This is a genomic window from Acidisoma sp., from assembly GCF_965199065.1.
Classification (GTDB): Bacteria; Pseudomonadota; Alphaproteobacteria; order Acetobacterales; family Acetobacteraceae; genus Acidisoma.
Genome location: NZ_CBDAQN010000003.1, coordinates 1,708,637 through 1,939,322, shown reverse-complemented (window position 1 = coordinate 1,939,322; position 230,686 = coordinate 1,708,637). Strand labels below are relative to the sequence as shown.

The following is a 230,686-nucleotide window of genomic DNA, read 5'->3' as shown; positions in this document are numbered from 1 at the left end:
TGCGTGCGGCCGGTGCGGAGAGTGATGCCTCCGAGATGCGGACGGTAGCCTAAGGAACGCGCCGCGGCCTCGACCTTCGCAACCGTCTCGCCCTTCACGTCGCTGCCGCGCTTCAGAGCGCGTGACACGGTCGTTATCGACAGGCCGAGATGACCCGCGACCGTGCGCAAGGTCACGCGTCCGTCCGGATTCTGCTTCTGCTTCGGCTCCGCCTGCTTCACTGCGGCGGGCGGGCGATCGGGAACCGCACGGCCGGTCGTGGTTTTCGACATAAAGCTGTCTCGCCGTCCTTCTGCCTGGCCTCGAGGCTGCGCTCCCAAGGCGAGACCCCCTTTAGCAGTGCCACACCACAAGTCGCCAATGGCGGCAGCGGTGTCCGCCGCGCCTGGTCTTGCGCCTCGCGCCGAAAGCCAATCCGTAACGTTACGGAAAAAGGGCGACAGGCACAAGTTGAAGTAACTCTTTGCTTGCAGGCCGAGGATTTGCTGCTTGACGTTCCGCTTCCACCGGTATTAGGTAACGATACGATTGCAGCGGGTCGTCCGGCCGAATTGCCTCGGAGCTGCTTCGAGCGCCCCGGCGCTGTGGACGACCGTCGCGAACGAGGGAGAGAAACGTGAAAAACACGGTAGGCGACGCGGGTCGTCTCATGCGGACGTACGTCCGTTTTCAGCTGCTCGAGATCTGGGTGAACGCGGCGACCCGCAGGCGCGGAGCATAATACGATGCCGCAAATGCCATTCGCTTTCGGATCGACCGTCTGGACGTTGAGCTGGATACCGCCATACGAAGCCGCGATAAGCCGCGTGGCGGCGGCAGGGTGCAGCTGCTTCGAGCTTTCCATCTGGAACAACGAAGCGATCGACAGCTATTACACGAAGGAGCGTGTCGCCTCGCTCCGATCCCTTGCGGTTGGAGAGGGCCTGACGCTCACCAACGTATTCTGCAATTTCAACTTTGCCTCAGCAGCCGGCGCTCGCGTTTCGCAAGCCGATCTCGACGGCTTCCGGAGAGGCATCGAGACCGCTTCCGAGCTTGGGTCCGGACTGATTACAACCTCCACGCCCTACCCGTTCGGCCGGTCAATCGCGCCGATACTGCAAAGGCCGACGTCACAGTCCTGGACCGCGTCTGTTGAGCCGCAATGGAACTGGACGGCGGAATATGACCAGTTCGTGGAGGCCTTGGCACAGGCTTGCGAATTCGCGGCCGATGCCGGCCTCAAGGTCGCGATCGAGCCGCACCCTTACCGATGGGTCAACTCCGGCCAAAGCATGCTGAGGCTACTCGAACGAACGGGGGCGCCAAATCTCGGACTGAACTTCGACCCAAGCCACCTGTTCCCATCGGGCGACATGCCGCATTTCACTGTCCTCATGCTGGGCGACAAAATCTTCAACACGCATTTCTCGGACAACGACGGGAACACAAATGCGCATTGGCGGCCAGGGCGCGGCAAGATCGACTGGGTCGCAATCCTCGCCGCGCTCGAAGCCGTTCATTACACCGGTCCGCTGACGCTGGAGCTTGAAGATGTGCCGGGCGCCTCGCATTGGACCCATACGGATCCTGCGACAGAGCAGCTGGACGATGAACTGAAGCGCGCGATCGCCTTCCTGCGCGAGCAATACGCCGAGCTACATTCGTTGAAGGTGCAGCAATGAGCCAGATGAACAAGCCCATTCAAGTCGGCATCGTCGGCTGTGGCAACATCTCATCGACCTACATCGCCACCTTGCACATGTTCGACTTCGTGCGGGTGAAATCCGTAACCGATATGGTCGAGGCGGCGGCGCGAGAGCGCGCGGCAGAGTTCGGTGTCGAAGCCACATCGCTTTCCGCAATGCTGTCCGACCCCGCGATCGACATTGTCATCAATCTCACGACCCCAGTCGCGCATGCGGAGATAAGCCAGAGGGCCTTGGACGCCGGCAAGAACGTCTATTCCGAGAAACCGCTCGGCGTGACGGTCGAGGAAGGCGAGGCGCTCGTGAAGCTCGCCGCCCGCAAGGGGCTGCGTCTGGGCGGCGCACCAGACACCTTCCTCGGCGCCGGACATCAGGCCTCCCGCCGCCTTCTGGATGACGGCGTCATCGGCCAGCCCGTCTCGGCGACGGCGTTGATGATGCTGCCGGGCCATGAGCATTGGCACCCCAACCCGCACTTCTACTATGCCCGCGGAGGCGGCCCGATGCTCGACGTGGGACCCTACTACGTCACCAATCTCATTGCCCTGCTCGGGCCGGTTCGGTCGGTGTTCGGCACAGCCAAAATCACCCGGACCGAGCGCCCGGTGTTGAGCGAGCCGCGCCGTGGCGAGATCATCAAGGTCGAGGTCCCGACACACACGACCGGCGTGATGGAATTCGAGAATGGCGCGACGGTCACCATAGTGACGAGCTTCGATGTCGTGAAACACCGGCACAATCAGATGGAGATCTACGGCACCGAGGGCAGCATGGTGACGCCCGATCCGAACAACTTCACCGGCGCGGTGGAGATTTTCCGACGCGGCGACACCCGCTGGGAGGAGGCGGTGGTCGATCATCCCTACACCGAGGGCGCACCCGGCCGCGCCGGCGGCCTGCGAGGTCTGGGCGCCGCCGAAATGGCGGACTCCCTCCGCCACGGGCGGCCCCATCGCGTATCCGCGGAGCTTGCGATGCACGCTCTGGAAGTCATGACGGGTTTTCAGCGCTCGGCCGATAGCGGCAGAGTGGTGACTATTCAAACTCGGTGCGACCGTCCGCGCCCCATCGGCCGGCATGTTCCGGTTGGCACATTCGACTAAACCGGCCTCCCGATTACCGGGAGACCCGGCCTAAAAAGTTCCAGCTTGAAAGGCGTCATGAGAACGCCACCGCTAGGGAGAGCAGAATGACCAGAATGAAACGGCTCGGCGCACTGTTCTGGGCCGCGACGGCCCTCGCCGTTGTCGGGGCAACTCGGGTCGAGGCGCAAAACGCCTCGGCTAATGTGACGCTCACGGCAATCGTCCCGTACACGCAGCTGGACGCCGACTACTTCGAGTTGCAGGACATGTATCGGCAATTCCACGCGCAGAACCCGAACATAACAATCAAGTTCGATGCGATGGCGCACGATGCCTATCACACCAAGATGCAGGCACTTGCCATCTCCGGGAACCTGCCGAACCTTTTGTCTCTTTGGCCGGGCAAGCGGACCGGGTACCTGACCGACCGCGGCTATGCCCGTGATCTCTCGCCATGGGTAAAACGCGATGACCTCGCGGCAACGCAGAGAGCCGTGTTTCTCCAGCCGCAAGGCCGCGATGGCCAAATCTATGAACTCGGAGTTCCCTACGTCCTCTACACAAGCATCGTCTACGCCAACAAGGCGCTGCTGGATAAGCTCGGGCTGACCTTCCCCAAGACGCTCAAGGAGTTCGAGGCTCAAGCACCGATCATCGAGAAGGCCGGTTATCATCCGGTCGTCTATGGCGACCAGTCCTCCTGGATCCTTCAGTCCTGCCTTCTGTCCACGCTCGTCGGGCGGATCGGCGGCCCGGAGTGGTTCCAGCACGCAAGGTTCGGCACGAACGGCGCAAGCTTCAGGGATGCGCCATTCGTCAAGGCGCTCCAGACCGTCAAGGACATGGTCGATACCGGGTTGATCGACAGGAGCGAGCCTTCCACCATGCGTGAGCAGGCTCTGTCGGAGTTCGTCAGCGGCCGCAGCGTCTACTTCATCGGCGGTGTCTGGGAGGTGGAAAATCTCGACTCCAGCCTGCCTGCCGCGATGAAGTCACAGATCCTCATGAAGCCCTTCCCGCACATCGACGGCGAGGCCTTTACCGATGACGCCTCGACATCTGGCGAGATCGCTACCGGCTTCGGAATTTCAAAGAGCAGCACTGAACAGCAGGCCGAAGCAGCCTGGAAGTGGATCAAGTTCAGCATGAACGTCGCCAATGCGGACAACTTTCTGAAGCACGGCATCCTCCCGATCTACAAAACGGGCGGCGACCTCAGCCCACGTATCCACGACCCGCTGCTGCGCACGAGCTACAACTTCTCTGCCGGTATCAATACGGTTCTTCCGGTCCTGGACGATAAAATGGATGCCGAGGGCGTGGTGCAGATCATCGATGCCGGGCTGCAGGAACTCGTTCTGGGCTCGATCACGCCACAGCAGTTGGCGGATCAATATGAGACTTGGGTAGCGGCGCATGACAGCAACCGGAAGCATTAGGCCGAGGGCTTCCGCCGGACGGCCAGCACTGGTCTTGGCATGAACGGCATCGCTCAGGGGCATTCGGCCAGCAACCCGGCTGCGAGCCATGCCGCGGCCAGGCAGCGCCGGGCCGCCACGTCAGGCGGACGGTCGGACCGCATCAGCTACGTGCTTCTGTCGGCGCCGGCCTTGCTGATCTATGCGGCGGTCATCGTGATCCCGGTCATCTACAGCTTCGTCCTCAGCTTCACCGACTGGGGCGGGTCCGGCGCTCCGCACTTCATCGGCTTCGCCAATTACGTGACGATGTTCGATGACCCGATCTTCTGGCACAGTCTCCGCGACAATGGACTGGTCATACTGGTTTCGTTGCTTGGCCAAATTCCTCTGGGATTCTTTCTGGCCTATATCCTTTACCGCCGTCTGGTTAAGTTCGGCGTCTTCTTCGAGGCGGTCATCTTTTTCCCGTCCTTGCTGAGCCCCGTCGCTGTCGCTTTGCTTTTCGGCGTGGTCTTCGCCCCCTCCGGGCTCATCGCGCAGATGATTGGCCGGCTGATCCAGTCTCCCATGTTCGAACTGAATGCGTTCAGTTCGCTACCTACCGCGATCATTCCTTACCTCATCGTGGTTCTCTGGATGTACACGGGCCTCTATCTGATCATCTTCCTGGCCAATCTGCAGAAGACAAATACCGAGACCTTGGAGGCTGCCGTGCTCGACGGCGCCAATGAATGGGACATCCTCCGGCAGATCGTCCTGCCGAACCAGGTGCCGGTGTTTCTGACGACCGCAATCTACGCAATCGCCGGAAGCCTCAAAAGCTTCGAAGTTCTCTGGATCATGACGAATGGCGGTCCAAGCTACTACAGCACCGTGCTCGGCCTCTATATGATCCAGAACACCTTCTCCTACTATAAGTATGGCTTCGGCAGCGCAGTCGCGGTCGTCCTGATCATCCTGAGCGTAGGACTGATCGTCATCCTCGCCAAAGCCGCGGGCCGCGTTTCCGCGCGCTACGAGTAGCAGGGTCCGCATGGCCAATCCCGTCATCGTGCGCGCCGAAATCCCCCTGGCTTTCAAGCTGGCGGCCTATTGCGCCCTCGCCTTCTTCACGGTGTTCACGGTGTTCCCCCTCGTCTGGCTGGCATACACGTCAGTGAAGCCGGAGTCCGAGATCGTCGCCAGCATCATCGCGCTGCCGATCAACTGGACGTGGTCGAACTACAGCCAGGCCTGGGCTCTCGGCGGTTTCCCGCATCTGTTCTTCAACAGCGTCCTCTACAGCGCAGTTACCACCTTGGTCGTCGTGCTGCTGTCGATGGCTGCCGGTTTCGCCTTTGCGAAGATCCCCTCGAAATATACGAAGCTCTGGTTTTCGCTCATACTCCTTGGCCTGCTCGTGACGATATCGTCCTCGATCGTGCCGATTTTCGTGGCGGAAACCTATCTCGGAATTACCAACACCCGCATCGGCATCATCATTCCCTATATCGCCTTCAATATCTCGTTCGGGATCTATCTGGCGGCCTCGTTCATTCGGGCCATCGAACAGGAGATCGTGGAGGCGGCAAAGATCGACGGCGCGGGCTATATGCGGATCTGCTGGTCGATCGTGCTGCCGATGTCGCGCCCGATCGTCACGACCATCGCCATCTTCACGTTTCAGGCCTGCTGGGTCGAGTATGTGCTCGTATACATGATGTCGTCGGATGATACGATCCGTACGGTGCAGGTCGGCCTGAGCATGCTGAACGGACAGCTCTCCTACAACTTCGGACTCTTGTTTGCCGCTGTTGTCATTGCGACGCTGCCGATGCTGATCCTTTACATGTTTTTCAGGCGGCAGCTTCAAGCCGGCTTCTCGATGGGATCGGTTAAAGGGTGACGCTGCGGAGCGGATCGGTCACTCGAAGATCGGCCTTAGGAGGTCGAGGGTTGAGCGCTCAGGGACTTGTTACAATCTTCTGATCGCGTCTCAAGACCCAGCGCTCTAAATATCGCATCCTTCAATCCCCTGGTTGATACCCTTCCCAGGTGTAGGAGTTGGATAAGATGCGGATTTCACGTCTTGCTCCGGCGCTGGCCGCTGCTGTTGGCTTGAGTGGGTGTGCGTCACCTCCTCCCACCGGACCAAACGTTCTTGCCGTTCCGGGGCCGAACAAGACCTTGGCGCAATTCCAGCAGGACGACGCAAGTTGCCGCACCTACGCCCGAACCCGGATCGGAGAAACGTCTCCGTCAGGAGCTGCAGCAACCGGTAGCGGCGCCAGCCCTGCGGCTGGGACACCAGTTGTCGGCGGGGCCGCTGGCCAGCGCGCCTATGACATCTCCTACATTCAATGCATGGTCGCCAGCGGGGACAAGTTGCAGAGCTACGCCACATACGCTGAGGCGGCACCCGGGCCTTATGCCTATCTTCCTTACCCCTATGCCTATCCTTATCTCGGCTATGGCTACGGCTATCCGGGATTCTTCGGGGGACCGGTAGTCGCCTTCGGCTTCGGAGGGGGCTGGGGAAGATGGGGTGGCTGGCATGGGGGCTGGCATGGGGGCTGGGGCGGCGGCAGACGCTGGTACCACTAAGCTCCAGCCCGCGTTGTCATCATCACTGACCTGAGCGGGGTTGCCGCAAAGACGGCTTCGGAAGGCTGCGCCTAGCCGGAGTCCGGAGTTGCTCTAGGAAATCGCCTGGGCATAGGGTGCGCAGCCGGCCGCTTACGCCCGGTGCATTCGAAAGGTCGAGTGGTAATCGGTGAGCAGTAGCGCAGACCCTGCTGTGCTTCACGGACCACCACAGGATGAGAGCGACACGGGTGCCATCTCAGAGACCAGGACGTATTCCCCAGGACGCCGGCGGCCCAACCCATTTACAACAGATCATCGCCGCGCTTACGGAGGGGGTGATCATCATCGACCCGGACGGTACCCTGTCCTGGGCCGATGAGACTGCGCTCGACCTGCACGGCGTGCGCAACCTGAAAGACCTGGGCGGCACTGCGGCGGGCTTTGCAGAGCGGTATCAACTGGCCTACCGGAACCAGCAGACGCTCCGCCCAAGCGAGTATCCGATCCAGAGCCTTCTCCGGGGCGAGACCATCGACAAGGCGTTGTTCGAGGTCATCCGCCGGTCGGACGGAAAGCGCTGGTTCCACGAGATTAGGACCATGGCACTGAACGATCCGGCCGGGGAGCCGGACTGCCTCGTCTTGATCCTGAACGACGAGACGGAGCGCTTCAACGCGGAGGAGCGTTTCGAGCGTGCTTTTGCGGCAAATCCTGCGCCCGCGATTATCGCGCGGCTTTCGGACATGCGTTACGTCAAGGTCAACCACGGCTTCTTGGAGCTGACGGGCTATCACCGCGGCGCCCTGATCGGCCACTCGATGCACGAAATCGACGTGCTGCGAGGCGCCGAGAGGCGTGAGTTGGCGATTACACGTTTGAATGACGGCGAAACCATCCCGCAGATGGAGGGCTGCCTCCTTCTCCCCGACGGGCGGGAGAAGACGGTGCTGCTGGGAGGCCAGCCGCTCGAGATCGGCGATGCAGCCTGCATGCTGTTCACCTTCGCCGATCTGCATCCTCGGCAGCAGGCGCAGGACGCTCTGCGGCTGAGCGAGGAGCGGTTCGCAAAGGCGTTCCGCATGGCTCCGGGACCAATGGCTATCTTCACATTGGACGGTCTGCGCATCCTGGACGTGAACGACGCCTTTACCAACGCGACCGGTTGGCGGCGGGAAGAGGTCGTGGGGCGACCCGAGGCAGAGGTCGAGTTCTGGGGACAGGGAGCCTTGCGCGACGAACTCGAACACCAGATGAAGCAGACGGGACGTGTTCGCAGCGTGGAGATCGAGTTGCAGTCCAAGGATGGAGTGCGTCGCGACTACTTGCTCTCCGCCGAGATGGTGGAATTCCACCACGAGCGGTGCGTGTTGAGCGTCATGCTGGATATCACCGAGCGGAAGCAAACGGAGACGGAACTGCTGACGGCGGTTCAGTCCGTCATGCAGGACACGTCCTGGCTCGGACAGAAGATTGTCGAGAAACTGGCCAATGCCACCCGCGGTAGACGATCTGCGGCAAAACAGCCTGATATGGAAACGCTCACGACCCGAGCGATCGAGGTCCTGGGTCTTGTGGCGCAAGGCCTGTCGGACGCAGATATCGCCGATAGGCTTGACATCGCCCAGAACACGGTCCGCAATCACGTTAGCGCGATATACCGGAAGCTGGGCGTCCATCGCCGGAGCGCCGTTATCGTTTGGGCAAGAGAACGGGGTCTCGGAGCTTCGGTTCAAACCCCTGGCAAAACGTCGAAATCCAGACGCAAGAAGTCAGCATAGTTAAATCATCATGCCGATGTAGTGCACTAATACTAGTTGTAGAGGCAAGCACTCCCCTGAACTTTTGACTGGAACAAACGAAACAAACACCCTTCTTTACTCGGCGCTACGAACGGCACGCAGGAGTGCCGCAGCAACCTGAGCAAGGAAGATTTCCGATGGACAAAGATCGCGTGAAAGGCGCCGGCAAGAAAGTCGCCGGTTCCGTTAAAGAGGCCGCCGGTGATGCCACAGCCGACAAGGAACTGAAGGCCAAGGGCAAGGCCGAAAAGACTGCGGGCGAGGTGCAGCATGCCGCCGGCAAAACAAAGGATGCCGTGCGCGACAGCGTCAAGAAGTAGTGGCGGCGCATTAGGGCCCGACTCGTTGCGGAACCCATACACACACGCTTGAGCGACGGCTATAAAATCAAAGGGAAGGTCGATCACAATGAATTATGAGAAGATAGTGGCTGTTTACGACACTCCGGCTCACGCTGAACTTGCCATTCAGGATATCATCGCTTCCGGCGTCCCCGAGAATGCCATCACAAAACATAGCGGCTCTCTTGCTACCACTACGACAACCGATGAAGTCGAGCCGGTTCGCGAGAAGGGGTTTTGGGCAAGCTTGTTCGGTGGGGAGCCGAACTACGACATTGCTGTCTACGACCGCAGCCTGGAGAACGGCTCGACCGTTGTGACGGTGCAGGCTCCCGAGGACGAGATCAGACGCATACTGGATATTCTCGATAGTCACGATCCGATCGATATCGACGAACGGGCGAAGACTTACGGGCTGATGCCAGCTTCGAGCTTGCAGGAGCCTCCGGTCGAAGAGACAACGCTTCCTGCAACTACGACACCTGCCCAGCCGACTGGGGATGAGACACTCCGACTGGCCGAGGAAAGCGTCGTGATCGGCAAGCGTTTGATTAATCGGGGAAGCACCCGGATCCGCCGCTACGTCGTCGAAACACCTGTTGAGGAGAGCGTCTCGCTCCATGATGAGAAAGTCACGTTGGACCGTCGGCCGGTGACGGGCGGCGGCCCGATCAGCAATGCGGACTTCTCGGAGAAGACGATCGAGATGACGGAAACCTCGGAGGAGGCGGTTGTTTCAAAGGATGTCAGGGTTGTGGAGGAAGTAAGCCTCCGCAAGCAAGCAACCGATCGCGTCGAGACGATACGAGATACCGTCCGCAAGGAGGAAGTCGAAGTCGAGCAAATTCCGGCCGACACTAAAACGACCGCGGCCGGCACCACACGTCTCGATCCACACGAACCAAACGTCTGAATATCCGCGGGGCAGCCATTTCGCCCCGTTTCACAACACGCTTAAGCGCCTGACGCTAATGTCGGGGCGCACACCTCATCTAAGGAGTTTCGCCAGATGTCGATTATCGGTTGGCTCATCCTCGGCCTCCTTGCTGGCTTTATCGCAAGCAAGATTGTCAACAGGAGTGGCGAGGGGATCATCATGGACATTGTGCTCGGCATCGTCGGCGCAATCGTTGGCGGCTTCTTGTTTTCAATGATCGGCGCGGCGCCTGTCACCGGCTTCAACATCTACAGCATGGTTGTGGCCGTCATTGGCGCCATCGTCGTACTGGTTATTTACCACGCGATCGTCGGGCGTCGCGCGATACGTTGATGCAGACTTTCGAGGAGCGTTAGCAAAGTAAGGACATGCTGAAGGCTGGTAGGCGCAAATCCAAGAGGATTTGCAGCCTACGAGCACTTCGAACACAAGCGCCTGCCCAACATCGCATGGGCCTGTGAGTGTTTCCCGTCGGAGCGCCGTAACCGGACAGCTCTCATTCAGCGTCGAGACGCCGAGAAAGCTCGTGATAGACATCGACGATTTCCTCGGCGATGTGGCCCAGTTCAAAGTCCCACCACTGAGCGAGGACGATGTGAGTGCGCCGATCCGGAGCGATTTCGTTTATCACGGCGTCGAAACGCTGCCCGAGGTCCGGCCAAGGAAAATCATCGGCTCTGAGCGTCATCACTTCCACGGTAAGGGCGGACCGCAATCGCTCCTTTAGCGTTCCCGTTCCTCCCGCGAGCTTCCGTATGGCGCCATAAAGCTTGTCTCGGGTTAACCGGCCTTCATTCACGGGTCGGGCTATCCTTGCCATCCTGGGTGACTGACACTAATCAGCAATGCCAACGAGCGACAGCCTATGCTGACGGCTGATCGTTTTCGCTACGCCGCGTGCACCGGAGGTATTGCCGAGGACCGCCGAAACTCCTTGTCCAGGTGATGGCTCGCCCCAGCTTGGTCGGCATCGGCCCGGTTCTACGTCCTCACGTACTTTAACTAAGGGCAGCAGGTGCTCGGCCGCGCCCTCGTCCCAACGTCACCAGCCAGCCTTTATCGAGGTTCAGCCAACTTTTGATCTAACGTGTCGAGAGCACGCTGGAAAACGTCATTGTGAACCATTGGGATCAAGCGGACGTCGTCATTAGCCGAGGCCGTCCAATCGGCTGTCCAAACCGCGAAGCATTGACCGGACGCCGTCACGGCATGAAGCTTAACGCCCGAATGATAGTTCATCCAGGGCGTCGAGCTTGCGTTGATCTTGTAGCGGAAAGCATGGTCGAGGTCCGAGAGCAACGTCAGTTGCTCGTGGAGCTTTCCCTCGCCGAACATGAAATCGCGCACGCCTGAGACCTTGTCCGATCGAGCGCCGTCGAGCATGTGCATGTTGGCTATCTCAGGATGCCACCCGTCCATACCGGCGAAATCCCTCATCTCGGCCCAGACGCGTTCGAGCGGAGCTTGCAGGACGGAGGAGCAGAAAACCTTGGCGGGCCGGAACCCTTGCCACCGCGGTGCCTCTCCAGCCGCGGCCGAGCCTTTGAGGCGCGCCGCCAACGCTGCCAAGCCCGTTGCGAAGACGCCGTTCGCGACAATATCGACATAGACGCCGGCATCTTCCGGCCTCTCGTTGAAGGTCGCACTCCACGCGGCGAAAGTTGCATCCCCATTGGTCACTGGAGTGAGTTCCAGGGTTGACAGATAGTCTGTCACAGGAAACGCGGGCGTCTCGAAGTTGTAGGTAAAGCGGTAGCGGCTATCGTCCAGCATCATGAGGCGCTCACGCGCGGTGCCGCCGTCCTTCAACGTGAGGGCGCGGATGCAACCAACCGCGTCGGGGTCTTTGCCGTCCTCGATCTCGCTTTTCGCGATACCGGGATGCCAGGCTGCCAATGCTCCAAAGTCGCGGACAGCGTCCCAGACTGCCTCGACCGGCGCCTCGATGATCGCACTCGAATAAGCATAGGCCATGGACGTGTTCCTTGCCTTCAGGAGCGGGAAATTTGCTTGAAGCGGCGGGTCTGTTCAATCAGTGCAGTCTCGCTTGGCAAGCGCTCCATGCTGGAGGCGCCATAGAAACCGTGACAGTCGGGGCAGCGGGCTAGAATATATTGGGCATCATCGGGCTCCGCGATCGGCCCGCCATGGCACAGCAGAATGATGTCGGGACGGACCCTGCGCGCTGTCTCGGCAATGGCGTTGATACGCGCGGCGCAATCGTCGAGCGTCACCGATGTGGTCGCACCAATCGACCCACCGGTCGTTAGACCCATGTGGGCGACCAAGATGTCGGCCCCCGCCTGCGTCATCGCCAGCGCCTCATCCGTGTTGAAGACGTAGGGCGTCGTCAACAGGTCCTTGCTGTGCGCCATGCGGATGAGGTCAACCTCCAGGCCGTAGCTCATGCCGGTCTGCTCGAGCGAGGTCCTGAAGGTTCCGTCGATCAAGCCGACCGTCGGAAAGTTCTGGACTCCAGAGAAGCCGAGAGCGCCGAGATGATCAAGAAAATGATCGAAATGGCAAAATGGGTCGGTGCCGTTGACCCCCGCGAGCACCGGCGTCTTGCGCACCACCGGCAGCACCTCGCGCGCCATCTCGACGACGATGTCATTTGCGTTGCCATAGGCCAGCATGCCCGCGAGCGACCCGCGGCCCGCCATCCGATAGCGCCCGGAATTGTAGATGACGATCAGGTCGATGCCGCCGGCCTCCTCGCACTTCGCGGACAGGCCCGTTCCCGCGCCTCCGCCGAGAATCGGCTGGCGGTTCTGCACCATCGCGGTGAACCGCTTCATGATGTCGGCACGGCTTATCCGCGGCATGTTATACGTCCTTCATCACATCCCGGAACTGATCGAGCAGCGCATCTGCGAAAGACGGATCGTTCACCGCATCCGGCACGCGGATCAGCCGCCGCAGCCCCGTCTGGATCACGGTCTGCTCCAGTGCCTCGAATAGCGCAGCATCAGCCTCCGGATCATGGAATGCCATGCCAGGAACATCCAGCAAAGAGACCCCGCCGGCCGGAAGAAGAAAGCGCACCGGCCCCTCGCAGCGATTGAGGCGCTCACCGATCCAGCGCCCGATGAGCTGGTTTTCTTCCGGCGTCGTCCGCATCAGAGTGACCTGAGGGTTATGCACATACAGGTTCCGGTCCTTGTATTGCGCAGGCACCGTGCTTTGCGCACCGAAATTGACCATGTCGAGCGCTCCGCAGGACCCCACATAGGGCAGCTTCGTCCTCGCGATAGCCCCGAAGCGGTCTTCGGTGCAAGGGAACACCCCGCCCATCAGAAGGTCGCAGACTTCCGTCGTCGTCACGTCGATGACCCCAGCCAGCAGGCCCGAGTCCACCAGCTTCTCCATCGATTGGCCGCCGGTGCCTGTCGCGTGGAAGACGAGGCAATCATTCAGGTCTTCCAGCAGGGACACCAGGCGGTTCACGCAAGGCGTTGTCACTCCAAACATTGAAATGCCGATGGCCGGCTTGTCGGAGGACGACGGCGGCGGCAAAGTCTTGGCCATCCCTGCCATGGCGTGCGCGGCATTTGCGAGCACGAGACGCGAGATGCGGTTCAGCCCGGCAAGGTCCGTCACGGAATACATCATGGCTATGTCGCTCGCCCCGACATAGGGAGCAACGTTCCCGGAGGCGACCGTCGACACCAGAAGCTTTGGCACCCCAATCGCGAGCGCCCTCATTGCCGGCGCTACCAGCGCCGTGCCGCCGGAACCGCCGAGCCCAATGACACCGGCGACATCCGCGCGAGAACTGAGGAACCGCTCAAATGCCACCGCCATCGCCGTGATGGAACGCCCTCGGTCGCCCGTGAACACCGCCTCGGGGCCGTCCGGATGGTAGCTTGCCACCTCAGCCGCCTCAATATCGGCGCCTGCGCCGTGTGAATGGGTCGAGACGTCGATGACGACCGCCCGAACACCCTGGGCATTGATCAATCCACGCACGTAGGCGAGTTCCGCAGCTTTGGTGTCACAAGTCCCCACGACGTAAATTCGTGCTTCCGACATGATCTACTCCCTTATTATGCACCGCCAGCCATCGTGCCAGCTCCGAGCTCGCGTCGTTGCAGGTGGGCGTTGCCTTCCTGCGCCAGATGCCGGAATACCTCAACGAGATGATCGACGATGACCGGCACTTGCCCTCCGTTGGCTCGTCCATCACCAGAAGAACCGGACTGAGCAGCAGGGCGCGCGCGAGAGCAACAGTGGTCTCCTAAGACCAGGCGACCGCGGCTGGTTTCCGCCGTGCTCGACCGGCGCCCGGATGCGCATCCTTATGGCCGCGGATGAAGGCCGCCATCTTCGCCGTGCGGCTGGCAGCAAAAGCGGCTGACACCGAATTCTGTGCCATCGCCTGCTCCTCCTCGAATGGCGGTTCAGTCGACGATAGGCGGCAGTATCTGCTCGAGTTGGCTGCGTAAATTCGCATGCTGGCGCGGGAGTTTTAGCACCTCACCCAGATGCGCTGTATCCTCATCCCGGTCGAACCCCGGCTCATTCGTGGCCACCTCGAACAACACGCCGCCGGGCGCACGGAAGTAGATCGCCCAGAAATAGTCGCGGTCAATCACCGGCGTGACGTGGTAGCCGGTGTCGAGGAGTGCTTTGCGAACCTCAAGCTGAGCCGCACGGTTCTCCACGGCGAAGGCGACGTGATGGACGGATCCAGCGCCCTGCTGTGCCGACGCCGCGCCGGGCAGGACCTCAAGATCGACGAAATCCGCGCCGTTGCCGCCCTTCACGGCGTATCGGATGAGGTCGCCCTGCCGGTCCACCTGCTCGTAGCCCATGTATTGCAGTAGCTCGCCCGTGGCGCCGCCGTCGCGCAGCCGCATCGTCACGCCGTGGAAGCCATGGACGCCATCATCCGGGGGAACCTGGCCACCATTGAAGGCCCGGCGGGCGTCGTCGCGCACCTCCGCCAGCGCAAAGCCATCGCCGTCCGGGCCGGAAAACCGCAGGCGCTTCTCGCCAAAACTCTCCTCTTCCCGGAGGTTGGCAACACCATGAGTGGATAGCCGCTGCCTCCAGTAGCCACGTGATCCAGATGGGACCGCGAATACGGTTTCGGCGACTTCACCCGCTCCACGGCTGCCCTTCACAATGTGGGGGAAGGGAAAGTAGGTCATGACCGAGCCGGGTGAGCCGATCTCATCGCCGTAATAGAGGTGGTAGACGTCCGGCGCGTCGAAGTTGACTGTCTTCTTGACCCGTCGCAGGCCAAGCGTCTTGGTAAAGAAGTCGTTGTTGAGCTGTGCATCCGCGGCCATCGAGGTGACGTGGTGCAGGCCCTTGATCTGGGTGAGCATGAGGTCTGTCTCCTGGCGGTTCTGGGGCGGGCCGCCCCTCGGTTTCGCTTACCCGGCAACATGCGCGTCGCCGGAGCTGATTTGAATGAGTAGAATGTTGCAGATATTGTTGCGACCAGAGCAATAATCGCCGATGGGTGAACTCGAAGCCATCCGCGCGTTTATCGCCGTTTCCGAACAGCGGAGCTTCACAGCAGCTGCGCGACTGCTGGGCATGACGCCCGCTTCAGTCACGCGAACAGTCTCGGCGCTGGAGGAGCGGCTTGGTGTGCAACTCCTGTTGCGCACGACCCGTCAGGTGGCTCTGACTTCAGCCGGAGCGGTCTACGCCGCCCGAGTAGCACCTTTGGCGACCGCACTCACCGAGGCCGCTGACGAGACGCGCGAGCTGCACGGTGTCACCTCCGGCCTGATCCGCATCTCGGCGCCAATGTCGCTCGGTCTGAAGGTCCTGCCTTCGGTGCTGTCGCAGTTCGCAGCCATGCACGCCCGAACCCGTATCACGCTGACGCTCTCCGACAGCTTTGTCGATATCGTCGAGGACCAGTACGATCTGGCGATCCGCATCTCGGGTCCGCCCTCTGACAAATCCACAGTCTGGCGTAAAATCTGCAAAGTGCCGCGAATGCTTGTGGCGTCACCGGATTGTCTTCTTGCCAAAGGGACGCCGCTGACCCCCGATGACCTGTCGGCGTTCGACTGCCTCAGCTATTCCGAGCAGGCGCGGGAGGAGGTGTGGGAACTCTCGAAGGGCCAGGCTCACCGTAGCCACAAGGCGCACGGCGGCTTTGGCGCCAACAATGGTGATCTACTGGCGCAGCTCGCGGTGAATGGTCAGGGCATCGCCCTGCTCCCCCGCTTTATCGTGGAAGAGCAGCTGCGATCTGGCGCGCTTGTGCAGATTCTTGCCGACTGGAGGGCTCCTGACATCTGGCTCACGCTCTACTATCCACCCTATGAGCGACTACCACTTCGCGTTGCGACGTTCTCGGATTTCTTCGAGGTCTATGTGAAGGAAACGCGTCCGCTCTGATGGCGTGGGGAAGCTAGAAGAGGGCAGGACCGTCAGCTATGGCAACGATAGATTTTGGTGTACTGTAGGATGGCGCTTTAGGATCTACCCTTAAGGAGACTGCCCATTGCTCCCATTTGCTGACCGGATTTCTTTCCCGTCATAACTCCCAGTCAGCGTGGAAAGGAAAGCCGACACTGCTTTAATCTGCTGATCCGATAGTCGGCGATCGAGCTGTGCATACCCCATTTCGGCAACAGCTTCATCGAGTGATGCTACGCTGCCGTTGTGGAAATAGGGCGCCATGACCGCTACGTTCCTGAGACTCGGCACGAGGAGCATCTGTCCTTGATACCCTCCTAAAGGATGGAATATTCCACTGCGCTCGAACAGATTGCCCCCAAGTTCGACCCCTTGATGACAGGATATGCAGCCAAACGACTTGAAGAGTTTGTATCCAACCTGCTCATTAAGCGAAAGTGCCGATCGGTCGCCTTCTAACCAAAGGTCGAACCGGGCACCGGGTGTTACTAAAGAGCGTTCATAGGTTGCAATAGCGTTCAGTAGATCGCTGGAACAAGGCGCGTGCCCATAGATGATCCCAAACTCGCGCGCCAGGCTGCCCTCTTCGCCGGCTTCTCGCGCCGCTCTGCGAACACTCGTTGCCATGAGTTGCGGATCTCTAAGCGACAGGGCAGCCTGCTCTTCTAAGGTTTGAGCGTTTCCCTCCCAATCGAGACGATAGCTCAGTGCCGCGTTGAAAACAGTGATAGTATGAAAGGTGGTCCGTCCGCCATTCGGCGTCGCATCAAACTGGTTCCCGTCGGCCCCATTTGTGTGAACATCGTGGCAGGATGAACAGGAACGCGTGCCGTTCCCCGACAAGCGCCGGTCATTGAACAGTTTTTCTCCAAGACTGACAATGCGAGGGTCACTCGGCGGTGCAGGCGGGACAGGTGTTACCGGCTCCTGACCCGTAACAGCCCCTATCTCAGGTACGACTTCGGCGATTTGAGCATGAACGGAGTAGTACATCGGCAGCAACAACGCCATCAAGCACAACAAGAGCCTCCAGCGTAGTCTAAGCGCGTGCGGCGCGTGAAGCCCCATCGACAAATCTCATCTGCCAAACTGCTCAACCGCCAGAGTGAACCGATACCCAAGACCCCGCTCCGTCTGGATAGTTCGCGGTACACTTGGGTCCAACTCGAGCTTACGTCGAAGTCTCAACACCTGCACATCAATGCTCCGGTCGAAGACATCTTCATGGACACGGGTCGCCTGCAAAAGATACTCCCTCGTCAGCGCCCTTCCTGGCGCGGCTAGAAACGCGACAAGCAGAGCATACTCGCCTTTCGTCAGTTGAACAGGCTCACCTCCTTTGGCTGTTAGGCGGTGCGCCTTCAAATCGAGCTCCCAGCCGTCAAAGCGGTAGCCCCCCAACGTCTGGTCGTCAGAGTCGTTCCGACCGTATTCGTGGCGTCTGAGGACAGCTCTGATCCTGGCCAGAAGCTCTCGCAACCCAAATGGTTTGGACAAGTAATCGTCCGCGCCTAGCTCCAACCCGACAACACGGTCGATCTCCTCGCGGCGATGCCCGGTCATAATGATGATCGGGACATCCGATCGCGAGCGAAGGTCGCGCAGCAAGTCAAGACCATCCTCCTTGTCGAGTCTAAGGTCGAGAAGAACCAGGTCGGGCTCCCGCACAGTTATATGGTGAGACATCTCGTTCCCGCTGCCAGCCGTGTGAACACGTATGCTTTGCTGTTCGAGATAAGTAGACAACATCCCGCGGAAAGCGACGTCATCGTCTACGATCAATATCCGGGCTTGCTCCGTGAGGGCTTTAGCCATGCCCGGATGCTCCGCTCTGCCATCTGCTTCGCTTCCCATAGCCGACACTCCGTAGCGCCCTGTTGGTGGGCAATCTAATCTGATGCAAACCACCGTTCACCGGGAGGACTTCTGCGCCCGAGCGAACAGCCACCCGCTGCCCAACCACTGATGTGCCCAGACTCGTGTCGCCAAAGTTGCTGCTCACACGATTTTCGCTACGGCTGTAACATGGTGAGCGATGTAACGCCCAACGCCGGCCTCGTGAAGCAGCGGTGGGCCGAACTCAACCGCTGCCGCCCTCAGTCGCTGCGCCACACTCTGAGGCAGCTAGGCTTCCGCTTTCCAAGAATGATCCGGCTGGAAGCCAACGCCTTGAGGCGATCGCGAGCTCCGGGAGCACAGCGGCAGGCGGAATACCTCGTGCACTCCCGCAGAAGCGAGGACATCCACGCGGAGTTCGTCAGTCGCAGCGATCAGCGGGATAGGGATCTCAGGAGAAACCCTGTGAAGCTCACCTGCATGCGGCAGGCCCCTGGAGCTCGCGGGGAAATGACTCTTTTGGCAGCCTGATCGTAATGCATTTGCTGCTTGAATACTTGAGCGAAAAACCGGCGCCATAATTTCAACGAGATTTCGCACCGATGAGAAGATGCTACAGGTGTAGTGCTTCTCCAAGCGAAAATCCCTCTGATGACAGACTGAAAGCTGACGCCTTCTCTACCAGCTACCCAACGACGAAGAAGGATCGGGCTTGAATGAAGGCTTCTATCCTTGCTCGGAGCTGGATCATGTGCTTCGAAGCTGCATGCGCCTCCAACGCCTCGCGGGTCGCCCACTTCTCGACGACGACGAAAGAATTTGGACCGAGCGTTGTTACGGATGCGGGGCTGTTTTCAATGTCAATTGCCAGCACGTACTCACTGCAGCCCGCTTCTGCGCGGACTAAGAAAAGAATAGCATCAAACTCTTTCATAGCCGCAGGCCTCATACCTTCCTTCGCGACATGAACGGCAAAGACATTTAGCAATCGCTTGTTCCTTCAACTCAACCGCGCCTTCATCTGAACCCTCTTCAATATTTTGTCCCGGAACAAAGCATTGCAGACGTAGCGGAAGAGCACCGGGTTGAAATTAGATCGCGATGATCGCCAAGCAAACCGCAGCGATAGAGGGGCCGCTGTTGGTGTAAGCCGCCGAGAGCTAGAAGGATGGCTGTTATGCAGGGTGTAAACCGAAGCGCTGAATGTACGCCGGCAGATCCGACCGATCCGGCCCACGCGTGCCCATGTGGCTGGGCACGAGGCGGTGGCGCGCTTCTGGATGCAGGACCTGTCAACCTATGCTTTGGACGGTTCGAAGTGCATCCGCAGGAGCGCCGTCTGCTTGTAGATGGTAACGCAGTCGACCTCGGCAGCCGAGCTTTCGACGTGTTGTTGATGCTCGCCGAGTCCGGCGGTCCGGTGCTGACAAAGGGCATGATACTCGATCAGGTCTGGGCGGACGTGGTGGTCGAGGAGAACAACCACGGCCGGCGATGGTGACGATCCACCGGTTTGCAGCACCAGTCGTGGCGCGGCCTCGCCCCGGGAACGGGTGAACGCACGTTTAGTCGAGGTCGGCGCGGGCACAAGCTTCTGGTCGGAGCGGTTTGAACGGGCCCGCTAGGACCTTCTACAGCTGCAGGACGATAAGTCGGCATACATGTCCCGCATGGTGTGACAGCAGATGGCAAATGCCCGGGTGCAGCGCACGGTATGATTGCGCAACGAACGGCCCGAAGCATCCGACGCGACGGCCCTCCAACCAGACCACAGTCTTGCCTCTCCCGCAAATCGGGGGAGCATCCATTGTCGGCGATTTCGGCGGAGAGGACGGTAGCGCTTGTGTTGGTTCGTTGAAAGCTGATCGGGCTCAATGGCTGTCGTAGATGCGGATGTCTTCAGGGTCGAGCAGTTCAGCCTACTCGAGCGTGCGCCCCAATTTCGGTTGTAGTCCGAACATTGGATTCCGTCATTCTGCTGCAATCGGCGTCTGCGACGCTTTGGGAGTCGCCGCTGACTGAGCCATACGCGGACCTGCCAATCGAGCGCCTCCCGCATGTGTTCGCCAGCAGCGCTTTCCATAACGAAGGAACGGCCTTCTCATGTCGCTACGGTTTCTGCTCACCTCCTGGGGAAACCCAGGGAACCTCAACCCTTTTCTGACCGCTGCGCGCCGGCTACGTCAGAGGGGGCACCATGTGCGCATACTAGGCGAACCAACTCATCGCGAAGAGACCGCTAAAGCCGGGTTTGACGCCTTGGCCTGGCGGCGTCCCGCTCCGCCGGTTCTGCCTGGTAACATTGGGGACGACCCAGTATGGAATGAGATCAACCTTCTCGTCACCCAAATCATGTTTGGGGCGGCAATCGACTATGCCGCCGACACGATCGACGCGTTGCGTAACGAGCCGGCCGATGCGGTCCTCACAAACGACCTCCTTGCCGGGCCCGTCATCGCTGCGGAGGCCATGGGACTTCCCTGTGCGCTACTCTCGCCACATATCAGCGTCCGACCTCTCGACGGTGTTCCGACCGCGTTGACCGGCCTTATCCCAGACGGCTCGGCGAATTATGAGGCTGCGGAAAGCGCGACGCATGAACGGCTTATCGGGCTGATGAATACGCAGTTGCCACAGCTGAATCGGGCAAGGGCAGCATTTGGCCTAGCGCCACTTAAGCACATCTTTGATCACTACGACCGGGCTGACCGAGTTCTGATAGGAGTTGCTGAGGCTTTTGACTTCCCGCCGAAACGCCTGCCGGCCAACCTTCGCTATGTCGGGCCGCTGCTCGATCAGCCGATGTGGGCACAAACCTGGACCGCACCCTGGTCCGGACAGCCGAAACGGCCGCGCGTCCTGGTTTCGCTGAGCACCAGCTTTCAGAACCAGCTTTCGTTGCTTAATCGGATCGTAACGGCGCTTGGCCGCATGGACCTCGATGCTGTGGTAACAGTCGGGCCGGCGATGGCGCAGGAAACCATCACTGCGCCCAGTAACATCACGCTTCTGCATAGTGCGCCGCATGATGCGGTCATGCCCGAAGTCTCGCTCGTCGTAACCCATGGCGGGCACGGGACGGTCACCCGTTCGTTGACGCACGGCGTGCCGCTGCTTGTCCTGCCGATGGGCCGAGACCAAGCGGACAATGCCGCTCGCGTTGTTGCACGCGGTGCGGGGCTGGCGCTGAACGACTCCGCAACCGAAGCGGACATCACTCAGGCGGTGGCAAGATTGCTCGGCGAACCGAGATTCCGGGTCGCAGCGTCGCGCCTTGGGAAAGCCATTGTGCCGGAACTTGGGTCGCCGGCCCTGGTTGAGGAGATGGAAGCAATCGCCGTACAGCGGTGGCGCCGGTCCGCGTAACGCATTCCCGCGGATATTACGGGTGCTTCAGAAAGGACGATCATAGGATGGATGCGCTTCCGCCAAGCATGAAACTGGAACGCCCCCTTGGGGGCATCGAACGGATGTTCTGGCTCAAAAATCGGCACACGCCGTATCATTTTGCCGTCTGTGCCGAGATCCTAGGGGAGGCATCGTCGGCCGCTTGGATCAAGGCTGTCGGCGCGGTGCAGCAACGCCATCCGGCCTTCTCGGTTGCCATCGTGGAAGATGAGAACGGGATCCCCTGGTTCCGCCAAACAGCGGGAAGCGACCGTTGCTCGCTCCGGATCGTGGCGCAGGAAGACGCCCGATGGGAAGTCGAGATGGAACGGGAACTGGCACTACCCTTCGATGACGGACGCGTGCCGCTGGTAAGGGTCGTGTTGGTGACGCAGTCGTATCGTACATTTCTTATCCTGGCTGCTCATCATTCGATCGCGGACACCAAATCGCTGGTTTTCGCGCTTCGGGACATGGTGCAATCAGTAGCCGGACACTCCCTCGATCCAATGCTGCCGGCCGGCTCCTTGGACAGTCTGCTCCAGCCGTTCGAGACGCAGGTCGCCAAAGATGGGGTGGCGTTCCCATCGCCCGGATCGCTGGATCTCTATAGAACGATTGATGGCTCGCCTCCCCACGTAAGTACTTCCAATTTGAGCGAGGCATTGACGAGCGAGTTGCGTCGGCGGGCTCGCAAAGAAGGGACGACGGTCCACGGTGCGCTCGTTGCCGCCGCCGTGGAGGCCGCGCGCCTGACATCGCCGGAACTTGCGGTGTCACCAATAACCGTCGGCTCTGCCGTCGACGCCCGCGATGCCGTCTCCGGCGGTGAGTCCGTTGCTCTGCTTTCGGCAGGTGGGTCGATTTTGATCGCCCCTGAGATGCGCGATTTCTGGAAGCTTGCCCGACATGCCCGGGACTGCATTCTACCTCTGAAGTCACCGGAGGTCATGGCGTCCCTGATGGGCGGACTGAACGGCTTTTTGTCAACCCCACGGACCGTGAACGACATCGCTGCGTTCATGGCTGGCTTTAGGTTCGATATCAACATCAGCAACCTGGGAAACCTACCGATCGAAACCCGCTTCGGAGGTCTGACCGTCGAGCGGCTTTGGGGCCCGGCGATACTTGCGGGCTTCGCGGGCGAGCAGGAGATCGGCGTCTCAACGGTCAACGGGTCGCTCAGCCTTTTGCATGTAAGCCACGATCCGCTGCCATCGTTCCTACGAGTGGTGCGGGACCGACTAGTGATGGCCTGTGCATCTGAGAGCGCGCTGGCCGCACGCTAGGGCTGCAGGTGACAACCGACAGTTGATGGGCCTCCGTCTGTGCAAATTGATCGATGTTCATTTGCCTTCACCCTTCTACTGGGTCTGCTTGCTGCGGTGCCGGCCTGCGGGATCGACATGATCCTGCCGGCACTCTCGGCGACAGGTGCGAGCCTCGGCGTTCCGCCCGCAAAGGCGGGATTGGCGATGAGCGTCTACCTGTTGAGCCTGGGCGCGACGCCGCTCGTCTTCGGACCAGTCTCTGATCGCTACGGCCGCAAGCCCCTGCTGGTACTTGGTAGCGCCGTCCTCGTCATCGGAGGCCTCGGCTGCGCCACGTCCCACTCGCTGCCGGTCTTGCTCGCCTGGCGGGCTGTGCAGGGCGCCGGAGCCGCAAGCTTGTCGATGTCGATGGCAATTATCCGCGATCTGTATGAGGGGCGCGTCGCGCACCAGAAGATGTCCCACGTCATCGTCGCCATCAACGTTGTTCCAATGATCGCGCCACTTGCAGGCGCACAACTGTTGGCGGCCGGCGGCTGGCGACTCCTCTACGTTGTGTTGACAGCACTCGGCTTCATTCTGCTCCTGGTGACGTCACTCGGGTTCGCCGAGAGTGCAACGCCCGATCCAGGCCGGCGGCTGACGCCGTCGGGAATGCTGCATGACTACCTGCGCGTTTTTCGGCATCCTCTATGTCGGGGATATATCCTGATCAGTTCCGCAGCGATGGGAGCGATCTTTGCCTATGTCGCCGGATCGTCGCTGTTCTTGGTCGATGTCGTCGGTTTGACCCCTTTCCAATATGGCCTCACCTTCGGGTTGACTGCCATTGCGGTTATGAGCGGGGCTTGGATCGATGGCCGGCTAAGCGCCAGGGGTTCGCCAGCAGGAGCCATCCTCGCGGCCGGCCTCGTGCTATTGGTTCTGGCTTCGGCTGCGCTGCTGTCGATGACGCTGGCGGGCTGGATGCCGGCTCCCCTGGCGGTCCTTGCCATGATTGGAGCGACATTTGCCTTTGGGCTGATTGCGCCGAACGTCGCCAACCGGGCGATGCAACCTTTGCCACAGATCGCCGGTGCTGTCGGTAGTGCGGCAGGATGTGCCCAGATGCTGGCCGCCGCAGCGGCCAGCGGCCTGGTCTCGGTTCTGTTCGACGGTCACTCCGCCCTGTCGATGAGCGCGTTCATGTTGTTTTTCGCCATCCTCGCCGCGTTCGCTTATGTGTATCTGGTTCGCCCGGAGGGACGGACTGCCATGGTGCCCTGAGCACTTCCCAGGGCACAGGTTTAGTGCGGGTATTCAGACAAGCGGATTGGTCGGTCCCGGCAGAAGCCCTAGCTCCGCCCGGCCCCGACGTCGGCATCACGGCAGCCGACGTCGCCGCAGCACAGCGCGTGATCGCCGCCACAAAGCATCCTGTGATACTCGTCGGCCACTCCTGCGGCGGCGTGGTGATAACGGTAGCCTGCAGTGACCGGAAGGTCACCCACGATCACATGATCCCACTAACCCTCCAGCGGTTCATGGCGAAATGCGCCAAGGCCATCGTGGTCGAACGGAACAGCAGTCACGCAGTGATGATATCCCACCCTGAAGCCGCTGCTACCCTCGATTCCACCCGCTCTGGCTTCGGAACTCGTCCGCTCCGCTCCCTGATATTCACTAGACAAATAGGAATGATGGTAGCTATTGGAGACCAAGCAGCAACCTTCCGAGGCCACGGGTAGAGCGGCTGGTCGCGATCTGCTGCTCCACGTATTGCGCGAGAAGCAAACTGAAGTGCGTCGTCGGATGCACGGTGTCGGCAAACATGTAGTCCCCGTCGGCCTTCGGCTCGCTATAGGTGGCGGGTGAACAGAACAGCGAGTCGCTGAAGATGCTTGGGTCATGCAGTCCGAGGCGCCTTGCAGCACCTGTTTCCTCCCTTGCGTTGCATGCCGAGCCTCCGCTGGTTGTGCGAAAACCCAAAGCCTGCCCTTGTGCAACCACTTGGTTCATAAATGAGAAAGCGTCGATCAAGACGACCTTGTTCAGCAGCCCGTGTGCGAACAGCACTACCTTCAGCGTCTCATTGAACCCCAAAATCACGGCCTGGATCGCGACCTTCGGCACCGGGACTTTCTGCGCGAGCGGTGCCTTCGAAAAATCCGCCAAATCCATGACGACTATATGCTGCCCGCCTGCACGATGTATCCGTTGTACGAGCTCCCCGAGCTGGATCGCCGCTTTTTCAATGGCGATCAACGCGAGCGGGAGCTTTAGCGGGTCGTTCTCGATCCGCCCAAGATTAAAGAATAGGTCATTCGCGCCGCCATTGATCAACACAAGCTGATTCGACGCAAAATTATGATGTTGCGAAAGGAAGGTGGATACTTGTTCCTTGATCGGGACTGCGGTTTGAAGCGCAAAAGCCTCATCCGGTGTCCCCGCGGCGGCCTCTCCGATGCCAGGCTGCAGGGCTACACGCGATCCGCCCTCCGCATATCCAAAGCCACCTTCCGGCGTCAGCGGGTGGCCGAACCCTCCAACGAAGGCCGGGCGCAGCACATCGCCATAATAGGAGGCAATCTGCTGCGTCCAGATCGTCCCGGGGTTCGTCGTGAAGCGGCCGCCGTTGAACAGTCTACTGGCAAATGGCGCATAGGTGCCCACATCCGAGAGACTATCACCAAACGAAACTATCTTCACGTGTACTCTCTCGGTCGGCGTCGCCTGCTGCGCTGCCGTCGGCGAGGTTTTCGCGAGCACAAGAGCTGTCGCGACGCCAGCAACTCCGATGACGAACCCTATCCTTTGCTTTCGTCCCATAGCCGATTGTCCAGCTTTTTCGTGAAGGTCTTTGTGAACTACTCGGCGTGGCGTGTTGCGGGATAATGTCAGGCTTGAACGATCACACGACAGCGGACATTATTGCATCATGTCGCTCTAGGACGGTGACAACTGAGCTCCTCCGGTTCTCCGAGCCTTTCTCGAATTTGGGCGACGTGAGGGACCCTTGGTCTTCATCGGTGATAAGGATACAAGTGCCGATGATCTTGAGCGCCTCATGCGCGAATCGTTGCGTGCAGTTCGTATCAACCCGACGAAATGACGCCTGCCGCCCGCGTCGTCAAAGTCATAGTGATATCCTGGTCGGTGTTGCCGAAACCGCGACCGAACAGGTTCATCCCGCCAGGATGCGGCGCAGTCTCTTCGACGCCAATGCGGACGCGGATGGAATGGTGCTCATCGAGATCCAGCGCCGCGATCGTCAGGTCGGACACTTGCTGATCGTTGACGAAGGTGCCTCTGGCATCGACGAGCCAGACGACGCGGTGGCCGTATTGGGAACCGGCCAGCTTCCACCAGTTCGGCGTGAAGGCACCCCGCTTATCGCCGTAATCGCCCGGCGAGGTCCAGGCGCCAAGCCGGATGTCATTGACCCAGAGTGATATATCGGAAGGCCAGTTGGTGTTGGTGCCGGGCACTTCAGACGATAACTCCATGCTGAAGCCGATCGACGTGATCGGCAGCCCGCGCGAGTGGACGTTGTTCGGGAATTTGTATTCGACGTAGCCGCGCCCAAACCAGAGAAGCGCCGCCTGCATCCGCTCAGGCTGCAGAAAACTGTCCGGCACATCGAGAAGTCCGAGAACGCGCTCCGTCGAGCACAGGCCGCACGGCGCCGTCACTGCGCAGGCGGTATAGAGGCCAATCGGCATGGACACCTCAATCGCATTGCGCAGGTTGAGGTCGCCTCGGCTGAAATGCAGCACGATCTCCTCGAACCGGAACGAGCAAATCTTCTGGTGCCCCTTGCGCCCTGGCAGCGTGCGGGTGGTGACGAGGCCGGCGCTCTCCAGCACCTGAATATTTGTCGCGACGGTTGACTGCGGCAGGCTCAATGCCGCGCTAATGGCGTTGACGTTGGACGGGCCGGTCGCATGCAGGAATTTGAGAATTTTCAGACGGACCGGTGACGCAAGCCCATGCAGAACGTCCAGCCCGTCCTCAGGGCTGATGGTGAGGAAGCGGCTGCCGTCTCGCCCGGTCACCAGGTGATCTGGAGCAAAGACACGGCGTGGCGTGGCAGCGCGAAGCCTAAATGCAAAACACCGCTCTCTGTTTCGGCCGGGCCGGAGGCAACGACGCCTGGCACCGAAGCCTGATCGAGAAGATTACGCTGTTCCGCCGAGAAGCTGCGGGGCTGGCCCATCCGCTGCCAGGCGGCATGAGCATTGCCGTGGGCCGCGTCGACGCGACGATGCGTGACGTGCAGGTGACGTGGCAGATCATGAACCCGCAGCGCGACCGGCGCCGGGGCTGTAGCGGCCGTGGCCTCGTCGTCGTGATAATGCCAGATCAAGATCGAAACCTCATCGCCGTCGCGGGTCGCCAGCAGGTCGATGTCGGGCTGGTCGCGCACGCCATCGGCCAGGATCTGCTCCAGAGGCCGGGCCGCGTCGCTGCGCGAATCGAGCCTCTGGCCGCCCAGCATGCCCATCAGCCGAAACGCGTTCAATACGGCCTTGTCGATACCGTTCGTCGCCAGCTCACGAAGGCCGATGAAGGGCGGCTGATCCTCGAACTCGAAGGCCCAGGTCACCGATCCCTCGATAGGCCGGCCGGCCCGCGCCGCGAGTTCCGTCGTCCGCGCAAGGGCTTCGGCGACATAGGCACCATAGATCGGCCCGTCGCGATAGGCGTTTTCCGGATGCATCGCCGCGGAGCAGGCGGCACAGCCCTCGGGATCCGATTCGCCCAGAATGACCGGGCGACCGCGCAACTCGGGGAACTCATCGAGGATCGCAAGCCCCGCCTCGATGTCGCGAAGCTGCTTGGCGAGCCCCATCCGCACCCGCCCGTCGACCAGCTCCGGCTTGCCCTTGGCGTGGAAGGCGATGAAGTCGAGCTGCGATCCGACAGCGCCCGTCACGTGGTTGCGGCCGCGGGTGCAGTGCTGCAGGAAGTGGCGCAGGAAAGCCGCGGCGCGCGGATTGTCTGGTCCGCAGGTATGGGGGCCGCCCACCCGCAGGCCCGGCAGAATGGCGCCAAGGGCTGCCACGGTCGTGTCGTACAGGGCGCAGAATTCGTCCGGCGTGCCGCGCCAGTAGAGGCCGTCGGGCTCGTTCCAGACCTCCCACACCCACTGCCGTACCGCGGCCTCGCCGTAGCGGCCCTGCAGATGCGCAGCCCAGGCCGAGACGAGGTCGCGCCAACGCCGAAGGTCACGCGGCGGATAGGCCCAGCCGGTGGTGATGCTGCCCTTTGGGAAGTCGTGCTGGTAGGGCTGTGGATGCGTGGACAAGGCTTCCGGCATGAAGCCGACCTGGACGAAAGGCGTCACGCCGCTGTCGACGAAGGCATCGAATAGGCGGTCGGTGATGGTCCAATCGTAAACCGGCGCGCCGGATGCATCCTCGGCATAAACGCCGGTCGAGCCCCATTTCAGCGCGGCGGTCCCGTCCCCACTCGTCAGCAGGTTATGCACGCGGATGTGGACCGGCACATGTCCGAGTTCCGCCAGCTTGCGCAGCAGCACACGGCCGTTCGGCGCGTCGCTGTAGTTGGGCTCGTCATAGCCGAACCAGTTCCAGATCGGCTGCCAGGGGCCGAGCCGGCGGTCTGCGGAAACCTCCAGCGACACAGGGCTCTCTTGGTTTGCATTTTCATGCGGCATCACGCCGGCTCCTTCCCGCTTCATAGAGAAAGCAACGCACGGCGCGCCCGTCGGGTTGTGGGATCAAGGGCGGCACTTCCGCCCGGCAACGATCGAAGACGTGCGGGCAACGCCCGGAAAAACGGCAGCCGCGTGTGGCCGCGCCCGGCGGAGGCGCCGTAAGCTCCGGCGCTTCCCACAGCCGGGCGGGTGGCCCCCCTGCCCCGCCTGCCTCCTCCGGCTCCAGCACAGAGGCCCGCAACAGCTGCGTGTAGGGATGCGCGGGAGCGGCCAGGACACGCCGCGCATCGCCGCGTTCGACGACATGCCCGCGCAGCAGAATGATGATCGAATCGCTGACGTGATAGGCGGTTGCGAGATCATGCGTGATGTAGATGATCGACACGCCGAGCTTGTCCCGCAAGTCGCGAAACAGCTCGACGATGGACATGCGCAGCGATGCGTCGACCATCGAGACCGGCTCATCCGCTACAATCAACGCCGGTCCCGGTATCAGCGCCCGGGCGATGGCGATGCGCTGCAACTGCCCGCCCGACAACTCATGCGCGAAGCGGCCGGCAACCTCATCCAGCGACAGCCCCACCTTCCGCAACGCCTCGTCCGCCAGCCGCGGCGCCTCTTGCCGCCCCGCGCCCTTAAAGGCGGCGGCCGTCGCGTAGAGATAGCGGTCCACGGTCTTGAGCGGATTGAAGGCCTCGAACGGGTTCTGGAAGATCGGCTGGACGCGCGCCATGAAGCCGCGCTGGCCGGCGGTGCCCTGGATGGCGGTGATATCCTTGCCCTCGAAGCGCACCGTCCCGCTATCGGGGCGCTCGCTATTCAGGACCAACCGGGCGAGCGTTGACTTGCCACTACCGGATTCGCCCACCACCGCGAAGATCTCAGGGCCAGCGGCGCCGAGTGCCAGGCTCACATCGCGCAGCGCATCGGTCCGGCCCCGCGCCAGCACACCGCCCTGAGTGTAGCTTTTGCTGACGCTGGAGAGTTCGAGAAGCATCGCCCCTATCCGTGTACGGCGTGACAGGCGACCCGCTGGTCTGGCCCGAGCGGCAGAAGTTCCGGCACCTCGGTCCGGCACCGCGGCATGACCCAGGGGCAGCGCGGATGGAAACGGCAACCAGGAGGCGGATCCGCGAGCGACGGCGGCGAACCGGCCAGAGCGGGCTTCCGTTCGGTGTCGCCGATGCGGGGCAGGGAGCCGACCAGATGGATCGTATAGGGATGGCGGGGCGTTTCAAATAGAACAGCGGCCGGCGCCTCTTCGACCAGCCGGCCCGCATAGACGATGCCGATGCGGTCGGCGAGATGCGCGTGAACGCCCATATCGTGCGTGACCAGCAAAACCGAGGCGCCGACCGCCTCCTTCGCCTGTTGCAGCATGCCGAGCACCTCCTTCTGCACCACGACGTCGAGCGCCGTGGTCGGCTCGTCCGCGATCAGCAAGGGCGGGTGCGTGATCGTCGCCAAGGCGATGGCAACACGCTGGCGCATGCCGCCGGACAACTCATTGGGATAGGCGTCGAGGACGCTTGCCGGCAGCCGCAGCGTCTGCAGATGCGCTGTCACCTCCGCAAAGAAATCGCGCATCGGCTTGCCTGATCCGGCAAAGGCGAAGTCGATGAAGGATTGGCGCACCCGGCGCACGGGGTTGAGCACGTTCATCGAGCCCTGCATCACGTAGGAGACGCAGGTCCAGCGCAGCGCCCGTCGTTGCTTCGCCGGCAGACGGTAGACGTCGATGTCCGTGTCCCCGAAGTGATAGGTCACCGACCCGCCAAGCAAATATAATGGCGGTGCGAGCGCGCCCGCGATGGTTCGGATCAGCGTCGACTTGCCGCTGCTGCTCTCCCCCGCAATGCCGTAGATTTCGCCCCGACGGATCTCCATGCCGATATCGTCGACGGCGCGCACCTCATGGTCGGCCGATGCCGCGCCAAGGCGGTAGTAGGCCCGCAACCCCTGGGCACGGACAATCGGGGACGTGTCGCTCATGATCCACGCCCGGCGCGCAGACGCGGATCGACATATTCGTTCAGCGACACGGCCAGCAGGAACAGCGCCACGAACAGCACGATGACAGTGGCAACCGGCGCCGCGATCCACCACCAGTCGCCCGAGACCATAGCCTGGTGCTGATTGGCCCAATAAATCATCGTGCCGACCGTCGGCGTCTCCACATTGGTGAAGCCGAGGACCGACAAGGTCACCTCCATGCCGATCGACCAGATCATGTTGTTGAGCGTGGTCGAAAACACGATTGGCAGCACGAAGGGAAGATGTTCGGTTGCCAGGATGCGCGGCATTGACATGCCGGAGAAGATCGCGTGGCGCGTGAATTCGCGCGTGCGCAGACCGAGCGTGACGGATCGGATGAGACGCGCATCATAGGCCCAGCCGAGCCCCGCCATGACCAGCGCCAGCAGTCCCCAGGACATGCCGTTCTTCATGACGAAATAGAACAGCACCAGGACGGGCAACAGCGGGATGACAACAAAAACATCGTTGATCGACATGAGCACGCGATCGACGAAACCGCCCATGTAGCCGGAGATCATCCCAACGACGAGCGCGATGACGCGGCTGATGAGCGCCACGGACAGGCCGAAGGCCAGGGTGTTGCGGATGGCGAAGCAGACCTGGAAGAAGACGTCTTGGCCCCGGCTGTCCGTGCCGAAGATGTTGGGCCAGGCGGGCGGCATATCCGGCGGCAATAGATACGTCTGATCCGGGGGATAGGGCGAAAAGAAGGAGAGCACGACCAGCACGATGATGATCGCGAGCAGCACGCCGCCAAGCACGAAGTCGCGGCGGTGAAGGAGATGCCGGACCGCACTGCCGAAGCCCGTGCTGCGGCGCAGTCTGCCGCCGACGACGGCGCTCATTGCGTTGTTCTCATCCGCGGGTCGAGCAGCGGATAGAGCAGGTCGATGATCAGCACCGCCACCGACACCGCGACGATGGAGATCGAGGCCACGCCGAGGACGAGGCTGTAATCGCCGGCATTCACCGCATCGACCAGAAGCTTACCGATCCCCGGATAGCCGAAGACGTATTCTGTGATGACAGCACCGCTGAAGATGGTGCCGATCGACATGGCGAGCCCCGTCAGTTGCGGCAGGGCCGCGTTCCGCATCACGTAGGAGAACAGGATCCGGCGGCGATTAACGTTCGCCAATTCCGCGAAGCGCACGTAATCTTCAGAAATGATATTGGCGGTCAGATTGCGCATGCCGAAGAACCAGCTGCCAATGCCAGCCAGGACGATAGAGGCCGCCGGTAGAATGGAATGCAGCAGGACGCTGCCGATGTAGGCGCCGCTGAGTGCGGGGGTGAGGTTGATCTCCGCGCCGCCGTTGATCGGCAGGATCGGCCACACATACCCGAACAGGATGAGCAGCACGAAGGCAAAGATGTAGTAGGGGATTGGTTGCAGCCCGATCGCGACAGCTCCGGCCAGCCTGAGCAGAAAGTTGTGACGGTAATAGCCGGCGAGACCACCGAGCAGATTGCCCAGTCCCCACGCTATCACCGTTGCCGACAGCATCAAGCCGGCGGTCCACGGCAGCGCCCGGCCGATCAAGGTGATCACCGGCGTCGGGAAGGCGGAGAGAGAGGGACCGAAGTCGCCCCGGATCATGCGCGACCAGAAGACCACATACTGCTCGGGCAGACTGCCGGTGGTGCCGTACAGCTGCTGCAGCGACTTGCGCATCAGCGCGACTGCCTCCGGGCTGGTCTGCCCGTAGGTGGACAGCGCGGTGATGGTCTGCTGCACGGGATCGATCGGGGTCAGATGCGTCACCAGGAAGATCAGCGAGATGCCGACGAACACCACGAGCACGAACTGACCGAGCCGTCGCACAACATAGCCTGCGTAGCCCGACATGATGACGTCACGCCTTGCGCGGCTTGAGCTTGGGCATCATGTAGCGCGAGTTGCCCCAGTCCGGCACCGGATCGGTGTAGGGGTCGGTTACCGCCTCCGGATAGCCGGTCCAGTAAGTTTGATCCATCATAGTGAAGACGTTGAAAGCCATCAGCGGGATGGTCGGCATCTGCTGCACCGCCAGCTTGACGTAGTCGAGACCGTATTCGACGCCCTTCGGATCCTCGAAGGCGGTCTTGCGAATATTGTCGATGATCTGGTCGAGTTCCGGGTTCTTCCATCGTTGCCAGTTCCGCGCCGATTGGGTCTTGCCGGGAGGTGCCAGGAACTCGGAGTGCCAACTGTCGAGGAAAAACGACAGGTCCGGAATTCCGCCCCAGGTTTCCACGCTCCAGGCAACAGCCGCGACATAATCCCCGACCGCGAACCGGTCCCAGATGTTCGGCGCGATCACCAGACGCGAGTCGATCCCGAACTCTCGCCAGGACTCGCTGATGACCGCGCCCGCACTCGTCATCGACGGACGTGCCTCGCCCTCGACGAGGATCGGGATCGAAATCAGCGTGCCGTCCGGCAGGTGCCATTGGCCGCCCATCTTCTTGCATCCGGCCGCCTGCAACAACTCGGTTGCCGCCTGCGGATCATAGGTCCACCACCCGCGGCCAAACGATTGCGCAACCTCGGCCGGGTCGGTCGGAATTTCGTCCTTTCGCGATGGACGCAGGAAGTCCGCGATCTCTGCCGCTGCGCGGGGGTTATAGGGTTTGATCTTGCGCGTGCCGGTGTCCAGGGTGAACTCGGTCAGCCATCCCTCGATCGGTTCGTGGTAGTATTTTGGCCCTACCCCTGTCGGTGGTACGCCGATCGCCGAGATCGTGGCAGCGCCGCGATACGAGGCCATTGCAACCGTGCGAATATCGATCAGAAGCGCCAGGGCCCACCGCAGTTGCGGGCGGTCATGGAAGATCGGATTCTCGTTGTTCAGGAGAACCGCAGGCAGTGTCGGATCCGGGTGCGCGTAAGGGAATTTCGGCAACCAGCCGCGCGACTCCGGGGATCGGCGGAGCAGGGCGAAGGCGCCTTCGGGCGTGAGGTCATGCACGATGTCGAGATTGTGGTTGCTTTGCTGGATCACCCGTTCATCGGTCGGGCCCTCAGCGACATAGACCACGTAGCGAGGCCCCGGTTCGCCGAAGCGGCCGAGGGAGGTGCGTTGCCAATCCGCGCGCCGCTCCCAGATGAACCAGTTGCCGTTCGGGTCATAGTTGCGGATCGTATAGGACCCGAGCGTCACCAGCTTGTTGAAGTTGAACCTTAGCGGATCTTCGACCTTGTCGAAAATGTGCTTGGGAAGGATCCAGGCGCCTTGCCAACGCACCGTGAAGATGGAGTGGAACCGCGAATTCGCCTGCTTGAGCTTGAACACCACGGTATGCGGATCGGTGGCTGTCACCTCCGCCACGGTCACCGTGAACTGCGCCCCCCAAAGCATGCCTGGATGCGCAATCTGCGTCTGCACCGTCGACACGACATCGTCGGCCGTGAACGGCACGCCGTCGCTCCAGAACAGTCCGTCCCGGAGTTTGACCGTCATCTCGGTGAAATCTTGATTGTATTGAGGTTTGTCGGCGGCGAGTGAACAGTCCCAAGCTATATTGTCGATGCCATGCTCCGGATCGATATACCACAGGGTATCAAGTCCAAGCTGTTGCAGGCCGTTGGCGATCCCGCCGCCGCCATTCACCCAGATGTTGAACCAGCCCGCATTCTTGACCGTGCCCGTGGGATTGGCGACGATCAACGTCTCATTACGCGGAAGCTGGGATATGAAGGCATCGGCCTCGGCATGGCGGATGCGGACCCCGCCCGCGAGAACCGCCGCTCCCGTGCCGATAATGAGACTGCGCCGTCCAATTTCGGTTGGCATCACGACGTTCTCCCTTGAAGCGAGCCTTTTCGGCCCGACGTGGTTCGTTGCCGTCCGGCTTCCCCCTCGGGAGGCCTTCGCCGATCTTTATCGCAGGCTGAGGCTCACCATGGCGTAGGAGAGCGGGGGCAGCGCAACCTTCAGGACGCCGTCCCGCAGTTCGGCGTCGACGCGGGCTGTGGGCGCCACTCTGTTCTGGGCGTCGAGCGTATTGGTGTCGTTGATATCGTGACCGGAGATGAGCGCCTGATCGGCGATGCCGGTCGTCGCGAAGCCGCCAATCTCGGTCACAGACTCCATCGCCTCGGTCAGATGGCGATTAACCATGAAGAGGGTCACACGCTTCTGGGATGAGTCATGAACCGCGGAGACATCGAGATAAGGGATCTCACCGGACGCTTCGGCGCTATATGTTGGGGACTCAACGGCAAGGCGAAGCGCCGTCCCGCGGCCGAAGCGCGAGGCGAAATAGTAGGGATAGAAAATCGTCTGCCGCCAGGCCAGCCCGCCCGGTTCCGTCATGATCGGCGCGATGACGTTCACCAGCTGCGCGATGCAGGCGATCCGCACGCGATCAGACTGGCGGATCAAGGTGTTGAGGATGCTGCCGACCTGCAGCACATCCTCGAAGTTGTAGATATCCTCGAGCAGCCGCGGCTGTTCCGGCCAATCCCAGGCATCCATCCGCTCACGATCGGCGTCGCGTGTATGATACCAGACGTTCCATTCGTCGAAGCAGATCGTGACCTTTTTCTTGGACCGCTTCTTGGCCTGGACATAGTCGATGACGCCGCCAACCGTCTCGATATAGCGCTCCATGATCGCTGTCTTGGCAAGGTAGTTCAGCGTCTGCTTCTCATCGTTGCGGAAATACATGTGGAGCGAGATGTGATCGATGGCGTCATAGCATTGCTCCAGCACCTCCGCTTCCCAGGCGGGGTAGCTCGGCATTTCGGAATGCGACGAGCCGCAGACGATGAGTTCCAGCTCGGCATCGAAGGCCTTCATCGCCTTGGCGGTCTCATTAGCTACGCGCCCGTATTCCGTCGCGGTCTTGTGTCCGACCTGCCAAGGGCCATCCATCTCGTTGCCCAGACACCAAAGCCGGACGTTGTGTGGTTCCGCCCACCCGTGGGCGATGCGCAGATCGCTCCAGGTGCTGCCGCCCGGATGATTACAGTATTCCAGGAAGTTGCGCGCGGCATCCAGATCCCGTGAGCCGAGATTGACGGCGAGCATAAGCTCGGTCTCAGCCTGCTTGCACCAGTCCGCAAATTCGTTCACGCCGACTTGGTTGGATTCCTTCGTCCGCCAAGCAAGGTCGAGACGCATGGGGCGCTGCTCGCGCGGGCCGACGCCATCTTCCCAGTTATATGCGGAGACAAAATTGCCACCTGGATACCGCGTGACTGGCGGACGAAGCTCCCGCACCAAAGCGAGGACATCCTCGCGGAAGCCGTGTTCGTTGGCATTGGGATGGCCGGGCTCATAGATGCCCGTATAGATGCCGCGGCCGAGATGCTCCAGAAACGCACCGTACAGCCGACGATCGATCTGCGAAATTACAAAGTCTCGATGAAGGAGAACCTTTGCTTTCATAGGCTAAAACCCCTCAGCGCTTTCCCAGCGTCTTTATCAAATTTCTTGATATGCATCGAGATCGTGGGCTTAATTCGGATGGGGGGCAAATGAATTTTGGCCTTGCAGATAGCTGTCGCTTCAAGCTTCAGTGAGTGAGCTAAAAGCGTATTTTAGACGTGTTGGTCTCTGCCTCAGGGCTCCGACAGGCTGTTATTCGGCGTGGGGGCATCGGATCTTTCGGCCCCCGGGCGAAGCGCCTACACCCCGAGCGAACCGAACGCGTCGTCCTCGTCGAGAAGGGCCTTGAGTTCGGTGCCGCCCGCCATGAGTTCGATGAGCGCCTCGACTGACCGGTCACCTTTTGCAAAAGAGGCGAGTTCCTCCCCGCGCCGCAGCACCACGAAATGATCGCCCGCCGAGTAGGCGTGATAAGCGTTGTGCGTGATGAAGAGCACGGCAACGCCGCGCGCGCGGACTCTTTTGATGAGGCGCAACACGGTCGCTGATTCCCGCACGCCAAGGGCGGCGGTCGGCTCGTCGAGCACCAGCAGCCTTGCACCGAAATGCACGGCCCGGCCGATCGCAAGCGCCTGCCGCTCGCCGCCCGACAGGGTGCCGACCAGCTGGCCGCCGTCCCGGACCCGGCTGATGCCGAGGGCGCGGAGGCTCTCCAGCGCCAATCGTTCGGCTTCCCGCAAATCCATCCGTCGGAACGGGCCCCATCCTTTGCTGGGCTCCGCCGCCAGGACAAAGTTACGCGCGACGCTGAGAAGCGGCAGCGTGGACACCTCCTGGTAGACGGTTGCGATACCAAGTTCGCGAGCCTGACGGGGGCTTGTAAGCTGAGTTTCGCGTCCATCGATGAGGAGCTCACCGGTGGTTGGGCGCTCGACCCCGGTGATCAGCTTGATCACCGTCGACTTGCCGGCGCCGTTCTCCCCCAGAAGGCAAAGTACCTGGCCCGGATAGATGGCAAGCGACAAGCCGGAGACTGCCGTCACCCCCGTGAACCGCTTGCTGACGTTTTTGAGTTCGAGGATCGGTGGTGTCGGCATGTCAGACCCGACCCATCGCCGCCATTCGCAGCCGATGGTTCGCGAGGACCGCGAGCAGCAGCAAAAGCCCGATGAAGAGTTGTGTCAGGTCCGCATTCCAGCCAAGAAAGAACACGCCGAGCGAGACGATCCCGTAGGTCAGCGTGCCGAACATCGTCCCGATCGGCGAGCCGTAGCCGCCGCCGAGCAACACGCCGCCGATCACCGCAGCCGCGATCCCGGTGAACACGTAGCTTGCCCCGAGCGTGACGTTGCCGTTTTGGAAGGACATGGTCTCGATGATGCCTGTCAACGTCGCGCCGACCGACGTGCAGACAAAGAGTATGATCTTGACCCGGGCAGTAGGAACGCCCGCCAGGCGGGCCCGGTTCTCGTCGCCGCCGGTGGCATAGATCCAGTTTCCGAAGGCGGTGCGCTGCATGACATATGTCGCGATGACGAGAAGAACGAGCCAAATCAGGATCGAACTCTGAAACTGGTGCCATTTGGCGGCGAAGATGATGCCGGCCGAACCGGCGCTGCTTGCCGATAAGCTGGTGGAGCCGGTTAGCACGATGGCAATGGCCAGCATCCCGCCCATCACCATCAGCATCATCGCGAGCGTGACGATGAAAGAAGGCAAGCGCGTGGTGACCACCAAAAGGCCGTTGATCAAGCCGATCAAGGCGCCCACCAGCACTGCCGCCATGACGCCGATCCAGGGGTTGAGCGAGTAGTATCCGCTGATGATCGCGAGCACCATCGAGCCTGCGCCGACGACAGAGCCGACGGACAGATCGAACTCCCCGGCCGTCATCAACATGCCGACCGGTATCGCAATGATACCGAGTTCGGACGCGGTATCGAGCCAGTCAGCCGTCCCCAGAGTGGTGAGGAAACCGCTTGATCCCGCCAGAATGGCAAAGAACAGGAACACAGCGAGCGCGGAAATGGCACCACCCGTCTCAGGCCGCAGGATGACGGCGCGGAACCAGCGACCGGCGCGAGGACTGGCCACCGGCTTGCCCTCGCCCTCCGCGATCCGGGCGGCCTTGCCGGCAGAATCCGGTTGTATCCCCATGATGCGCTCCGCCGCGGCTATCGCGCGGTTCCGTCCGTCACCGCGAACCGATGATGTCGGGCTCGGAGTTGAACACCGTCAGGATTTTATCGATGTTCGTCTTATCAACGATGCTCGGCCCGGTTGACACTGCACCTACCGGTGCGAGGCCGTATTTCACATACTGCGCCGCAAACAGGACAGCATAATAGCCGTCTAGATAGGGTTGTTCGTTGACCAGAAACGTGAGCTTGCCGTTCTGGATCTCCTGCAGCGCGATCTTGGAGATCTCCATCGTTCCTACGTGAACCCTGTCCCCGGTTCCGGCGGCGTCGAGGGCGGCGACGGCCGCCGTGCCGACAGCCGCGTTTTCCGTGAAGATGCCGTTTACATCGCGATGCGACTGCAGATAGGCGCCGATATCGCGAGAGACCTGCGCCTGATCCGTCGAGTCTGCGGTGGGCAACTCCAGGGCTTCGGACTTCAAATCAAGGGCGGTTGCACGCGCGCTCAGGCCTCGGCAGATCGACTGCAAGTAGAGATTGCCTGGCACGTTGATGACACAGAGGATGTTCTTGGAGCCGTCTTTGGCCAGATAACCGGCCGCCGCCGAGCCGACTTGGGGCCCCTGCTGTCCGACAAAACCAAAGGCGCCGTCGGCGCGCCACTGATCCTGCCCCGATTGATCGACGTAGACGGGAATTCCGGCCGCGACGGCCTGCTTAATGTAGGGATCGACCACGTTAGGAATGAAGTCGCCGACGACGATGGCGTCGGGGTGCTGCGCAATCGCCGCTTGCATCGTCTGCGCCGAGGATGCCTCGATATCGCTTTCGTCGATCGGAATGTAGTTCAGTTTCACTCCAAGGTCGTGGGCTGCGTCATGAGCACCCTTGTAGAGCGGGGGGAAGAAAGAATCGTTGAGCGGTCCCGAGACAAAATCGACGGAAATCGGCTTTCCCGCGGCTTCAGCGGCCGGGAGGCCTGCTGCCAGAACGACCGCTCCGATCGACGATGCCGCGAAGACCCGCACGACCATCGAGACGTCACAGCCTAGGCGTAGACGCTTGAGCGACATCTGTTTCCTCCCGTCCGGAGTCGCTTCTCTGACGACCACCTTGAAGAGATGATTTCATCTGCTACGGGCTTATGTCAAGCAAAGACCTTATTTGTTTGCGTAATGAACTAGGTTTTAGTCGCTCTTGCAGCTGTATTTGTGCAGTAGCAATATACGCAGAGTTATCAGCTTCCGGCCTCGCAGGACAGTCAGACCGGCACGTTAGCGCGGCCTGCGCTCTTCCTTGCCACAGAGTCACCTCCTGATCGCCATTCAGGCAGGTAGAGGCAGCGAACGAGGAACGGAGATCATCATGGCGCTGCTGCTCGATCGATGGTTAGTGGATCAAGCGGCCGGAGACGTGGCTGCCGGTCAAAGCGTCGTCCCAGCCGCCGCAGCGTCTCAAAAGGCATACTGCAATCCTCCGGTGCCGCCACACGATGTCTCTACACCGGAAAACAGTCCGTTGAAGCTGGCTGACAGGGACAGCCGTGACGAGAGTTCAAACGTGCCGCCAATGCCGATCGCGGCTGCATTGCGCGAGGCTTGTACCCCATCGACCTGGAATGACGTGTCTGGAGCGGCCAGGAAGGAAGCGTTAATCGATCGTGTCGTGTTGAACTCATGCACGAATCCGAGATCGATGAATGGAGTCAATCGCCTGTTTCCGTTGAACAGGATAGTCGTACTGAGCCGGGCACCAAGCGTCAGCGGCGCTGACAGCTCCGAGGCATATCCATAGTGCAAAGCCAATCCCGACGTGCTTCCGGCGACCGACTGCTCCGAGAAAGCGCCCTGCCACAGTTCGTCAAGATCGATTGCGGCATACGGGTTCACGCTCAGGGAGTCGATGGAATGGCTCCATCCGAATTCGATCCGCCCGCCGGCAACGTTGCTGGTGAAGTCCTGCCGCGCATAGGCGGGCAGACCAGCCGCCGCAGCGATGTTGCCGCGGTTCAGGCTGGTCCAAAAGTTTCCATTAGGAGGCGACGCCTGAGAGGTAGAACGACCCCCGCCAAGCGATGCCGTAGGCGGCGACGTTGACGAATGTGTCGTGTGCCTGGCTCTCCTCCTGCGAGACCGAGAAGTTGGACGTACCGCCCCCGACGCTTAAACCGTAAGTCTGGCCGTCGTCGGTGCGATGATCGATGCCCGCCAAAGCACCTGCGCTCTGGGAATGCACGCTTCCCTGCCCACTTGCGCCGGAAAGCATATCGCTTCGACCCGTGCCTGCCACCCAGACCTCCGTCGGCTGTCCGTTGGAGGGGGTGGCGCCGACGATCGGGTTGCCGGCATCCTGATCAAGAACGTGGCGGAGAACCGTGTCATGGTAGGCCTGCTGGTCCGCGAAGATCACCTGTTGGTCATCCGCGACGGCGTCACCCGACAAGCTGTCGTAGAGCGCGGCTAGCCCCTGCGCTGAAGGCACGTTAACCGCCGCATCGATCAAGGGGTCGAGGCCGGGCGCACCGTCACCGTACTGAATGGCGTTCAGAGCATTACCGACACCCAGCGCATTCTCCGAGCCAAGCCCCGCCGCCTGCAACTTCCCTCCTCCGTTCATATTGACGCTGTATGACAGCGAGAGATTATTCTGGCTGACCTGAGCAGGACCAAATTGAACGGCAGCTAGATTAGTGCCCGCCCTCAGCGCGTCGGCATCGAGGGTGATGTCAGACTGCAAGACATGGACATATTGGGTCTGACTTGGCTTCAATTCTGCCGCGTTGATCAACTCAAGCCCAACATGTCCAGCAAGCAGGGTGGTTCCCGTTACATCCAGCTGATCTGCCTGGTTCGTTTGCGCGTTCACCCGAAAAACAATTGTCCCTGTGCTGCTCTGCACCAGATTGCCGCTGAGCATCGTCGTCGTCATGTTATTGCTCGCGCTGCCAATCGTCAGCAGACCGCTATTGGACAAGGTTGAGCTAGACAGTTGGCGCGGCGTCACAGGCCCCAGATTGATCACGGACCCCGGGTTGAAAGTGCCGCCCTGCTCGTTGTTGAACATCGAGCCTCCGCCGTTACCGATTCCGCCATCTATCACGCCGGTGTTGTTGACCGTCACCGGGACGGTTCCCGATATTGCAACACCCGTCGCATTTGGCGTCTGGGTCGTCGCCACCGGCAGCATCGTGCCGTCATCGATGGTGCCGGCGTTGTTGATGACGTTGTCGGCAACGCCACCGGCGCCCGCTACGAAAATCGCGGCGGGCGACTGCGCCCAGCTTTGGACAAATCCATAACCAGCGACGTTGATTTGAACCACAATCGTGCCGTTGCCCTGGCTTGCCGCGTAGATCGGGTAAGCGTTCGCGCCGGAAGAACGCACAAGGGTGCCGCTACCCACAGTAACGTCGACAGTGCCGGTGGGTGCGACGCCGGCGGCCCGAGCGTCGAAGGGGGTGCTTCCCGCGAAAACAAATCCAGCCCCATTCGCCTGATCCAGCATTCCGGCGCCGCCACCGAGGCTCATCGCAACGATGCCGTCCGCGCCGGCGCCTGTGGTTGTCAGATTGCCACCGCTCTCCAGATCGACCGTGACGTTCCCGCCCTGGCCCGTTTCAGATGTCGGCGTCGCCACAATGCCGGAAGCGAGATTGACGTTGCCAATACCACCGATCAGTCCGCCGCCGCCGATGCTCTGCGCCAATATGCCGATCGCCCCTGCGCCAGCAGTGCCCAGACTGAAGTCGTGTTCTACCGTGACATTGACCGTGCCGCCGTTGCCCTCCGACGCATGAGGAGAAAACATCGTTCGCAAGTTGGCATAGGGATCGGCGTTCGCCGCACCGATTACCAGTCCACCACCTCCGCCGATGCTCTGCGCCAGAACGTCATAGGAGCCGGCGCCGTACGTCTGAAGGTATCCATCAGAGCCGATGCTGGAGGACTTGTTGAGGACGATGTTGATGGGTCCGCCGTTGCCGGAGCTTCCCTGCGCACCGTCGATCACAAGGGCGCCCGGGGTCGACGGGATCGTGATGCTGTCTATAATGCCGGTGTTGCTTTGGCCACGGCCGCCACTGTTGCTGGGCACCGTCGTGCCCATCAGCGCCGCCACGCCGCCGCCGCCGCCGATGCTTTGCGCTAGAATGGCAGGCGCGTCGGCGCCGGTGGTTAAGATCGAGCTGGAATTGCTGCTATTGCCGGCGTTGTCAGGCACCGGTCCCACGTCGATGTTGACCAATCCGCCATTGCCATTCGACCCGCCATTCCCGCCGAGGGCGATGGTAAGCTTCGAGAGTCTGCCGGACTGTGCCAGGGTCATCCCGCCCTTACCGCCGCCACCGCCGATGCTCTGGGCATCAATGCCACTCGAAACATCCCCGTTCGTCACGATGCTGCCGGTATCGGTAATGTTGACTTGGAAGCCGTCACCCGCGCTTCCGCCCTGGCCACCTACGCCGAGCGCGGCGTCTATAGTGGTGCGCTTGGGAAACTGGCTGTTGGAGGGCGCCGCATTGGAAGCGCCCCCGGCGCCTCCACCCCCACCGATGCTTTGCGCGGAAATGCCGTCCGAACCCGTGTTCTGGGTTTCGATGGCTCCTTCGTTCGTCACAAAGACATTGCCACCGCTACCTCCCGAACCACCCGCCCGGGCGTAGCCGGCTCCGACATCGACGGTGAGGCTCTCCGATTCAGCCGGCGTGCCCTCCTGCGCGGGCGTTGAGACGGCGGCGTTCTCATTGTTGTAGCTGGTCACGATGGTCTTCAGCGTGCCGATCACGTCGGAATCGGGGAAGAAGTTGTCCTTCAGCGTGTAGACGCCGTCGCCAAACGTGACCACAGGGGCGCTGACACCAAGCCCGCTGGCAATAAAATTGGATGCGCGAACTTCCGGGTCGGTGCCGGCGCCACCACCGATGCTCTGGGCGCTGATCCCAGGCGCGGAAGCCCCGGCAGTGAAGATGGCGCCGTGATTATCCAACAAGACAAACCTACCCATGCCGCCGCCGCCGCCGCCAACAGCAACATTGACGTTGAGCGTATTACCGCCGCTGCCGAGCGCCGCCGCAAGGTCGCCGTTGCCGCCGCCGCCCCCTATGCTTTGGGCAGAGATGCCACTGGCGCCGTCGCCGCGCGTCGCGATGCCGCCGAGGAGGGTGTTATACACGCTTACGGGGGCTCCGTCGCCGCCACTACCACCGCTTCCACCGACCGCGACCGTGATCTGGGCGGTCTTGCTGCCGCTGAAGAAGGTTCCAGTGTCGGCTTGGGCGTAACCTCCGTCGCCGCCGCCGCCGCCTACACTCTGCGCCAAAACGCCATCCGCAATTGTTCCGAGTGTCAGGATGAGGCGGTTGTTGGTCACCCTCACGTTGCCGCCATTGCCCCCGTCTCCGCCGGTTCCACCGACCACGGCGCTCGCGGTAAGTGTCGGCGCCTGCAACTCAACATTCACAACCGACGAAACTCCGCCCTCGCCGCCGCCGCCGCCGACGCTCTGGGCAACGATACCGTCCGACTTCGCTTGCGTCGTGATGATGGCCCCTTCGTCGTCGGCCAGGACTGTGCTTCCGTTACCCGACTTTCCGCCGTTGCCGCCCACAGCGGAGTTCAGAAGCACGGACGGAATTTCCGGCTCAACGTCGGCTGAGCTGAACAGCTGCACGGCCTCGGAGAACGAAGCGCCGCCATTTCCGCCGCCGCCGCCGATGCTCTGGGCTTCCATGCCAAAGGAATCGTCACCCAGAGTTACGATCTGGCCGTCATTCTTCGCAACTGCGGTTGCGGCCTCGCCGCCCTGGCCGCCGTGGCCGCCAATCGCCAGGGCGACATCGTACTGGGCGCCTACCTGCAGGCTGTAGGCGGCACCGCCGTTCCCTCCTCCCCCTCCGACGCTCTGGGCTTCCAGGCCTGGAGATTGGCTGCCCTCGGTCTGCACCGTTCCTTGATTGGTTGCCGAGGCCATCCCCCGACGCCACCCGCACCGCCGAAGCCGCCGATCGTCAGGTTGAAAACACCGAGATTGACTGCCGAAACGCTGCCACCGGTCCCGCCGCCGATGCTTTGCGCCACAAGCGCCGGAGGCCGCAGGCCATCTGTCAGCACCGTCGGAGCCAGAATACTGCCTGGAACGGCCGTTACAGAGACGGTGGCCGGCCCGGCAACGCCGCCGGAGCCACCGTTGCCGCCGAGGGACACCCCTTTGAGAATGCTCAGCGCGCTTGCGCTGCCGCCATAGCCGCCGCCACCCGCGACGCTTTCCGCGACCAGCCCGGCAGAATCGGTGCCCATCGTCGCGATTTGCGTGGCGATGTCGGCAGACCCGACATTGACTGTGGCGGCGCCCGACGACCCACCGGCAGCGCCCTGGCCTCCGACAGACACGAAAATGCTGTTGGCGAGCGCCGAATTGCCGCCCTGGCCGCCGACGCTTTCCGCCAGAAGCCCCACAGCTGTGCCACCGGAGGCGGTGATCGTGGCACCCTCCGCGTCGATGGTCGCGGCGCCACCATCCCCTGGCAGGCCGCCTTGCCCCGAACTGCCTTTCCCAAACCCTCCCTCGGCGGGGCCGCCAGCACCGCCAGCACCGCCAACACTGAGCGCTATGCCGTCCCCAGCCAGAGTGTCGTTCTCGGCGGCGGTTTTGCCCCCGGAAGCGGAGACAGCGGCGGTTGTCGATGAGCCTGAAAGGAACTGCAACGTCACCGCCCCGGCGGAGCCCCCGCTGCCACCTTTCCCGCCGTCAGCGGTGCCGAGCCCCCCTGTGTAGGAGGAAGCGCCGTCACCGCCGCTGGAACCAGCCGACTGAGCGAATATAGCTGTGCCCGCAGCCTTGATCGTGCCAGCAAAGAAACCGTCGACCGCACCTCCAGCACTTCCCAAGGCGCCGGCTGGGCCGGCGTCGCCCGTCAACGCGTAGGACGATGGTTGCGACACGCCGGGTATGCCGCCATCTGCCTGCAGACGAACGGCAACTCCCGCATTGGAGGTCTGGATCGTGGAACCGGCATCCGCCCTAAAGCGAACAGACCCCGCCGCCCCTGCGGCGCCCCCTAGGCCACCTAAGCCTGAATCGGCTGCCTTTCCACCGTCTCCACCCGCCCCACCATCAGCGCGACCCGAGCAATCGCAAACTCCCAAACATGATTAATTGGTTGCGCTTCACCGGCTGGCTCGACTTCAGGTTCTCAGGGTTCAATTTCTGCGAGGCGTGACGGCAACATCATCTCCTTCGGCGTCTTCGACCGTAGTGACTAGGCATCAGTCCGAAACGATGCAGCGATTCATTACGGGTGGGGTCGCTCCTTCGACTGGACGCCATGGCGTGTGGCAATGCAACCAGCCTTGATATTGTCGGCGGATATCGTGCCGAATAAAATGGCGGCAAACTCACACCGTTTGCGCCAGACCCAGATGAAAAGACACGAAGTACAGCTTTATGAAATGTCGCGCGACGCAATTGCCATGCGTAATGGCTAAGACGTAGATGAAGTCCACATGGCGTGCACCACACCGCAATGAAACTCATGGTTCGGCCCGGCGACTGTGTGTCTTGCCGGCGCCGCGCGCGACAGAGCCATCCGCAGATAGCGGCGCTGAGGCCAGTACCGGGTCAGGACCAGCGACTTGAAATTCGCCGGTCGCCAACTGGTTTAGGTAGCGGTTCGCGCTTTATCGCCCGGCATCAACTATCCACACTCAGCCTCGAGCATTCCTGACCGCCTGAAGGGAAGCTTTGCAAGCGGGTCGAGAAGCCGTCTAGCCGCCGCCTCGTTGAAGCACTGGACCCGACAACCCGAGCGCGCTGTTTACAAACGCGAGATGTGACAATGCTTGTGGAAAATTTCCAACGAGCCGCTCCTGGCGCACGTGGTATTCTTCAGAGAGCAGGCCGACATCGTTCGCGAGCCCGATAACGCGGGACAGCAGTGAGTGGGCCTCCACCGTGCGGCCCTGAAGGTTCATGCAGTCGGCGAGCCAGCACGAGCAGGCGATGAAGGCCCCTTCCTCCGTGCCGAAAGCCGAGGCCTTATGGCGCCGGACAAGACCTCCTTCCATAAGATCCGCTTCGACGGTTGCAATCGTACCCTTGATCCGAGGATCATCGATCGGCAGGAACCCGACCAGCGGAAGAAGCAGCAGGCTCGCATCGATTTGCTGCGAATGATACCGGCTCACGAAGGTGTTGCGCCTCTCGTTGAAACCTTTGATGCAGATCTCAGCATGCATCTCCTCGCGCAACGTTTCCAACCGTTCCCGCAATGCATAAGTGCATCTTGTCTTGAAGCTTTCGATCTTCAGGAACCGGTCGACCGCGACCCAAGCCATGACCTTGGAGTAGACATAGTGCTTCGCCGAACCCCGCGCCTCCCACATGCCCTGGTCGGGTTGGCGCCAAGTCTCCGCGACATGAAGAATGAGACGCTTCTCGATCTCGAGGCCCCAATCCTCCCGCTCCAGACCCACCCGGTCCGCAAGGTGCGCCGAGTCCAGAATTTCTCCGAAAACATCGAGTTGCCGCTGGCCAGCGGCTTCATTGCCGACCCGCACCGGCCGCGCTCCGCCCAACCCCGGCAACCAGTCGGCTTTCCACTCCTCCAGCCGCCGCCCTCCATCCACGCGATAGGCGATCCGGATTCGGTCTGGGCTACCGGCGACAGCGCGCAACAGCCAGTGCAACCAGCTCTGAGCCTCTTCCTTAAAACCGGCATTCAGGAAGGCGGTAATTGTGAAAGTCGAGTCCCGCAGCCAGCAGAAGCGGTAGTCCCAGTTCATCCGGCCGCCCGGCTTTTCCGGCAGGCTGGTGGTTGGTGCAGCGATGACGCCACCGGTCGGGAAATAGGTCAGCGCCTTGAGCGTGATCAAGGAGCGCTTCACGAGGTCCGGCCAGTCGGTCGGCCGATCGAACTTACCAATCCACTCGACCCACCATCGCTTTGTCTCGGCAAGCAGGCGCTCGGCTTCAAGCGGCCCCGGAGGAGAGGCTGTGGACGCCCCATGTTGCAAGGTAAACGTCGCGTGCTGGCCGGCGCGCAGTTCGAAACGGGCGCTGACGGCCTCATCGGAATGCTCAAGCTGCACGCTGCTGCGGACGACGACGAGGTCGGGGCCCACCTTGCCGGTGATGGCTCCCTGCTTCTCGCTGAACCACGGAGCGATGCTGCCGTAATCGAACCGCAACTTGAGTTGCGACTGCATGGCGACCACGCCGTCCAGTCCCGTCACGATCCGGATGACGCTGGAGCCTTCGCCGCCGCTGCGGATTGGCATGAAGTCGGTCAGGCGAACCCGCCCGGTGGCGGTCGTAAACTCAGTCTCGAGGACCAGTGTATCTCCGCTGTAGGTCCGCGACGATGTTGCCCTGGGATCCTCGGGGGCGAGTAACCAGCGGCCGTTGGCTTCAGTGCCGAGCAAGGCGGCGAAGCAGGCGTCACTGTCAAAGCGGGGCAAGCAGAGCCAGTCGATCGAGCCGTCGCGGCCCACCAGCGCAGCTGTCTGGCCGTCGCCAATCATCGCGTAGTCGTCGATTTTCTTCACGTCATGATCTCCGGGACAATGGCGGTATGGCGCTGCCGTGGCTCCCGGTTGCCTACATCATGCGGTTCATCAGATTTCCAAGGATGACGAGCGTACCGCCGACCATGAGGAGAATGATGACAGCCGAGAAAAGAATCAGCTGCAGATCGGCACGCGCTGAACGCTTCAGCGAGATGTGCAGGAAGCATCTCATGTGGACGATGATCTGGATGAGCGCGAGCCCCAGGATCACCCCGAAGGTCGCCTGCGGTGAGAGCAGGCGGTAGAATACGCAGGCGAAGGCCGCGCCTGTCAGCAGGATGGCGAGCAGATAGCCGATGCCATAGGTGATGAAATCGCGGCGCAGTCCACGGGAGATGCTCACCGGATCAGACCCTGCAAGTAGACGACCGAAAAGATCACGACCCAGACGACGTCGAGAAAGTGCCAGAACAAGCCGAGCCGGATGAGGTTGATCTTGGTGCGCTGATCCGGCCCGAAGATGACAAGCTGCAGGCCCATCAGGATAATCCAGGTGAGCCCGCAGAAGACGTGGAAGCCATGCATCCCCACCAGCACGAAGAAGGAGGAGAAGTATCCGCTGCGTTCTGGCGTTGCGCCATCATGGAACATGGTGACGAAGTCATGGGTCTCCATCTTGAGGAAGCCGGCGCCGAGGCAGAAGGTCAGTGCCAGAAAGACGAGGGGCCACAGCCGCCCGCGCGAATACTTCATCGACAGCGAGACCATGCCGTAGCTGAAGCTGCTGGTGAGCAGCAACGCCGTTTCCCAGAAGGCAGAGTGGAACTTGAACTCCTCTGCAGCGTCTGGCCCGCCGGCTGTGGCATAGCGCATGGTGCCGTAGATGGCGAAGAGCAGTGCGAAAACGACTGCGTCGCTCATCAGGAAGACCCAGAAGCCGAAGACGTCGCTCTCCACGTGCTCGCGAAGCTCACCCGTATCTGCGGCGAGATTCAGTCCGGCATGCCGGAGTTCGGGCTCAATCGTTCCGGACATCGGCCAGTCCTTCATTTGCCGGGCTTAACTCCAGCTGTCGCGGGATGGGCACGGCCGCGCCAACCCTCTCGAGCCAGCGCCGGTCCTGTGCTGCGACCTCCGCCGCGGGGATGATGCGATCCACGTCGCGCATAAAACTGCGGACGATGACCGTGCCGATCGCGACGGTGAAGCCGAGGATTGTCAGCCACCAGATGTGCCACACGAGTGCGAAGAAGCAGGCGCTCATGCTGAGCCCAACCAGCAAGCCGCACATACTGTTCTTGGGGAGTGTGATGTCTTCATAGCGGTTCGACGGCTTGTAGGCGGCCTGACTCTTCTTCAGCGCATAGAAGGCGTCCCGACCGTGGACTTCCGGAATCACGGCAAAATTGTATTCCGGCGGCGGCGCGGACATCGACCACTCAAGCCCGCGCGCGTCCCATGGATCGCCGACAGGCACTTGCATTGTATGTCGCTGTCTGATGCTGACATAAAGCTGGATGAAGAGGCTGGCGAGTCCCGACAGGAGCAGCGCCGCGCCCAGCAGCGCCGCGATCAGCCAGGGACGAAAGGCAGGATCGAACAACTCCTGCGTTCGCCGCGCGACACCAGCAGCGCCAAGGACATAGAGCGGCATGAAGGCAAGATAGAACCCAGGAGCCCAGCAGAGGAAGGCAATGCGACCCCACGTCTCTGACAGGCGGAACCCGAATGCCTTCGGGAACCAGTAGTAGTAGCCGGCGATCACGCCATAGAGCATTCCGGGAATGAGCATGTTGTGGAAGTGCGCGACCAGGAAGAGCGTGTTGTGCATCATGTAGTCGAGCGGCGGGGTCGCGAGGATGATGCCCGTCATGCCGCCGATCACGAACGTGACCATGAAGGCGAGCGAGAAGAGCATTGCGGTGGTGAACCGTACCTCCCCCCAGAACATCGTCCAGATCCAGTCATAGATCTTCACACCCGTGGGGATGGCGATCGCCATCGTCATGATGCCGAAGAAAGAGTTGATTCCGGCGCTTTGGCCCATCGTGAAAAAGTGGTGCAGCCACACCGTGAAGGAGAGTATCGCAATTGCCATGGTCGCGATCACCAGCGACGTGTAGCCATACAGCTCCTTGGATGAATAGGCAGCCACAACCTCCGAGTAGACGCCAAAAGGCGGCAGAATGAGGATGTAGACCTCTGGGTGACCGAACAGCCAGAACAGATTGACAAAGTTCATCATGTCTCCACCGAGCGTATTGGTGAAGAAATGCATATCCAGATAACGGTCGGCCGCGAGCATAAGGGTGGCCACGGTCAGAGGCGGGATCGCGAAGATCATCAGAATGGCGGTGCACAGTGACGTCCAGGTAAACAGCGGCATGCGCATCCACCCCATGCCCGGAGCCCGAAATTTATAGATCGTCACGGCGAAGTTTATCCCGCTCATCAACGCGCCCAGAGAGCTCAGCGAAACGGACCAAATCCAGTAATCCGGGCCTACGCCGTCATTGAATGCAAGCTCGGTATAAGGCGGGTAGCCGCTCCATCCGCCGGTGGAAAACTGTCCTAGAACGAGCGACGCCATCATCATGACGCCGCCCCCTACACTCAGCCAAAGGCTGATCGAATTCATGTAGGGGAAAGCCACGTCGCGAGAGCCGATCTGCAGCGGCATGGCGAAGTTGATGAGGCCCGTGAGCAATGGCATGCCCACAAAGAACACCATTATAGTCCCATGCGTAGAGAAAAGCTGGGCAAAGTGATCGGGCGCCACAAGGCCGGGATTGTTAATGGCCACGGCCTGCTGTGTGCGCATCAGAAACGCTTCGATAAGTGCGCGCGCCAGCATCACCCCAGCGAAAACCATATACATTATCCCGATCTTCTTGTGATCGAGGCTGGTGAACCAAACCGTCCAGAGATAACGCCATTTCCCGAGCAGCGTGATCAACCCGAACAGGGACAGCGCCCCGAGGACTGCGATCCCTCCCGCGCATCCGCCGATGATCTCGCTGAGCGTCGGGTCACGCCAAGCCCTCACGAAGACGAGGGAGTTCCAAGTAAGGCGACCAAGCGCGAAGTGCCAGAAGGTCATCGACTATCCATGAGGCTGAGCTTCCTGATGCTGACTGACGTAGCCTGGCTCGATCGCGTGTTTCACGATCTTGGTGAAGATGCCTGGGTCGACAGCGCCAAAGGCGATCGGATGGGGGAGAACGGACTGGCGCGAAAGGTCGTGATACGCCTTGTCATCAAACACGGTTCGCGTGTTTTGAACGCTTTTAACCCACCGTGAGAAATCATCCGGTCGTACGCCGAGGACCTGAAATTTCTCATTCTTGAAGCCGTCACCATTGTATTGGACGTTCTCGCCCCAGTAGGTGCCCGCATCCGAAATCAAGACGTTAAGCTGCGTTGTCATTCCGGACATCGCGTAGATCTGTCCGGCCAGCCGCGGCATGAGAAGCGACTGCATGACCGTGCCGCTTGTCAGACTAAAATGGACCGGCGTTCCGACGGGCAAGATCAGCTGGTTGACTGAGGCGATATGCTGATCGGGGTAGATGAACAGCCACTTCCAATCCAATGCGACTGCCTGAATCTGGAGCGGCGCCAGAGACGGCATCACCCGCCGGTAAGGGTCGAGACGCACAGAGTTTCCAACTAAAAAGAAAGCAAGGACGATCACTATGATCGTCGGAGGGATCCAGATCAGCCCCTCCAGGTACCAGGAAAAGGCCCAGTTCGGCCGAAACGCGCTTTTTGTGTTTGAGAGTCGGTAGTGCCACGCGATTAGTGGCGTTAACAACAACACCGGCCCGATCACCAGAAGCATGACGGCGAACACAAAGAAAAACTCGTGCCGTTCAGCAGCAGCAACCGGTCCGCCTGGAGCAAGGAAGCCGCGAGAAAAAACCGCGCAGCCTGGAAGGAGGGGAACGACAGAAATCGTCAGGACGAGCCGACACAGCCGCATCAGGCGAGCATAGTGCTCAAGACTAAGCCGTTTCATTCGAACTTGATCGTCCTCGGCCACGTGCGCGTCAGGATCGGTTGAGCATGACTGGGAGCCGCAGGCGTGGATTGGCTGAAACACGCTTCATTGTCGCGGACCTTACAAAATTCCGTAGGCGGAGACCGGATCACGAGCAGCCAAGCGGACGGTCGTCCTGAAGTCGTGCTCCCGACAAATTCTCACGACGTCGAAGATTATAACCTCTCTCACAGAGGTTTGATGGTTGCATGATAAACCAGGTGACGATCACTCGGAAACCTCCGGCGAAGGTAGTTGCTCTAGCCGGAAGCAAGAGCAGATAGGCGAGTGCGTCAAGGGCAGTGACAAAGACAACGCCGCCGGGGCTCGCCCCCAGCCTCGGCTTCTCCGAAAGCATCGACTTTGCTAGCGGCATTAGTTGAGTTGATCGTCCCGAACGTTTGATGAGACGCCCCTTGCTTGTATCAGAGGCATCCCGCTATGCCTCTCGCCGCAGGACGAAGAGCTGGTAGTATTTTGATTTCGCTTCCGCTGATACATGCAGTCTTACGAGTGCCGCTTGCGGAGCAAGCTGGTGCGAAGGCAAGCTATTGGTTGATTCGTCGTCAGCTGCCTTCGCAGCGGCGGCACTTTAATGGCTTGAAGCCGAGCCGACATTAACGATCGCACCCCGGTTTCGCTGTCGCATGCGCTGCAGAGCGGCCATAGTCCCGTGGACCTGCCCCAGATAAGTGACTTTAGTTCCTCTTTCGAATTCCTCCGGAGTGATTGGGTGAACGGGAGCGAAGATCGTGGCCATCGCGACGTTCACCGCCCTGGCGAGCGAATTCCTGAACGGTCGCGCGCCCAACGCCAGCTCCGGCTCCCGTCACGACGGCAATTCTGGTCATTCAAAGAACTTTCGGTAGTTACTGGAATCACTTCAAGTCTTCCATATTCTGATAGGAGTCGCGGCATTACCTGCCCCTAAACGATACACGCTGGAGCTTCCACGTTAGCCTTGTCGAATTGGTATGCGTTAGCCGTTGCGCAAGCGTTAGATGCTGAGAAGCTGATCTAAGGTGGGGACCGAACTTAACATAGAACCCCCAACGCTAGCGCTCCGGCACCGGCCCGTAATCTGGCTAGCGGAAGCCTGGGCGTGCTGGCGTGTTGCAGCTTGATCACGGAGGGTCGGCGGCGCTGAGACATTTCCGAACAGACTCCCACTCCACTCTTTTCGAGGTAAAGCGGCACCTGGCGCGGCATGTAGATTTATCAGATCTGCGTCTAGGTAAGGCGTTTCGCTTCTCATACGGAAGTCGTTCTATTTAAAATCTTGCTTTTTCAAAAGAGGCTCGTCGTTCAAAGCACTTCTTGAAAGCCTTGCAAGCGCTCCCAGGGACTTAGCTGACGAACAGACTTAGGGATGCGCTGGATGTTTCCGCTCCGCAAGGCCTAACAGACGCACTCCTTTTGTATCTTCCTCTCGCTCTCTCTCGTTCTGGTAGCATGCGCCAGCCACCGCCTCTGCGTGCCATGTAGCGGATCGCCTTCAGCATCTCACGCAAGTCGACGCTGACTTTGCGCCCACGCTTCGGCGGTTTGGGCAGTAGCGGTTCAATGCGCGCCCAATCCTCTTCGGTCAGGTCAGTCGCATACCGCTTGCTCTTGCGGCCAATCCTGGCCATCCGGCCTCGATTCTCTTGAATCAACATGCCAAGCTTGATTCAGACTGCACCGAGCCGCGACAACCAATTCAAACAGTCTCCAAGGTGCCGGCGGGGCCAGTTAGCAATTCCGTTGCGCTTATGGCAGCGGTTGATGAGCTGGAAGCCGGATTGATCAGTCAGCGGACGCGCGCAACCTTGCCCATCGTCGCGGCGCGGGTCTACGTCTTGGCAACACTTCCCCTACTCCCGCTACGGCAGCTTTGGCGGCAGCGACTCTTGGACTATCACGAGTAGGAGCAACGGTTGTCCAGAAAGTGGACGCAGTCAGCGGCTTGCCGCGCCTCAGCTGCGCGAGGAGCAGCTTTGCTTTTTCAGATCCACGACGATCGCACCCCTGCCCCGCCGGAGCATGAGCTGTCCTTCTTCACGGGAGCAGCGAAAGACGCCAGTCATGTTCAGTGCGTGGAGGGTGTCCCAGGTCTGATCCGAAACATCCTCGGCTGGCCCAATTGGCTGCCCATTATGATCTCGTGCCACACCGGCGCAGTTGACGGCAATGTCGAGCACGCCTTCCTTGCCGGCTGCCCATGACACGGCTTCTCTGACTGAGCTATCCGATCGAACGTCAACCTCGACAAATCTGGCGCCGATCCTGGCAGCGGCCGCATGTCCGATGTCTGCGTTTTGATCGCCGAGCACAACGTCGGCACCAAATTTCTTAAGCGCGGCTCCCACCGCAAACCCGATGCCCCTGGAGCCCCCCGTCACGAATGCGCGTTGTCCCGCGACAGAGAAATCGATGGTTGAAAGACTCTCCAAATCCAACATGATGTCCCGTCCTGCCGGAGAGCTTCAGTCAGCGAAGCACCGCTTCGGTGATCTCGAGATCGGCCTCCAGGCTGCGTCGGGACGACAGCCCGGCGGTCTGCAACTCGCCGTGATAAGCGCGCACGGCCTCAGCCGGACCGATCTCCCCATCGGCCACGCGCCGCATCATTGCGATGAGCGCCAGAGGCGCTTCGGCAAGGTTGATCTTGCGCCCGAACAAGGCGAGCCGCGCACCGGATCGTTCAGCCTGAAACAGCAGTTCGAAGGTGTCGCGCGTCGTGCCCGCGCCTCCCCCCAACACACCGATAACCACGGAGGAATCATAGGCCGCCAGCTCTTCCAGCGCCTTGGCGCCGTTGAACGGGATTTTGAGGAACTTCGGCCGGTCCGCTTTGGTTAGACCGGAGAGACACCGCAACAGACAATCGTTCATGAAGCCGGGCATCGTCTCGGGCGTAAGATCCTGGGGCGCGTTCGGATTGAAGACTTCGAGGAAATAGCTAAATCCGACCTTTGCGGCTTCGGCTCGAAACGCCTCGAAAGCCTCCAGCGAGCGGATATCGTCATCCAGGTTGTTGTTGAAGGTGATGGAATAGAGCCCGAGGTCCGTGCCCGTTACGGGCTTGCCAGGTTGCGCCTCAAGGCTGCCGTACATCACGCGGCTCAGCACGGCCGTCCGATAGGGGCGCGACGGGTAGTCAGCATAGGTGGCGCCGCGGATGCCGCCCCAACAGTCCGTCGCATCATTGGCGCGTATCGCAGGCTTCACCGCAGAGTTCCTGTATACGCCTTGTTCGTGCAACAGCTCCATGTTCGACACCGAGGTGAGCATGATGTCCACAATATCCTGCTTCACGACGGCCGCGATTTGATCGAGGTAGTCGCGTCTCGTCTTCCACCCAATGACCTGACCCTTCGCGTCGTAGCGCGGGCCAGCCGTGGTTATGCCGGACCCCATGTCCCCGTCTTTGGCGTCCGCGATTATGAAGTCTCCCCGCCTGTAGTCACCGGACTGAATGCGGGCAAGCTTTTGGTCCAGACGGGTCATCCAGAAAACTCCCAATAGGTGAAAACTCAGCCGCTACCAGATCGTGTAGCCGGCGTCGGCAAGCACGATGGAACCCATGAGGGCACTGGACGCGTCGGCGGCCAGGAACAGAATGACGGAGGCAATCTCCCCCGCCGTCACGGCACGATGGGCCGGCGTGTTCTCAAGCCAGGTGTTCGCGAGCTCTGGCGTACGCAGACCTGCGCCCGACATGGCAGTATCGACATATGTCGGCGCCACCGCGTTCACCCGAACGCCGCGCGCCGCCCATTCGCCGGCAAGCGACCGCGTCATATGATGCACAGCGGCCTTGGCGGCATTGTAGTGGGCCTGGCGTTGCGGACGGTTGGAGATCACGCCCGACATCGAGCCTACCGTCACAATGCTTCCGCGTTCGCGCGTCAGCATGTATCGGCCGAAGGCGCGGCAGCTCCAAAAGCAGCCGTTGAGGTTCACATCGATCATCTTGAGCCAGACAGCGTCTTCCATTTCCTCGGCTCCCGTGTCGGGCCACGCGATGCCGGCATTGGCGACGAGGATATCGACCGCTCCCAGACGCCCGTTCAGATCGTCCGCGGCGGCCGTCACCCCGGCCGCATCCGTCACGTCGAGCACCAGTCCTTCGGCCTCAGCCTGCTGCTTGCGCAACTCAGAAAGTCCGGCCTCCAGAACAGCGGGATCGCGGTCCGAAATGACGACGCGGGCGCCGCATTCGGCAAGCGCCTGGGCGCTTGCGAGGCCGATGCCGCGGCCGCCGCCGGTCACGAACGCAATCTTTCCAGTCAGGTTGTATTTTGCCAGATACATCGTTCAGTCCTCGAAGTTCATTTCACGGCGCCGAAGGTGAGGCCACTCACCAGTTGCCGTTGCGTCGCCAGCCCGACGACCATGATCGGCGCCACCGCCAGCAAGGATGCGGCCGAGAGTTTCGCCCAGAACAGCCCCTCGGGGCTCGAGAAGGTGGCGATGAAGGCAGTCAGCGGTGCCGCATGAGTAGCTGTCAGATTGATGCTCCAGAAAGCCTCGTTCCAGCACAGCACAATGCTGAGCAGGATCGTCGAGGCAATCCCCGGCGCCGTGAGCGGCAGGAGCAGCTTCACGATCTGCGCCCATGTTCCAGCGCCATCGATGCGCCCGGCGTCGATCACGTCGCGGGGAACGTCGCGGAAGAACGAGTAAAGCATCCACAACACGATCGGCAGGTTCATCAGCGCATAGATGCCGATCATGCCCGTGCGGGTATCGAGCAACCCAAGGTCGCGGAACAGCAGATAGATCGGCACCAGCACGCCTACCGAAGGCATCATCTTTGTCGACAGCATCCACATGAGCACGCCGCGTGTACGGCGCGTGGGGAAAAACGCCATGGCATGAGCCGCGGGCAGTGCGAGCAGTAGCGCCGCTAGTGTGGCAAGGCCGGAGATGATGACGCTGTTGGCGACGTAGCGCGGATAGTTGGTTGTACTGAAGACGGTCGCGAAGCTGCTGAGCGTCGGGTGGAAGATCAGCAACGGCGGCGTCGTCACCGCCTGCGCCTCCGTCTTGAAGGCCGTTAGCCCCATCCAGAGGATAGGGAAGAACATGACGAGCCCGACAAACCATCCGACCAGCGTGAACAGCACCTTGCGCTGGCGACGACGCTGCACGGCCGAGGTCATTGGTCGAGGCTCCGGGCGACAGTGCGCACCAGGAAGATCGCGACGATATTTGCAAGCACCACGGCAATCAGGCCGCCCGCCGATGCGCCGCCGACATCGAAATCCAGCAGCGCCGTCTTGTAGATCAGGAAGGGCAGATTGGTCGACTCGTCGCCGGGGCCGCCGCCTGTCGTCACCAGAATTTCGGCGAAGACCGAGAGCAGGAACATCGTCTCGATCAGAATGACGATGGTCACGGGGCGTGCCAGATGCGGCATGATGACGCGACGAAACAGAATGATGGAGCCGGCACCGTCGATCTCCGCGGCCTCCATCTGTTCGCGGTCCAGAGACTGCAAAGCGGTCAGCAGAATGAGTGTGGCGAAGGGGATCCACTGCCAAGCAACGATGATGCCGACGGCCACCAACGGTGCATCGGCAAACCAGTCGAAAGCCGGAAGGCCGAGTTGATGCGCGACCCAGGCGAACAACCCACTGACCGGGTTCATCAGCATATTCTTCCAGATCAGCGCACTCACGGTTGGCATCACGAAGAAAGGCGCGACCACCATCAGCCTCACTACCGGGCGCCCGAACATCGGCTGGTTGATGAGCAACGCGAGCAGCATGCCGAAGACGATGCTCGCCACCAGAACACCCGCGACCAGCGAGACGGTGTTGAGGAGCGCATCGGTCAACGAAGGGTCGGTCAGCAGATAGACGAAGTTGCGGAGCCCGATGAAGCGGCGCCCCTCGTCCATGAGGTTGTAGTGCAGCAGCGAGAACCACACGGTCATCACCACCGGCACGACCATCCAGAGCAGCATGACCACGACGGAGGGGCTGGTACAGAGAAACGGGACTATTCGTTTGGTGCCGATGATGCTTGCACCGGGCACTGTCCGGCGCGCGGCGTGAGGCGGCACTTGCCGCCCCTCGGCCTGACGCACTTCGGCCGGGTGCCCCTCCACATGCGCCGAGGCCATGGGCCGCGCCATCTTCATTCCAGGTAGCCGGCGCGACGCATCATCCGTTCGGTCTGGCTCTGTGCCGCGGCCAGCGCCTGCTTCACGGTCTTCTGCCCGGCGATCGCCGCCGCTATTTCCTGGCCGACCATCGTGCCGATACCCTGAAACTCAGGGATGCCAACATAGGAAATGCCGGTATAGGGCACTGGCTGCACCGACGGATGGTTGAGATCCGCCGAATTGATCGCCGCCAGAACCACGGGCGCAAAGGGCGCCGCCTTCTGGTATTCCGGCGAGGCGTAGGTCGAATACCGCGTGCCGGGCGGCACGCTGGCCCAGCCTTGGTCCTCCGCCACCATCTTGATGTAGCCCTTCGAGGTCGCCCACGTGATGAACTTCTCTGCGGCCAGCTTGTTGGGCGAGGTCGATGGAATGGCGAGCGCCCACGACCATAGGTAGTGCGAGCCTACCGTCGTCGTCGTATAGGGCGGTGCCGCGTAGCCCACCTTGCCGACGACCGTGCTCTCCTGCGGATTGGCGAGGAAGCCAGCCGAGACGGTCGCATCCACCCAAATCGCGCAATGACCGGCGGCAAAAAGTGCAAGCGTCTCGTTGTAGCCGTTGGAGACGGCGCCCGGCGGTCCATCCCGCCGCAGCAGGTCGACGTAGAAGCTCACGCCCTTTTCCCACTGCGGGCTGGTAAGTTGCGGTTGCCAGTTCATACCGAACCAGCGGCCGCCCATACCGTTCACCACGGGTCCTATCTGCCCCATGTTCTCGCCCCAGCCGGCCTTTCCGCGCAGGCAAATGCCGTAAATGCCGTTCTTGGGATCGTTCAGCTTGTCCGCGATGGTCGCAATCTGCGGCCAGGTCGGATTGCTCGGGATCGTAACCCCGGCTTTCGCCGCCAAATCCGTGCGGTAGAGCGTCATCTGACTCTCGGCATAGAAGGGCAGCGCGTAGACTTGGCCCCTCTGGGAGAGCGCCGCCCGGACCGGCTTCAGCACGTCATCGATATCGTAGGAGGCCGGGATGTCCGTAATAGGATCTAGCCAGCCGCGCTTCGCCCAGATCGGCACTTCATAAACGCCGACCGTCACGATATCCATGCCGCCGGCATGCGTCGCGATATCGGTGGTGATCCGCTGGCGCAGGATGTTCTCCTCCAGCGTGACCCAGTTCAGCTTGATGTCTGGATTGGCGGCCTCGAACTTTGGAGAGAGACGCTGCATCTCGATCATGTCGGGGTTGTTCACCGTCGCAATCGTCAGCGTCGTCGCGGCTTGCGCCGCAAGTGGCAGCGTTGGCACGGCAAGGGCGAGTCCGAAGGCCAGCAGCTGTTGTCTCAGCATGGATCGTTTCCCTTCTTTTATGGTGTGGGCTCTTGATGACGCGTCTGACTTCGAAAGCCGGCCGGAGGAGCCCCCACTCCGGTAGCAGGTGCTCCGGTTCCGCGGGTGCTAGCCTGCGGCAGCTTCTCCTGCCCCAGGACCAGGAGGCAGCCCGCCATGAAGGTGTCGCCCAGGCCGAGCGTCGTGCGCGGACGCTCCAGATAAGGACTGGGACAGGAGACGACATGCCAGCCGCCCAGCGTCTCGTCCGGCGGCGGTTTGTCGAAACGCGCCGCCGCCGGGAGCGCCTGCGGCACGGTCATCGCGCCGCTCGCCGCGCGCGCGCTCGCCAGCAGGCAACCCATCATCAGCGCCTCACGCTCCTGCACGGGATCGCGCCGGGTCGCGCTTATCGCCCAGTCGTCCGCATGGACGCAGACGCGATCGACGCCTAGCCGCTCACCCAGCCGCCGCATGCCGTCGCCGAGGCGTACGGTGTCGGGATCAATCGCCCGAAACTCGGAAAGGCTCATGCCGATGGAGGTCACAACACCGGAAAGCCGCTCGAGTGTCGTATCGCGGCAACGGACGGTATCGAAGCCCGCCATCTCCAGATGGATCATGCCGATCCCTGCGGCGGTCCAACTCTGCGCAATTCCGCACGCATAGCCCAGGCCTGCCTCCAGCGCGGGACCGGTCCCGAGCGCGTTGAAGCCAGAGACGATGCCGGCGCCGAGCCCCGGATGGGCCCCGATCAGGCGCGGGCTCAGCCGCTCGAATGCCGCATCCCGTTCCAGGGCCAGATCATGGAAGCGCACTATGATGCGGGATGAGCGGGGCGGCGTTATACCGGCGAAGTTTTGGCCAGCTGTGTACTCGAAGACATAGACGCGCAGGCGGTCGTCGCCTTCCGACAGGACGTCGGCCGCGCGCTGCGACCTGTCGTCCTTAGCCAACTGCATATCCGGGTCGAGAAGGCTGAGTTGCTCCGGCCCTCGATGCTCGAGCGCCAGAAGGGCCGGCGCGCCAAGCATCGTCAACACGCGTGCCGCATGGGCCGACGTACCGCCAAGCGCGACACGCACGGGAAGATTGGCATCGATCCATCGTGGTCCGTCGGCCCAGTCAACGCGGATTTCGCCGCCAATGCCAGCCTCCGCCCGCCGGCGCAGTTCCGAGCCAAGCGCCTGTGCCTGCGCCGGACCCGTGAAAAGCTGCGCCTCGCAGGCAGCGAGGTGGGTGAAGGCGTCGACGCAAACCGACAGGCCGCAGACGGTCCAATGCGCCCGCTCGGCATAGAGGCCAACCCGGCCGAGCAGGTCTGCATATGTTTGGTGCCACGTCGCCTGCACGCGTCGTTCCTCGGCCGCTAGAACGGCTCTATCTTGGGGCTCTTCTCCAAGCATGATGTCTCGCTCGATACTGCGCAGTCAATCATAAAACTGCAAAAAACGGCACCTTGTTGCTCAGGCTTGCGGCAATGCATGCATAGCTCTAGCCGCCGCCGTCACGGCAAGCTACGAGGCGGCTATGTGTGTTCATCTCTTAACTGCCCCCGGCCGGGCGCCGCCTGCCTCGACGCGCCCCGGACTGGCAAAGTATTGCGTTAGGATAATCATCAGTGACCGCTGACAGCGAAGAGCTTGTTCTGCCAGGTTCGCGTCAGCGCCGGCTTGCCGATTACATGCGCGTCAAGGGACACGTGACAGTCGTTGAGTTGACTACGATGTTCGGGGTCTCTCGTGACACGATCAGGCGCGATCTCCAGCTTTTGGAGCGGCATGGGCTGCTCACACGGACACATGGCGGTGCCCTCGCCGGCGAGGGGCTGGTTGCGCGTGAAACGCGTTTCCAAGCGCGCATGGCCGCCCAAGCACCGGCGAAGCGACGCATAGGACGTGCGGCGGCTGGCCTCATCCGCGAGGGGGAAACGCTCATTCTGAATGGCGGTTCCACCACCTGCTGTTTTGCGGCCGAGCTTGGCAAGCTGCGAGACCTCACAATCGTCACCAACAACCTCATGCTGCCGCAGATGGTGGCGTCCAATGCGGCGCGGTCCGTCTACGTCCTAGGCGGCGCTTATTGGGAAAGCGCGCAGATCACGATAGGCACGGTGAAGATTGCCGGCTCCGCACGCATCAGCGTCGACACGGCTGTTATTGGTGTGACCGGCATCGACGCCACAGGTCTTTCCATCAGTCGCCTCGAGGAAAGCCAGGAGACTGTCGAGATGATGGAGGCGGCGCGCCGCGTCATCGTCGTGGCCGACAGCTCCAAATTTGGCGTGAACGCGTTCGCTCATGTCGCGGGCTTCAATCGTATCCAGTATCTGGTATCGGACGCTACGCCGCCCTCGGACATCGCCGACGCGCTTGCGCAGGCCGGCGTCGAGGTCATCGTCGGTCCCGTGTGATCCGGACATCTCGTTGTCCTATACCAAGGACAACGAGATAACGCACCCGATCAGCTGCTGACGATCGTCGCGATCCGGTCTTTCGCCCGGTTCAGCTCCGTCTGCACATCGCCGCTCACCAAGGCGCGAGAGACGGCGGATTGCAGCACGAGTGTCACCTGCGGATAGTTCGGTGTGACCGGCCGCGGCGTTGCACCGACAAATACGTCCTTCAGAGTGTGCATGAAGGGCTGCTGCTGGATCAGTTGCGCCTCCTCGAAGACGGCCGGACGCGTCGGTGCCAGGCCCAGCCCGGTGGCGAAATGGAGCTGCGTCGCAGGCGAGGACATCCAGGTGATGAAGTCGATCGCGGCGTCCCGGTTCTGCGTATGGGCGTTGACGCCATACTGGTAGCCGCCCAGGCAGGCGGCACTTTTGCCGCCCGGAAAATGCGGCAGCGGCGCCACGCCCACCTTTCCGGCGACAGAGGATTCCGTCTTGTCCTGCGCGATCTTATATACATAGGACCAGTTGCGCAGGAACACGCTTTCACCCGAGGTGAAGGGGCCACGTGATGGCTCCTCGTCCCAGCTCAAAACATCCTGCGGGCTGATCTTGCTCTTGTTGATCGTGTCGTACATGAACTGGACGCCTTCGACCGCGGGCGGCTCGGCGATGAGCACCGTGCGGCCGTCGGGCGCCAGGATGCCGCCGCCCGCCGAGGCGATGACTTCCACCAAGTTGCAGACCAGCACCTCGGCCTGCTTTCCTTGCCAGAGGTAGCCGAATTTGGCGCCTCCGGACGCCTGGATCTTTTGGGCGGTCGCGGTCAGATCGGCCCAGGTCGTCGGCACCTGTGCACCGGCCTGCTGAAGAAGATCCGTGCGGTAGTAAAGCATGCCGGAATCGACGTGCCACGGCAGCGCCGTCAGCTTGCCCCGGAAGGTGCAGGCTTGGATCAGGCCCGGAAAATATGCGGCACGGACGCCCGGCCCGAAATACTGGTCGAGCGGAAGCGCCCAACCTGCGCTCGCAAACTCCGCAATCCAGATCACATCTTGTGTAAAGACATCGGGCGTGCCGTTGCGCCGGGCGAGCTGCTGCACCAGCGCCTGATGCACCTCCGTCGATGAGGATGGCGGCGGCAGCTGCACGAAGGTCACCTGCACCTTGCTCTGCGACTGGTTGTACGTGTCAACAACCTGGGCAATGGTCTCACGGCCGTAGAAATTGGCGCTGGCGAAGGTGATCTGGGCGCGATCCGCGGCCCTTGCGCGGCGGGGCGCGAGCGGTAACAGGGTCGAGCCCAAGGCGATGCCTGTTGCGGTCAAGGCCTGGCGGCGGCTGAGGCCACCTGTCCCCACCGGCTTTTCGGATGCGGTCATGGCGTAGTCTCCCTTCAACAATTTTGTTTTTGTGTTTTGCGGCACGTCGCTCAGGCTCGTTGCTTGCTCATCGGCCTCCCGTTCTCATCTCACTTGCGCGCCATGCGTCCACGGCGCGCCCGACGCATCGCCGTACTTCGGCAATGAAGCCGTACATGCTGACGAAGCCGTGGATCTGCCCGGGATTCTCGTCGAGATGCACCGGCACCTGCGCTTCTTTGAGACGAGTTATGCATTCCCGCGCCTCGTCATGCAGTACGTCATGCTCGGCGGTTGCCACAAAGGCGGGCGCCAGATCCGCTGGAATGAGCGCGCGCAGCGGTGAGACCCGCCGATCCGTGGCGTCTCCCGTCAGCCGTGCAGCGTTCTCCACAAACGTCCGCTTTGCCTCCGCCAGGGACAAAGTATCGATCGCAGGAAGGCCGGCAGCGGCCATTGCGTCGAGGACGGCTTTTGCATTGGAGGCGAGCATGAGCAGGACCTTTTTTCTTTCTTACGGTGTCCTGGCGAGGAAGGCCGCCGCTTCATCCTCCTGCAATACCGGCGGCTGATCGACGCTGGTGGCGATGTCGACTGCCTCACCGTTTTCGCCCGACCGCAGGATGGCAGCGAGGATGTCGAGCACATGGAGCGCGAGCGAGCCCGAGGCTCGTGGCGAACGCCCGGCTGCCACGGCGGCGGCAAGGTCGGCCACTCCCAGCATGCGGTAGTTAGCACGGTCCGGCTGTTCGTAGGGCCAGTTGATCGCGCCGTACACCCGGTCTGCGGTATCGACAGCCTCCCAGCCGTCGCCGCGGCGGCTGAGCGAAACGGTGCCCCCGAATGTATCAGGGTCAGGCAGCCTCAGGGAGCCCTCGGTTCCATGCAGTTCGATATTTGCGTTGCTGTGCCGGTGCACATCCCAGCTCGCCCCGAAGGTGATGATTGCACCGGAGGCAAATTCAATGAGAGACAGCACGCTCGTCGGCGTTTCCGGCTTGAAGCGGGTGTTGTGCAGCGGTCCCGGCGCGGTGATGACCCTCTCCTCAGAGCCGCTTGTGCCCATCGCCATTACACGCGTGGCAGGGCCGAGCAGGTTGACCAGCATCGTCAGGTAATAAGGCCCCATGTCGAGCACCGGTCCCGCACCCGCCTGATAGTAGAAGGCGGGATTTGGATGCCAATGCTCCATGCCCCGCCCCATCATGAAGGCCGTGCCAGTCACCACGCGGCCGATTGCGCCGCCGTCGACCAACTGCCGCGCCAGCCGTCCCGCAGCCCCCAGAAACGTGTCCGGAGCCGAACCCAGCGCCAAACCGCGCGCCTTTGCTTCCGCCACAAGCTCCTGCCCGGCCTCGGCTGACAACGCGAGCGGCTTTTCGGTGAACACATGCTTGCCCGCCGCAAGCGCCGCCAGCGTGACGTCATGGTGCGCGGCTGGGACGGTCAGGTTGAGCACAAGATCGATCTCTCGGTCGGCCAGGAGCGCCTCGACCGTGCAGGCCCGCACCCCGTATTGCTTAGCTCTCAGAGCCGCCTGTGCGGGCAACGCATCGGCGCAGGCGCGCGGCTCCAACCCCGCGAAGAGACGGGCGTTTCTTAGGTAGGTCATGGCGATGTTGCCACAGCCGATCAACCCGATGCCAAGCTTCGACATAGCCAGCACGTCTCCTGTCCCGATCGAGTGGCGCATCTTTCTTGCGCCGAACGTCGCCGATGCTCAAGAGGAGATGCGTTTATCTGCTTGTTTGCGCTTGACCCTGCATTGCCTTTGCGAGATCGTGCCCTTGACACGCGACGTCCAGATCGCGCGCAAGGGTGGAGTTCCATATGCCGGGTATGCAGGAGGGGGCCTCAGTCCCTACCGATGGCAGCGGCTCGGCTTCCCACTTGTCAGGCAAGCTGACGCAGGCTCATGGGATCGCAGCAAAGCGTCACTGGCCGCGGCCCGGTCGCGCCCTACGTCGCGGCGCGGTTGCTTGGCTGCTCATGCTTCCAGCTCTGGTGGCGCTCGCAACTGTCGCCTTCTACCCCATCCTCAACGGCATCTGGCTATCCTTCACGAACACCTCGCTGATCACCAATGCCAGCGGGTTCGTCGGCGTCGCAAACTATGTCAACTTGGCGAACGATGGCCAATTCTGGAACGCGTGGGTCCACACGGTGGTCTTCACCGCCGTCTCGACCGGCATCGAGACGGTCATCGGCCTCGGGATGGCGCTGCTACTCTTCGAACATTTTGCAGGTCGCTCCTTCATCCGTGCGGCCATGCTGGTGCCCTGGGCGATGCCCACGGTCGTCACGTCGAAGATGTTCGGCTGGCTGTTTGACGGGCAGCATGGGGTGGTCAACTACATCCTCGTGCATCTCGGCGTTCTCTCCGGCAATGTCGACTGGCTGGGTTCGGCGCGCACGGCACTCGGCACGATCATCCTGGCTGACGTTTGGAAAACGACGCCTTTCATGGCGCTTCTTCTGCTCGCCGGCCTGCAGACGATCTCGCCCACGCTGGTCGAGGCCGCGCGCATCGACGGAGCGACCGGCTGGACCGCCTTCTGGTATGTCCGGCTGCCGCTGCTCTTGCCTACGCTTCTCATCGCCGGGCTCTTCCGCGCGCTTGATGCCTTTCGCGTCTTCGACCTCGTTTACGTGCTGACCGGCGGCGGGCCGGCCGATTCCACGGAGACACTGTCGACGCTCAGCTACAAGGTGCTCTTCTCCACGCTTCAATTCGGCTACGGCTCTGCCATGACCATGGCGATGTTCGTGACCGAAGGTGCGATCGCACTCGGTTTTTGTCTCTTCATCATGCGGCAGTTGAGGCGCCAGGCATGAGCACGCAGCGTGGCATACTGCGCCCGACGCTGACCTACGCGGGAGCCTTCCTCGTTCTGCTATGGTCGGCCGGACCATTTGTTTGGCAATTCTCGACGTCCTTCCAACTGGACCGCGCGCTGACGGCGCCGACGCCATCTTTCATTCCACACCCTTTTACGCTGCAGCACTACGCTAACGCGTTCTTCCATCGCCAGCTTTGGTTCTACTTGCGCAACTCGCTCATCGTCGCGAGCCTGACGACGCTGCTTTGCCTAGCGCTTGGGTCATTAGCGGCTTTTGCCTTGTCGCGCCTGAACATCCGCGGGCGGTTCGGCCTGCTCTTGCTGATGCTCTCGGTCGCGATGTTCCCGCAGATCGCGATCGTGGGGCCGCTTTACCTCATCGCCTCCGATCTCAACCTGCTGGACACCTATACCGGCCTGATCATCACCTACCTGGCGCTTGGCCTGCCGCTCGTTACCTGGGTGCTATTCGGCTATTTCGAGACTTTGCCGCGCGAGATGGATGAGGCGGCCCGTGTCGACGGCGTTGCCACGCTGGGGCTTCTGTGGCGCATCATCCTGCCGCTCTCCCTGCCGAGCCTGGTGACGACCGGGCTGCTCGCCTTCATCGCCGCCTGGAACGAGTTTCTCTTTGCGCTCGCCTTCACATCGAATTTTCGGCACCAGACGGTGCCTGTGGGAATAGCAAATTTTACCGACCTCTACTACGTGCCCTGGGGCGACATCTCCGCAGCCTCCGCCGTCGTAACGGTGCCGCTGATCATCCTCGTGCTGTTTTTCCAGCGGCACATCATCGAGGGGCTCACGCTCGGCGGAATGAAGGAATGATCGATGCAACTAGGTTGTCAAACCTACACATGGGAAATGCTGGGCGCCGCTTACCGCGGTGGTCCGGACCGGCTGCTGGAGATGATTGCCGCCGCCGGTTACGCAGGAATTGAGATCACCGACCGGATGATCGGTCATTACGCTACCACGCCTGATGCCTTCGCATCCGCGCTGTCGGGCCACGGCCTCACCCTTGTGTCCTATGCCGTTGGCAGTGAAAGCGGGTTCACAGAACCTGCCCTGTTGGAGGCCGACCTCGCCGCGGCGGACCGGGCGATTGCCTTTGCCGGCGCATTCCCGGGTGCGATGGTGTCCTTCGGCAGCGCCACCGTCATGTCGCCCGGGCCGGCCGAGAGCAAGTTCGCCGTGGCCGCCGCATTCTACAACGCGGCGGGTGAACGCGGGGTCGCGGCGGGAGTGGATATCGCCCTGCATCCAAGCTCCCACCACAGCACGCTGCTTGCCTCTCGCGCGGATTACGACCGGATCTTCGCGATGACTGACCCGGCCTTGATTGGCTGGGTCCCAGATACCGGCCACATCCTCCGCGGCAAGATGAACATGCTCGACGTCATGCGCACGTATCGGGAGCGCATCCGCTACGTTCATCTCAAGGATGTCGATGCTGCAGGCAGATGGGCCATGTTGGGAGACGGCCTCTGCGACATCGCCGGTGTTTTGGAAGTGGCCGGAGAGGCACCGCGCTTTAACGGTTGGCTTGTGGTCGAAGAGGAGTCGGATCAGGCTGCCGCCGAGCCGGAAGCCGCCGTTCGCCGTAATAGGGTTGTGATGCGCCGGCATGGAGTGTGACGTTCTTCCGCTGCAACCGGTCGCGCCGCCGCTCTTCCTGATCTAGGGGCGATTCAAGAGGCCTTAGCTGAACCTCAGTAGTCCTGGTGTTCGTGCGAGACCGGCCGAGAAGCCGCCGCTCAGCATGGATTCGCTGAGGATCCGCTCGCGCTCGATCGCACCGCGATCGGGTTCGCCCACGGCTTGGATGAAGCTCTCCTCGCCACCGTCGAGAACGATGGCAGTGAGGAAGCCGGAACGGAACGCTCCCGTGTCGGCTGAGATGCGGTTCTCTGAAAAGATCGGCCGGTTGCCGATGATTGTATGGCCATGAACGACACGCCGTGGCAGCCGGCCCGTGTAGTCAAGAAATTCGTCCCTGATCCAAAGAAGATCTTCCTCGTTCTGATCCGAAATCAGAACATTAGGCCGGATGCCGGCATGGACGAACAGATACCGGCCGTCGTCATGCGTAAGCGGCAGCGCGGAGACGAAGCTTACATGACGGCGAAGCCGGTCGGTCATTGTCAGCCCATCTTGCACGATGGCATAGCTTTCGAGCGTGTGGTCGAAGAGGAACCACGCCCAGTCTGGAACCATGGATCCTGTCATAACGCTGCGTGCAAAGAGGTCGTCGTGATTCCCACGGAGACACAGAAACTCATCTTCCTCACGCTCCGGCCCTGAGATCAGTCGCTCAATGACGCCGTAGGAGTCACGGCCTCGGTCGACATAGTCACCGGTAAAGACGATCTTGGCACGCGCCCCGCGAAGAGCGGCGTCCGCCGTGATGAGGTCGAGTAGGATGTCCAGCAGATCCAGCCTGCCGTGGATATCCGCCACGGCATATGTCACCACACGTTTTGAACTCGGGCGTCTCAATGGCGACGTTACCTTCTATTTCCCGTAGATGACAGATTGCGCTCCGTCCGTCACGCCGTTTGGCACCAGACCTGCTGCCTGCACATTTAGGGGCCCCGGAAGGGAGTGTTGCCTCATCGGTCTCAAGTATCAAGAAGAAGCGGATGCCTAGGTCAAGCAACGTGCCGGCGCCCAACGCGTCGTTGGAATTCATCTCATGCGATCAGACCAGACCGCATTAGCGTTTTGTGTTTCCGATTCGAGTACTGAAAGAAATGCCTGTGCCACGGGAGACGCCGAGCTTGAACGGGCTTGCACAACGACAAGGTCCAGCCAAAGCGGCGGTGCAGAAAGCGGACTGATCGAGTATCTACTGCTTTCGAGGTCCTTCGCCATCATCAACCCCGGCAGGATTGCGACCCAATCGGAACGTGCAATGAGGTCGAGGGTTGCGAACATGCTATCAAGCTCCAGGGCGGCCCGAACCGTTACGTCATTTGCCGAAAAATAGGCTCGCAACACCTGTTGCCGCGTGTTCTGCACGCTCGGCGTCACGACCTTCAAGCCGGTCAAGGCCGCCAGTTGTATCGGCTTCCCGTGCCCTTCGCGAGAAGGCGCCGAAACGAATACCTCGGGTGTCCGCGCAAAGGGTCGCTGGCTTAAGCCCGTAGTGTCCGGCAAAGCGGGAACGACCGCAAACGCGACCTCCCCATCCCGAACCTGCTGGGTCAAGAAGGAACTAAACCCCTCCACAATACGAACATGGACATTGGGATGCAGGTCCATAAACCGCCACAGGGCCGGAGCAAGGACGCAGCGGGTCATCGTCGGCATGAGACCTACGGCAAGCTCCCCGGTCAGACCGCCGACGAAGCTCTGTATCGCCAGATCCGCCCCCGCATTGATCCGCAGGAGCTCAAGGCAAAAGCCATAGTACTTCGTGCCTGCGGGCGTCGGCGCGATTTGACTGCCGCCACGAAGAAACAGCGGCAGGCCTGCCCGCTCCTCAAGCTTCCGAATATGCTGAGACACCCCGGACTGCGTTGCGTTCTCCCGTTCTGCGGCGCCGGTAAACGAACGCTCCTCGTATACGGCCACAAAATACCGAACGTCCCTCAGACTGTCAGCGATTGTCATTATGAAATATTATATGTGGCAGTGGATCATCTTATTGGCCGTCCTTAGCCTCGCAGGCTAAGTTGGTTACGCAGGACGGAGAGAGCCATGAGCGTCAAGAATGCAGAAATCGTGATTGATCTGGCTGATTCTGGTCCAACGCCGCGGGAATTCCGAAATGCTCTTGCGCGGTTTGCGACAGGCGTCACCGTCATCACCACCCGGTCGCCCAGTGGCAAAGCCGAAGGGTTGACAGCCAATTCCTTTTCCTCGGTATCGCTCGATCCGCCATTGGTCTTGTGGAGTCTGCGCGAAGGCGCACCGTCGATGGCAAGCTTCACCGACAGCGGCTGTTTCGCGATCAATGTTCTGGGTGCCGATCAGCAACATCATTCGAGACATTTCGCCACCGCCTCGGCCGACAAGTTTCACGGCCAGAGCTGGATTCCTGGTCTCGGCGGCTGCCCTCTCCTCGAGGATTGCGTTGCTCGGTTCGAGTGCCACACTGAACAGATTATCAGCGCCGGCGACCACCGGTTGTTTATCGGCCTCGTCCTGCGCGCGACGTATCGGCCCGGCGAGCCGCTTGTCTTCCATGCTGGCGCCTATCATGGCGTTGCCCCTCTGCTTTCTGTCATCACACCCTCTGGCACTAGCTAGTCGGTTGCAGGGCCATCCGGCTCGTCATGCTGCGAACACCCTCAAGCATCGTGGTAGCCGCGCGTTCCACCAGGACATCGAAATCCTCGGTGGTGACCACATGATAGATGTGCTTGCGCATCGCGTAGTAGAAAAAGCCGCCGTGAAAGATCCAGACGTGATCGAGTTCCGTGCGGCTGATCGGAATAACTGAATGTCCCGGCAAGCCGCAGTAGATGCGGATTTCGCCGCAGAGGGGCAAAAGAATCCTCTGCTCGACCTGCCCGATGTAGCGCGCGTTCAAGTCTCGCCCCATCAAGGCCGCCGACATGTAGAGCCTGATCCACTCGTAGGTGTACGTCGCCTGCGAGTATTCCCGGTAGAACTGCTTGAGCCGGTCGATGATCGGGCGGGAGCCGTCGGTGATCAGGTCGCTCCAGCGCGGATCAAAACGGTCAAAAAATACTTCCTGAAAGACCCGCTCGATGAGGTCGTTCTTCGTCGGGAAGTATTTGTAGATCAGTGGCTGCGTGATGTTCAGCCGCTCTGCGAGTTCCCTTGTGTTGCCGCCCAGTCCTTCATCTGCGAAAAAGGCGATGGCGCCTCTCACAATTTGGGCCTCCCGGTCTGACCGCGTCATCCGCTGGCGGACCGTCCCCATCGCCGTCTCGTCCGCGTGCCGTCTTGTCCGCTTGATGCTCATGTCGATCGGTAGAACTCACCCGCGCAGCAAGTGCCGATTGACACTCCTACGCCTGAACCGTTGCGTCAAGAAAGGCGTCGGCAACGGCGTCGAAGTCCGGGATGTTGTCGAGGTTGCTGATGTGCGCAGCTTCCGGGACAATCGAGAACTTTGCTCTGGGAACGCGCTCGGCCATGTCGGCCATCACCTCAGGCGGCGTCGCCCCATCCAACGCGCCTACGATGAACAAGGTCGGACAGGCGATCGACGGCAACCGGCTGCGATAGTCCAGACGTTGCAGGGCACCGGCGCAACCCATGTACCCGACGTCGCTTGTGGCGGCGATCATCTCCTCCAGCCGCCGCACCAACTCAGGCCGCGCCGCGCGGGTTCGAGCACTTAACCACCGCTCTACCGTTGCCGTCGCAATCGCCTGCGTGCCGGACTTGGCGACCATGGCGATCCGATCCGTCCAGCCTTTGACGTAGGCCTCCGGCGCGTCGGCCCGCGCATCGCAGCAGATGAGGCGCTCGACGCGTGCGGGGTGATCGAGCGCCAGCCCGAGGCCTGTCATTCCGCCGAGCGACAGCCCCATGAAGGAGGCGCGCTCGATCCCGACATGATCGAGGAGATCGACGACATCCTGTACGAGGTCTCGCAGCTCGTATGGCCCGGGCGGCGTTTCGGAGAGGCCGTGGCCACGCGTGTCGTAGCGCAGCACCCGAAATCGCGCTGCCAGTCGCTCGGCCTGAGGGTCCCACATGGAGAGGTCAGCCGCCAGGCTGTTGGAGAGCACGAGCCAGGGCTTGCCATCAGGCCCATCGACGCGGAAATTGCGGGCGAAACCGCCGATGTTGACGGGCATCGTTACGCCGCGTCCGACTGTCTGGTGCGCGTGGCGGCGTTGATCTTGGGCATCACCTTCTCCGCCATCAGCACCATCGACCGGCGGGCAAGCTCGCGGTCACGCCAGTCATGGCCCGCATAGAGCAACGTGCCAAATTCACCCGTCTCTTCTTGGAAGCTCAGGATCTGATCGGCGACCTTGTCCGGCGTGCCGTAGATGATCAGCTTGTCGCAGACGTTGTCGAGAGTAACTGACTCGTCTGATTGGCTACGGTCGGTCTTGAACAGTTCGGCACGGCCGGCGCGCTTCATCTTCAGCAGCAGTTGGTTGTAGTAGAAGCGATACGGGCTGTCGGGGTCCGTGGCATAGGCACGGGCCGTGGCTTCGTCATCGGCGACGAAGACGCTTTTCGCGACGCGCCAGTTCTCTGACAGAGCGGGCCGTCCAGCGCGCTTGCAACCCTCGACGTAACCCGGCCAATGGCTGCGAACCCATTGCGGCATCAGGAAGTTCGCCGAAATCGGCTCCCAGCCTCGTGCAGCGGCCTCGGCCACTCCCTTGGAGAAGGGCGCCACCACAGTAACCACGATCGGCGGATGCGGGCGCTGCAACGGCTTCGGCAGGAAGCCCTGGCCGATATCGGGGATCATCGTGCGCTCAGTGGAGATCGTCCAGAACTTGCCGGTGATGTTGTACGGCGGCTCGGATCGCCAGATTTCCAGCACCTGATCGATCGCCTCGACGAACATCGCGTTGCGATCCGCACCGAGGCTGCCAAAGGCCTCCGCGTCGGACGGCAATCCGCCCGGGCTGATGCCGAAAATCAGCCGGCCATCCAGCAGATGATCGAGCATCGCAATCTCGGCAGCAACGCGTGCCGGATGGCTGTTCGGCAGGTTCACCGTGCCGGTGCCCAACCGGATCTGCTTCGTCGAACGGATCAAGGTGGCAAGGAACAGCGAGCACGACGTGATGTTCTCGGCGAGATCGGTGGAATGCTCGCCGACATAGCCCTCGGAGAAGCCGAGTTCATCGGCCAGGATGAAGGCCTCCTGATCCTCGCGCAGAGATTGCCGCCAATCCTTGTCGAGCGGATGGATCGGCATGGTGAAGAAACCAAGTTGCATGGTCCTGCTCCCCTGAATTCAACGGTGGCGGTTCAACGCCTGAGTTTGGTTCCGTCGGCGATCATCGACTCCAGCACCGCGCAAACGGCTGCGGTGTCGGCGTCCGCGTAGCCCTGCTCCATCGCCGCCGCGTAGAGCGGAGCCGTCGCGGCGAGCAGTGGCGTCGGACTGCCGAGATCCGCCGCAAAGGCGCCGATGACGGCCATATCCTTCTGCCAGACGGACATCTTCATGGTGGGCTTGTCATAGCTGTTCGCGGCCATCATCGGCGCGCGAAGGGCGAACATGCGCGACGCACCCGCGCCCGCACCGGCCAGCGCCACGAGCTGCTGCGGGTCGAGCCCCGCCATCATACCCAGGACCATCGCCTCTGCGGCGGCGACGTTGTGGATGGCGACCAGAAGATTGGCCACGAACTTCATCCGGCTGCCGTTGCCGAAGACGCCGACATCATGCGCCTCGCGAGCAAAATCCCGCAGCAGAGGCTGCAGTTTCTCGATCTCTCCCGGATCGCCGCTGGCATAAAGCACGAGATCGCGATGCTCCGCCTGCGCGCCGGTGCCGCTGATGGGGCAGTCGATGGCGACGTGGCCGGCAGCCGTCAGCACCCGGGCAAATGCCTGCTTGTCCGCGATCGCCAACGTGCTGAGCTCGACCACGACGTGGCGACCATGCGCTTCTCGCGCGATGACCTCGGCGGTCGCGATTACCGCCTCGGGAGACGGCAGGCTGGTCAGAATTTGCTCGGCCTCCGTCAGGAGCGCCGCGATATCCTGTGCGATGACAACGCCCGCCACCGCTGCCTTGGACCGAGCCTCGGCAGTTGTGTCATAGCCGATGACGTGCCATCCGGCGGCCACGAGGTTGCGCGCGATCGCGCCTCCCATGATGCCGAGGCCGATGACCCCCACGCTTCCCCTCATCGGGTTTCTCCCTCCGGTGATCACTTCCACCGTTCTTTAGCATCCGATCACTAGTGCACCACAAGACACCTGACCAGAAGATTCTGAAAGAATCTCTTGCTGCGTTGCAGCACAAACGTTCATTCGCGGCAAAGTCGCAATGTTTGGTTTTCACCTGATAACCAGCTTGCTCTTGTGATGAAGCGCGGCTACCGTCCCATCAAATGGCGGCCCCAAGTCGCTCACCTTGGGACCGTCCGCTTAAACGGGGAGGATAGAAAGCGATGCAACGCACGGTAATCCGCAACGCCATGATCGTGTCCGTGGATCCCAAGGTCGGGGATTTCCATGACGCGGACCTGCTTATCGACGGCACGAAGATCGCGGAGGTCCGGCCGAATATCGGTCCGGTGGACGCCCGGGAGATCGATGGGCGTGGAATGATTGTCATCCCCGGCTTCGTCGACACCCACCGGCACACCTGGCAATGCCTGCTGCGCAACGCCGCGGCGGACTGGACCCTCGCCCAGTATTTCGGCGGCGTGCGCGGCGTCATGGGTGAGCTCTACACGCCCGACGACATGTATGTAGCCAACTACATCGGCTCGCTGGAAGCACTCGATGCCGGCGTGACGACGCTGTACGACTGGTCGCACAACAACAACTCGCCCGATCACGCCGACATGGCCGTCAAGGGCCTGCGCGATTCCGGCATTCGTGGCGTCTTCGGCTACGGCAACGCCAATCGCGAGTGGTTTCCGGTCAGCGACATGCCCAGCGACTTCACCGACGTGGCGCGCGTGCGGCGGACTCATTTCAACGGCGACGATGGCCTGCTGACCATGGCGTTCGCCGCGCGCGGGCCGCAGTTCGCAACGCTCGACGTGACCGAGGATGATTTCCGTAAGGCGCGCGAGCTTGGTCTGCGCATCACCCTGCATGCCGGTGACGGACTTTGGGGCCTCAACCACCCGGTGGACCAGCTCAACTCCCGGGGCCTCCTCGCCGCCGACACCACCTATGTCCACTGCTGCACGTTGAGCGACGCGGAGTTCAAGCTCATCGCCGATACCGGCGGCACCGCCTCGCTCTCCGCCGAGGTCGAGCTGAACATGGGCCATGGCAATCCGGCAACGCTCGGGCTGATGAAGCACGGCTGCCGGCCAAGCATCTCGATCGATGTCTGCTGCTCCGTCGGCGGCGACATGTTCGGCCAGATGCGGATCCTGCTGGCCGCGACGCGCGGCTTCCTGAATGCCGAGGCGCTGGAGCGGCACGAGTTGATTGACCCCCTGCCACTCACCACCCGCGACATCCTGGAGTTCGCAACGCTGCAGGGCGCGCGCGCCTGTGGGTTGGAGTCGCGGACCGGCTCGCTGACGCCCGGCAAGCAGGCCGATATCGTCATGATCGACACCCACGCACTCAATATGTTCCCGATCAACAACCCTATCGGGGCGGTCGTCAACGACGCCCATACCGGCAACATCGATACGGTGTTCGTGGCGGGGCAGATCGTGAAGCGCCACGGCAAGCTCGTCCACGTCGATGTGCGGTCGTTGTACAGCAAGATGGAGCGGGCGGCCGATGGCCTGTTCGGCCGTGCCGGCGTGCCGCGCGACGGCAGTTGGCTGCCGACCCCCTACGTGCGCGGCACCGACGCCGAGAAGCACTGATCATGCCGCTCTATGACTATGAGTGCACGGCCTGCGGGCCGTTCACCGAGTTCGGCAGCATCGCGGCCTTCGCGGCGCCGCAACCCTGCCCGACGTGCGGAGCGGCATCCGGCCGGAACCTGATGGCGAGCCCGTCGCTGAAGCCGGAGCCCGTGTCCACGGCGACGGCCCTGCGCCGCGCCGGTGTCATGCCCAGCCGGCACCCCGCCGCCTGCGGCTGCTGCGCACCCGGTCGCCCGCGCCTGCGCGCGGACGCCGCCGGCACAGCGTAAGGACCGGCATTCGATGCGTCGCCTCGCCATCTGGAAGGCCATACCGCCCGAGTTCCTCGCCATCTGGCCGGCGACGCTGCTGCTGTTCATCATCAGCCCGATCGTGGCGCCCGGAAGCATCTCGGGCAGTTCGCTGCTGACGGTCCTCGCCTTCGCCTCGGTGCTGGCGATCGCCTCGATCGGCCAGACCCTCGTCATCCAGCAAGGCGGGCTCGATCTCGCCGTGCCGGGCGTCATCTCGCTTGCGGCGGTTTTGGTCACGAAATATCCCGACGGCAGCAATGCCCAGCTAATCCTGTGGGTGATCGTGGCGTTGCTCGCGGGCGCCGTCGCGGGCGCGGTCAGCGGCATCGCGGTGACGCGGTTCCGCATAACGCCGCTGGTATCGACCCTCGCCGTTAACGCGCTGCTCTATGGTTGCGTGCTGTTCACGAGCAAGGCCAGTTCCGTGCGCGCGGTGCCGACCGATCTCGGCAACTTCGCGATCGGCCGTATCCACGGCATTCCCTATCTCGCCATCGTCGCTCTCGTGGCGGTCGTTCTGTTCGAGGTCGGCTTGCGCAAAAGCCGCATTGGACGGCGCTTCATCGCCATCGGCACGAACAGCCGCGCCGCACGGGCCGCCGGCATGAGGGTCGCCCGCTACCAGATCGCGACCTATGCCGTTGCCGGAACCATCTATGCAGCGGCGGGTATTCTGCTCGCGGGATATCTCGGCGTGCCGAGCCTGTTTGTCGGCGGCTCCTACCTCCTGCCGACGATCGCGGCGGTCGTGCTCGGCGGCACGTCCCTGTTCGGCGGCAGCGGCAGCGTCGCCGCAACGGCGGTGGGCGCGCTGTTCCTGACGCAACTGCAACAGGTGACGCTCGGTATGGGCGCGGCGGCCTCTGTTCAGGACCTCATCGAGGCGGCCATCATCGCCCTTGGCATGGCCCTGCGGCTCGTGCCTTGGCTCCAGATCATTCGCAGCGCCCGGGCCGGACGGCCCAGGTAGCGACGACCGAGAACGCGCCACCGGCCACGCTCGGGGCGACCGAAACCAACCTCCGCGCATCCGCGTCAGAGGACACAAAGGGAGATGACAAGAATGGACGAGGCTCAAGCTTCGCGGGCAAAACCCTGGATGATGCTCGGTGCGGCCGCATCGGTGCTGACGGCCGCCCTGGCTTTCAGCGCGCCGGTCAAGGCCGCGGCCCCGGCATCGCCGGACCAGATCATCGCGGCGGCGGGCAAGACGCCGGATACCAGCTTCTGCGGCACGAAGCCGATCACGCTTGGCATCGACGACGGCGTCGGCACCAATGGCTGGTCGCACTCCTCCATGGCCGCCGTGCGATCAGAGGCCGCGAAATGCTCCAACGTGAAGCAGGTCGTGCAGATCGGCGAGGGCGACCTGCAGAAGACGATCTCCGATGTGAACGGCATGGTGGCGCAGGGTATCGACGCCCTCGTGCTGATCCCCGACTTCGGCAAGGCGGAACTTCCCGCCATCCGCAGCGCAACGCGTGCGGGCGTGAAGGTGGTTCCCTGGGGCGCTGATCCGGGTGGCAAACCTGGACGCGACTACATCGCCTATGTCGACTGGGATGTCCGCGCAACGGGCGTCGTGCTCGCGCAGTGGATGGTCAAGGCGCTGCACGGCGAGGGCAATGTCGTGTTCCTCGGCGGCCCCGCAGGCAACCCCGTCAGCGCCGCCACCTTGGCGGGCGTGCAGGACGTGCTCAGCGGCCAGCCCAAGATGCACCTGCTGACCGGCGACAAGAACTGGGCGGTGACGGACTGGGATTCGGCGGTGACGCAGAAGACCATGACGGCGCTGTTGTCGAAATATCCCTCGATCAACGGCATCATCGACGACAGCGGCGGCTTCGATGCGTTGGGCGTTCTGCGCGCCTACCAAAGCGCGGATCGTCCGCTGGTGCCGCTCGCGGTGCTGGCCAACAACCAGCTTGCCTGCGATTACATCTCGCTGAAGCCGAAGAACCCAGGCTTTGAACTCGGCACCATCTCGGCGCGCAACTGGGTCGGCCGCATCGCGGTGCGAAAGGCGATCGCCGCCGCCGAAGGCTCGACCGACAACGAACCCGACATCTATCGCGTGCCGCTGTACGAGGACACGCTCGGCGGAACAGCGCCACACTGCGACCCGGCGCAACAGCCTGACGTGGACCTGTCCGTGCAGCTCACGCCGCAGGAACTCGCGACCTACGGAAAGACGGAGTAGGCCCCGCGATGAGCGCTTGCCCCGTTCTACGCCTCTCGGGAGTCGTCAAACGGTTCCCCGGTGTTGTCGCGCTGAAAGGCGTGTCGCTCGAAGTTGTGGCCGGTGAGGTCCACGCTCTGCTGGGCGAGAACGGTGCGGGTAAATCCACGCTAATGGGGGTGGCCGCAGGCGCCCTGGCGGCGGATGAGGGGAGCGTCGAGATCGGCGGCGTGGCGCTCGGCGTGCCCTCCCCCAGCCGCGCGCAGGCACTCGGGCTCAGCGTCGTCTATCAGCACACCTCGGTCATCGATGAGCTAACCGTCGAGGAGAATATGCTCTACTGCGTGCCGGCGGCGCTACGCACGCCAGGCCTCAGCACGGACCAGTGGTTGAAAGCTCAACTGGGTGCGGTGGGCGCCAAGTTCGACCGGCGCACCCGCGTGGTCGAGCTGACGGTCGCCGAGCGCCAGCTTGTCGAGATCGCCAAGGCGCTGGCGCTGAACCCCAAGGTGCTCGTGCTCGACGAGCCGACGGAGGTGTTGACCGCCGCGGAAACCGAGCAGCTGTTCCGCCAGATCGCGCGCATCACGGCGCAGGGCACGGCTGTGATCTACATCTCCCATCGCCTGCCCGAGGTGAAGCGGGTGGCGGACCGCATCACCATCCTGCGGGACGGTCAGGCGCGGGGAACGTTCGATATCGAAGGGATCTCAGAGCAGGAGATTCTGCGCCTCATCATCGGACGCTCCGTCGAGCGCGCCTTCCCCGAGAAGGGCCGGCCGAACCATGAAGCGGTGCCGCTTCTCACGGCACGCGGGCTTTCCAACGGGATGCTGCAAGGCGTCGATCTCGACATGCTGCCGGGCGAGGTCGTGGGCCTCGCCGGGGTCGAGGGCAATGGCCAGCGGGATTGTCTGCGCGCCCTCGCCGGCCTCGTCGCCGTTTCGGGCACGATGACCGTCAACCGCAAACCGGTGCGTCTGTCGGACCCGATCGAGGCCCAGGAGGCGGGCATCGTCCATCTGCCGGGCGACCGCCACGCGGAGGGCGTCTTCATGGCCCTTTCGGTGCGGGAGAACCTCTCCGCGCTCGTCCTCGAACGCCTCTCCAATTTCGGACTGATCTCGCGGCCGCAGGAAATGGCGCTGGCGGAGGGCCAGATCCAGTCGCTCGCCATCAAGACGCCCTCGATGGAGACGCGCATCTCCTCGCTGTCGGGCGGCAACCAGCAGAAGGTTCTGTTCGGTCGCTCGCTGTTGCGCGAACCCGCCGTGCTTCTCGCCGACGAGCCGACGCGTGGCGTCGATGCCGGCGCGCGCATGGAGCTGTACCGCATTCTCCGGCAGTCCGCCGACGCGGGCGCCGCCGTCATCATTCTGTCGTCCGACGCGATCGAGTTGCAGGGGCTGTGCGACCGCGTGCTGGTGTTTTCGCGCGGGCAGATCGTGCGCTCGCTGAGCGGCGACGAGATCTCGGAGGAAAACATCACCGGGGCGGCGATCAATGCCGACACAACCCGGGAAGCCGGTGCCGGCAAGGACGGCAACCGCCGCGCGACGCTGCAACGGTTCCTGTCGGGCGACTACGCGCCGATGGCGATCCTCGTCGCCCTGATCGTGGTCCTCGGCGCCTACACCGCGTCGCGCAACGGACACTTCCTCAGCAGCCGCAACATCAGCCAGACCTTGTTCCTGGCCAGCGCCCTCGCCTTCGTCAGCATCGGACAGCTCATCGTGCTGTTGACGGCGGGCGTGGATCTCTCGGTCGGCCCCCTCACCGGCCTTGTCGTCGTCATCATCTCGTTCTTTGCCGGCGACGATCAGGGAACGCTGACGCTGATCCTCGGGATAGGCGTGGCGCTCGGCGTGTCTGTCCTGGTGGGGCTCTATAACGGCGTGTTGGTCCGCCTGATCGGGCTGACGCCGGTGATAGCAACGCTCACCACCTACATCGCGCTTCAAGGCGCGGCGTTGCTTCTGCGCCCGACGCCCGACGGCTACATCCGCACCGGCATCACGGACGCCATGACGGTTCAGATCGGCCCGATCCCCGTGGCCTTCCTGCTGGCGGTCGCCATCATGATCGGCGGCGAGGTGTTCCTTCGCCGGGCACGGTTCGGGATGGAACTTCGCGCCGTCGGTTCCGACGCGGTCGCGGCGCATCGTCTGGGTGCCAAGGTGACGCGCACGGTGATCCTCGCCTATGCGCTCTGCTCGGTGTTCGCCGCACTCGGCGGGCTGATGCTGGCGGCGCAGGTGGGTATCGGTGACCCGTCCGTGGGCCAGAACTACACACTGCAAAGCCTTTCGGCAGTGGTGCTCGGGGGCGCCAGCATCTTCGGGGGCCGGGGCTCGTTCCTCGGCGCGCTGGCGGGCGTGATCCTCATCCAGGAGGTGACGGCCGCAACCGGCTTCCTGTCGCTCGGCGCGGCGTGGCAGTACTGGCTCCCGGGCCTGCTCATCCTGCTCGCGGCCGGCATCTACTCACGCACGCGCGGCTCCGCCGGCACCGCGCATCACTGAGGGAGCACACGATGCGGATCGCGCTCATTCACGGACTGCGCAACTCGGTTGGTCCGGCGCGGGAGGCCTTTCAGCGTCTCTGGCCCGAGGTGGACGTGGCAAACCTGCTCGAGGATAGCCTTTCGGCGGATCTGGCGCGGCAGGGGGGTCTCACGCCCGGCATGACCGAGCGGTTTCTGACCCTCGCCCGCTACATGGTGGGGTGCGGAGCTGACGGCCTGCTGTTCACCTGCTCGGCCTTCGGTCCGTGCATCGAGGCCTGCGCACGCGAACTCTCGCCGCTCCCGGTGCTGAAGCCCAACGAGGCGATGATCGAGGAGGCGGTAGCGCGCGCCGGTCCGAACGGACGGATCGGCCTGCTGGCCACGTTCCCGGCGACGCTCGACACCATGCCAGACGAGTTCAGGCGTGTGGCGCCGGGCGTGACCATCGTGCCGGCGCTCGCCGAGGATGCGCTGGCGCTTCTCGACGCCGGAGACGGGGACGGCCACGACAGGTCGGCGGCACGCGCGGCGAAGGCCGCCTTTGAGGGCTGCGATGTCGTGGCGCTTGCCCAGTTTAGTCTGGCTCGGGCGGCGCGATCCGTGGCCGAGGTCGTCACCTGCGACGTTCTGACCACGCCGGACAGCGCGGTGCGAAAGCTGCGCCACTCGCTTGGCGCAGCCGTCTGAAACCTTGGCAAATGCCGCTTACGCGTAATCCTTTGACATCGGTCGACTGACCATTAAGCTCGCCGTGGAGGGTCTTACTATGACTGGTGCATTGCCTGAACTGAACCTGCAGCCCGATCCCGACTGGCCGCAAACACTCAAAGATGAATTGGCCGAGAGCACAAGAAACGGCTGCGTCGGCAATCAATTGGTGTCCGAGACCGAGCGTGTTCGTATATGGATTATCAAATTAGCCCCCGGTGAGCGCCTCGGCTTCCACCGTCACGTTCTCAACTACTTCTGGACGGTTCTGACCAACGGTAGCGCACGATCGCATTATCAAGATGGCAGAACCGCGGAGGTCAGCTACATCGCCGGTGAGACGAAACATCTCTCCTTTGCGGCAGGCGAATCAATGATCCACGATTTGGAAAATATCGGCGAAGAAGAGCTGATCTTTACGACGGTGGAATTTCTCGACAGTGCGAACGCGTCACTTCCGGTGCCGTCAGAAGTGCGCCTGTCAGCCGTTGCTTGAACCACATGCATTGGCACCACCGCTGCCGAAATGCCTGGCCTCGTGCTCTCTATCGATTGATCCCCGGTATTGTGAAGGAAAGTGGGTTGTCGGATAGCGCAAGTTGATGCGGCCAATGAGTGGACGGACAGCCATCGTTATCGGTGGATCCATCGCCGGGCTGCTCGCAGCTCTTCTTTTGCGGCGTGACGGCTGGACTGTCGACGTATTCGAACGTGTCCAGACAGGGCTGACCGGGCGGGGGGCCGGGATTGTCACTCACCCAGAACTGTTTGAGGTCCTGAGATCGGCCGGGATCGAGGTAACTCCAGAACTCGGCGTGCAGGTGCAGACCCGCCGTTTGCTCGATCGCAATGGCGACTGCACTGCCGAACTCGACATGCCGCAGGTGGTGACGTCCTGGGATCGGCTGTATCATGAACTGCGCCGGAAGCTTCCGGACGATCACTATCACAACGGGCGGATCCTGGAGCGCATCGACGCGAAAAACGACGTTGTAACTGCACGGTTTACAGATGGCGGATCCATTTCCGCCGACCTTCTTGTTGCAGCGGACGGCTTCCGCTCGGTCTGCCGAAGTCAGTTCTTTCCAACGCTACCGCTCAAATACGCAGGCTATATTGCCTGGCGTGGCTTAGTCGATGAGGCGCTGATATCGGTCGAGGCGCGCACTGGGCTCTTCGAGCACTTCGCCTTCTCGCTGCCGGAGGGTGAGCAAATGCTGGGTTATCCCGTTGCTGGCGTAAACAACGACATGCGGGTTGGCCATCGGCGCTATAACTGGGTCTGGTATCGGCCAGCCGATGAACATGTCACGTTGCGGAACCTGCTGACTGACCAATCAGGTCTCGTCCACGAGCTTTCAATCGCTCCTCCGCTGATCAGGCCGGACATTGTCGCTGTCATGCGACAAGCGTCTGAAGATAATCTTTCCTGGCAGTTTCAGGAACTTGTAGGATTAACAGCACAACCGTTCTTCCAGCCGGTCTATGATCTGGAGACAGAACGTATGGCGATTGGGCGTGTTGCCATAATCGGCGATGCTGCCTTCGTCGTGCGGCCGCATGTTGGAGCAGGCGTGACGAAAGCCGCGCAGGACGCATTATCGCTCGCGGTGAACCTAGGGAACGCAAAAGGCGATGTGCGCTCCGGACTGCTGGCCTTTGAGCGGGATCGGTTGCCCGTCGGTAAGCGCATCGTTGCCCAAGCCCGACACCTCGGTGCCTACATGCGGCCCCAGAGCGACCCACCCGAACAGCAACGCGTCGCAGAGATATTGTCGGGACCTGATGCCGTTATGAGAGAAACGGCATCTCTGGCTTTTCTCCGGTCAGGAATCCCCTGCGACTCAAATCGAGCCAGCATCCGATGATACCGATGATACCAATGACTTGACCGTAACCCGCGTATCACGCCTGTAATTGAGCGATAATCAGAAAAGTGTGGAGGCGACATATGAAAGTCGATAGAGCGGCCATTGAGACAGCGGCCAAGGAGCTTTCAAATTGGGGGCGCTGGGGCAAAGACGACCAAGTTGGAACGCTGAATAACGTCACGTCCGCCGATGTAATTGCGGCCGCAGGGCTCGTGCGCCGCGGCAAGGTCTTCGCACTCGGTTTGTCGCTGAAGGAGCCGATTCAGTCCGGCCTGTTCGGCGGGCGCTGGAACCCCATCCATACGATGCTGGCCACAGGAACCGACGCAATCGCGGGAAAGCAGGATGTGCCCGCTCCGTATCTTCGCTACGCGGACGATGCCATCAACATGCCGTGCCAAGCCTCGACCCAATGGGACGCGCTCTGCCACATCTTCCATGGTGACACGATGTATAATGGGTTCGGTGCCGACCTTGTCGATGCGCGCGGGGCCAAGGCGCTCGGCATCGAGAAAGTGCGCGACAAGATGGTAGGCCGTGGCGTTTTGCTCGACATAGCGCGCTTCAAGGGCGTCGATTACCTTGAGGATGGATACGCCATAACGAGTGCCGACCTCGACGCCTGTGCGGCGGCGGAGGGTGTCGCGATCCGCAAGGGCGACTTTGTTATCGTCCGCACAGGCCAACAGGAACGCTGTCTCGCAAGGAACGACTGGAGCGGGTATGCGGGCGGTAACGCACCGGGCTTTGCGTTTGAGACCTGCTATTGGTTGCGGCAGAACGATGTCGCGGCAATCTGCTCGGATACCTGGGGCTGCGAAGTCCGCCCGAACGAGACCACCGACGCGAACCAGCCCTGGCATTGGGTGGTCATTCCCGCCATCGGGATCTCGATGGGGGAGATTTTCTACTTAAAGGAGCTGGCAGAGGATTGTGCGGAAGACAACGTCTACGAGTTCTTCTTCACCGCCCCGCCGCTGCATCTTCCGGGGGGCGCCGGCTCACCGATCAATCCGCAGGCCATCAAGTAAGCCCACGACGAGCTTGGCCGGCGACGCGCCAGCTGCGCTTGCATCCGCGTGCAAGTTGATCTTGCATTCGGATGCATTTGTTTTAGGCTACAGGCCTACGACGTGATCCGGTGTCATCCGGCAATTAAGAAAGGCTGTCCGGGCGCACCTGGACAAGGTGATTGGGAGCAGCGACGTCATGAACATGTGGCCGGAGGGCGCCTTCGTTGAAGCAGGCCGGCCGCTTGCGGCTCCGGCCGAGTGCAACAGGTCGTTGGAAGGCGACGAAGCGTGAGCTCCGCGGGCGGTCAATCCAGCCTGAATGTGGACGGTCTCGCCAAAGCATACGGCCCAACCATCGCGCTACGCCATGTCACCTTGGACCTTCAGTATGGGGAGGTGCACGCGCTTTTGGGCGAGAACGGGGCGGGCAAGTCCACCCTGGTAAAGGTCCTCAGCGGCATCGTGGCGCCGGATTCGGGGGACCTGATGTTAAACGGGAAGCCATATCGCCCGCATTCGCTCATGGATGCGCGCCGATCCGGCGTTTCGACAGCCTTCCAGGAGTTGAGCCTTCTGACCAACTTAAGTGTCGCGGCGAATTTACTACTACCGACACTGTTGAAGGGCGCGAGCGGCCTTGCCTCGACACGGCTGAACCAGAGGCGGGCGAGCGAAATTCTGGCGGAATTCGATGCCACGGACATTTCGCCGCAGGCGCTGGTCAGCGAACTTACGCTAGCGGAGAAGCAGCGGCTCGAAATCGTGCGCGCCCTCAGCCACCGTCCGCGGGTGCTCGTGCTGGATGAGCCGACAGCGGCCTTGGCAGAGCCCGAGTGGCTATTTCGTCTCATCGACCGGATCATCGGAACGGGCGATGTGGCCATTCTCTATATATCCCATCGGCTGGCCGAGGTCCGGCGCCTGTGCCGACGTGGCACAGTGCTGCGCAACGGGGAAAGCATCGGCACGGTCAGTCTGAACGGCACTGCCGACGCGGATATCTTCCGGATGATGGTCGGCAGTTCGCCCAGTGGCGATCAGGCGAAGCAGGCGGCGCGGATCGCGACCGCGGAGCCTCCGGCCATTGCGGTCCGCGGACTGACCGGCGCCGGTGTTTCCGATGTGAGTTTCGCTGTGCATCGCGGCGAAATCGTAGGCGTTGCCGCTCTGGAGGGTCAGGGGCAGAGGGAACTTCTGCGGATGCTGGCAGGCGTCGAACGGGTGATGTCTGGCTCCATCGAGGTCGACGGCCACCCGTTGAACGGAGCGAGCCCTGCGTCGGCGCTCAAGGCGGGCATCGGATTTGTGCCCGAGGAACGGAAGTCGGAGGGGATTTTCCTTGGGCTCGCCACATCCACCAATATTTCACTGTCGATACTCGACCGTCTTCGGCGCTTCGGATTGATCGACCGACGCCGAGAGCGCGATGCCGTCCATGCCGAGGCCGCACGTGTCGAGTTGGCGGGGCGATACCTCGACATGCGCATCTCCGCGCTGTCCGGTGGCAACCAGCAGAAGGCGCTGGTCGCTCGGGTGCTGCTGTCGGGTGCGCGAAATCTCGTGCTGTTCGATCCGACGCGCGGGGTCGATGTCGGCACGAAGCAGGTTATCTATGGCGTCATCCGGGACTTCGTGGCGCGGGGCGGCAGCGTTCTCATCTATTCGACCGAACTCGCCGAAATTGTTCAACTCGTGCACCGCTGCGTGGTCCTCTATCGGGGCCGCATCATGGGTGAGCTGTCAGCCGCCGAGATGTCGGAAGAACGGCTTGTGTCGCTGGCAACAGGCCACGCCCATTACGCAGAGGCTGCAGAATGAGCGCCAGCAACGCCGTCTCGGCTGCGCCGTTTCGCCGGAACGGCCTGGTCACGCGGCTGCTCGGCAACGGCACCGTCAATGTGGCTGTGGTCTATGCCATACTCCTGATCATTTTCGCGGTAAGTCAACCTGACGCGCTGACTGGGTCGGGCATCACCGACCTCTTCAACAACGCCTTGCCTCTGGCGCTCGCGGCGGCCGGCGGCGGATTGGTCGTTCTGACGCGTGGTTTCGATCTCTCGGTCGCCGGGGTGGTCGCTCTGACCAACGTGCTTGTCGCCACCGAGGTTCCGGATGGTCCTGGCGGTGTCGTCATGGCGCTCGGTATCGCCGTCGGCATCGGGCTCATTGTGGGAGCCATAAACGGATGGCTGGTTGCCTATGTGCGACTGCAATCCATCGCCTCCACGCTGGCCACGATGATCGTCTGTTCCGGCATCGCACTTCTGGTGCTCGACGCTCCGGGCGGCAACGTTCCGGACGCAGTCGTCTACGGGCTTACCGGCGTGCTGCCTGGCATCGTGCCCGTGGCAGCCGTCATCGCCATTGTTGTCGTTCTGCTCTGGCTTGCGCTCCGCCGCACAGATTGGGGCGTCGGGGTCTATGCCGTCGGCGCGGATGAGATGGCCGCCGCGCTCGCGGGCGTGCCCGTGCGCCGCGTGAAGTTCCTCGCTTACTGCCTGGCGGGCGTCTTCTATGGGCTTGCCGGACTTATGCTGAGCGCGGTCACCGCCACTGGCAATCCAGACGCTGGGACGCCCTACCTCCTGTTGATGTTCGCAGCCATAGCCATCGGCGGCACAGCGTTCAGTGGCGGGCGCGGCGGCATGATCGGCTCGATGCTCGGCGCTGCCACATTGACGTTGCTGCAGAAGGTCCTGTTCTCGGCCGGTATCTCCTCATTCTACACCGGAATTTTCCAGGGGATCGTCATGATCCTGGCGGTGATGCTGGGCGGACTGTCGGCCAAGATCGCGGAAGGACGGCGTCGATGAGCGCACGCGAAATCACGCGCCGGGCGGACGCCCCCGATGATCGCGCTGGCAGGCGCCGCCGGATCAGCAGCGAAGTCTGGACGGTCGTCGGATTGTTTGTCGTAACGATCATCATGATCCTCGCGTCGAGGCTGATCAGCCCGTCCTTCGGCAGCTGGGGCCAGGCGCGCGCGATCCTCATTCTGACCTCCTTCGTCATGGTGATCGCTTTCGGACAGCAATCGGTCATCCTCATTGGGGGGCTGGACCTGTCTGTGGGCTCGATGATGACGCTAGGCGGGATCCTGACGTTCAGCTGGATCGGTTCTTCGGGTCCTGCCCTCCTCTGGGGCATCCCCGCAGTGCTGCTCGTAGCCGGTTTGATCGGTGCCATCAGCGGCGTCGGCATTATCCTGCTGCGGGTTCCCCCGTTCATCATGACGCTCGCCATGGGCATCATCGTCTATGGCGCTGCCTTGGGCATCACCGGCGGCACTCCTTCCGGTCAGGCCTCTCCCATCCTTAGCGCCCTGTTTACGCATGCGGTGCTGGGGATACCGTGGATCATCGTGCTTATGGTCGTCTTCGCGGTGCTCGGCACGCTTCTCCAGCAGGCAACGCCCTTCGGACGCCGCCTTTACGCCATCGGCACCAGCCCGCAGGCGGCGATGATAGCGGGCTTGCCAGTGCGGCGCCTCACCATCCTGACCTATGCAATCAGCGGCGCCACCGCCAGCTTGGCCGGTATCCTCATGGTCGGCTACGGCAGCGGTGCCACACTCACGATGGGCGACAGCTACCTGCTGCCGTCCGTTGCCGCAGTGGTGATCGGGGGCACCTCGATCCTGGGCGGTCGCGGCCTCTACCTTGGCGCGATTGGGGGGGCCTTGCTGCTGACGACCCTCTCGACCGTCATTTCCTCGATCGGCATCGCGCAAGGCTGGAGGACAATCATCTACGGCGTTGTCATCCTGATTGCGCTGGTGCTGCTGCATGACGAGCTGACCACCTGGACGGCCCGTCTGCGCCTACGCGGTCCTGCATGAACGAACGTGCGGACAAGTTTCGTCACAACAAGAAAACAAGGAGGGAGACGAACATGCCAAAGTGGATAAAGCTGAAACGGCTGTTGCTGGCGATGGCGGGATCAGTCGGTCTTGCTGCCGCCCTGGCTGTTCCGGCTCAAGCTCAGGAGAAGATCAAGATCTTCCTGAGCCTGAGCTATAGCGGCAATGCCTGGCAGAGCGAGGCCGCCAATATCGTCAAGGCGCTGGCAGCGACCCCGCCTTACGACAAGCTCGTCGACCTGCGAGAGGTCATTTCAGGAACCGACGTGCAGGCCCAGATCTCGGCTTACCAGAGCATGATCGATGCCGGTGCCAAGGGCATCATCAGCTTCCCAGTGTCGCCGACCGGGCTCAACCGCACCATCCGGCGCGGCTGTGCCAAGGGCGTGCTGTTTTTCCTGTACGATGCGACGGTCACCGAGCCCTGCGCCTATAACGTCAGCTACATCACGTCAGGCTTCGGCGAGAACACCGCCCAGGCCCTCGTCAATGAGTTGGGGGGCAAGGGCAAGATCTTCCTCAGCCGCGGCGTGCCTGGCAATTCCGTCGATGAGCGCCACACCGAGGGCGCAATGTCGATCTTCAAGAAATATCCCGGCATCAAGATCGTCGCCACCTACTACGGCATGTGGTCCGACCAGACGACGCAGTCCGAAACCGCGAAGGCGCTGGCAGCGCATCCCGATGTCGATGGCATTTGGGCGCAGGCAGGCGAAGACGGCGCGATCAAGGCGCTGCTCGCGACCGGTCGGCAGCGGCTCATTCCGGTCACGGGCGAGAACTCCAACGGCTTTCGTTTGGCACTAGCCAATCCGGCTTATCAGGCACGCGGTCTGAAAGGTGTTTCCTCCGGCTCGCCGCCGGCGACCGCAGGCTACGCGTTCAAGCTCATGATGGAGATACTGACGAAGCACCGCGTGTTGCCGACGCACAACATTCAGTATCCCCTGCCCTGGGTTCCGGCGGCGGACGTGAAAGTCTGCACCGGCGACAAGTTCGAAAACGGTTGCAACACGTTTCCGCAGAACAAGGTGCCGGACTCATTCGTGACCGAAGTCTTCGAGCCGACCCTGCTGCCGGAGCTTTCCCTGGTCACGGCATCAGACGGAACGCCGACGCCGGGGGCGACTATTCAGCCGTTGCCGCCGACCGTTGTGGCCGCGCCCGATACACCCGGCATCAACTGCTCACACTGCAAGCCGCCGGCTGATCTGTACCACCTGACGAAGGTGCAGCCGACCGTTCAACCTTAGCCGACGCGGCTGAGCCGAGGTGCCGTTTTGCCGGCGCCTCGGCTCAGCACAGGAGATGTCGCACGATGATTCGTTATTTGAAAAGCGCCCCTAGCCAGCAGGACGCCGCGGATGCGGATCGCAAGGTCCGCCAAACCGTCGAAGGCATCCTGGACGACGTCGCACAACGTGGCGATGAGGCTGTGCGCGATCTTTCAACCCGGTTCGATAAGTGGGAGCCGGATGCGTTCCGGCTGACCCAGGATCAGATCGATGAGCTGATCGCCAGCCTGCCGGCGCAGGTGATCGGGGATATCACGTTTGCCCAGGCGCAGATCCGCCGCTTCGCGCAGGCGCAACTCGGGACGATCCGGGACCTGGAGATAGAGACCTTGCCAGGCGTTCGGCTCGGCCATCGCAACATTCCGGTCGCCAGCGTCGGCTGCTACATTCCGGGCGGCCGCTATCCGATGGTCGCCTCCGCCCATATGAGTGTCCTCACCGCGAAGGTGGCAGGCGTAAAGCGCGTCATCGCATGCACTCCGCCACTCGCCGGCAAAGCCCCTGCGGCAACAATCGCCGCGATGTCCATGGCGGGCGCCGACGAGATCTACGTGCTTGGAGGCATTCAGGCCGTGGCCGCCATGGCGATCGGCACGAAGACGATAAAGCCGGTCGACATGCTGGTGGGACCGGGCAATGCTTTCGTGGCGGAGGCTAAGCGGCAACTTTACGGGCGTGTCGGTATCGATCTTTTTGCGGGTCCGACCGAGACGCTGATCATCGCTGACGATACAGCGGATGCGGAGATGTGCGCGACGGATCTGCTCGGACAGGCGGAGCATGGACCCACATCGCCTGCAATTCTCCTTACGACGTCGACACGCATCGCAAGTCAGATAGAGGCTGAGATCGAGCGCCAGCTAACCCGGCTGGCGACTGCGGACGTGGCTTCGGTTGCGTGGCGGGATCATGGTCAGGTCATCCTCTGCGATACGGAGCAAGAGATGCTCGAGGAGGCAGATCGCATCGCCTCCGAGCACGTTCAGGTGCTGACGCATAATCCGCGCTGGTTCCTGGAGAACATGACGAATTACGGCGCTCTCTTTCTCGGCAAGCAGACAAATGTCGCTTTCGGAGACAAGGTCATCGGCACCAATCACACCCTGCCGACGAAGAAGGCCGCGCGCTACACCGGCGGCCTCTGGGTCGGGAAGTTCATCAAGACCTGCACCTATCAGGAAGTGGATGACGCAGCCAGCGCGATGGTCGGCGAGTATTGCTCGCGTCTCTGCGCTATTGAAAATTTTGCCGGGCATAAGGAGCAGGCGGATCTTCGCGTGCGGCGATATGGAGGCCGCAACACAGTCTGACATCGGGCAGCTGGCGGTATGAACGATCAGGCGGACAATCGGCGGGCTGGAAAAAGAACTGCGGGTCGCATGCCTGTCACCGCGCGTGAGTTGGCGCGTCATCTGGGCGTGTCGCAGTCCACCGTCTCACGGGCCTTCAGCCGTCATGCCAGCATCGCGCCGGCCATGCGGGAACGCGTCATGGAAGCGGCCGGCGCCTTGGGCTACCAGCCGAACGTCATCGCACGCAGCCTGTCGACGAAGCGTAGCAATATCGTTGGCATCGTCATGGCCAGCATGACGAACCCCTTCTATCCCGAACTGCTGGAACAGCTCTCGCGGGCGCTGCAAAGGGCTGGGCTTCAGACCCTGCTGTTCCATGCGCCACCGGGGGAAGATGTGGACAGCCAGCTGCCGCTGCTGCTCCAATACCAGGTGGATGCGGTTGTGATCGCGTCCGCCACTGTGTCCTCTGCCATGGCGCTGGAATGGACCCAGACTGGACGGCCCGCCGTGCTGTTCAACCGCACGGTGCCGGGAGCCGGGGTCACTACCGTGTCCTGCGACAATCTCGCCGGCGGCCGCGACGTGGCGGATCTGCTCGTCAGCCTTGGCCGCCGCCGCATCGCCTACGTGGCTGGGCGCTCCGATACCTCGACCAACGCCGATCGCGAGCATGGTTTCACCCAGAGGCTTAACCAGCTGGGCGTGGCGCTGCATGCCCGCTCCGGCGGCGAGGAGTATGGCTACGAGCACGGCTATAGGGCGACACTCGAACTCGCGGCCAAGCGGCCGGACGCAGTCTTCTACGCCAACGACATTACGGCACTTGGCGGCATGGATGCGCTTCGTCAGGAACTCGGCCTGGCTGTGCCGGAAGATGTGGCCGTCGTCGGTTATGACGACATCCCGATGGCTGCCTGGCCCTCCTACGGGCTGACGACGGTGCGCCAGCCCGTGCAGGCGATGATCGAAGCGACCGTCGCTTGCCTCGCCGCCGATATGTCAGGCCCTGGAGATGCCCAGATGCATGTGATAGGCGGCCCGCTGATCGAGCGCGCCTCTACCGGAGGACCGCGACAATGAGGCGGGTCGAAGATGGCACGTCTTTACCCCGGCCCGGGCTTTGTGAGCCCCTCGGAGCTGACGGCGGCGTCAACGAGCTGCCGCCGGGGATTGACGACATGACGTTGAGCTACATCCTCGCCGCTCGACCCGCCTTCGATCAGATCCGTCAAACGAGCGGGCAGCTTGCCGGCCTGCTGTTGCTGGCGACGGTCGGGCTCGGGAGCGCGCAGGACCATCCAATGTTCGCGCTCGTGCTCACGCGTCGAGCCGCCATGTTGGAGTGTCTTGGTGCGCTACAGCCACCTCGGTCGGCGGAGCATCACCATCGGCATCTTTGCCTTGCCGCACGCGCGGTCGCAGAAGCAGTCGATACTGCGGAACACACTCTGCATCGTCGTGATGATCCAATGCTCAATCGCATTTCGGAACGGCTGCGCCGGTGCAATCAGGAGCTGCATTGGGCCGCCGCCGCCTTGCCCGGCTTTGCCGTAGTCGACCTGCGCCAAGCCTGCTGCGCTGCCCACGCCATAATCAAACCTGCACCATCAAGATAACAAGGGAAGAAGCAATGGCCGATTACTCGATCTGGGTGCTCGAATACGCTTACGTTTCCAAATATCACCTCAGCGGGATCGTCTACGGGGCCCATAATGAGGGCTACAGGAAGCTTCCCTATTGCTATGTCCTCATCAAGGGACAAGGCATAACGGCGATGGTCGATGTCGGCTACAACCTGAAGGACTATGGCGAGACCATGGCCAAGGCATTCAACGTCGTCAATTGGCAGGATCCGCGCACGGTCCTTGCAGAGTGCGGTGTGACGCCGGAGGAGGTGTCGCACGTCTTCATCACCCACGGGCATTTCGACCACATGGGCGGGACGGATCACTTCCCGAACGCGCGCTTCTACATTCAGGAGCGTGAGTTGTCGAAATGGGTCTGGGCCATGTCGCTTGAACAGAAGTTCAGCTGGCTGATGGTGGCGACCGATCCCGGGGACGTGCTGCGCGCGGTCGATCTCGCGCGACAAGGCCGGTTGGTCTGCATCGACGGCGACCGCGATAACGTGCTGCCTGGGATCGACCTGCGGGCTGCCTTCGATACCCATACCTGGGGATCGATGTACGTCACAGTCCGCAACAGCCAACACCCGGATGCCGAGGACAGATGGATTCTCGCCGGCGACCTCGTCTACTCCTTCGATAACCTGCGCGGTCGTGATCCCGAACACCCGCGGTATCTTCCGGTCGGCCTTGCTATGGGCAGCCAGACAAACCTGCTTCTTGCCACAGATGCCATGGTCACCGAGGCAGGTGGCGACACGAACCGCGTGATCCCGATACATGAAGAGCGACTGCCCGAGGTGTTTCCGTCGCGCCGGACGGAGAATGGACTGATGGTGACCGAGATCGCGCTGGCCGACGGTCAGACGAGCATGGTGGCCTGACGCCCAATGGACCTGCCCCGGCTACCTCCGATGCGGCTGGATGGGCGCCGCGCCCTTGTCACCGGAGCGGGGCGCGGCCTCGGCGTCGCATGTGCCAGCGCCCTTGCGCAGGCAGGAGCTGCGGTCACGCTTGTCGCACGCACGTCCATCGAGATCGATGATGTGGCGGCCTCCATCCGCAGGGATGGCGGCTTGGCAGAAGCCCTCGTACTCGATGTTCTGGACGCGGCAGCCGTTACAGCGGCGCTTACGGCGCGTGACCCTTTCGACGTGCTCGTGAACAACGCCGGCACCAACCGGCCGGCGCCCTTCCTCGACGTGCGGATGGAGGACTACGACGCGGTGATGGCCCTTAATGTGCGAGCAACCTTTGTTGTTGCCCAAGCGGTCGCGCGCGGCCTCAGCAACGCCAAGCGAGCTGGCTCGATCATCAACGTCTCGAGTCAGATGGGCCATGTGGGGGGAGCCAACCGCAGCGTCTACTGCGCCAGCAAGCACGCTCTGGAGGGGCTTACCAAAGCCATGGCGATTGAGCTCGGGCCGCTTGGCATCCGCGTGAATACCATCTGTCCAACATTTATCGAAACGCCGCTGACCAGACCGTTCTTCGAGAATGCCGCATTCGCCGACGACGTGCTGCGTCGGATCAAGCTTGGCCGTTTGGGACAGGTTGAGGACATCATGGGCGCGATCGTGCTCCTTGCGTCGGATGCTTCCGCGCTCATGACCGGGTCCGCCCTGATGTTGGATGGAGGCTGGACGGCTGAATGAGGCTGCGGATCACTACGCCTCACCACACCGAGTTATCATCGCACAGAGCCATGCACTGATCATCGTCGCCGACGGCGCAAGCGTCCACATTTGGTCAGCCCTGGAACCGGCCTTCTGGAATGCCGCGAACGCCCAGACCGTAGATCGCGAAAACATGCCCGGCCATGGGCCCATCCTCCGGGAAGCGCGGCAGCGGCGGCCGAGCCATCGAGGTGACGAACATCACGTCTAGATCGGGGCCACCGAACATGACGCTTGTCACTTTCAGGACGGGCGTCTTGATGACCCGGTCGATGCTTCCATCAGGCGAGAACCGCACGATCTGCCCTGAATAGACCGCGGCACTCCAAACATACCCCTCCTCGTCGACGGTCGCGCCATCCGGTGCCCCTCCGATCTCCTTGAACGAGGCAAAGCAACGCTTGTTACTCGGCGTGCCGGTAGCCTGATCATAGTCATAAGCAGAGATCTCTTCCGACCACGTATCGGTAAAGTAGAAGGTGGCGCCGTCGGGACTCCAGCACGGACCATTCGAGCAGATGATGCCTTTCTCCAGAACATGCACAGAAAGGTCCGCGTCCAGGCGATAAAGTGCGCCGTTGGGACCTTCCTCCTTCATGTCCATCGAGCCCGCAATGAAACGTCCCTGCCGATCGACCTTGCCGTCATTCAGCCGGGTGCCGGGAAGATTAGCCTCGGGATCGTGGATCGCAGCGGTTTCGCCAGTCTTGAAATCGAGAAAATGGAAACCGGTCTGCAGAGAAACGACAGCGCCGCCCTGACGGCGCAAGGCCATGGAGCCGATATTTGCCGGCACATCCCAGCTTTCAACTTCGGTGCCCGTTTCCGTGCACCTGAAAATCTGGTTGCCGAAGCTGTCGATCCAGTAAAGCCGCTGCTCTTCAACATCCCAAAGCGGACCCTCGCCAAGGATGTTCTTGCAGGCCACATGGACCCGGATATCAATATCATTCGACATTCAAACCTCCCATCGCTACGGTTCGGCAGTATCGTGCATTTCAAAACTCAAGCGGCAATCGGCAGCTGCATCTTGCCGGTGTCCAAGACCGACCAACGATAGTCGTCGCCATTGCCCGAGAACTCGGCAAGATCATCCGCCGGCACCGGAAGATCGGGCGACTTCGGCGGCGTATAAATCGTAGCGTAACAGCGCCGGTCATGATTGACTTCCGAAGATCGTGCCATTTCCGGTTGTCTTTGGTCGGCGCTCATTCACAGCGATTCAACGTTGCCGCATACGCTGATCGATTGGCCGGAGATGTTCCACCCCGCCTTGGAACAGAGGAAAATCGCGGTCGAGGCGATGTCCTCCGGCGTCACCATGTGCCGCAGCGAGATCCGCTGAAGATACTCCGCCTCCATCGTCTCATAAGGCACGCCCACCTGCTCGGCACGCGCGCGGATCACGCCCTCCATGCGCGGCCCCTTCACGATGCCCGGCAGGATGGCGTTGACGCGGATCCCCACCGGTCCAAGCTCCTTGGCGAGGCTTTGCGTGAAGCCGACGATTGCCCATTTCGACGCCGAATAGGGCGTGCGAAAAGCATAGCCGAAGCGGCCCGCCGCCGATGACAGATTGACGATCGCCGCCTCGCCAGCCGCGCGCAACATCGGCACGGCGTAATGCGCGCAGTAAAACTGGCCGTTTAGATTGATGTCGATGGTGTCGCGCCAAGCGCTTGTGGCGATTTCATCCACCGTGCCGGTCGGGCCGGCGATCCCGGCATTGTTGATTAGAACGTCGAGACCGCCCAGAGCCGCAGCGGCATCATCGACCAGCCGCTTTACCTGATCCTCGCGCGAGACATCAGCGACACTCGTCGTGACGCCGAGTGTCGCGCGGCATTCCGCTAGCGCGGCCTCGTTGATGTCGCACACATGAACGCGCGCACCGTCCTCGACGAAGGCGTCGGTTATGGCGCGGCCAATGCCGCTCGCACCCGCTGTCACGAGAACCCGGAGGCCGGGGTTGACCTGGCGATTTTGCATCACTTCATTCTCCGAGGCTCAACTTGATAGGCGGTCGCGCAATGCGACCACGGCCGCAAGAACGACGGCGCCATAAAGAATTTCCCGGATTGCCGGTGGCGTCGTCGTACCGGCCAGCAATGTCTGCAGCGCCGTGAGCAACAGGACGCCGCCGACCATGCCGAGATAGTTTCCTCGTCCGCCGGTGATCAGCGTGCCGCCGACCACGACGACGGCTATGGAGGGCAGCAGGTAATCATCTCCCATGCCGAGGCTCGCCTGCCCACTGAAGCCGCTCAGCATGATCCCGACGAGCGCCGCGCAGACGCCGCTCAACATGTATACAAGGACGATGGTTCGCCCGACATCGACGCCGGCAAGACGCGCAACACGCTGGCTGTTGCCGACTGCGTAGACGCGTCGCCCGAACGCGGTGCGGGTCAGCAGAAGGCTCGCCATGACGATGAAGACCAGGATCAGCCAGATAACCGGCGCGACACCGAGGAGATGCCCGGTCATCACCCAGCGGATGCTGGGCGGCGCGAATCCGGAGGGCGTCCCGCCGCTGTACAACAAGGCAACTCCCTGTAGGATGCCGTTCATGCCCAAGGTCACGACGATGGGCGGCAACCCGAAGACAACGACGCCGAGACCATTGAGAAAACCGGTTGCAGCGCCGATGAGCAGCACCAGGGGAACCGCCCACAGGGCGCTGGCCGCATTTCCCTGGCCAAAGCCGGCCACCAAAATACCGGCGAGCCCGATGGTCCAGGGCACGGAGAGATCAAGGCCCCCTGTCAGGATGACGGCGCCCTGTCCAAGAGCGAGCACGATCAGGAAGGAAGAAAGCGCCGCCAGGGCTGCCAGATAGCGGAAACCAATGCCGCCATACATCCACCCGGTCACGGCGAGAACGATCAGAAAGCAAAGGTAAGAGGGGATGGCGTAACGCAGGGCCTCTGCATGGCGCACGCGCCAGGCTACGCGTGGCGGCGCGGCGGCCTCCGCCTGCGTCAGCACCACGGCCTTCGCCCGCGACTGGCCCGCGCGACGGCGCGACGGCAGACGCGGCGCCGCAAGCCAGCGGGCGATCGGCAGACCGCCATGGGCAGCGCCGCTAAAGGCCGCGAGGATGAGAATAAGCCCCTCGACCACCGTGCTGTAGTACGCGGGCACATTGAGCACGAGCAGGATGTTGACGATCAGCATGAGGCTATAGGCGCCGAAAACGGAGCCGACGCAGCCGCCGCGACCGCCGCCGAGAACCGTGCCGCCGATGACGACGGCGGCGAATATCTGCAGCAGCAGCGGGTCACCGACCAGAGGATCGCCGGTGCTGGTCTGGGCAGTCACCATCACGCCCGCGAGGCCATAGGCGGCGCCAGCGAGCACATAAGTGACAAAGGTGACGCGCCCGACGCGGATGCCGATAAACCGCGCAGCGTCGGCGTCGCTGCCGATCGCATAGAGCGCGGTGCCGAACCGCGTCTGTTTCAACAGCCCCCAGATCATCAGCACGACCGCCAGCACGACCAAAGGCGCCGGCAGGAGGTTAGGGATGGCACTGCCCGTGAAGAAGCTCGTGAAGTCGCTTGGCACGGTGCCGCCCGGCTTGTCGGAGACGAGCAGGGTCAGCCCCTGCGCCACGAACATCACCGCCAACGTGACGACGATGGGCTGCAGGCGCAGGGCCGCAACGAAAATCCCGTTGAACGCGCCGATCCCCGCGCCGACGCCGACGCCGATCCCCGCCCACAGCACCTCGTTGCCGGGTGTGGCGCCCATGTGATTGGCCAGCAACACGTTGACGAGCGATATGACCGCCCCGGCGCTGAGATCGAAACCGCCGGTAAGGATCACCAAAGTCTGCCCGACCGCGGCCAGTGCCAGCGTCGCGCCGCCCGCCGACATGTAGGAGACATCGAAATAGCCCATCGGCGCGGAAGACAGCAGGTTGACGGCCACGAGAAGGACGATGAAGACGACCACCGCCGTGAGCAGCCCGCGCCTACGCACAAGCTCGGGCATCATGCCCATCGGGGCAGTGGCCGCACTCACGTCAGCGCTCCGATCTTCAATGGCAATTTGCCTCCACCGGAGCCCGGTTCATCCGCATGCCCGAGCGCCGCACGCATGATGGCGGCTTCGGCAATGTCGTCGCCTGCCAGTTCACAGGTGACCCTGCCGTTATAGGCGACGAGGACGCGATGGCTGAGGCCGACCACCTCGGCGATCTCGGTGGAATACATGAGCACGGCGCCGCCGGCGGCCGCAAAATCGGTGATCAGCCGGTATATCTGGTGCTTCGTGCCGACATCCACGCCGCGCGTGGGGTCGAACAGGAGCAGGATGCGGCTGCCCGCGACGACACAGCGCGCAAGCACGATCTTCTGTTGATTGCCTCCGCTGAAGGAGCGCGCAGGCATATAGAGGGCGCGCGCGTCGACCTGAACGCGCGCAAGCGCGGCCGCGACTAACGCTCGCTCGCCGTCGACGTTGATGAGGCCATGCCGGACAAAGCGCTCGATGACGGGCAACGTGGTATTGGCGCAGGCATCCAGCTTGAGGAAAAGACCTTCTGTCTTCCGCTCCTCCGGCACCAGATTGATTCCGATGCGGGCGTCGATGGCATCGCGCGGCGACCGAAGTTCCACCTTCTGCCCGTCGACATGGATTTCGCCACGCCTCACCTCGATGTCGCCAAACAGCGCGCGGAACAGATCGAGTTGACCCATGCCCTGCAGCCCGGCCACGCCCAGGATCTCTCCCGCACGCAGCTGAAAACTCACCTCTTTTATTTCGCCTGCCGTAAGCGCCTTCGCCTCCAGCACCGCGGGTGTCGCGGGGTCAACAAGCTGCCGTGGCGGAAAGGTCGCAGCGATCGACCGGCCGATGATGCGCTCGATGACCTCTTCATCGCTGACTTGAGATACGTTGAAGGTGCCGACGCTCGTGCCGTTGCGCAGGATTGTGAGTTCGTCGCAAAAATCCCGCACCTCGGGCATACGGTGGGAAATGAAAACGACAGTTGTATTCTCCGCCTTTAGTCGCGCGATGATGTCGCCAAGCCAGGTGATGTCGTTACCCGACAAGGTGGAGGTCGGCTCGTCCAGAAGCAGGATCTTAGGCTTACGCAAGATCGCACGCGCAATTTCGATCTTCTGCCTGACGCTGAGATCGAGCTTGCGGATCTCGTCGCGTGGCGAAATCGAGCCGAGCCCGAGGCTCTCCAAATGAGCGGCAACCTGCGCCTGCCCCGCCCGACGTCTCAGAAGGCCGCCCATGGCCGTCGGCTGATAGGGCAACAGCATGTTTTCCCAGACCGTAAGGTTGGGGATTTGCGTAAGTTCCTGAAACGCCGTTTGCAGGCCCGCGTTATGTGCATCGCGCGGGCTGTCGAACTTCACCTCTCGCCCGAAAACCACAATCTGGCCGCTATCCGGCCGGACGAGTCCGCTCAGCATCTTGACCATGGTCGACTTGCCGGCGCCGTTCTCGCCCAGGAGGGCGTGGACGGTGCCGGCCGCAGCGGCGAAGGTCGCTTCCGCCAGAGCGACGGTCGGCCCATATGCCTTGCGGGCCTTGGTAACCGATATCGCTTTCTCGCCGGTCATGGTCATCCTGGTCTCGTCTCTACCCGCTTCACGTCACTGTTCCGGCGTGCCGTGCAGCGCGGCCTGCAAGCCCACTTCCGGGGTGTCCTTCGAAAAGATGGCGGCGAACCAGCCGGGATTGGTAATCACAGCCGGCTGGAACACGTTGCAGCCGCTCCGCATGTCCTGCCAGGTGCCGGTTGTGCAGAGATGGACTGTGGCGTTCGTCGCCAGGGGCAGAGGCAGGACGATGTTGTGCGGCATCGTTCCTCCATCCAGCTTTTCCACCGCCAGCTTCAGGGCGAGCGCGCCGGAATAGGGGGGCGACGCGTAGGAGATGCTGGGCAGACCCATTGGCCGGTATGGTCCCTGACCGCCTTGAACCGCGGTGCCTTCCGGCAGCATCTCGATGCGATGCCCGTTCGACCCCTCGCCCGCGCAGGGCTTCAGCGCAGCGTCCTTGATCCCGGCCTCGCTTTCCATCGAAGTGGCGGTCAGACAGCCGACCTGCATCCACAGCCCGTCAATGCTGCTCCAGGGATGCGTCGCCACGATCTTTGATAGCTCAGTGCGGGCGACGGCCTGGCTCCACATGCCGACGCCCTCGGCGATGATGTGGATGCCCGGGTATTTGGCAAAGACCGCCTTCGCCGCGGCCGTGCGCGCCGTGTCAACGGACGTGCCGGGCACGCCGTCCATGACGACGATGTTGCCTTTGCCATGCAATGTATCGGCGAGCCATTGCCCCGTCACGCGGCCGGCCTCGGTCTGGTCTATGTGAACATCATAGGCACAGGGTTCGGTGACCTGCGCATCATAGGCGATGACGACGACGTGGCGGGCGCAAGCGGAGCGAATAACCGGGTCGAGCGCGGTCGGCGAAATAGGATAGACGACAATTGCCTGAGCGCCAGCTTCCACCATGGCGTTGATCTGCTGGATCTGGCGCTGCGCGTTCGGCCCGGCGACCTGAACGTCGAGCCGAACCTTGTTCTTCAACGTGGTCGAAGCCGCCATGGCTTTGACCATATTTTCGGCCTCGGCCTGCCAGTCATTTCCAATGTAGCTCATGCTGAGATACACCTTGTAAGGCTTGGCCTGCGCCATGCCGTTGGCGCCGACTAACATTGCGCCTCCCATCAGCAAGGCCGCGGTCAATCGAGCAAATATGTTCATCGTTTCCCCCATGTTTGGACGCCGTTTATCCGGCGTTATTGAAATTAAGACTTTATTCCGCCGATCCACGCAATCGTAACGAAAACGGCAGCAGCTCGCCTGCATGAGGAGCCTGATGGCCTTCCCATATGCGGACCAGAGCATCAGTAACCGCGGCCCCGAAAGCATTGTAGGGAATATGCACCGTGCTCAGCCACGGGGCGACCCAGTCGTTGAGCGGATTGTCGTCGAACCCGAGCACGGCGATGTCGCCCGGCACCTCGAGCCTCAACTCTCGGCAGCGGCGAAAGAGGCCGTAGGCGACGAGGTCATTGGCGCAGAAAATCGCGCGAGGATAAAACTCCGCTGCCAGAAGCTGGCTCGCCGCCGCATAGCCTCCCTCGATCGACAGCCCCCCAGGAACGATATGCGAGGGCAACGGTGAACGCCCTGCCTCAGTCATGGCCAAGATGAAACCCTCGAAGCGCTCGCGGCTTGCCGAGGAAGACAGTGGCCCATGAATGACCGCGCACCGATCGTATCCCTGAGACAGGAAATGCTCGGCAGCTGCGCGGCCGGCGGCATGGTTGTCGATCCCGACGAAGACCCCGCCGCCCCGCGGTGGCTTTCGGTTGACGAAGGCGATCGGCAGGCCCTTCAACAGAGCCCGCTGCAGCCCTGCGCTGTCGACGGCTCCGAGCAGAGCCACTCCGCGCACGTGATACGCTTGCATTTCGTCGAGATAAAAGTCCTGCAGGTCCGGATCCTCACCGGTGTTGCAGAGGATCATCGTATGATCCGTAACCCGCAACGAGCTCTCGATCGACCGCGCGATCGCCGAGTAGAAGGCGTTGGATATATCGGGGATGAGCAGCGCCACCAGCTTGGTTTGCCGCGTGCGCAGCGCACGACCTGCATGGGCGGGCCGATAGTCCAACTCGTCCGCCGCGGCCCGCACGCGCGCCTCCGTCTCCCCATTGGCCTTCAATTTTATTCCGTTGAGCACTCTGGAAACTGTCGCGGTCGAAACTCCGGCGCGCTGAGCCACAGCCTCGATTCCGACGGGACGCTCGGAGGACGCCGAGGGAAGCATGCCCATCTCCCGCGTTCGGCGCGTGCGCATGAGCGCTTGTCCGGCCATCGCAGCTTTCCCACCCTGGGAGGTAAACGTTTACCTCTGTTGCCACTAGCTGACTTCCGCAGGACGCGGTTGTCAAGGCCGATTCGAGACCTCCTCGATCAGGCGCGATAGCCTCATCTTCTTCCAGAAGGTCCAGGTTGTGAACTAGCGGCTACCGTGGAATCGGGGCTCCGGTAGCCCTCTGATACCAAGGCCCCTGATGCAAAAAAGATGGCCCGCTCCAAACTGAGGCTTTACCTCGACCGCGAAATGATCATGAACTGCAGGGTGCTTCACCCGCGCCATCGACGTGACGAAGATCTCGTCGAGGTTGGGACCGCCGAACGTCACGCTGGTGATGTTTTTGACGGGCATCGAAATCTTTCGATCAATGCTGCCATCCGGGGCGTATCGAATGAGGTCGCCTGCGATCAACTGGGCGTTCCAGAGGTAGCCTTCCGCATCGACGGTTGAGCCGTCGGCGACTCCGAGATCGTCTTTCGTGGACGCGAACAAGCGCCGCGAGGATGGCACGCCGTTTTCAAGATCGTAATCGTAGGCCCAAATCTCCTGCTGGAACGTGTCGGCAAAATAGAAGGTCTTGTCATCGGGGCTCCAGCACGGTCCGTTCGAGCAGATGACTCCACCGTCGACCTTGGCAATCGCCAGATCTGGATCAAGCCTCCACAACCCACAGATTTTCAACTCTTCCTTATCGTCCATGCCGCCGGCAAAGAAGCGCCCGCGCCGGTCGCACTTTCCGTCGTTGAGGCGAGTGCGTGGCTGCTCCTCATCGACAAGCCCGATCAAGTCGAGCCGACCGCTATCGAAGTCAAAGAAATAGAAGCCATCATCCAGAGCCAAAACAGCATTGCCTTCGCGCGTGAGCGCCATCGCTCCTACGTCACGATCAAGGCTCCAGTTCTGGATCGCGCCGTTGCGAGGATCATACCGCCAGATGGATGGCTTTCCGACACGACGGCCCGTCCCATCGACCCAGTACAGCCGACCCTCCTCGACGTCCCAAATTGGCCCCTCACCGAGATGGTTGGAACACTCAATTACGCACTCAATCGAATAAGTCATGGTCATTTCACCTTTCATGGGCAACTGCGCAGCGGCTACTGAGACACTTCGCTCCAGGCCGGGCAGCTGCGCTGTGCGGGCGGCGTCGAGTAGCTCGCGACGTTCGCCTTGTCGATCACCACGGCCTTTGCGGTGACAAGCGACGGCACCGGCTCATGGCGCACCGCGCGGATGGCGATCATCGTGCCGACGCAGCCCTGCAGAAACCCGTCATAGTCGCCCGAGGCCAGCATCTTCCCTGACTTGATGGCGTCGATCGCCTCCGGCGTGCCGTTGATGCCGACGACCAATGCCTGATGGCCTGCATCGTCCAGGGCGTCGAGCGCGCCGGTCGCCATCGCATCGTTGGACGCCATGATGCCGTCGACGTTCGGATGCGCCTGAAGCAGGTTGTCCATCACCTGCATCGCCTGCAGGCGCTGATAATTGGCCGGCTGCGACGCGACGAGCCGAACCTTCGGATAGGCCTTGATCGCATCCTTGAAGCCGCGCAGGCGGTCCATGCTGGTCAACGCGCCCGGCACGCCTTCGAGGATAATCACCGTCCCCTTCCCGCCCATGGCCTTGAGCAGCTCGAGGCCGGTCGCCTTGGCGATGTTGTAGTCGTTGGCGCCAACGAACGAAACGAACTTGCCCCCGGCACTGCGGTCGGTGACGTTGACGAGCGGAATCCCGGCCGCGTTGATGCGCTCGATGCCCGGAACCATCGCCTTGTAGTCGACGGGGACCATGACGATCGCGCTCGGCTTGCGCTGGATCACGTCGTCGATCTCGCTCATCTGCTCGGGGATGCTGTCGGGCTGCGTCGGGATGAACTTGATGAGCTTGACGCCCATCTCCTGCGCGGCCTTTTCGGCGCCGAGACGCTCGGCGGCGAAGAAGGGGTTGGTCTGATTCTTGGTCAGCAGCGCGATGGTCTCGGCATCCGCATGCGCCGCCAAGGGCTGCCAGGCACAGAGCGACAGCGTGAGCGCGGTCGCCACCATGCGGTTCAGAAATGCCATTCGTTTTTCTCCCTGTTTTTGATTATCCCCGGCGGGATCGGCTCGCGCGGGTATCGAGATAAACCGCCGCCAGAATGATGCAGCCTGTGGCAAGCGGCTGCCACGCGGCGTCCACGTCCAGCAGGTTCATGCCGTTGAGCACCACGGTCAGTAGCAGCGCGCCGATGAAGGTGCCGGACAGGCTGCCGACGCCGCCGAACAGTGAGGTGCCTCCGACCAGCACGGCAGCGATGGCCGGCAAGGTCAGCGTGCTGCCGATGTCGGCCTGAGCCGAGTTGAGCTGCGCCAGGAACACCAGTGAGGCGAGACCCGCCATCGTGCCGCTCAGCACATAGACCAGCAGCAGGCGGCGTCGCACCGGTACGCCCGAGAGACGCGCCGAGACAGGATTGCCGCCGATGGCATAGATCTGCTGGCCGATCGTCGTCCGCCTGAGGATGAGGCTGCCGAGCGCCAGAACCGCCGCCATGACAAAGATCGGAATGGGGATGCCGATGAAGAGCCCGCGCCCGAGCTGACGGAAGCCGTGCGGGAAGCCGAACACGGCCTGCCCCGCCATGTAGAAGTAGGCGAGCCCCTGCAACACCCAGAGCATGCCGTAGGTCGCGATGAAGGAGGGGATGCGCAGCATCGCCACCATGAGCCCGTTGAGCAGCCCCGCCGCCGCGCCCACGCCGATGCCGCAGAGGACGCCGAGCAGCGGCTCGCCGGTCGCCTTGATGACGGTGCCGGCGACACAGGCGGCGAGGCCGATCGTCGAACCCACCGAGAGGTCCAGCCCCGCCGTGAGCACCACGAATGTCAGGCCGGAGGCGCTGATGAACAGCAGGCTGGTCTGGCGCAGCACGTTGATCGCGTTGCCCCAGGTGGGGAACACGTCGCTGAGCAGGCTCAATGCCACGCACAGGATGAGCAGCGCGAGCAGGCGGGGCAGAGCGTGCAGCAGCGCCTCCGGCACGCGAGGCCGGCGCAGCACGGCGCTCATGGCCGTTCGCCCTTCAGCGCTTCGATGAGGAACGCCGCGATCACCAGCAGCCCGATGCATGAGACTTCGAGCGAAGACGGCAGCGCCAGCAGATCCATGCCGTTGCGCAGAACGCCGATGGCGAACACGCCGAGCACCGTGCCGAACAGCCAGCCGTTGCCGCGCTCGAAGGCGGTGCCGCCGACAGCGACGGCGGCGATGGCGTCGAACTCCATGCCGATGCCGGCCGTCGGATGCCCGGCATTCAGCCGCGCGGTGAGCAGCAACGCGCCGATGCCCGCCATGAGCCCGGCCAGCGCATAGACCGCGCCCAGCATGAGGCGGCGGGGAATACCGGCGAGCACCAGCGCCTCCCGGTTGCCGCCGAGCGCGAAGACGTAGGTGCCGAAGGGGGTTCGATAGAGCAGCCCGTGCATCAACGCATAGGCGACGACCATGATGATGATCGGCACGGGGATGTGCAGGATCGTGCCGGAGTAGATGGCGAGCAGGCCGGGCGGCATGCCGGTGATGCTCTCACCGCCGCTGAGCGCGAGGGCGAGCCCCTGCGCAATGCTGAACGTGCCGAGCGTCGCCACGAACGGCGGCAGATCGAGGTAGGCCACGAGCCAGCCGTTGAACAGGCCGAAGGCGAGGCCCGTTCCAAGACCCGCCAGAAACGCGAGCACGATCGAGCCGGTCGCAAGCGCCGTCGCCGCCACGCTCAAAGTGCCGAGCGTCAGCACCGCGCCGACGGATATATCCAGCCCCTCCGTCATGATCACGAAGGTCATCGGCAGGGCAAGAAGCAGCAGGACGCTCGACTGCACCAGCACATTCGAGAGGTTGGGAAGCGTCGCGAAATCGGGGCTCGTCACCGTGAACAGAACGATAAGCGCGACGAGCATCACCGCGACGCCCGGCACGCGCGCGAGGAGGCCAGGGCGACGGCTGGCGGCGGCGCTCATTTGTGCATGCCCAGGCGAACGATGTTCTCGGGCGTCAGTGCCGCGCGCGACAGCTCCCCGGCAATGCGCCCCGCCCGCATGACGTAGGCGCGATCGCAGACATGCACGATCTCCGACTGCTCGGAGCTGATCATGAGAACGCCGGCGCCGGCCTGCACGAGTTCATCGATGAGGGCGAAAATCTGCGCCTTGGCGCCGATGTCGATGCCGCGCGTGGGCTCGTCGAAGATGAACAGCCGCGCGCCCGCCGGCAGCCATTTACCGATGACCACCTTCTGCTGGTTGCCGCCCGACAGCGTGCGCACGCTCCGCAGGGTGGAGGCGGTCGCGATCCGCAGGCGCTCGACGATTTCCTCGGCCTTGCGGCGCGCGGCCTTGGGCCAGAACAGACCCTTCGGGAACAGCCGGTTGAGACCGGCGATAACGAGGTTGTCGCCGACGCTTTGGATGAGCGCGAGGCCCTCGGTCTTGCGGCTCTCCGGGATGAGCGCCATGCCGAGCCGGGTGGAGACGTCCGGCCCGCCTTGGCGGATGCGGCCGAAGACCCTCACCTCGCCGCTCGTCACCCGGTCGGCGCCGAAGATGGCGCGCGCGACCTCGCTGCGACCGGAGCCGACAAGCCCGCAGAGGCCGACGATCTCGCCTTCCTTCACGTCGAGGGAGATGTCGGCAATACCCGTTTCCGCAGAGACGCCGCGCACCTCGAGGATGGTGGCGCCGGCCGCCCGGAAGTGCCGCGGATAGGTCATGTTCACCGAGCGGCCGACCATGAGGCGGACGAGTTCGTCGGGCGTCGCCTCGGCAGGCAGGAGCGTGCGGATGCGTTGGCCGTCCCGCAAAACGGTGATGCGGTCGCCGAGCGCGAAGACCTCGGCCATGCGGTGGGAGATGTAGATGATGGCGACGTTGTCGGCCTTCAGCCGCTGGATCATCGCGAACAACTGGTCGGATTCGCGTTCCGAGAGGGCGGCGGTCGGCTCGTCCATCACCAGGATGCGGGCGTTCTGCGAGAGCGCCTTCGCGATCTCCACCATCTGCTGCTGGGCGACGCCGAGCTGATGCACCTTCAGCCGGGGATCGATCTTGAAGCCGATCATGTCGAGGACACGCCGCGCCTCCTCGTAGAGACGGCGGCGGTCGAGCGTGCCGGGAACGCGGCCCGGGAAGGCGCGGCCGAAAAAGATGTTGTGCGCGATGTCGAGGTAGGGAACGAGCGAGAATTCCTGGAAAATGACGGCGATGCCGAGCCGCCGTGCATCCGATGGCGAGGCAATCGTCACCGGCTCGCCATGGTGCAGGAAGCGACCGTCATCGGGCCGCACCGCGCCGCACAGCACCTTCATGAGGGTCGATTTGCCGGCGCCGTTCTCGCCGAGGAGCATGTGGACCTCGCCGGGCCAGATCGCGAGATCGACGTCGGTCAGCGCCTTCACGCCGACGAAGCTCTTGCTGATGCCGCGCAGCTCGAGCAGCGGCGGCGGAGCGCCCACCGCCGCCTGGGCCGGGCGCTCCAGCGTATCCGTCATGCGCCGCCGCTCACCGCCGGCGTGAAGATCTTGCCGGGGTTCATGATCCCGTTCGGATCGATGGCCTGCTTGATGAGGCGCATGACATCGACCGCCTCGCCGAGTTCCTCTTCCAGGTAGACCATCTTGCCGGTGCCGATACCGTGCTCGCCGGTGCAGGTGCCGTCGAGGCCGATCGCGCGCCGCACCATGCGGGCATGGAAGGCGCGGGCACGCTCAATCTCATCCGCATCGGCGGGATCGATCAGGATCAGCATGTGGAAATTGCCGTCGCCGACATGGCCCACTATCGGCGCGAGCAGGCCGGACTCGTCGGCATCCCGCTTGGTCGCTTCAAGGCACTCCGCCAAAGCCGAGATGGGCACGCAGATGTCGGTGATGATGGCCTCGCAGCCCGGCCGCAGCGCGCGCCCCGCGTAGAGCGTGTTGTCGCGTGCGTGCCAGAGACGGCTGCGCGCCTCGGGCTCGGTCGCCCATTGCAGGTCGGCGCCGCCGGTCTCGTGGGCGAGCCCCTCCACCACCTCGGCCTGCTCGGCGACGCCCGCCGGCGAGCCGTGGAATTCGATGAAGAGCGTCGGCGCCTCGGGGTAGTTGAGGCCCGAATGGCGGTTAACGCCGCGCATCATGACCTCGTCCAGAAGCTCGATGCGCGCCACTGGGATTGCCGACTGCATTACGGAGCCCGCGGCCTCCACCGCCGCGCCAAGGCTCGGGAACGAACAGACGGCGGCGGCGATCGCCTCGGGCTGCGGATGCAGGCGGAGCGTGACCTCGGTGATGATGCCGAGCGTTCCCTCGGCACCGACGAAGAGGCGGGTGAGGTCGTAGCCCGCCGCCGATTTACGCGCGCGGCTGCTGGTGCGGATGGCGCGGCCGTCCGGCAAAACGATTTCGAGCGCCAGGACGTTTTCGCGCATGGTGCCGTAGCGCACAGCCATGGTGCCGGAACCGCGGGTCGAACTCATGCCGCCGATCGAGGCGTCGGCCCCGGGATCGATCGGGAAGAACAGGCCGGTGTCCCGCAACTGGGCGTTGAGCGCCTTGCGGCGGATGCCCGGCTGCACGCGCACATCCATATCCGCGATATTGGTCGCGAGGATCTGGTCCATGCGGCTGAGATCGAGGCAGAGGCCGCCCATGATCGCGGCGGCGTTGCCTTCGAGCGAGGTGCCGGCACCGAATGCCACCACCGGAACGCTCGCCGCCGCGCAGGCCCGCACGATCGCCTGCACCTCCGCCGTCGTCGTGGGACGCGCCACGAGATCGGGCAGCGACGGAAGCCGGTAAGACTCGCTGCGGCTATACTGCTCCCGCACGCCACGCGACGCGCTGACGGCGTCACCCAGGATCGGACGCAACTGCTCCAGCACGGTTTCGGTCACGGTCGCGGTCATGCGCCGTCTCCTGTCGGGCTGTCCGCGTCCCGAAATCCGGCGAGACGCGCGGCATGGCGGACGGTGGCGATGAAATCGGCCTCGCCGTCACCGCTCGCGATGAGCGCGGAATAGGCTTCGCGTTGCTGGGCGGCGAGCGGCGCCGGCACGTCCGTCGCGCGGGCGGCATCAAGGATCAGATCGAGGTCCTTGGCCATCTGGCGGCACGAGAAGGTCGAGGTGTAGTCCCCGGCCTTCAGCGGCGGCGTCTTGTACTTCACCATTGGCGAGCCGACTGCGCTGTCCGCCAGCAGATCGAGCATCTGCCCGGCATCGACCCCACCCCGGCGCGCGAGCGCCATCGCCTCCGCCATCATGCCGGCCGAGACTGCGATCATGAGGTTGATCGAGAGCTTGGCGTAACGCGCCTGCTCCGCCTCGCCGAGATAGTGCTGCGCCTTGGAGATCGCCAAGAGGGCCGGCCGCAGACGCTCGAACGCGTCGCGAGGGCCGGAGGCGAGGACCGTCAACTCGCCGCGCTCGGCAAGCACCGGATTGCCCGAGACCGGCGCTCGCAAGTAGGCGATGCCCCGCGCCTCGGCGGCGATCGCGACGCGCGCCGACGCCTCCGGGCTGACCGTGCTGGTGTCGACGAGGATCGCGCCGCTCTCCATGCCGGCGATGAGCCCGCCCTCGCCGCAGAGCGCCGCCTCGAAGCTGCGGTCGTCGGGGAGCGATGTCAGCACAGCGGTCGCGTCGTGCACCGCCTGCACCGGGTTCTCCGCGATGGCGACCTGCCGCGCCCGCGCGACATCGATCCGGTCAGGATCGAGGTCATGCCCGACGATGTCGTGGCCGGCGTTGGCGATGCGGGCGGCCATGGGCAGCCCAAGTTTGCCGAGGCCGATCCAGACAAGGCTCGTTTCAAGCGTCACGCTGTTGCTTTCCTTTGTCCGTCGGGCCAGCCGAGTTCCGACAGGATGCGCTGTCCGGAGGCGGCGAGATTGGCGCGGATCGGCCCGAGGTCGACGCCGAGCAGGCGGCCGTGGCGTTTGTGCCAGCGGCCGGCGATCATCACGGAATCCACGTTGCCGGGATGCGACTGCATGACGATCGTGGAGATCGGGTCATGCACCGGCCAGAGATCGAAATCATCGAGGCGCAGCATGACGAGATCCGCCTGCTTGCCCGGCGTGAGCGTGCCGATGCGATCCTGCTGGCCGAGCATCCGCGCGCCGTCCCGCGTGATCCAACTCAACGCCTCCCGGACATTGATCGTGGTGGTCTCGGGGATCTGCTGGCGATCGCGACGAGAGGCCGCGTTGTCGAGCGCGCGCTGGTGCGAGAGCGCGGCCCGCGCAACGGCCACCATGCTGCCGGAGACGACGCTTTCCAGATCGACGCCCAGCGATGGCGCGGCACCTAGGGCGCGCAACCGGCCGGTGATCGGATGGCCGTGGCCCTGGACCATCTCGTTCTCGGGCGCGACCGAGAAGCTCACGCCCTTCTCGACAAAGCGTGCAAGCCGGTCATCCGGCAGGTCGTTGCCATGGACGATATTGACCAGCGGACCGACCAATCCCTCGGCCTCCAGCACATCCCAGCCTTCGGGCGCCCGCGCTGGGCCGCCGCCTTGATGCATCGAGGCGACGAGCCCCAGTTCGCGCGACAGCCGGAAGTCCGCGAGGCTGACCTCCAGCGTGGAATAGTGTGGCCCGAGGATCGCCATGCCGAGGCTGAGCTTGCCGTCGCGCTGGGCGAATGGACCCGCCAGCAGCCGTTCGATCTCGGCGCGCGGGTGCGGGATTTCCGAGAAGTGGCGCTCGCCAGGACGAGGTTCGGGTTTTGGCGAGCCGTGAAAGAATGCGGCGCGGATGCCGGCCTCCTGCAGCGCTGCCACGGCCGCATCGGTATGGGCGGGCGTCGGGTTGTTGTGGCACCAGTCGACCAGGGTGGTGGTGCCGCAGTTGATCTGGTTCAGCGCGCCGGCGAGGGTCGCGACATGGATGTCCTCGGGGCGGAAGCGCGTCGCCAAGCCGGCATGCATCCAGCGGAAATATTCGAGCAGCGTCCAGTTGGCGGCGGCTCCACGCAACGCGGTCTGCCACGTGTGCATATGGGCGTTCACGAGGCCGGGCAGCAGGATGAAGCCGTTTGCCTCGATCACCTCCACGTCGGCGACTTCAAGGTGAGGCCCGACCGCCGCGACGCGGTCGCCTTCGATGAGGACCGAGCCGCGCGCGAAGTCGCCGAGGCCGTCGTCCATGGTCACGACCATGGCATCGCGAAGCAGGATTCGTTGCGCGCTCAAATCGCGCCGTTCCTTGTCACGGCCGCGTGAGATGCGCCTGTTTCAGAATGCACCGTTTGCTCCCACAAGACAGCCGCTTGACGCGGCTTGTTCTCGACATTGACTTCCATGGCGAGCCAGCCGTCTACACGTAATATTCCCAATCTGGGGATATTACGTGTAGAGGGCGGGACATGCGCGATCACGAACTGCTGCGTGTCATCGAATATCTTGAACGCTTGCGGCAGCCGTATCAGGCGCTCTTCCCGATGGCCGATCCCGACCCGGTCTGGAACATCGCCGTGCATCTCGTCCGCAGCCAACTCCGGGGCGAGGTTGTGACGATTTCGAAGCTCGCTCAGGCGGCCGGGGTGCCGGCGACGACTGCGACCCGCCGGATCGAGACGATGATCCAGCAGGACCTGATACGGCGGAAACCCCATGGGCGAACGGGAAAGACGTTCAGCCTGCATCCGGGCGACGCCTTGCTCGCGGCCTTCCTCTCCTACGCGCGACAGACGAAATCCCTGCTGGCGCAGACCGTCGGCATGCGGCCGAGCAACGAGGTCGAAGACGATTACTACTTCGGCGGGTCGCGTCTGGAGGCGCAGCTTTCTCCGCCGCCCGCGCTCCTCAGGCGGCAGCTCCAGCATGGCGGCAATCTCCGCTTCCTGGTGCATGCTGATACCTATTGTGCATCCATCCAGAACCTGTGGGCGGACTATCGCAATAACCTCGGCTCCCGCCGCGACTTCGACTTGCTGCCGCTGCCCGATCTCTACGACCGCATCATCGAGAACGCTCAACGGCGTGTCTCGGCCTACGACGTCATCATGCTCAACATCCCCTGGCTGGGCGAGGCTGTCGAGCGCGGCTGCATCCGGCGCGCGGAGAACTACATCTATCGTGCGGGCATCGATTCACTGGATTTCGATCCCAGGGTCTGGGCGACGGGGAGATGGCGCGGCCACCAGGAGGCCGTTCCGATCTTCTCGTCGATCGAGCTACTGGCGGTTCGGCGGGACCTGTTCCAGGAAAGCGGCCTGGGCCTGCCGCGCACCTTCGCCGATGTGCTGAAGGCGGGCCGGTCCTTCCACGCGCCGGAACGCGGCCGCTACGGGATCGTGTGGAACGGCCAGCGCGGGATGGCGCTCGCCTCCAGCTTCGCCTTCCTGCTGGGGTGCTGCGGCGGGGCGGTGCTGGACCTGCCGCGTGAGCGGGCGACGTGGTCTCTCGACGGCCTCGACTACGCGAACATCCGGGTAACCGTGGACAGCGACCGCGGACGACAGGCATTGGCCTATCTGCATGAGCTGGTGAAGATCTCGCCGCCCGACGTTCTCGACATGAACTGGGACACGGCCCTGGACGTGTTCATGGCGGGGGGCGCCGCCATGATCTACTGCTGGTCGATGCGTGCGGCGCGGCTCGAATCCGATCTTCGGTCGAGGGTGAAGCGGCGCGTGCAATACCTGCCCCAGCCTGCCGGACCCGGGGGCGACAACGTCTCACCCCTGGGCGGCTTCCTGCTCGCGGTGCCGGCTAACCTCGATGAAGATCGCGTGCAACTTGCCTTCGAGGCCATTCGCTGGATGACCTCGCCCGAGGCGATTCAGATGCACATCAAGACCGGCTTCCCGGTGCTGCCGCGCTTCAGCATGAGCGCCGATCCGGAAATCGCGGCAAGCTCGCCCATCGTGCATTTCGTCAACGATCTGGCGCGACGGAACTTGCTGCAAACGTGGCAGCGTCCACCCGTGCCGCACTATCGCCTCATCGAAACGGTGCTAGGTGAGGAAATCCATTCCGCTCTGACCAAGGCCAAGACCGATGCGGATGCTCTCGCCTCTGCACGAGAACGGATAAACATGATCCTATCAAGCCATGGCCCACAGCGCACACGAGCGGTAGAGTAGCGTTTGCGACGCTAACCCCAACGCGAAGCGCCGTCGGTTGTCGCCCAGCTAGACTGCTTGGCCAACGACTGACGGCGTGTCGGTAGAGCCTATGGAATGATTTTCCGATGCCGCAGTTCAGCGAACAGGTCGAGGAAGGAGTCCTCTGTCGACTGGTAGTCAAGGAACCCCAGACGGCGGCTCTTGGACATATCCGTCAGAACCTCAATCGGCCGGCCGAGATCTGCATCAGTGTGCCACGGAGACGCCAGCACATCTAGATCGGGCTCCGCAAGGCCATGCCGCGCGGCAATGTCTGCCCAAATCGGGCGAGCGTCGGCGAGTTGGGTTTCCAACGGCAGGCCACCAGGCGGCGGCGGCACAGGCTCGACGCCGAAATGCGCGGCAAGTCGCGCCCACATCCACTTCCAGCGGAACACGTCCCCGTTGACGACGTTGAATGCCTGGTTGCGAGCCGCAGGCGTCGTGCTTGCCCACAACAGATGCCGCGCCAACTGCCGCGCATCCGTCATGTCCGTGAGGCTGTTCCACTGGACCTCAGATCCCGGGAAGGTAAAGGGGCGCCCGGTCTCGCGGCAGATCGTCCCGTACGTCGCGAGCGTCATACCCATGTTCATGGCGTTGCCGATCGCATAGCCGATGATGGTGTGCGGCCGCTGTACCGTCCAGCCGAAGCCATGGCGCTCCGCTGCCGCGAACACCTCATCCTCCTGGGCGTAGTAGAAGTTGTCGATATCGAGCCGGCCCTGTTCCTCGCGGAACGGCGTCTCGGGCAGCTTGCCCTTGCCGTACGCCTCGAACGGGCCGAGGTAGTGCTTCAACCCGGTAACCAACGAGACGCATTCGACGCCGCCCGCCGGCCCGACCACGTCCAGCAGATTGCGCACCATTCCGGCGTTCACGCGGATGTTTTCCGCCTCGGTCGGCTGGCGCATCCAGGTCGTGATGTAAATATGGGTGGGCCGCAACTCGGCCAGCGCCGCCTTGAGGGATGCGGGGTCGAGTAAGTCTCCCACCACCGGCTTGACGCCCTCTATCTCGCCAGGGCGCCGCGCAAGTCCGAACACCTCCCAGCCCTCCGCCACCAGGCGACGCGCCAGATTGTTGCCGACGATGCCGCTGACGCCGGCGATCAACGCGGAGTTGCTCATTCGCTGTGTTCCTGGATGTTGCGTGTCAAACAAGTATCATGCCGCCGTCGCACATGATGATCTGCCCGGTCATGTAGTCTGAATCGGCCGAGGCGAGGAAGGTGCAGATACCCGCGAGGTCGGCGGGGGTCGCTGGGCGCCCCATCAGGATGCCAGCAGAGAACGAGTTGATGAACTCGCCCATTTCCTTGATTGTGCCCTTCTCGATCATGTCGCGCTCGAGCCCTTCCCAGAGAGGCGTGACGACGACGCCTGGCGCGATGCCGTTGACGGTGATCTTGTGGGGCGCAAACTCTCGCGCCGCGGCCTGCGTCAGTGAGATCACCGCGGCCTTGCTAGCGCAGTACGGAGCGAACTCCGCGTAGCCCTGGCGCCCGGCGATCGACGCCGTGTTGACGATCTTGCCGCCACGGCCATGCTCCTTCATGTGGCGGCCAGCCTCCTGCATGCCGATCATCACGCCGAGCGCGTTGACCCGCATGATACTGTTGAAATTCGCTTCGTCGACATCCAGGAACGGCACGGGCTTGTTGAAACCCGCATTGTTGAACAAGACGTCGATGCCGCCGAAGCTTGCTGACACTGCAGCCACCATGGCCCGCACCTGCGCCCGCTCGGCCACGTCGACGGCAAAGCCTATCGCCTCGTGGCCTGCGTCGCGCAACGATGCCGCCACGGCCTCCGCCTTCTCACCGTTGAGGTCGGCGACGACGAGCGTGCCGCCCTCCTGCGCCGCCCGCCGCACGATGCCCTCGCCCAAGCCCGATGCGCCGCCGGTAACAACGATGACGCGGCCCGATAACCGTCCCATGCCGCTTTCTCCTGTTCTGAAGCCCGCTTCAGCTGTTGAGCAGCGTGACCTTGATGCATTTGTCCGCCTGCGAGCCGAGCGCAAAGGCTTCCACGCTCTGCGCAAGCGGGAATTCATGTGTCCGGATCGGCGAAAGATCGAGTTGCGTGCGCTCGAGGAACCTGATCGCATCGGGCCAGACGCCGGGCGACCCGATGCAGCCCCGCACCGTCAGGTTCCGCATCTGGATATTGCCGAGATGCGAGGACACATCCCGCCCGATGTTGATCCCGACCATCGAGATCCGCCCCTCCTCGCGCACGAGATCAAAGACGATGCCGAGCGAGGCGTCGTGGCCCGAAGCCTCGACGACGAGATCGGCGCCGCGGCCGCCGGTCATCTGCATGACGGTCTCGACCGTGCCGCCGGCGCGGGGGTCGATGACCTCGGCCGCGCCCAGCTTCAGTGCGGCCTCGCGCCGGTGAAGGATCGGATCGATGACGATGACGCGCGCACCCATGCCAATGGCCGCGGCTGCGGAAACGAGCCCGATCGTGCCGCCGCCGGAGACGACGACAGTCTCGCTCGCATCGGTGCCGCCGGAGCGGCGTACGGCATAGAAGCCACAGGTGAAGGGCTCGATGAGCGAAGCGGTGCCGTCATCGATCGCATCCGGCAGCTTGTGCAGCCATTCGGGCCGCACCACGAAGAACTCGCGATCCGCGCCATCCAGCGAGAAGCCGAAATGGTGAACGCGATCCGGAAGGCGGACCACGCATTCCCCGACGACGCGCTCACCGACCGCGAAGCCCCTCACATTGCGCCCGACCTCGACGATCTCGCCGCACCACTCATGGCCCGGCGTCACCGGGTAGCTGATCGGAATGATGTAGCGCCCGCCGAGCAACTCGTAATCCGAATGGCAGATGCCGACGGTCCGTAGCCGCACCAGAACCTCGTTCTCCGTGATACGCGGCATATCGACCTCGCGCACCACCGGCTGGTCGGGCTTCTCGAAGACGAGCGCTTTCATGCCGCGTTCCTTTCCAAACCCTGCAGCGTTTCGGTGCGGCCGGACGTCGCTCCGCTCACGATCGCCTCTAGCAGGGCGATGTTGTTGACCATCTCCTCGCCCGTGATCGGGTAGGGCGTCACGCCGCGAACGGCATGAGCGAAGGCCTCAAAATTGGCGACCACAGGCTCGGCCTTGCCGACTTCCTCCACCGTGATCGGTGCCCCCTTCATGCCCTTGGTGACGACCCAACCATCCGGCGCCTCGACATGGGCGCGGTCCCGCACATCGATCCAGCCCTCCGTGCCGAAGACCGCGAAACGCGAGAAAAAGGGCGTCGCGAGCGTCGCGGAGATATAGGCGGTCCCGCCCGAAGCAAAGCGGATAAACGCGCTCATCGTGTCCCCCGAGGGCAAATCCGATGCCAGACGCTCGCAACTTACAGTAACATCCCGAGCCGGACCCATCAGCTTCACAGCCAGATCCGTAAGATGAATACCCGTCGCCGTCATGCCGCCAGCAGGCGCCTGCTCCGGCTTGAGACGCCAGTTCGCGCGATCGAGGGCGAGGAACTTATCGTGGCTGAAATTGGCCTCGATCTGCAGGAGCCGCCCGAGCCTTCCCTCGGCGGCCATGGCCAGCATCTCAGCGACCGGCGGCTCGAAACGGCGCTCATGACCCATGCCAAGAACGACACCTGCGTCGCGGCAGAGGGCGACGGATCGCTCGGCCCCGGCGCGCGTGAGCGCCAGCGGCTTTTCGCAAAACACATGCTTGCCGGCCCGCACGACCGCCGCGATCTGCTCCTCGTGCAGCGAGTGCGGCGTGACGAGCAACACCGCGTCGATCGCCGGATCCGCTAGCGCGTCGTTCAGGCTGTCGGCCACCGGGATGCCGTGCTTGGCGTGGAAGCTCGCAGCCGCCTCAGGGTTGATCTCGACTGCGCGAGCAACCTGGATCGCGGAATTGCCGTTCAGCGTGACGGCGATCTTCTGCCCCCACCAACCCAGGCCGACCAGCGCTACTTTGACCGGTTTCATCTTTTCTCCTCCTAGTCCTTGCGTCGCACCCGTAGAAGACACGCTCAATGCTCAGGCGACCCTGGCTTCCTTGCGCCGAAAGAGCGCGTCGATCCGCTGTTGCGCCGCAACTAATGCACCGCGATCGCTCGTCCGCCCCGTCAGCGCGTCATGGATCTCGTCGCCTAAGACGTTTTCCACCGCTACGTACTCAGGGATCGGCGGCCGCTGCCAGCTGTCCAGAAGATCCCGCCGCGCCACGCGCTCGACGAAATTCACGATCGGCGAACTTCGCATGACTTCAGGATCTGAGATCACGCTGAACCGCGGCCGAACGGGCAGCCCGCTTTTTAGATGATCGCGGACAGTATCGGGCGACGTGATCCAGGCAATGGCATCCACCGCAAGGCGCATCCGCTCCTCCGGAAGATTGGCTGGCACGCAGAGCACGAAGCCGCCGATGGGGGCGGTGACGCGGCCGTGGGGACCGGCCGGATGCGGCAAATACTCGACCTTGCGGCTGACCTTCGACCGCGTGTCGTATTCGAAGCGCGCGGCCCGCATGCTCCAGCAATATGTCATCGCTGCATGGCCGGTGAGGAAGGTGTCGAGGCTCGTCTCCCAATCGAACTCGGTCACCCCCGGCGGCGAAATCTCGATAAGCTGGTGCATGTAGTCGAGGACGCGCAATCCTGCCGCCATGTCGATGACAGGTCGCGTCTGGCCCTTGGCGCAAGCGGCCGAGCGGTCCAGCAGGAAGCTGCCGCAGTCGCCCAGCAGAAACAGGAAGCTCGCGGCGATCGGCATGCCGCGCGCGGCGTTCCAGGTGATGCCGTAGCGGCCATGGGCCGGTGCGTGCAGCGACCGGCCGACCGAAAGCACCTGCTCGAACGTAGTCGGGAACGGAAGCGCAGCCTCCTGTAGCAGATCGCGCCGCACGGCGAGGGTCTCAATCGTGCAGTAGATCGGCACGCCATACTGCGTGCCATGCCATTGGCCGGTCGCCCAGAAATCGGCGTGGAACTCTGTAGGGTCGAGCCCCGCCGCGCGCACCACGTCGCCTATAGGCCGGATATAGCCTTTGCTGGCGAACTCCCCCATCCAAGGGATGTTGATGGCGACGACATCGTATTGCGATACCTCGCGCGTCGCATTTTCGAGCGTCAGTTGATAAAGCTGCGGCAGCCGCGCAAGCGTGAAGTCCCGGCGCGAACCAAAGCTGGTTCGCAAATCCGCCCACATGTTCTGCATGGCGACGAAGTAGTTATCATCGGCGAGCAAAAACCGCAGGTCAAAACGTTTTGCCTGGTTTTGCCGCTGCGCGCCGGATGGCCAGGCGAGGCTCCCAGCGGCGGACGCACCGAAGTAGTAGTCGTCGCTGGCCTCGCCCGGCTCCCTGCTGCCGAGCGTCTGCGCAACGATGCGCTTGACCTCCAGCAAGTAGGCCTCGAAATCCTTCTTCAGCTCCGGACTTGGCTGCAGGGCGAAGGATTTGCCCGTGCGGCTGCGCGGAACCCGAAGAATGAGCCCCGTCGCAATGAGTTCCTCGATCTTTCGCAGCGACGTCGTGTACGGTGCGTAGCCGGCCTGCGCCAGGTTCGAGGTCGTCACAAGATCGCCCTTCGTGTGACTCGCCATGAGATGATGCAAAAGATGCCAGACGAGGTCGCTATCCGCCTCGACGAACTTCTGCGCCCAAGGCAGCCGCAACTGCTGCAGGAAGTCGAGGACGCGAAGAAACTCGAGATCCTTCATCTGGCCGATGCCATGGATCTACTCCGCTGCCGGCCGCTGCTGGAATCCAGCCATCGCCTCGTACTGCTCCAGCAGCACGAAGAAGTCCTGGTGCCCACGCCCCTGAGCGCGGGCAGCTTCGTACTGCTGGCGGATGAGGCTTACAAGAAACACAGGTACCTGCTCGTCCCGCGCTGCGTCGATCACGAGATCGAAATCCTTGATCATCTGCTCCACGGTGAAGGCCGGCGAGAAATCGCGCTTTGACAGCATCTGCCGCTTATAGGCGATCAACGGCGATGCCACCGCGCTTTCGCAAATTACCTCGAGCATCTGATCGATCGAGAGGTTGCCCTTCTGCCCGAACGTCAGCGCCTCCGCGAGCAGGGCCGAAGTCGCGCCGACCAGCATGTTGATGGCAAGCTTGAGATATCGAGCCTCCTCGCCGGATCCAACGTAGAACTGACGGGCCGAGAAGGCGCTCAGCAGCGGCTCGACTTCGCGGTATGCGGTCTCGTCACCGGATGCGAGGACGGTCAGCTTGCCAGTCTCGGCGGTCGACGTGCTGCCGGAGACCGGGGCGCGCAGATAGAGCACACCGGCGGTCGCGAGCGCAGCGGCAACCTCGGCCGAGGCGCGCGGGGAGACGGTGCTCGTATCGACCAGGATCGAGCCCGGTTTCATGCAGGCCGCCAGCCCGGAGGACCCCATGACCAGCGACAACAGAACGGCGTCGTTCGGGATCGATGAAAAGACGATGGGCGCCGCCGCCGCCACAGCCCGCGCATCCGACTCAACCTTGGCTCCCGCCGCGGCCGCGAACGACTGGGCCTCGCTTGCGGGATCGTAAACATGCAAGGCATGACCGGCGGCCGCGATGTGGCTGCTCATCGGCAAGCCCATCTTGCCGAGGCCAATCCAGCCGGCGGTCATGAAATTCCTCATGCGTGGGCTCCTGCCTTCTGCTCACTCGCGGGCGCGCCAGCGACATGAGCCAAAGCCTCGGGTTGAAGACGAAAGTCCACATGCAGCGCCTTGCAACCTTGGGGCAGAGCGTGCTCGGCCTGTTGCTCGGAGGTCGCCGCCATGAGCGGCTTAATCAGCGCGTCCTTCACGCCGAAGACGGCATCGCTGTCGAGATATGTGTCGCCATCGATGAAAATATGCGTGGTCAGCGTGTCGTATCCGATGGCGCGAAGAATGAAGTGGATATGGGCTGGACGCATGGGATGGCGATTTAACGCCTTCAGCATGTCGCCAACCGGCCCGTCGCTCGGAATGGGGTAGGAGGCCGGCACGATGCTACGGAACCAGAAGCGACCGTCGGCGCCCGTGCGAAAGACGCCGCGCAGGTTCATGTCCGGCTGCGTGTCGTCCTGGGTATCGTAGAAGCCATCCTCGGAAGTCTGCCATACGTCCAGCACCGCCCCCTCCAGTGGGCGCCCCGTTTCATCGGATAGCGTGCCGCTGACAAACAACGGCTCACCGCGGCCATGCAGGGCGATATTCTCCCCCATGCTCAGGGCCGGCGCGCCGTTCACGTAGAACGGTCCAAGCACGGTTGAGGGCGTCACGTCGTCGATCTTGCGGTTGTTGATCGCGTCGACGAGCATGGATATGCCAAGCGTATCGGACAGCAGGATGAACTCCTGCCGGCGGTCGCTGCAGATCTGTCCGGTCCGGGTAAGAAACTGAATGGCCTGCAGCCATTCCTCCGGCGTCAGGCGCAGTTCCCGCACCACCGCGTGCAGATGGGGTATGAGCACCGCCATGATCTCGCGCAGCCGCACGTCGGAGCAGCCCTCGTTGCGCTGAAGCACAGCCTCGGTCGCGTTGGTTTCCGTGAAGTTGCGGGTAATCGGAGCCATCACAGGGCCTCCATCTCTGGGCGGCGGCCGATGTATGCATTCTGCAGCAAGCGACGCAGCGCCTCCGCCTCCAGCGGCCGCGGATTGGGGTAGGGCCGCGCAGCGGCCAGAGTGACCGCACGCTCCAGGTCCGCCTCCTTCATTCCGATCGCGCTGAGAGAAAGCGGCGCATTCAGCCGCACTGCAAGATCGTATAGGCCGGTGGCGGCGTCTTCGGCGCCGAGTGCGCGGGCGACGCGCGCCATAGCTTCCGGCGCACCCGGCGCATTGTAGGCGACGGCATGCGGTAGAATGACAGTGTGCGTCGGCGCGTGTGGAAGGTCGAAACTGCCGCCGAGCACATGGCAAAGCTTGTGGTGCAGAGCCATACCGACAGAACCGAGCGCCACGCCACAAAGCCAGGCGCCGTACAGCGCCTCTCCCCGCGCCTCGCGATCCTGCGGATCGGCGACGATGACAGGTAAGGCGCGCGCAAGCGCTCCGATGGCCGCTTCCGCCATCAGCGAGATGATCGGGTTGCGCTCCTCAGCGTAAAGCGCCTCGACCGCGTGCGCGATGGCGTTCATTCCGCTGGTCGCGCTGATCGACGGCGGGAGGGTGAGCGTGAGCGATATATCGTAGATCGTTGTCTCGGGGAGCACCTTCCGGGTGCGCTGGGTGATCTTCTCACCATCTTTCGTTTCGCCGAGGATCGGTGTCATCTCCGAGCCGGCGTAGGTCGTGGGGATGGCAACCTGCGGCAAATCGGTGCGCAACGCGATGGCCTTGCCGAGCCCGGTCGTCGAGCCTCCTCCGACGGAGACGACGCCGTCCACATCGTGCTCCCGCACCACCGCAAGCGCGGCCTCAGTCACGGTCACGGGCGTGTGCATCGTCGCCTGATCGAATATACCGGCCGCGCGCGCGCCGAGACGCTCGCTCACCATGGCCGCCTGGTCACGTTGCTCAGGCGTGCAAAGAACAAGCACGCGCCGGCATCCAAGCCGTTCCACTTCGATGGGAAGCTCGCTCAGCGTGCCATCGCCGAAGACAACGCGCATCGGCAAACCATCAAAAACAAAATGCTCGAGCACTCATCCTCCTCGACCCGCATATTATTTTGCAGTGCACAATACTGCTGCAGCGCGTCTTTGTTGGCGACAAGATAAGTCCGCGGCACCCTCGCGGCGAGATACAAAATGTTCATTCTGGACAATTTGAGACTGGCCAAAGCACCGGCGCGTTGTAGGCTGCCGATTGACCAGAGCGGTGCGGGGCATTCAGCGCCGGTAAAAATAAGTTTCGGCCACAAAGGCCGGCAAAAGGGGAGCACTAATGAAGAACCGCATTCAATCACCCGCTCTTGGGCGCCGCATGACAATGGCCGGAGCCGTTGCGCTTGGTGGCGCCGCGCTGCTCGATGCGGGAGTTTCCAAGGCCCGGGCCGCCACGACCCCAACGCTCCCCGGCTACCAGGGCGCACCGCGGACCGAGCTGTTCAATCCGGCCCTCACGACACGCATCGTAACGACCACGCAGTACAAGAAGGCGCCACCATACATCATCGGCTTTTCCAACGCGGGCCTCGGCGACAGCTGGAGGGTCGTCGCGCTCGATGAACTCAAGCAGGGCGCGCAGGATCATAAGGACGTCATCAAGCGCCTCATCATCACCGATGCGCAACATGATGACGCAAAGCAGGTCGCCGACGTTCAGGACCTCGCATCCCAGGGTGTCGACCTGCTGATCGTGAGCGCCAACACCGAGAAGGCGCTTGATCCCGTCGTCTCCCGCGTCATGCGCCAGGGCACGCCGGTACTGATGCTGGATCGCCGCATCACTTCCGACCACTTCGTGACGTTCGTCAACGCATCAGACCCAATGATGGGCCGTCTCTGGGCGCAGTGGATTGTGGAGAAGCTGAACGGCAAGGGCAATATCGTTCTGCTCGGCGGTCAGGCAGGTTCCAGCCCGAGCGAGAACCGCATGGGTCCGGCGAAGGAGATTTTCGCCCAATATCCCAACATCAACATCCTTGACACGGTGTATTCCGACTGGAGTCCGGTCAAAGGCAAGCAGGTGATGCAGGCCGTGATCGCCAAATACGGCCGCAAGATCGATGCGGTCTGGTCGGCGCATGGCCTCCAGGTGCCTGGCTCGATCGAAGCTTTCGTGGAAGCGGGCTTCAAGACCGGCGAGATCCCGATGCACACGACGGCCGATGTCAATGGGCCGCTCGTGCTGGCTCTGAAATACAAAATCCCGATGCTGGAGATCAGCGATCCGCCGGCGCAGTACCGCACCGCCATCCAGATCGCGCTCAACATCCTCAATGGCGCCGCCGTTCCGTTCAACTCGACGGTCAATTCGCAGATCGCCGTGACGGAGGGGGATGAGACGGCCTCGATTAAGGGCGACGTGCCTTTCGCTTCGCTGGCGCTGCCGAACAAGCCCTCCAACTATCTGATCAGCAACGACCTCGGGCCGGATTACGATCCTACTACGGCGCATATCCAGTATCCGAGCTGAAGGCGGCGGCCGGCATGCTCGCGGTAACCGGCATCCAGAAATCGTTTCCCGGCGTGCAGGCGCTCGCCGGGGTCGATCTCGAGGTGCGCGCAGGTGAGATCCACGCGCTCGTTGGCGAGAACGGTGCGGGCAAATCAACGCTGACCAAGATCATTGCCGGTGTCCAGGCAGCCGATAGCGGCGAGATCAGCCTTGATGGCCGCCCGGTGCATTGGCAAGGACCAGCGCAGGCCAAAGCCGCTGGTATCCACGTCATCTACCAGGAATTCGTGCTGTTTCCGCATATGTCGGTTGCGGAGAACGTCTTTCTCGGTCGTATGCCGCGCAACCGGTTCGGCATGATCGATCATCGCCTTGCCGAACAGCGCGCAGCCGAGATTCTCACGCGCCTCGGCGTGACGCTGGACGTGCGCCAGCCTGTCGGCGGGCTGACAGTCGCTGATCAGCAGATGGTCGAGATTGCGAAGGCGATGATTGAAACTCCAAAGGTGCTCATCCTCGATGAGCCGACGGCGGTCATTGCCGGCCGCGAGGTGGAACTGCTGTTCGAGCGACTGCGGAAGCTTCGCGATGATGGCGTCGCGATCGTGTACATCTCCCATCGTCTCGAAGAAATCTTCAACCTTTGCGACCGTCTCACCGTCATCAAGGATGGCCGCTGGATTGCTACGCGGTCCGTCGGCAGCGTCACGCGCGATGAACTGATTACGCTGATGGTGGGCCGTGATCTCAGCCACCTCTTCCCGCCGCATGAGCGGCCGCCGGAGGCGTCGGAAGTCGTCCTAACGGCCAAGGACATCCGCATGGGCGCCCGCGTGCGCGGATGCAGCATCGAGCTGCGGTCGGGCATCATCACAGGCCTCGCCGGCATGGTGGGCTCGGGGCGCTCGGAGCTCGCCATGGCAATCTTCGGTGGTCTGCCGATGGAAGCGGGCTCCGTCACCATCGCCGGTCAAACCTTTCGCTCCATGAGCCCGGAGCGCGCCATCGGCCTCGGCATCGGCTTCGTGACAGAAGACCGCAAGGGCCAGGGGCTCGCGATGCTGCAGACCGTCGGCGCGAACATCACGGCGGCGAGCCTCGGCACCGTCAGCAACGGCCCCTTCTTAGACAATGAGCGCGAGCGGCAGCTCGCGGAGCGCGACATCGGCTCCTACCAGATCGCCTGCCGTGGCCCGGCAACCCCGGTTGCGACTATGTCGGGCGGCAACCAGCAGAAGGTCCTCATCGCCCGCTGGGCCCGCGCCTGCCGTCGCGTGCTCATCCTCGACGAGCCGACCCGCGGCGTGGACGTGGGCGCACGCACCGAAATCTACCGGATCATGCGCGGCCTTGCGCTGGAGGGCGTCGCGATCCTCATGATCAGTTCCGAGCTGCCGGAAGTCGTCGGCATGTCGGACCGGGTATACGTCATGCGCGAGGGAGCCATCACCGGCCTGCTTGAAACGAGCATGATCACCGAGGAAGCTGTCATGGACCTCGCAACGCATGACCGCCAGGCCGCCTGAGGAACCCGAGCCATGAGCGCCACCGCCCTGCCGGACACCAAATCGCAGACGCGCCGCAGGGTGCCCGAGCAGGTCATCCGCCTTGGCATCGTTATCATCCTTATCCTGGCCATCGGCATCCTGGGATGCACCGTTACCAACCGCTTCGGCACGACCCGGAACATTCTCAACATCTATGAGCAGTCGACCGACCTAGCGCTGGTTTCGCTCGGGCAGACGCTCGCCGTGCTGACCGGTGGCATCGATCTTTCCGTAGGTTCGATGATCAGCCTGCTATCCGTGCTGACCTCGGGGTTGATCAACAGCAACGGCGACCTGGTCATTCCCGTTTGCGCCGGCGTCATTCTGCTCGGCCTCGTCATCGGCATCATCAACGGTCTCGGCATCGTCGTGTTGCGCGTGCATCCCCTCATCGTGACGCTCGGGATGGGCGCCATCCTTCAGGGCGCGGCGTTGCTCTACACGCTGGCACCAGTGGGCGGCGTGCCGGACGGCTTCGACTACCTCGCCTACGGCCGCCTCTTCGACATTTCCGTGGGCGCCACGATCTGCGTAGCCATCTATCTGCTGGCAAGCCTGCTGCTACGCCGAACCACTACCGGCCGGTACATCTACGCCATTGGCGACGACCGCCCCGCTGCCGTGCTGCTCGGCCTGCCGGTGCGCCGTACCATCGTGTTGGTCTACGCCCTGTCAGGCTTCTTCGCGGCTGTCACGGCGATCTACCTGGTTGCGCGCTTCGGCACCGGCCAGCCCTATGCCGGCGCCAACTACACCCTCGCCTCCGTGACGCCCGTCGTCGTGGGCGGCACCATGCTGAGCGGCGGTCGCGGCGGCGTGATCGGCACGCTGCTCGGCGCCTATCTCATCGCGCTGCTCAACAACTTCCTGAACTTCCTGCACGTCTCCTCCGAGGTCCAGCTCGTGGTCCAAGGGCTGATCATCATGCTCGCCGTCTCCGTCTATCGCGAGCGCCGGAGGCTCGCATGAACGTCGACAGCATCCCCGGCAGGGTCGACACGACCGCCAAGGGGCGCCAATCCAACATCGGCCGTATCGCGAAGTTCACGAGCCAATATGGCATCTTCGTCTTCCTGCTTGTGCTCATCATCGTCTCCGGCGCCATCGCGCCGTCCTTCCTGAGCGGCCAGAACCTCTCGAACCTGGTGCTCGAGACGGTGCCGCTGGCCATCGTCACCATCGGCCAGGCGCTCGTCATCATGACCGGCGGCCTCGATCTCTCCGTGGCCTCCATCATGGCGACGGCCGCCGTTGTCGGCACAAGTTTCTCCGGGCTGCCCATCGACGTGGCGGCGATCATTGCCGTCGCCATCGTCATCGGCGCAGTCACCGGTCTGGTGAACGGCCTGCTGGTCACGAAGCGTCAGGTCTCGCCGTTCCTCGCGACACTCGCGAGCATGACCGTGCTGCAAGGTCTCCGCTTCGCCTACACCAAGGGCGCGCCGTCAGGCGGGATGCCGCATCTGTTGCGCGTCGTCGGGTCATCCACCTGGCACGGCATTCCAGTCAATCTCGCCGTGCTCATTGTTTTCGCCGTCATCGTCGGCATCGTCGTGCACCGCACGGTCTTGGGCCGGCGCTTCATGATCGTCGGCGGCAACCGCGTGACGGCCCAGCTGCTCGGCTATCGCGTCGACGCCATCGTCATCGGCGCCTACGTCGCGTCAGGCGTGCTCGCCGCCATCGCCGGCATCGTGCTCGGCGGCTATGCCGAGATCGTCGACAATCAGGTTGGCCAAGGGTTCGAACTGGACAGCATCGTCGCGGCGGTCATCGGCGGCGCCGCGCTCTCCGGCGGGCGCGGGACAATCCCGGGCGCCCTGGCGGGTGCGGCCGTGCTGATGCTCGCCTCCAACGTCGTCGTGCTCATCGGGTTGCCGATCCAGGCCCAGATCGTGCTGAAGGGCGTGGTCATCGTTCTGGCCGCCGCCTGCTACGTGCAAAGGTAGTTGCCATGAACGGGCTCAGCCTCTACGGCCTTGAAGGTAAGGTAGCGGTGGTCACCGGCGCGCAGCGCGGCATTGGCGCCACCATCGCTGAGCACTTCCTGGCGCTCGGCGCGACGGTCGTGTTGGCCGATCGGACGGAGGCCGTGGCCGAAACCGCGGCGCAGCTCGATCCCGACGGCAAACGCACATCTTGGCTGACGCTCGACGTGACCGAATCCGCGTCTCTGGACGAGGCGGCCCGGACGGTCGTGCAGCGCCATGGCGCCGTCGACATTCTCGCGGCCAATGCGGGCACGGCCTACGAATGCCCGGCGATCGATCATGACGACGCGATCTGGCGCCGCGCGCTCGCGGTCAACCTCGACGGCAGTTTCTACAGTGCCCGGGCCTTCGCGCGGCCGATGCTGGAGCGCGGGCGCGGCGCGATCGTGCTCACCTCGTCGATCGCGGGCGTCAAGGTCGTGCGGCCGGAGCAGCATGTCGGGTATGACGTGGCCAAGGCCGGAGTGGCGCATATGGCGCGTGTGCTTGGCATCGAGTGGGGGCGGCAGGGCGTTCGTGTGAATGCCGTGGGTCCCGGATATACCGATACGGACATGCTCGCGGAGGTCGGCCGCACCCGACCTGACGTCATGAAGCTCTGGCTTGAGGACATGCCCAACGGGCGGTTGCTGCGAAAGCAGGAAATCGCATCGGCGGTGGCGTTTCTGAGTTCCGACGCGGCCTCCGGCATAAACGGCCATCTGCTGATGGTCGATGCCGGCTATTCCGTCACCTGAGACACAGGAGATCGTTCCATGCATTTCATCATCCATGCCCTGGACAAGGCCAACGGCCTACAGAACCGCCTCGCCAATTACGAAGCCCACAAGGCGTATCTTGGTAAGGCGCCGGTGAGCATCGTCGTTTCCGGCCCGCTTGTCGCTCAGGATAACGAGACGATGATCGGCAGTTTCTTTCTCGTCGAGGCGGAGACGCAGGCCGAGGTGCAGGCCTTTCACGATGCCGATCCGTTCAAGAAGGCCGGCATCTGGGAGACGGTGTCGATCCACCCGTTCCTCAAGCGGATGGATAACCGCAGCTAAGACAACACCAACTGGGGAGGCCATGATGGGTCGTCTGGACAACAAGATTGCCATCATCACCGGCGGTGGCACCGGCATTGGCGAGGCCACGTGCCGGCGCTTCGTCGAGGAAGGCGCGCGTGTCGCTATCTTCGAGATCAGCGCCGAAAACGGGCAGTCGACAGCCAACGCGCTGCGCCAGGACGGCTTCGAGGCCGAGGCCTTCCAGGTGGATGTGCGCGACGAGCAGAGCGTGGCGGCCGCCGTACAGCAGGTGATCGATCGCTGGGGGCGGATCGACATCCTCGTCAACAACGCGGCCATTCCCGGCGCCAACAAGTTCACCCACGAGCTGAGCCTGGAGGAGTTCGAGGCGGTCTTCGCGGTCAATGTGCGCGGCGTCTTTCTAAGCTCCAAGCATGTGCTGCGGCACATGGTCGAGGCGAAAAGCGGCGCCATCGTCAACTTCTCCTCGATCTACGGGCTGATCGGCAACGACGATCTGCCGCCCTACCACGCGACCAAAGGCGCGGTCCTGCTCATGACTAAGACCGACGCCATGTGCTACGCGCGCTACGGCATCCGGGTGAATTGCGTGCATCCCGGATCGACCAAAACGCCGCTGTTCATGAAGGCTGGCGAAACCTATCCGGGTGGGCTCGAGCATTACCTCGACATGATGAAGTCGAAGCATCCGCTGACGCTCGGCGAGCCGGTGGACGTAGCAAATTGCGTGCTGTTCCTGGCATCCGATGAGGCGCGCTTCGTCACCGGTGCGAGCCTCGCCTGCGACGGCGGCTATACCGCCCAATGAAGGAGTTCTGACCATGCGCGCTGTCCGCTTCTACACCAAGCGCGACATCCGGGTTGAGGATGTGCCGGAACCGTCCGGGGCGCTCGGGCCCAATCAGGTGCTGGTGGCTCCTGCCATGTGCGGGATCTGCGGCACTGATCTGCACGAATTCATCGCGGGTCCCATCGTCACGCCCAAGGAGCCGAACGCGCTGACGGGTGCGACCCTGCCGCAGATCCTTGGCCACGAATTTTCTGCGCGCGTGGTGGAGACCGGAGACGCCGTCCAGCATTTGAAGGTTGGCGATCTCGTCTCGATCCAGCCGCTGATGGCGCCAGCCGACGACTACTACGTGCGCCGCGGCTTGCTCCATCTCAGCGAGAAGCTCGGCGTCATCGGCTTGTCGCATCCCTGGGGTGGCATGGGCGAGCGGGCGGTGCTCGACGCCGGCAACGTCATTCCCGTGCCGAAGAGCCTCACCGAAGCGCAGGCGGCGCTCATCGAGCCGGCGGCTGTCGCCGTCTATGCCGTGGATCGTGGCCGCGTCCAGGCAGGCTCGTCGGTCCTGGTCTCGGGTGCGGGCCCTATCGGCGCGCTCACGTTGCTGGCGGCACGCGCTGCCGGCGCCAGCACACTGTTCGTCTCGGAGACCAATCCGAACCGTCTGCGGAAGGCACAGGAGATCGTGCCGGGCGTCATTCCCATCGACCCGCGCACGGACGACCTCGTGCAGATCATTCGCGACAACACCGAAAGTGGCGTCGGCGTCGACACGGCACTCGAATGTGTTGGCCATGAGGGATCGCTCAACGCCTGCGTGAAGGCAGTTCGCCGCCAGGGCGTCGTCGTCCAGGCTGGCTTGCATGTGCGGGCGGCGTCGGTCGAGCCCATGCTTTGGGCGCTCAAGGACATCAGTATCGAGGCGACCTGGTGCTACCCGGTCCAGATCTGGCCGCGCATCGCGAGCATGATCGCCGCGGGCATCTTCCCCGTGGAGCGCGTGATCACCGCCACGATCGACGCCGCCGATGTCGTGCGCGACGGCTTCGAGGCCCTGCTCAACCCATCGGGCGAGCATCTGAAGATCATGGTATCAACCTGAGTCCTGACGAGCGGGTTAGACCCGCTCGATCAGCATGGCGATTCCCTGCCCGACGCCGATGCACATCGTCACCACCGCGCGTCGCAGGTTGTGCGTTTCCAGTCCGTTCACCGCTGTCATCGCGAGGCGCGCGCCCGACATTCCCAGCGGATGGCCGAGGGCGATGGCGCCGCCGCAAGGGTTAACATGCGGCGCGTCATCGGGCACGCCGAGACGACGCAGGACGGCCAGCGCCTGGCTCGCAAATGCTTCGTTGAGTTCAATGAGGTCGACCGTCGCCAGTGAAATCCCCGTCTGGGCCAGCAGTTTCTCGGTCGCCGGCGCGGGCCCGATGCCCATGACGGAGGGCTCGACGCCCGCCGTCGCCATGGCGACGATCCGCGCGCGGGGCGTCAGTCCGTGCCGCCGCGCTCCCGCTTCGCTCGCCAAAATGAGCCCGGCCGCGCCGTCATTGACCCCTGAGGCGTTGCCGGCCGTGACCGAACCCCCTTCCCGGCGGAACGGCGTCTTTAGCTTCGCCAGACCTTCGAGCGTCGTTTCCGGCCGGGGATGCTCGTCCAGAGCGACGACGACTTCGCCTTTCCGGCCCTTAATCGTGATGGGCGTGATCTCGCGGGTGAAATAGCCTTCGTCTTGCGCGACCTTTGCCCTCTGCTGAGACCGGTAGGCGAAGGCGTCCTGATCGGCGCGCGAAACCGCGAACCGTTCCGCCACGTTCTCACCCGTCTCCGGCATGGTGTCGACGCCATAGAGCGCCTTGAGCGAAGGGTTGACGAAACGCCAGCCAATCGTGGTGTCCTGCAACTCCGCCTGACGGGCAAAGGCTTCGGTCGCTTTGCCCATGACGAAGGGCGCGCGCGTCATGCTTTCGACACCCCCTGCCAGCACCAGCTCACCTTCGCCTGCACGGATCATGCGCGCCGCCGTGCCGACGGCATCAAGACCTGATCCGCAGAGGCGATTGATCGTGCCGCCCGGTGTCCCGACCGGATAGCCGGCCAGCAGCACCGCCATGCGGGCCACGTCCCGATTGTCCTCACCGGCCTGATTGGCGCAGCCCAGGTAGCAGTCGTCGACAGCTTCCCAATCCACGCCCTTATTTCGCTCGCGCAGAACGCGCAGAGGATACGCGGCCAGATCGTCGGCGCGCACATCTTTCAGGGCACCGCCATACCGTCCGATCGGGGTGCGCGTGAAATCGCAGATGAAGGCCTCAGGCATCCAGCGTCTCCATCGTTCCCAGCGTCTCCACCAACCGGAGGGGCGCGCCTGTGCGGGACTGAAGCTCGTCCAGGGTCAAGCCTGGCACGACCTCGCGCACGACAAAACCGGCAGAAGTCACGTCGATGACGGCCAGGTTCGTGTAGATACGGCTGACCGCGCCCAGCGCTGTCAGCGGATAGGAGCACCGCTGCACGAGTTTTGGCTTGCCTTCTTTCGTCGTATGCTCCGTCACAACCCAAATCCGCTTGGCTCCCACGGCCAGATCCATGGCGCCGCCAACAGCGGGAGCCGCATCCGCGGCCGATGTGGCCCAATTCGCGAGATCACCATTCTCCGCGACCTCGAAGGCCCCGAGCACGCAAAGGTCGATGTGTCCCCCTCGGATCATCGCGAAGCTGTCGGCATGGTGGAAGAAGGAGCCGCCCTTCAGCAGCGTGACGTGTTGTTTTCCAGCATTGATCATCCAAGGGTCGATCCGGTCCGCTGCCGGCGCCGGCCCCATGCCGAGGATACCATTCTCGGAATGGAGGAACACTTCGCGCCCGACCGGGATGTGGTCGGCCGCCATTGTCGGAATGCCAATCCCGAGATTGACGTACCAACCTTCCGGAATGTCTTGCGCCAAGCGGCGCGCCATTTCGGTCCGGGTAAGAGGAACAAAGTCTGCCATCGTTTTCCTTTACTCTCCCACCGCCTGGTCAGGAATATGCACGACGCGATCGACGAAAATTCCTGGAGTGACGATCGCTTCGGGATCGAGAGCCCCGAGGGTTGCCACGTGCCGCGTCTGGACGATCGTCAGTTGCGCCGCCATTGCCATCACCGGATTGAAGTTGCGGCCGCTCGCGCGATACGTGCAGTTGCCCCATCGGTCCGCATTCCAGGCCTCCACAAGCGCCACGTCGCCGGCGAGCGCGTGTTCGAGCACGTAATGCCGCCCAGCAATCTCGCGCCACTCTTTCCCTTCAGCGAGCGCCGTACCGAATGCCGTTGGCGTGTAGAAGGCCGCAACACCTGCGCCGGCCGCACGAATTCGCTCGGCCAAAGTACCTTGAGGAACAATTTCCAGTTCGAGACTGCCGGCTTTGAAAAGTTCCTCGAATACGACCGAACCAGCGGAGCGCGGGAAAGAGCAGATGATCTTTCTTACGCGCCCGGCTTCCATCAGCTTGGCTAACCCAACGCGCCCAGCCCCTGCATTATTTGCGATGATCGTGAGATCTTTGGCGCCCTGCTCGATGAGGCCCTCGATGAGCGTGTCCGGCTGGCCCACAGCCCCAAAGCCGCCGACCATGACAATCGAACCGTCCCGAACCCCTTCTAAGGCCAACGCAACGCTGCCCACAATCTTGTCGATCACGTGCAAGGGTTCCTTCCAAGATCGCGGCACGCAAACAAGATCTCTCTGCCGATCCGTGCGATAAGCGCACAGCCGTGCTCATTGCATCTAATGTGGCGTGTCGAAGCGCGGAACGCAACCTCGATCAATCATTCAACTGCTTGAGTGGCCACCTGAACCGTGCGAATTGCGCACACTTCATGAATGGATCGTTTAATGCTCGGACCTCGTGACCGGAACCTCGTGGGCGGCTTCATGAAGGGGCTGCGCATCATCGAGGCGTTCGATACCGATCATTCCCGCCTCTCCATCTCCGATGTCTCCCGCGCCACGGATATGGATCGTGCAACCTGTCGTCGGCTGCTGCTCACCCTCATCGCCCTCGGCTATGCCGAACTAGAGGGTAAGCATTTCAGGCTGACACCCCGGATTCTCCGGCTCGGACACGCTTATCTTCATTCCGCGTCGTTGCCGAATGTGGTCCAGCCGTTACTGGAGCAACTCGCGAGGGACATGGGCGAAAGCTGTTCCGTCTCAGTACTGGATGGCGCCGCCGTCGTCTATGTGGCCCGCGCTTCGCGGCAGCGTGTCATGTCGATCAATCTGAACATAGGCAGCCGCCTCCCAGCCTACTGCTCCTCGATGGGGCGCGTATTGCTCGCCACGTTACCCCCCGCTGCCGCCCAGGCTTTGATCGAAGAAAGCGGTTTAAGATCGCTCACTCCGAAGACAATCATCAGTCTGGACCAGTTGATGGCCGAACTCACCTCTGTCCGAGCGGAAGGCTGCGCGATCGTCGATGAGGAGCTTGAGTTAGGTCTTCGCTCTATCGCAGTGCCGCTCTACAACAACAAAGGCACAGTCGTCGCGGCGCTGAATGTAGGTGCGCAGGCCGCGCGCGTGAGTGTCGAGGAATTGCGGGTGGCTTTTCTGCCTCGCCTTTTGCGTCTCCAAGACGAACTTCGCCGACTGCTGGGACCTGAGTGAGCAACTCTTCGTAAAGTCGCCCGCGATCAGCGACGACTTTGCCCCATGTGCCTGGCAAAGAACTAGGTCTTCAACTGATAAACGGGATTCCACGGCAAGGAAAATCTGATTCAAACTCCCTGTCGGATGGGAGTGATCATGAGCCCGCGCCGGTATGAAGTGAAGGATTTCGAGTGGTCTATCATCGAGCCACTGCTTCCGAACAAGCCGCGTGGGGTGACACGGGCCGATGACCGTCGGGTCCTGAACGGCATCTACTGGCGCTTGCGCACGGGATCACCATGGGCAGATATCCCTGAGCGCTATGGGCCGCCTACGACCTGCTACAACGCGAGCTTACGACGGGGATCTGCAAATGATCGACTCCTCGTCTATCCGGGTTCATCAGCATGCCGCGAACGTCAAAAAGGGGGCCATCGGAAACCGACGAAGGGCACGACGCTCCAGCCCGATGCATGGAGCGCTCGCGGGGCGGGCTAACCACGAAGATCCACGCTCTTGTTGATGCCAACAGCAATGCGATTGCCCTCAAGCTGACCGAAGGCCAAGCGCATGACGGGCGAAGCGCTGGCGACATGCTCGGCGACATCAGCACAGGCCAAACCCTGATTGTTCATATGCTCGCGACACTAAAGTCACGTCTAGAGGTCACCTTCACATTCAAAATCGATGTAGGCCTCGACCCCATCGCTTCGGAATGGGTCGCCACGGCTCGGCTCCTCTACCAATTTAGCCCACCCAGTCTTTGCAATCAGGAGACACGCGCGGCAGCCTTTATGCAGTATTCCTGGGCAACGGACGGGAGAGACTTCCTTGCGCACAATAATGAGCACGGCGCGGTGAGGCCAATAGCAGCGCCGTAGGTCCCCCGATCGGTGGAGTGCCTTCTTACTTCCGGGCGTTCGTGTTCTGACATGGTCTAGAAATCTAATCACCTAATAGAACTCCAAGTTTCTCCGAGGAGCATCCTCGCGGCCCATCGCTGTTATGATCGCTTCCACGCCGATCACTACGACCCATCTTCTCGGGCCAGCATGGTGCATCAATGTCGGAGACCATCGCCGGATAAGTGCAGTCCAGGGAGCAACCATGGAATGCTTTGCAGTAAGCGGCCATTCCTTCGATAAAGGAGATCGTGATGCTGCTTAACGACAGCATGAACAGACGTTCAAAAAGAAGAGTGTTTTTCCCCACCGTCTGCAGCCATCGTATTCTTCTTGTCCGGGAACGCTCAAGACGAGGCTCTCCCGGAACCCCCATCGCGTCGAATGGCATGTTATTCTCCAGCCGCTGTTCAATGCTGGAACCATCGACCAATACTGTTTCGTGTGGATTTCTTAGCTAAGGGGAGCAGTTGCAGCTGAAATAGAAGTTCAGCCCCGAGAACCGGGAGGCGAGTGCGCCTGAGTTTCCGTCGCTCGTGCGATAGGAAAGGTTGGAGTCGGTGTATCCATTGGCTGAGCGGATACCGGCGGTCGATGCTGGGAGCGGTGGAACGGCCGGGTGCCCCCGGTGCGGTGTCCAACGGCGGCGCGGCACAGCCGCTATACCCGCGTGTTGCGGGACCTTCCGGTTCAGGGTTTGCCTGTCGTCATTCGGCTTCGGTCCTCACGATGGCGATGCCGGAACCTTGGATGCGAGCTGGTCATCTTCACGGAGCGAATGCCACAGGCAGCAGCCTCCCACGCCCAGCGGACATCCAGGCTGGATGGCATCGTGGGCCTGCTGGCTCATGCCGTAGGTGGACGGCCAGCAGAAAGGTTAGCTGCGCAGCTTGGCTTTCCGGCTAGCCGGCATGCGCTGCTGAGACAGCTCAAGCAGGCTGTCCGGCGGCGGCAGGACGATGCGCCACTGCGTGTGGTCGGCATCGACGAGTGGGCGTGGCGCCGAGGAACACATTCGGCACTATGCTGGTGGATCTCGAGCGCCGGAAGGTAGTCGACGTGCTGCCGGACCGGTCTTCTGCCAGTACCGGCGGATTGGCTGCGCCAGCATCCAGCCGTGGAGATCGTCAGCCGCGATCGCTACGGCCCCTACGTTGAAGGCGCACGGCAAGGCGCATCTCAGGCCCGGCACATCGCGGACCGCTTCCACCTGGTTAAGAACCTGCGGGAGCGCATCGAGCACCAGCTGAGCCGTCTGGAGCGACCCTTGCGACACCGGCCGCTACAGTGTGAGGATGCCGGGAAGGCTCCACAATGCGCTCCGCGTGGCAATCCGCAGGTCGCCGAATATGAACATCTGATCCAGTCTTCGCAACGCCGGTCGCTCGAGACCGTGTTCACTGACGTGCGCGCCCTGCATGCTGCTCGCAAGACCGCAGCCCAGATCGTCCGGGAGCTTGGTCTCAGCCGGAAGCGTGGGGTTTACCGGGATCATCTGGCAAAGTGCTCGACGGCCGCCGTCTGATGGTGAACGGTTAGCGTCAGGGGCGCATCATCGCAAACAGCTCGTTGTTTGGTTCTGGCTGACGCAGCGGTCTGCGGATATGCGGCGCCGGCGCATTGTAAAAGCATGATCCGCGCGGTCAGCGTTGGCTGGCCTCACCCCGCTCAACTACCGCTAAGGATTTCTAACCGCCCCGGCAACGACATTCATCATGCTGCTCGTTGGTCATTGAACCCAGCGAGGCAACGTCGACGCAAGCTCGGCGGAAGTCAGAGGTGCCTTGATGACCTCGGAGACACCAGCCGCGGCAAGCGCATCGACGCTGAGCCCGTCGCTCGCAGTTGCCAAGATAATCGGCAGGTTAGGAGCGATCGCGTGCAAACTGGTTGCTAGCGCAAGCGCAGGCATGCAGGACTGGACGTTGGTGACCAGGATCACGTCGAACCGCCCGGGCGTCGTGCGGCACGCATTAATGGCCTCATGCGGGTCGAGATAGCCGATCGGCTCGTATCCGAGGGCTGCCACGACCTCCTCGTCGTGCAGCAAGCGGCTCCCATCCTCGTTCACGATCATGGCAGTCTCACCCTTGCCGCTAATGCGGGACAGCCTTGGTGCGACCGAGTCAGCGTCGCCTGTCACGACCAGAGGAAGCCAGACTTCGAATGTGCTGCCTTGGCCCGGATGACTCAGCACGTTCATCCCACCTGCATAACTGGTGACAATCTCATGCGCCGTCGCCAATCCTAGTCCGTGCCCTTCCGCGCGTGTCGTAAAGAAGGGTTCGAACAGATGCTCGAGTGTTCCGGCTTCCATGCCGCATCCTGTATCGGCCACGGCTATGGAGACGTATGCACCGGCGGCGAGCTCGGCGTGACTGAGATGGAAAAGCTTCGCCATCTGCCTTATGGCCACGTGCAACCGGATGACGCCCGCTCCTCCCATGGCTTGGGACGCGTTGTTGCAGAGGTTCATGATGATCTGCTGGAGTTGAGCAGGGTCGCCGCGAACGACCGCGTGGTCCGGCACGCTGTCCAAAACCAATTGAATGCTCTGCGGGAGCGCGGCTTTAAGCTGCATTTCAGTTTCGGCGAGCAAAAGGCTCAAGGAGATGCGCCGCTCGGAGGGCTCTTTCCGCCTCCCAAAATGAAGAATCTGCTCAACGAGGTCCCGCGCACGTTCTGCCGCCTGACGAACGCCTTGAACATGCCGCCCCAGCCTCGTCTCCGCTTGAACCTCGGCCTCCTGCATCTCGGTGTGGCCAAGGATCGCCGCGATCACGTTGTTGAAATTGTGAGCAACGCCGCTCGTGAGGGCTCCGACCGTCTCCATCCGGCGCGCCTGCTGCAGGCTGGCCTCAAGCCTTCCATGCTCCAGTTCCAACTGCACCCGACTAACGGCGTTCGCGATGTTGTCCGCAGCCATACGGAGCGGTGCAAGATCACTCGGAGGCCAGGTCATCGGCTTGGTGAGCGCTGCAAATCCGAGCGTATAACCAAGAGCATCCGAGCCGGGAGCTGGTATGACCAAGTATCCCGACAAGCCTGCTGCCATGAGCGCGTCTTTCTCCGACCCAGCGGTCATGCGCTTGACCACGGGGTAGTAGTGGATCTCCGGCGATGGCAGCGCCTTGTCCGGAAGGCTGGGAGGTTGGACAGCCGTCCAGCCTCTGCCGTCCCGGCTCCAGGTGAAGAGCTGCGGCGGCGCAAAACTGGCAAAACAGGCGCTCTCCGCGCCGATCCACCAGGCAAGCTCGGCCAGGGCCTTCTCGACGACATCTTGAAGGTCAGTCGCTCTTGCATTGACGAAGGTCATCGAAATGCCTGCCATCGCATGTTCAAACGCCGCGCGCCGCCTTAACGTCTCCATGATGCGTCTTAGTTGTAGCCCAAGCAGTGTCAGCAGCAGGAGCAGCACGAGGGAAACCGTGTAGAGTGCGAGGCGATACCGTCCGGCTCGGACCATGATATCCTTCTGCTGCGCAAGGATCGCCTTACGGGCGGTATTCTCCGCCGCTGATATGGGAAGATCATAAAGTGCCTGCAGCACCTTATCCGTGGCCGGAAGCAGATCGCGCAGAGACCGGCCATGCGCAAGCAAGCCGTTTCTGACATCCGCATCTTTCGGTCCCGACTGGGCCGCGAGACGATCCAAGTCTGTCTGGACCTGCTCTGCAGATGCAGGCGACGGATCAAGCATGAGATGCAGGACGGAAGTCGACAGCGCCGCAATGGCGGCATTTGTAGCTGCCCCGTGCGCCGCGAAACCCGCCTGTCCACTCATCAGGCCAAAGTAAGCCAGCGCATTCTGGAGGAGAGCGTTATCGCTTTTGAAGCGTTCCGTCAGTTCGTCCTGCCGATCGATCAGGTCCTCCAAGGGAGCGGTGACGGCTTTAGAAACGCCGTCGTCGCTCAGGCCTTGGAGAGCTTGGTGGAGCTGAGTCATCTCCTGGTCGACCGGATCATAATCTCTTAGCAGTCCAAGGCGCGCATTGAGGATGTTTTCGCGAAGGCCGCTGCCCGTCGCGATGAACTGGTTCAACGTCGCCATTGCATGATCATCACGCGGAGTATTCGCGTTGGTGCCGATGAAACACAGCCAGGAGACGAGCAGCACCGCCAGAACGGCCAGACCGCCGATTGTCCTCATCGCGCTTGGGTCAGTTGTCTGCCATTGAAGCGTCCCGTCAACGTCGTGAGAAAGGCACATATAGCCTTGACCTGATCATCCGAAAGATGACGATCGAGCTGGGCATACCCCATCTCGGCCACGGCCTTGTCCAAGGTCCCTCCACTCCCGTTGTGGAAATAAGGTGCCATGACGGCGATGTTCCTTAGACTGGGCACGAGCAGGAACTGCTCTTGTGCTCCTCCAATAGGATGAAAAATCCCGCTGCGCTCGAACAGGTTGCCACCCAGGTCCACGCCTTGATGACAGGAGACGCAGCCGAACGATTTGAACAGCTGATAACCGGTGATCTCTTCGGGCGACAGCGCCGCTTTGTCGCCGCCCAACCAAAGGTCGAACCGGCTCCCGGGTGTCACTAAAGAACGTTCGTACATAGCAATAGCGTTCAGGAGGTCGCGGCCATCGGGGCCATGACCATAGACCTTCTTGAATTGCCGACTCAAAACCTTGTCAGCGTCAACTGCAATCACCGCTGCGGCAACGCTTGATGCCATCAGCTGCGGATCCGCGAGCGACAGCGCCGCGGCGTCTTCCAGCGACTCTGCATTACCCTCCCAGTTCAAGCGAAAACTCAAGGCCGCGTTGAAAACCGTTAGGGTCCGGAACGTGGCAAGCCCTCCGTTGGGGGTCAGATCGAACCGCCTCCCGTCGGAGCCGTTGGTTCGGACGTCGTGGCAGGATGAACAGGCACGCGTCCCGTCGCGAGACAGATGTGGATCATCGAAAAGATGCTCACCGAGCGCCACAATGCGAGGATCGCTCGGTGGAGGTGGGGGCACCGGCGTTATCGGTTCCTGTTCCGCAACTTTAGCGCTCCCAGCTGAGACTGTCGGCAACTGAGCTTGGACAGGGCTCGCCACCAGGAGCGCCAGAACCAGCACGTAGCGCCATCGGGGCCTTAGAGAGCTTCTGACCGGCGCTATGTGGAACATCATTGCTCCTCCTCAGCCGTTGAAATGCACGACCGGCAACGTGAACCGGTAGCCTATCCCACGTTCCGTCTGGATGATGCGGGGCGCCGTTGGGTCCAATTCCAGTTTACGCCGAAGCCGCAGCACCTGCACGTCGATGCTCCGGTCGAACACGTCCTCATGAACACGCGTTGCCTGCAATAAATGTTCCCGCGTAAGCGGCCGATTTGGAGCCGCCAGGAAAGCGACGAGCAGGGCGTACTCGCCTTTTGTCAGCTGAACGGGATCGCCAGCCTTGCCGACGAGCCGGTGTGCCTTCAGGTCAAGCTCCCAGCCCTCGAAACGGTAGCCGCCCGATGTCTGATCGTCGATGTCGTTACGGCCGAACTCGTGCCGTCTCAGGACGGCCCGGATCCTCGCCAGAAGTTCCCGCAAGCCAAACGGCTTCGAGAGATAGTCATCCGCACCCAGTTCAAGACCAACCACCCGGTCAATCTCGTCGCGCCGATGTCCAGTCATGATGATGACCGGCACGTTCGACCGCGAACGAAGTTCGCGCAACAGATCGAGACCATCCTCCTTATCAAGCCGGAGGTCGAGGAGAACGAGGTCTGGCTCGCGCGCGACCATGTGCCGCGACATCTCCTCACCGCTGCTCGACGTGCTCACCTGCATGTTCTGCCCTTCCAGATAACTCGCCAGCATTCCACGGAACGCAGCGTCATCATCGACAATGAGAACCCGGGCTTGTTCTGTGTCACCGCCACTCAAAATCCGGTTCTCCGTTCTCGCATATTGCAGGAGGATTCGAAGCTAATGTTGCCACCGGCTTCCCGACCCGATGGTCTGCACAGCCGCTACGTCGCGCATCGCGACACTCATCGCCACCATACGCTGGGAAAAACCCTACCTTGACAACCTCTCATGCTGCATGGCGCTAATGCCAGGTTGATCTTCCGTCAGGTGTCTATCGCAGCTGTCTCACGGCGGGGACAACTGCCATGTAACGCAGCAAAATAGGTGAAGCGGCCAGTAGGCAGTGGTCTAATCTGCAGGCCACGGTTAGAATGTCACACGACAAGTGATCAACGAGCCGTCGCTTAGTTTATGACGAAATTGATGTCAACCAAGCACTCTTCGGCCGAGCTGAACTAGCCCTGGGTCAAGCGGTTATTTGCGCTGAACATGCTCGGCCGACAATGCTGTTGCTACAGTCGTTGATCGATCAGAATCAGGAGCCGTCACCCGGGAAAGCTGACAGCCTTTTGACGACCGCTAGTCGTCCGACCGCGTTCGATAGCGAAGGGTTCTGTCCGACGGCGTCGAGATGTCGTGGCTCAGCCAGCCTCTCGCGCCGACTCCCGGGCTCTATATGTTCCGCCAGCCGAGCGGTGCGGCGGCGTCGACCGCTGGATCCGCTACGACAGCTTAAGACGGTTCTTTTGCCGGTATCAGTCGAGTGGGGTTCCAGATAATAAACGGACTGACCTCCGCAAGGTGGCTACTGTAGGCTGCCTGACTTGGCGTGGTGAAGTGCACCGACAACCGGTGCGCCACCGCCGCAGCGTCGGCGGGATCACCCGCCAGAACGAGGCTACCTGCGGCCGCAGGCAACTGCAGCGCTGCTTCTATTGCATCTCGCTTTGTGGATGTTGCATGCACAGTGACGACAGGGCCATGAATGCTTTGCGAAGAAACGGGATTACTGATCGTCAGGTCGGTCAGGATTGTCGGTTGGACGAAGAGTTCCGGCGGAGAGCATTTGCGCCCCGCCGAGCGCCAAGCGGGCACCCCCAATTCGTGAAAGCTGCATCTGATGAAGAAAGATGTCGATCGCGCGTTGCGAGGGCATCGGACCGAGTGAGGTTGAAGGGTCACTGGGATCACCGGCTGCGAGCGGCGCCAAACGCGCACGGAGACGCTCCGTGAGCTCACGCGCGCGCTCATGGCCGACGACGATGACACGCCTTGCGGAGACTGAGGTGAGCCGCGAGGTGCGCGGGCCACGTAGTAGGACATTATCAAGCACGTCGGCCAGGGGCATGTCGTCAAGCACAAGGACCACGTGGTTGCCCGAAACGTCCTGAACGACGTGCTTGTGGAGCCGCCTTGCATGTTCCACAACGGCACTCACTTGGCCGGTCCGCCGCATAACCTCTATACCGCGCAGTCGTGCGTCATCCATTAGATGCAGAGCCAGATCTAAATCATAGCTCATAGCGCTGCAGAGACCTTTGGATCCGCCTAGTTGATCGAAGAGCGCGCTAAACGCCCGCGGCGCATGGAGCATGCGTAGGCCGCTCATGACCAACACAGCATTGCCCGCCATCAGATTTGGCCCCACGAAGCGGGCCAGATCTGTGTAGGACATCGGATCCCGGTCAATGCGAAGGATAACGCCGAGGGGGATTGGCTTAAGAACATGGTACGGAGCGTGCTGGATCGCCTTTGGCTTCAGCTCATGGATCGCGAGCATAGCGCACTGTTCAAGGCTGTCTGCTGCTAGATCGACATCGGCTTGCGCCTCTGCCCGGAGCGCGCCAATATCGTGCGTTCGGTTGTTTGCAAGTTGGTCACGTATTCCGCGCATTCTTGCCGCGACTGCTCTGACAACTTGGGCGCGGTCAAAGTAACTGTAGTTTTGCCAGGCAGCCAAACAGTGCGCTGCTCGCGCCATGACCTCTGCCGAACTGCCGCGCGACTCCCGGCGGTCTCCGGAGAGAAGTTCTTGTCCTCAACCTGCACTATCTGCCTCATCATCGCACCCATTGGATAACACCATGTTCTAACGGTAATGAGGTACAGGAGCTCAGCTACTGTAATATTCCACCACTCGGTTGCTGCGCTACAACCGTAGCTGTTGGCGATGGCCAGGGTTTAGCAGAAACAACGCCATCCAGTCTCGGATAGATCGACGGATGTCTCGGTCCTCCACAATATTATGCGTTCTGCGTCCAGGTCAGCTAATCGGGCGAAGCCCGAATTTTGACCACCCGGTTGTAACGACTGCTTCGAAAGCCGATAGCCAATTGGAATCGCATAGGCGGGTGCGAATTCTAACCGATCTCCGCTTCGTCAGTGTGTTGCTCATGTGTTAAGGGGACGGCACCTACGGCGGCATCGGCTTCGGCCCTGTCAAACTGCAACGGATGCCCGTGGTTCGCGGCGCAGTGGGCCGCCATGCCTTCGATGAAGGCCGCTGCAAGCCATCCCAGGACGCCCACCGCGATCCGGTCCAGCACGATCAATCCATTTCCAGCGATCCCTAAACAGGTGCCTGCGCGCTTCGCCAGTATCGCAAAGCCGGACTCTTTCGGAAAGTCAGTTGAATCGAACGGCACGATCTTCACCCATGGTTTGACTGGTGGATTAATCAGTCGCGACGGTTTCGGGATTATGTCGTCAGTTGAAGAAGCGGTTGCAGGTGAAACCGATGGTTGCGCGGCCCTGTAGCCTCTACTGCAGCCAAGAGTCGGAACCCGTTCTCTTCCCATGTCGCGAGACTAAATTGTAAGCGATCCGCGAGTGCCGCGCTGGCCATTACAAGGGAAACCGGATCCAGATCCGGTAGACACTCTCCGGTAATGAGGACCCGACTAGGTGCAGGGATACCGAAGGAGATCATGGTTTTGCTGCACGACAAGGTTGCTCTAGTAACCGGGGGATCCCGCGGCATCGGAGCATCAATCGTCAGGCGGCTGAGCGCTGACGGCGCGGCCGTGGCATTCACCTACATGGCCTCAAGCGGTTCTGCCGAGAGAATGGTCGACGAGATTGAGGTGCGGGGTAAGAAGGCTATGGCAACTGAGGCTGACAGCGCCGACATAGGCCAAGTGAGGAACGCAGTGCGTTTCACCGTTGAGGCCTACGGAGGCATCGACATCCTTGTCAACAATGCAGATGTCGATTGCTCCGGCACGATCTTTGAGTATTCGCTTGAGCGACTTTGATCGAACCCCTGCTGTCAAGGTCCGCGGCCTTTTCGTTGCGACTCAAGAGGCCGTCCGACAATGAGAGCAGGCAGTCGTGTTGTCAACACAGTAAGTATAAGCAGTGAATGCCCGTTCCCGGTCACGCGGTATACGCGATGACGAAAGGAGCGGTCGCCACCCTAACGCGCGGGTTAGCTTGCGACCTCGGCTCTTACGGCATGACAATCAACAATGTTCAGCCGGGACGTGTCGATACCGCACTGCTCAGAGCCGTGCTCGGGCCAATGGCGGATCAAGCGAGAGCATCGGTTGCCGTGGGCAGGTTCGGTGAATGTGAAGAAGTTGCTGGGCTTGTCTCCTATCTAATGGGTCCCGGAGCTGCCTTTATAACGGGCAGCAGCTTAAAGGTCGACGGGGAGCCTCGGCTTGACGAGCCGCGTGCTCCGCTCGATCGGGGCGGGCGTCTTTGGCCGTGGCGAAGTGGAACCGCATCGCGCTTTCCTCCGGGCGAAAAAGCGTTCGGGAGCCCAGTTGCGGCTTGTCTTGTCAGATCAAAGGTTTGGAATTGTGATGCCGCACAGCTTCTTGTTTGTGTCTTGGGGTATTTCAGGGAACATGACGCCATTGCTGACTGCTGGACGTCAGCTTCGCTGCAATGGCCACCGGGTTCGAGTGATGGCCGACCCGGCGATGCAGAGCGAAATCGGAGGTGAGTTCGATTTTGTGACATGGCAACGCGCTCCGACCGGGTCTGACGCTGACCCGACAGACGCTTCCGATAGACAAGAGTGGCTCAGACAGGCGATCTTCAGGCCTGCTGCGGCCTATGCCGCTGATGTTCGCGAAGAAATTGAGCGTCGGCCAACTGATGCAGTCGTCTGTCTAGATTTGCTGTTTGGAGTAGCTGTTGCGGTTGAGGCGGCGGGACTTCCTTTGTTCTTGCTCTCACCTCACATAAGCATTCGACCGCTTCCAGGCCTGCCGCCCGCTATAAGCGGGTTGCCGAAGCCTGAGACTGAAGATCAGCGGGCGGAAGTTGAGGCGCTACTCATCTCTCAGGCAAAGCGCTTTAACGAGTTTCTCCCCGACTTCAACAAGCTTCGGATGGTTCTGGGGCTGCCCTCTCTTCGGCATATATACGATCAGTTCGATCGGGCAGATCGGGTTCTGCTTGCCATAAGCGAATCATTCGATTTCGAAGCGGATGCTTTGCCACCAAATTTCCGTTACGTTGGGCCTCTGCTTGACATTCCGGCATGGTCAGGGCCCTGGCACGCGCCCTGGCCCGAACGGCAGGATCGCCCTCGCGCGTTGATTGCCTGCAGTACTGGCGCGCAGGGTCAGAAGGACCTAATGCAGCGCATTTTCGATGGCGTCGACATGGTCGATATAGAGGCTTTGGCAACTGCCGGCCCCAGTCTGCGCATCACCGATTTACGAACGCCGAAGAATGTACTCTTGGTCCAGAGTGCCCCACACGACGCAGTCATGAGAGAAGTCTCCGTCGTGATAACGCAGGGGGGTCACGGCACGGTCTGTCGTGCGCTTGTCAACGACCTGCCGCTGCTCATCCTGCCGTGCGGTCGAGACCAAGTCGGCAACGCCGCTCGAGTGAAAGCGAAAGGCGCTGGTCTTGTGTTGCCTTCCACCGCCTCGCCAGTTGAGGTTGCCGCCGCCATCAACGAGTTGATCTCCGAACCTCGCTACAAATTCTCTGCGCGTCGACTTGGACGAGCGATCAGAGCAGACATCATCAAGCACCGTTTTGTCCATGAGGTCGAAGCAGTCATGGCAGATCGCCATGCGAGTCGATAGCGGACGGACCGAGGTGGGTTGAAAGCAAGATCCGTCATGGCCAAAGATGGCTGTCAACGAGATCTGTCACCATGCGGGCCACAATAAGGACCCTCGCTGAGCGGTCCGGCAACGGAGTCTCGCTCAAGCTCCGGGTGCTCTCGACGAGCTGCAGCCGGCGGTCTGCAGCCACAGCGCCCGTTCGTTGTTCTACAACCGCACCCTCGTTGAGTTCGCTCGGCACTCCGGAGCTGAAGCGCGGCGGCCTCTGTACCGGCCTCCGCTTCGGCTACTTGGAGGTGCGTGACGGTTGCCTTGTCCTGGCGGAGATAATCCATGTGGGATCGCCCGCATCCTCTTACCCTCCACATGGAGGGCCGCGGCCAGCGCCGCATCATCGCCGGGCACCGGAGCGCGCCACCTCCGCCCAACAGCCAGACACCTCGCAACGGTCCGCCACCCGGCCGATCCGGTGACGTTGTCGCACTCCGACCCCTGGCGTTCTAACAGCTCGAGCGCTAACCCGGGCTAGGCCGAGCAACGCTATGGAAGCTCCAGAACCCTCTTTGATCGTGATACCGTCAGCCGTCTGTCGCGTGTTGACGGAGCGCGGCACGATCTTGCCTGAAGCGATGAGTGGTCACTCGGGGAGAAACGCAAGTCAGGAGGTTGAGCCAGCCTCGCGTCCAGCTCCAGGGCGACATCGATGAAATTACGGAACGTGCCTGGCCGCCGCCATGCACGCGCGGGAACAGGACTTTGGATAAGCCCTGCGCCCGAAGCCAAACGCAATACCGGTCGCACCCCTCGTCGAGCGGAAGACCTCCCAAAGCCGTAGATCACGTTCCATAGCCGACGGCAGGCGGCAAGCCATCCCGGCCTCTGCCGACAGCGCGTCGTGCAGGACCGGGGCGAGGCTCCTGGCGGCAGGTGCGTGACGGTTGCCTTGTCCTGGCGGAGATAATCCTGGGGATCGCCCGCATCCTCTTACCACATAAACAGCTCGAGCGCTACCCGGGCTAGGCCGAGCAACGCTATGGAAGCTCCAGAACCCTCTTTGATCGTGATACCGTCAGCCGTCTGTCGGGTGTTGACGCGGCACGATCTTGCCTGAAGCGATGAAGTGGTCACTCGGGGAGAAGCGCAAGTCAGGAGGTTGAGCCAGCCTCGCGTCCAGCTCCAGGGCGACATCGATGAAATTACGGAACGTGCCTGGCCGCCGCCATGCACGCGCGGGAACAGGACTTTCGATAGCCGCTAGCGCCGTAGATCACGTTCCATCGCCGACGGCAGGCGGCAAGCCATCCCGGCCTCTGCCGAGCGCGTGTGCAGGACCGGGGCCAGGCTCCTGGCGGCAGCAACCGTCCCGAGACCTGGGAGTTTTACCAGGTGACTGGCATGGCTCCGATACGACGGACGCCCATGTGCCCCAGCGGTCGCGCTGGGGGGCCAGCAGATACCAGTCCTGGGAGACGTGCTGTCAACGCACATAAGCCTTCCTCCAATTCCGTGTAGGCCAGAGCCTCGCCGATGCAGCGATGCGCCCCCGCGCCGAACACCGGATGAAGTCGGCGCACGTCCAGGCGACGAATGTCGAACACGTCTGGCTTGTCATACGCGGCCTCGTCGCGCATGGCGGACATCGTCGACAAGGTCAGAAGACATCCCGCGGGGACGGTCGCGCCATCGAGCGCGATCGGCTTTTCGGCGACGCGGCCGAGTGAAGCGACGCTCGGCTCGAACCGCAGCGCCTCCCTGACCGCACCGGCTGCCAAGCGCGGGTCCGCGCATACGGCCTCCCATTGATCGCGGTGCTCGAGCAACAACGAGATCTGCGAGGCCATGGCAACGCGTGTCGTGTCGGTGCCGCCGATGATTAGGCTCACAACCTGGACGATAACCTCAGCTGCAGACAACTCACCGCGGGCCTCAGCCTCGGCTAGGAATGCGGAAAGGAAGTCGCTCTCGGGAGTTGCCCGCCGATGCGCCAACAACCGCACGACATAGTCCGACAACTCGTTCGCGTCGTTCTGGATCGTGGCCAGGTCTTCGGGACTGAAGGTGAAGCTCAGGAACCGCGACACGCTGTAAACCAAGCTGGTAAAATACGGAATATCCTCTGAAGGGAGGCCGAGAATGGCGCTGATGACCCGCGCCGGAATAAGAGACGCATACTGGGTGACCAAGTCCACTCCGGCCTCCCCTTCCCACTCATCGATCAAGGCGTTTGCTCCCTGCCGGATCGATGGCCGGATGGCCGCAATTACGGCGGCGGCGAACGTCCGGGTAAATGGTGAGCGACGCCTGCGATGTGCCGAACCGTTCGACGTCACCATGCTGAACTGGAACAGATCGAATAGCGCGCCGTCCGTTACGCCCCTCTGCTCCAACAGCTCCAGTTCGTTCTGGCGAATTCGGTCGTCCCGGGTCAGCGCCTCAATGTGACTTGCCCGAAGCACGATGACGCCCAGGTTCTCACGTTCGATTAAGGGTGTTAGGGGGCGGTAGCGGCGAAATACGCCGTGCGGATCCGCTTCAAGTTCCGCTACAGTCAAAACCGGAAATCCGGAGATGATGGCATCAGGCATATTGGTAATTCCTATCAAACAATTGCGCCGGACCTGCAACACGCGGCTCCGCATCAGCCTTACGGAAGAGGCTTTAAGCTAGACAGTGGCGAAGTCATCGAACTTACAACAACGTTTGTGGCGGCGTTTGTCGCGTAGTAGAGGATCCGGTGATAGGCATAGAAGAAGGGGCGGCCCCAGAGCATCGGGCCGATGCGGCCGTAGCACGGCAACAGCAGAACTGCGACGACCATCAACAACACCATAGGGTGCAAATAGATGGAACCAGAACGAGAACCCTTCGGCTGTGGTACCTCAGCAGGAGATCGGCCTCGGCCAAGGTGCACGATCTCATACACCCGGACGTTCTTTACGAACGGGTCGATCGAGCCAACGATCTCTACGCCGAGCTTTCTGCTTTCCTAAAGTCAAGCAAGCCAAGAGCGAGAAAATTTCCACTAGCAGGCAAGCGCTGCCATACTGTGGATACTCTTCATGAGGATCCTTCAGCGCGGAGAGCGCCGGATAATCTATGTAAAATGCTTCATGAGAATTGTAGTCGCCAAAAGCGCTGTCCATCAGGGTCCCTTAATTGCTCCAAGCAAATAAAGGTGGTGGGATGGGGATACGACCAGATGACAGCCGAATACTTCCTGGTTACATTCGTAGCCTGACCCTCAGGCAGTCTCCTTTGGTGGCCCTGGGCAGCGCCGCAACCTCTGCTGCCTTGAACAGCGCTTAGCAGAGACCTGTAGTTTGATAATTATGTGGCGTGCCGAATAACGGCGCAGAAGGTTATATTGAGCCATTCAGACTTCTTGTTCACCCGCTGTTACAGCCGCAACTCGAATCAAGCGCTCGGAAACCCGCTCGTAGTGCATGTCGTGCACTTTCAAGGATTATGCAATGAGGCGAGGTAACTCTGCCCTCGCCCATGTGAAGAAGGACTTTGTCCATTGAGGTCTCCGGTTCTGTATTGTGGGCTTTCGGCGCTTCTCATTGCGACTCACACAGCTCGTGCTGCGGACACCGCAAGTGTCATTGAGTGGTCTGGGCACGGCGTCCAAGTCGGTTTTGTCAGTCCTCACGCCAGCCTGGGCATCGTTCAGGTGCGGGCCCGCCCCTGTTCATGCGGCCCGCATGATGTCGAGCGCGATCTGAGCGGCCTTGGTGAAACGTGAGCGGCGGAGGGAGGCAGGAACGATCTGGTTGTGACGACGGCGGGGACGGAGGAGGTCGCGGAGCTCACCATGCTCGCGACAGAAGCGGGCAGCAGCATCGTGGCTCTTGAAGCCCCGCATACATCGGATCCTGCCTTTGACCCACGATGGTCTTGTTCAAGACGATTGTTCAAGTAGGCGTTGGTTCTATGGCGGACCGTCCTACCCAGCACGGTGCGGATCGCCTTGGATAGAAGCCATGGCCATCGGTGGTCACCCGGTCGCGGCCGAAGCCCATGGTCGCTTTGGCCGATCGGAAGAACGCCTTGGCCGCCTTCATGTCGCGGTGCTCGCTGAGCATCGCGTCGATCAGGTTGCCGTCCCGATCAATCGCCCGGTAAAGGTAGCACCACCGGCCGAGGACCTTTAGGTAGGTCTCGTCAACATACCAGCTGATCCCGGCGCCCCGCCGTGTTCCATGCCGTCGTTTACGCAGTTCATTGCCCATGACACGCAACATCTTCGCCTCCCAGCCCCGGACGGCCTCGTGGCTAACCTCGATCCCGCGCAGCGCCATGATCTCGCTCAGGTGGCGCAGGGTCAGCCGGTAGCGCAGCCGGCAGAACACCACGACAGTATGAACACCGATTATACGCCCGCCGACGGCAAAAATGCGCTGGCTTCGCGACATCAGCATTCCCATGCGCGACGGGTATGAGACGGTAACCCAGATCGGCGGCATTGCAGAGGACCTAACACGGGAGGACGAGCGTCAGATCTATCTTGTCAGCGCAAGCGCCTTAGGCGCGTCTGCTGGTTTCTCTCGTCAGAAGCATTGGCCATCGCGCTCGGATTTTTGAAAGCGCCTCTGCCTTCCTCGACATGGCACCGGTGCTCGCGCCGGGTTGCGTACTCGTCGATCTACGTGGCTCAAGGCTTCAAAATCTGTCCATTCAGCGCGAGCTGAAGACGCGCTCGATCGCGATACCTGCAATCATGCTCGATGGCCCAGCCGCGGGCGTCGCCTCCGTAGTGACCGCGATGACGGCCGGAGCGATCGACTACCTTACGATAGCGGACGACGACTCGCTCAGGAGCAAGCTTGCGAACGCCTTGGCGGAATGCCACGGCGCGACGCGGCCAACGACACGCGACTAGACGGCTGCCTCACGGGTGGCGCGGCTGACACCTCGGGAGCGTGAGGTCTTGATCCTCCTGGTCGAGGGCAGGACCAATAAGACGATCGGGCAGAAGCTTGGCATCAGCCCTCGAACTGTGGAGCTCCACCGCGCGCAGGTGATGCACCGGCTCGACGCGAGCAGCCTGACTGAGCTTCTGCAGGTCGCTCTGGCGGCGGGTGTCGGCCCGCATGGCTAGCCGATGCCCCGCCGGCTATCGCTGCCGAACAAGGCCGGACCGGCGCGGCTCGCTGCTGCCGCGGCAGTCAGAGCGTCAACGCCGCAAGAGGTTGGTCTTGGCGAGATCCAGTACCTCGTCGCCCCGGCCGCTCATGATCGCGCGGAGCACGTAGAGGCTGAAGCCCTTTATCTCGGCCGCTGTTATCGTCGGCGGCATCGAGAGCTCCTGTGTCGCGGTCACAACGTCTAGCACCGCCGGCCCGTCATGGGCGAGCACCTCGGCCACGGCATGCGGCAGCTCACCCGGATCCTCGACGCGGACGCCGTGGATGCCCATCGCGCGCGCCATGGCCGCGAAATCGGGATTCTGCAGATCTACGCCCACTTCAACGAAGCCCGCCGCCTTCATCTCCAGAGCAACAAAGCCGAGCACGCCATTGTTGAAAATAACGACTTTGACCGGCAGATTCTCCTGCGTCAGCGTGATGAGGTCTCCCATGAGCATGGTGAAGCCTCCGTCGCCCGACAGTGAGATGACCTGGCGCTTCGGTTGCACGGCCTGCACACCCATGGCATGCGGCATGGCGTTCGCCATCGAACCGTGAACCCAGGAGCCGATGAGGCGCCGCTGACCGTTCATCTTTAGGTAGCGCGCCGCCCAGATGGTGGGCGTGCCCACATCGGCGGTGAACACCGCATCCTCGGCCGCTGTCTCGCTGACGACGCGGGCAAGGAACTGCGGATGGATCGGCTTATGACCTGGCGTCCCTTTCGCGAGATCATCAAGACCTTTCCGGGCTTCCAGATAGTGCGCAAGGCTGTCATCCAGAAGACGCCGCGTCGTCTTCGCCTTCAGCCGCGGCAGCAAGGCTTCGATCGTGGCACCGACATCGCCGACCAGACCCAGATCAAGCTTGCAGCGTCGCCCGAGGTTCTCGGGCCGGATGTCGACCTGCGCGATCTTTGCATCCTTCGGCAGGAACTGCTTGTAGGGGAAATCCGTCCCGAGCATGAGCAGGACGTCGCAGGCATGCATGGCTGCGTAACCGGAGGAGAAGCCGATGAAGCCCGTCATGCCTACGTCGTAGGGGTTGTCGTATTCGACATGTTCCTTGCCGCCGAGGGCGTGAACGATCGGGCTCTTGAGCGTCTCCGCAAGTTGCATCAGAGCGGCATGCGCACCGGCACAACCGCGGCCGCAGAACAGCGTCACGCGGTCCGTCTCGTTCAAAAGGGTTGCCAGTGCGTCGAGCTCAGCGTCACGTGGGCGCACAACCGGCACCGGCGGCAACAGGCCTGGGCGCGCGGATACGGCGCGGGCGATCGGCGCGCGCAAGGCTACGTCGCCCGGGATGACGACCACGGCGACGCCGCGAAGACCCACTGCCGCACGGATGGCGTTCTCCAGCACGTAGGGTAGTTGCGCAGGGTCGGAGACCAGTTCGCAGTAGTGCGAACACTCCCGGAACAGATTTTGCGGGTGCGTTTCCTGGAAGTAGCCACCCCCGATCTCCGCGGACGGGATCTGCGCCGCGATGGCGAGCACGGGCGTGCGGCTACGATGAGCGTCGAACAGACCGTTGATGAGGTGAAGGTTGCCGGGGCCGCAGGATCCGGCACAGACCGCAAGAGCATTGGTGAGCTGTGCCTCCCCTGCCGCCGCGAAGGCAGCAACCTCCTCGTGTCTTACATGAACCCATCTGATCGTCTCGCGACGTCGCAAGGCCTCTGTCAGGCCGTTAAGGCTGTCTCCGACGACGCCGAATATCCGCTCGACACCAGCGGCCTCCAACACTTCCACGACTTGATCCGCTACATTATCTACACGAGCCATGTGGCTACTCCGGTTGATAGCGTTGTCATCCGCTATTTGATTTGGATTCTGTCGATCCTGACTAGGATCCTGCCCGATCAAGTTGCATCTCAGCTCGCTCAACACAGGTCCAAGTGGAACCAGGGATAGCCTGCCATCCAAGCGCCTTCAAGAACATCTCCTTTGACCCGGATGTGTCATACATTCCGCCTTGCCGCCGCAACGCACCGGTTAGGGCAGTGACGCACGTTATGAACAAGCCGCCCATGCCGAGAATTTGTTTGCGGTGGAAGTGGGTATCGAGTGCCACCGCTGACAGGTTCAGGCTTCGATTGCCCGAACGACAAGCGCGATACGTTCTCCGCACGCGCCGGGCCTGATCCTGCCAGACCGTTCGAGTTCGGCGAGCCCATGCAGCGCTGACCAAAAAGTCTCGCCGCCCGGTCGATCCGCCTGCCGCTTCCTGGAGAGCGGTCGTGAGCTCCTTGAAACCCTCGACTGCGACGGCCGCCACAATCGCATCCCTGTTCTCGAAGTGCGAGTAGAGAACCGGTTGACTGTCTTCGATCTCATCGGCCAGCTGACGGATAGTAACGGATTCCGGGACTCCAGACACCTCGCGTCGATCTCAGTCTTTCTTGCACTGATTGCCGTCGCATCCTTCTTGACCTGAGGCTTCGTATTGCTGGTGCGGCCTCAGAACGTCACGTTCGTCCGCACGCCGGCGACGATCTCGTCGCGGAGCACGTGAATTGAATTGTTCGGGTCGAGGATGCCGCCTCCCGGATCGAACACGAACTGCGCGTCCGGTTGCAACTGCAACCACGGAGTGAGTTGCCCCTGATAGGTGAGTTCGATCAGCGTCTCGGTGCCGTTCGAAGGGACGCTCCGGCTGGACCGCCGGCGTAGAGGTCGTAGGTCGGCACCAGCGGCCAGCCTGCCATCGTATTGACGAACAAGCCCGAGTATTTGCTGGTGATGAATTCCTGGTCGAGGCTCTGCTGGCCGATCTTGATGTCGAACGCCTTGCGATCGAAGGACTGATCGTACCACAGCTCCCATGGCCGCGTGGCATCGTCCGCCTCGTCGCCGTTCGCGGTCTGGAGCTCGTAGAGGTAGTAGGGACTGAGAGGCTGTCCGTGGATTTGCAGCGCGCTCGCGTTGAACCTGCTACCGGGCAACCCCTACGCGTTCGTGTCCAGCTGCAGGGTAGCCGTCGTCACCCCCTGCATGGTGGCGCCCTGCCTGACGCCGCCTGAAACGTTACCCGGCAGGTTCTCGGCGTCCTGGATGCCGAGCGTCACGCCGTCCTGAACGACCGCGAGGCGGACTCCGCCCCAATCGCCGAGCAGGTTGTTGCTGGTCCATACGTTGTAGCCCGACTGGGCGGCGGCGCTGCTGCGGCTTCACCCGGCGCGCAACGGAATTCGCCATGGTGGCGTCAGGTCTTCAGCCGGTAGCCGGTGCGGAATATCCACCAAAGCACGGCGATGCAGAGTGCCATGAAGACCCCTGTGAAGGCGAGGCTGACGCCGACGCTGACATCGCCCGAGCCATAGAAGCTCCACCGGAAGCCGCTGACCAGATAGATCACGGGGTTGAACAGGCTGAGCGTCCGCCATGGCTGCGGCAGCATGTCGATGGAGTAGAACGCGCCGCCGAGGAAGGTTAGCGGCGTCACCACCAGAGCCGGGATGATGGCGAGCTGCTCGAAACTGCCTGCCCAGATGCCGATGATGAACCCGAACAGACTGAAGGCGAGCGAGGTGAGCACGAGGAAGGCGACCATCCAGACCGGATGCATGATGTGGACGGGAACGAAGAACGTCGCCGTTGCCAGGATGATGAGCGACAGCAGTATCGCCTTGCTTGCGGCGGCGCCGACGTAGCCGATGACCACTTCGCCAAAGGATAGTGGCGCGGAGAGAACTTCGTAAACCGTACGCGTAAATTTCGGGAAGTAGATGCCAATCGAGGCGTTCGAGATGCTTTGGGTAAGCAGCGACAGCATGATGAGGCCGGGCACGAGAAACGCACCGTACTGGACGCCGCCGACCTGCCGCATCCGCGACCCGATAGCGCCGCCGAACACGATGAAGTAGAGCGCCGTGGTGATCACGGGGGTCGCTACGCTTTGCCAGATGGTCCGCACCATCCGGCTCATCTCCGAGCGGTAGATCGCCCCTACGCCGCGAAGATTGATCATGCGTGTGCTTGTCCGATCAGGCTGACGAAAATGTCCTCGAGCGAGCTACGGCTTGTGTCGAGGTCGTTGAACTCGATCCCAAGCTCGCCGAGGCGGTGCAGCAAAGCGGATATCCCGGCATCCTGGGCGTTGGCATCGAAGCTGTAGACGAGCCGGCGGCCCTCGTCCTCCAGCGTCAGCGGCCAGTTGTCGAGCCCTGGCGGTACGCCCGTCATCGGCTGCTGAAGTGAGAGCGCCAGCCGCCGCTTGCCGAAGCGGCGCATGAGAGTGGCGGTTTCTTCGACCAGCAGGAGACGCCCACGGTCGATGACGCCGACGCGGTCGGCCATCTCCTCGGCTTCCTCGATGTAGTGCGTGGTGAGAATGATGGTGACGCCGCGGTCCCGCAGTCGGCGGACAAGCGCCCACATGTCGCGCCGGAGCGCCACATCGACGCCGGCCGTCGGCTCGTCGAGAAAGAGGATGTCCGGCTCATGGCTGAGCGCCTTGGCAATCATCACCCGCCGCTTCATCCCGCCGGAAAGTTCGATGATCCGGCTGTCCCGCTTGTCCCACAGCGAGAGGTCGCGCAGCAGCTGTTCGAGGTAGGCCGGATCGGGCTTTTTCCCGAACAGTCCGCGGCTGAAACGCACTGTGGCCCAGACCGGGCTGAAGACGTCGACCGCCATTTCCTGCGGCACGAGGCCCACTATTGCGCGCGCGGCCCGGTAGTCGCGGATGACGTCGTGGCCGTCGATTACCACCGTCCCGGCACTCAGGGTGACCGTGCCGCAGATGATGCTGATGAGCGTCGTCTTGCCGGCGCCGTTGGGGCCGAGGAGCGCGAAGATTTCGCCCCTTTCGAGCGTGAGGTCGACCGCTGCAAGGGCGGTGAGGCCCGACTTGTAGGTCTTGCCGACGCCGGAGATCGTGATGATTGGCGACATGGACGCTCCGCTTGCCCCAATTGGCGTGCGGGCTATAGCGTGAAGACGGTGGGCTGTCTCGCGCACGCCTTGTTCGGGCAGGTCCCGACCGCACATCAAGCCGGCCGGATCATCCTAGCCGGGCAGAGGAGGAACGCCATGCCGATAGAGGTTCAGGTCGGGCCGCCGCAGATCGCCATCCATCAGGGCCAGACGGTTCTAATTTCGGAGGAGGACGGTCAGGTCGCCTGGCCAACCGACAAAGGGCTATACTTCCTCGACACGCGGTTGATCAGCGCATGGTCGATCTATGCCAATGGCGAACCCTGGGTTCTGCTGAACGGCGGCGCGATCGCCTACTATGCCTCGCGCGTCTTCCTCACCAATGGCGACTTTCTGTCGCAAAACGGTCTCGTTCCGGCCCGCAGCCTTGCGCTCACCATCAGCCGCGAGATTGACGGCGGCATGCACGAGGATCTCGACGTCACGAACTACGGCGGCTCGCCCGCGCGCTTCAGCCTCGAGGTGTCGCTGCGCTGCGACTTCGCTGACACCTTTGAAGTTAAATCCAACAAGATCGTCCGCCGCGGCCAGATCAGCACGATGTGGGAGCCGGACAAGCAGGTGCTGTCGAACACCTACCGGAACGGCGACTTCGTCCGTGCCGTGACCGTGACCGCGGAGAAAGCGCCCGCGCTTTACGCCAACGGCCGCCTTGCTTTCGAGGTCGATCTGGAACCTGGAGCCGCCTGGCACTGCTGCCTGAAATACGAGCTGACAGATGGCGAGAAGCACTTCAGGGCGCCGGCCGATTGCGTGGCGCACGACGCGGAGAGCCGGCATGCCGAGAGCCTGCGTGACTGGCAGAAGCGCGTATTGAAGATCAGCACCTCGAACGAGGAATACTACCGGTTTTTCCATCAGGCCGTTAACGACATGGCCGCGCTCCGCCTGCAGATCGGCGACGCGGACGAGATGGAGTTCATGCCGGCCGCCGGACTACCGTGGTTCATGGCGCCGTTCGGGCGCGACAGCCTCATCGTCTCGCTGCAGAACCTCATGGTCTATCCGGCCTTCGCCCATGGCGCGCTCAAGGTCCTCGGGCGTCTGCAGGCGACGGAACGGGACGACTACCGTGATGCCGAGCCCGGCAAGATCATGCACGAACTTCGTTACGGCGAACTCGCGCACTTCAAGCTGATCCCTCACACGCCATACTACGGCACGGCGGACGCTACGCCCCTGTGGTTGATTACCCTCCACGCAACGTGGCGGGCCACGGGGGACCGCGGTCTGCTCGAGCGGCACATGGAAACCGCAGAACGCTGCCTGAGGTGGATCGATGCGTCCGGCGACCTCGACGGCGACGGCTTCCAGGAATACCAGACGCGATCCTCCGCCGGTTATGAGAACATGGGCTGGAAGGATAGCGGCGACGCCGTGATGTATCCGGACGGACGCCTCGTCCGCGGCCCCAAGGCGCTCTGCGAGTTGCAAGGCTACGTTTATGACGCCTGGACGCGTATGGCGCGGATCTACGCGGCGCTCGGAGACGACGGGCGTGCCGCCGAGTTGAACGCGAAGGCTGCGCGACTGTTCGAGCAGTTCAACAGCACGTTTTGGGACGAGGCGAGCGGCACCTACGCCTACACGCTGGACGGCGAGAAAAACCCGGTCATGTCGGTCGCCTCCAACCCCGGCCATTGCCTGTGGTCGGGGATAGTTCCTCCCGAGCGGGCGAAGCGCGTCATGGAGCGGCTGACGGCGCCCGACATGTGGTCGGGCTGGGGCATCCGCACGCTCTCCGCTAAGCACAAGTCGTTCAACCCGTACGCCTACCAACTGGGCGCGGTTTGGCCGCATGACAACTCAATCATTGCCTTTGGGTTCAAACGCTATGGTTTCGGCGCGGAAGCCGCTTCGGTGGCGCGGGACATCAGCCGGGCCGCGAGCTACTTCCGCAACAGCCAGCTGCCCGAGCTGTACGCCGGCACACAACGGGACGGAACCAACTTCCCGGTGCAGTATCTTGGCGCCAACGTACCGCAGGGCTGGGCGGCGGGCTCCGCCTTCATGCTCCTCCAGGCCATGCTGGGCCTTGTTGCCGACGCGCCGCACGGCAAGCTGTACATCGACCCCGGGTTGCCGGCCTGGATGCCGGACGTGACGCTGACCGACCTGGACATGGGCAGTCAGCGCTTCTCCATCCGCTTCCGGCGAGAGGGTGACACCACAGTGCATGAGGTGCTGGCGGGGGATCCTGGCAGCGTAGAACGCCTGGCCTTCGGCGATGCGCTTTCGCTTTGAGCCACTATGCGTCGTAGTAAGGCGGGAAGGTCAGGCGAGCATCGAGCCGGTCTCGATGAAGCGCTGATGCCAGGACAGCGCTTCCTTGAGAAGCGACGGCGACTGTTGGCCATAGGAACCTTGGCGTGCCCGCGTGTAGTAATCCATCAGCGCCGGGCGATATCGAGGATGTGCACAGTTCGCGATGATCACCTCGGCCCGCTGCTTCGGTGACAATCCGCGCAGATCCGCCAACCCTTGTTCTGTCACGATCACCTGCACGTCTTGCGTTATGTGATCGACATGCGAGGCCTGCGGCACGATGGCGGATATGGCGCCGCCACGAGCGGTGGATGGCGTCATGAAAATCGAGATGTAGGCGTTTCGTGCGAAGTCTCCCGACCCGCCGATGCCGTTGTAGATCCGCGAACCCATGATGTGGGTCGAATTGACGTTGCCGTAGATGTCCGCCTCGATCAGCCCGTTCATGGCGAGGCAGCCAAGGCGCCTGATCAGCTCAGGATGATTGCTGATCTCCTGGGGACGAAGAATGATCTTGTTGCGGAACCGCGCCATCTCGGCGTTGAGGCGCGCGGCGGCTTCCCGGCTGAGCGAGAAACCGGTCGCAGAGGCGATTTCAACCTTCCCGGCCGACAGGAGATCGAGCATTCCATCCTGAATGACCTCCGTGAAAGCCGTCATCCCCTCGAAGGGACCGTCGAGCAGGGCCGACATCACCGCGTTCGTGATGTTGCCAACGCCCGATTGCAGAGGCAACAACGTGGCCGGCAGGCGACCCTTGGCGACTTCATGGCGATAGAACTCCAGAAGATGTCCGGCGATGCCCCGCGCTGCAACATCGGGCTCAGTGAAGGGGAGGTTGCGGTCAGGGGCATCGGTCTCGACGATCGCGACGATCTTGGCCGGATCACAACGCAGATGCGGCTCGCCGATACGGTCGCCGGGATGAACGAGCGGAATGGGCCGGCGATGAGGCGGCAACGCCGTGCCGTAGTAAATGTCGTGCATGCCGTCGAGCGCCGGATCCTGCCAGCGGTTCACCTCGAGGATCACCTGGCTCGCGCGATCAAGCCAGGTCTTGTTGTTGCCGACAGACGAGGACGCGATGAGAGAGCCATCCGCAGCGATACCGGCGACTTCGATCAGGGCCGTATCCAGCGGGCCGAGGAATCCCTGCCAGGCCATGGGAGCGACCTGGCTGAGGTGCATGTCGAAATATTCCATCTGCCCGCTATTGATCTTCTCGCGCGCAACGGGGTCGGAGTTGTAGGGCAGCCGGAACTCGATACCGTCGGCGGCGGCCAGGGCGCCATCGAGTTCCGGGCCGGTCGACGCGCCGGTCCAGACCCGCAGCCGGAAGGCCCTCCCTGCCGCGTGCTGCGCCTTGATCCGTGCTGCGAGGGCCTGCGGCACGGCCTTCGGGTAGCCCGAGCCGGTGAAGCCGCTCATCCCGACCGTGGTTCCGGTGTCGATCAGAGCCGCCGCATCCTCGGCGGACATGATCTTCTCCAGCAGCGCAGGGCAGCGAATGCGAGTGCTTGCACGATCTTTGACGGCCGACATTGCGGCTTCCCCCGGGTTTTAATGGACGAGCCTGCGCTCGACCTGGGGAGGCCGCTTTGATCAGGATCAAAGGAGCCGAATTTGCTCTCAGGCGCCTTGTGGCCGCGCCGCCTCCGGCTTCAGCCGATAGATGCGCCGTGCGTTGAGGCTGAAAAGCCGCTCCCGTTCGTCATCGGTGCAGCTCGAGGTGAGTTCATGCGTCGCCTGTACCCACCGGGTCAGATCAGCGGTGAGCGTGCACACTGGCCAGTCGCTGCCCCAAACGACGCGGTCCCAGCCGAAGGCATCGATGCAGTGCTCGACGTAGGGGCGCAGGTCGGCCGTGGTCCAGTCCTCTCCCGCATAGGCGACCACGCCGGAAATCTTGCAGGCGACATTGGGCAATGCGGCCAGCTGTCTGATCCCGTCGCGCCAAGGATCAAGGGCTCGTGCCGCGATATCCGGAACGCCACAATGGTCCAGCACGAACCGGACATTGGGGCAGACACGCGCGAGCCGGATCGCGATGGGCAGTTGCCGGCCGAGCACGCAGAGGTCGAAGCTGAGGTCGTGCCCAGCGAGGCGTCGCAGGTTCTCGGCGAAGACCGGCGCCAGAGACAACTCATCCGGCGACTGATGCAGAATGCGCCGTAGGCCGCGGACGAACGGATTGGCCGCAATCCGCTCGAGGCTCGTGGGGAAGTCGGGGTTTTCCGGCCGGCAGGAAGCGATCGCCGCCGCGACCGGCGGCCCGAGCCCGGCGACGAAGGCGGTCTCGGCCTCCTGATCCTCGGTTGCGACATCGACCTCCATGTGAATCGCCGCCTCGATGCCAAGTTTGGCTGCCTCCGCAAGATACTCCCGCAGCGGGAAGTCACGGCTGAGCTTCGGCACGTCCGCGATCCAGGGATATCGAAGACGGTCGTGGTAGATCAGATGAAGATGCGTATCGATGATCGGCGGCGTCATCCCGCGTGACCTCCCTGTCCTTGACGGCCCCGCTACAGAGGGCACGTTGCACAGGGCATGTTAGAGAGGGCTCACGCCTTCCATCGACAAGAAAAGGATTGCCACATGGGAAGCCTGACCGGAAAGACCGCCCTCATCACCGCCGCGGCACAGGGCATTGGCCTCGCATCGGTCGAGGCCTTCGTGACTGCAGGCGCCCGCGTGATCGCGACGGATATCGACGACGGGAAGCTCGCGGCACTCGAGGGCAGCGCCGAAACCCACCGGCTCGACGTTCTCGATGGAGCGGCAGTCACGAGGCTTATCGAAGGTCTCGGCAGGATCGACGTGCTCTTCAACTGCGCCGGCGTCGTTCATAACGGCACGGTGCTGGAGGCGACGGATGATGACCTGGATTTCGCATTCAACCTCAACGTCAAGGCGATGGTGCGAACCATACGGGCGGTGCTGCCGGGAATGCTGGAGCGGCGCGATGGCGTCATCATCAACATGGCTTCAGTCGCCAGCAGCGTGAAGGGCGTGCCGTCGCGCTTCGTATACGGCGCGACCAAGGCGGCCGTGGTCGGCCTCACCAAATCCGTCGCGGCGGATTATGTGGCGCAGGGAGTACGCTGCAACGCCATCTGCCCAGGCACGGTCGATTCGCCCTCCTTGCAGCAGCGTCTGCGCGCCGGCGGCGACTACGAGGCGACACGTGCCGCCTTCATCGCCCGCCAGCCGATCGGGCGGATCGGCCGGCCGGAGGAGATCGCGGACCTCGCCGTCTATCTGGCGACGGCGACCTACACGACGGGCCAGATCCACGTCATCGACGGCGGCTGGGTCACCTGATCCGCCGGCCTCTACACCGGTAGTTCGGTTCCGCTAACGCGGCGGTGCGCCGAGGCAGCCGCGCACCAGGGCGGCGAAGGCGCGGGCGCGATGGCTTGTCGCCGTCTTCCGCGCCGGGTCCATCTCGCTATAGGTTTCATCCTCGCCATGCGGCTGGAACATCGGGTCATAGCCGAAGCCTCGGCCTCCGCGTGGCGGCCAAACCCGCTGGCCTTCGACCCGGCCCTCGAATAGCTCGAAGTGGCCGTCAGGCCAGGCGAGGCAGAGCACCGAGATGAAGTAGGCGCTGCGATCCGCCGCCGCTCCCGCTTCGTCATGGACGCGCTGCATGGCGGCGAGGAAATCCTTGTTCGGCCCTGCCCATCGCGCGGAGTAGATCCCAGGCGCGCCATCTAGCGCGCCGACGCAGAAGCCGCTGTCGTCCGCGAGCGCCGGCAAGCCGCTTGCCCCTGCTGCCGCCTGCGCCTTCAGCCGGGCGTTGCCGGAGAAAGTCGGCTCGGTCTCGTCCGGCTCAGGCAGGCCGAGGTCGCCTGCTGAAACCACGTGGATGTCCCACGGCTCCAGCAGCACCCGGATCTCAGAAAGCTTGCCCTGATTGTGGCTCGCCAGCACCAGCCGCGTGCCAGGGTCGAGCGGCCGCGCCATCAGGCGGTCCTCGCAGCGGAGGCCTCGATGGCATCGGTCTGAGCGGCAAACAACTGTCGCGTGCCGGCGCGGGCAAGGGCCATCAGAGCCAGATACGAGGAATCTGAGAACGGCGCCTTCTCGGCCGTCGCCTGGATTTCGACGATGCCGCCATCCGCCGTCAGCACGAAGTTGGCATCGGCGTCGGCCCCTGAGTCTTCGGCGTAATCCAGATCGAGCACAGGCTCGCCGGCGACGATGCCGCAAGAGACGGCGGCAACCTGGCCGCGCAGCGGAACCGAGGCGATGACGCGATGTGCCACCAGGTGACGGAAGGCGAGGACAAGCGCCACATAGGCGCCGGTAATGGCGGCGCAGCGGGTGCCGCCGTCTGCATTCAGCACGTCGCAGTCGAGCGTGATCGACATCTCCCCCATGGCCGCGCGATCTACCACGGCGCGCAGCGAACGGCCGATGAGGCGCTGAATCTCCTGCGTGCGGCCGGATTGCTTGCCGCGCGCGGCCTCGCGATCTCCTCGCGTATGGGTGGCGCGCGGCAGCATGCCGTATTCGGCGGTCACCCAGCCCATCCCCTGATTGCGCAGGAACGGCGGCACCCGGCTCTCGACGCTTGCCACGCACAGAACCTCGGTCCCGCCCATTCGGATAAGCGCCGAACCCTCCGCATGATGGGCGAAACCCGTTGTGATTGAAACGGGACGCAGCAGGTCGGCGGCGCGGCCGGATGCTCGCATAAAGGTGCCCTTCAGAAACGGCGTGATCGGTGGCCGGCAGCCTTAGCCGCAGACGCTATGCGACGCCACCCTGTGCGGAAGACCGGCCTTGAGGCAGGAGCAGCCAACGCCGCTTTCCTACGCTAGGGCGGGTCTGGGGGCTTCTTTCAGAAAGAACTGTCGGCAACACTCTTTCAGAGTCGGCCCAGCGCGGTATGATCGGGCAAGAAACTCTAATAATCGGGTCAATCCTTGAGCCAGCCTGGGAGTACGTCACGGCCACGCGTGCATCGGGGTGTTGTCGATACCCTCGCCCGCCGCATCATGTCAGGGCGGATCCAGCCCGGAGAGGGCCTGCCGAACACCCAGGACCTGAGCGCGGAGTTGGGGGTCAGCCGCTCGGCGCTACGGGAGGCAATCAAGGTTCTTGGGGCCAAAGGGATGCTGGAGGTCAGGCCTCGCACTGGAACGCGCGTTTTGCCGCGATCCAGCTGGAACCTGATGGACCCGGAGTTGCTCGGTTGGTGCGGTCCGGCGCTGGACGACGACCTTGTCCGGAGCCTGCTGGAGTGCCGTCAGCTCATCGAGCCTGGCGCGGCGGCATTGGCCGCCCAGCGCGCAACCGGGCTTCAACTGGCGGCCATCGAGGCCGCACTGGAGCGGATGGCCCAGGCGGCGTCGCTCGACGAACGGGTTGAAGCGGATCTCGAATTTCACGTCGCCGTGCTGCGCGCGAGCGGCAATCTGTTTATCGCGCAATGGGCCTTGGCCGTGTCCTCGGTGCTACTGGTAGCCTTCCGGCTATCGACCGGCGCATCGGATTCCTATGACGTTGCCTTCTCCGCACATCGGGATGTCGTGGAGGCGATCCGGATGCGCGATGCTCCCGGCGCCGACCGGGGAATGCGCGTGGTGCTCGGGACTATGGCTCATGATCTGCGATTGGACGCGAAATAGAGCCAGCACTACGCGCCCGTCATCTATTCAGATGCAGCCTGAATAGCCGCTCTCCACCTCGTGCTGCATACCGCCGGGAATGAATGCTATGTGCCGGGCAGTTGTTCCAGTTTGGCATGCCTTACCCAAATCATCATCTAACAGGACGGTTGAGCTCTACCGAGCACCATCCCGCGCCGGATTTGAGTTGGAATTCGGCCACACACGATGGAGAGTAAAATGAAGAATTTGATGATCGCGGCCGTGGCTGCTGTGACTTTGGGCATGAGCGGGGCGGCCTTTGCCGGCAGCCCGCTGTATCCGCAGAATGACCACCACCAGCAGGTTTCTCGCAACGATGTGGTTCTGCCGAGCCAGCGTCCCAGCTACCTCGCTCGCAATAGCGTCGTATTGCCGAGCCAGCGCCCGAGCTACCTCGCTCGCAATAGCGTCGTGCTGCCGAGCCAGCGCCCAAGCTACCTCGCCCGCAACAGCGTCGTATTGCCGAGCCAGCGCCCGAGCTATCTGGCGTAAGTTCGAGCGGCCCGACAGAGGCGGCTCTTAGCCTACCTGGAACCAATAATGCCCCTGGCCCCGGCCGGGGGTTCTGCGTTTAACAGCACTGATGCGTGGTTAAGCTATTCGGTTCGCATGATCCGGCGCGGCTGCATCAACTGCAAATAGTGCCACCGGGAGCGGAAAGCGGCGCCGGTTTGGGGCGTGGGCTTGGCACGCGCCACGTCGGGGATTAGAGACAGAGCCCCGCGCAGCTGTGCGGATGCATCTCCAGGCAGGCGCAATGGCATTGACGACTCGGACTTTCTTTTTTGTGGGGCGTGGCATCGGCGTCGGCGCCTTGCTCGGCGCGATGGCTTTGGCCGCCTGCTCGAATACGCCGTCAACACCCGCTGACCCCACAGTGCTCAACGGCGACCAGACCGTTGGGCCAGGAAACCATGACAGTGGCGGCGGATTGTTCGGCGCCGACGGACTGGCCTTCGGCATCAACAAAAACCCTCATGCCAATGCTACGGGCTCCGGCGCAGGAATCGGAGTAAATGCCTATCTCTGGCGAGGAGCACTCGACACCCTCTCCTTCATGCCGCTCGCCTCTGCTGATCCCTTTGGCGGTGTGATCATTACCGACTGGTACCAGCCGCCCGGCGATGCGGCCGAGCGCTACAAGGCAACCGCATACATCCTCGGCCAGGATCTGCGCGCCGATGGCGTGCGCGTTTCTGTCTTCAAGCAGGTTTCCCAGAACGGTCAGTGGGTCGATGCCGAGATCGCGCCAGGCACCAACGAAGACATTGAGGACAAGGTGCTCGCCAGGGCGCGTCAGCTTCGCGTGCAGGCGGCGACCAATTAAGGCACACCTCTTTCTTAGCCCCGCCGGGCGAGGAAAGAAGTGAGACAGTCGGCCTGTAACCGCTAGCGAGCCGCGACTTGCCCCGTTGCGGGCGGTGTCGCATAGACACGCCATGACCGAACAAGCCCCGTCCGACCTGACGCCGTCTCGATACGATTTTCAGACCGCCGAGCCGCTATGGCAGCAGGAATGGGACCGTCGCGCCTGCTTCTCGGTCGCTGACGTGCCCACCGACGACCGGCCGAAATACTACGTGCTGGAGATGTTTCCCTACCCTTCCGGCAAGATCCATATGGGTCATGTCCGCAACTACACGCTCGGCGATGTTGTGGCTCGCTATCGACGTGCCCGCGGCTACAACGTACTCCACCCCATGGGTTGGGACGCCTTTGGTCTACCCGCCGAAAACGCGGCCCGCGAACGCCGCATCCACCCGGCGACATGGACCTGGACCAACATCCGGACCATGGGAACCGAGCTGAGGCGCATGGGCCTCTCCATCGACTGGTCGCGCGAGTTCGCCACCTGCCAACCCGAATATTACGGGCAGCAACAGCGCCTTTTCCTCGATTTCCTGGCCGCCGGCCTCGTCGAGCGGAAGGAGAGCTGGGTCAACTGGGACCCGGTTGATGGGACCGTTCTCGCAAACGAGCAGGTCATCGATGGCCGCGGCTGGCGTTCGGGCGCTCTGATCGAGAAAAAGAAACTGTCCCAGTGGTTCTTCGCCATTACCCGGTTCGCGCCGCAGCTGCTCGCCGCGTTGGATGAAATGGATCGCTGGCCCGAGCGGGTGAGGCTCATGCAGGCGAACTGGATCGGCCGCAGCGAAGGCGCCCGCATCCGGTTTCCGTTGACCGTTCCCCAGGAAGCCATCGATGTCGTGGAGGTCTACACGACGCGGCCAGATACGCTGTTCGGAATGTCCTTCCTGGCCCTCGCGCCCGAGCATCCGCTGGCACTCGCGTTTGGCGAGAGGGACGCTGGCGCGGCCGAGTTCATCGCCGAATGCCGCAGACTCGGCACCACAGCCGCCGCGATCGAGACGACGGAGAAGCGGGGCTATCCCACCGGCCTCTCCGTGCAGCACCCATTTCTGCCGGACCGGCAGGTTCCCGTGTGGATCGCCAACTTCGTGCTCATGGAATACGGCACCGGCGCGATCTTCGGCTGCCCGGCGCATGACCAGCGCGATTGGGACTTCGCCACCGCGTATGGCTTGCCCATCATCCCCGTTGTGCATCCGGTCAACGGCGAGCTGCCGCCAGACGAGGCCTACACCGGGCCTGGGACGTTGATGAACTCAGGCTTTCTCGATGGGCTGGAGGTGGAAGCCGGCAGACGCGCTGCCATCGAACGGCTGACCGAGCTTGGCTGGGGTCACGGCGAAATTAACTGGCGCCTGCGAGACTGGGGCGTCAGCCGCCAGCGGTATTGGGGCTGCCCCATCCCCGTCATCCATTGCGCCTCTTGCGGCGTCGTGCCGGTGCCGGCGGACCAGCTGCCCGTCGTGTTGCCGGATGACGTGACCTTCGACCTGCCGGGCAACCCGCTCGACCACCACCCAACGTGGAAACACGTGCCCTGCCCGCGCTGCGGGGCGGCTGCCACCAGAGAAACCGACACCTGCGACACCTTCGTCGACAGTTCATGGTATTTCGCGCGCTTCTGCTCACCAAATGCGCCGGAGCCGGTTTCACGTGAAGCAACCGACTACTGGATGCCGGTGGACCAGTACATCGGCGGCATCGAGCACGCGATCCTGCATCTCCTCTACGCCCGCTTCTTCACCCGCGCCATGCAGGCGACGGGGCAGGTCGGGGTGGCAGAGCCGTTCGCCGGTCTTTTCACTCAGGGCATGGTGACCCACGAGAGTTATCGCGGGCACGATGGGCGCTGGCTCTACCCAACCGAGGTCGAGCGCCGGACAGACGGCACCGCCGTCGTCATGGGCACCGATGAGCCGGTCACCATCGGCCGGATCGAGGCCATGTCGAAATCGAAGCGCAACACGATCGATCCGGGCGCCATCATCGACCGCTACGGGGCAGATACCGCGCGCTGGTTCATCCTCTCGGACAACCCGCCCGACCGCGACATGGAATGGACGGAGTCCGGGGTCGCCGGCGCCTACCGTTTCACCCAGCGGCTTTACCGCTTGGCCGAGAGCATCGTCGCAACGACACGGCTCGCCGCCAAGCCATCCGCCTCTGAGGAAGTGGGGGAAAGCTCGGCTGCCGCCCGCAGCCTGCGCCGCGCAACGCACCGCACCATCGCAGCAGTCACCGAGGCCTTGGAGAGCTTCAGCTTCAACAGCGCCGTCGCCCGCCTCTATGAACTTGCGGGTGCCATGACCCAAGCCGAGAAGGACGCCGCGGCGGCGCCTGCGGATCGCAGCCTCACGGCAGCACGAATCGAGGCCCTGGCGATGATGACCCGGCTTTCCGCGCCGATGATGCCGCATCTGGCGGAGGCGATGAATGCGCTGCTCCATGGCGCCGAGGCCAAGCTGGTTGCGGAGCAGCCCTGGCCGGAGGCCGAGCCTGAACTGACGACGGCGGAGACCGTGACGATTGCCGTGCAGGTGATGGGGAAGCTGAGAGGGACCGTTATCTTTCCGCCAGGAAGTTCGGCCTCGGACGTGATTGCCGCCGCCGAGGCCGAGCCGAATGTCGCGCGGCTGCTCGAAGGCCGGCAGATCGTCAAGCGCGTCCACGTGCCGGATCGCATCGTCAACTTCGTGCTCGCAGGCTGAACGAGCCATGACACTGCTTCTGAACCGTCGGCGTTTGCTAGGCCTCGGGGGCGCGGTTCTGGGCACCGGGCTCGCCAGCTCGCTAGTAGGCTGCTCGCCGCATCCGCTTTATGCGCCGGATGCTTTCGGCAACGGCGACCCGCAGGCGATGTCCGTGCAGGCGCAGCTGCGCCAGGTTCAGGTGGCGCTATTGCCGGAGCGCACCGGGCAGTTGCTGCGTGAAGCCCTGCAGAGCCGGCTGGAGGCCGGCGAAACGCCAGAATCCACGCGCTACAACCTCGCTGTGTCATTCGCAATCAGTCAGGTCGGACTTGGGATCCAGAGCGACAGCTCGATCACCTACATTCGGTTCATCGCGACCGCCCCCTGGTCGCTCACCGAACAGGATAGCCCCACGCACCAGATCCTCGTCAGCAACACGGCGCAGGCGGCGGACGACCTGAACACTTTCGACAACGCCCCTTTCGGTCAGGAGCTCGAGACAGGCACCGTCGACGCGCGGCTCGCCGACGCCATTGCCGACCAGATCGTAATCCGCCTCGCCCACTACTTCACGGTCAGCGGCCGCAAGCTGGAACAGGGCCGCAACAAGGCGCCCGTTTGAAACTCGACGGCCGGGACTTCGCCGGCCTGCTTCGCGACCCGTCCCGCGTGCGGGCGGTGCTGCTGCATGGGCCCGATGGCGGCCTTGTGCGCGAGCGCGGAGCCGAACTCGCCCGCGCCGCCGCCGGTTCGCTCGACGATCCGTTCCGCTTCGTCGAGCTGACACGGCCCGATCCGGGGACGCTAACGCTGGAAGCCACCGCGCAGTCCTTCAGCGGCGGCCGGCGTGTGCTGCGTGTTCGGGACGCCACGGATACGCTGGCAACGGCGCTTGCCGCCACCTGCCGCGACCGCGGCGGCTCGCTCATCATTCTGGAAGCGAACGAGCTTCCGCCGCGATCGAAGCTGCGCGGCTGGGCGGAGAAGGACACGCTCGCCGCCTCCCTCGCCTGCTATGCCGAGGAAGGTGCGGCGCTGAAGACGACGCTGCGTGGCCTGTTCGAGGCCGAGCATGTCGCTATCGCACCGGATGCGCTTGACTGGCTCGTTCAGCATGCGGGGGCGGATCGGGGCATCGTTCGGTCCGAGGTGGAGAAGCTGGCGCTCTTCGCCGGGGACGGCGGCCGGATCGATGTCGAGTCAGCTTTGCTGGTGGCCGGAGATCAGGCCGAGCTTTCAGTCGATGACGCCTTGTTCGCCGCCACGCGCGGCGCGCTCGCCGAGGCCGACCGTGCCGCGGCCATTGCCTTGGCCGAAGGCGCCTCCGCGGTGGGGCTCATCCGGGCCGCGCACTCCCATATGGATCGGCTGGCGCGTGTGGCGGCCGCGCGGGATGCCGGTGCTGCGGCGATGGAGGCCGTCAAGGCGCTGCGGCCGCCGATTTTCTTTCGGCGCGAGCGGGCAATGCTGGAGGCGGCCGAGATATGGAGATCGGCGGCCGTGGCCTCCCAGCAGCTGGCGCTACGGGAGGCCGAGATGCAGTGCAAACGGACCGGTCTGCCGGCAGAGGCCATCGCTCATGCGGCCGTGCTGGCGATCGCCCGCCGCGCCTGAGGCTGAAGGGCCGCTAGCGACTAATCGTCGAACGGGTCCGTGCTCTGGCGGTCGCCGACGAGAAAGGCGTCCGCCACGAGCCGCAGCGGCCTCACGTCGACATGCGATCGGCCTTCCGCCAAAAGTTGCGCCAACATGGTGTAGATGCGGGGGTATTCCTCTGGCGGCTTGTCGACGACCACGTCGCCGTTAACCGCCAGCTTCGCGCCACCCTCCGTGAGAACAAGCCGGGTGCCCTCGGTCGTTTCGGCGGATATCGTCCAGCTCTGCTCGCCCTCCTGCCGCCAGTCGAAGATCGCGGTCAGGCGACTCCCAGGAACCGGATCGGCAGTCGAGAAGGTGACTTCAGCGCCGATCGGCGTCTGCCGGTTGGCCGGCACCTCCAGCTTCGCGGCCGCGACAAAAATTGCCTCTGGCATGATCTCGGTCACGATCGACAGCGCGTTGATGCCGGGGTCGAACACACCGAAACCGCCCGGTTGCCAGATCCAGGCCTGGCCGGGATGCCAGCGACGAACATCCTCGCGCCAATCGACCTCCAGGCGGTGCAGTCGGCGACCGGCTAGCAGCCGCCGCGCCTCCTCCACGGCCGGATTGAACCGTGAATGCCACGTGGTGAACAACACCCGTCGCTCGGCGGTGGCGATAGCGGCCAGTTCGGCAATTTCACCCAGCGTTGCTGCCGGTGGCTTCTCGATCAGCACATCGCGGCCGGCGAGCAGAGCGGCGCGCGTCGTCTCGAACCTCCCACCGGCCGGAGGCGTGCATATTGCCACCAGCTTCACATCCGGCATCGCCTCGTAAAGCTCCTCCTGCGTGCGGAAGCTCGGAAGGTCGTGCACGGTCGCCCGGCGACCGCTCACGATCGCTGCGAGTTCGAAGTCGCCGTTGGCGAGGATCGACGGCACATGCTGGTCAATGGCAATCTTGCCCAGGCCGATGATGGCAATCTTGTGCGGCATGCGGTGAGCCTCCCTCAGAAAAGTCCGACGATCTGCCCGCTCTCGTCCAACCCGATGCTCTCTGCGGCGGGCACGCGCGGGAGGCCCGGCATGGTCATGATCGTGCCGGCAAGCGCCACTACAAATCCTGCTCCTGCCGCCAGCCGCACCTCGCGCACCGGAAGCCGATGGCCCAGCGGCGCGCCAAGCAGGGCCGGATCGGCGCTGAAGCTATACTGCGTCTTCGCGATGCAGACGGGAAGATGACCGTAACCCGCCGCCTCGATGGCCGCCAGCCGCTTGGCCGCAGCGGGCGTCAGGTCGATGCCGTCGGCCCGGTAGATCTCCCGGGCGACGGTCTCGATCTTTTCGGCGAGCGGCATCGCATCCGGATAAATGGGCGCGAAACGGGCATTGTCCTGGCGGATAAGCTCGATCACCGTCTCGGCCAGCGCCGCAGCACCTGCGGCGCCATCTGCCCAGTGCGTGCAGGGCACGAGCGTCACCCCGAGCGGCGACAGCAGATCGGCGAGCGCCCCGCGCTCCTCATCCGTGTCGCTGGTGAAGTGGTTGAGCGCCACCACGACGGGCAGACCGAATTTGCCGATGTTCTCGATGTGGCGGAGCAGGTTGCCAGCGCCTCTGCGCACCGCCTCGACATCCGCAGTGCCGAGAGCGTTCTTTGCCACGCCGCCGTGCATCTTCAGCGCCCGGATGGTGGCAACGATCACGGCGCAGGCCGGCTCCAGCCCCGCCTGCCGGCATTTGATGTCGAGGAACTTTTCGCCGCCGAGATCCGCGCCAAAGCCCGCCTCCGTCACAACGACATCGGCGAGGCTCAGCCCCAGTCGTGTTGCGATCACCGAGTTGCAGCCATGGGCGATGTTGGCGAAGGGGCCGCCATGCACCAGGGCGGGCGAACCCTCCAGGGTCTGCACCAGATTAGGCGCCAGCGCATCGCGTAGCAGTGCGGCCATCGCGCCGTCGGCCTTCAGGTCTCGCGCCGTCACGGCGCTCCCGTCACGGCGCTCGGCGACGACGATGCGGCCGAGCCTCTCCTGCAGGTCGTCGAGATCACGCGACAGGCAGAAGATCGCCATGACCTCGGAGGCGACCGTTATGTCGAACCCATCCTCGCGCGGCGCGCCGTTCGAGACGCCGCCGAGGCCGTCGACGATGGAGCGGAGAGCGCGGTCGTTCATGTCGAGCGCCCGGCGCCACCGGATGCGGCGCGGATCGATGCCGAGCGGGTTGTCCCAGAACAGGTGGTTGTCCAGCATCGCCGCCAGCAGGTTGTGCGCCGAGGTGATGGCGTGGAAGTCGCCGGTGAAATGCAGGTTGATCTGGTCCATCGGCGCGACCTGCGCCCGGCCGCCGCCCGTCGCCCCGCCCTTGATGCCGAAACACGGGCCGAGGCTCGGCTCCCGCAGGCAAATCATCGTCCGGGTGCCCTGACGGTTCAGCGCATCGCCGAGACCGATGGTCGTGGTCGTCTTGCCTTCGCCGGCGGGCGTCGGGCTGATGCCGGTGACGAGCACGAGCCGGCCTGGCGGGCGGGTTGCGCGCGAGGCCACGAAGTCCAGCCCGATCTTGGCCTTGAAGTGCCCGTAGGGTTCCAGCACTTCGGCCGGAATGCCGGCTTTCGCCGCGATCTCGCCGATCGGGCTGAGTGTCGCCGCTCGGGCGATAGCCTCGTCATGTCCCATCGTCAGGCGGCCCTCGTCATCGGGCGCAGCCCAAGCTCGTCGAGCGTCTCTCCCATCGCCTTCACTGCGCGGAGGATGTCGTGCCGCGTGATGGCCCCTATTGCTCCTATCCGCATGCTGGGTTCTTCGGTGTTGCGGAAGTTGCTGATCAGCACGCCGCGCCGCTTCAGCGCCTCGACGAAGCGGCGCAGGTCCCAGCTCGGCTGAACTGGAGCGTGGACGTTCATGATGATTGGCCCCTGGATGGCGCGCGGCAGGAAGGGCCGCAGTCCAAGGCCTTCGATCCCATCATACAAGGCCGACATGTTGTCGCGGTATCGCGCGAGGCGGGCTTCGCGTCCGCCCTCCGCATCGAGCCGGTCGAGCGCCGTCCCGAGCGCCGCCAAGGCCTGGATCGGCGGCGTGAAGCGGCCTGCACCGGGGCCGTTGGTGAGGCCATTCTGGTAGATGTCGGCGAGGTCGAAGGACCAGCTTCCGGCCTGCCCCGCGCAGTCCTCCAATCGCTGGACCGGGCATACGGCCATGCTGAACCCGGGCAGCGCTTCCAGGCACTTGTTCGGCGTGAAGATCAGCGCGTCGATCTCCGGATGATCGGCGACCGCGATCGGCAGCGCCCCGAAGGCGGAGACCGCGTCCAGGATCATCCGCCGCCCGAGTCCGCGGACCACGGCGCCGATCGCCTCCGGATCATGGACGATGCCGGTGCTCGTCTCGCTGTAGACCAGGCCGAGATGGGTGATGCCAGGGTCCGCGCGTAAGGCTGCTTCGACCGCCGCGGCAGGCAGCGGCTCCGTCAGCGAGGCAGGCAGGATCGCCACCCGGCGGCCAGCCTCGCGCGCCAGCCGGACCATGCGGTCGGCATATTGGCCCGTCGCGGGGACCAGGATGCCGCCAACAGAGCTGTCTTGCTCCGGGGGCACGAAGGTGCGGATCGCCGCCTCGACCATGAAGTGGCCAGAGCCCGGGAGCGGCAGCGCGACATGAACGCCTTCCTGCCCGCCAGCCAAGGTCCGCAGCCGCGCCAGCAGCGTGGCAATCTCGGCGCGGATGTCGTGATCCCAGGGTGCGATGTCCCGGTTAGCGGCGGCGCGCACGTCGGTATGGGTCATCACAGGACCCGGTATCAGCAGCAGCATCGTCGCAGGCTCTCTCACTCGCTGTGCAATGAGCACTCGCTCTGGCGCTGGCTTGGCACGATGCGGTGCGCAGATCTACCCAAAAGGGTCGCTACGACTCCATCGCAGTGCGCCGCTTTTGCTGGTAAAGAGGCCACATGTCGATGCCATTCGCCCTTCCGCCCTGGCTTCCCTGGTGGGTGCCGATTCTCGTCCTGGTTCCCGCCATCCTCTACGCGCTGCTTTTTCTGCTGATGCCGTTCAGCGTCATCGGGGTCAAAGGGCGCCTTGATGTCATCGAGGCGCGACTGGATGAGCTTCAGGGCGAGATCCGTACGCTCTCGCTGCGTCTCGGCGAACCCGCACGCCATTCGTTCCGCCCGGACGAAGATGCCTACGACACGACCCCGCTCGCACCCGCACGCCCTGCCGCCGCGTCGCCGGTCACCCGGCCGCCGGTTCCGCCCGCGCACGATCCCTATGATTACGATGACCGCCCCGCACCCTCGTCGCGGACGATCCGGTCGATCAGGCCCGTCCGTGGGGAGCGCGATGAACCGCGGGGCAGCCGCGCCGAACCGCGCTTCGACTGAGCAGACACGCACGCTAGGGAGCGATAGCCGCAACATGCGAATCAGTGCGATCCAGATGAACCCTGGGGCCGACAAGCGTCAGAACATCGCCCAGGCGCGCGAGCTGATCCAGGGCGTACTCGCCGACGGCCGGCCGAGGCTCATTGCCCTGCCCGAGATGTGGTCCTGCCTGGGCGGCGACCGGGAGACGAAGTTTCGTGAGGCCGAGGAGTTGCCGCCCGAAGGCTCCAACGCCGCCGGCGGCGAAGCGTACGAGTTCCTGCGGGAAGTCGCCCGCGGCAACGAGATCTACGTGCATGGCGGCTCGATCGGCGAATTGGCGGGCGACCGGCTCTACAACACGACGGTCGTATTCGGACCGGAGGGGCAGGAGATCGCCCGCTACCGCAAGATCCACCTGTTCGACATCGTGACGCCGGATGGTCAGGGCTACCGCGAGAGCGCCGTCTTCAGGGCCGGCGACCGGGTGGTCACGTTCAGGGCGCAGGACATCACTTTCGGCCTTGCCATCTGCTATGATGTCCGTTTTCCGGAGCTCTTCCTGCAGCTGCGGCGGGCTGGGGCCGAGGTCATCTTCCTGCCGGCGGCCTTCACGCTCCAGACTGGCCGCGACCACTGGGAGGTTCTGTTGCGAGCGCGCGCGATCGAAACGCAGTGCTGGCTGGTGGCACCGGCCTGCTACGGGCGCCACTTTGACGGCAACAACGATCCACGGGTCACCTACGGACATTCGCTCATCTGCGACCCATGGGGGCTGGTGACTGCTCGCGCCTCAGACGGCATCGGCTGGGCGACGGGGCGGGTCGATCAGGCGATCACCCAAAGAATGCGGCGCGACATGCCGGTGCTCGAGCATCGGAAGCTGGCGTGAGCCTCACCCAGACACTTAACCGGGCGAGCGGGCAGCTCGCACTGGATCAGGTCCTCGGCGGCACGTCTTTGTCCCGCATCGCCTTTGTCGCCTCCACCGCCCCGCAGGCGCAGGAGGGGCTGGAACGTCTGTCGATCCGCTACGGCAACCTGCCGGTGCAGGAGGCGCAGGTCGTCGTCGCTCTCGGTGGTGACGGCTTCATGCTCGAGACGATGCACAGCGTTCTTGGCCGTGCGATCCCCGTCTATGGAATGAACTGCGGCTCCGTCGGCTTTCTGATGAACAGCTTCATCGAGGAGGCCCTCCCTGAGCGGCTGGGCGCCGCTCAGGGCGCGGTGCTGCATCCGTTGCGCATGCACACGGTCACTCAGACCGGCGCCGTCGAGGAGGCGCTCGCGCTCAATGAGGTCAGCCTCCTCCGCCAGCTTCGGCAGACGGCCAAAATTCGCATCTCGGTGGATGGCCGGGTGCGGCTCCCGGAGCTCATCTGTGACGGCATCCTCATCTCCACGCCCGCCGGCTCAACCGCCTACAACCTGTCCGCCCATGGCCCGATCGTGCCGCTGTCGGCCAATCTTCTGCCGCTGACGCCGATCAGCGCCTTCCGGCCAAGGCGGTGGCACGGCGCCCTGTTACCGAGTTCGGCCGATGTCCTTTTCGAGGTGCTGGATGTGGATAAGCGCCCGGTTGCGGCGGTCGCCGATAGCTTCGAGGTGCGGCGCGTCGTTTCGGTCGCTGTCAGCGAGGAGCGGAGCATGTCCGTGACCGTGCTGTTCGACCCCGATCACGGGCTTTCGGAACGCATCCTGACGGAACAGTTCACCGCATGAACGATGTCGCTGGGTCTCCCGAGCCTGAAGCGAAGCTGCGCGCTCTTCTCGACATCATGGCGCGTCTTCGAGACCCGGTGAGCGGTTGCGCCTGGGACGTGGAGCAGAGCCACGCCTCCATCGCCCCTTACGCAATTGAGGAAGCATACGAAGTCGCGGAGGCGATCGCGACCGGCGACACCTCGGCGCTTCGGGATGAGCTTGGCGATCTGCTTCTGCAGGTCGTCTTCCACAGCCAGATGGCGGCCGAGGCCGGGACCTTCACCTTCGCCGATGTTGCCACGAGCATCTCCGACAAGCTGATCCGCCGTCATCCGCATATCTTCGCCGACGCCGCCCAGCGGGACGCCCGCGGCCAGACGATCGCCTGGGAGGCGCAGAAGGCCGAGGAACGCGCCGCCAAGAAGAAGGCGGCGGTCAGCGCGCTCGACGGCGTCGCGGTGACGCTTCCGGCGCTGACACGCGCGCAGAAACTGTCGGCTCGCGCGGCGCGGGTAGGTTTCGATTGGCCGAACCTCGCGGACCTCTTCGCCAAGCTCGATGAGGAAGTGGCAGAGCTGCAGGCCGAGATTGCGTCCGCCGCCCCTGAGCGGCTGGCGGATGAAATGGGCGACCTGCTGTTCGTCATGGCAAATCTGTGCCGTAAGCTAGGTCTGGATAGCGAAGCGACGCTACGGGCCGCTAACGCCAAATTTACCCGGCGCTTCCAGGCTGTCGAGCGCCGCCTTGCAGCCGAAGGTCGTCCACCGACAGACGCCACTCTGGCCGAAATGGAAGCGCATTGGGCGGCGGTTAAATCCGCGGAAACATCATCGCAGGCGGGCGACTGAGGTCGTCGGCGTGGTAAAGGGGCGCCATGATCGATACCCCTGATACGCCCCTTTCCTCTCCTGTCCTGCCGCGCCGCCGCCGCACCGGACGGCGGATTCTCATTGCGGTCGTCCTCATCGTCATCGTGCTGCCGGTGGCGGCGGCCCTCGTCGCCTTCCTGACCTTCAACCCCAATGCCTACAAGAGCCAGATCGCCGCTGCTGTCGCTCAGGCGACAGGCCGCGACGTAACCCTTGCCGGCCCCTTGGCGGTCAAGCTCTCCTGGGTGCCGACCCTTACAGCTCAGGATGTGCGGCTCGCCAACATCCCTGGCGGGTCCTCGCCCGAGATGGCGCGGATCGACGAGATCGAGACGCGCATTGCCCTCCTGCCGATGCTGCAACACCGGCTTGAAATTCAGGCTCTCGTCCTGCGCCATCCCGCTGTATTGCTTGAGCGGACCGCCGACGGGCGGGCGAACTGGCTGTTCCAGCCGGCAACGCCCAGTAGCCCGACGAGCCCGTCACCAATGACGGTCAACAGCAGTGCCGGCCCTTGGCGCGTCGCCATCGACAGTCTCGAGATCGTCGACGGGCAGTTCACCTACCGTGATGGAACCAGCCGCACGTCCGCCAGCCTCGCTGTATCGCATGCGAGATTGACGGCTCAGGGCAGCGGGACCACCCCACCTGCGTCCGCACCAATGACCGTCTCCGTGGATGCCGTCTGGCAGGGCGTGCCTGTCGGGTTGTCCGGCACCACCGGCCCCTTTGCACACCTGACGGACCCCTCCGACCATAGCATCTGGCCGCTGGACCTCACGCTCTCGACGCAGGGCGCTTCGGTGGAAGCTGCCGGGACCGCCACTGACCCGCGCGACGCACGCGGGTATGCGCTCGATCTTCATGGCTCTATCGCAGCGCTGGAGGCACTGACACCGCTTCTGCCGGCTGGCGTTCGGGCGCAACTTGTCAGCCTGCCGCCGATCCACGGCATCACGGTGAGTGCCCATCTCGTCGATGCTGGCCAAGGCGTGCCGGGCGCGACCAACCTTAGCCTTCAGGCCCAGGGCTCCGATCTCGGCGCGATGTTGCCGGGCCTCAAGCTCGATAGCCTGTCGATGACGACGCCTGCGCTGGACCAGCCGGCGACCGTCGATCTCCTCGGTGAGCGCAACGGCCTCGCCTTCACGCTCTCGGGCTCGCTCGGGCCGCTCGGCGTCCTTCTGCAACCGAAGACGCCTCTGCCCCTCGACCTCGTGCTCACCTCAGCTCAATCCAACCTGCATCTTCAGGGGGCGATCGCCGAACCCTGGGCTCTGCGCGGCCTCAACCTCAACGTCGCTGCGCAGATCGCCGATCTCAGCCGCCTGTCCCCGCTCGCGGGCACAACTCTGCCGCCGGTGGTGACGCTGACCGGCACCGGCGTTCTCAGCGACATGCCGCTGGGCTTGCGCCAGGGCCTGCTGCTCACCTCGCTCGACCTTACAGCCACGCCAGGCGACCTCGAAGGGGCCGCCGGCATCGATTACGGCGCCCGACCCATGGTGACGGCCGATCTTCGGTCGGCCCGGCTCGATCTGGATGCGCTCGCACTGTCGCCTCCCGCCGCGACACCAGCCGCTTCCGTACCGTCGGCCTCTGTTCCCGCGGGCCTGCCACCGCCCCCGCCCGCTGCAACCGCACTGCCGCCACCGTCTCCGGCGCCGCAGGCAGGGCCGCCCAAGCGCATGGTCATCCCTAACCTGCCACTGCCGGTCGCCAGCCTTCGAGCCTTCGACGCAAAGGTTAATCTCGCCTTCGCCAGTGTCCGGCTCGACGGTCTGGAATACCGGGCGCTGGTGACGCAGCTTTCGCTGCTGCGCGGGCTGCTGTCGGTGGCGCCGTCCTCCATCGTCATCCCTGGCGGGGAAATGGTCGCCGCCGGCCAGTTCGATGCACGTGGCTCCACGCCTCACGCCTCCTTCGCGATGCAGGCCCCGAACCTCGCCATCGCGCCGCTCCTCGGCGCTCTTCAAGTGCCGACCGCCGCCAACGGGTTGGTGCAGGTCTTCGCCAACCTCACCGGCTCGGGAACGACCACGCAGGCGCTGGCGGCCAGTTTGAACGGATCCATCGGGATTGCGGCCGTCAATGGCGTCATCGACGGCCAGGCGCTGGCCGCCCTAATCCGTCCCGCCGTTCATGCTGCGCGGGTCATTCCGCCCGAATTGCTTAATGCGGCGGGCCAGATCCCACTGCGCTGCCTCGCCCTCCGCATCGATGCGACGAACGGCGTCGGCGCCGTCAACGCCCTCGTGCTGGATACGACCGCCCTGCTGCTGCAGGGAAGCGGATCGCTCGATTTCGGCAAGGAGACTCTGGCGCTCGCGCTGCAACCCAATCTCTACCTCGGCGGCACCGAGTTGACCGTGCCTCTCACAGTGAGCGGCTATTTTGCCGACCCGCATCTGGGCAAGGTCGGCAGCGTGGTCATCAGCGAGCGCCCGGACGGAGGTCAGGGGATCAACGGGCTGTTCCAGTCCCTGGTCGGCGGCAGGCATCGGGCGCCTCCCGTTTCACCGGCCTGTGCCCCAGCGCTTGTGCTGGCGCGCAACGGGCAGGCTGGCCCGGCTCCGGATGGCGGCAATGCTGGCCTCCTCGGGAAGCCGATCAACCTGCTCCAGCAACTCTTGCACGGCCAATAGCCATGAAGCGCTTCTGGGAGCGGGTGGACGTCGATGCGGAAGGCGACGGCTACATCATCCGGCTGGACGACAAACCCATGCGCCTGCCGGGCGGCGACACGTTGCTCATCGGCCAGCGGCCGCTCGCCGTGGCTATTGCCGACGAATGGCGTTCGCCGCCGATCGGAGCGCCTATCACTCCCAACCATCTGCCGCTGACGCAGCTAGCGGCGACGGCGACGTTCCGGATCGCGCCCGCACCCACCGATACCGCGACTTCGATCGCGGCCTATGCCCGAAGCGACCTGCTCTGCTACCGCGCGGAGGAGCCGCCCGATCTTGTCCAGCGCCAGAATGCGGCATGGCAGCCTTGGCTCGACTGGGCTGCCGGGCGGTATGACGCAATGCTGGCAGCTACGCGGGGCTTAAGCCTCATCGACCAGAACCCGAACGCACTTGCCGCCCTCGCCCGGGCCGTTGCATCGCACGACGCGCATGGCCTTGCCGGGCTGGGCGTGATGGTGCCGATAATGGGCAGTCTGGTGCTCGGGCTTGCGGTCGTGGAGGGCGCTCTGGAGGCCGATGCCGCGTTCCAGATCTCCGTTCTGGACGAGCTTTTCCAGGAGGAGCATTGGGGCGGGGACGACGAGGCAGCGGCCCGCCGGGCGCGCGCCGCTCAGGAGGTGAAAATGGCCGCCCGGTATGTCCTGCTGACGCGAGGCTCCGCATGAGCAGCAAGCGTCTGATCATGTCCGGCCGGGTTCAGGGCGTCGGATTTCGGGCCTGGATGGTGGAGCGTGCGACAGCCCTCGGCGTCGATGGCTGGGTTCGCAACCGGAGCAACGGGACTGTCGAGGCACTGATCAGCGGCACCGCCGATGCAGTGGAGGAACTTGCCCGGGCCTGCAGGCGTGGACCGCGATTCGCCCAGGTCGACAGCGTCATCGAGGAAATCGCCGAGCCACCGGAAGAGCCCGGCTTCCTGTTGATGCCGGGCGCCTGAGCCGCGGCGCGACGTTCAGGCGTCCGGCGCGGCGGCTGTGATGGGTATTTCCCGCGCCTCGACCGAATTACCACGCCCGTCGTCGGATGAATCCCGGTCCTGCGAGAACTCATTCTCCTCGGACGACGAGATGTCTTCGCCGTTGCGGCGCTGATTGCCGTTTTGATGCACAGCCTGCTGCTGATGTTGAGCAGCGGCCTGGTTGATGGCGCTCACGATGCGAAAGTAGTGCTCCGCATGCTGGAAGTAGCCTTCCCCCATCACCCGGTCGCCCGAGCTCGTGGCATCACGCCCAAGCTGCAGATACTTCTCGAAGAGCTGCTGGGCGGTTCCGCGGATACGCAGGTCCGGCCCATTGCTGTCGAAAACGTGGTTGCGATTGAGCGGCACCCCACCACTGGCCCCGCCGGAACTCTGGTGACGCATGGCACCGCCATTGCCGCCACCTCCACCCCCGGTGGCCCCATTCCCGCGATGGCCGCGACCACGCATACGTTTAATATTCATTATTACGACGAATCGCTTTCCTGTTCGCAACCCGGCCATGCTCGTGCGTCACGAGGGTCAAGACGGAGCGAGGTTGCACGCTTCGGACTTGGTTCCACAAACTGGGGTCCGGGCCGAGGCCCTGGGAACCTTGTCGCGGACTGTTGCAGGTCAACCGCTGTAAAGATCGGCTGCACCACGCAGGGCGCACGCTAGCCCGCGCGCTTCGGGAAGCCAACCGTTTTTTAAGACCACCGTAGAATCATCACACGTGGATGCCCTGCAAGGTCTTCGCGCACAGCGACGATCTTCAGACCCGCAAGGCGGGCCAAATCAAGCAAGGCCGGGGCCTGCCCACCCCGAATTCGAAAAGCGCGGTGCCGCCGGGCGCAAGCCTCTCATGCAGATCCGGGAACAGTGTCCGGTAGGGGTCCAGCCCGTCAGCGCCGCCGTCCAAGGCGAGATGCGGCTCGTGAAGCGCCACCTCCGGCATCAGCCCGGATATGTCCTGAGCCGGGATATAGGGCGGATTGCAGAGTAGGAGGTCGAAGCGACCGATAGTCGCCTGCGTCCAGCTGCCGGCCATGATAGCGGCGCGATGGGACAAACCTAGCCGCTCCGCGTTCCGTTTTGCCACCATAGCCGCCGCCGGCGCACGGTCGACGCCAAGCCCCCATGCGCCGGGGAATTCGGTGAGTGCCGCCAGCAGGAGGCAACCGGTGCCGGTGCCAAGGTCGAGAACACGCTCGATCCTGCGGTCTTCGTGAAGCGCCACCGCAGCTTCGATGATCAACTCAGACTCCGGGCGCGGGATGAGGGTATCCGCCGTCACCAGAAAATCGAGGCTCCAAAACTCGCGATGGCCGAGAAGAACGGCCGCCGGCACTCGCTCCGCGCGCCGTGCGAGCAGTCGCTCAAAGCGCCCATCCTCGTCGGGTGCGACGTGTCCTCCCCGTCGGCGCAGCAGACCCGCCAGATCGACCCCCAGGGCATGAGCCAGGAGGATCCGAGCCTCGCGATGCGGCTCGTCGACGCCGGCCGCGCGAGAGCGGCGGTCGCTGTCCGGAGCACGTCCTCAAGCGGGCGCGTCACGCGTCGGCGGAGGTGAAGCTCGCAAGGCGCGCGGCCTGATCCTCGGCGGCCAGAGCCGCGATGATCTCGTCCAGATCGCCCATGATGACCCGGTCGATCTTGTAGAGGGTGAGGTTGATGCGGTGATCGGTCACCCGGCCTTGCGGAAAGTTATAGGTGCGGATGCGCTCGCTACGGTCGCCGGTGCCGACCTGCGAGCGACGATCCGCTGCCCTGGTCGCATGCAGGCTGGCACGCTGCCGCTCGTACATCCGGGCGCGCAGTATCTTCATCGCCTTCGCCTTGTTCTTGTGCTGGCTCTTCTCTTCCTGCATCGCCACCACGATCCCGGTGGGAATATGCGTGATGCGAACGGCGCTTTCGGTTTTGTTGACGTGCTGCCCGCCGGCCCCCGAGGCGCGGTAGACATCGATCCTGAGGTCGCCCTCGTTGACCTCGACATCGACCTCCTCGGCCTCCGGCAGCACCGCAACGGTGACGGTGGAGGTGTGGATGCGTCCCTGGCTCTCGGTCTCGGGCACACGCTGCACGCGATGCACGCCGGACTCGAACTTCAGCCGGGCGAACACGTTCCGGCCGGTGACGTTGGCGATGCCCTCCTTGAGCCCGCCAAGTTCCGTGTCCCCATACTCCATGATCTCGAAGCGCCAGCCTTGCGCTTCGGCATAACGCTGGTACATGCCGAACAGCTGCGAAGCGAAGAGCCCCGCCTCGTCGCCGCCCGCCGCCGGACGGATCTCGAGGATGGCCGAGCGCTCGTCGGCCTCGTCCTTGGGCAGCAACGCAAGCTGGATCTCGCTTTCGAGCTGCGGGATGCGGCCCTTCAACGATTGGGTCTCGGCTTCCGCCAGTTCCTTCATCTCCGGGTCAGCCAGCATGGCGGAGGCTTCGGCCATGCTTCGCTCAGTCGTCCGAAGCTCGTTAATCAGAGCAACGACTTGCTCGATCTCCGCCAGCTCGCGGGATGCGCGAACGAAACCCTCGCCCGTCACGCCCGAAGAGAGTTGATCGCGCAATTCATCGGCGCGCGCCACGATGTCATCGAATTTGGCGGCCAGACTCACGCAACCGGCTCCGTCGGCAAGGCGTGCAGCGCCATCGGCAGATCTGCCAGCGAAACCTCGCGCTGTTCGCCGCTGACGAGATCCTTGAGCTGCGCGACACCGCGCGCGGCTTCCTCGGCGCCAAGAATGACAGCGGCCCGGGCACCGTTGCGATTTGCCCGTTCCATGCGCCGGCGCAGATTGCCGCGGTAGCCGATCTCGCTGCGGATACCGGCGCCGCGGAGCGTCTGGACGAGGGCGAAGGCCTCTGCCTCGGCATCGTCGCCGGCGGGGATGACTGCGACGAGGCCGTTCACCGTCTTTGGCTGCGCGATGAGCATGGCCATCCGCTCGATGCCTGCTGCCCAGCCGACCGCCGGCGTCTGCGGACCACCCATTTCGGCTACAAGGCCGTCATAACGGCCACCGCCCATGACCGTGCCCTGAGCACCGAGGCTCGTCGTGACGAATTCGAACGCCGTGTGGTTGTAGTAGTCGAGGCCGCGAACGATACGGGGGTTCTCGGCGAAGGGAATGGCGAGGCGGGCAAGATGTCCGCGCACCGTGTCATAGAAGCGGGCGGCCTCGACGGTCAGATGCGCAGCGATTGTGGGCGCGTCGGCGACGATACGCTTGTCGCCCTCGTCCTTGCTGTCGAGGATGCGCATGGGATTTCGTGTCAGCCTTGCCCGGCTGTCCTCCGACAGCGCCGTCTCATGAGCCGTGAAGTAGCCGACGAGCGCCGCGCGATAGGCGGCCCGGCTCTCGGCGTCCCCGAGCGTGTTGATCTCCAGCATCACGTCCGCGGCCAGCCCGAGTTCCCTCAGGATTTGCCAGCCGCAGGCGATGACCTCGGCATCTGCCAGGGGTTCGGCCGGGCCGATCAGCTCCAGCCCGATCTGGTGGAACTGGCGGTAGCGGCCCTTCTGCGGCCGCTCGTACCGGAACATCGGCCCCGCATAGAAGACCTTCTGGGGCAGCGACTGGGTGAGACCGTTCGTCACGAGGGCGCGGCAGACGGAGGCCGTCGCCTCTGGGCGCAAGGTGATGCTGTCGCCGCCACGGTCGGCAAAGGTGTACATCTCCTTCGTCACGACGTCTGACGTCTCGCCCAGAGTACGGGAGAACACGCCGGTTTCCTCGAAGATCGGTGTCGACCACTCCTCGTATCCATAGAGTTCCGCAACACGGCGGGCAGCGTCGACCACATGGCGATGACGGCGCATGTCGTCGCCGATGAGATCCCGGGTGCCGCGGACAGGCTGAAGGCTGGTCACGTGTGGAATGGCCTCAAAAATGATCCTGACGATCTAGCAGATCGTCACGCGAATAAGGCTCGCCTATTCCGCCATGGAGACCGGCACCTTGTCCGGCCTGCCACGGCGGCAGGCTCTTGGCGCTCTATTCGGCGGCTTCGGCCTCGGCGTGGATGGTGACCGGCGCGGGCACGAGCTTCGGGTCGGCGGCGCGAAGGGCCGCGGCGCGGGTCTCGACCATCTCGACAACGTGGTCGATCATGGCGTCCTTGTCGATCGTGTGGTCCTGGCGCCCGGCGCTGTAGACCATGTGCCGTCCGGCCCCGCCGCCGGTGATGCCGAGGTCGGTCATCAGGGCTTCGCCCGGCCCATTGACGACGCAGCCGATGATGGAGAGCGTGATCGGCGTCTCGATATGGGCGAGCCGATCCTCGAGCGCCGCGACCGTGCGAATCACATCGAACCCCTGACGCGCGCAGGACGGGCAGGAGATGATCCGGACGCCGCGATGGCGGATGCCCAGCGACTTCAGGATCTCCCAGCCGACATGCACCTCTTCCTCGGGCTCAGCCGAGAGCGAGACGCGCATCGTATCGCCGATGCCGGCCCAGAGCAGCGAGCCCAGACCGATCGAGGATTTCACCGTACCCGTGCGGCGGCCCCCGGCTTCAGTGATGCCAATATGCAGCGGATGGTCGCAAACGTCGGCAAGCTGCTGATACGCGGCGACGGCCATGAAGACATCGGACGCCTTCACGCTGATCTTGAACTCGTGGAAGTCATGGTCCTGGAGGATCTTCGCGTGCTCCAGCGCGCTCTCGACGAGCGCCTCCGGGTTCGGCTCGCCGTACTTCTCCAGCAGGTGCTTTTCCAGTGATCCGGCGTTCACGCCGATGCGGATCGAGCAGCCATGGTCGCGGGCGGCATTCACCACCTCACGGACGCGCTCGGGGCTGCCGATATTGCCGGGGTTGATGCGAAGGCAGGCAGCACCGGCCTGGGCCGCCTCGATCGCTCGACGATAGTGGAAATGAATATCGGCGACGATCGGCACGCTCACCTGCCGCACGATATCCTTGAGCGCGGCCGTGCTCTCCTGATCGGGGCAGGAGACGCGCACGATGTCGACACCCGCGCGCTCCGAAAGCTGGATTTGGGCGACAGTCGCGGCGACATCCGTCGTCAGCGTGTTGGTCATGGTCTGGACGGAGATCGGCGCGTCGCCGCCGACCTTGACGGGGCCGACGCTGATCTGGCGCGAGCGGCGGCGGTCGATCTGCTGATAAGGACGGTAGCTCATCGATTGCTCCTGTTCCGGCTGACGCTGTATCCGGGCGCGAGCGCGGTCATTGGGCCGTGGGGGCTGCCCCATCGGGCTGGGCGCTCGCTGCCCTCAAACTGTCGGCGTCGAGCGGAACATTGCGTAGCACGTGGCCCCTGAGCGGGCCGATCGTATTGCCGGAAAGAATGACTTTGGTTGGCGGAGGCATTGCCCGTCGTCAGCGTGAGCTGGGGCTGATCCGGCACCGTGTAACTGCCGCCGGGATGCAGCACCGTCTCATAGACGACCCGGCCGGCGGCGTTCTTGATCTCGATCCAGGCATCCGCCGTGGCCCGGATGACCATCGGCCCGGGCACGCCTGGGGCGGTTGCGTTGGCCGCCGCGTTGGCAACCCCTTCGGCCGCCTGAACTGGAGCAGGCGTGGTAGTGGCCACGACTGCAGGCGACGCTGCGCCAGAGGAGGCTGCCGCGGGGGCGGATGCCGCTGCAACGGGCGGGGCCGCAGGCGGCATCGGAACCGCAGCTGCCGCAGAGGATGGCGAGACATCGGGCTCGCCGGCAAAACTGGCACCGACCGCCGCCGCATGCAGTTCGGGCGGCACAACCTTTTTCGAACTGGATGGCACCATCATCACCACGCGCGGCCCCGACGGCGGCGCCAGGGGCTCCAGATGCGCGGGCACCTGATCGACGGTCGCCGTCGAACGCAAGCTACGACCGGAGTAGTGATACCAGCCGATATAGCCGCCGATAGCGATAACGGCGCCGACGAGAACAAGGGCTCCGGCCGGCACGCCTCGCTGCGGCACCGGCGCCGGGAACGCGAGCTCAGTCTTGCGGTTGACCTCATTTCGCTCGCCCCGGAAGCGACGAATTGCCTCGTTAGGGTCTAGGCCGAGCGCTGTCGCATAGGTTCGCACAAACCCAACGGTGTAAGCGGGCGCGGGTAGGCCGGCGAGATCACCTTGCTCAATGGCTCGAATGAACGCAGGTTTAAGCTTAAGCGCTTCCGCCACAGGCTCGATGTCCCAACCCAGCCGTTCGCGCGCCGCCCGCAGGTCTCCGCCGATACGTGACGTCCCCACGCCGGGCTGAGCGGGCGCTTCGCCGGGGAAGCCCAAGTCCATCTCCACCCTATCTCTGTGTGTATCCAGGACTGCCACTCTCTACCGTTCCGTGCGGCTCGGCTAACAACGGGCCCGTCACATGTTGCGTGAGCCGGTCCCGCCAGTTCGCCGGGTTTGGGGAAGACCAACAATGCCCTGTTTCGCTGCATCCGTCGACTCGATCAGGGTTAAATCTCCACGAACATCATTGTAGACTTAGTTGTTGCGCAGCCTTTAACGGGCCGCGCAACAACATACCGCCTATCCGCTTATACTGCCGCCTTACTCTGCGGCAATATCGGGACTTGGGAGCTTCGTAAGCTCCTGCCGCAAAACGCGACCCTTGTGCTGACCGGCTGCCACCTGCCGCAACCGGTTCATCACACTGCCCGTGCCCGCCGGGATGAGACGCCCGACGATCACGTTCTCCTTCAGGCCCTGGAGCTGATCCATTTTACCGGCGGTCGCCGCCTCGGTCAGCACACGCGTGGTCTCCTGGAAGGAGGCGGCGCTGATGAAGCTGTGCGTCTGCAGGCTGGCCTTGGTGATGCCCTGCAGTACCGGCGTTGCCGCCGCAACGCGCTCACCCGCCTTGATCCGCTTCTCGTTCTCGAGATCGAACTCCGTCCGGTCGATCTGCTCGCCCGTCAGGAAGGTGGTGTCGCCCGGATCGGTGATCTCGACCTTCTGCAGCATCTGGCGAACGATGACCTCGATGTGCTTGTCGTTGATCTTCACGCCCTGCAGCCGGTACACGTCCTGGATCTCGTTGACGAGATAGTCGGACAGCGCCTCGACACCCAGAACGCGCAGGATGTCGTGCGGCACGCGCGGGCCGTCGACCAGCGGGTCGCCGAGACGCACGAAGTCGCCTTCCTGCACCGAGACGTGCTTGCCCTTCGGCACCAGATACTCGGTCTCCTCGCCGGTCTCGTCGTTCTTCACGATGATACGGCGCTTTGCCTTGTAATCCTTGCCGAATTCCACCCGCCCGTCGATCTCCGCGATGATCGCGTGATCCTTCGGGCGCCGCGCCTCGAACAGCTCCGCCACGCGCGGCAGACCGCCCGTGATGTCGCGCGTCTTGCTGCCCTCGCGCGGAATACGCGCCAGCACGTCACCCGCCGCGACCGTCGCTCCGTTTTCGACCGACAGAATACTGTCGGGCGAAAGGAAGTAGCGCGCCTCGGACCCGTTCGGCAGCTTCACCACGTCGCCCTTGGTGTCCTTGAGCAACATGCGCGGCCGCAGATCGACGGCCTTGGTCGCCTGCTTGTAATCGACGACGACCTTGGAGGTGAGGCCGGTCACCTCGTCCATCCGCTCCACCAGCGTCACGCCCTCCATGACATCGGCGAACTCGATGATGCCGTTGCGCTCCGTGATGATCGGCAGCGTGTACGGATCCCACTCCGCCAGCTTCTGGCCGCGGGCGACGGTGTTGCCGTCATCCGTCAGCAATCGCGCCCCGTAGGGCACACGGAAACGGGCGCGTTCACGGTGGTTCGCATCCTGCAGCACGATCTCGCAGTTCCGGCTCATCACCACGGGCACGCCCGAGCTGTTCGTGACCACGTTGCGGTTGCGCACCTGGACGGTGCCGTCGTGGCTCGCCTCGACGCTCGACTGCTCGGCGCCACGCTGAGCGGCGCCGCCGATGTGGAACGTGCGCATGGTCAGCTGCGTGCCAGGCTCACCGATGGATTGGGCGGCGATGACGCCCACCGCCTCACCGGCGTTGACCGGCGTGCCGCGGGCAAGATCGCGCCCGTAGCAATGGCCGCAGCAGCCGACCGCGGCCTCGCAGGTCAGCACCGAGCGGATCTTCACCGCCTCGACACCCGACTTCTCGATGAGGTCGGCTTCCTCTTCCTCGATCAGGATGTTGTTCTTGACCAGAACCTTGCCTGAAGCCGGGTCGATGATGTCCTCGGCTGAGGTCCGGCCCAGGATGCGCTCGGAGAGCGAGGATACCGTCTCGCCGCCGTCCATGACGGCGCGAACCGTCAGGCCCTTCTCGGTGCCGCAGTCTTCCTCGACGATGATGCTGTCCTGCGCCACGTCCACCAGACGACGGGTCAGGTAGCCGGAGTTGGCCGTCTTCAACGCGGTATCCGCGAGGCCCTTGCGGGCGCCATGGGTCGAGTTGAAGTATTCGAGAACCGACAGGCCTTCCTTGAAGTTGGCGATGATCGGCTGCTCGATGATCTCGCCGGAGGGCTTGGCCATCAGGCCGCGCATGCCGGCCAGCTGACGCATCTGGGCTGGCGACCCACGCGCGCCGGAGTGGCTCATCATCCACACCGAGTTGGTCGGCGTGCCGATCTCCTGCTTGGAGATCTCCTTCATCATGGCGGCTGCAACGCTGTCCGTGCAACGCGACCAGGCGTCAACCACCTTGTTGTAGCGCTCGCCCGCCGTGATCAGGCCGTCCTGATACTGCTGCTCGAACTCCTTGACCTCGTTCTGGGTCTTCAGGATCAGCTCAGGCTTCTCCTTCGGAATGATGAGGTCGTTCTTGCCGAACGACAATCCGGCCTTGGCCGCGTTGGAGAAGCCGAGACCCATCAGGCGATCCGCGAAGATCACGCATTCCTTCTGGCCACAGTGGCGGTACACCGCATCGATCACGTCCGAGACGTTCTTCTTCGTCAGCTGCTTGTTGAGCAGCGCGAAGGGCACGTTCACATGCAGCGGCAGGATCTGGCCGATCAGCATGCGGCCCGGCGTGGTGACGATAATGCGGCGAACCGGCTCGCCGTCATTCTCCTTCACCAGCATGCGGGCGCGGATCTTGTCGTGCATTTGGATGCGCTTGGCCGCCAGAGCGTGCTCCAGCTCGCCGATCGTCCCGAAAGCCGGCGCGTCCTGGTCCTTCGTCGCCCGGAACTCGGGCGTCTCCAGCGACAGGTAGTACAGGCCGAGCACGATGTCCTGGCTCGGCACGATGATCGGCTTGCCGTTCGCAGGGCTGAGGATGTTGTTGGTCGACATCATCAGCACACGGGCTTCCAGCTGCGCCTCGACACTGAGAGGCACATGGACCGCCATCTGGTCGCCATCGAAGTCGGCGTTGAAGGCCGTGCAGACCAGCGGATGCAGCTGGATCGCCTTGCCCTCGATCAGCACCGGCTCGAAGGCCTGGATGCCGAGGCGATGCAAGGTCGGAGCGCGGTTGAGCATCACCGGATGCTCGCGGATGACCTCTTCCAGGATATCCCAGACCTCGGGACGCTCCTTCTCCACCATCCGCTTCGCGGCCTTGATGGTCGTGGCGTGACCGTACTTCTCGAGCTTGGCGTAAATGAAGGGCTTGAACAGCTCCAGCGCCATCTTCTTCGGCAGGCCGCATTGGTGGAGCTTCAACTCCGGACCCACCACGATGACCGAACGGCCGGAATAGTCGACGCGCTTACCGAGCAGGTTCTGACGGAACCGGCCCTGCTTGCCCTTGAGCATGTCAGATAGCGACTTCAGCGGCCGCTTGTTGGCGCCGGTGATCGCACGGCCGCGACGGCCGTTGTCGAACAGGGCGTCGACGCTCTCCTGCAGCATGCGCTTCTCGTTGCGGACGATGATGTCCGGCGCGCGCAGCTCGATCAGCCGCTTCAGGCGGTTGTTGCGGTTGATGACGCGGCGATAAAGGTCATTGAGGTCGGAGGTCGCAAAACGGCCGCCGTCGAGCGGCACCAGCGGACGCAGCTCGGGCGGGATCACCGGCACCACGTCCAGGATCATCCAGCTCGGCTGCGAGCCGGACTCGGCGAAGGCCTCCACCAGCTTGAGGCGCTTGACCAGCTTCTTGCGCTTGGCCTCGCTCGTTGTGGACTTGAGCTCCACCCGCATGCGCGTCTTTTCGGCATCGAGGTCGATGTCGGCCAGGATGCGCTTCACCGCCTCAGCGCCAATGCCGGCGCGGAAACCGTCCTCGCCGAACTCGTCCTGCTTGGCCATCAGCTGATCTTCGGTCAGCATCTGGTGCATCTTGAGATCCGTCGTGCCGGGCTCGAGCACCACATAGCTCTCGAAGTACAGGACTTTCTCGAGGTCCTTCAGCGTCAGGTCGACCATCAGGCCGATGCGGGACGGCAACGACTTGAGGAACCAGATGTGCGCGACCGGCGAGGCGAGCTCGATATGCCCCATGCGCTCGCGGCGGACCTTCGCCAGCGTCACCTCGACGCCGCACTTCTCGCAGATGATGCCGCGGAACTTCATGCGCTTGTACTTGCCGCACAGGCACTCGTAGTCCTTGATCGGGCCGAAGATGCGGGCGCAGAAAAGGCCGTCCCGCTCCGGCTTGAAGGTGCGGTAGTTGATGGTCTCGGGCTTCTTGATCTCTCCGTACGACCAGCTCCGCACCTGCTCGGGCGAGGCAATCTTGATCTGGATCTGGTCAAAGGTCATCGGCTGACCGGTTTGACCCAGGATTTTCATAAGCTCGTTCATGCGGGCTTCACCTTCAAACCGCTCGCCTCGCCGGCTCGGAGCCGGCGCGGTGACACGGGTTAAATCCAACGCTTACAACTAATCTTAGTAAGGCCATGGGCGACGAGTAGGTGCGGGGGCAACGTCCCCCGCTCCAGCTCCAGCCTCGGCACACAGGATCAAGCAGGCTGATTGTCCAGATCCACATTCAGACCCAAGGATTTCAGCTCCTTCACCAGGACGTTGAAGCTCTCCGGAATACCGGCCTCAAAGTTGTCCTGCTCCCGCACGATGGCCTCGTAAACCTTGGTGCGGCCCGACACGTCATCGGACTTCACCGTCAGCATCTCCTGCAACGTGTAGGCGGCGCCATAAGCCTCCAACGCCCAGACCTCCATCTCGCCGAAGCGCTGCCCACCGAACTGGGCCTTGCCGCCCAGCGGCTGCTGGGTCACGAGGCTGTAAGGGCCGATCGACCGGGCGTGGATCTTGTCATCCACGAGATGGTGCAGCTTCAGCATGTAGATGTAGCCGACTGTCACCTTGCGCTCGAAGTGCTCGCCCGTACGGCCGTCGGTCAGGATGACCTGGCCGGAGGTGTCGAGCCCCGCCTTTCGCAGCATGCCCTCGATATCGTCCATCCGGGCGCCGTCGAAAACCGGCGTCGCGATGGGGATGCCCTTCTTGAGGTTGTCGCAAAGCTCGGTCAGCTGCGCCGTCGACATTTGAGCGATCTCGTCGCGGTAGACCTTGTCGCCATAGATGTCGCGCAGCTTCTCCAGCAGCTCGTTCTGAGCGGCGCCGGTCCGGCGATACTCCTCGACGAGTTCGCCCACCTGCTTGCCAAGAGCGGCACAAGCCCAGCCGAGATGCGTCTCCAGAATCTGGCCGACGTTCATGCGGCTGGGCACGCCGAGCGGGTTGAGCACGAGGTCGACATGCGTGCCGTCTTCGAGGAACGGCATGTCCTCGATCGGCGTCACGCGTGAGACCACGCCCTTGTTGCCATGGCGGCCGGCCATCTTGTCGCCGGGCTGAAGCTTGCGCTTCACCGCCACGAAGACCTTCACCATCTTCATGACGCCGGGCAGCAGCTCGTCGCCGCGCTGCAGCTTGTCGACCTTGTTCTCGAACCGCTGTTGCAGACGCTGCACGCTGGCGTCGAACTCGCGCTTGATCTGCTCGATCTCGGCCATGATCGCGTCGTCCTGCACGCCCATGTGGCGCATGGCGCCACGCGGATGCTCGGCCATGACCTCCTCGGTCAGAACCGTGCCGGCCTTGATGCCCTTGAATCCACCGGAAGCCTTGCGGTCGAGCAGCTTCTCCTTCATCCGGTTGAGGAAGGACCGCTCCTGGATCGCCTTCTCGTCGTCGCGATCCTTGGCCAGACGCTCGACCTCGGCACGCTCGATCGCCATCGAACGCTCGTCCTTGTCGACGCCGCGACGGCTGAAGACGCGGACATCGACGATGGTGCCGGAAACGCCCGGCGGCAGACGCAGCGACGTATCCCGCACGTCGGACGCCTTTTCACCGAAGATGGCGCGCAGCAGCTTCTCCTCCGGCGTCATCGGGCTCTCGCCCTTGGGCGTGACCTTGCCGACCAGAATGTCGCCCGGGTTCACTTCCGCACCGACATAGACGATGCCGGCTTCATCGAGGTTGCGAAGCGCTTCCTCACCGACGTTCGGAATGTCGCGGGTAATTTCCTCCTGACCCAGCTTCGTGTCGCGCGCCATCACCTCGAATTCTTCGATGTGGATGGAGGTGAACACGTCGTCGCGCGCGATGCGCTCCGAGATCAGGATGCTATCCTCGAAATTGTAGCCATTCCACGGCATGAAGGCGCAGAGCACGTTGCGGCCGAGCGCCAACTCGCCGAGCTCCGTCGACGGGCCGTCGGCGATGATGTCGCCTTCCTGCACCCGGTCACCCACACGGACCAGCGGACGCTGGTTGATGCAGGTAGACTGGTTCGAGCGCATGAACTTGCGCAGCCGGTAGATGTCGACGCCGCCGGTGCCACCCTCAGATGAGGCGGCCCGCACCACGATACGCGCGCCGTCGATCTGGTCGATCACGCCGCCACGGCGTGCGACGATGGTGGCGCCGGAGTCGCGGGCAACCGCCGCTTCCATGCCTGTGCCTACGAGCGGAGCGTCGGCGCGGATGAGGGGCACGGCTTGCCGCTGCATGTTCGAGCCCATGAGCGCGCGGTTGGCGTCATCGTTCTCGAGGAACGGAATGAGTGCGGCAGCGACCGACACCAGCTGGCGCGGCGACACGTCGACCGCTGTCACCTGGTCGGGCGGGACAAGGCGGAAATCGCCCTGATGCCGGACCGAGACCAGTTCCTCGGTGAAGCGGCTGTTCGCGATCGGCACATCGGCCTGGGCGACGACCAGCTTCTCCTCCTCCATGGCGGAGAGATACTTCCAGCCGTCCTTGACCTCGCCGTTCTCGACAAGACGATACGGCGTCTCGATGAAGCCGTACTTGTTCACCTTGGCGTAGGTCGCGAGCGAGTTGATGAGGCCGATGTTCGGCCCTTCCGGCGTCTCGATCGGGCAGATGCGGCCATAATGCGTCGGATGCACGTCGCGCACCTCGAAACCGGCGCGCTCGCGGGTCAGACCCCCAGGCCCAAGCGCGGACAGGCGGCGCTTATGCGTGACCTCGGAGAGCGGGTTGGTCTGGTCCATGAACTGGCTCAGCTGCGACGAGCCGAAGAACTCGCGCACCGCCGCTGCGGCCGGCTTGGCGTTGATGAGGTCGTGCGGCATCACCGTGTCGATATCGACCGAGCCCATACGCTCGCGAATCGCACGCTCCATACGCAGCAGGCCAACCCGATACTGATTCTCCATCAGCTCGCCGACAGAACGCACGCGGCGGTTGCCGAGATTGTCGATGTCGTCGATCGAGCCGCGGCCATCTTTCAGCTCGCAGAGGATCTGCACGGTCCGGAGGATGTCGGCCTTGCGCAGGATGCGCACAGTGTCTTCGGCCTGAACGCCAAGCCGCATGTTCATCTTCACGCGGCCGACGGCAGATAGGTCGTAGCGATCGGAGTCGAAGAACAGTCCGCGGAAGAGGGCCTCGGCGGTCTCGCTGGTCGGCGGCTCACCCGGGCGCATGACGCGGTAGATGTCGATCAGCGCGTCGTCGCGGTTGTTGTTCTTGTCGACCGAGAGCGTGTTGCGGATCCACGGACCCTTCGACTGGTCGATTGCGAGCGTGGGCAGGCTGGTGATCCCAGCCTCCTCGAGCGCCGTCAGCCGCGCCTCAGTCAGTTCGTCACCGGCCTCGACATAAATCTCGCCCGTGTTCTCGTTCACGAGGTCGATCGCCATGAAGCGGCCAATGAGGTCCAAACGGCTGGCCAGGACGGTCTTGGTCTTCTCGGCGATACGGCGCGTCAGGCGCGTCGTCATCTTCTCATCGGGCTTGGCGACAATCTCACCAGTCTCGCCGTCGACGAGGTTCTCGAACAGCTTCATGCCCCGGAACGCCTCGGGGTCGAACGGACGCGCCCAACCCTTTGGGGTCTGGGTGTAGACGACCTGCTTGTAGAAGCTGGCGAGAATCTCCTCCGGGTCCATACCCTTGATCTCGCCAATGTCGATCGTCTCGCCTTTAGCGACGCGCGCCTCGCGCAGCTTCTCCGTCTCCGCACTGTCGAGCGCATAGAGCAGCGTGCTGACCGGCAGCTTCCGCTTGCGATCGATGCGGACGTAGACGAGATCCTTGCTGTCGAACTCGAAGTCGAGCCACGAGCCCCGATAGGGGATGACGCGCGACGTGAACAGGAACTTGCCGCTGGAATGCGTCTTGCCCTTGTCATGGTCGAAGAACACGCCCGGGCTGCGGTGCATCTGGCTGACGATGACGCGCTCGGTGCCGTTGATGACGAAGGTGCCGTTATCGGTCATGAGCGGCAGGTCGCCCATGTAGACCGGCTGCTCCTTGATGTCGCGGATCGAGCGGGCGCCCGTGTCCTCGTCCAGGTCCCAGACGATCAGGCGCAGCACGACCTTGAGCGGCGCGGCGAAGGTCATCCCGCGCTGGATGCACTCTTCCACGTCGTACTTCGGCTCTTCCAGCTCGTAGTAGACAAACTCCAGTCGCCCACGGCCGGCGAAATCGTCGATCGGGAAGACCGACTTGAAGACTTCCTGCAGGCCCGTATGCGTCCGGCTGTCCGGCGGCACGTTCATCTGCAAGAAGGCCTCGTAGCTCGCCCGCTGCACATCGATCAGGTTCGGCATCGGCGCCACTTCCGGGATCCGTCCGAAGCTCTTGCGGATGCGCTTGCGTCCTGTGAAGGATTGGTTCGAGCCACCTGAAATAGCGTTCATCGCTTGCCCTTAGCCCTCGATTTTTACACCAGGCCGGGATCATGCCGGCCGGCCTCAGCCACAGTCGCCCTCTCGGGTTTGCCCACCGTGGCTCCGTCTCCCGCCTGACGCCCCTCAACTCACGAGTTGAAGCGGCGGCGAGGCTCAGTCCCGGTCCGGACGCTCATCCGCAACCGTCATCCAAATCGTCTGTCGACCTTGGGTCTGCCGCGACCCCTGCTCCGCAACCGCGTAAAGGGTGGGGATCAACCCGATCCCCACCCTTCGCTCGTCGCTCAAATCCCAACCCGGGCGTGAAGCCCGAATTGGTCGAAACTACTTGATCTCGACAGCGGCTCCGTTCTCCTCGAGCACCTTCTTGATCTTCTCGGCCTCGTCTTTCGTCACGCCTTCCTTAACGGGCTTCGGCGCGGCTTCAACGAGATCCTTAGCTTCCTTCAGGCCAAGACCCGTGATCGTACGAACTTCCTTAATCACGTTGATCTTCTTGTCGCCAATCTTCGCGAGGATAACCGTGAACTCGGTCTGTTCCTCAACCGGCGCGGCAGCGGCGGCTGGCCCAGCGGCGGCAGCGGCGGCTACGGGCGCTGCAGCGGAGACGCCCCACTTCTCCTCAAGAAGTTTCGAAAGCTCGGCGGCTTCCAAAACGGTCAGGCTGGAAAGCTCGTCAACAAGACGGGAAAGGTCTGCCATGTCTGAATTCCTATTATGTAAACTTTGGTCGGTTCAATGCAAGCCGAACTTTTCGGGCATCACATCTGTGAAAGGTGGGCAAGCCGTTGTCAGGCCGCCTCGTCCCTTCTGGCATAGGCCCCGAAGACCCTCGCGAGGTTGCCGGCCGGCGCCTGGATGACACCCGCGATCCGCGTGGCCGGGGTCTGAATCATCCCCACCAGCTTCGCGCGCAGCGTATCGAGCGACGGCAATTCGGCGAGTGCCCTGATCCCGGACGCATCAAGCGCCTGGGTGCCAAGCGCACCGCCGATAACGACGAACTTCTCGTTGGTCTTGGCGAACTCGACAGCAACCTTCGCCGCAGCCACCGGGTCTTTCGACCACGCGAGCGCGGTCGGTCCCTTCAGCATGGGCTTGATGCTGCCGAACCGGGTCCCATCCAGGGCGAGGTTGGCCAGACGGTTCTTAGCGACCTTGAAGGTCACCCCTTCCGCCCGCATGCGGCGACGCAGATCGGTTACCTCGGCGACCGTCAGCCCGTCATTACGGGTGACAACCACCATGGACGTCTCTGCGAACACGGCTGCGAGGGAAGCGACGAACTCCCGCTTCTCCGTACGGTCCAAAATACTCTCCGCCACATTGGGCAACGGCGCTTTTGGCTCCGCCGCCCGGGTTTCCCATGGCCGCGCCGAGGACAACCATCCTCCACACGTCCGGTTCGCCTGTCCTGCAGCCGGAACCGCCAAAGCTCATTCCACGGTGCCCAAAAGGCGCCGTGTTGGAACAGTGGCTTCCCCGTCTTCCAGCCGCCGGCCCGCTGGCCGTTTAAGCGCCGGGTGTAAACCAAGCGCACGTCTGGTCATGGACAGGTTCGGAGAGGTCCCCCTCTCCTGCGCGTCCGAGGCTGAGCCCCGGACGAATTCGGATATTACTCGGCCGCCGCTGCCGCCGCGATGCTCGCCACATCGACGCGAACGCCCGGACCCATCGAAGAGCTCAGCGCGGCCTTCTGAAGATAGGTGCCCTTGGCACCGGTCGGCTTGGCCTTCTGCACAGCATCGGCCAGAGCGCGGATGTTCTCCAGCAGCTTGGCGTCATCGAAACTGGCCTTGCCGATGCCGGCATGGATGATGCCCGCCTTCTCGGCGCGGAACTCAACCTGGCCGGCCTTGGCCGCGGAAACGGCGCCCTTCACGTCCATGGTCACGGTGCCGAGCTTGGGGTTCGGCATCAGGCCGCGCGGACCTAGGATCTTACCGAGGCGACCGACAAGCGCCATCATGTCCGGAGTAGCGATGCAGCGGTCAAACGCGATATCGCCGGCCTGAACCTTCTCGGCCAAATCCTCGGCGCCGACGACATCGGCTCCAGCGGCCAGCGCCTCTTCGGCCTTAGGACCACGCGCGAACACTGCCACGCGAAGGGTCTTGCCGGTGCCGTTCGGCAGGCTGATCAGGCCGCGGACCATCTGATCCGCATGGCGCGGGTCGATGCCGAGGTTCATCGAGAACTCGACAGTCTCATCGAACTTCGCGCGGGCATTGCCCTTCACAATCTTCACCGCCTCAGCAAGCGGATAGGACTTATTGCGGTCGAACTCCGCATAGCCGGCGACGAGGCGCTTGTTCTTGGCCATGGTTCAGCCCTCCACCACGGTAAGGCCCATCGAACGGGCGGAACCGGCAAGCATGCGGACGGCGCCCTCCACGTCATTGGCGTTCATGTGCACCATCTTCTGGGCAGCGATCTCGCGCAGCTGGGTCATCGTCACGCGGCCGACCGAGGCGCCCTTGCCCGTCGTCGTCGAACCCTTCTTGATGTTCGCGGCCTTCATCAGGAAATAGGTGTTCGGCGGGGTCTTGGTGATGAAGGTGAAGGTGCGGTCAGCAAAGGCCGTTATCACCACCGGAACCGGCATCCCGGGCTCCATGCCCTGAGTGACGGCGTTGAATTCCTTGCAGAACTGCATGATGTTGAGGCCGCGCTGACCGAGCGCCGGGCCGACGGGCGGCGACGGGTTCGCCTTGCCGGCGGGAATCTGCAGCTTCACGTAACCAGTGATCTTTTTAGCCATGACCCTCGTTCCTGTCTTGTGTCTGACGAACAAGGACCGCGGTACATACGAGGGCAATCGCTCGCCCTCTCCCGCGTTCCGATGAAGGCAGCGCTGTTACCGGATCGGGCTGTGCGAGTCGAGCTTCACGCTCGTCTCCAGGTCGCCGGGCAGCCATGCACTACCCCGGAACCAAGGCTAGACGGGCTTGCCGGCAAAATCCTCGACAATGGCACGGATGGCGGCGGGTTCAGCCTGCTCCATCACGCGCCGCGCCAGCCGGGCGCAGTCGTCGATGGCGACGCCGCGCACCACCTGCTTGACCCGCGGCACCGCGCTCGCATTCATGCTGAGACACCGTAGGCCGAGGCCCAGAAGCAGCGGCGTGAGCTTCGGATTAGCCGCCATCTCGCCACAGACCGACACCGGCTTGCGGAGCCGCAGGCTGGCCTCGACCGTAAACTGCACCAGTCGCAACAGCCCGGGATGCAGCGGATCGTAGAGCTTCGCCACGTCGGCATCGGCGCGGTCCGCGGCCATCGCGTACATGGTCAGGTCGTTGGTGCCGATGGCGAAGAAGTCCGCCTCCAGCGCCAGGGCGTCGGCCGACAGCGCGGCTGCCGGCGTCTCGATCATGATCCCGATCGGCGGTAGACGCTCGGGCAGCTTTTCACCCCGCCGCCGGAGCCGGCGCGCCACCTTCTGGTAGATCTCCCGGGTCGCGCGGACCTCGTCGATCGTCGTCACCATGGGGAGCAGCACTCGCACGGGGCCGAAGTGGGCGGCACGCATGATCGCCGCCAGTTGCGTCTCCAGCAGGTCCGGATGCCGCAGCAGCATGCGGATACCGCGCAGCCCAAGGGCGGGGTTGAGCCCTGACACTTCGGCGATCCCGGCAGCCTGCAGCGCCTCGATTTCCTTTTCGCCGCCCCAGTCGAGCACGCGAATGGTCACGGGGTCGCCGCCCATTGCTTCCACAGCGGCACGATAAACCTCGGTTTGTTCATGCTCGTCAGGCAAGTGCGGGCGGTTCATGAACATGAATTCGCTGCGGAACAGGCCGATGCCGTCCACACCTGCCTGGGCGATCAAAGGCAGCTCGAGCGGCACTTCCAGATTGGCCATCAGCTCGACGCATTGGCCGTCCGTCGTCTCGGCTGGCAGTCTCTGCAGCTGCGCGAGCTTCTGCCGCTCGCGGGCAAAGGTGGCGGACGCACGCCGGGCCGACGCCATAGTCGCCGCCGAGGGATGAAGCGTGACCGTGCCGGCGCCGCCATCGAGCACCAGAAGATCGCCGCTCCGAATGACCGAGGTGACGCCATGAGCACCAAGCACGGCAGGTATTCCGAGCGCCCTGAGCATCACGGCGGTGTGCCCGTCTGTGCCGCCCTCCTCGGTGACAACGCCAGCCAAGCGCGCCGGGCTGAGTAGCGCTGCATCCGCAGGCCGCAGGTTGTCCATGACGAGCACCGTCCCCTGCGCCAGCTTGGCAAAGCTCTGGAACGGCGTCTCGGTAAGATTGCGGATCAGCCGTCGGCCGATCTCACGGATTTCGTCGGCCCGGCGCTTGAGCCCGGCGCGATCACGGTCCTGGACCGCCATTACAGCGGCGGCCAAGGCTTCGGTCTCCTCCAACACCGCGGTCTCGGCGGCCACAAGCCCCTCGATCCGCCGCCGAGCGCCACGGAGGAGACGTGACGGACCTATCATCTGCAGATAGGCGTCGATGAGCGGCTCAAGCTCGGCCTGCCCCTCGGCGGGCAGCATGGCGAGTTGAGCACGCAGCTTGCCGAGTTGTCGCCGCGACTTGGTGACCGCCCCGTCAAGCCGAGCCAACTCCGGCTCCACCGCATCCGCAGGGATGGGCCGGTGGTCGAGAACTGGCGTCTGATCCTCAATGAGATAGGCAGGTCCGACTGCGATGCCCGCCCCAAGGGCCAAGCCTTTGAAGTGGCGCTCGGCCGCGACGGGCTTATCTGCCGGGGACTTTACCGCCGGCAACGCCGCCGAACTCCGGTTCTTACGCGGCCTTGCCTCGGCGGTTTCGGCCTGAGGCGGCTTGGGCGCCGCTCCCGGCTCAGTCTTCCTCATGGAAGCCGGACTCGATCAACGAGGCCACGGCATCGATTGCTTCCTTCGCGTCCCAGCCTTCGGCCGAGACGACGACCCTGGAGCCCTGGCCAGCGCCCAGCATCATGAGCCCCATGATCGATCGCGCTGAAACGGTTTGCCCGTCCTTGGCCACGTCCACCTCAGCTCCGAATTGCTCGGCGGTCGTCACAAGTTTGGCCGCGGCTCTGGCGTGGAGGCCGCGCTTGTTGCTGATGACGAGGTGTCGAACCAGCACTGTGCCGCTGGGAGGGCCTTCCGCCTTGGCCGGATCGGGCAGTGCGCCAGTCACCCGCAGTTTCCGCGGACGCCGTGCAGAACCTGAGAGGCGCAGGCGATGTATTTGCGTCCGGCTTCCTGGGCGCAGGTTACCGCGCTTGCGAGGTTTTGCTGCCCCCGGACCTTGGCGAGCTTCACCAGCATCGGTAAATTGACGCCCGCGATCACCTCGATCGTCTCCGAGTCCATAAGTGAGATGGCCAGGTTGCTCGGTGTACCGCCGAACATGTCGGTGAGCAGAACAACACCGTCGCCGGTGTCGACACGATTGATCGAGCGCTGAATATCCCGCCGCCGATCTTCCATATTGTCTTCAGCACCGATGCAGACTGTCTCGACCCCGCGTTGCGGACCCACGACATGCTCCATGGCCAATCGCAACTCCTCGGCGAGATGGCCGTGAGTGACGAGCACTAGACCGATCATGATAGTTTAGCGGCCTCCCATGGCCAAACGTGAGTTCATGCAGCTGCCGAACCCGTCGCCTCTTTTGCACGCTCAACGCGATCAAGCTCGCGATGGACAACCATCGGCTGCCAACTCGATCGCCGTAACGTTTCAGCCAAGTTCTCGATCAGAAAGACAGAGCGATGCCGGCCGCCTGAGCAACCAATCGCGATGGTCACGTATTTCTTGCCTTCCTGCACGAAGCGCGGCAGCAAAAGCAATACCATCGAACGAATAGCTTCCTGGAAGGCTGCGCAATCCGGATCGCTCTGGACATATGCGCAGACTTCAGGGTCCAAACCAGTGCGCGGCCTGAGCGTCTGGTCGTAGTGTGGATTGCGCAGGAAGCGGGCATCGAAAACGAGGTCTGACTCCGGTGGCAGGCCTGACCGATAAGCGAAGGAAATCAGCGTCAGCGCAAGCCCTTCGTCCGCTGTCAGGCCGAACCGCTGGCCGATCGTCTGCCGCAGGACCGGAAGTGCCACGGAGGAGGTGTCCAGGATGAGGTCTGCGGCAACGCGCAGCTCATCCGTAATGGCCCGTTCGGCCGAAATGCCGTCCCGCACCTGCCCCTGAGGCGCCAACGGGTGACGCCGCCGCGTTTCCGTGTAGCGGCGCAGGAGGACGGCATCGTCGGCGGTTGCGAAAACAAGTTCGGGCGCGAAACCGGTTTCAGCCTTGAAGCGTGCAATCACCTGAAGCACCGCCGCCGCCGCAAAGCCGCGGGTGCGAACGTCGATGCCAATGGCCAGCGGCCGGTCGGTGCGCGACAGTAGTTCGTCCAGCAACGAGAACGGCGGATTGTCGACCGTCTCGTACCCGAGATCCTCGAGCGTGTGGAGGATGGAGGATTTTCCGGCGCCGGAGAGCCCCGTGACTAGCACGATGCGCCGGCGCGCCACCTGGGGCATCATTTGAAGGCGCCGGCGGTCTGGGTAGCGCGGCCCGTTACGTTATCGAAGGCAAGAGCCAGCACCTGGGCCGCAGAGGCCGGCCGAGGATCGAGGGCGATGGTCGGCAGGCGGAGCATGGTGTCCCACCGCGGCTCGGGCAGCCGAACAACCGGCCCAGGCATCAGTTCGGCCAGGAGAACAGGGCGCGCCACGCCCAGGAAGGGGAAGCGCATCACGCCTAGACCCCGCACTTCGAGAAGGCCTTCGAGAGCTTCTGGCGGCCGCGCCATGCCATCCGCGCCAATCTCCACCTGATCGTCCGCGACCAGGACAAAGCCCCGGTCGATCAATCGCAAGACGAGGTCCGACTTCCCTGATCCCGGGGCGCCGGTGAGCAGCACGGCCCATCCATCGCGGGCGGCACAACTTGCATGCATCAGCATCCGCAGCACGATGTGACAAGCTGCCACGGGAAGAAAGCGCTTAATCGATGCAACTGCGCCCTGCTAAACGACGGCGGCCGATCATCCCCAGCGTCCACCTGGTATGCCTCCGACATGTCGTGGATAGAAAAAAGCGTTTTACCCGCTGCACTTAGACGGGCTCTCTCGCGCGTGAGACGAACTCCGCAACGACATCACCCACAGCATTATCCACAGGCTCCCCTAACTTACCCTCAAGCTCGCGCCAGGCATTTTGAATAGCCTGCACCAGTTCAGCCCGGGACAGATGCAGCGGCAGCGGGGGGCCGACGATGATCTGGATGACGCCGGGCATTTTCAGGAAGGAGTTCCGGCCCCAGTGCTCGCCGGAATTGGTGGCGACCGGAATGACTGGAACGCCCATGGCCGCCGCCAAAGCGGCGACGCCAGGCTGGATGACATGCGGCGCCCCCGGCTGCGCGCGCGTGCCCTCCGGAAATATCACCACCTGCCGCCCATCGTCGCGCGCCCGCTTGCCGTCCCGCATCAGGTCGCGGATGGCGCGCGCACCTGCGCGGCGATCCACCACGATCATGCCGCTCGGTCGCATGAGGGCGCCGAAGAGCGGCACCCTCAGCAACTCCTTCTTGAGCACGTAGGCAGGTCGCGGCAGCAGCATCCAGATGGCGGTATCGAACGCCGACTGATGGACCGATGCGATCAGTGCCGGGCCGCCCTGCGGGATGTGCTCGAGCCCGCTGATGCGAACTCTGATGCCGCAGATGAGATGCAGCGCACGGATGACCACTCGTGCCCAAGACCGGCCGAAAAGGATGAGGCGGTCGGGATGGCTCGCCATGAGACAGGTGTAGCCGAACAGGCTCCAGGCCGTCGTGACAACGTAGAAGACGATATTGAAGAGAAGGGAGGCGCCGAGGAGCCGCGCTTGCTTCATGCGTCGTGGGTCCCGCGAAGAAGGGTTGCCATCCGGGAGAACTTGAGCTGAGCCAGCAACCACTTCCCATACTCAGCGAGCAGAAGCCGCCATACATGGGGTCGCGAGCCATCGTAGATGTCCGCCGGCTGCACTCGCATGGGATAAAGCGTGACATCCGGCATCGCGCGCGAAAGTTCCAGCAGGGCGCGCGGCATATGATAGCCGGCCGTCACGACGATCAGCGACCGGATCCGGTGGCTCGCAACCCACAGGGCGGTTTCATCGGCGTTCCCGACCGTGGTGAGGGCCCGATGCCCGAGCGTCACATGGCTTGCGGCAGGTGGCCGCGCGAGTTGCGCCGAACGCTCCACATCACGCAGGCTCACATCGGCGGGCACCCCGGAGATCAGCAACTGATCAGCCCGGCGCTCATCGAGCATCTCGAAGGCGGTGGCGAGGCGGTCCTCGCCGCCGGTCAGCACGACGATGCCGTCGGCATGCACCGGCGGAACCGACGGCGAGTAGGCGTTGAGCAGGAACCAAAGGAAACCGCCGCAAAAGGCGATCAGGACCAGCGTGAGCAGAAAGGCGAGGCTACGGCGCAACAGCCGCGGGCGCGGCTTCGTCGCGGTGCGTTTTCGCCGATCGACGGGGCGGCGGGCCGGCTTGGCGCGTTGCCCGGCGCTCACGGCAGACGTCTCAGCCAGGCGCGAACCGTCCCCTCGGCGGTGACGAAGCCGATGGCGGCGGTTGCAATCGGAAGCACGGGAAGTGCTACCCACAGGGCAACCGGCAGCGCGAAGAGCGGTGGCGCCTCGCCCGCTGCGCTGGCGCTCTGGGTAAAGGGAGCGGCCAGGTAAGCAAGCCAGAGCAGAACCGGCAGGGCGGCAATGGCGCCCACGGCGCCGCCAGCTGCCGCCAGCCGCGTGGCGCGGCGGGCAAAACGTCCGGCGATGTAGGCATCGGTCGCCCCCAGGCCGTGCACGATCTCGATCGACTCTCGCCGGGCGGAAAGACCCGCACGTGTCGCCACCGCGACGACCGCAACCGCCACTGCGATCACCACGATCAGCGCCACGCCGGCGCAGGCCTGCAGGCTCCGGGCAAGAGCCGAAAGGCGTGCCGCCCATACATCGGCGCTTTCCATGTCGGTATCCGGCGCAACCGCGACGAGCTTGGCCTGGAGGTCGGGCGGAACCGCATTGCCTCCTGCCAGTTGCACAGAGATCACGGCCGGCAGGGGAAGCGCCAGCGTGCTGCCCGCCGGACCAAGCCAGGGCTTCAACAGTCCGCTGAGGTCGTCCGCACTCATCGGCGTCGCACTGAGGATGCCTCGGTCTGCATGCAGGATCGCCAGCACGGCCTGCAGACGCGTATCGCCGCCTGCGGTGGCGGGCTCGCCCGGCGTCGGCACCTGGATGGTCAGTTCGGCCGCCGCTCCTTCCTGCCAGTGCTCGGCGAGTGTTGCCGTGGCGATCGCGCCGGCAAAGGCGAGTGCCGCCAGAAACGACATTGCCGCCACCAGGAGCGGCAGGAGACGGTCTGAGAGTGCACGCTTGAGCCCGAGGTCGTCGAACCCCGATGGCCGGAGCCGACGGGCGGCGCGCGACTTCCGGGGTCGCGGAACGCGGCCTTCGTCACGTGCGGAGGGCCGCGTCTGGGCAACGAGTTCCGGATCAGCCATGAGCGACCAGGCGTCCGGCATCCAGCCGGAGGGTGGCCGCGGGGTGGCGCGCCACCAGGGCCTCGTTGTGGGTCGCGACGATCGCGGTAGTGCCCAGGCGATTGAGTTCGTGGAACAGCTGCATGAGCCGCTCGGCCTGCCCGTCATCGAGGTTGCCGGTCGGCTCATCCGCCAGCAGGAGGCTTGGCCGGTTGATGACGGCGCGGGCGATGGCCACCCGCTGCTGCTCCCCGCCCGACAACTGCTGGGGCCGGGAGTACATCTTGGCCGCCAGCCCGACCCAGCGCAGCATCTCGCCGACATCGGCGCCGATCTGGCCCTCCGGCCGCCCAGCAATGCGCAACGGCAAGGCAACGTTGTCGAAGGCCGTGAGGTGCGGCAGGAGCCGGAAATCCTGGAAGACAACGCCAATGCGGCGGCGCAACCGCGGCAGATTGCGGCGTTCGGCGCGGCCGATGTCTGTTCCCTGAATGAAGAGGCGGCCGCTCGTCGGCCGCACGGCAAGGTAGATCATCCGCATCAGGCTGGTTTTGCCGGCGCCCGATGGGCCCATGAGCCAGCGGAACCCGCCCTCCGGCACGCCGAAAGTAAGATCGTGCAGGACCTCCGTCTGGCTCGGCGTGCCGGAGCCATAGCGCAGACTGACGCGTTCAAGACGGATCATCGTGCCTCGTCGGTTTCCGAAGAACGCACACCTCTGCGGCAGCGCCGGAAGTCTCAACTCTAGAACAAGCGCGGTGTCCGGTGCCAGCCGCAGATCCGGCGCAAGTCAAACCGCGATGTCCCGCTTCTTTCGGGGGCGCGCCGGAGCGGCATCTACGGCGAGGTCTGTTTCAGATACGCAACGTTCTTGGGCCTTGGCGAGGTTTGAAGACAGAGGATTGCACGGAGCAACGGTCTTGGCCACAATCCGGCGCTGAAATGATGGGGTGCTTCTGCCCCCATGCAGAGGTATGGCCGCGCATGCGTCTAGTATGTCTTGAGTGTTCCGCCGCCTATGAAGCACCCGACAGTCTTTTTGGTCCGCAGCCCCGGGAAGTACGTTGCAATCGCTGCGGCTACCAATGGACCGTGACCGCGCCGCCTCCGGAGGACGAACCCGCCGGGTTGAGTGCCGTGCCGTCGCCAGTTCCGCCACAAGCGCCGTTGCAGCCGGCAGAGCTACCGCGGCCCCGGCCCGCCATGGCGCCGCCTCTGCGTTCAGGACCTGCAGGTTCGCCACCGCCATCATTTGCACCGCCAGCCCCCTCGAAGAAACCGGCGCGATTGGCCGATACGCTGGCCAATACGCCACCATCGGACGATAGCGTCGCCCCGCTGGAAGCTCAGCGGCCGATGCAGCTGGCCGAACGCCCGGCTCCCTCGACCCGGACGCTGCTGGCTAACACACCGGAGGGTAACATCGATGTAGGCGCGCCCGACCCGGAAGAGAGGCGGCTGTCGCACGAACTCGATTTCGGCGCGATCGACCGGCAGCGGCGATCCGGCAGTGGCGGCGGCACCCGCCGTGCCGTGATCATCCTCATCCTTCTCATCATTGCCGCCGGTGTGGTCGCAGTCGTCTTTGAGGCCGAGATCGTCGCGGCCGTTCCGGCGCTGAAGTCCATCTACGCCCAGATCGGCCTCTAGGCCTTGCTACCTGGTAGGGCGAGGGGGGTCCTCTGTGTAATCGTAGAAGCCGCGCTTCGTCTTGCGCCCCAGCCAGCCCGCTTCGACATACTTCACCAGTAGCGGACAGGGGCGGTACTTACCGTCGCCCATGCCGTCCTGCAGGACGCGCATGATCGCCAGACACGTGTCGAGGCCGATGAAATCCGCCAGCTCGAGTGGCCCCATCGGCTGGTTGGTCCCGAGCTTCATGGCGGTATCGATCGCCACCACCGAGCCTACACCCTCCATCAAGACGAACGCCGCCTCGTTGATCATGGGGATCAGAATGCGGTTGACGATGAACGCCGGGTAATCCTCGGCCACTGCCGTCGTTTTACCCAGCCGGTGAGCCAGCGCCTGGACGGCGTCAAAAGTCGGGTCGTCCGTGGCGATGCCGCGGATCACCTCGACCAGCTTCATGACCGGCACGGGGTTCATGAAGTGCATCCCGATCACCTTGTGTGGCCGGTCCGTTGCCGCAGCGAGGCGCGTGATAGGGATGGAAGAAGTGTTCGAGGCGATCAGCGCCTCCGGCTTGAGATGCGGAACAAGTCCCTTGAGGATCGCGAGCTTGGTCTCCTCGCGCTCCGTGGCCGCCTCGATGACGATATCGCAGCCTGAGAGGGCGTCGTTCTCTTCAGCCGTGACGATGCGAGCGAGCGCCGCCTCCTTGTCTGCTTCTTTGATGGCGCCCTTCTGCGCCTGCCGGTCCATGTTGCGGGCGATGGTCGCCACTGCCTGGAGGAGGGCCTCCCGCCGGACGTCGACGAGGACCACCCTGAGACCGGCGAGCGCCGCAACGTGGGCAATACCGCTCCCCATCTGGCCGGCACCGATGATGCCGACGCTGTCGATGCCTTGGCCGGTTCCGGTCATATCCAATATCCTTCGCGATCGGCGCACCCGATCATCCGCAGCCCTGGCGCCGCGACAGGAACCGCAGCCACTCCCACGATCGTGATCACTGGAAACGATGATCGGCGCGTTCGCGGCTGCGAGGCTACATCGAAACCCTTTGGATGGGACAGGCCCACGCTCCACCCATGCCGAGGCAGCGGGTCCGGGCTTGGCATCGACGAAGTTGAGCTTCACCCCGGTCCGTCGATCCGGTATGCGCAGCAGGCCGCGGGCTGTCCGCACAGGCGCCGTCTCGATGAGCATCCTCAGCCGTAGGCCTGCAGGCCGCGGGGCGATCGTGTTGATGTTGCGTGCTGCACCCGGTTCGATAGGGACGAAATAGCGCTGATGTGGATTGAGACGAAACTGGCTGCCATTGCGCGCCTGAGCAGCCGGCATGCACCCTGGCTGGTCCTGGCTGGATTGCTGATCGCCGTCGGCAGTGCCTTCTACACGAAGAACCATCTCGGCATCGACACCAATACCGACGATCTCTTCTCCGCGAAGCTGCCCTGGCGACAGGCGCAGATAGCAATGGACAAGGATTTTCCGCAGTATGGCGACCTCCTGGTCGGGGTTGTCGATGCCAAGACGCCGGAGGAGGCGGATGCCACGGCGGATGCCATCGCGCGTGCCGCCAGAGCCGATCATGCTCACTTCAGGACAGTGCGCCGCCCCGACGATCTGGCCTTCTTCAAGACGGAGGGCCTGCTCTTTCTCGACCAGCCGAGCCTTCAGAAGCTTCTGAACAACCTCGTCCAGGCGCAGCCGTTCATCGGGCAGTTGGCCGCCGACCCCTCCATGCGCGGCCTGCTGACGGCGATCGGCCTCCTCGGGCAGGGAGCCGCCCAAGGTCAGGTGGATCTCTCCGGCTATTCGACCGCTCTGCAAGGCTTCGCCCAGGGATTGAAATCAGCCGCATCCGGTCACCCGGAGCCGATCTCCTGGCAGCGGTTGCTGGGCGGCACGCTGAGCGACAAGGCTGGCCCCAGCCGCTTCGTCCTGGTTCAGCCGGTGCAGGATTACGGCGTCATCGAGCCGGGCGCCGATGCGACCGCCGCGTTGCGTCACATCGCGTCGGAGGTGCCGACCATAGAGAGCGGCCGCGCCACCTTCCGGATCACTGGACAGATCGCGCTTGCCGACCAGCAGTTCGCCTCGCTCACCGAAGGCATCGTCACAGTCACGGTGATCTCGGTCCTGCTCATCCTGCTCTGGCTGGTGCTGGCGGTGCGGCGCCTCCGTTACATCCTCGCGATCGTGCTCACGCTCATCCTCGGGTTGCTGCTCACCACATTTTTCGCGAGCCTCGCAATCGGCACGCTGAACCTGATTTCAGTGGCGTTCGCCGTGCTGTTCGTCGGCCTCGCGATAGACTTCGCGATCCAGATCTGCGTCCGCTACCGCGACGAGCGGCGGCTCTCCCCCGACGCCGAGACGGCGCTGGTGCAAACGCTGCGCAAGACCGGAAACTCCGTTCTGCTCGCGGCGGTGTCGATTGCCGCCGGCTTCTTCGCCTTCGTGCCCACAAGCTTCAAAGGCGTCGCCGAGCTTGGGCTCATCGCGGGCGTCGGGATGCTGATCGCCTTCGCCTGCACGATCACCTTCCTCCCGGCGCTGATCACCTTGCTGCGGCTGCCGGCCGAAGGCCATGAAACCGGCATCATGGGGTTGGCGCCGCTGGACGGGCTGTTGCGCCGGCAGCACCGTCCGGTTCTGGGACTCTTCGCCGTGCTCGCCATAGCCGGTGTCGTTCTGCTGCCCCGGATCACCTTCGACAGCGACCCGCTGGATACGCAAAATCCGCATACGGAGGCAATGGAGACGCTTCGGGCGCTGGCGAGCAACCCGGTCACCAACCCCTACAGCATCGATGTGCTCTCGCCGTCCGTCGCCGCGGCCGCCGGGCTGGCGGCGAAGCTCAGCCTTCTGCCCATGGTGGATCACGCCATCTCGCTGTCTTCCTTCGTGCCGGCCGATCAGTCGGCGAAGCTCGATGCAATCGCGGATACGGAGGAGCTTCTGGCGCCCACCCTCAACCCGGGGCCGGCGTCACCGGTCACTCCGGGAGACATCCGGATCGCCGCGACCACCGCCGAAAAGGCGATCGACAGCGCCCGGGCGAAGCTCGCACCCGGCAGCCCCCTGCTGGCGATCGGCGCCGATCTCGCCACTTTAGGCCGCGAGAGCGACAGCCAGCTGATGGCGGCCAACGCGGCGCTGACCGAGTTTCTGCCCGTTGAGCTGGACAATCTCCGCTCGTCGCTCTCTGCCGGGCCGGTGACGCTGGCAAACCTGCCGCGGAACCTGACGATCGACTGGCTGACCCCGGATGGACGCGCCCGCGTCCAGGTGCTGCCCAAAGCTTCAGCGATGAACAGCCAGGGCCTGCGCTCCTTCGTGAACGAGGTGACCGCGGTCGCACCCGGCGCCGGGGGATCAGCCGTCACCGTGATCGACAGCGCAACAACGATCATCGACGCCTTCCGGGAGGCCGCCGTGCTCGCTTTGGTGGCGATCGCGGCAATGCTGCTGATTTTCCTCCGCCGCCCGCGCGATGTGCTGCTGATCCTGGCCCCGCTGGTGCTGTCGTCTCTAATGACCGTTCTGGTCATCGTGCTGCTGCCGCTGCCGCTGAACTTCGCCAATATCATTGCTTTGCCCCTGCTTCAGGGCGTCGGCGTGTCCTTCAACCTGTATTTCGTAATGAACTGGCGTGCGGGGGAACAACGATTCCTGGCGTCGCCCACGGCACGCGCGATCCTGTTCTCGGCGCTTACAACGGGGACTGCCTTTGGCTCGCTGGCGTTCTCGCACCATCCGGGAACGGCCAGCATGGGGCTGCTGCTGTTGCTAAGTCTCGTCTGCACGCTGATCGCGACCTTTATCTTCGAGCCCGCGCTGCTCTACGCCGTACCCCCACCGAAGGCGACGCGTCCGGCCCCCGGCACGATCGAGGAACACGAGCGGGTGGGCTGACCGACACCGCGAAAGAGCTGGAATATGATGCGATATCGTATCATATTATCTGATGTTCTTGGGTTCAGGTCTGGAAGCGATCGGGCGAGGTATCTGGCGCGTTGCCACGCATTGCACCGATAGCCTGCTGCCGCCGCAATGCCCGCTCTGCCGGAGCTTCGTCGACGGGCCGCACAGGCTTTGCGCCATGTGCTTCGGCCAGATGAACTTCATCACGGCTCCGCACTGCATCCGCTGCGGCCTGGCTTTCGCCACCATGGGCGAGGCCGGGCTGCAGGGTGAATGCCTCGGCTGCATGCGCCGGCCGCCGCGCTTTGGCCTCGCCCGCGCTGCCTTGCGCTACGATGCTGCTGCTCAGCCGCTCATCCTGCCGTTCAAACATGCCGACAGGACCGAACTAGCGCCCGTTCTAGCGGCGATGATGGCACGGGCCGGCGCTGGCCTGCTGGCGGAGACGGACGCAATCGTTCCGGTTCCCTTGCATCGCCGGCGCCTCGTCGCACGGCGCTACAACCAGTCGGCTCTACTGGCGGCTTGTCTTGCGCGAATCGCCTCCCGGCCGTGGCTGCCGGATACTCTGACGCGCCAGCGCGCCACGACCCCCCTAGGCGACTTGTCGGCAGCGGCACGTCGCGAGGCGGTTTCGGGCGCTTTCGAGATCCGGCCGTCCCGCCGGGCGGCCATCCAGGGAAAGCGCATTCTGCTGATCGACGATGTCATGACCTCCGGCGCCACGGCCTCGGCTTGCGCCGAAGCCGCCCTTCAGGCGGGAGCGGCCGCCGTGAATGTTCTGGTGGGTGCGCGCGTACCGGCGCCGGACAAGGAATGGTCGTGGCCCGTGAACCGCTGGAGCTGAAACCGTCGTTTTCATTTGGGCTTCAACGCCGTCGCTAAAACACGTTACGCCTCTTGCCGCCGCGCGCGGGTGCTCCGATCTCCCGAACACATGACGGAGTAAGACCATGGCCGAGATCGAGATCTACACGCAGCCTTTCTGCCCCTACTGCGCCCGCGCATTGAAGCTTCTGGAAAGCAAGGGCGTCGCGTTCCGGGAAATAGATGCTCCCGGGGGCAGCCCTGCTCGCACGGAAGCACGCGAGCGGTCGGGACGGACATCGGTGCCGCAGATCTTCATCGACGGCAGACATATTGGCGGGTGTGACGATCTGGTGGCGCTGGACCGGAAGGGCGGGCTGGATCCACTGCTTCGCGCAGCCTGATCTCACTCAGGGAATGAGGACAGTGCTTCCCGTCGTCTTTCGAGACTCCAGTGCGCGATGGGCTTCGGCGGCGTCGCGCAGCGGGAAGGTCTGATCCACCTCGATCTTGACGATCCCGCTTTGGACGACGGCGAACAGATCGGCGGCCGCCGCGAGAAGTGCTGGCCTCTTCGCCACATAGGTGTTGAGGCTGGGACGTGTGAGAAAGAGGCTCCCTTTGGCTGCCAACACGCTCAGATCGACGGGTGGCACCGGGCCAGAGGCGTTCCCAAAGCTCACCATGGTCCCCAGCGGCGCCAGACAATCGAGACTCGCGGTGAAAGTATCGCGGCCGATGCTGTCGTAGACAACCGGCACCATTGCCCCTGAGGTGATCTCCCGCACGCGCGCGGGCAGGTCCTCGTGCGCGAGAAGGACATGGTCGGCACCATGAAGTTTGGCCAGGGCGGCCTTGGCTTCATTGGATACGACGCCAATGACGTTTGCCCCGAGATGCTTGGCCCATTGGCACATGACGAGACCTACTCCGCCCGCTGCCGCATAGATCAAGACAGTGTCCCCGGGCATGACCTTGTAGGTACGCTTCAGGAGGTATTGGGCCGTGAGGCCGGTCATCATCATCCCGGCCGCCGCTTCGAAGGATATGTCGGGCGGCAGGTGGACAAGCCGGTCTGCCGGCATCACCCGCCGTTCCGCATAAGCACCGAGTGGCGCCGAAGAGTAGGCGACCCGATCGCCTTCCGAAAACTCGGTCACGCCCGGGCCAAGGCGGATGATCGTGCCTGCCCCTTCCATGCCGGGCGTCATCGGCAGAGGGGTCTTGTAAAGGCCGCTGCGGAAATAGACGTCGATGAAGTTCAGCCCGACGGCTGCATGCTTGATGAGCACCTGCCCCGGCCCTGGGTCAGGCGTGGGCACCTGTTCCCACACCATCACCTCGGGGCCACCTACGGCATGCACGCGTATCGCATGGGTCATCGCGTGGTTCCGTTCGTCCTGTTTCGACATGACACTATTTCCAAGCTTGATCCTTCCTTCGACACGCCGGGCCTTCGGACCGTCGCGCGCCGCTCGAGATCGAGAAGAAAGTTCTTGGTCTCGACACCCTCCCCGCCACTATAGCCGCCGATTGCGCTACCACCGCGCGGACCGGTGCCGACAACGCGATGACATGGGATGAGTATTGGAACTGGATTGGCGGCCATAGCGCCGCCTACCGATCTCGGCGAGCCACCTGCGATCAATGCGACAGCTTGGTAGCTCAGGGTTTCTCCCGGCGCGATCCCGCCGACGACAGACCAGATGCGTCGTCGATAGACAGTGCCCAAGAGAGCGAGCGGTAAAGTCATGGGCTCCATCTCTCCGTCGAAATAGGCATGAAGCCAGGCTTTCGCACAGAGGAGCAATGGGACAGGGTCCTGATCGCGGCCCCAGCCCCAGTCAACGGCCACGATGGAATCTGCTTCCGCGGAAACCGTGATCGGCCCAATCGGCGTGTGAAGAGATAGCTGAGGCAAGGCAAGGCTCGATGTGGTGAAGCCTCATGCCAGCCCTCAGGCACCGGGTTGTCAAGCGGAGACTAGGGCTTAGACATTGTGAGCCTCTGTACAGGCGTCTTCCTCATCCGGGGCATGCCCTGTTGAGCAGGCGTCCAAGCTTAACAGAGACGAGAAGCCGTTCAACCAGGCTATATTTGACGATCGATAGGAACCGCTTGATGAATGACATGACTGCCACCTCGCCTGACACGGAGCGTCTGCCGTTCTTCGACGTTCATATATTCGTTTGCTGCAACCGCCGGCCTGATGGCCACGCTCGCGGCTCCTGTGCCGCTCGCGGCTCTGAAGCGCTGCGTGACTACATGAAGGCGCGGGTGAAGGAGGCCAAGATACCGCATGCGCGCGTGAACATGGCAGGTTGCCTCGACCGTTGCGAGGAGGGTCCATGCATCGTCATCTACCCTGAGGGCGTTTGGTACAGGATCGAGACCCGAGGCGATGTCGACGCTGTCATCGAACAGCATCTCCTGGGCGGAGGCCGAGCCGACGCCCTGCGGCTTCCCGCCGGCCGGTCGGCATAGCGTCCGTTCGCGGACGACTGTCAATGATTGAGGACACGATCTTTGCTCCCATGACTGGCATTGGCCGATCCGCAATCACCGCATTGCGAATTAGCGGAGCGAGGGCGAGCGCCGTCGCCGCTGCGATGTGCGGCGGCTGCCCTCCTCCGCGGCGCGCCAGCCTCAGGAGCATCCATGACGCCCGGGGAGACCTTCTGGACAGGGCAATCGTTATCTGGCTGCCTGGGCCGGCGACCTACACCGGAGAGGACGTGGCCGAGTTCCATCTTCACGGTGGTCGCGCGGTTCTGGATGGGGTCGCCGACGCCCTGCTCGAGTTTGGCCTTCGGCTTGCGGAGCCGGGGGAGTTCAGCCGCCGCGCGTTCTACAACGGGCGACTGGATCTGGTGCAGGCGGAAGCCATCAGCGATCTGGTTGCGGCCGAGACGGCTGGGCAACGGCGGCAGGCACTTCGGCAGATGGAAGGTGCTCTGGGGCGCCTGTATGAGGTCTGGGCGGATCGTTTGACGCGTGTTCTGGCTCACCAGGAGGCGCTTATCGACTTTCCTGACGAGAACCTGCCACCGGCCGTAGAGGCTGCTCTAACGGCAGAGGTAGCATCTATCGCCGCCGAAGTGGCTACGCATCTTTCGGACGGTCGCCGTGGAGAGAAGATGCGGGAAGGTCTGGTGTTCGTTGTGCAGGGACCGCCGAACGTCGGAAAGTCAACGTTGGTGAACGCTCTGGCGGAGCGCGATGTAGCCATCGTCTCTCCCCATGCCGGCACGACGCGCGACACTCTGGAAGTGTCGATTGTGCTGGGCGATGTGCCGGTAACTTTGATCGACACTGCTGGGCTGCGCGATACCGACGATCCGGTGGAAGCGGAAGGCGTCCGGCGCGCGCGGGCTAAAGCCGAAACAGCTGATCTCGTTCTCCGGCTGATCAGCGCACAACCAATGGTGGATGATGCCGCATCCAATGGTTGGCTAGCGGGGAAAGGCTTGATTAAGGGCGGTTGTGAGCCTCCCGAGCTGCTGATCGGAACTAAAACCGATCTGGCTCCACATTCTGCCGATGTCGACATTTCTGTAAGTGCTCGAACTGGCGCTGGGATGAGCGAGTTGCGGCATAGGTTGGCCACGATTGCCGCCGAGGCAACGGGCCAGAGTGGACCTCCGCCGCTTACGCGCCAGCGACACCGCGCCCTGCTCAGCGAGACACGGAACCTGCTGCACACGGCACACCTCGAGGCCGAGCCCGAACTGAGGGCGGAATCGCTGCGTTTGGCTTTGGCCGCGCTCGGAGGCATTACGGGAAAAGTCGGTGTCGAAGCTTTACTCGATCGCGTCTTCGGTGACTTCTGCATCGGGAAGTAGCGGTGACCGAACTGCGGCTGTATGACCGCATTATGGACAAACACGATGACCGACAGGATGGAACTGGCTTGCCCGGTTGGGCGGCAGCCGCCCGTCATCCGGACCAACAACCCTCGGATTACGATGTGGTTATCGTCGGTGGAGGCCATGCCGGATGCGAGGCTGCCGCAGCGGCGGCCCGAATGGGGGCCCGCACCCTTCTTCTCACGCACCGGATAGAGACGATCGGCGCCTTGTCCTGCAATCCCGCGATTGGCGGCATCGGCAAGGGGCATTTGGTGCGGGAGATCGATGCCTTGGACGGGGTCATGGCAGTGGCTGCCGACCGGGCCGGGATCCACTTCAAGGTATTGAACCGAAGCAAGGGACCGGCCGTTCGTGGGCCTCGTGCCCAGGTGGATCGGCATCTATATCGCCTCGCGATGCAGGCCTTGCTCGCTGAGCAACCGGGGCTTTCGATCGTCGAGGGTGAAGCCGCAGATATCTCACTTGGCGCGGATAGGGCCGTATCTGAAGTCATCGACAACAATGGCCGGCAGTACCGCTGCCGGGCGGTCGTGCTGACGACGGGTACTTTCCTTAATGGCTCAATCCACGTCGGCCATCAAAAGACGCCGGGCGGCCGGATCGGCGAAGAGCCTGCCATTGCACTTGCCATGCGCCTGCGGAATCTGGGGCTCCCTGTCGGGCGGCTAAAGACAGGTACGCCGCCTCGCCTTGACCGGGCAAGCATCAACTGGGACGTGCTGGCAGTTGACGAGAGCGAGAACCCGCCCGAGCCGTTCAGCACCATGACCGACCAGATCGAGAACCGCCTTGTGGACTGTGGTGTCACCGGGACAACGGAGGCGACACATGTGCTGATCCGACGACACCTACACGAATCAGCAGTTTATGGTGGCCATCTGTCAGGGCGTGGTCCGCGTTACTGCCCGTCGGTCGAAGATAAAGTGCACCGTTTCCCAGACCGGCAGAAGCATCAGATATTTCTGGAGCCCGAAGGTCTGCCGGAGCACCCAGGTGGAGATGTCGTCTATCCGAACGGCATCTCGACCAGCCTGCCGGCTGCCGTTCAGGAGGCTATGCTTGAAACAATTCCTGGGCTCGAGCGAGCCCGGATCCTCCGTTATGGTTACGCGATCGAGTATGACTTCATCGATCCGCGGGCACTGACGCATGACCTCGAACTAAGGGCGGTTCCTGGTCTTTTCCTTGCAGGACAGATCAATGGAACAACTGGTTATGAGGAGGCTGCGGCCCAGGGACTGATTGCCGGGCTTAACGCAGCTCGCCGCGCCGGAGGTGGCAGCCCTGTCCGCCTCGACCGTTCCGAAGGCTATATCGGGGTTCTGATCGACGATCTGGTCACGCATGGAGTGACGGAACCCTATCGAATGTTCACGTCGAGGTCCGAATATCGCCTATCACTTCGTGCGGACAATGCCGACTTGCGTCTGACTGCCAAAGGCATTGAGTGGGGCTGCGTTGGTGCATCTCGCGCTCGATCCTTTACAGACTACCGTAACGCGCTAGATCGCATCCGCCTCGTATCCAAGGCCTTTACCTGCAGCCTTTCGGATCTGAAAGCCGTGAATGTCGCCGTTCGCCCGGACGGGAGCGGGCGAAGCCTCTACGAATTGCTTTCATTGCGCGCCGTCTCCGCCGATACGCTTTTCCAGACGTTTCCGTTGTTGGCTGAGCTTCCAGCCAAAGTCTACGCTTCGCTGGAGACCGAGGCGCGTTATGCTGCTTATGTTGATCGTCAAGAAGCCGAGATACGTAGTTTCCGCCGTCAGGAGGACATTCAACTTCCGGAACGTCTTGAGATCGATGGACTCGGCGGGTTGTCGGCAGAACTTCGCGGAAAGCTCACTGAGCAGCGACCGCGATCACTGGGGGCCGCGGCGCGTATCCCGGGCATGACACCGGCGGCCTTAGCAGTGCTTCTTGCCGCTTTGCGGAAGCTGGATGGAAGTGTTCCACGTGAAACACCATGAACCATTGATGGAGCTCATGCCGCAGCACGAGGATGACCATCAATTTGTCATCGATGTGGGCCCCGCCATCCGAGACCAGCTACTTGCGTTCAGCCATCTGTTGCTCCGCTGGAACCCGGCTATCAAGCTCGTCAGCACGAAAGACCTCGCTCACCTGTGGTCGCGCCATATTAATGACGCGCTCCAGCTTGCGCCACTCATGCCACCAGACGTCGATCATGCTGTCGATCTCGGCTCGGGTGGTGGCTTTCCGGGCTTGGTTCTAGCTCTGGCCACAGGCGTGCATTTCGACCTCGTGGAGTCTGACACCCGAAAGGCAGCCTTTCTTCAGGAGGCCGTAACTCTCACGAAAGCGAATGCGACGGTTCATGCGACGCGGATCGAAAACGTTGGGCTGAAGCCGCGGATGATACTCAGTGCCCGAGCTCTGGCGCCGCTTTCGAGACTGCTGGAGCTGAGTTATCCACTGCTGGAGGAGGCCGGCATCTCCCTGTTCCCCAAGGGGGAGCGCGCTGAGGCCGAGATCGCCGAAGCAAGCAGAACCTGGGCAATGGATGTCGAACGGATCCAGAGCCGAACGTCACCCAGCGGCCTTATTCTGCGCATCAAGAACCTCCGGCGCCGCGAAGTGGCATTTTCATGAGCCTCCTTACCCGTGCCCGCGCAATGATCGAGGCCGATCGTAAGCTGACAGGCACAGAACCTGTTGCGGCTAAGAAGCCACCGACGGCTCCGGCTCGTGTCATCGCTATTGCCAATCAAAAAGGCGGCGTCGGCAAGACGACGACTGCCATCAACTTATCAACGGCTTTGGCTGCAGCGGGCCATTCGGTCCTGCTCGTGGATCTCGACCCTCAGGGTAATGCGTCAACCGGTCTTGGTCTCGCGCGCAACGCGCGTGGGCACGGCATGTTCGCAGTATTAGCCGAAGGGTATGCGATAGCCGACACAGTCCGAGAGACGATGATCCCCGGTCTTTCGATCCTTCCAGCGGACCCCGATCTTGCCGCGGCCGAACTCGAGCTTGTCAGCGCCAGCCATCGAGAAACACGTCTGAAAGCCGCGCTCGCCGCGTGGGGGGCACTGCCGCACCATGATTTCGTGATTATCGACTGCCCTCCAAGCCTGGGGCTGCTGACACTCAACGGGCTTATCGCCGCTCAGGATGTCCTGGTTCCTCTTCAGTGTGAATTCTTTGCCCTGGAGGGCATTACCCAAATCACACAGACGATCGAGGCCGTTCGCAAGCGGCTGAACCCTGCTCTTTCTCTTCACGGCATCGTCTTGACGATGTACGACCGCCGTAACAACCTCTCTGATCTTGTAGCCGAGGACGTCCGCGGCTTCTTCGGCAATAAGGTATATGACACCGTGATCCCCCGTAATATCCGTGTTTCTGAAGCTCCCAGCCACGGCAAGCCGGTCCTTCTCTACGATTGGAAGTCTCCTGGTTCCCAAGCCTATATCAGGCTTGCGGCTGAACTGGTGGAGCGCATGGGACAAGCTTCGGGTCGGGGTGCATGAGCGTGCGTGATGCCGGACCAAGGCTGGGTCGGGGTTTGGCGGCTCTTCTCGGTGAAGACACTCCAGTTCAGCCGAAGGATGCATCGATCCAGTTGCTGGCGCTGGATCTGCTTGCCCCAGGACCTTTCCAGCCGCGCCGACAGGTGGACCCGGCCGAGCTTGCGGCCCTCGCGGATTCCATCCGCGAACAGGGCGTGCTGCAGCCGATTCTCGCTCGGCCCGATCCTGACGCGGCCGGCCGCTACCAGATCATCGCCGGTGAACGCCGCTGGCGTGCAGCACAGCAGGCGGGCTTACATGAAATTCCAGCCCTTGTGCGCGTCCTCACCGACGTTACGGCGATGGCGGCAGCCCTCGTCGAGAATCTCCAACGCGAAGATCTCAACCCTATAGACGAAGGCGAAGGCTATCGTCGTCTGATCGATGATTTTGACCTTACACAGGAGCGGGTCGCGGAAAGCGTCGGCAAATCGCGCAGCCATGTCGCCAACACGATGCGACTACTCAAGCTGCCGTCTGCAGTGCAGACGGAACTTCGCCGCGGAGCAATCAGCGCCGGACATGCGCGGGCGCTGCTCACGCACCCAGACCCCGCGCGCGCTGCGCTTGCCGTCATTGCGCAGGGCCTCAACGTTCGCCAGACCGAGGCTCTTACGGCTCGTCAGGTTGATGGTGAGGCCACGACCAAGCAGCGGCCAACGCCCGCCAAGGATCCAGATGTACTAACTCTCGAACGCGACCTGCAGGAGAGGCTCGGACTAGCGGTATCCATTGTCGCGCGAGGTCAGGGTGGCGTCCTCCAGCTCAACTACAAGAACCCTGATCAACTGGAAGGCTTACTCGCACTTCTGCTTAAGCCGTAGCGCCGCTTTCGCAGTCGCACAATCCTGTGGCAGATATCGTTGTCGCCGTCGGCGGCTGGAGGACGCTACCCTAATTAACTTGCCGGTTACGAAGTTCCCCTAGAACCCGCGAGAGCGGGCGCAAACGTACAACGGCTTCAGCTAGTGATGAGAATGATCCATTACGAACTTCAGTGCGATAAGGACCACGCCTTCGACGGCTGGTTTAAAGATAGCATCTCGTTCGATCATCAAGCCGCGTCTGGCTTGATTGCCTGCCCGTTGTGCAGCAGCATCAGGGTAAGACGCGCTCTGATGGCGCCGGCTCTGAGCCGCCGCCGCCCTCAGGCCGGTGAAGTATCCGTTGTCAATCAGGCTGACCCCGCCCCTACTCCGGCCGACTCAAGCGGCTCTCTCTCCACCATAGCGCCGCCGCCTTCTGGCGCAGCCGGGACAGAAACAGCGGAGAAACTTCGGTCCTTGCTTCAGCGCCTCCGATCGGAGGTCGAAAAGCACTGCGATTACGTCGGTCCACAATTCGCGGAGGAAGCTCGGCGGATCCATTACGGCGAGAGCAAATCACGCGGCATCTATGGAGAGACAACCTCATCAGAGGCCGAGGCGCTTGCGGATGAAGGTATCGCCTTCGGTGTGGTGCCATGGCTCCGACGCTCCGATAGCTGACGCCGCCTCTTGCGTAGAAGCAGCGGCTCAGACTGACAGCCCGTGCTCTCGCGCCCAACTGCTGAGAGGTTCGCGCAGACTATTCGCTTGCGGCTGGTGGCTACGGATCGCAGACATCACCCTTCTGAATGCTCCTAGATCGGCGCGACGCAGAGCTGCTTTCACTCTTGGCAGGGCCGACGGCGACATGGACAGCGAGTGAAACCCGAGGGCCACTAGGATCAAGGCCTCCAAAGGTCTCCCGGAGGCTTCGCCGCAGAACGACAGCCAGACATCCTCGGCCGCGGCATGACGAACCACACTCTCTAGCAGGTCCAGCACTGGCGGCGAGATCAGGTCGTAGCGGTTCGCGAGATTTGGGGTGCCCCGATCGGCGGCGAACAGGAACTGCATGAGGTCATTTGAACCGACCGAGATGAAGTCGACCTCCTTCATCAAGGCCGGAAGCTGCCACAGCAGAGCCGGCACCTCCAGCATCGTTCCCACGCGAAGCTTTGCCGGCTTATGCTCGATCCGTGCCACTTCGGCTTCCAGAAGCGCACGCGCCGCCTTAAATTCGCCGACGGTCGCAACCATCGGAAACATGATGGAGAGGTCGCGGCCATGCGCGCCCGCCAGCATGGCGCGCAACTGCCGCCTCAGCGTCGCCGGACGATCAAGCCCTATACGAAGCGACCGCCATCCCATAGCCGGGTTTTCACTGATTGGCAGATTGGCGCCCGCAAGAATTTTGTCGCCGCCCAAGTCGAGCGTTCGAAACAATACCGGCCTGCCACCCGCATGATCGAGGACGCGAGCATATTCAGCGGTCTGCCGAACCACCAGCGTTTCACTTGCAAGATAGGCTTCCGCTGCCGTCTGATCCGCGGCCTCTGCCTCCGGCCGATGCTGCGCCAGAAGAGAAATCTCGGTGCGATAGAGCCCGATGCCGGCCGCGCCAGTCGCCTCCAGCTGCGGCAGTTCCAGTGGCAGCCCGAGGTTGATCATCAGCGACACTTCAACGCCGTCGGCTGTCGTCGACGGTTTGTCGCGCAATGCGATCCATTCCACCGCGTGCGCACGCTGCAGGCCGATGGCGCTGGCATAGGCTTGGCGAACCTCATCCTCGGGACGCAGGATGAAAATGCCATCATCGGTATCAAGGATGCCCTTATCTCCGTCGCGACAGGCATCCATCACCCCGCGCGCGTCCGATAGCGCCGGCAAGCCCAGCGACCTTGCCAGGATGGCCGCATGCCCAGCCGCGCTCCCCTCTTCGATGACCAGCCCCGCAATGCCGCGGCCATGCCAGTCCAGCAACTCAGCCGGCCCAAGGCGTCGCGCTATTAGGATAGCCCCGGCAACGTCTGGAAGCACATCTTCCGGGTGCTGCACGCCGTCATGATCAAGCCGAGCGAGCTGCAGAACAAGCCGATTGCCCAGATCCTCGATATCGACCAGCCGCTCCCTAAGGTAAGGATCGGTGATGCGGCGCATCCTCTCGCGCAATTCGCCCATCACGCGCATGACCGCCGCCTCAGCCGAGAAACCTCCCTCGATCATGGCTGACACGCGCTTGAGCCAGCCGGCATCCGCCGCGATCAGCCTGTAGGCCGCCATTATGTCGCCGGAAGCATCGCCGGCTATGGCGTCGGAGGTTCCCCGGATCAGCTCGTCCAGTCCGCGTTGCATTCCCTCGCTGGCAGCGAGCAGCCGACGCTGCTCCACCTCGGGGTCTGCGGCCAGGACATGCCGTCGGGCTACTCGTTGCCCAGCGCGGACAATCGGGCCGATGACGATGCCGGCGGCCAGCGGCAACCCGTCGAAGCGCCGAGGGAGCGCGGCACCAAAGCCCTCATCCCGTACCTCGACCGCTCCAGCCGTCGTCATCATCTCGGCGAGGAGCATGGCGACCGTCTCAAGCGCCTCCTGCTCGATATCGGTATATCGCCTCGGCTCCCGGCTCTGCACCGTCAGCACGCCGATGATGTGGCCAGAGCGTCTGATCGGGATAGCAAGCAGAGACGCAAACGCCGCCTCGCCGGTTTCCGGCCGTTGCGCAAAACCGGGATGGCCTCGGGCATCAGCCAGGTTGATCGGGCTGCCCATGGCAGCTACCAGGCCCACAATCCCCTCCCCTAGCCGCAACCTCGTCCTGCCGACGGCTCCGGCTTCCAGACCCCAGGTCGCCGCAAGTTCCAGAACCTCTCCCGTCCGCATGACGTAGACGGAACAAACCTCCGTCAGCATCTCAATTGCGACGAGCTCGATCAGCTTGGGGAGCGGAGTGCTCCCGATAGCCAGACGCTCGCGTAATATCGCGAAAAGGCGCCTTGGGCTCCAGCTGAGAGGTTCAGGCCTAGGTGCTGGAGTGTCCACGGGTCGCCAGCAATGCTTCAGCCTCGTCCAGCAGTTGCCCGATCACCGTGGCCACAGGCTTCTCCTCCTGCACCTGCCCGACCGATTGTCCGGCCATGACAGAACCAAGTTCCACATCCCCGTCGACCACGGCACGCCGCAAGGCGCCTGCCCAGAAGTGCTCGATCGACAGTTGGGCCTGTTCGCGGTTGACCTCGCCAGCCTGGAAGCGTCGCAGCGTCTCCGCCTGATGCTCCACGAAGCGGCGAGTGCCGGCATTCGCGAGGCCGCGGACGGGTATCACCGGAAATCGTTCGTCGAGTTGAACCGACGGCAAGGCGTCGCGCGCATGCGCCCGGAAGAACGCCTTTTTGAAGTTGGGATGGGCGATGCTGTCGCTCGTCGCTGCGAACATCGTGCCAAATTGGGCGCCCGCCGCACCCATTTCGAGCAAACCGACGATTGCCTCACCCCGTGAAAGGCCGCCCGCGACGAAAACCGGCACTTCGCGGACGACCGGGAGGATCTCCTGCGCCAGCACAATCAGCGACACCGGTCCAATATGGCCCCCCGCTTCCGATCCCTCGATGACCAGCGCATCCGCACCGGAGCGCACCAGGCGCCGAGCCAGCACCAGCGCCGGGGCGAAACAGATGAGCTTAGCCCCACCATCTTTAACGGCACGCACAGCACTCCCAGAGGGCACGCCGCCTGCCAGAACGACATGGCCGACCTTAGCGCGAAGGCAAACCGCAATGAGGTCATCCAGCGCCGGATGCATGGTGATCAGATTGACGCCGAACGGCCGGTCCGTCAGCGCCTGGGTCGCAGCGATTTCCGCCTCCAGAAGCGCGGGCGGCATCGAGCCGCAGGCGATAACCCCGAACCCCCCACCGTTGGAGATGGCGGACACAAGGTGGCGCTCGCTGACCCAACTCATCGCGCCGCCCATAATGGCATAGCGCGTCCCGAGAAATTCGGTCCCGCGTTGCCACAAGGCTGAAAGACCGGATGAAACAGACCGCTCCGCCGCATCCGCGACGGGAGAAGCCGGCATGACCGCGTCAGGAGGCATCGAGACCGTAGGCGGTATGGAGGGATCGCACAGCAAGCTCCGTATAATCGGCAGCAATGAGAATGCTTACCTTGATCTCGCTCGTGGATATTACTTGAATATTGATGCCCTTGTCCGCGAGCGCACGGAACATCGTGCTTGCAATGCCGGCATGGCTGCGCATCCCGACGCCCACGACGCTGATTTTCGCGACGTTGGTGTCCGCGAGGAGGTCCGCATACCCGATCTGCCCTTTGGCCGAGGCAAGAGCCTGCTGGGCCCTCGGCAGATCGGAGCGGCCGACCGTGAAGGTCATGTCGGTCATTCCGTCTTCGGAAATATTCTGCACGATCATGTCTACATTCACGTTTTCGGCCGTGAGAGCGCCGAACACCATCGCCGCTACGCCTGGCCGGTCCGGCACGCGGCGCACCGTGAGCTTCGCCTCATCGCGCGAATAGGCGATACCGGAAACGAGTTCCTTCTCCACGATCTCATCCTCATCAACAACCAGCGTGCCCGGAACGTCCTGAAAGCTTGATAGAACCTGAACCCGCACCTTTTCCTTCATCGCCAGCTCAACGCTCCGCGTCTGCAGCACCTTAGCCCCGACGGATGCGAGCTCGAGCATTTCCTCGTACGAGATCCGGTCCAGCTTCCTCGCCCGCGCGACGATCCGTGGGTCGGTCGTATAGACACCGTCCACATCCGTATAGATGTCGCATCGATCGGCCCGCAGTGCTGCCGCCAATGCCACTGCCGATGTATCCGATCCGCCACGCCCGAGCGTCGTGATGCGATGGTCCGGCCCCAGCCCCTGGAAACCTGCGACCACCGCCACCTGCCCTAGCCCCATCCGGTGGACGAGTTCCGCCCCGTCGATCGTCTCGATGCGCGCCTTGCCATGGGCGCCATCGGTCCGGATCGGGATCTGCCAGCCGGCCCAGGACCGGGCCTCGACCCCAAGCGTCTGCAGCGCGATCGCGAGCAGACCGGCCGTCACCTGTTCACCCGTCGCCACGACGGCATCGTATTCGCGCGCATCGTGCAAAGGCGACAGCGTCTGGCACCAGACGACAAGCTGATTGGTGGCACCGGCCATTGCCGAGACGACGACGGCGACCTCATGCCCGGCCTCGACCTCCCGGCGGACCAGGTTGGCCACATTGCGTATACGATCGAGATCGGCGACGGATGTGCCGCCGAACTTCATGACGATGCGGGCCATAAGACCTTTCGAAGCGATCCTGCCTCTTTGGCTTGCCTGGATTAGGCGCATGCCGGCCAAGGCGCTATGATGCCGGCAGTGCCGAAGTGCGGCGCGCCGGACGGCCGGAAGACATAGCCGTGCCAAAGCCCAGGGGCAATGATTGGCAATGCAGCCAGACGCCACGCTTTCGCTCGCCGAAGTTGGCCGCTTCAACGCGCTCGCCGATCGTTGGTGGGCGCCGGACGGGCCAATGGCGCCGCTCCATCGGATGAACCCGCTGCGCGTCGCGTGGATCACCCGGCGCCTGCGGCGTCATTTTGCCGAGGGCTTCCCGGGAGAGATCCTCGATGTGGGCTGCGGCGCGGGGCTTCTCGCCGAAGCGCTGGCGCGCGACGGGTTTCCGGTCCTGGGGCTGGACGCGGCTCCGGCCGCTATCGCCGCCGCGGAAGCGCATGCACAGGGTCAGGATCTTCCGCTTCGCTACCGCAGCGGCCGGATCGAAACCCTGATCGAGGAGCACATGACCTTTTCGGTCATCACGGCGCTGGAGGTCATCGAGCATGTGCCGGATCCCGGAGGCTTTCTCTCAGGTCTTGGTGCCGCCCTGGCGCCGCGCGGCCTGCTGATCGTCTCGACCTTGAACCGTACGCTCCGGTCTCTGATGACCGCCAAGATCGGCGCCGAGTATGTCGCCCGGATCCTGCCCACTGGCACGCACGACTGGCGGCAGTTCATTCCGCCGCGGGTCTTGAGCGGAATGGCCGGGGCGGCGGGCCTGCGGACCATCGACAGTGCGGGAATGAGCTTCGATCCGCTGCGCAGGCAGTGGCACCAAAGCCGCGACCTCTCGATCAACTACATCATGGCCTTCGAGAAGCGTTGAGCTTCCCGTATTCTGACCTTCATTTCGGGCTCAGCTCCTGAGGTTTTTCTTCAAGCAGACGGTAGCCGACGCCGGGCTCGTTGATCAGCAGGGCAATCGTGTCCGCACCCAGCTTCTGCCTCAGGTGCCAGATGTAGACGCGCAGGTATTGCAGGTCCTCGACATGAGCCGGACCCCAGACCGCTGTCAGAAGTTGTCTATGCGTAATGACTTTGCCAAGGTTCCGCATGAGGATTTCAAGAAGCGCGAATTCCCGCCGCGACAGCGAGAGGAGCTGCCCGTTCTCCCTGACCTCGCGGCGGTCGAGATCGAGCGACAGAGGTCCGGCCTTCAGGATGGTCTCCACGCCGTCCCGCATACGACGATGCCGCAGCGCCGCCCGTATTCGCGCGATTAATTCCCCGACCCCGAAAGGCTTCTCCACATAATCGTCGGCGCCGTTGTCGAGCGCCGTGATCTTTTCACTCTCCTGATCACGAGCAGAGAGGATGATGACCGGCACCGTGCTGAAGGCGCGCAGACGCTGGAGCGCCTGCTGCCCATCCTCGTCTGGCAGCCCCAGATCGAGAAGCACGAGGTCGGGCGCGCGGGAGGCCGCGAGGCGCAGCCCATCCGACGCTGTCGTGGTTCGTTCCACCTCGTATCCAGCCGCCTCGAGCGCCGGCACCAGGAACCGATGGATCTGCTTCTCGTCGTCGATGACGAGCAGCTTGGCGCGCGTCACGTGCCCTTGCTCCCAAAAGCGGGTGGACCTGCCGCAGGCAGGCTCATGGAGATGATGGTGCCGGGCAGGCCATCGCGGGCAAGGTCGAGGCGCGGGCTTTTCGCCGTGATCGTCCCGCCCATGGCCTGCACGAAGCCTCGCGCGATGGCGAGGCCGAGCCCAGTGCCGGGCGCCACGCGATCTCCACGTTTGGCCCGGTAAAAGCTGTCGAAGACGTGGGTGAGGTCCCCGGGCGGGATGCCGATGCCCTCGTCGGCCAGTGCCATCGTCACCAAGCCGTGCTCCGCCGTCACGCTCAGCGTGATGCCGGCGCCAACGGGCGAATACTTCACCGCGTTCTCCACGATATTCGTCAGCGCCTGTTCCAGCAGGCTCGGATCGGCGCGCACTGCGACCCCATCCGGCATGCTGACAGCCATATGCAAAGCCCCGGGAACCCGGGCGATGACCGCGTCGACCAGCGGGCCCAGTTCGACCGTCGTCAGGCGAGGGGCGATATCACCACCCTCGAGCCTGGTGAGATCCATGATGTTGCCGAGGAAGCGGGTCATCCGCCCTACGTCTTCCTCGATGCTCGCCAAAAGATCCTGACGCGTGGGTTCCGGCAGCTTCGCCCAATGGCCGCGAAGGGTCTCGGCCGCTCCACGAATACCGGTCAACGGCGTGCGCAAGTCATGAGACAGCGAATTGAGCAGCGCCGTGCGTAGAGCCTGAGTCTCGGACAGAGCCTCGCCACGGGCGGCCTCGCCGGCAAGGCGCACGCGCTCCAGCGCCACGGCCGCTTGGTCCGCGAGCGCCGAAACCGCCTGCAGCGTCGGGCCTGAGATAGACCCGTCTGCCGGCGGCCGCACACCCAGCACGCCGACGACGCCACGGCTGGTGCGGATGGGCATGAACCGCCAGGCTGCGGAGGGCAGGGTGGCTGTCCCGGCACCGGCCTCCTCCTGCCGGCTCAAGGCCCAGCGCGCGGCGGCAAGGCTGCCTTCATCCAGCGCCTCCGTGCCGTCCGGGCGGACGGCACGGGTGATCAGCCCTGCCGGCGTATCGGTGAGCACCGCGGCGGCCGGTGCCAGAGCGGCTGCCTGCTGCGCGATCTCCGTCATCAGTTCGTCCTCGGTCGCGGGTTCGCCCAAACGGCGGCTGAACAGGCCGATCCGGCGCAGACCCTCGATCCGTCCTTGCGCCGCGAGGGCCTCGGCGCGAACGCGCCCGGCCAGCACACCGGAAGAGACGGCGACAATCCCGAACACCACCATCGCTATCACGTCGCGCGGAGCGGCAATCGTGAGGCGGTAGATGGGCGGGATGAAGAAGTAGTTCCAGCACAGGAAACCGAGGACGGCCGAGAGGAGCCCGATGGCCACGCCCTGCAGAGCCGCCACGGCCATGACGGCGGCCAGGAACACCATCCCCAGCGCCTCGTGATCAACCCAGTCGCGCAGCAGCTCGCCGAGCACGACCACCGTCGCGATCATGCCGACGGCGCTGAGCCAAGGCGTTGGCGCCCAAGGGAGGCTGACGCGGAACTTTCGTGGCGACCGCTGGATAGCGGAGGGCACGATATGCAGATTGAAGTCAGCGCCCTGGCGCAGCAGCTGCTCCGCGAGGGACGCCTTCGCCCAGAGGCGGCGGCCCAGATGCTGGAACCGCCGTGGCCGTGGACGACCTACCACGATCTGGGTCACGTTCCGTCTGCCGGCGAGTTCCAGTGCTATCGCCACCACGTCGCGGCCCGCCCTGGTCTCGACCTCCGCGCCCAGCCGGGCGGCTAGGGCCTTCGGCGCCTGAGACCGGAAAAGGCCGCCTAAATTGTCCTTGGGCCGCTCGACATGCAGCGCGATCCAGGGCGCCCGTAGCGCATCGGCCAGTTGTTTAGCACGTCGCACCACCGCTTCGGCCGAGGCATCGGCGCCGATCAGCGCCAGAACACGCTCGCTCGCCGGCCAAGGACCCTTGATTGCGTTGAGGCGCATGTAGTCCTGCACGTCGGCATCGACATGTTGCGCCACCCGCCGCAGCGCGATCTCCCGCAGCGCGGTTAGATTTCCTTCCCTAAAGAAGGCGTTGAGGGCGCGGCGGGCGGTTTCCGGGCGGTAGATCTTCCCTTCGGTCAGGCGTTTGCGCAGCTCGGAGGGCGTGATGTCGATGAGTTCGATCTCGGCTGCGAGTTCCAGCACCTGATCCGGCAAAGTCTCGGTGACGCGCACGCCGGTGATGCGCGCGACATCGTCGTTCAGGCTTTCGAGATGCTGGACGTTGAGCGTGGCCCAGACCGGGATGCCAGCTTCGAGCAATTCGGCGACATCCTCCCAGCGCTTGGCGTGGGTGCTGCCGGGCACGTTCGTATGCGCGAGTTCGTCGATGAGGATCAGATCGGGCTTGCGCTCCAGGGCGCCGGCGAGATCGAACTCCTCGAGGCTTTGGCCGCGATAGGGAATGCGCCGCAGCGGCAGGATTGGCAGGGCCCCTATCTGAGCCGCGGTTTCCGCCCGGCCGTGAGTCTCGACGACGCCGATGACGACATCCACGCCCTCCGCCGCCCGCTGCCGTCCGGCGTTAAGCATCTCCCAGGTTTTGCCCACGCCGGGGGCTGCGCCCAAAAATATCCGCAAGCTCGCGCGTCCCTCAGCGGCGAGAGCGGCGGCCAGCGCATCGGGATCGGGACGGGTTTCTTCCAGCATCGATACCGGTTGTGATACCCGGTTTGCAGCGCCCTCGAAAGCGATGCCTGCTCCCCCTGACGGGAACGGGCTGTGCCGCTAGACCAGCGTCGCGATAAAATCGGGATCGACGTCCTCGATCCGCGCGGGCTGCCAGCGGGGCGCGCGGTCCTTGTCGACCACCATCGCACGAACGCCCTCGGCGAAGTCGGGGTACCGGATGATCCTCGTGACCAGTGCGAACTCGGCCGCCAGACATGCCTCGAGGCTGCGTTGGGCGCCAGCCCGCAACGAGGCGAGGCTCCAGCAGAGGGATGACGGCGACATCGATCGCAGGATCGCCAACATCGACTGGCTCCAGGGCGTTGCCTCGGCTTCGAGACGGGTGACGATCTCGCCCATGCTGTCGGCGCCGAAGCAGCGGTCGATCGCGCCGATCTCCGGCTGCATACGGAAGGGTGGCGGCGGCGCCTTGAAGCGCGCGATAGCGTCCGGTCCCTCCTGCGCGAGAGCCGCAGACAGAGCCGGCAGAAGCGCTGAAGGCACGAAGGCCGTTCCGAGGCCCGCATGCACGATGTCCGGACCCTGCAGCCGATAGCCGCAAAGGCCGAGATAGGTGCCGAGGAGTCCAGGGAGGCGCGGCAGGAAGAAGCTGGCGCCGATGTCGGGCGCGAGCCCGATTGCCGTCTCCGGCATCGCCATCACTGCGGCTTCGGTGACGATGCGATGGGTTCCATGGACGGAGATGCCGAGGCCGCCACCCATGCAGATGCCGTTGATGAGGCTGACATAGGGTCTCGGGTAGCGGGCTATAGCGCCGTTGAGGACGTATTCCTCGGCGAAGAACTGCTCGGCGGCGGCGTAGTCTCCGGCCAGCACCTGGGCCCGCACCGCACGGATGTCTCCGCCGGCGCAGAAGGCGCGCCCCTCGGCTTCCACCACCACCGCTTCGACCGCGTCATCCTCACGCCATAGGTCGAGGGTGCGCTGGATAAAGCGGATCATCGGCAGGTCGAGCGCGTTGAGAGCCTTCTGCCGGTCGATTTTCAACCGCCCGACTCGCCCGTCGCGCGAGGCGAGAACCCCCGGACCCGGGGTCGCCGCACTCGGATCGCCGTCCATCGCTCACGCTCCCGCCGAACGCTTCTCAGCTTGGCGATCTTCCGGAAGCTAGGCAATCCTCGCCACGTGTGGCGCGTCAGACGAGGGCAGGGGCTTGGACACCGCGCAGCCCCAACCGGCCCCGCACCCTGTCGACCTCCGGCCCGACGATGCGGATCGGGGCACAGCCGAGTGCATCCCGGACGAGCTGTGCCTCCGGACCTTGCAAGCCAAAGGCGCTGAGTGTCGAGCGTCCATCGCCGCTCAACAGCATGGCCGCGTCGGCGCCGGTATCGAGGAAGCTCTCGGTCGGCAGACCCTCCGAGAGGATAACCGCGTGTCGGGTAAGCTCGATGTGGTGATAGGTCACCGTCGGCCGCGCAACCTGGCGGATGGTGGTGCCGTTCACGAGCTGCTTCGCCGGGATCAGCACCCCTTGCGCCAGAATGGCGTGATCGGGCGACAGAAACAGGTCGCGGTGCGGCGCTCCCTGGGCGAAGGCGTGCGCCTCGATGCGGATCGGCCAGACGCGCTCCGGTTCCGGGTGGGCGTCGCAGTCGGCCACGCGATGTCCCGCCCAGACAACTGGCAGGATCTCGCCGAGGACCGTGAGCACCTCGTCGCCCGGCTTCAACTCCTCGACCAGCCTCTCGCCGCTGGGCGTCGCGATCCGGGTGCCGGACGCGAAGCAGGGCACGACCGCTATCGTCGTGTTGCCGCCCGAAGCGGTCACCGTCACCGCGCCGCCTGGATTGACGAAGTCGATGGTATCGGTCGTGCCACCCGAGGTGAGGCTCAGCACGCCGCCGGAGTAGCTGCTCGTCAGCCCGGTGACGCCATTCAGTGTGATGCTGTCGCCGATGGCGAAGCCTTTGACGAAGTCGCCGTTAAAGCCTGCAAGGGTGCCCCCAACGACCCAGGCATCGCCGCTGTCGAAGGTGATGGTGCCGAAGCCCGTGACTTGGCCGCCGATACCGCTGAAGGTGCCCGTTGTCGCGACCGGTTCCGATCCGAGCTCGAGCACGTTACCCGCACCGGCGCCGGTCACCGCGCCGATGAATACAGCCCCGGCTTCGACGACAAGATCGTTCGCGGCTCCTGTGAAGAGCACTGCCTTACCGGTAGCCGCGGTCGCATCGATGGTGCCCGCGTTGATGACCGTGCCGCCACCCATCATGACTGCTATCGTCGTCGATTGGATCACCGCGCCGGCCATGTTCGTGACCGAGCCGCCGGCAACCATGCGGGCGCCGTAATCTGAGCCGTAAATGTATCCTGAGTTGACCACGGTCGCGGCGACGTTGCCGGTCAACACGCCGCCGTAGGTGCCGATGATGGAGCCGGTGTTGGTAATCTGGCCGCCTGCCTCAAGATCGATCGCGTATCCCGACGCTCCGATCGCGCCGATATCGCCGCTGTTCGTGACGAAGCCGAGGCCGCCTTCGATCTTTACTCCGCTGTAGTCGCCGTAGATGCTTCCGGTCCCGCTGTTGGTGACGGTGCCGCCCTGGTCCAGTGCCACGCCCTGACCATCCAGCGTCGTCGTGACGATGCTGCCGGTATTGGTGACGGTCCCCACGCCGCCGGCAATGTCGATGCCGCCGATGCCGCCGAAGATCGTCCCGGTGCCCGAGTTCGTGACGCTGCCGCCGCCGCCGAGATAGATGCCGTCGTATTCATGGTTGTTCGGGTTGACGACGGCCTCGAGCCCGCTCGAGTCGATCGTGCCCGTATTGGTGACGACCGATGCGCCGGAACTGACATCAATGCCGTTGTAGAACCCGGAGATGACGCCCGAGTTTGTGATCGACCCGCCGCCCGCGAGATCGATGCCGTTTGCGCCCGCGGCCGACGCAGTCGCGGACACGTGGCCTTCATTGTTGATGGTCCATCCTGCTGCAGGTTTTCCGCCGGTTGCAGGCCCGATGATGGCGACACCGGTCGATACGGTGATCGACCCTGTGCCCGAGATCGTCGTCGGACTGACAGTGAGCGTAACGCCCTGCGTGATAGCGGTGGAAATTGTGCCCGACATGACCCCTCCGACTGATCGACATGCAAACAGTAGCGGAACGGTATGACCAGCCAGTTAACGGAACCCGGACAAACACTAAATCGTCGGGAAAGGTTGGATGTCGGCTTCCCTCTACCGGGCTAGCAGGATCGTAACGTCATGTTGCCCTATCGTTAAGCGCAACCCGCAGCGCGATTGACTTCGCGTGGGCGTCGAGCCCTTCCGCTTCGGCCAGCCGGACAGCGGCCGGTCCCACCGCCGCTAAAGCCGCCGCATCGCCCGCGACCCATGTCGTGCGCTTGAGAAAGTCGAAAACTGACAAGCCCGAGGCGAAGCGCGAGGTTCGTCCCGTCGGCAGCACATGGTTGGGGCCGGCGACGTAATCGCCGATCGCCTCCGGCAGATCGCGCCCGAGAAAAGCCGCCCCGGCATGACGGATGCGGGCGAAGAACGCCTCCGGCTCATCGATCATGATCTGCAGGTGCTCGGGGGCAAGCCGGTTGACCAGTTCCGCCGCCTCCGTCCAGTCCGTCACGATGACGATGGCGCCATGCTCGGCCCAGCTTTTACGGGCGATTGCCGCCCGCGGCAGCGTCGGCAGAGCCGCCTCAACCGCCGCGGCCACGGCGTCGGCGAAGGCCGCATCCGTCGTCACCAGAATGCTCTGCGCGGATTCGTCGTGCTCGGCCTGGGCGAGGAGGTCCATCGCCACGTGCGCCGGGTTACTTCCGGCATCCGCCACCACCACGACC

206 protein-coding genes and 4 pseudogenes (2 of these 210 cut by a window edge) are annotated in these 230,686 nt (G+C 63.2%); 83 read left to right on the top strand and 127 right to left on the bottom strand.

The window, feature by feature from the left end:
• A protein-coding gene (locus tag ACOEQ1_RS17145; protein WP_419760439.1) for a LacI family DNA-binding transcriptional regulator crosses the window boundary here: on the bottom strand, window positions 1-176 show its beginning. 832 nt of this gene lie to the left of the window's left edge; the window shows 176 of its 1,008 coding nt (coding positions 1-176); it begins with the start codon at window positions 174-176; the stop codon falls past the left edge of the window.
• 549 nt (window positions 177-725) lie between these two features.
• Between ACOEQ1_RS17145 and ACOEQ1_RS17140 the strand changes: the two genes are divergently transcribed.
• The 10 genes from ACOEQ1_RS17140 to ACOEQ1_RS17095 all read left to right on the top strand — a co-directional run bounded on the left by ACOEQ1_RS17140 (window position 726) and on the right by ACOEQ1_RS17095 (window position 10,169).
• A complete protein-coding gene (locus ACOEQ1_RS17140; RefSeq protein WP_419760438.1) occupies window positions 726-1,664 on the top strand; it encodes a sugar phosphate isomerase/epimerase family protein in 939 nt (312 codons plus the stop codon).
• Window positions 1,661-2,791: a Gfo/Idh/MocA family protein gene (locus ACOEQ1_RS17135; RefSeq protein WP_419760437.1), complete on the top strand. Its 1,131-nt coding sequence runs from the start codon at window positions 1,661-1,663 to the stop codon at window positions 2,789-2,791. The genes ACOEQ1_RS17140 and ACOEQ1_RS17135 overlap by 4 nt, the downstream gene beginning before the upstream one ends.
• An 86-nt stretch (window positions 2,792-2,877) precedes the next feature.
• Window positions 2,878-4,212 carry an ABC transporter substrate-binding protein gene (locus ACOEQ1_RS17130; protein WP_419760436.1) on the top strand — a complete coding sequence of 445 codons (1,335 nt, stop codon included), beginning with the start codon at window positions 2,878-2,880 and terminating at the stop codon, window positions 4,210-4,212.
• Between the two features lie 39 nt (window positions 4,213-4,251).
• Window positions 4,252-5,217 (top strand): carbohydrate ABC transporter permease, encoded by a 966-nt coding sequence (locus ACOEQ1_RS17125; RefSeq protein WP_419760435.1) that lies wholly within the window; start codon window positions 4,252-4,254, stop codon window positions 5,215-5,217.
• A 10-nt stretch (window positions 5,218-5,227) separates the two neighbouring features.
• Complete coding sequence (locus ACOEQ1_RS17120; protein WP_419760434.1) at window positions 5,228-6,079, top strand: carbohydrate ABC transporter permease; 852 nt, start codon at window positions 5,228-5,230, stop codon at window positions 6,077-6,079.
• Window positions 6,080-6,360: 281 nt separating this feature from the next.
• Entirely contained in the window at window positions 6,361-6,777 is a 417-nt protein-coding gene (locus ACOEQ1_RS17115; protein WP_419760433.1) for a hypothetical protein, read from the top strand.
• A gap of 215 nt (window positions 6,778-6,992) precedes the next feature.
• Window positions 6,993-8,537 (top strand): PAS domain S-box protein, encoded by a 1,545-nt coding sequence (locus tag ACOEQ1_RS17110; protein ID WP_419760432.1) that lies wholly within the window; start codon window positions 6,993-6,995, stop codon window positions 8,535-8,537.
• A gap of 158 nt (window positions 8,538-8,695) precedes the next feature.
• Window positions 8,696-8,878 carry a CsbD family protein gene (locus ACOEQ1_RS17105; RefSeq protein ID WP_419760431.1) on the top strand — a complete coding sequence of 61 codons (183 nt, stop codon included), beginning with the start codon at window positions 8,696-8,698 and terminating at the stop codon, window positions 8,876-8,878.
• Window positions 8,879-8,966: 88 nt separating this feature from the next.
• Window positions 8,967-9,812: a YsnF/AvaK domain-containing protein gene (locus ACOEQ1_RS17100; RefSeq protein ID WP_419760430.1), complete on the top strand. Its 846-nt coding sequence runs from the start codon at window positions 8,967-8,969 to the stop codon at window positions 9,810-9,812.
• A 96-nt stretch (window positions 9,813-9,908) separates the two neighbouring features.
• Window positions 9,909-10,169, top strand: a complete 261-nt coding sequence (locus ACOEQ1_RS17095; protein ID WP_419760429.1) for a GlsB/YeaQ/YmgE family stress response membrane protein — start codon at window positions 9,909-9,911, stop codon at window positions 10,167-10,169.
• A gap of 163 nt (window positions 10,170-10,332) precedes the next feature.
• Here the strand turns inward: ACOEQ1_RS17095 and ACOEQ1_RS17090 are convergent, their stop codons facing one another.
• The 5 genes from ACOEQ1_RS17090 to ACOEQ1_RS17070 form a co-directional block, all read right to left on the bottom strand.
• On the bottom strand, window positions 10,333-10,635 hold the full coding sequence (locus ACOEQ1_RS17090; RefSeq protein ID WP_419760428.1) for a hypothetical protein: 303 nt from the start codon (window positions 10,633-10,635) through the stop codon (window positions 10,333-10,335).
• 257 nt (window positions 10,636-10,892) lie between these two features.
• On the bottom strand, window positions 10,893-11,810 hold the full coding sequence (locus ACOEQ1_RS17085; protein ID WP_419760427.1) for an SRPBCC family protein: 918 nt from the start codon (window positions 11,808-11,810) through the stop codon (window positions 10,893-10,895).
• A gap of 17 nt (window positions 11,811-11,827) precedes the next feature.
• The gene (locus ACOEQ1_RS17080) at window positions 11,828-12,661 is read right to left on the bottom strand and encodes a phosphoenolpyruvate hydrolase family protein (RefSeq protein ID WP_419760426.1); all 834 of its coding nucleotides are present in this window, start codon (window positions 12,659-12,661) and stop codon (window positions 11,828-11,830) included.
• 1 nt (window position 12,662) lies between these two features.
• The gene (locus ACOEQ1_RS17075) at window positions 12,663-13,868 is read right to left on the bottom strand and encodes a Tm-1-like ATP-binding domain-containing protein (RefSeq protein WP_419760425.1); all 1,206 of its coding nucleotides are present in this window, start codon (window positions 13,866-13,868) and stop codon (window positions 12,663-12,665) included.
• A gap of 368 nt (window positions 13,869-14,236) precedes the next feature.
• Window positions 14,237-15,169 (bottom strand): ring-cleaving dioxygenase, encoded by a 933-nt coding sequence (locus ACOEQ1_RS17070; RefSeq protein WP_419760424.1) that lies wholly within the window; start codon window positions 15,167-15,169, stop codon window positions 14,237-14,239.
• Window positions 15,170-15,302: 133 nt separating this feature from the next.
• On the opposite strand from ACOEQ1_RS17070, the gene ACOEQ1_RS17065 reads away from it, so the two are divergent.
• On the top strand, window positions 15,303-16,202 hold the full coding sequence (locus ACOEQ1_RS17065; protein ID WP_419760423.1) for a LysR family transcriptional regulator: 900 nt from the start codon (window positions 15,303-15,305) through the stop codon (window positions 16,200-16,202).
• Between the two features lie 90 nt (window positions 16,203-16,292).
• Here the strand turns inward: ACOEQ1_RS17065 and ACOEQ1_RS17060 are convergent, their stop codons facing one another.
• The 3 genes from ACOEQ1_RS17060 to ACOEQ1_RS17050 all read right to left on the bottom strand — a co-directional run bounded on the left by ACOEQ1_RS17060 (window position 16,293) and on the right by ACOEQ1_RS17050 (window position 19,047).
• Window positions 16,293-17,234, bottom strand: a complete 942-nt coding sequence (locus tag ACOEQ1_RS17060) for a cytochrome-c peroxidase (protein ID WP_419760730.1) — start codon at window positions 17,232-17,234, stop codon at window positions 16,293-16,295.
• 66 nt (window positions 17,235-17,300) lie between these two features.
• Entirely contained in the window at window positions 17,301-18,038 is a 738-nt protein-coding gene (locus tag ACOEQ1_RS17055; RefSeq protein WP_419760422.1) for a response regulator, read from the bottom strand.
• A 706-nt stretch (window positions 18,039-18,744) separates the two neighbouring features.
• On the bottom strand, window positions 18,745-19,047 hold the full coding sequence (locus tag ACOEQ1_RS17050; protein ID WP_419760421.1) for a putative quinol monooxygenase: 303 nt from the start codon (window positions 19,045-19,047) through the stop codon (window positions 18,745-18,747).
• A gap of 1,115 nt (window positions 19,048-20,162) precedes the next feature.
• Between ACOEQ1_RS17050 and ACOEQ1_RS17045 the strand changes: the two genes are divergently transcribed.
• From ACOEQ1_RS17045 to ACOEQ1_RS17035, 3 genes are read left to right on the top strand one after another with little or no spacing between them, the layout of a single operon-like run.
• Window positions 20,163-21,425, top strand: a complete 1,263-nt coding sequence (locus ACOEQ1_RS17045; protein WP_419760420.1) for a glycosyltransferase — start codon at window positions 20,163-20,165, stop codon at window positions 21,423-21,425.
• A 47-nt stretch (window positions 21,426-21,472) separates the two neighbouring features.
• Complete coding sequence (locus tag ACOEQ1_RS17040; protein WP_419760419.1) at window positions 21,473-22,735, top strand: condensation domain-containing protein; 1,263 nt, start codon at window positions 21,473-21,475, stop codon at window positions 22,733-22,735.
• A gap of 39 nt (window positions 22,736-22,774) precedes the next feature.
• Window positions 22,775-23,983: a multidrug effflux MFS transporter gene (locus tag ACOEQ1_RS17035; RefSeq protein WP_419760418.1), complete on the top strand. Its 1,209-nt coding sequence runs from the start codon at window positions 22,775-22,777 to the stop codon at window positions 23,981-23,983.
• Between the two features lie 420 nt (window positions 23,984-24,403).
• Here the strand turns inward: ACOEQ1_RS17035 and ACOEQ1_RS17030 are convergent, their stop codons facing one another.
• The 28 genes from ACOEQ1_RS17030 to ACOEQ1_RS16895 all read right to left on the bottom strand — a co-directional run bounded on the left by ACOEQ1_RS17030 (window position 24,404) and on the right by ACOEQ1_RS16895 (window position 60,185).
• Window positions 24,404-25,525 (bottom strand): SGNH/GDSL hydrolase family protein, encoded by a 1,122-nt coding sequence (locus ACOEQ1_RS17030; protein WP_419760417.1) that lies wholly within the window; start codon window positions 25,523-25,525, stop codon window positions 24,404-24,406.
• A 266-nt stretch (window positions 25,526-25,791) separates the two neighbouring features.
• Complete coding sequence (locus ACOEQ1_RS17025; protein ID WP_419760416.1) at window positions 25,792-26,751, bottom strand: ArsR/SmtB family transcription factor; 960 nt, start codon at window positions 26,749-26,751, stop codon at window positions 25,792-25,794.
• Window positions 26,748-28,376 carry a GH39 family glycosyl hydrolase gene (locus tag ACOEQ1_RS17020; RefSeq protein ID WP_419760415.1) on the bottom strand — a complete coding sequence of 543 codons (1,629 nt, stop codon included), beginning with the start codon at window positions 28,374-28,376 and terminating at the stop codon, window positions 26,748-26,750. Before ACOEQ1_RS17020 ends, ACOEQ1_RS17025 begins: the two co-directional genes overlap by 4 nt.
• Window positions 28,366-29,373: an ABC transporter ATP-binding protein gene (locus ACOEQ1_RS17015; protein WP_419760414.1), complete on the bottom strand. Its 1,008-nt coding sequence runs from the start codon at window positions 29,371-29,373 to the stop codon at window positions 28,366-28,368. The genes ACOEQ1_RS17020 and ACOEQ1_RS17015 overlap by 11 nt, the downstream gene beginning before the upstream one ends.
• 5 nt (window positions 29,374-29,378) lie before the next feature.
• Complete coding sequence (locus ACOEQ1_RS17010) at window positions 29,379-30,368, bottom strand: ABC transporter ATP-binding protein (RefSeq protein WP_419760413.1); 990 nt, start codon at window positions 30,366-30,368, stop codon at window positions 29,379-29,381.
• A complete protein-coding gene (locus ACOEQ1_RS17005) occupies window positions 30,365-31,258 on the bottom strand; it encodes an ABC transporter permease (RefSeq protein WP_419760412.1) in 894 nt (297 codons plus the stop codon). The genes ACOEQ1_RS17010 and ACOEQ1_RS17005 overlap by 4 nt, the downstream gene beginning before the upstream one ends.
• Entirely contained in the window at window positions 31,255-32,262 is a 1,008-nt protein-coding gene (locus ACOEQ1_RS17000; protein WP_419760411.1) for an ABC transporter permease, read from the bottom strand. The genes ACOEQ1_RS17005 and ACOEQ1_RS17000 overlap by 4 nt, the downstream gene beginning before the upstream one ends.
• Before the next feature lie 7 nt (window positions 32,263-32,269).
• Complete coding sequence (locus ACOEQ1_RS16995; protein ID WP_419760410.1) at window positions 32,270-34,189, bottom strand: ABC transporter substrate-binding protein; 1,920 nt, start codon at window positions 34,187-34,189, stop codon at window positions 32,270-32,272.
• An 87-nt stretch (window positions 34,190-34,276) separates the two neighbouring features.
• Window positions 34,277-35,788: an alpha-N-arabinofuranosidase gene (locus ACOEQ1_RS16990; protein WP_419760409.1), complete on the bottom strand. Its 1,512-nt coding sequence runs from the start codon at window positions 35,786-35,788 to the stop codon at window positions 34,277-34,279.
• A 239-nt stretch (window positions 35,789-36,027) separates the two neighbouring features.
• Window positions 36,028-36,825, bottom strand: a complete 798-nt coding sequence (locus tag ACOEQ1_RS16985; RefSeq protein WP_419760408.1) for an ATP-binding cassette domain-containing protein — start codon at window positions 36,823-36,825, stop codon at window positions 36,028-36,030.
• Between the two features lies 1 nt (window position 36,826).
• Window positions 36,827-37,885, bottom strand: coding sequence for an ABC transporter permease (locus ACOEQ1_RS16980; RefSeq protein ID WP_419760407.1), 1,059 nt, complete (start codon window positions 37,883-37,885; stop codon window positions 36,827-36,829).
• Between the two features lie 37 nt (window positions 37,886-37,922).
• Window positions 37,923-38,942: a substrate-binding domain-containing protein gene (locus tag ACOEQ1_RS16975; RefSeq protein ID WP_419760406.1), complete on the bottom strand. Its 1,020-nt coding sequence runs from the start codon at window positions 38,940-38,942 to the stop codon at window positions 37,923-37,925.
• 381 nt (window positions 38,943-39,323) lie between these two features.
• The gene (locus ACOEQ1_RS16970) at window positions 39,324-39,848 is read right to left on the bottom strand and encodes an autotransporter outer membrane beta-barrel domain-containing protein (protein WP_419760729.1); all 525 of its coding nucleotides are present in this window, start codon (window positions 39,846-39,848) and stop codon (window positions 39,324-39,326) included.
• 52 nt (window positions 39,849-39,900) lie between these two features.
• Complete coding sequence (locus tag ACOEQ1_RS16965) at window positions 39,901-43,836, bottom strand: hypothetical protein (protein ID WP_419760405.1); 3,936 nt, start codon at window positions 43,834-43,836, stop codon at window positions 39,901-39,903.
• 1,793 nt (window positions 43,837-45,629) lie between these two features.
• A complete protein-coding gene (locus ACOEQ1_RS16960) occupies window positions 45,630-47,408 on the bottom strand; it encodes a glycoside hydrolase family 15 protein (protein WP_419760404.1) in 1,779 nt (592 codons plus the stop codon).
• A gap of 52 nt (window positions 47,409-47,460) precedes the next feature.
• Window positions 47,461-47,772 carry a cytochrome o ubiquinol oxidase subunit IV gene (locus ACOEQ1_RS16955; protein WP_419760403.1) on the bottom strand — a complete coding sequence of 104 codons (312 nt, stop codon included), beginning with the start codon at window positions 47,770-47,772 and terminating at the stop codon, window positions 47,461-47,463.
• The gene (locus tag ACOEQ1_RS16950) at window positions 47,769-48,404 is read right to left on the bottom strand and encodes a cytochrome c oxidase subunit 3 (RefSeq protein WP_419760402.1); all 636 of its coding nucleotides are present in this window, start codon (window positions 48,402-48,404) and stop codon (window positions 47,769-47,771) included. Before ACOEQ1_RS16950 ends, ACOEQ1_RS16955 begins: the two co-directional genes overlap by 4 nt.
• On the bottom strand, window positions 48,388-50,469 hold the full coding sequence (locus ACOEQ1_RS16945; protein WP_419760401.1) for a cbb3-type cytochrome c oxidase subunit I: 2,082 nt from the start codon (window positions 50,467-50,469) through the stop codon (window positions 48,388-48,390). Before ACOEQ1_RS16945 ends, ACOEQ1_RS16950 begins: the two co-directional genes overlap by 17 nt.
• A gap of 3 nt (window positions 50,470-50,472) precedes the next feature.
• Complete coding sequence (locus ACOEQ1_RS16940) at window positions 50,473-51,411, bottom strand: cytochrome ubiquinol oxidase subunit II (RefSeq protein WP_419760400.1); 939 nt, start codon at window positions 51,409-51,411, stop codon at window positions 50,473-50,475.
• Window positions 51,412-52,000: 589 nt separating this feature from the next.
• A complete protein-coding gene (locus tag ACOEQ1_RS16935) occupies window positions 52,001-52,168 on the bottom strand; it encodes an SDR family NAD(P)-dependent oxidoreductase (protein ID WP_419760399.1) in 168 nt (55 codons plus the stop codon).
• Between the two features lie 586 nt (window positions 52,169-52,754).
• Window positions 52,755-53,039 carry a transposase gene (locus ACOEQ1_RS16930; protein ID WP_419760728.1) on the bottom strand — a complete coding sequence of 95 codons (285 nt, stop codon included), beginning with the start codon at window positions 53,037-53,039 and terminating at the stop codon, window positions 52,755-52,757.
• A gap of 324 nt (window positions 53,040-53,363) precedes the next feature.
• Window positions 53,364-53,849: an SDR family NAD(P)-dependent oxidoreductase gene (locus tag ACOEQ1_RS16925; protein ID WP_419760398.1), complete on the bottom strand. Its 486-nt coding sequence runs from the start codon at window positions 53,847-53,849 to the stop codon at window positions 53,364-53,366.
• A 28-nt stretch (window positions 53,850-53,877) separates the two neighbouring features.
• Window positions 53,878-54,897, bottom strand: a complete 1,020-nt coding sequence (locus tag ACOEQ1_RS16920) for a hypothetical protein (protein ID WP_419760397.1) — start codon at window positions 54,895-54,897, stop codon at window positions 53,878-53,880.
• 33 nt (window positions 54,898-54,930) lie between these two features.
• On the bottom strand, window positions 54,931-55,704 hold the full coding sequence (locus tag ACOEQ1_RS16915; protein WP_419760396.1) for an SDR family NAD(P)-dependent oxidoreductase: 774 nt from the start codon (window positions 55,702-55,704) through the stop codon (window positions 54,931-54,933).
• A gap of 17 nt (window positions 55,705-55,721) precedes the next feature.
• The gene (locus ACOEQ1_RS16910) at window positions 55,722-56,555 is read right to left on the bottom strand and encodes a carbohydrate ABC transporter permease (RefSeq protein WP_419760395.1); all 834 of its coding nucleotides are present in this window, start codon (window positions 56,553-56,555) and stop codon (window positions 55,722-55,724) included.
• Window positions 56,552-57,532, bottom strand: a complete 981-nt coding sequence (locus ACOEQ1_RS16905; RefSeq protein WP_419760394.1) for a carbohydrate ABC transporter permease — start codon at window positions 57,530-57,532, stop codon at window positions 56,552-56,554. The genes ACOEQ1_RS16910 and ACOEQ1_RS16905 overlap by 4 nt, the downstream gene beginning before the upstream one ends.
• A gap of 2 nt (window positions 57,533-57,534) precedes the next feature.
• The gene (locus tag ACOEQ1_RS16900; RefSeq protein ID WP_419760393.1) at window positions 57,535-58,854 is read right to left on the bottom strand and encodes an ABC transporter substrate-binding protein; all 1,320 of its coding nucleotides are present in this window, start codon (window positions 58,852-58,854) and stop codon (window positions 57,535-57,537) included.
• Window positions 58,855-58,871: 17 nt separating this feature from the next.
• The gene (locus ACOEQ1_RS16895; protein ID WP_419760392.1) at window positions 58,872-60,185 is read right to left on the bottom strand and encodes an ADP-dependent glucokinase/phosphofructokinase; all 1,314 of its coding nucleotides are present in this window, start codon (window positions 60,183-60,185) and stop codon (window positions 58,872-58,874) included.
• Window positions 60,186-60,454: 269 nt separating this feature from the next.
• Here ACOEQ1_RS16895 and ACOEQ1_RS16890 point away from each other — a divergent pair, with 269 nt between their 5' ends.
• Window positions 60,455-61,246 (top strand): DeoR/GlpR family DNA-binding transcription regulator, encoded by a 792-nt coding sequence (locus ACOEQ1_RS16890; RefSeq protein WP_419760391.1) that lies wholly within the window; start codon window positions 60,455-60,457, stop codon window positions 61,244-61,246.
• A 50-nt stretch (window positions 61,247-61,296) separates the two neighbouring features.
• On the opposite strand, the gene ACOEQ1_RS16885 is transcribed toward ACOEQ1_RS16890, so the two are convergent.
• The 3 genes from ACOEQ1_RS16885 to ACOEQ1_RS16875 form a co-directional block, all read right to left on the bottom strand.
• On the bottom strand, window positions 61,297-62,610 hold the full coding sequence (locus ACOEQ1_RS16885; RefSeq protein WP_419760390.1) for an ABC transporter substrate-binding protein: 1,314 nt from the start codon (window positions 62,608-62,610) through the stop codon (window positions 61,297-61,299).
• Window positions 62,611-62,677: 67 nt separating this feature from the next.
• A complete protein-coding gene (locus ACOEQ1_RS16880; protein ID WP_419760389.1) occupies window positions 62,678-63,082 on the bottom strand; it encodes an alpha/beta hydrolase fold domain-containing protein in 405 nt (134 codons plus the stop codon).
• 21 nt (window positions 63,083-63,103) lie between these two features.
• Entirely contained in the window at window positions 63,104-64,246 is a 1,143-nt protein-coding gene (locus tag ACOEQ1_RS16875; protein ID WP_419760388.1) for a Gfo/Idh/MocA family protein, read from the bottom strand.
• Between the two features lie 332 nt (window positions 64,247-64,578).
• On the opposite strand from ACOEQ1_RS16875, the gene ACOEQ1_RS16870 reads away from it, so the two are divergent.
• The 3 genes from ACOEQ1_RS16870 to ACOEQ1_RS16860 all read left to right on the top strand — a co-directional run bounded on the left by ACOEQ1_RS16870 (window position 64,579) and on the right by ACOEQ1_RS16860 (window position 67,067).
• Window positions 64,579-65,424: a carbohydrate ABC transporter permease gene (locus tag ACOEQ1_RS16870; protein WP_419760387.1), complete on the top strand. Its 846-nt coding sequence runs from the start codon at window positions 64,579-64,581 to the stop codon at window positions 65,422-65,424.
• The gene (locus ACOEQ1_RS16865) at window positions 65,421-66,257 is read left to right on the top strand and encodes a carbohydrate ABC transporter permease (protein WP_419760386.1); all 837 of its coding nucleotides are present in this window, start codon (window positions 65,421-65,423) and stop codon (window positions 66,255-66,257) included. Before ACOEQ1_RS16870 ends, ACOEQ1_RS16865 begins: the two co-directional genes overlap by 4 nt.
• Window positions 66,258-66,338: 81 nt before the next feature.
• Window positions 66,339-67,067, top strand: a complete 729-nt coding sequence (locus ACOEQ1_RS16860) for a sugar phosphate isomerase/epimerase family protein (RefSeq protein WP_419760385.1) — start codon at window positions 66,339-66,341, stop codon at window positions 67,065-67,067.
• A 63-nt stretch (window positions 67,068-67,130) separates the two neighbouring features.
• On the opposite strand, the gene ACOEQ1_RS16855 is transcribed toward ACOEQ1_RS16860, so the two are convergent.
• On the bottom strand, window positions 67,131-67,889 hold the full coding sequence (locus ACOEQ1_RS16855; protein WP_419760384.1) for a metallophosphoesterase: 759 nt from the start codon (window positions 67,887-67,889) through the stop codon (window positions 67,131-67,133).
• A 228-nt stretch (window positions 67,890-68,117) separates the two neighbouring features.
• The gene (locus ACOEQ1_RS16850) at window positions 68,118-69,044 is read right to left on the bottom strand and encodes a LysR family transcriptional regulator (protein ID WP_419760383.1); all 927 of its coding nucleotides are present in this window, start codon (window positions 69,042-69,044) and stop codon (window positions 68,118-68,120) included.
• 87 nt (window positions 69,045-69,131) lie between these two features.
• Between ACOEQ1_RS16850 and ACOEQ1_RS16845 the strand changes: the two genes are divergently transcribed.
• Window positions 69,132-69,683 carry a flavin reductase family protein gene (locus ACOEQ1_RS16845; protein WP_419760382.1) on the top strand — a complete coding sequence of 184 codons (552 nt, stop codon included), beginning with the start codon at window positions 69,132-69,134 and terminating at the stop codon, window positions 69,681-69,683.
• Here ACOEQ1_RS16845 and ACOEQ1_RS16840 read toward each other — a convergent pair.
• From ACOEQ1_RS16840 to ACOEQ1_RS16825, 4 genes are all read right to left on the bottom strand, one after another.
• On the bottom strand, window positions 69,676-70,323 hold the full coding sequence (locus ACOEQ1_RS16840) for a TetR/AcrR family transcriptional regulator (protein ID WP_419760381.1): 648 nt from the start codon (window positions 70,321-70,323) through the stop codon (window positions 69,676-69,678). The genes ACOEQ1_RS16845 and ACOEQ1_RS16840 overlap by 8 nt on opposite strands.
• A gap of 88 nt (window positions 70,324-70,411) precedes the next feature.
• Entirely contained in the window at window positions 70,412-71,209 is a 798-nt protein-coding gene (pcaD, locus tag ACOEQ1_RS16835) for a 3-oxoadipate enol-lactonase (RefSeq protein ID WP_419760380.1), read from the bottom strand.
• A gap of 2 nt (window positions 71,210-71,211) precedes the next feature.
• Window positions 71,212-72,318 (bottom strand): LLM class flavin-dependent oxidoreductase, encoded by a 1,107-nt coding sequence (locus ACOEQ1_RS16830; protein WP_419760379.1) that lies wholly within the window; start codon window positions 72,316-72,318, stop codon window positions 71,212-71,214.
• A 32-nt stretch (window positions 72,319-72,350) separates the two neighbouring features.
• Window positions 72,351-73,241 (bottom strand): NAD(P)-dependent oxidoreductase, encoded by an 891-nt coding sequence (locus tag ACOEQ1_RS16825; protein ID WP_419760378.1) that lies wholly within the window; start codon window positions 73,239-73,241, stop codon window positions 72,351-72,353.
• A gap of 263 nt (window positions 73,242-73,504) precedes the next feature.
• On the opposite strand from ACOEQ1_RS16825, the gene ACOEQ1_RS16820 reads away from it, so the two are divergent.
• The 15 genes from ACOEQ1_RS16820 (at window position 73,505) to ACOEQ1_RS16750 (ending at window position 90,998) form a co-directional block, all read left to right on the top strand.
• Window positions 73,505-74,896: an amidohydrolase family protein gene (locus ACOEQ1_RS16820; protein ID WP_419760377.1), complete on the top strand. Its 1,392-nt coding sequence runs from the start codon at window positions 73,505-73,507 to the stop codon at window positions 74,894-74,896.
• A gap of 2 nt (window positions 74,897-74,898) precedes the next feature.
• Window positions 74,899-75,168 carry an FmdB family zinc ribbon protein gene (locus ACOEQ1_RS16815; RefSeq protein ID WP_419760376.1) on the top strand — a complete coding sequence of 90 codons (270 nt, stop codon included), beginning with the start codon at window positions 74,899-74,901 and terminating at the stop codon, window positions 75,166-75,168.
• A gap of 13 nt (window positions 75,169-75,181) precedes the next feature.
• Window positions 75,182-76,162, top strand: coding sequence for an ABC transporter permease (locus tag ACOEQ1_RS16810; protein ID WP_419760375.1), 981 nt, complete (start codon window positions 75,182-75,184; stop codon window positions 76,160-76,162).
• A gap of 93 nt (window positions 76,163-76,255) precedes the next feature.
• On the top strand, window positions 76,256-77,392 hold the full coding sequence (locus tag ACOEQ1_RS16805; protein ID WP_419760374.1) for a substrate-binding domain-containing protein: 1,137 nt from the start codon (window positions 76,256-76,258) through the stop codon (window positions 77,390-77,392).
• Window positions 77,393-77,400: 8 nt separating this feature from the next.
• Window positions 77,401-79,893 (top strand): ATP-binding cassette domain-containing protein, encoded by a 2,493-nt coding sequence (locus tag ACOEQ1_RS16800; protein WP_419760373.1) that lies wholly within the window; start codon window positions 77,401-77,403, stop codon window positions 79,891-79,893.
• 11 nt (window positions 79,894-79,904) lie between these two features.
• On the top strand, window positions 79,905-80,564 hold the full coding sequence (locus tag ACOEQ1_RS16795; protein ID WP_419760372.1) for an aspartate/glutamate racemase family protein: 660 nt from the start codon (window positions 79,905-79,907) through the stop codon (window positions 80,562-80,564).
• A gap of 79 nt (window positions 80,565-80,643) precedes the next feature.
• Window positions 80,644-81,081, top strand: coding sequence for a cupin domain-containing protein (locus tag ACOEQ1_RS16790; protein ID WP_419760371.1), 438 nt, complete (start codon window positions 80,644-80,646; stop codon window positions 81,079-81,081).
• Window positions 81,082-81,196: 115 nt separating this feature from the next.
• On the top strand, window positions 81,197-82,453 hold the full coding sequence (locus ACOEQ1_RS16785; protein WP_419760370.1) for an FAD binding domain-containing protein: 1,257 nt from the start codon (window positions 81,197-81,199) through the stop codon (window positions 82,451-82,453).
• 83 nt (window positions 82,454-82,536) lie between these two features.
• A complete protein-coding gene (locus ACOEQ1_RS16780) occupies window positions 82,537-83,487 on the top strand; it encodes a cyclase family protein (protein WP_419760369.1) in 951 nt (316 codons plus the stop codon).
• A gap of 270 nt (window positions 83,488-83,757) precedes the next feature.
• Window positions 83,758-85,287 carry a sugar ABC transporter ATP-binding protein gene (locus ACOEQ1_RS16775; protein WP_419760368.1) on the top strand — a complete coding sequence of 510 codons (1,530 nt, stop codon included), beginning with the start codon at window positions 83,758-83,760 and terminating at the stop codon, window positions 85,285-85,287.
• The gene (locus tag ACOEQ1_RS16770) at window positions 85,284-86,282 is read left to right on the top strand and encodes an ABC transporter permease (protein WP_419760367.1); all 999 of its coding nucleotides are present in this window, start codon (window positions 85,284-85,286) and stop codon (window positions 86,280-86,282) included. Before ACOEQ1_RS16775 ends, ACOEQ1_RS16770 begins: the two co-directional genes overlap by 4 nt.
• Window positions 86,279-87,307: an ABC transporter permease gene (locus ACOEQ1_RS16765; protein ID WP_419760366.1), complete on the top strand. Its 1,029-nt coding sequence runs from the start codon at window positions 86,279-86,281 to the stop codon at window positions 87,305-87,307. The genes ACOEQ1_RS16770 and ACOEQ1_RS16765 overlap by 4 nt, the downstream gene beginning before the upstream one ends.
• Before the next feature lie 53 nt (window positions 87,308-87,360).
• Window positions 87,361-88,581 (top strand): sugar ABC transporter substrate-binding protein, encoded by a 1,221-nt coding sequence (locus ACOEQ1_RS16760; RefSeq protein ID WP_419760365.1) that lies wholly within the window; start codon window positions 87,361-87,363, stop codon window positions 88,579-88,581.
• A 65-nt stretch (window positions 88,582-88,646) separates the two neighbouring features.
• Window positions 88,647-89,933: a histidinol dehydrogenase gene (gene hisD, locus ACOEQ1_RS16755; protein WP_419760364.1), complete on the top strand. Its 1,287-nt coding sequence runs from the start codon at window positions 88,647-88,649 to the stop codon at window positions 89,931-89,933.
• Between the two features lie 69 nt (window positions 89,934-90,002).
• Entirely contained in the window at window positions 90,003-90,998 is a 996-nt protein-coding gene (locus tag ACOEQ1_RS16750; RefSeq protein ID WP_419760363.1) for a LacI family DNA-binding transcriptional regulator, read from the top strand.
• A gap of 275 nt (window positions 90,999-91,273) precedes the next feature.
• Here the strand turns inward: ACOEQ1_RS16750 and ACOEQ1_RS16745 are convergent, their stop codons facing one another.
• On the bottom strand, window positions 91,274-91,438 hold the full coding sequence (locus ACOEQ1_RS16745; RefSeq protein WP_419760362.1) for a hypothetical protein: 165 nt from the start codon (window positions 91,436-91,438) through the stop codon (window positions 91,274-91,276).
• On the opposite strand from ACOEQ1_RS16745, the gene ACOEQ1_RS16740 reads away from it, so the two are divergent.
• The gene (locus ACOEQ1_RS16740; RefSeq protein WP_419760361.1) at window positions 91,438-92,427 is read left to right on the top strand and encodes an N-acyl homoserine lactonase family protein; all 990 of its coding nucleotides are present in this window, start codon (window positions 91,438-91,440) and stop codon (window positions 92,425-92,427) included. The genes ACOEQ1_RS16745 and ACOEQ1_RS16740 overlap by 1 nt on opposite strands.
• 30 nt (window positions 92,428-92,457) lie before the next feature.
• On the top strand, window positions 92,458-93,198 hold the full coding sequence (locus ACOEQ1_RS16735) for an SDR family NAD(P)-dependent oxidoreductase (protein WP_419760360.1): 741 nt from the start codon (window positions 92,458-92,460) through the stop codon (window positions 93,196-93,198).
• A 94-nt stretch (window positions 93,199-93,292) separates the two neighbouring features.
• Here the strand turns inward: ACOEQ1_RS16735 and ACOEQ1_RS16730 are convergent, their stop codons facing one another.
• The 15 genes from ACOEQ1_RS16730 to ACOEQ1_RS16660 all read right to left on the bottom strand — a co-directional run bounded on the left by ACOEQ1_RS16730 (window position 93,293) and on the right by ACOEQ1_RS16660 (window position 110,287).
• Complete coding sequence (locus tag ACOEQ1_RS16730) at window positions 93,293-94,177, bottom strand: SMP-30/gluconolactonase/LRE family protein (protein ID WP_419760359.1); 885 nt, start codon at window positions 94,175-94,177, stop codon at window positions 93,293-93,295.
• A gap of 47 nt (window positions 94,178-94,224) precedes the next feature.
• The gene (locus ACOEQ1_RS16725; protein ID WP_419760358.1) at window positions 94,225-94,431 is read right to left on the bottom strand and encodes a hypothetical protein; all 207 of its coding nucleotides are present in this window, start codon (window positions 94,429-94,431) and stop codon (window positions 94,225-94,227) included.
• A complete protein-coding gene (locus tag ACOEQ1_RS16720) occupies window positions 94,432-95,208 on the bottom strand; it encodes an SDR family oxidoreductase (RefSeq protein WP_419760357.1) in 777 nt (258 codons plus the stop codon).
• An 18-nt stretch (window positions 95,209-95,226) separates the two neighbouring features.
• The gene (locus tag ACOEQ1_RS16715; protein WP_419760356.1) at window positions 95,227-97,245 is read right to left on the bottom strand and encodes an ABC transporter permease; all 2,019 of its coding nucleotides are present in this window, start codon (window positions 97,243-97,245) and stop codon (window positions 95,227-95,229) included.
• Window positions 97,242-98,801, bottom strand: coding sequence for a sugar ABC transporter ATP-binding protein (locus ACOEQ1_RS16710; protein ID WP_419760355.1), 1,560 nt, complete (start codon window positions 98,799-98,801; stop codon window positions 97,242-97,244). The genes ACOEQ1_RS16715 and ACOEQ1_RS16710 overlap by 4 nt, the downstream gene beginning before the upstream one ends.
• A 33-nt stretch (window positions 98,802-98,834) precedes the next feature.
• The gene (locus ACOEQ1_RS16705; RefSeq protein ID WP_419760354.1) at window positions 98,835-100,061 is read right to left on the bottom strand and encodes a sugar ABC transporter substrate-binding protein; all 1,227 of its coding nucleotides are present in this window, start codon (window positions 100,059-100,061) and stop codon (window positions 98,835-98,837) included.
• Entirely contained in the window at window positions 100,009-101,058 is a 1,050-nt protein-coding gene (locus tag ACOEQ1_RS16700) for a LacI family DNA-binding transcriptional regulator (RefSeq protein ID WP_419760353.1), read from the bottom strand. Before ACOEQ1_RS16700 ends, ACOEQ1_RS16705 begins: the two co-directional genes overlap by 53 nt.
• 162 nt (window positions 101,059-101,220) lie before the next feature.
• Entirely contained in the window at window positions 101,221-102,147 is a 927-nt protein-coding gene (locus ACOEQ1_RS16695) for an SMP-30/gluconolactonase/LRE family protein (protein WP_419760352.1), read from the bottom strand.
• 29 nt (window positions 102,148-102,176) lie between these two features.
• On the bottom strand, window positions 102,177-103,145 hold the full coding sequence (locus tag ACOEQ1_RS16690) for a sugar ABC transporter substrate-binding protein (protein ID WP_419760351.1): 969 nt from the start codon (window positions 103,143-103,145) through the stop codon (window positions 102,177-102,179).
• Window positions 103,146-103,167: 22 nt separating this feature from the next.
• Window positions 103,168-104,130 (bottom strand): ABC transporter permease, encoded by a 963-nt coding sequence (locus ACOEQ1_RS16685; protein WP_419760350.1) that lies wholly within the window; start codon window positions 104,128-104,130, stop codon window positions 103,168-103,170.
• On the bottom strand, window positions 104,127-105,077 hold the full coding sequence (locus ACOEQ1_RS16680; RefSeq protein WP_419760349.1) for an ABC transporter permease: 951 nt from the start codon (window positions 105,075-105,077) through the stop codon (window positions 104,127-104,129). Before ACOEQ1_RS16680 ends, ACOEQ1_RS16685 begins: the two co-directional genes overlap by 4 nt.
• Window positions 105,074-106,603 (bottom strand): sugar ABC transporter ATP-binding protein, encoded by a 1,530-nt coding sequence (locus ACOEQ1_RS16675; protein ID WP_419760348.1) that lies wholly within the window; start codon window positions 106,601-106,603, stop codon window positions 105,074-105,076. Before ACOEQ1_RS16675 ends, ACOEQ1_RS16680 begins: the two co-directional genes overlap by 4 nt.
• On the bottom strand, window positions 106,600-107,997 hold the full coding sequence (locus tag ACOEQ1_RS16670; protein WP_419760347.1) for an FAD-linked oxidase C-terminal domain-containing protein: 1,398 nt from the start codon (window positions 107,995-107,997) through the stop codon (window positions 106,600-106,602). The genes ACOEQ1_RS16675 and ACOEQ1_RS16670 overlap by 4 nt, the downstream gene beginning before the upstream one ends.
• The gene (locus tag ACOEQ1_RS16665) at window positions 107,994-108,911 is read right to left on the bottom strand and encodes an NAD(P)-dependent oxidoreductase (protein WP_419760346.1); all 918 of its coding nucleotides are present in this window, start codon (window positions 108,909-108,911) and stop codon (window positions 107,994-107,996) included. The genes ACOEQ1_RS16670 and ACOEQ1_RS16665 overlap by 4 nt, the downstream gene beginning before the upstream one ends.
• On the bottom strand, window positions 108,908-110,287 hold the full coding sequence (locus tag ACOEQ1_RS16660) for an amidohydrolase family protein (RefSeq protein WP_419760345.1): 1,380 nt from the start codon (window positions 110,285-110,287) through the stop codon (window positions 108,908-108,910). Before ACOEQ1_RS16660 ends, ACOEQ1_RS16665 begins: the two co-directional genes overlap by 4 nt.
• 173 nt (window positions 110,288-110,460) lie before the next feature.
• Here ACOEQ1_RS16660 and ACOEQ1_RS16655 point away from each other — a divergent pair, with 173 nt between their 5' ends.
• The gene (locus tag ACOEQ1_RS16655; protein ID WP_419760344.1) at window positions 110,461-112,182 is read left to right on the top strand and encodes an extracellular solute-binding protein; all 1,722 of its coding nucleotides are present in this window, start codon (window positions 110,461-110,463) and stop codon (window positions 112,180-112,182) included.
• Window positions 112,183-112,271: 89 nt separating this feature from the next.
• On the opposite strand, the gene ACOEQ1_RS16650 is transcribed toward ACOEQ1_RS16655, so the two are convergent.
• The 8 genes from ACOEQ1_RS16650 to ACOEQ1_RS16615 form a co-directional block, all read right to left on the bottom strand.
• Complete coding sequence (locus ACOEQ1_RS16650) at window positions 112,272-113,333, bottom strand: SDR family oxidoreductase (RefSeq protein WP_419760343.1); 1,062 nt, start codon at window positions 113,331-113,333, stop codon at window positions 112,272-112,274.
• A gap of 25 nt (window positions 113,334-113,358) precedes the next feature.
• Window positions 113,359-114,144 (bottom strand): SDR family NAD(P)-dependent oxidoreductase, encoded by a 786-nt coding sequence (locus ACOEQ1_RS16645; RefSeq protein WP_419760342.1) that lies wholly within the window; start codon window positions 114,142-114,144, stop codon window positions 113,359-113,361.
• 28 nt (window positions 114,145-114,172) lie between these two features.
• Entirely contained in the window at window positions 114,173-115,156 is a 984-nt protein-coding gene (locus tag ACOEQ1_RS16640; RefSeq protein ID WP_419760341.1) for a zinc-dependent alcohol dehydrogenase, read from the bottom strand.
• Entirely contained in the window at window positions 115,153-116,175 is a 1,023-nt protein-coding gene (locus ACOEQ1_RS16635; protein WP_419760340.1) for a Gfo/Idh/MocA family protein, read from the bottom strand. The genes ACOEQ1_RS16640 and ACOEQ1_RS16635 overlap by 4 nt, the downstream gene beginning before the upstream one ends.
• A 51-nt stretch (window positions 116,176-116,226) precedes the next feature.
• Window positions 116,227-117,909 (bottom strand): extracellular solute-binding protein, encoded by a 1,683-nt coding sequence (locus ACOEQ1_RS16630; protein WP_419760339.1) that lies wholly within the window; start codon window positions 117,907-117,909, stop codon window positions 116,227-116,229.
• A gap of 18 nt (window positions 117,910-117,927) precedes the next feature.
• A complete protein-coding gene (locus ACOEQ1_RS16625) occupies window positions 117,928-118,833 on the bottom strand; it encodes an NAD(P)-dependent oxidoreductase (protein ID WP_419760338.1) in 906 nt (301 codons plus the stop codon).
• On the bottom strand, window positions 118,830-119,678 hold the full coding sequence (locus tag ACOEQ1_RS16620; RefSeq protein WP_419760337.1) for an intradiol ring-cleavage dioxygenase: 849 nt from the start codon (window positions 119,676-119,678) through the stop codon (window positions 118,830-118,832). The genes ACOEQ1_RS16625 and ACOEQ1_RS16620 overlap by 4 nt, the downstream gene beginning before the upstream one ends.
• A 77-nt stretch (window positions 119,679-119,755) precedes the next feature.
• A complete protein-coding gene (locus ACOEQ1_RS16615; RefSeq protein ID WP_419760336.1) occupies window positions 119,756-120,829 on the bottom strand; it encodes a maleylacetate reductase in 1,074 nt (357 codons plus the stop codon).
• A 241-nt stretch (window positions 120,830-121,070) separates the two neighbouring features.
• Between ACOEQ1_RS16615 and ACOEQ1_RS16610 the strand changes: the two genes are divergently transcribed.
• Genes ACOEQ1_RS16610 through ACOEQ1_RS16575 form a run of 8 tightly spaced genes read left to right on the top strand, consistent with a single transcriptional unit; the run spans window position 121,071 to window position 128,701 of the window.
• Complete coding sequence (locus tag ACOEQ1_RS16610) at window positions 121,071-122,264, top strand: ABC transporter substrate-binding protein (RefSeq protein WP_419760335.1); 1,194 nt, start codon at window positions 121,071-121,073, stop codon at window positions 122,262-122,264.
• A 14-nt stretch (window positions 122,265-122,278) separates the two neighbouring features.
• Window positions 122,279-123,772: a sugar ABC transporter ATP-binding protein gene (locus ACOEQ1_RS16605; RefSeq protein WP_419760334.1), complete on the top strand. Its 1,494-nt coding sequence runs from the start codon at window positions 122,279-122,281 to the stop codon at window positions 123,770-123,772.
• Window positions 123,773-123,784: 12 nt separating this feature from the next.
• Window positions 123,785-124,762 (top strand): ABC transporter permease, encoded by a 978-nt coding sequence (locus tag ACOEQ1_RS16600; RefSeq protein WP_419760333.1) that lies wholly within the window; start codon window positions 123,785-123,787, stop codon window positions 124,760-124,762.
• Window positions 124,759-125,742, top strand: a complete 984-nt coding sequence (locus tag ACOEQ1_RS16595; protein ID WP_419760332.1) for an ABC transporter permease — start codon at window positions 124,759-124,761, stop codon at window positions 125,740-125,742. The genes ACOEQ1_RS16600 and ACOEQ1_RS16595 overlap by 4 nt, the downstream gene beginning before the upstream one ends.
• Before the next feature lie 5 nt (window positions 125,743-125,747).
• Window positions 125,748-126,521, top strand: coding sequence for an SDR family NAD(P)-dependent oxidoreductase (locus ACOEQ1_RS16590; protein ID WP_419760331.1), 774 nt, complete (start codon window positions 125,748-125,750; stop codon window positions 126,519-126,521).
• A gap of 18 nt (window positions 126,522-126,539) precedes the next feature.
• Window positions 126,540-126,827 carry a YciI family protein gene (locus ACOEQ1_RS16585; protein WP_419760330.1) on the top strand — a complete coding sequence of 96 codons (288 nt, stop codon included), beginning with the start codon at window positions 126,540-126,542 and terminating at the stop codon, window positions 126,825-126,827.
• A 22-nt stretch (window positions 126,828-126,849) separates the two neighbouring features.
• Window positions 126,850-127,620 carry an SDR family NAD(P)-dependent oxidoreductase gene (locus ACOEQ1_RS16580; RefSeq protein WP_419760329.1) on the top strand — a complete coding sequence of 257 codons (771 nt, stop codon included), beginning with the start codon at window positions 126,850-126,852 and terminating at the stop codon, window positions 127,618-127,620.
• A 13-nt stretch (window positions 127,621-127,633) separates the two neighbouring features.
• Complete coding sequence (locus ACOEQ1_RS16575) at window positions 127,634-128,701, top strand: alcohol dehydrogenase catalytic domain-containing protein (protein ID WP_419760328.1); 1,068 nt, start codon at window positions 127,634-127,636, stop codon at window positions 128,699-128,701.
• 15 nt (window positions 128,702-128,716) lie between these two features.
• On the opposite strand, the gene pcaF is transcribed toward ACOEQ1_RS16575, so the two are convergent.
• The 3 genes from pcaF to ACOEQ1_RS16560 are packed head-to-tail and all read right to left on the bottom strand — an operon-like array spanning window position 128,717 to window position 131,285.
• A complete protein-coding gene (gene pcaF / locus ACOEQ1_RS16570; RefSeq protein WP_419760327.1) occupies window positions 128,717-129,922 on the bottom strand; it encodes a 3-oxoadipyl-CoA thiolase in 1,206 nt (401 codons plus the stop codon).
• Complete coding sequence (locus ACOEQ1_RS16565) at window positions 129,915-130,595, bottom strand: 3-oxoacid CoA-transferase subunit B (protein ID WP_419760326.1); 681 nt, start codon at window positions 130,593-130,595, stop codon at window positions 129,915-129,917. Before ACOEQ1_RS16565 ends, pcaF begins: the two co-directional genes overlap by 8 nt.
• A 9-nt stretch (window positions 130,596-130,604) precedes the next feature.
• Window positions 130,605-131,285, bottom strand: coding sequence for a 3-oxoacid CoA-transferase subunit A (locus ACOEQ1_RS16560; RefSeq protein ID WP_419760325.1), 681 nt, complete (start codon window positions 131,283-131,285; stop codon window positions 130,605-130,607).
• A 222-nt stretch (window positions 131,286-131,507) separates the two neighbouring features.
• Here ACOEQ1_RS16560 and ACOEQ1_RS16555 point away from each other — a divergent pair, with 222 nt between their 5' ends.
• The 4 genes and pseudogenes from ACOEQ1_RS16555 (at window position 131,508) to ACOEQ1_RS16540 (ending at window position 134,660) form a co-directional block, all read left to right on the top strand.
• A complete protein-coding gene (locus ACOEQ1_RS16555; protein WP_419760324.1) occupies window positions 131,508-132,251 on the top strand; it encodes an IclR family transcriptional regulator domain-containing protein in 744 nt (247 codons plus the stop codon).
• Window positions 132,252-132,389: 138 nt separating this feature from the next.
• Window positions 132,390-132,862, top strand: a pseudogene (locus tag ACOEQ1_RS16550) (transposase); the annotation flags it as partial.
• A gap of 892 nt (window positions 132,863-133,754) precedes the next feature.
• A complete protein-coding gene (locus ACOEQ1_RS16545) occupies window positions 133,755-134,189 on the top strand; it encodes a transposase family protein (RefSeq protein WP_419760323.1) in 435 nt (144 codons plus the stop codon).
• A 63-nt stretch (window positions 134,190-134,252) separates the two neighbouring features.
• Window positions 134,253-134,660: a transposase gene (locus ACOEQ1_RS16540; RefSeq protein WP_419760322.1), complete on the top strand. Its 408-nt coding sequence runs from the start codon at window positions 134,253-134,255 to the stop codon at window positions 134,658-134,660.
• 204 nt (window positions 134,661-134,864) lie between these two features.
• Here ACOEQ1_RS16540 and ACOEQ1_RS16535 read toward each other — a convergent pair whose 3' ends face one another.
• The 6 genes from ACOEQ1_RS16535 to ACOEQ1_RS16510 form a co-directional block, all read right to left on the bottom strand.
• Window positions 134,865-137,285, bottom strand: a complete 2,421-nt coding sequence (locus ACOEQ1_RS16535) for a two-component system VirA-like sensor kinase (protein ID WP_419760321.1) — start codon at window positions 137,283-137,285, stop codon at window positions 134,865-134,867.
• Entirely contained in the window at window positions 137,282-138,070 is a 789-nt protein-coding gene (locus tag ACOEQ1_RS16530; protein ID WP_419760320.1) for a cytochrome-c peroxidase, read from the bottom strand. Before ACOEQ1_RS16530 ends, ACOEQ1_RS16535 begins: the two co-directional genes overlap by 4 nt.
• A 198-nt stretch (window positions 138,071-138,268) precedes the next feature.
• Window positions 138,269-139,006 carry a response regulator gene (locus tag ACOEQ1_RS16525; RefSeq protein ID WP_419760319.1) on the bottom strand — a complete coding sequence of 246 codons (738 nt, stop codon included), beginning with the start codon at window positions 139,004-139,006 and terminating at the stop codon, window positions 138,269-138,271.
• 657 nt (window positions 139,007-139,663) lie between these two features.
• On the bottom strand, window positions 139,664-140,026 hold the full coding sequence (locus ACOEQ1_RS16520; protein WP_419760318.1) for an aldehyde dehydrogenase family protein: 363 nt from the start codon (window positions 140,024-140,026) through the stop codon (window positions 139,664-139,666).
• Complete coding sequence (locus ACOEQ1_RS16515; RefSeq protein ID WP_419760317.1) at window positions 139,938-140,912, bottom strand: aldehyde dehydrogenase family protein; 975 nt, start codon at window positions 140,910-140,912, stop codon at window positions 139,938-139,940. Before ACOEQ1_RS16515 ends, ACOEQ1_RS16520 begins: the two co-directional genes overlap by 89 nt.
• A 379-nt stretch (window positions 140,913-141,291) precedes the next feature.
• Entirely contained in the window at window positions 141,292-141,585 is a 294-nt protein-coding gene (locus ACOEQ1_RS16510) for a hypothetical protein (protein ID WP_419760316.1), read from the bottom strand.
• 273 nt (window positions 141,586-141,858) lie between these two features.
• Here ACOEQ1_RS16510 and ACOEQ1_RS16505 point away from each other — a divergent pair, with 273 nt between their 5' ends.
• The 4 genes and pseudogenes from ACOEQ1_RS16505 to ACOEQ1_RS16490 all read left to right on the top strand — a co-directional run.
• Window positions 141,859-142,185, top strand: coding sequence for an SDR family NAD(P)-dependent oxidoreductase (locus ACOEQ1_RS16505; RefSeq protein WP_419760315.1), 327 nt, complete (start codon window positions 141,859-141,861; stop codon window positions 142,183-142,185).
• A gap of 107 nt (window positions 142,186-142,292) precedes the next feature.
• A pseudogene (locus ACOEQ1_RS16500) lies at window positions 142,293-142,571 on the top strand (SDR family oxidoreductase); the annotation flags it as partial.
• Window positions 142,572-142,593: 22 nt separating this feature from the next.
• Window positions 142,594-143,982, top strand: coding sequence for a glycosyltransferase (locus ACOEQ1_RS16495; protein ID WP_419760314.1), 1,389 nt, complete (start codon window positions 142,594-142,596; stop codon window positions 143,980-143,982).
• A gap of 348 nt (window positions 143,983-144,330) precedes the next feature.
• Window positions 144,331-144,468, top strand: a pseudogene (locus tag ACOEQ1_RS16490) (IS21 family transposase); the annotation flags it as partial.
• 875 nt (window positions 144,469-145,343) lie between these two features.
• Here ACOEQ1_RS16490 and ACOEQ1_RS16485 read toward each other — a convergent pair.
• From ACOEQ1_RS16485 to ACOEQ1_RS16470, 4 genes are all read right to left on the bottom strand, one after another.
• A complete protein-coding gene (locus ACOEQ1_RS16485; RefSeq protein ID WP_419760313.1) occupies window positions 145,344-146,549 on the bottom strand; it encodes a cytochrome P450 in 1,206 nt (401 codons plus the stop codon).
• Between the two features lie 330 nt (window positions 146,550-146,879).
• Window positions 146,880-147,107 (bottom strand): hypothetical protein, encoded by a 228-nt coding sequence (locus tag ACOEQ1_RS16480; RefSeq protein WP_419760312.1) that lies wholly within the window; start codon window positions 147,105-147,107, stop codon window positions 146,880-146,882.
• A 548-nt stretch (window positions 147,108-147,655) separates the two neighbouring features.
• Window positions 147,656-147,829 (bottom strand): hypothetical protein, encoded by a 174-nt coding sequence (locus tag ACOEQ1_RS16475; RefSeq protein ID WP_419760311.1) that lies wholly within the window; start codon window positions 147,827-147,829, stop codon window positions 147,656-147,658.
• A gap of 49 nt (window positions 147,830-147,878) precedes the next feature.
• Window positions 147,879-148,430 (bottom strand): IS6 family transposase, encoded by a 552-nt coding sequence (locus ACOEQ1_RS16470; protein WP_419760310.1) that lies wholly within the window; start codon window positions 148,428-148,430, stop codon window positions 147,879-147,881.
• Window positions 148,431-148,684: 254 nt separating this feature from the next.
• Between ACOEQ1_RS16470 and ACOEQ1_RS16465 the strand changes: the two genes are divergently transcribed.
• Entirely contained in the window at window positions 148,685-148,846 is a 162-nt protein-coding gene (locus ACOEQ1_RS16465; RefSeq protein ID WP_419760309.1) for a hypothetical protein, read from the top strand.
• A gap of 15 nt (window positions 148,847-148,861) precedes the next feature.
• Window positions 148,862-149,065 carry a response regulator transcription factor gene (locus ACOEQ1_RS16460; protein WP_419760308.1) on the top strand — a complete coding sequence of 68 codons (204 nt, stop codon included), beginning with the start codon at window positions 148,862-148,864 and terminating at the stop codon, window positions 149,063-149,065.
• Between the two features lie 75 nt (window positions 149,066-149,140).
• Here ACOEQ1_RS16460 and poxB read toward each other — a convergent pair whose 3' ends face one another.
• The 5 genes from poxB to ACOEQ1_RS16435 all read right to left on the bottom strand — a co-directional run bounded on the left by poxB (window position 149,141) and on the right by ACOEQ1_RS16435 (window position 153,991).
• The gene (gene poxB / locus ACOEQ1_RS16455) at window positions 149,141-150,880 is read right to left on the bottom strand and encodes a ubiquinone-dependent pyruvate dehydrogenase (protein ID WP_419760307.1); all 1,740 of its coding nucleotides are present in this window, start codon (window positions 150,878-150,880) and stop codon (window positions 149,141-149,143) included.
• A 675-nt stretch (window positions 150,881-151,555) separates the two neighbouring features.
• Entirely contained in the window at window positions 151,556-151,717 is a 162-nt protein-coding gene (locus ACOEQ1_RS16450) for a carbohydrate porin (protein WP_419760727.1), read from the bottom strand.
• Window positions 151,717-152,040: a carbohydrate porin gene (locus tag ACOEQ1_RS16445; RefSeq protein WP_419760306.1), complete on the bottom strand. Its 324-nt coding sequence runs from the start codon at window positions 152,038-152,040 to the stop codon at window positions 151,717-151,719. The genes ACOEQ1_RS16450 and ACOEQ1_RS16445 overlap by 1 nt, the downstream gene beginning before the upstream one ends.
• A gap of 260 nt (window positions 152,041-152,300) precedes the next feature.
• Window positions 152,301-153,065: an ABC transporter permease gene (locus ACOEQ1_RS16440; protein ID WP_419760305.1), complete on the bottom strand. Its 765-nt coding sequence runs from the start codon at window positions 153,063-153,065 to the stop codon at window positions 152,301-152,303.
• On the bottom strand, window positions 153,062-153,991 hold the full coding sequence (locus tag ACOEQ1_RS16435) for an ABC transporter ATP-binding protein (protein ID WP_419760304.1): 930 nt from the start codon (window positions 153,989-153,991) through the stop codon (window positions 153,062-153,064). The genes ACOEQ1_RS16440 and ACOEQ1_RS16435 overlap by 4 nt, the downstream gene beginning before the upstream one ends.
• A 138-nt stretch (window positions 153,992-154,129) precedes the next feature.
• Here ACOEQ1_RS16435 and ACOEQ1_RS16430 point away from each other — a divergent pair, with 138 nt between their 5' ends.
• On the top strand, window positions 154,130-156,277 hold the full coding sequence (locus ACOEQ1_RS16430; RefSeq protein WP_419760303.1) for a glycogen debranching N-terminal domain-containing protein: 2,148 nt from the start codon (window positions 154,130-154,132) through the stop codon (window positions 156,275-156,277).
• Window positions 156,278-156,307: 30 nt separating this feature from the next.
• Here the strand turns inward: ACOEQ1_RS16430 and ACOEQ1_RS16425 are convergent, their stop codons facing one another.
• Together ACOEQ1_RS16425 and ACOEQ1_RS16420 are read right to left on the bottom strand one after the other, a co-directional pair.
• Window positions 156,308-157,840, bottom strand: a complete 1,533-nt coding sequence (locus tag ACOEQ1_RS16425) for an acetyl-CoA hydrolase/transferase family protein (protein ID WP_419760302.1) — start codon at window positions 157,838-157,840, stop codon at window positions 156,308-156,310.
• A gap of 87 nt (window positions 157,841-157,927) precedes the next feature.
• Complete coding sequence (locus ACOEQ1_RS16420) at window positions 157,928-158,788, bottom strand: amidohydrolase family protein (RefSeq protein WP_419760301.1); 861 nt, start codon at window positions 158,786-158,788, stop codon at window positions 157,928-157,930.
• 105 nt (window positions 158,789-158,893) lie between these two features.
• Between ACOEQ1_RS16420 and ACOEQ1_RS16415 the strand changes: the two genes are divergently transcribed.
• Window positions 158,894-159,619 carry an SDR family oxidoreductase gene (locus ACOEQ1_RS16415; protein WP_419760300.1) on the top strand — a complete coding sequence of 242 codons (726 nt, stop codon included), beginning with the start codon at window positions 158,894-158,896 and terminating at the stop codon, window positions 159,617-159,619.
• Window positions 159,620-159,652: 33 nt separating this feature from the next.
• Here ACOEQ1_RS16415 and rdgB read toward each other — a convergent pair whose 3' ends face one another.
• On the bottom strand, window positions 159,653-160,264 hold the full coding sequence (gene rdgB / locus ACOEQ1_RS16410; RefSeq protein WP_419760299.1) for an RdgB/HAM1 family non-canonical purine NTP pyrophosphatase: 612 nt from the start codon (window positions 160,262-160,264) through the stop codon (window positions 159,653-159,655).
• Window positions 160,264-160,998, bottom strand: coding sequence for a ribonuclease PH (gene rph, locus ACOEQ1_RS16405; protein ID WP_419760298.1), 735 nt, complete (start codon window positions 160,996-160,998; stop codon window positions 160,264-160,266). Before rph ends, rdgB begins: the two co-directional genes overlap by 1 nt.
• 231 nt (window positions 160,999-161,229) lie before the next feature.
• Here rph and ACOEQ1_RS16400 point away from each other — a divergent pair, with 231 nt between their 5' ends.
• From ACOEQ1_RS16400 to holA, 6 genes are all read left to right on the top strand, one after another.
• Window positions 161,230-161,934 (top strand): FadR/GntR family transcriptional regulator, encoded by a 705-nt coding sequence (locus ACOEQ1_RS16400; RefSeq protein WP_419760297.1) that lies wholly within the window; start codon window positions 161,230-161,232, stop codon window positions 161,932-161,934.
• 219 nt (window positions 161,935-162,153) lie between these two features.
• Entirely contained in the window at window positions 162,154-162,447 is a 294-nt protein-coding gene (locus ACOEQ1_RS16395) for a hypothetical protein (RefSeq protein ID WP_419760296.1), read from the top strand.
• Window positions 162,448-162,691: 244 nt separating this feature from the next.
• On the top strand, window positions 162,692-163,282 hold the full coding sequence (locus tag ACOEQ1_RS16390; protein WP_419760295.1) for a DUF3576 domain-containing protein: 591 nt from the start codon (window positions 162,692-162,694) through the stop codon (window positions 163,280-163,282).
• A 112-nt stretch (window positions 163,283-163,394) separates the two neighbouring features.
• Window positions 163,395-166,034 carry a leucine--tRNA ligase gene (gene leuS / locus ACOEQ1_RS16385; protein ID WP_419760294.1) on the top strand — a complete coding sequence of 880 codons (2,640 nt, stop codon included), beginning with the start codon at window positions 163,395-163,397 and terminating at the stop codon, window positions 166,032-166,034.
• 7 nt (window positions 166,035-166,041) lie between these two features.
• The gene (locus ACOEQ1_RS16380) at window positions 166,042-166,638 is read left to right on the top strand and encodes a hypothetical protein (protein ID WP_419760293.1); all 597 of its coding nucleotides are present in this window, start codon (window positions 166,042-166,044) and stop codon (window positions 166,636-166,638) included.
• Window positions 166,635-167,630 (top strand): DNA polymerase III subunit delta, encoded by a 996-nt coding sequence (gene holA, locus ACOEQ1_RS16375; protein WP_419760292.1) that lies wholly within the window; start codon window positions 166,635-166,637, stop codon window positions 167,628-167,630. The genes ACOEQ1_RS16380 and holA overlap by 4 nt, the downstream gene beginning before the upstream one ends.
• A 20-nt stretch (window positions 167,631-167,650) precedes the next feature.
• On the opposite strand, the gene ACOEQ1_RS16370 is transcribed toward holA, so the two are convergent.
• The 3 genes from ACOEQ1_RS16370 to ACOEQ1_RS16360 are packed head-to-tail and all read right to left on the bottom strand — an operon-like array spanning window position 167,651 to window position 171,413.
• Window positions 167,651-168,592, bottom strand: coding sequence for a Gfo/Idh/MocA family protein (locus ACOEQ1_RS16370; RefSeq protein ID WP_419760291.1), 942 nt, complete (start codon window positions 168,590-168,592; stop codon window positions 167,651-167,653).
• A 14-nt stretch (window positions 168,593-168,606) separates the two neighbouring features.
• Entirely contained in the window at window positions 168,607-170,277 is a 1,671-nt protein-coding gene (locus ACOEQ1_RS16365) for a formate--tetrahydrofolate ligase (RefSeq protein WP_419760290.1), read from the bottom strand.
• A gap of 2 nt (window positions 170,278-170,279) precedes the next feature.
• The gene (locus ACOEQ1_RS16360) at window positions 170,280-171,413 is read right to left on the bottom strand and encodes a 2-aminoethylphosphonate--pyruvate transaminase (protein ID WP_419760289.1); all 1,134 of its coding nucleotides are present in this window, start codon (window positions 171,411-171,413) and stop codon (window positions 170,280-170,282) included.
• A 137-nt stretch (window positions 171,414-171,550) separates the two neighbouring features.
• Between ACOEQ1_RS16360 and ACOEQ1_RS16355 the strand changes: the two genes are divergently transcribed.
• The 7 genes from ACOEQ1_RS16355 to ACOEQ1_RS16325 all read left to right on the top strand — a co-directional run bounded on the left by ACOEQ1_RS16355 (window position 171,551) and on the right by ACOEQ1_RS16325 (window position 178,164).
• Complete coding sequence (locus tag ACOEQ1_RS16355) at window positions 171,551-171,985, top strand: hypothetical protein (protein WP_419760288.1); 435 nt, start codon at window positions 171,551-171,553, stop codon at window positions 171,983-171,985.
• 34 nt (window positions 171,986-172,019) lie between these two features.
• Complete coding sequence (locus ACOEQ1_RS16350; RefSeq protein WP_419760287.1) at window positions 172,020-172,856, top strand: carbon-nitrogen hydrolase family protein; 837 nt, start codon at window positions 172,020-172,022, stop codon at window positions 172,854-172,856.
• Window positions 172,857-172,924: 68 nt separating this feature from the next.
• The gene (locus ACOEQ1_RS16345) at window positions 172,925-173,686 is read left to right on the top strand and encodes an NAD kinase (RefSeq protein WP_419760726.1); all 762 of its coding nucleotides are present in this window, start codon (window positions 172,925-172,927) and stop codon (window positions 173,684-173,686) included.
• Window positions 173,683-174,516, top strand: a complete 834-nt coding sequence (gene mazG / locus ACOEQ1_RS16340) for a nucleoside triphosphate pyrophosphohydrolase (RefSeq protein WP_419760286.1) — start codon at window positions 173,683-173,685, stop codon at window positions 174,514-174,516. The genes ACOEQ1_RS16345 and mazG overlap by 4 nt, the downstream gene beginning before the upstream one ends.
• A 26-nt stretch (window positions 174,517-174,542) precedes the next feature.
• Window positions 174,543-177,182, top strand: a complete 2,640-nt coding sequence (locus tag ACOEQ1_RS16335) for an AsmA family protein (RefSeq protein ID WP_419760285.1) — start codon at window positions 174,543-174,545, stop codon at window positions 177,180-177,182.
• Between the two features lie 2 nt (window positions 177,183-177,184).
• Window positions 177,185-177,892, top strand: coding sequence for an ATP12 family chaperone protein (locus ACOEQ1_RS16330; RefSeq protein ID WP_419760284.1), 708 nt, complete (start codon window positions 177,185-177,187; stop codon window positions 177,890-177,892).
• Window positions 177,889-178,164 carry an acylphosphatase gene (locus ACOEQ1_RS16325; protein WP_419760283.1) on the top strand — a complete coding sequence of 92 codons (276 nt, stop codon included), beginning with the start codon at window positions 177,889-177,891 and terminating at the stop codon, window positions 178,162-178,164. Before ACOEQ1_RS16330 ends, ACOEQ1_RS16325 begins: the two co-directional genes overlap by 4 nt.
• A 15-nt stretch (window positions 178,165-178,179) precedes the next feature.
• On the opposite strand, the gene ACOEQ1_RS16320 is transcribed toward ACOEQ1_RS16325, so the two are convergent.
• The 21 genes from ACOEQ1_RS16320 to ftsE form a co-directional block, all read right to left on the bottom strand.
• Window positions 178,180-178,671: a DUF4167 domain-containing protein gene (locus tag ACOEQ1_RS16320; protein WP_419760725.1), complete on the bottom strand. Its 492-nt coding sequence runs from the start codon at window positions 178,669-178,671 to the stop codon at window positions 178,180-178,182.
• 289 nt (window positions 178,672-178,960) lie between these two features.
• Window positions 178,961-179,650 carry a peptide chain release factor N(5)-glutamine methyltransferase gene (prmC, locus tag ACOEQ1_RS16315; protein WP_419760724.1) on the bottom strand — a complete coding sequence of 230 codons (690 nt, stop codon included), beginning with the start codon at window positions 179,648-179,650 and terminating at the stop codon, window positions 178,961-178,963.
• An 88-nt stretch (window positions 179,651-179,738) separates the two neighbouring features.
• Window positions 179,739-180,806, bottom strand: coding sequence for a peptide chain release factor 1 (gene prfA / locus ACOEQ1_RS16310; protein WP_419760282.1), 1,068 nt, complete (start codon window positions 180,804-180,806; stop codon window positions 179,739-179,741).
• Window positions 180,803-182,062 (bottom strand): histidine--tRNA ligase, encoded by a 1,260-nt coding sequence (hisS, locus tag ACOEQ1_RS16305; protein WP_419760281.1) that lies wholly within the window; start codon window positions 182,060-182,062, stop codon window positions 180,803-180,805. Before hisS ends, prfA begins: the two co-directional genes overlap by 4 nt.
• Before the next feature lie 124 nt (window positions 182,063-182,186).
• Entirely contained in the window at window positions 182,187-183,341 is a 1,155-nt protein-coding gene (ispG, locus tag ACOEQ1_RS16300; RefSeq protein ID WP_419760280.1) for a flavodoxin-dependent (E)-4-hydroxy-3-methylbut-2-enyl-diphosphate synthase, read from the bottom strand.
• A complete protein-coding gene (locus ACOEQ1_RS16295) occupies window positions 183,338-184,450 on the bottom strand; it encodes a helix-turn-helix domain-containing protein (protein ID WP_419760279.1) in 1,113 nt (370 codons plus the stop codon). The genes ispG and ACOEQ1_RS16295 overlap by 4 nt, the downstream gene beginning before the upstream one ends.
• A gap of 261 nt (window positions 184,451-184,711) precedes the next feature.
• The gene (gene rpoC, locus ACOEQ1_RS16290) at window positions 184,712-188,878 is read right to left on the bottom strand and encodes a DNA-directed RNA polymerase subunit beta' (RefSeq protein WP_419760278.1); all 4,167 of its coding nucleotides are present in this window, start codon (window positions 188,876-188,878) and stop codon (window positions 184,712-184,714) included.
• Between the two features lie 158 nt (window positions 188,879-189,036).
• On the bottom strand, window positions 189,037-193,218 hold the full coding sequence (rpoB, locus tag ACOEQ1_RS16285; protein WP_419760277.1) for a DNA-directed RNA polymerase subunit beta: 4,182 nt from the start codon (window positions 193,216-193,218) through the stop codon (window positions 189,037-189,039).
• A gap of 315 nt (window positions 193,219-193,533) precedes the next feature.
• Window positions 193,534-193,911: a 50S ribosomal protein L7/L12 gene (rplL, locus tag ACOEQ1_RS16280; protein WP_419760276.1), complete on the bottom strand. Its 378-nt coding sequence runs from the start codon at window positions 193,909-193,911 to the stop codon at window positions 193,534-193,536.
• Between the two features lie 89 nt (window positions 193,912-194,000).
• A complete protein-coding gene (gene rplJ / locus ACOEQ1_RS16275; RefSeq protein ID WP_419760723.1) occupies window positions 194,001-194,519 on the bottom strand; it encodes a 50S ribosomal protein L10 in 519 nt (172 codons plus the stop codon).
• A gap of 305 nt (window positions 194,520-194,824) precedes the next feature.
• Entirely contained in the window at window positions 194,825-195,532 is a 708-nt protein-coding gene (gene rplA / locus ACOEQ1_RS16270) for a 50S ribosomal protein L1 (RefSeq protein ID WP_419760275.1), read from the bottom strand.
• A 3-nt stretch (window positions 195,533-195,535) separates the two neighbouring features.
• The gene (rplK, locus tag ACOEQ1_RS16265) at window positions 195,536-195,970 is read right to left on the bottom strand and encodes a 50S ribosomal protein L11 (RefSeq protein ID WP_419760274.1); all 435 of its coding nucleotides are present in this window, start codon (window positions 195,968-195,970) and stop codon (window positions 195,536-195,538) included.
• Window positions 195,971-196,147: 177 nt separating this feature from the next.
• Window positions 196,148-198,040: a phosphoenolpyruvate--protein phosphotransferase gene (gene ptsP / locus ACOEQ1_RS16260; RefSeq protein ID WP_419760273.1), complete on the bottom strand. Its 1,893-nt coding sequence runs from the start codon at window positions 198,038-198,040 to the stop codon at window positions 196,148-196,150.
• Window positions 198,027-198,296, bottom strand: coding sequence for an HPr family phosphocarrier protein (locus tag ACOEQ1_RS16255; protein ID WP_419760722.1), 270 nt, complete (start codon window positions 198,294-198,296; stop codon window positions 198,027-198,029). The genes ptsP and ACOEQ1_RS16255 overlap by 14 nt, the downstream gene beginning before the upstream one ends.
• Before the next feature lie 50 nt (window positions 198,297-198,346).
• Window positions 198,347-198,763, bottom strand: a complete 417-nt coding sequence (locus tag ACOEQ1_RS16250) for a PTS sugar transporter subunit IIA (protein ID WP_419760272.1) — start codon at window positions 198,761-198,763, stop codon at window positions 198,347-198,349.
• A 35-nt stretch (window positions 198,764-198,798) separates the two neighbouring features.
• Window positions 198,799-199,698, bottom strand: a complete 900-nt coding sequence (rapZ, locus tag ACOEQ1_RS16245) for an RNase adapter RapZ (RefSeq protein WP_419760271.1) — start codon at window positions 199,696-199,698, stop codon at window positions 198,799-198,801.
• Window positions 199,695-200,147: an HPr kinase/phosphorylase gene (locus tag ACOEQ1_RS16240; protein ID WP_419760270.1), complete on the bottom strand. Its 453-nt coding sequence runs from the start codon at window positions 200,145-200,147 to the stop codon at window positions 199,695-199,697. The genes rapZ and ACOEQ1_RS16240 overlap by 4 nt, the downstream gene beginning before the upstream one ends.
• Before the next feature lie 124 nt (window positions 200,148-200,271).
• Window positions 200,272-201,054 (bottom strand): lysophospholipid acyltransferase family protein, encoded by a 783-nt coding sequence (locus ACOEQ1_RS16235; RefSeq protein WP_419760269.1) that lies wholly within the window; start codon window positions 201,052-201,054, stop codon window positions 200,272-200,274.
• Window positions 201,051-201,725, bottom strand: a complete 675-nt coding sequence (locus tag ACOEQ1_RS16230) for a YdcF family protein (RefSeq protein ID WP_419760268.1) — start codon at window positions 201,723-201,725, stop codon at window positions 201,051-201,053. The genes ACOEQ1_RS16235 and ACOEQ1_RS16230 overlap by 4 nt, the downstream gene beginning before the upstream one ends.
• The gene (locus ACOEQ1_RS16225; protein ID WP_419760267.1) at window positions 201,722-202,720 is read right to left on the bottom strand and encodes a cell division protein FtsX; all 999 of its coding nucleotides are present in this window, start codon (window positions 202,718-202,720) and stop codon (window positions 201,722-201,724) included. Before ACOEQ1_RS16225 ends, ACOEQ1_RS16230 begins: the two co-directional genes overlap by 4 nt.
• Window positions 202,713-203,384, bottom strand: a complete 672-nt coding sequence (gene ftsE / locus ACOEQ1_RS16220) for a cell division ATP-binding protein FtsE (RefSeq protein ID WP_419760266.1) — start codon at window positions 203,382-203,384, stop codon at window positions 202,713-202,715. The genes ACOEQ1_RS16225 and ftsE overlap by 8 nt, the downstream gene beginning before the upstream one ends.
• A 257-nt stretch (window positions 203,385-203,641) precedes the next feature.
• Between ftsE and ACOEQ1_RS16215 the strand changes: the two are divergent.
• Both ACOEQ1_RS16215 and ACOEQ1_RS16210 read left to right on the top strand, forming a co-directional pair.
• Window positions 203,642-203,782: pseudogene (locus tag ACOEQ1_RS16215) on the top strand (zinc-ribbon domain-containing protein); the annotation flags it as partial.
• 204 nt (window positions 203,783-203,986) lie between these two features.
• Window positions 203,987-204,349, top strand: a complete 363-nt coding sequence (locus tag ACOEQ1_RS16210) for a hypothetical protein (RefSeq protein ID WP_419760744.1) — start codon at window positions 203,987-203,989, stop codon at window positions 204,347-204,349.
• Window positions 204,350-204,355: 6 nt separating this feature from the next.
• On the opposite strand, the gene ACOEQ1_RS16205 is transcribed toward ACOEQ1_RS16210, so the two are convergent.
• Window positions 204,356-205,246, bottom strand: coding sequence for a 3-hydroxybutyryl-CoA dehydrogenase (locus ACOEQ1_RS16205; protein WP_419760721.1), 891 nt, complete (start codon window positions 205,244-205,246; stop codon window positions 204,356-204,358).
• Between the two features lie 369 nt (window positions 205,247-205,615).
• On the opposite strand from ACOEQ1_RS16205, the gene ACOEQ1_RS16200 reads away from it, so the two are divergent.
• From ACOEQ1_RS16200 to grxC, 3 genes are all read left to right on the top strand, one after another.
• Window positions 205,616-208,246 (top strand): MMPL family transporter, encoded by a 2,631-nt coding sequence (locus ACOEQ1_RS16200; protein ID WP_419760265.1) that lies wholly within the window; start codon window positions 205,616-205,618, stop codon window positions 208,244-208,246.
• A 52-nt stretch (window positions 208,247-208,298) separates the two neighbouring features.
• The gene (locus ACOEQ1_RS16195; protein WP_419760264.1) at window positions 208,299-209,102 is read left to right on the top strand and encodes a ComF family protein; all 804 of its coding nucleotides are present in this window, start codon (window positions 208,299-208,301) and stop codon (window positions 209,100-209,102) included.
• A 106-nt stretch (window positions 209,103-209,208) separates the two neighbouring features.
• A complete protein-coding gene (gene grxC, locus ACOEQ1_RS16190) occupies window positions 209,209-209,466 on the top strand; it encodes a glutaredoxin 3 (RefSeq protein ID WP_419760263.1) in 258 nt (85 codons plus the stop codon).
• Window positions 209,467-209,472: 6 nt separating this feature from the next.
• Here grxC and ACOEQ1_RS16185 read toward each other — a convergent pair whose 3' ends face one another.
• Both ACOEQ1_RS16185 and ACOEQ1_RS16180 read right to left on the bottom strand, forming a co-directional pair.
• On the bottom strand, window positions 209,473-210,444 hold the full coding sequence (locus tag ACOEQ1_RS16185; protein WP_419760262.1) for a quinone oxidoreductase family protein: 972 nt from the start codon (window positions 210,442-210,444) through the stop codon (window positions 209,473-209,475).
• Window positions 210,441-210,983, bottom strand: coding sequence for a methylated-DNA--[protein]-cysteine S-methyltransferase (locus ACOEQ1_RS16180; protein WP_419760261.1), 543 nt, complete (start codon window positions 210,981-210,983; stop codon window positions 210,441-210,443). The genes ACOEQ1_RS16185 and ACOEQ1_RS16180 overlap by 4 nt, the downstream gene beginning before the upstream one ends.
• Window positions 210,984-211,183: 200 nt before the next feature.
• On the opposite strand from ACOEQ1_RS16180, the gene ACOEQ1_RS16175 reads away from it, so the two are divergent.
• The 7 genes from ACOEQ1_RS16175 to ACOEQ1_RS16145 all read left to right on the top strand — a co-directional run bounded on the left by ACOEQ1_RS16175 (window position 211,184) and on the right by ACOEQ1_RS16145 (window position 217,951).
• Window positions 211,184-211,546, top strand: coding sequence for a (2Fe-2S) ferredoxin domain-containing protein (locus tag ACOEQ1_RS16175; RefSeq protein WP_419760260.1), 363 nt, complete (start codon window positions 211,184-211,186; stop codon window positions 211,544-211,546).
• Window positions 211,547-211,569: 23 nt separating this feature from the next.
• On the top strand, window positions 211,570-212,904 hold the full coding sequence (gene mnmE / locus ACOEQ1_RS16170) for a tRNA uridine-5-carboxymethylaminomethyl(34) synthesis GTPase MnmE (protein ID WP_419760259.1): 1,335 nt from the start codon (window positions 211,570-211,572) through the stop codon (window positions 212,902-212,904).
• A gap of 2 nt (window positions 212,905-212,906) precedes the next feature.
• Window positions 212,907-214,901 carry a tRNA uridine-5-carboxymethylaminomethyl(34) synthesis enzyme MnmG gene (gene mnmG / locus ACOEQ1_RS16165; protein WP_419760258.1) on the top strand — a complete coding sequence of 665 codons (1,995 nt, stop codon included), beginning with the start codon at window positions 212,907-212,909 and terminating at the stop codon, window positions 214,899-214,901.
• Complete coding sequence (gene rsmG / locus ACOEQ1_RS16160) at window positions 214,873-215,544, top strand: 16S rRNA (guanine(527)-N(7))-methyltransferase RsmG (protein WP_419760257.1); 672 nt, start codon at window positions 214,873-214,875, stop codon at window positions 215,542-215,544. Before mnmG ends, rsmG begins: the two co-directional genes overlap by 29 nt.
• Window positions 215,541-216,425, top strand: a complete 885-nt coding sequence (locus tag ACOEQ1_RS16155; protein ID WP_419760256.1) for a ParA family protein — start codon at window positions 215,541-215,543, stop codon at window positions 216,423-216,425. Before rsmG ends, ACOEQ1_RS16155 begins: the two co-directional genes overlap by 4 nt.
• Entirely contained in the window at window positions 216,422-217,288 is an 867-nt protein-coding gene (locus ACOEQ1_RS16150) for a ParB/RepB/Spo0J family partition protein (protein ID WP_419760255.1), read from the top strand. Before ACOEQ1_RS16155 ends, ACOEQ1_RS16150 begins: the two co-directional genes overlap by 4 nt.
• A 147-nt stretch (window positions 217,289-217,435) precedes the next feature.
• The gene (locus ACOEQ1_RS16145; RefSeq protein WP_419760720.1) at window positions 217,436-217,951 is read left to right on the top strand and encodes a DUF1178 family protein; all 516 of its coding nucleotides are present in this window, start codon (window positions 217,436-217,438) and stop codon (window positions 217,949-217,951) included.
• 27 nt (window positions 217,952-217,978) lie between these two features.
• Here the strand turns inward: ACOEQ1_RS16145 and ACOEQ1_RS16140 are convergent, their stop codons facing one another.
• The 3 genes from ACOEQ1_RS16140 to ACOEQ1_RS16130 form a co-directional block, all read right to left on the bottom strand.
• Window positions 217,979-220,180, bottom strand: a complete 2,202-nt coding sequence (locus tag ACOEQ1_RS16140; RefSeq protein ID WP_419760254.1) for a phosphoenolpyruvate--protein phosphotransferase — start codon at window positions 220,178-220,180, stop codon at window positions 217,979-217,981.
• Between the two features lie 109 nt (window positions 220,181-220,289).
• Complete coding sequence (locus tag ACOEQ1_RS16135; RefSeq protein WP_419760253.1) at window positions 220,290-221,345, bottom strand: NAD(P)H-dependent flavin oxidoreductase; 1,056 nt, start codon at window positions 221,343-221,345, stop codon at window positions 220,290-220,292.
• Between the two features lie 7 nt (window positions 221,346-221,352).
• Complete coding sequence (locus tag ACOEQ1_RS16130; RefSeq protein ID WP_419760252.1) at window positions 221,353-222,570, bottom strand: aspartate kinase; 1,218 nt, start codon at window positions 222,568-222,570, stop codon at window positions 221,353-221,355.
• 148 nt (window positions 222,571-222,718) lie between these two features.
• On the opposite strand from ACOEQ1_RS16130, the gene ubiG reads away from it, so the two are divergent.
• A complete protein-coding gene (gene ubiG / locus ACOEQ1_RS16125; protein ID WP_419760251.1) occupies window positions 222,719-223,435 on the top strand; it encodes a bifunctional 2-polyprenyl-6-hydroxyphenol methylase/3-demethylubiquinol 3-O-methyltransferase UbiG in 717 nt (238 codons plus the stop codon).
• 19 nt (window positions 223,436-223,454) lie between these two features.
• Here the strand turns inward: ubiG and ACOEQ1_RS16120 are convergent, their stop codons facing one another.
• The 5 genes from ACOEQ1_RS16120 to hisD (ACOEQ1_RS16100) all read right to left on the bottom strand — a co-directional run.
• Window positions 223,455-224,159 carry a response regulator gene (locus ACOEQ1_RS16120; RefSeq protein WP_419760250.1) on the bottom strand — a complete coding sequence of 235 codons (705 nt, stop codon included), beginning with the start codon at window positions 224,157-224,159 and terminating at the stop codon, window positions 223,455-223,457.
• Window positions 224,156-226,840: a DUF4118 domain-containing protein gene (locus tag ACOEQ1_RS16115; protein WP_419760249.1), complete on the bottom strand. Its 2,685-nt coding sequence runs from the start codon at window positions 226,838-226,840 to the stop codon at window positions 224,156-224,158. Before ACOEQ1_RS16115 ends, ACOEQ1_RS16120 begins: the two co-directional genes overlap by 4 nt.
• A 78-nt stretch (window positions 226,841-226,918) precedes the next feature.
• Window positions 226,919-227,941, bottom strand: coding sequence for an enoyl-CoA hydratase/isomerase family protein (locus tag ACOEQ1_RS16110; protein WP_419760248.1), 1,023 nt, complete (start codon window positions 227,939-227,941; stop codon window positions 226,919-226,921).
• 76 nt (window positions 227,942-228,017) lie between these two features.
• Entirely contained in the window at window positions 228,018-229,955 is a 1,938-nt protein-coding gene (locus ACOEQ1_RS16105; RefSeq protein ID WP_419760247.1) for a Hint domain-containing protein, read from the bottom strand.
• Between the two features lie 136 nt (window positions 229,956-230,091).
• Window positions 230,092-230,686 carry the 3' portion of a histidinol dehydrogenase gene (gene hisD / locus ACOEQ1_RS16100; RefSeq protein WP_419760246.1) on the bottom strand. It continues 710 nt past the right edge of the window, so 595 of the gene's 1,305 nt are visible here — the last part of the coding sequence; the start codon falls outside the window, past its right edge; the stop codon is at window positions 230,092-230,094.

Bases quoted from the DNA above. Each gene is read 5' to 3' on its own strand.
- ACOEQ1_RS16605 (WP_419760334.1), top strand. From the start codon at position 122,279: ATGCTCGCGGTAACCGGCATCCAGAAATCGTTTCCCGGCGTGCAGGCG.
- ACOEQ1_RS16235 (WP_419760269.1), bottom strand. From the start codon at position 201,054: ATGAAGCAAGCGCGGCTCCTCGGCGCCTCCCTTCTCTTCAATATCGTC.
- ACOEQ1_RS16990 (WP_419760409.1), bottom strand. From the start codon at position 35,788: ATGAAAGCAAAGGTTCTCCTTCATCGAGACTTTGTAATTTCGCAGATC.
- ACOEQ1_RS16195 (WP_419760264.1), top strand. From the start codon at position 208,299: ATGTTCTTGGGTTCAGGTCTGGAAGCGATCGGGCGAGGTATCTGGCGC.
- ACOEQ1_RS16150 (WP_419760255.1), top strand. From the start codon at position 216,422: ATGAGCGTGCGTGATGCCGGACCAAGGCTGGGTCGGGGTTTGGCGGCT.
- ACOEQ1_RS16185 (WP_419760262.1), bottom strand. From the start codon at position 210,444: ATGACCCATGCGATACGCGTGCATGCCGTAGGTGGCCCCGAGGTGATG.
- leuS (WP_419760294.1), top strand. From the start codon at position 163,395: ATGACCGAACAAGCCCCGTCCGACCTGACGCCGTCTCGATACGATTTT.
- ACOEQ1_RS17065 (WP_419760423.1), top strand. From the start codon at position 15,303: ATGGGTGAACTCGAAGCCATCCGCGCGTTTATCGCCGTTTCCGAACAG.
- ACOEQ1_RS16805 (WP_419760374.1), top strand. From the start codon at position 76,256: ATGGACGAGGCTCAAGCTTCGCGGGCAAAACCCTGGATGATGCTCGGT.
- ACOEQ1_RS17140 (WP_419760438.1), top strand. From the start codon at position 726: ATGCCGCAAATGCCATTCGCTTTCGGATCGACCGTCTGGACGTTGAGC.
- ubiG (WP_419760251.1), top strand. From the start codon at position 222,719: ATGCAGCCAGACGCCACGCTTTCGCTCGCCGAAGTTGGCCGCTTCAAC.
- ACOEQ1_RS16750 (WP_419760363.1), top strand. From the start codon at position 90,003: ATGCCTGTCACCGCGCGTGAGTTGGCGCGTCATCTGGGCGTGTCGCAG.
- ACOEQ1_RS16820 (WP_419760377.1), top strand. From the start codon at position 73,505: ATGCAACGCACGGTAATCCGCAACGCCATGATCGTGTCCGTGGATCCC.
- ACOEQ1_RS16480 (WP_419760312.1), bottom strand. From the start codon at position 147,107: ATGGACAGCGCTTTTGGCGACTACAATTCTCATGAAGCATTTTACATA.
- ACOEQ1_RS17070 (WP_419760424.1), bottom strand. From the start codon at position 15,169: ATGCTCACCCAGATCAAGGGCCTGCACCACGTCACCTCGATGGCCGCG.
- ACOEQ1_RS16935 (WP_419760399.1), bottom strand. From the start codon at position 52,168: ATGGCCACGATCTTCGCTCCCGTTCACCCAATCACTCCGGAGGAATTC.
- ACOEQ1_RS16770 (WP_419760367.1), top strand. From the start codon at position 85,284: ATGAGCGCCAGCAACGCCGTCTCGGCTGCGCCGTTTCGCCGGAACGGC.
- ACOEQ1_RS16360 (WP_419760289.1), bottom strand. From the start codon at position 171,413: ATGCTGCTGCTGATACCGGGTCCTGTGATGACCCATACCGACGTGCGC.
- ACOEQ1_RS16135 (WP_419760253.1), bottom strand. From the start codon at position 221,345: ATGCCGGCTTCTCCCGTCGCGGATGCGGCGGAGCGGTCTGTTTCATCC.
- ACOEQ1_RS16635 (WP_419760340.1), bottom strand. From the start codon at position 116,175: ATGAAACCGGTCAAAGTAGCGCTGGTCGGCCTGGGTTGGTGGGGGCAG.
- rplA (WP_419760275.1), bottom strand. From the start codon at position 195,532: ATGGCCAAGAACAAGCGCCTCGTCGCCGGCTATGCGGAGTTCGACCGC.
- ACOEQ1_RS16850 (WP_419760383.1), bottom strand. From the start codon at position 69,044: ATGACAATCGCTGACAGTCTGAGGGACGTTCGGTATTTTGTGGCCGTA.
- ACOEQ1_RS16640 (WP_419760341.1), bottom strand. From the start codon at position 115,156: ATGAAAGCGCTCGTCTTCGAGAAGCCCGACCAGCCGGTGGTGCGCGAG.
- ACOEQ1_RS16975 (WP_419760406.1), bottom strand. From the start codon at position 38,942: ATGTCGCTCAAGCGTCTACGCCTAGGCTGTGACGTCTCGATGGTCGTG.
- ACOEQ1_RS17130 (WP_419760436.1), top strand. From the start codon at position 2,878: ATGACCAGAATGAAACGGCTCGGCGCACTGTTCTGGGCCGCGACGGCC.
- ACOEQ1_RS16355 (WP_419760288.1), top strand. From the start codon at position 171,551: ATGTCGATGCCATTCGCCCTTCCGCCCTGGCTTCCCTGGTGGGTGCCG.
- ACOEQ1_RS17045 (WP_419760420.1), top strand. From the start codon at position 20,163: ATGTCGCTACGGTTTCTGCTCACCTCCTGGGGAAACCCAGGGAACCTC.
- ACOEQ1_RS16535 (WP_419760321.1), bottom strand. From the start codon at position 137,285: ATGAGGACAATCGGCGGTCTGGCCGTTCTGGCGGTGCTGCTCGTCTCC.
- ACOEQ1_RS16515 (WP_419760317.1), bottom strand. From the start codon at position 140,912: ATGGCGCGAGCAGCGCACTGTTTGGCTGCCTGGCAAAACTACAGTTAC.
- ACOEQ1_RS16980 (WP_419760407.1), bottom strand. From the start codon at position 37,885: ATGGGGATACAACCGGATTCTGCCGGCAAGGCCGCCCGGATCGCGGAG.
- ACOEQ1_RS16465 (WP_419760309.1), top strand. From the start codon at position 148,685: ATGCTCGATGGCCCAGCCGCGGGCGTCGCCTCCGTAGTGACCGCGATG.
- ACOEQ1_RS16320 (WP_419760725.1), bottom strand. From the start codon at position 178,671: ATGAATATTAAACGTATGCGTGGTCGCGGCCATCGCGGGAATGGGGCC.
- ACOEQ1_RS16105 (WP_419760247.1), bottom strand. From the start codon at position 229,955: ATGTCGGGCACAATTTCCACCGCTATCACGCAGGGCGTTACGCTCACT.
- ACOEQ1_RS16900 (WP_419760393.1), bottom strand. From the start codon at position 58,854: ATGCTGAGACAACAGCTGCTGGCCTTCGGACTCGCCCTTGCCGTGCCA.
- ACOEQ1_RS16505 (WP_419760315.1), top strand. From the start codon at position 141,859: ATGGTTTTGCTGCACGACAAGGTTGCTCTAGTAACCGGGGGATCCCGC.
- ACOEQ1_RS16435 (WP_419760304.1), bottom strand. From the start codon at position 153,991: ATGTCGCCAATCATCACGATCTCCGGCGTCGGCAAGACCTACAAGTCG.
- ACOEQ1_RS16575 (WP_419760328.1), top strand. From the start codon at position 127,634: ATGCGCGCTGTCCGCTTCTACACCAAGCGCGACATCCGGGTTGAGGAT.
- ACOEQ1_RS16930 (WP_419760728.1), bottom strand. From the start codon at position 53,039: ATGGCCAGGATTGGCCGCAAGAGCAAGCGGTATGCGACTGACCTGACC.
- ACOEQ1_RS16735 (WP_419760360.1), top strand. From the start codon at position 92,458: ATGCGGCTGGATGGGCGCCGCGCCCTTGTCACCGGAGCGGGGCGCGGC.
- ACOEQ1_RS16580 (WP_419760329.1), top strand. From the start codon at position 126,850: ATGATGGGTCGTCTGGACAACAAGATTGCCATCATCACCGGCGGTGGC.
- ACOEQ1_RS16800 (WP_419760373.1), top strand. From the start codon at position 77,401: ATGAGCGCTTGCCCCGTTCTACGCCTCTCGGGAGTCGTCAAACGGTTC.
- ACOEQ1_RS16680 (WP_419760349.1), bottom strand. From the start codon at position 105,077: ATGAGCGCCGCCGCCAGCCGTCGCCCTGGCCTCCTCGCGCGCGTGCCG.
- ACOEQ1_RS17015 (WP_419760414.1), bottom strand. From the start codon at position 29,373: ATGCTTCTCGAACTCTCCAGCGTCAGCAAAAGCTACACTCAGGGCGGT.
- ACOEQ1_RS16995 (WP_419760410.1), bottom strand. From the start codon at position 34,189: ATGCCAACCGAAATTGGACGGCGCAGTCTCATTATCGGCACGGGAGCG.
- ACOEQ1_RS17005 (WP_419760412.1), bottom strand. From the start codon at position 31,258: ATGAGCGCCGTCGTCGGCGGCAGACTGCGCCGCAGCACGGGCTTCGGC.
- ACOEQ1_RS16905 (WP_419760394.1), bottom strand. From the start codon at position 57,532: ATGGCGCGGCCCATGGCCTCGGCGCATGTGGAGGGGCACCCGGCCGAA.
- ACOEQ1_RS16760 (WP_419760365.1), top strand. From the start codon at position 87,361: ATGCCAAAGTGGATAAAGCTGAAACGGCTGTTGCTGGCGATGGCGGGA.
- mazG (WP_419760286.1), top strand. From the start codon at position 173,683: ATGAACGATGTCGCTGGGTCTCCCGAGCCTGAAGCGAAGCTGCGCGCT.
- ACOEQ1_RS17080 (WP_419760426.1), bottom strand. From the start codon at position 12,661: ATGCCGCGGATAAGCCGTGCCGACATCATGAAGCGGTTCACCGCGATG.
- rph (WP_419760298.1), bottom strand. From the start codon at position 160,998: ATGCGAGCATCCGGCCGCGCCGCCGACCTGCTGCGTCCCGTTTCAATC.
- ACOEQ1_RS17135 (WP_419760437.1), top strand. From the start codon at position 1,661: ATGAGCCAGATGAACAAGCCCATTCAAGTCGGCATCGTCGGCTGTGGC.
- ACOEQ1_RS16985 (WP_419760408.1), bottom strand. From the start codon at position 36,825: ATGCCGACACCACCGATCCTCGAACTCAAAAACGTCAGCAAGCGGTTC.
- ACOEQ1_RS16705 (WP_419760354.1), bottom strand. From the start codon at position 100,061: ATGCAGGCGAGCTGCTGCCGTTTTCGTTACGATTGCGTGGATCGGCGG.
- ACOEQ1_RS16710 (WP_419760355.1), bottom strand. From the start codon at position 98,801: ATGACCGGCGAGAAAGCGATATCGGTTACCAAGGCCCGCAAGGCATAT.
- ACOEQ1_RS16965 (WP_419760405.1), bottom strand. From the start codon at position 43,836: ATGGCCTCGGCAACCAATCAAGGAACGGTGCAGACCGAGGGCAGCCAA.
- rsmG (WP_419760257.1), top strand. From the start codon at position 214,873: ATGGAAGTGTTCCACGTGAAACACCATGAACCATTGATGGAGCTCATG.
- rplL (WP_419760276.1), bottom strand. From the start codon at position 193,911: ATGGCAGACCTTTCCCGTCTTGTTGACGAGCTTTCCAGCCTGACCGTT.
- ACOEQ1_RS17020 (WP_419760415.1), bottom strand. From the start codon at position 28,376: ATGCCGCATGAAAATGCAAACCAAGAGAGCCCTGTGTCGCTGGAGGTT.
- ACOEQ1_RS17100 (WP_419760430.1), top strand. From the start codon at position 8,967: ATGAATTATGAGAAGATAGTGGCTGTTTACGACACTCCGGCTCACGCT.
- ACOEQ1_RS17095 (WP_419760429.1), top strand. From the start codon at position 9,909: ATGTCGATTATCGGTTGGCTCATCCTCGGCCTCCTTGCTGGCTTTATC.
- ACOEQ1_RS16785 (WP_419760370.1), top strand. From the start codon at position 81,197: ATGAGTGGACGGACAGCCATCGTTATCGGTGGATCCATCGCCGGGCTG.
- pcaF (WP_419760327.1), bottom strand. From the start codon at position 129,922: ATGCCTGAGGCCTTCATCTGCGATTTCACGCGCACCCCGATCGGACGG.
- ACOEQ1_RS16175 (WP_419760260.1), top strand. From the start codon at position 211,184: ATGAATGACATGACTGCCACCTCGCCTGACACGGAGCGTCTGCCGTTC.
- ACOEQ1_RS16690 (WP_419760351.1), bottom strand. From the start codon at position 103,145: ATGGCATTTCTGAACCGCATGGTGGCGACCGCGCTCACGCTGTCGCTC.
- hisD (WP_419760364.1), top strand. From the start codon at position 88,647: ATGATTCGTTATTTGAAAAGCGCCCCTAGCCAGCAGGACGCCGCGGAT.
- ACOEQ1_RS17120 (WP_419760434.1), top strand. From the start codon at position 5,228: ATGGCCAATCCCGTCATCGTGCGCGCCGAAATCCCCCTGGCTTTCAAG.
- ACOEQ1_RS16295 (WP_419760279.1), bottom strand. From the start codon at position 184,450: ATGGACTTGGGCTTCCCCGGCGAAGCGCCCGCTCAGCCCGGCGTGGGG.
- ACOEQ1_RS16565 (WP_419760326.1), bottom strand. From the start codon at position 130,595: ATGGCAGACTTTGTTCCTCTTACCCGGACCGAAATGGCGCGCCGCTTG.
- ACOEQ1_RS16130 (WP_419760252.1), bottom strand. From the start codon at position 222,570: ATGGCCCGCATCGTCATGAAGTTCGGCGGCACATCCGTCGCCGATCTC.
- ACOEQ1_RS17125 (WP_419760435.1), top strand. From the start codon at position 4,252: ATGAACGGCATCGCTCAGGGGCATTCGGCCAGCAACCCGGCTGCGAGC.
- ACOEQ1_RS16915 (WP_419760396.1), bottom strand. From the start codon at position 55,704: ATGTATCTGGCAAAATACAACCTGACTGGAAAGATTGCGTTCGTGACC.
- ACOEQ1_RS16870 (WP_419760387.1), top strand. From the start codon at position 64,579: ATGCTTCCAGCTCTGGTGGCGCTCGCAACTGTCGCCTTCTACCCCATC.
- grxC (WP_419760263.1), top strand. From the start codon at position 209,209: ATGGCCGAGATCGAGATCTACACGCAGCCTTTCTGCCCCTACTGCGCC.
- ACOEQ1_RS17105 (WP_419760431.1), top strand. From the start codon at position 8,696: ATGGACAAAGATCGCGTGAAAGGCGCCGGCAAGAAAGTCGCCGGTTCC.
- ACOEQ1_RS16420 (WP_419760301.1), bottom strand. From the start codon at position 158,788: ATGACGCCGCCGATCATCGATACGCATCTTCATCTGATCTACCACGAC.
- ACOEQ1_RS16845 (WP_419760382.1), top strand. From the start codon at position 69,132: ATGAGCGTCAAGAATGCAGAAATCGTGATTGATCTGGCTGATTCTGGT.
- ACOEQ1_RS16365 (WP_419760290.1), bottom strand. From the start codon at position 170,277: ATGGGACATGACGAGGCTATCGCCCGAGCGGCGACACTCAGCCCGATC.
- ACOEQ1_RS16590 (WP_419760331.1), top strand. From the start codon at position 125,748: ATGAACGGGCTCAGCCTCTACGGCCTTGAAGGTAAGGTAGCGGTGGTC.
- ACOEQ1_RS16250 (WP_419760272.1), bottom strand. From the start codon at position 198,763: ATGATCGGTCTAGTGCTCGTCACTCACGGCCATCTCGCCGAGGAGTTG.
- rdgB (WP_419760299.1), bottom strand. From the start codon at position 160,264: ATGGCGCGGCCGCTCGACCCTGGCACGCGGCTGGTGCTGGCGAGCCAC.
- ACOEQ1_RS16350 (WP_419760287.1), top strand. From the start codon at position 172,020: ATGCGAATCAGTGCGATCCAGATGAACCCTGGGGCCGACAAGCGTCAG.
- ACOEQ1_RS16875 (WP_419760388.1), bottom strand. From the start codon at position 64,246: ATGTCGAAGCTTGGCATCGGGTTGATCGGCTGTGGCAACATCGCCATG.
- ACOEQ1_RS16330 (WP_419760284.1), top strand. From the start codon at position 177,185: ATGAAGCGCTTCTGGGAGCGGGTGGACGTCGATGCGGAAGGCGACGGC.
- ACOEQ1_RS16790 (WP_419760371.1), top strand. From the start codon at position 80,644: ATGACTGGTGCATTGCCTGAACTGAACCTGCAGCCCGATCCCGACTGG.
- ACOEQ1_RS16655 (WP_419760344.1), top strand. From the start codon at position 110,461: ATGCGCGATCACGAACTGCTGCGTGTCATCGAATATCTTGAACGCTTG.
- ACOEQ1_RS17075 (WP_419760425.1), bottom strand. From the start codon at position 13,868: ATGTCGGAAGCACGAATTTACGTCGTGGGGACTTGTGACACCAAAGCT.
- ACOEQ1_RS16600 (WP_419760333.1), top strand. From the start codon at position 123,785: ATGAGCGCCACCGCCCTGCCGGACACCAAATCGCAGACGCGCCGCAGG.
- rpoB (WP_419760277.1), bottom strand. From the start codon at position 193,218: ATGAACGCTATTTCAGGTGGCTCGAACCAATCCTTCACAGGACGCAAG.
- ACOEQ1_RS16830 (WP_419760379.1), bottom strand. From the start codon at position 72,318: ATGCAACTTGGTTTCTTCACCATGCCGATCCATCCGCTCGACAAGGAT.
- ACOEQ1_RS16115 (WP_419760249.1), bottom strand. From the start codon at position 226,840: ATGCTGGAAGAAACCCGTCCCGATCCCGATGCGCTGGCCGCCGCTCTC.
- ACOEQ1_RS16155 (WP_419760256.1), top strand. From the start codon at position 215,541: ATGAGCCTCCTTACCCGTGCCCGCGCAATGATCGAGGCCGATCGTAAG.
- ACOEQ1_RS16725 (WP_419760358.1), bottom strand. From the start codon at position 94,431: ATGAGCGCCGACCAAAGACAACCGGAAATGGCACGATCTTCGGAAGTC.
- ACOEQ1_RS16745 (WP_419760362.1), bottom strand. From the start codon at position 91,438: ATGCAGCTCCTGATTGCACCGGCGCAGCCGTTCCGAAATGCGATTGAG.
- ACOEQ1_RS17060 (WP_419760730.1), bottom strand. From the start codon at position 17,234: ATGGCGTTGTTGCTGCCGATGTACTACTCCGTTCATGCTCAAATCGCC.
- ACOEQ1_RS17055 (WP_419760422.1), bottom strand. From the start codon at position 18,038: ATGGCTAAAGCCCTCACGGAGCAAGCCCGGATATTGATCGTAGACGAT.
- ACOEQ1_RS16380 (WP_419760293.1), top strand. From the start codon at position 166,042: ATGACACTGCTTCTGAACCGTCGGCGTTTGCTAGGCCTCGGGGGCGCG.
- ACOEQ1_RS16610 (WP_419760335.1), top strand. From the start codon at position 121,071: ATGAAGAACCGCATTCAATCACCCGCTCTTGGGCGCCGCATGACAATG.
- ACOEQ1_RS16440 (WP_419760305.1), bottom strand. From the start codon at position 153,065: ATGATCAATCTTCGCGGCGTAGGGGCGATCTACCGCTCGGAGATGAGC.
- ACOEQ1_RS16645 (WP_419760342.1), bottom strand. From the start codon at position 114,144: ATGGGACGGTTATCGGGCCGCGTCATCGTTGTTACCGGCGGCGCATCG.
- ACOEQ1_RS16685 (WP_419760350.1), bottom strand. From the start codon at position 104,130: ATGAGCGCCGTGCTGCGCCGGCCTCGCGTGCCGGAGGCGCTGCTGCAC.
- ACOEQ1_RS16395 (WP_419760296.1), top strand. From the start codon at position 162,154: ATGAAGAATTTGATGATCGCGGCCGTGGCTGCTGTGACTTTGGGCATG.
- ACOEQ1_RS16585 (WP_419760330.1), top strand. From the start codon at position 126,540: ATGCATTTCATCATCCATGCCCTGGACAAGGCCAACGGCCTACAGAAC.
- ACOEQ1_RS16145 (WP_419760720.1), top strand. From the start codon at position 217,436: ATGAGAATGATCCATTACGAACTTCAGTGCGATAAGGACCACGCCTTC.
- ftsE (WP_419760266.1), bottom strand. From the start codon at position 203,384: ATGATCCGTCTTGAACGCGTCAGTCTGCGCTATGGCTCCGGCACGCCG.
- ACOEQ1_RS16595 (WP_419760332.1), top strand. From the start codon at position 124,759: ATGAACGTCGACAGCATCCCCGGCAGGGTCGACACGACCGCCAAGGGG.
- ACOEQ1_RS17030 (WP_419760417.1), bottom strand. From the start codon at position 25,525: ATGGGACGAAAGCAAAGGATAGGGTTCGTCATCGGAGTTGCTGGCGTC.
- ACOEQ1_RS16885 (WP_419760390.1), bottom strand. From the start codon at position 62,610: ATGACCGCATCCGAAAAGCCGGTGGGGACAGGTGGCCTCAGCCGCCGC.
- rplK (WP_419760274.1), bottom strand. From the start codon at position 195,970: ATGGCTAAAAAGATCACTGGTTACGTGAAGCTGCAGATTCCCGCCGGC.
- ACOEQ1_RS16485 (WP_419760313.1), bottom strand. From the start codon at position 146,549: ATGCCTGATGCCATCATCTCCGGATTTCCGGTTTTGACTGTAGCGGAA.
- ACOEQ1_RS16200 (WP_419760265.1), top strand. From the start codon at position 205,616: ATGTGGATTGAGACGAAACTGGCTGCCATTGCGCGCCTGAGCAGCCGG.
- ACOEQ1_RS16630 (WP_419760339.1), bottom strand. From the start codon at position 117,909: ATGAAGGATCTCGAGTTTCTTCGCGTCCTCGACTTCCTGCAGCAGTTG.
- ACOEQ1_RS16110 (WP_419760248.1), bottom strand. From the start codon at position 227,941: ATGGACGGCGATCCGAGTGCGGCGACCCCGGGTCCGGGGGTTCTCGCC.
- ACOEQ1_RS16475 (WP_419760311.1), bottom strand. From the start codon at position 147,829: ATGCGGGGCTTCAAGAGCCACGATGCTGCTGCCCGCTTCTGTCGCGAG.
- pcaD (WP_419760380.1), bottom strand. From the start codon at position 71,209: ATGCCCGTCAACATCGGCGGTTTCGCCCGCAATTTCCGCGTCGATGGG.
- ACOEQ1_RS16925 (WP_419760398.1), bottom strand. From the start codon at position 53,849: ATGTTGGATTTGGAGAGTCTTTCAACCATCGATTTCTCTGTCGCGGGA.
- ACOEQ1_RS16370 (WP_419760291.1), bottom strand. From the start codon at position 168,592: ATGCCGCACAAGATTGCCATCATCGGCCTGGGCAAGATTGCCATTGAC.
- ACOEQ1_RS16390 (WP_419760295.1), top strand. From the start codon at position 162,692: ATGCATCTCCAGGCAGGCGCAATGGCATTGACGACTCGGACTTTCTTT.
- ACOEQ1_RS16140 (WP_419760254.1), bottom strand. From the start codon at position 220,180: ATGCTGACGGAGGTTTGTTCCGTCTACGTCATGCGGACGGGAGAGGTT.
- ACOEQ1_RS16810 (WP_419760375.1), top strand. From the start codon at position 75,182: ATGCGTCGCCTCGCCATCTGGAAGGCCATACCGCCCGAGTTCCTCGCC.
- ACOEQ1_RS16795 (WP_419760372.1), top strand. From the start codon at position 79,905: ATGCGGATCGCGCTCATTCACGGACTGCGCAACTCGGTTGGTCCGGCG.
- ispG (WP_419760280.1), bottom strand. From the start codon at position 183,341: ATGAGCTACCGTCCTTATCAGCAGATCGACCGCCGCCGCTCGCGCCAG.
- mnmE (WP_419760259.1), top strand. From the start codon at position 211,570: ATGATTGAGGACACGATCTTTGCTCCCATGACTGGCATTGGCCGATCC.
- ACOEQ1_RS16945 (WP_419760401.1), bottom strand. From the start codon at position 50,469: ATGACCTTCTGGCACTTCGCGCTTGGTCGCCTTACTTGGAACTCCCTC.
- ACOEQ1_RS16205 (WP_419760721.1), bottom strand. From the start codon at position 205,246: ATGACCGGAACCGGCCAAGGCATCGACAGCGTCGGCATCATCGGTGCC.
- poxB (WP_419760307.1), bottom strand. From the start codon at position 150,880: ATGGCTCGTGTAGATAATGTAGCGGATCAAGTCGTGGAAGTGTTGGAG.
- ACOEQ1_RS16675 (WP_419760348.1), bottom strand. From the start codon at position 106,603: ATGACGGATACGCTGGAGCGCCCGGCCCAGGCGGCGGTGGGCGCTCCG.
- ptsP (WP_419760273.1), bottom strand. From the start codon at position 198,040: ATGAGGAAGACTGAGCCGGGAGCGGCGCCCAAGCCGCCTCAGGCCGAA.
- ACOEQ1_RS16415 (WP_419760300.1), top strand. From the start codon at position 158,894: ATGGGAAGCCTGACCGGAAAGACCGCCCTCATCACCGCCGCGGCACAG.
- ACOEQ1_RS17010 (WP_419760413.1), bottom strand. From the start codon at position 30,368: ATGAGCGACACGTCCCCGATTGTCCGTGCCCAGGGGTTGCGGGCCTAC.
- ACOEQ1_RS17085 (WP_419760427.1), bottom strand. From the start codon at position 11,810: ATGGCCTATGCTTATTCGAGTGCGATCATCGAGGCGCCGGTCGAGGCA.
- ACOEQ1_RS16425 (WP_419760302.1), bottom strand. From the start codon at position 157,840: ATGTCGGCCGTCAAAGATCGTGCAAGCACTCGCATTCGCTGCCCTGCG.
- ACOEQ1_RS16430 (WP_419760303.1), top strand. From the start codon at position 154,130: ATGCCGATAGAGGTTCAGGTCGGGCCGCCGCAGATCGCCATCCATCAG.
- ACOEQ1_RS16910 (WP_419760395.1), bottom strand. From the start codon at position 56,555: ATGACCTCGGCCGTGCAGCGTCGTCGCCAGCGCAAGGTGCTGTTCACG.
- ACOEQ1_RS16625 (WP_419760338.1), bottom strand. From the start codon at position 118,833: ATGAGGAATTTCATGACCGCCGGCTGGATTGGCCTCGGCAAGATGGGC.
- ACOEQ1_RS16470 (WP_419760310.1), bottom strand. From the start codon at position 148,430: ATGCCGCCGATCTGGGTTACCGTCTCATACCCGTCGCGCATGGGAATG.
- ACOEQ1_RS16780 (WP_419760369.1), top strand. From the start codon at position 82,537: ATGAAAGTCGATAGAGCGGCCATTGAGACAGCGGCCAAGGAGCTTTCA.
- ACOEQ1_RS16825 (WP_419760378.1), bottom strand. From the start codon at position 73,241: ATGAGGGGAAGCGTGGGGGTCATCGGCCTCGGCATCATGGGAGGCGCG.
- ACOEQ1_RS16335 (WP_419760285.1), top strand. From the start codon at position 174,543: ATGATCGATACCCCTGATACGCCCCTTTCCTCTCCTGTCCTGCCGCGC.
- ACOEQ1_RS16815 (WP_419760376.1), top strand. From the start codon at position 74,899: ATGCCGCTCTATGACTATGAGTGCACGGCCTGCGGGCCGTTCACCGAG.
- ACOEQ1_RS16650 (WP_419760343.1), bottom strand. From the start codon at position 113,333: ATGAGCAACTCCGCGTTGATCGCCGGCGTCAGCGGCATCGTCGGCAAC.
- ACOEQ1_RS16720 (WP_419760357.1), bottom strand. From the start codon at position 95,208: ATGCAAAATCGCCAGGTCAACCCCGGCCTCCGGGTTCTCGTGACAGCG.
- ACOEQ1_RS16865 (WP_419760386.1), top strand. From the start codon at position 65,421: ATGAGCACGCAGCGTGGCATACTGCGCCCGACGCTGACCTACGCGGGA.
- ACOEQ1_RS16920 (WP_419760397.1), bottom strand. From the start codon at position 54,897: ATGACCCGTCTGGACCAAAAGCTTGCCCGCATTCAGTCCGGTGACTAC.
- ACOEQ1_RS17000 (WP_419760411.1), bottom strand. From the start codon at position 32,262: ATGTCGGGCTACGCAGGCTATGTTGTGCGACGGCTCGGTCAGTTCGTG.
- ACOEQ1_RS16765 (WP_419760366.1), top strand. From the start codon at position 86,279: ATGAGCGCACGCGAAATCACGCGCCGGGCGGACGCCCCCGATGATCGC.
- ACOEQ1_RS16695 (WP_419760352.1), bottom strand. From the start codon at position 102,147: ATGACCATGACTTATTCGATTGAGTGCGTAATTGAGTGTTCCAACCAT.
- ACOEQ1_RS16880 (WP_419760389.1), bottom strand. From the start codon at position 63,082: ATGCTCGCCTCCAATGCAAAAGCCGTCCTCGACGCAATGGCCGCTGCC.
- rpoC (WP_419760278.1), bottom strand. From the start codon at position 188,878: ATGAACGAGCTTATGAAAATCCTGGGTCAAACCGGTCAGCCGATGACC.
- ACOEQ1_RS17110 (WP_419760432.1), top strand. From the start codon at position 6,993: ATGAGAGCGACACGGGTGCCATCTCAGAGACCAGGACGTATTCCCCAG.
- ACOEQ1_RS16700 (WP_419760353.1), bottom strand. From the start codon at position 101,058: ATGCGCACGCGCCGAACGCGGGAGATGGGCATGCTTCCCTCGGCGTCC.
- ACOEQ1_RS17040 (WP_419760419.1), top strand. From the start codon at position 21,473: ATGGATGCGCTTCCGCCAAGCATGAAACTGGAACGCCCCCTTGGGGGC.
- ACOEQ1_RS16840 (WP_419760381.1), bottom strand. From the start codon at position 70,323: ATGGGGACGGTCCGCCAGCGGATGACGCGGTCAGACCGGGAGGCCCAA.
- ACOEQ1_RS16225 (WP_419760267.1), bottom strand. From the start codon at position 202,720: ATGGCTGATCCGGAACTCGTTGCCCAGACGCGGCCCTCCGCACGTGAC.
- ACOEQ1_RS16950 (WP_419760402.1), bottom strand. From the start codon at position 48,404: ATGTCCGGAACGATTGAGCCCGAACTCCGGCATGCCGGACTGAATCTC.
- ACOEQ1_RS16730 (WP_419760359.1), bottom strand. From the start codon at position 94,177: ATGTCGAATGATATTGATATCCGGGTCCATGTGGCCTGCAAGAACATC.
- rapZ (WP_419760271.1), bottom strand. From the start codon at position 199,698: ATGATGCCCCAGGTGGCGCGCCGGCGCATCGTGCTAGTCACGGGGCTC.
- ACOEQ1_RS16860 (WP_419760385.1), top strand. From the start codon at position 66,339: ATGATTGCCGCCGCCGGTTACGCAGGAATTGAGATCACCGACCGGATG.
- ACOEQ1_RS16325 (WP_419760283.1), top strand. From the start codon at position 177,889: ATGAGCAGCAAGCGTCTGATCATGTCCGGCCGGGTTCAGGGCGTCGGA.
- ACOEQ1_RS16670 (WP_419760347.1), bottom strand. From the start codon at position 107,997: ATGACCGCGACCGTGACCGAAACCGTGCTGGAGCAGTTGCGTCCGATC.